The organism is Microcoleus sp. Z1_A1 (genome assembly GCF_036700305.1).
In the GTDB taxonomy this organism is placed as follows: domain Bacteria; phylum Cyanobacteriota; class Cyanobacteriia; order Cyanobacteriales; family Microcoleaceae; genus Microcoleus.
In genome coordinates, this window is the sequence record NZ_JAUBOR010000006.1 from 37,626 (window position 1) to 213,168 (window position 175,543).

Here is a 175,543-nt window from a genome sequence, read left to right on the forward strand (position 1 = left end):
TGCGCGACAGTCCTGCTAAAGTAATGGAGACAAATATTTAGAGAACCAAGACCTTGAACATCTATCTTGGGACAGATATCGTATATGTTCCGCGCATTCAAGCCGCATTAGACCGCTTTGGCGATCGCTTCCTCGAAAAAGTTTACACGCCCGCCGAACAAAGGGATTGCGGACAACAAAATTCTCAACACAGCAGCATTAAAGGTAAAATGAATCGAGTTTCCTGCAACCAGCTAGCGGGCCGCTGGGCAGCAAAAGAAGCCGTTGTCAAAGCTCTAGGCACGGGATGGCGGGGAATACGGTATGCAGATGTGGAAATTCGGCGCTCCGAAAACGGTGCTCCAAACGTGCAACTGCACGGAGCCGCAGCAGCACAAGCCTCTGTTTGGGGAAATTGCCAGTGGCAATTAAGCCTCAGCCACGACGGAGACTATTGCACGGCTACGGCGATCGCCCTTTGTACCCCGCCGTCAAACAACGCTGTCGAGCGATCGAGCGAAACTAAAATCTAAAATCTAAATCTTTAATCTAAAATTGATAGATTGTGAGTGTGAATGACTACCGAAACTTACCTGAATCATCCAAACTTTGGCCTCCTCTTCAGGGTATCCCAGGTTGAAGACAGCCAAGAATTATTTACCACCCTATACGCCCAACGCCTGTTTTTTTTGGTGACAAACGGCCCTGGCGGGCTGAGATTTGAACCAATCAGCCGCTCCGACGCTCGCCTCATGGTCGAAATTCGCCTGCGAACCCTGCGTCGCAGCGGTCAATATCACGAGTACGACCAATTGCAAACCATTCACCAGCGTACATTTCAATAACGAAAATCAGTAATTTGGTAATTGGTAACAGTCTTAATTTTCCTTCCCTCCCGTCAAGAGCGTTGAGTACCCATGACCATAGCCTCTCGAATTAACAGCATTCGCCAACACTTGCCGGAATCAGTGCGGTTAATTGCCGTTACCAAACAGGTATCGACTGATGCTATCCGCGAAGCATACGACGGCGGTATCCGGGATTTTGGCGAGAGTAAGGTTCAAGAGACTGCCGAAAAACAAAGCCAACTGCAAGATTTACCGGATATCAACTGGCACTTGATCGGGCACTTGCAAGCCAACAAAGCCGCCAAGGCCCTAGAGCATTTCCAGTGGATTCACTCTCTCGACAATTTAAAACTCGCTCAGCGACTTTCGCGCTTGGCGGGGGAAATGTCCTGCTCTCCCCAAGTCTGCCTGCAGGTCAAAATGTTGCCCGACCCGGACAAATACGGCTGGAGCGTTCCAGAACTGCTGGCTGACCTTCCAGAACTCAACAAATGTCAGCATATCAAAATTCAAGGTTTGATGACAATTCCTCCGCTGGGATTAGATGACTCCCAAATCCTAGAATTATTTAACAGCACCCGCGAACTTGCTGACAAAATCCAGCAGCAAAATTTGCCCTACATTCAAATGCAGCAGCTCTCGATGGGGATGTCGGGAGATTATCATTTGGCAATTCAAGCAGGTGCTACTATGGTACGGCTAGGACAAACCTTATTTGGCTCTAGGAGGGGATAAATAATTGAAATCTTCTGATAAAGACAATTTGGGTTAAATATAGAATAGTCAGCCACCCGCGACTAACGCGCAACGCGAGTATAGTCGGGGCAGCAAAGTCGTAAAGGAGCGTGAATCATGAATATTTTTTCTAAACTGCGAGATTTTGTAGGGATCAACAATGAGCCTGAGTACGATGACGTGTACGACGAAACTGAAGGGGAGCGCTATCAGAACTTCTACCAAGCGCCTGAACCCAACCCCGCGGCAGTCGCAGCGGAAGAAGAACGTCGTCAAAATCGTAGAATGCGAGAGCGGTCAGTAGTAGGATCGACAGGTATGGATGTAGTTGCACCAACCGGGGGAGTAGGGTCAGTAATGAATAACGTGATTGGAATGCCTGGAGCTATGAACGGGATTTCGGAAGTAGTAGTAATGGAGCCGCGCACTTTTGAAGAGATGCCGGCAGCAATTCGAGCCCTTAAGGAACGGAAGTCTGTGGTTTTGAACCTGACGGTGATGGACCCAGACCAAGCGCAAAGAGCTGTGGACTTTGTGGCGGGCGGTACTTATGCCCTTGACGGTCATCAAGAGCGAATTGGCGAAAGTATTTTCTTGTTTACGCCTAGCTGCGTGCAGGTGAGAACTCAGTCTGGTGTGGTTCACGAAGTGCCTCCTGCTCAAGGACGCCCTCGTGCTGCTGCTCCTGCACCGACAGTCTGGCCGGCAGAACAAGCTACCATCGCTCAGTAGTTATTAGTCAGTAGTTATTAGTCATTAGTCATCTGTCTTTAGTCTTTAGTTATTAGCCAGTAAGCTTTTAACTAGCGAGATCCTGAATTTTGTATCCTTAGTTCTGGGCGCTTAACTCTTAGCTAAGGCGGAGAACTGATAATTAATGGCAACTAATAATTAATGACTAATGACTAGCATAAAATAGTAAGGTGCGTCGCTTTCTAATTTTCGATCGAACTTGTAAATTGTTGCGGGCGACGCACCCTACAAGGTAGCACTGTAGACTAATGACTAATGACTAATGACTAATGACTAATGACTAACATAAAATTTGGTACGATCGGCGGCGGGGTAATGGGAGAAGCTCTCTTATCCCGCTTAATTGCACAAAAAGTTTATTTGCCTTCAGAAATATTGGTGAGCGAGCCTGGGGTAAAGCGCCGCGAGTTTTTGGCTAACAAATACGGGATTGGAACAACAGCCAGCAATCTAGAAGTTGCTGCGGCTACAGAAGTGCTGTTTTTGGCGATTAAACCGCAAGTTTTTGATACGGTAGCTTTGGAGTTGGCCGTGGCGGCCGATCGCAAACAGGGAAATAATGGAGAAACGGCTAATTCCCAGCCAGAAGCGCTAGTAGTGTCGATTTTGGCCGGAGTGCCACTGAGCAAGCTGGAACCAGCCTTTCCGGGGCGGGGAGTGCTGCGGGTGATGCCGAATACTCCAGCCACGGTAGGAGCGGGAATGAGCGCGATCGCTCCGGGAAAACTCGTGCAACCGGCTGATTTAGAATTGGTAAAGCGCATCTTTCAGGCCGTGGGAGAAGTGGTAGAAGTACCTGAGAGTATGCTCGATGCGGTGACTGGACTTTCGGGTTCCGGGCCTGGTTATGTAGCAATTTTGATAGAGGCCTTGACAGATGGCGGAGTTTGTGCGGGTCTGCCACGGGCGATCGCCTCTCAATTAGCTTTACAAACAGTATTCGGTACAGCGAAGCTAATGCAAGAAACGGGAATGCACCCGGCACAATTGAAAGATCAAGTTACGAGTCCCGGCGGCACAACTATTGCCGGAATTGCTAAACTAGAGAGTAACGGCTTTCGTTCTGCCCTAATCGAAGCAGTGAAAGCAGCTTGTTTGCGTTCTCAAGAATTGGGTAAATAGGTGTTAGTGCCATGCTGACTTTAAAATTAGATTTAAGTCCGTGGATCAAGTTGACAGACGATCAGTTTTACGAACTGTGCCAACATCACCCCGATTATAAATTTGAACGGAATGCAAAAGGAGAACTGCTGATGGTTCCACCAACGGGAGGAGAAACGGGCAACCGTAATATGGATTTATCCTATCAATTGCAAGCTTGGAGTCGCCAAAATCCGAATCTAGGAATTGCTTTTGACTCTTCCACCTGTTTTAGACTCCCAAACGGTGCAACTCGTTCTCCCGATGCTTCTTGGATAAAACGCGAAAGATGGGAAGCTTTAACTCCCGAACAAAAAAGAAAATTTCCGCCACTGTGTCCTGATTTTGTAGTGGAATTGTGCTCGCCCACTGATTCTATCCGAGAAACGCGAGAGAAAATGCAGGAATATCGGGAAAATGGCGTTTGTTTGGGGTGGTTGATTGACCCGCAAACGCGGAGTGTGGAGATTTATAGGATCGATCGAGAAATAGAAATATTGCAGTCCCCTGTTACGCTGTCAGGGGAAGATATTTTGCCCGGATTTGTGTTGGAACTAGGGCCCGTTATGGGAAATAATTGAAAAGGTGTCAGGCTGTTTCAGATCAATCGCTAGCTGCTGTTTCCAATTTCTGCCCAATCCTTGGTTCCGTACCATTCAAAAGCCGCTGAATATTGCTGCGGTGCCGCACAATTACAAACACACCGCCCGCAATGCCAAACAATACATAAGCCAGGGGCTGATGTAAAGCAAACATCAATCCAGCCACGCTAATTGCCCCGATAATCGAACTTAAAGAAACAATTCGCGACACCGCAAACACGATTCCAAAAATTCCGAAAGTTCCCAAACCAACGGGCCAGTACAAACCAAGCAAAACTCCCAAACTCGTAGCCACAGATTTACCCCCCGTAAACCCCAGCCAGATTGATTTGCTGTGGCCCAAAACAGCCGAGAAACCCGCCAAAGTTGCCATCCAAGGGAGGACAGTTGCAATATTTTCTAAACCGGCGGCGGTTGCTAGCTGGCTGGTAAAAGTGAGAGAGTAAATATAGCGAATTAGGACGATCGCACTTACCCCCTTCAACACATCCACCAACAACACCCCCAACCCCGGCCCTTTGCCCAAAGTCCTCAGTACATTAGTCGCACCAGTCGAACCCGAACCAACCTCTCGAATATCAATTCCCAGCATCCATTTCCCCAAGGCGTACCCAGTCGGAATCGAACCAAGCAGATAAGCTGCTATTAACAGTGCGCCATTTAAAATTATCCAGCTAGCCATTTTTTTATTTGAGATTTCGTGTACAGCAGAAGGAAGAAGGCAGAAGGCAGAAGGCAGAAGGCAGAAGGCAGAAGGCAGAAGGCAGAAGAAGGAAGAAGGAAGAAGAAGGAAGAAGGAAGAAGGAAGAAGGAAGAAGGAAGAAGAAGGAACAACCAATTCCGGTCAATTTCCCTCTGAGTTTCTTCAGTCCACGCAGGCGGACGAAAGTTTGTATAGCAGCGAATTATATTCGCCCGGACTTACTCAAAAATCCTTAGCAGTCGTCAAAGTTTGCGGATCGGCAGCAAAGGCCAACCATAACGGAAATTGCAGGATTGACAAACTAATTAAATCCTCAGTTTCATCAATGACAATTAGGGGCAATTTGCCATCTTTCACCAGTCGATCGGCTTTTTGAGCCAAAGCTTCCGCAGACTCAAACATAATAATCCCCCTTTCCGGGCCAAAATCGCTGCGAGTAATGCCCAAACAGTCCTGCAAACCCCGGCGCCACTCTCCCAAACGTTCGGGACTGTTGGCGAGCACCAAAGTCCGCACCCGTCCGCCGTAGACGCTTCTGAGTACAGAAATAATTGTCGAAGTAATCAAGATATTTTGCAAGCGCGAACCCATAGTCCGCAAAGCGCCCCTTCCTCCTTGGGTGAAAAACCAGTTAGAAACTCGTTCCGCGTGGATGGGTTCAAAAGTGCGGCGGAGTTGCCAAGGCGGGCCGTAGTAGTCGGGGACAGTGCGATATTGATCGAGGGTGCGGCGAATTTGTTTGGCTTGTTCTTGAAATCCCTGTTCGGCAAATTTGGGATTTACCGGTGCTGAGGATTGAGACTCCTCAGCAGCAGTTCGCTGTGGTGTCTCTTGCGTCGGCGGTGTCAAATCTAAGAGTTCGGCGGTAGCGGCCAAATCCTGCAAACTGCCTACTAAATAGTCTTTGAAACCCTGGACTCGAATTGCTAAATCTTGGGAAACGCCGGCAAAAGTGGTTCGCATTTCCTTCTGAATTCGATCGCGCCGGCGTTCTAGTTTTTCTACTTCGATTTGTAGCGCTTGTTTGCGCTGATCTAGTTGAATCAAGCCGTCTTGTACCAAACGCCCGATCGATGTTTGAGCCGCGCCCAACGCTTCTATAGCATTGGCTTTGTCGGCTTCCAAGGCGGCAATTTTTTCAGTCAAAGCTTGTTCTTGCTGCTGCAATTCTTTGATTCTCTCTGTCAACTGTTCGGTAACATTTTCTGGGATGGGCGTTACCATTTCTGCGGTTGCTGTTGGCTGGGAGTCTGTGGGAATCTCGATTTGAGCGATCGGACTTTCTGATTCGGCCTCGTCGGTGTTGGGCGCAATTTGGGCTAGTGCGCCTGCTTCGTCCACGAATTGGGCAATTTCGGCATCTTCCTCGTCCAGCGGCGGGTCTGTTTCTGCCGGGAGTTGGGCGGGCAGTTCATTTTCGTCGATCCACAAATCTTGTGTTTGAGATAGAACTTGGTACTCCGTCTCATTCACGGGTAAATCGACTTCGCCGTCACCGCTTGGGGTGGCTGGTTGTGGTTGCGGTTCTTGGGTTGGAGATTCGTCTGAATTCATGGGAAATTTTGTTCGGCGTGGGCACGGAAAAGTTAAAAATTAAAAATTAACAACTTTTTTAGTCTTGACGGGGACAGCGCTGTTCTAAGCAGGTCTGTAGCATTTTACGATCGAACAGAACCGGCAGAAAGTGAATGCTGTTAATTTCTTTGAAATAGAACAAAATCGGCACAGCGGGCCAAAATATCCGCCAATTTTGCCATTCTCGGTAAGGAAAGCGGCGGATTAAGTTGGACGATCGATAAATGTCCAAATCTGTTGGGGTAAATTGTAGCCGGATGGTGGCGGCTTGGTACATCAAAAACAAGCCGAACACAGAAAGTGGCAAACTCACCCACTTCTGCACGAACAGTAGCGGTACGGCCGCCAGTACCAGGACTAGGGGAATCGCATAACTCGGGGCGAGTTCGATCGTACTTGTCGGCGCAGTCGAAGAGGCTGTTGTAGTCACGGGTTTAAATCAAGGGTAGTAAACTAATGTTGCCAATTATTCATATTTTATCCGTTTCTTAGCTTACAGGCCTTTGAGTACGCTAGAGCCCGTGCCCTGAAACATCAGCCATGTCATCAAAAAGTTAAAGATAAAAATAGCCAGTAAAGCCGTCACCACCGCTGTGGTAGTCGATTGGCCGACGCCTTTTGCCCCGCCGGTGGTGGTCAAGCCCCAGCTAGTGCCGATTACAGCAATCAAACCACCGAATACAAAAGCCTTAATTGCCGCGCTGCAAATATCCCACAAACTCAGGAAATTGCGGACTGATTCTAAAAACACGTTTTGAGAGATGCCGTACATCGTCGTAGCAATCAGCAGTCCGCCGAGGATGCCCGTGACGAGACACATGATGGTTAAAATTGGCAGCATCAAGCAGCAAGCAATGACGCGGGGAATTACTAAATAGTCGATCGGGTCTGTTTTGAGCATCAGCAGGGCATCTATCTGTTCTGTTACCTGCATCGTGCCGATTTCCGCCGCAAAAGCCGAACCTACCCGTCCCGTCACGATTACCGCTGTTAAGACGGGGCCGAGCTCGCGAGTCAAAGACAAAGCCAAAACGCCACCTACGACATTGCCGGCCCCGAGGTTAATAAACTCCCTCGCTACCTGAATAGTAAATACCATGCCGACAAAACCCGCAGTCAGCAAAGCAATCAGCAGAGATTCCGGGCCGACTGCTGCCATTTGGTCGATGGTGTTGCGACGGTGAATTTTGCCCTTCAGCAAGTGCAGCATAACTTGGCCGCCCAATAAAGCTGCTGCCAGCAACCGCCGACTCCACAAACTGAGGCTGGAAGATGTAGTGGTGCTCAAGGGGATTTCGAGTGTAGAACAACTGCCAAAAATGAAATCTATCTACAAATCTTAAACAAGTTTTTTCTATAACATTTAAGATTTCTGACAGAACTGGCCACGGAGGGCGATCGCTGCCTATCGTAGAAAAGGACAAGTTTTGTTTGCTTGCACCTTTCGGCAGTTTAGCTGAATTTACTGACTCTTATGAGCATTTTTCCCAATTTTCTTCGCTCTGTACTGTTGACGGGCCTGTTGAGCTTTGTCGCCCCCTTATTGTTAATCGGCGGGGGATTGACTAGCTTTTCGCTGATTGGCTTCGTGCCTGCTCTCCAAGGAGTTGGTCGTTCTGGAGAAGAGCTGATTTTGCAGTTCTTAGCTACTTTCGGCAGCGGCTGTCCCCTCCAGGGTTTTTTCGTCATCGGTCTAACTTTTGGTTTGGTGGGTGCTTTGTTTGATACCTACGCTTCTTATCAGCATTCGCGGTGGAGTTAATCGAACCTTCGATTTTAGATTTTAGATGGGAATTCCTCGATCGAATCTAAAATCTAAAATTGCTGGGTTCGGGTTGGATCGGATACCCGCCCCTTTTGATGATTTTACAATACCGATCGCGAATGTTCGGAAATGCGATCGGCCTTTTTGCGGAAAACCGAATCCCCCAGTTTCGGGAGCTGGAATATATTAAATACAGGTTGAGTCAAGTGTTTCTCAACCATAAAAACTTCAGATAGTCGAGGTATTAGTTATGGCACTTATTCGTTGGGAACCTTTGCGGGAAATGGACTCCTTGCAACGAGAAATGAATCGGTTGTTTGATAGCTTGACACCGGCAACCGATCGCGCATCTAACGGTGTTGCTTTTGTACCCCCCGCCGAACTCGATGAAACTCCCGAAGCCATCCACCTTAAATTAGAAGTTCCGGGCATGGAAGCTAAGGATTTGGACGTACAAGTAACCGCAGAAGCTGTTGCTATTAGCGGCGAACGCCGTCTGGAAACTAAGAGTGAAGATAAAGGCATGACTCGCTCTGAGTTCCGTTACGGTTCGTTCCGCCGGGTGATTCCCCTACCCGCACGGGTTCAAAATGACAGCGTAGAAGCTGAGTACAAAAATGGAGTTTTGCACCTGAATTTGCCCAAAGCGGAAGCGGAAAAGAACCGCGTGGTTAAAGTTCAAATCGGCTAATAAATAATTTTTGGCTAATTGCTGAGAGGGCGTGCGGTATGCGCCCTCTTTGTTTTGGTAATTGGTAATTGGTAATTGTGAGTTTGAGGAATAATTCTGCCATCTTCCTTCTTCCATTTATCCGTTACATCCCGTACATTGCTCGTTGCCGAACTTTCTTTTTCCCAGTTTATAACTGTGCTAAACTCCAATAAGCAATGGTTGGTGAGGAGACTTGCGTGCCGAGTCAGGGAGTTGGAGGTAATGGAATTGCATCTGAATTTGGAGACTTAACCGGGATGACTCGCCAAGAAGTCGATGACTTTTTGCGCGGATTGGGTGCAGAAATCAGAACTACTGAAGGGGGTTATCTTGAATACGAATTTGCCGATCGTTCGCGAGTCAATATCCGTCCTGATGGTGAAGTTGTACGCACCCCACCTCCCAGATACGGTTCAGATGGCCGAAAAATAAACAAAGGTTTGCGTCTTGACAAAGATGGCAGCTTGGTCAAAACACGCGATGAATTTGGCAATAAGATTCCTGGGACGCACAATACTGGAGAAAAAGTGAGTAATTAATATGCCCGATGACTACAACTTGCTTAATTTAGGTGGACTTACATCCCTGATCGCAAATGTCAATGTGTCTTTGTGGGGGAATGAAATTTTATTTGAATGTATTTACGATCCGACAGGCGATCGATTGCCTTATAGCATAGTATTTCATGACTGCCGAGACATCAGTTGGGAGGTGTTCCATCCTGAAGATGTCACAGATACTGAAGCTGATTTGATTGGCATTCATTTGGGTGAAAACGCGCACCGGAAAGCAGCTTTGATTCATACAGATATTTTTGAAATTTCTCTTCTGTACGGCAGTTTTAGCATTCACAAAGGAGATAATTTTAACTCACCAAGAGCAGATTTAGAAACAGAGGTTTTGGCATAGGGTACGCCAGCAGTATTGTACAAATAACCAATAATATGGTTTCCGGTTGCATTGGAATGATTTAACCGCAGAGAACGCAGAGAACACAGAGGGAGATAAGAGAGATGAATTATTCCGATCCTATAGCCATCCTTGCAGGAGTCGTCAACTTTTTACCCCACCCCAACCCTCCCCTTATCAAGGGGAGGGAGTAAGAAATTCACAAATGATTTAGGCTTGCTATAACAGATTTGATATAACCAGTAACCAAATCAGTTTACGATACTTAATAGAACTTTTTCCCAGATGAGGTAAAACACAATGCCTGATATTGTTGATATTGCCGTAGGTGCGGGTTCGTTTCAAACCCTGGTAACGGCGGTGCAAGTAGCTAATTTAGTAGACGCGCTCAAAAGTCCGGGCCCTTTTACTGTCTTTGCACCCACTGACGATGCTTTTGCGAAATTGCCGCCGGGAACTATCACAACCCTAGTGCAGAACGTTCCCCAACTAACCAGGATTTTGATGTTTCACGTGGTATCGGGGAAGTTTATGAAGGCTGATTTGGCAAAAGTCGGTTTTGTTACTTCCTTGGAAGGTTCGCCGATTAAAATTGATTGTTCGGACGGTTTTGAGGTGAAAAATGCTACAGTTGTTGCTGCGGATATCGAAGCAGACAACGGCGTCATCCACGTCATCGATAACGTGATTTTAATGGGATAATTTCGCTGTTAAATCTCGCTGCGGGAGCGAACCTGGTGCTTTGCGGTGCCGATTTGCTCCCATCGCACGCTTTTTATTTATCGGTTGAAGGTAATTTCAATATCAAAAAGTTGTCTTTTCGGCGGATGTATTTTAAGATGATTGTTTGAAAAATTTAAAAAATCAATAATTATAATATAAGCAAACCAGCGTGGTGAGCACTATGCAAATCCTAGCCGCCAGCCTCAAAGCACAAGTCCGCCAGCGTACCTTGGAACTGCAAGTTCTCAACGAACTTACTGCAAAAGTTCAAACCAGTCTCAGTGCTGATGAAATTTGGTCTGCGTGTCTGGCATATCTCGATCGCCTCATTCCTGGCGCGGCGATCGCCCTTTTGACGCCACCGGACGATCGACTATACCTGGAACACTCACAGCCCTTAACTGCTAGCGCCAAAGCCGAAATTGAAGAGCGCTTGCAGGTTGCTCGCGCTGAATGGCTCGCCGGCAATCGGGACTGGGCGCACAACATCGCTCCGCCACCAATTGCTCAGTTTCAGTCGGTATTGATGGCACCAGCCAACCTGGATGAAAGTGAAGAATGGTTGGGAGTATTTTTCATTGGTGCAGAGCAGGCAAATGCTTTTAATTTGGAACACCTTTGTTTGCTCCACACAGTCGCTCAAATTTGTGCAAAAAAACAGTTAAATACATTAGCAGCTAAAACGACCAGTGTCAAGGATAAACTAAAAACTAATTTTGCTCTGGATTCGGAAAGTCAAGAACTATTGTTGCGGGCTGTAATGGACGATGCGCCGGACAGAGTTTTTGCGAAAGATAAAAATTTTAGATACATTTTTGTCAATCAAAGTTTTGCGGAATATGTGGGGAAAAATGTTGAGGAAATAATCGGCAAAGATGATATTGAATTAGGGTTTTGTGCCGAATTAGTCTTTGGCGATCGCAACAACTCAATTAGGGGCATCCGCGAGGAAGATCGAGCTGTGCTGGCTGGGGAGAGGGTTCACAATCCCTACCAGGCGATCGTCTTTGAAGGTGGCAAACAGCACATCTTTGACACGCAAAAAGTGCCACTGTGCGATGCAGAGGGTAATATATTTGGGGTTTTGGGTTTTTCTAGAGAGATTGGTCAATTGCAGGCCACAGATGAAGCCAGGAATCAAAGCCAAGCCAAACTGCAAAAAATTACTGCTAGCGTACCCGGTACGGTATATCAAATTGACTTACATCCAGACGGCTCGATGGCCTTCTCGTTTGTGAGCGCGGGCTGCCGAGAATTGTATGAAATAGAACCAGAGGCTGCTCAGCAGAATTTTAATGTAATTGTTGACATGATTCATTCCGAAGATCGAAATGATTTTCTCAACTCGGTGACGCTTTCTGCTGAAAACTTGCAGCCTTGGCGCTGGGAAGGAAGAATTGTCACTCCGTCGGGAAAACTTAAATGGGTGCAAGGAGCTTCCCAGCCCGAATTTCAAGCATCGGGGGAGATAGTTTACTACGGCTTGTTCACGGATATTAGCGCCCGGAAACAAGCTGAACGGAAGCTGCAACTTTATCAACAAATATTTTTGAAATCCAACGATGCGATCGCGATCTTAGACCCCCAAGGCTATTACTTAGAAACAAATCAAGCTCACACTGCTTTGCTGGGCTACAGTTCGTCTAAATTGTGGGGAAAAACGCCTGCAACTCACATGGGAGAACAGGCATTTACGTCTGTGCTGCAAAGCTTGGCAGAAACTGGGAGTTACCGAGGCGAAATGACCTGTATTAAGGCTGTGGAAGAAGGAACAGTTGAGGTGGAGGTTTCGGCTTTTGCGGTTTTAAATGATGCTGGGGATGTAGTTTGCTACGTAAATGTCAAAAGAGACATCACCGAACGCAAGCGAGCTGAGGAAAAACTAAAACTTTACCGAGAAATATTTTTAAACTCCAACGATGCGATCGTCATTATTGATGCTGACGGGTTTTTCGTCGAACAAAATCTTGCTCACCAAACGCTTCTAGGATACACAGACGCGGAATTAGAAGCAGAAGCTTCGCCGCTGGTTGCGGGGGATCGCTTTTTGGCAATTGCCCAAAGTTTAGCAAAAACAGGAAGTTTTCGGGGCGAAATTATTAACTCCACTAAAAAAGGCCACACGCTGGCGATCGACGTTGCGGCATACTCTGTGATTAACAACGCCGACGATGTAATTTGTCACGTCTGCGTCAAGCGCGACATTACTGAACGCAAAAAAGGAGAAGAAGAAAGGCAAAAATTTGTGTCGCTGATTGAAAACAGCAGCGATTTTATCAGTATGGCTACCCTGAAAGGCAAAACGCTGTTTGTCAACGAAGCCGGACGAAAACTGGTGGGGGTAGAGAATCTTTCGGCAGTGCTTTATACGGAGATTTGGGATTATATTGGGCCCTATTTTCAACAGAAATTCAGTCAAGAGATTTTACCAACAATTATCAGTCAGGGCCAGTGGCAAGGCGAAGGTCAAATGCAGCACTTGGCCACCGGACAGCCCATTGATGTTGTGATGAATGCTTTTCTGGTCAAGCACCCTCAAACCACTGAGCCGCTGTGCTTTGCTGCGGTAATTCGCGATGTCACCGAACGCAAGCAAGCTGAGAGAATGCTGCGGGAACAAGCAGAACAAGAACGGCTGGTTTCGGCGATCGCCCAGCGAGTCCGGCAGTCTCTCAACCTCACTCAAACTCTGAGCACTGCTGTACAAGAAGTGCGGCAGTTGCTGGCAACTGACCGCACGATAATTTATCGTTTTGATTCCGAGGAAACAGCGGTTGTTGTTGTGGAATCTGTAGGGGATGATTGGATGCCCCTGCTGGGCAGAAAAGTTCAAAGAACATCCTTTGGGGAAAATTTTGTATGGCTGTACAGTCCAGGAACAATTCAAGCAATGGCAGATATTTATACTGCCAATTTGAGCGATGAACACCGAGATTTACTCGCTAGTTTGCAGGTAAGGGCTAATGTAGTTGTACCAATTTTTATAGGCGATGAAAGTCAGGGTTTGGCAGCAGAATATTCGCCGGAAACTCGAAGTGAACTGCCGGGAAGGAGTTTGGAAACGAGCCAAAATCGGTTGTGGGGATTGCTGATTGCCCATCAGTGTAGCGCTCCGCGTGTTTGGACTGATTCTGAGATGGATTTGCTGGGAAGGTTGAGCGTGCAGTTGGCGATCGCCATTCAGCAATCTACTCTTTTTGAACAAGCGCAGCAGGCACGAGAAGCAGCCCTAGAAGCGTCTCGAATGAAGTCGCTATTTTTAGCAAATATGAGTCACGAAATCCGTACTCCGATGAATGGAGTGATGGGGATGACAGATTTGCTGCTGAAAACGAATCTTACTCCCGAACAGCTTGACTTTGTACAGACGCTGAAACTCAGCGGTCAAAATTTACTCTCCATCATTAACGATATTCTGGATCTCTCCAAACTGGAAGCCGGAGAAATGCGCTTAGAAATACTAGAATTTAACCTCAGTATCTGTATGAATGAAGTGCTGGATTTGTTGGCAACTCCCGCACAAGAAAAAGGTATAGAAGTGGTGGCACTGATTGACAGTGACGTGCCGGTGCAAATTAAAGGTGATGCAGCGCGGTTGCGGCAAATACTCACTAATTTGATCAACAATGCTATTAAGTTTACAGAAGCAGGAGAAGTGGTAATTGAGGTTGCTAATGCTAGTAATCCTGAGTTATTGGCAGCCACCGATAATCAGAGAATTTTAGAGAATATCGAGCCGTTGAAAATAGAAAACAGTGACTTTATGCTCCTGCTGTTTAAAGTAACAGATACAGGAATTGGGATTGCTCCCGAAGACAAAAAAAAGCTGTTTCAATCTTTTACTCAAGTTGATGCCTCTACGACAAGAAAATACGGTGGCACAGGTTTGGGGCTGGCTATTTCTAAGCAGTTGGTGGAATTAATGGGTGGGCAAATCGGTGTGGAAAGTACCCCTGGCAAAGGCTCGACTTTTTGGTTTACTGTGCCGACAGTTACGGAAAATTTAACTGCTGTCGGGACAGCGTGCGAAGTGAATTTTGAAACGGTGCTGGCGGGGCGAAAAATGTTAGTTGCCAGCGACAAGCCGACTGTGCGAAAAGTGCTAGTGAGAATGGCTGTTTTGTGGGGAATGGAAGTTGAGGAGGTGGAAAACGGTTGGATGACGATCGCATCTCTGTACAAAGCTGTTAGCGTTAATTCCCCTTACGATATCGTTTTGGTTGATATTCAGTTGCCGGAAATGGTGGCCGGAAGTCTCGAACGCTTGAGGATTTCTGAGCCGGCAATGCAGCAGACGCATTGGGTGGTGCTGACTTCAATGACTCAGCTTGCAGAGGCGAAACGCTTGGTAGATAGCGGTTTTAGCGGGTATTTAACTAAACCTGTGAAAGCTCACCGACTATTTGATTGCTTGGCGAATGCGATCGCCCCGATGACGCTGATTGATGAGTCGCAGGCAAATTCAACGTCGAATCGAGCCTCAGCTATTGACAACCGGGAGTTAGCAAGTTTAAAGATTTTGTTAGTTGAAGATACTCCAATCAATCAAAAAGTTGGTCTCAATCAACTTAGAGTTTTGGGATGCACTGCGGATGTCGCGAATAACGGCGCAGAGGCGCTATCTATGGTTGCTCAGAAAAAGTATGACATTGTGTTGATGGACTGTCAGATGCCGGTTTTGGACGGTTACGAAGCAACGCTGGAATTGCGCCGCCGGGAAGCGGCAGATGCTGCTGGGAAGATGGAACCACATCAAAAGACGGTGGTGATTGCGATGACGGCGAATGCTTTGAAGGGCGATCGGGAAAAGTGTCTGGCGGCGGGCATGGACGATTATATTAGCAAACCTATTGCGATCGAAAAGTTAAAATCGGTACTAGCAAATTGGTCGGTCAAACTAAAAATTGGAAATCCCAAGTTTAAGGCCGAGGAACTTCAAAACTCTGAACCAGATATCGAATCGGTAGTCGATATGGCACGTTTGCACGAAATTTCGGGGGCTGATGTAGAGTTTGAGCGGGAAATACTGCAAACTTTTGTGGTGGATACTGGTAGTTATTTAGAAGCTGCTAAGGGGGCGATCGCCTTGGGAGATATGGAGACACTCGCCCGCCACGCTCATCAAATTAAAGGTGTCAGCGCTACGGCGGCGGTGCGGTTAATGCCCGATATGGCAGATCGGCTTCAAAGTCTGGCTGAATCTAATGATTTGGAGGGGGCTACAAAAATCATTGCTGAATTAGAAATAATTCTGGCGAGGGTTCAAAAGTTTGTGGCTACCGAGTAGTCAATTTTATTGTGCACCGGGCCCGTGGAGCCCGATCGCGGATATTGGCAGCCCCGCGAGCGAGCGCGTGTAAAGATTGTTAATCTTTTATCAAGATGTTTATCTCAATGTGAAGGAATTGGGAACTCTTATAACATCTTGTGTGTTGTAACTTGCGACACTACTGTCTTAAGTTATTGTGGTCAAATATAAAATAATCATTAAGCCGATGGCTCAGAGGGTGCTTTTCGTCTATCGGCTTGAGACACCAAGACCAGCTTTTCGCTATCCCCGCCCATTAAGTGCGTATTTACGCTCAACGAGGTTTTATGACTCCAGTCATGTTACGCCAACTCTGGTCATTAATTGAGACCACCCAAGCTACTCTGTTAGTCAATTTAGACGATGCCACCCTGGTACAGTGGCTGCTGAAGCAGTTAAAGACAAACTCTGCGCTCAATGGCAAAGAAGCAGATTTGTTGGACGAATACATCCAGTCTCGGCTGTCCCTAATCCGCGATTTAGCTGAGCAGCGGCTGGCACCAGAGCTACTGTGAGCGGATTCAATCAAAATCGGATAAATATTCCAGGGAAAGGCGATTCTCCCTCGCGCTGGGCAGAAATAGCAGAAAAGAAACCGGGTTTCGGGGATAAATCTGAGGTTTGACGACCACACCTCCAGCCAGAAACCGGGTTTCTAACTTTGGGATCCCAGCTTGCTCAAAAAAAACAGGCGGGTAGTCGGGGCAGTTGTCGCTGTGCAGCAACGGATGCAGAACGGCTAATTTGAAACCGGAAGCTGTGTAGATCGCCGATCCCCACAGTTCTGACAGCTACAAGGTAGGATTGTCAGGAAAGCGTTCTATTAAAATCTATGCGTAAATGGGGATTTCTGCTACTAGCAAGTGTGTTGTTTGTGGCACCGTTGGCATCTTGTAGGGATCGATCGGCACAAACCGGACAAACAACAGCAACAACTGCAGCAGGCGGCAACTCGCAACAAGGTTCCAGCCGGATAGATACAATTATCAGCCGGGGCAAACTGATTTGTGGCATCAGTGGCGAACTGCCGGGTTTTAGCTTTGTAGACGAAAAAGGCAAATATTCGGGACTGGATGTGGATGTGTGCAGGGCTGTGGCGGCGGCAATATTTGACGATCCCGAAAAAGTCGAGTACCGAAAGCTCAATGCTAAAGATAGATTTACAGTTTTGCAGGCGGGAGAAATCGACATTCTCAGCCGAAATACCACCTACACCGCGAGTCGCGACAGCACTACCGGACTGGAATTTGCCCCGGTGATCTTTTATGACTCTCAAAGCATCATGGTCAAAAAAGACAGCGGCATCAAAAGTTTAAAAGATTTTGCGGGCAAATCTATCTGCGTGCAGACAGGTACGAGCACCGAACAAAATTTGTCCGACCAAATGCGAAAATTAGGAATTAAATACACTCCTGTGGTGTTTGAAGATGTGAATGCTACCTTTGCTACCTATCAAGAAGGTCGCTGTCAAGGTGTTACTGCCGATCGATCGCAACTTGTTTCTAAGCGGACAACTCTGCCGAATTCCGAGAATAATGTTGTTTTGCCGATCGTGATGTCAAAAGAACCATTAGCCCCAGCGGTGAAAAGCGGCGATCCTAAATGGGCTGATGCGGTGAGATGGATCGTTTTCGCGGCGATTGAAGCTGAAGATTTGGGAATTAATTCAGGAAATGTAGACCAAATTGTGGCAAGCACTACAGACCCGAACATCAAACGTTTGCTAGGAACAGAAGGAGATTTAGGTAAAGGTTTCGGACTCCCGAACGACTACGCCGTCCGCGTTGTGAAGAAAGTGGGGAATTACGGGGAAATGTACGATCGCAACCTCGGCCCCAAAAGTACACTCAAGTTAGAACGGGGTCAAAACAGACTCTGGAAAGATGGCGGTTTGCTTTACTCGCCGCCATTCCGCTAGTAAAGCTATGTAGGGTGCGTGACGGTAAAAATCCCGATCCGCCAATCGAGTAACTATCAAGTCACGCACCAAAGCTATGTAGAGTGCGTGACTTGAAAAATCCCGATCGCCAATCGAGTAACTATCAAGTCATATCAAATCCGGTAGCATCGGAATAATTCATCTCTGTATTCTCTCCCTCTGCGTTCTCTGCGCCCTCTGCGGTTAAATAATTCCGATGCAACCGGAAACGATATCACGCACCAAAGCTCAATCTCGCCTGGATTTGCCAGCAGATTTATCAAATATAATTTAAGTTATGAACCCAGAACCTCAACCGGGCAAAGCCCAGAGATTTCCCAATTTTAAAGATATATCAAAACTGCTGCGGGACGATCGCTTCTGGAAAATAGCCGTACAGGCGATCGCCCTAATTTTAGTAATAATTGTTATCGCCATTCTCGCGGACAATCTCAGTGCCAATTACTCGCAACTGGGGATTGCATTTGGATTTGACTTTCTCAATTCCCAAGCATCCTTTGACATCGGCGAAAGCGTGATTCCCTACAGTCCCGAAAATAGTTACAGACAAGCTTATTTTGTCGGTTTAATTAATTCGCTGCGGGTGATGGGTCTCGGCATTATTTTTGCAACAGTTGCGGGTTTGACTGTAGGAATTGCGCGCCTTTCCGACAATTGGCTGCTGCGGAGTTTGGCTGGTTTGTACGTAGAAATTTTGCGAAATACGCCGTTATTGCTGCAATTATTTTTCTGGTATTTTGCCGTTTTCATTTCCCTGCCAAAACTCGAAGACAATCAGCAGATGAGGGGGCCGATTTACTTGACAAATCGCGGCATTGCTGTACCAACAGCGGTGGCTTTGCCGGGTTTTGAGATTTGGTTGATTTTGCTAACTGTCGGAGTTTTGGCTGCCGCTGGGCTGTGGATGTGGCGGGCGCGGGTGATGTTGGAAGAAGCTAAGCCGGGAAGACAGTTGTTTTGGGCTCTAGGTGCGATCGGGCTAAGTGCAATCTTAGCTTGGATTATCACCAAAAATCTGCCTTTTCGTCTAGATGTTCCGCGCCTGACACCAACATTGCAACTCGAAGGAGGATTAAAATTCACTCCAGAATTTGCTGCCTTGGTGACAGGACTCAGCTTGTATACTGGCAGTTACATTGCAGAAATTGTGCGGGCCGGAATTCAGTCAGTATCGAAAGGCCAGTGGGAAGCGGGAAAGTCTTTGGGGCTGAAGTCTGGAACAATGATGCGGATGGTAATTTTACCGCAAGCTTTGCGGGTGATTGTGCCGCCTTTAACCAGTCAGTATCTGAATTTAGCTAAGAATTCGAGTTTAGCGGTTGCGGTTGCTTATCCCGACGTTTATTTTGTGGTGGGATCTCCGACGTTGAATCAGACCGGTCGGGCGATCGAAGCAATGTTAATTATCATGGTAACATATCTAACAATTAGTTTGATAGTTTCTCTGTTCATGAATTGGTACAATAAAACTGTACAAATCAAGGAAAGGTAAATAGTTGAAATTTAATCTATTTTAATTGGAATCAAAGGAGAGCGCGTTAAATGGCGTACAGTGACTTTAGCTGAGACCGAGTAACGAAAACTTGTGAATTGACGACTAAACAATAATAAAAATAACCAACAACAACTATCTTTTTTTTGCTAGTATCAAACTTGAGGAACATCAAATGACACAAGAATTAATTGCTCTTAGAAAAAGCATAGTGGAAGGAAGGTATACGGATGCTTTGGCAATAGTCGATGAGTTAGATGGAATGAGCAAACAGGCAATTTTGCGACAAATCCAATCTTTTTTAAATGTTTTGCTGATTCACTTGATTAAAAATCAAGTTGAACAGCGATTAACTGGTTCTTGGGCTAGTTCGATTCGCAATTCAATCAGAGAAATTAAGAAGGCAAATATTAAAGATAATAAAACATCTTATTACATCAATTCTGATGAATGGGAGAGTTTTATAGAGGAGGAGGTGATTGAGGATGCGATTGCAGAGGCGGCGGAGGAAGTATTGAATGGTATTTATAGTCAATTTCAACTTGCAGAGATGATGGATAGAAACCTGATTATTCAGACTGCTGTGAGGTTATTGAACTTGACTTATATCCATTCCGCCAAAGATTTACCAGCAGTGTTAGCCCAGCATTTAAGTCAGTTACCAGGTGGAGAAGATTGGATAAATCGGCGAAAATAAGTAGGATTTTTTTTAGCCTTGGCGATTGGAAATCGCGTCTACACAAACAAAACCCCTGGCGATTGGAAATCGCGTCTACACAAACAAAACCCGCCTACGCGGGTTAATAAAATATAGGATTGAAAACCGCTAGATGGAAACTCTCCCCATATTACCGCCCCCAGCCACCGAATCGCCTACCCCTTGGAATTGGGCGCGCAAAAATTTATTTAGTACCTGGTACAACAGCATTCTGACAGTAGTTTGCCTAATTATCGCCTTCCAAACTATTAAAGGAATTATCGTTTGGGCAACAACAAAAGCTCAATGGCGCGTATTAGAAGCCAACTTGCCACTATTTTTCGCAGGAAGATTTCCCCGCGAATCGTACTGGCGGCTGTGGATAGTAACGGCCATAATTGCCTTGTTGGGAGGATTAACTTGGGGAAACATTCAGCGGCAAGAACGTCTTTGGAATCCGCCTTTACTAATTATACTTGGTGCTGCAGTTGTGGGTGCTGTCATTTCGCCGATCGACTTAACATCTCGTTTTTACCTGCTAGCCAATATTATTGTAGCGGCTGCTAGCTATTGGACGGGGAGACAAATTAACCCTAAAATAATGAGTTGGATACCTGCAATGTGGGCTCTTTCCTTCCCCATAATTTTGTGGCTAATTAAAGGCGGGTTGGGTTTGACAGAAGTGTCAACAAATGATTGGGGCGGTTTAGTGCTGACGCTCTTTTTAGCAGTTATTAGTATTGTGCTTTCCTTTCCTTTGGGAGTATTGCTAGCACTCGGCAGACAAAGTTCTTTGCCCGTTGTGAGACTGTTATCAACATTATATATTGAAATTATTCGCGGTTTACCCTTAATTGGCATTTTGTTTTTAGGTCAAGTGATGCTGCAACTCTTCTTGCCGCCCGAATATCCGAAATTAGATAGAGTAATTAGAGCCATTGCTGGATTAACCTTATTTAGTGCGGCATACTTGGCGGAAAACGTGCGCGGTGGCTTGCAGGCCGTGCCCAGGGGACAAATAGAAGCAGCTAGGTCGATCGGACTCAATACACCCCTACTCACAATTCTCATTGTACTGCCTCAAGCACTGCGAATAGTCATTCCGGCGATCGGCGGTCAATTCATCGGATTATTTATGGATACTTCCCTGCTATCTCTATTCGGAATGTTAGAATTAATCGGAATATCCCGCGCAGTTTTAGCAAATCCATCCTATATCGGCAGATACGCCGAAGTTTACATATTCGTCGGCATCATTTATTGGATATTTTGCTACTCAATCTCCCTAGCAAGCCGCAAAATAGAACGAACTTTAGAAAAAAGTCATTAGTCCGCAGTCTGTAGGGGCGGGTTCACCAACAAAATATAACTCCCAACCCAAATATATATAAACCCGCCCCCTCCCAACCCAAATATATATAAACCCCCCTCCGCTGAAGTAGTCAACAGTCATCAGGCAATAATTATCCGTCATTATTTAAAGGACAAACTATGCAAACTAAACCCACAACCCCAGAACAGGTAATCGTAGCAGAAAACGTCCACAAATGGTACGGACAATTTCACGTACTGCGAGGCGTCAGCATGACCGTAAACCGAGGTGAAGTGGTTGTGGTGATGGGGCCATCTGGTTCGGGAAAATCGACGTTTATTCGCACATTCAACGCCTTAGAAGAATACCAACAAGGTAAAATTACGATCGACGGAATCGAACTTTCCCACGACTTACGCAACATCGAGACAATCCGCCGCGAAGTAGGAATGGTGTTTCAGCAATTCAACCTATTTCCCCACTTATCAGTCTTGGAAAATGTCATGCTAGCGCCAGTATGGGTGCGCCGCTGGCCAAAGAAAAAAGCCGAAGAAGTGGCAATGCAACTCTTAGAAAGAGTGGGCATTTTGGAACAAGCAAAAAAATATCCCGGACAGTTGTCTGGAGGACAGCAGCAGCGGGTCGCTATTGCACGTTCTCTAGCAATGCAGCCTAAAATCATGCTGTTTGATGAACCGACATCAGCATTAGACCCGGAGATGGTGCGGGAAGTTTTAGATGTAATGCGAAATTTGGCTCAAACAGGAATTACAATGGTGGTGGTGACTCACGAAGTTGGGTTTGCGCGCGAAGTTGCCGATCGCATTGTATTGATGGATGGCGGTGTTTTAGTGGAAGAAGCCCAACCAGAAGAGTTTTTTCAGAACCCGAAGGAAGAACGCACCCGCAAGTTTTTATCTCAGATACTGTAACAGATTTTCAAGTGTAGTCGGTGGGTTTGGCGACGGTCGCAGCCGTCAAAATAGACATAATTAAGGTAAAATAAAAGAGTGTACAATCAGTCTCTATTTTGCTGAGATAGCTTGCAATGCCATCCACAAAAACTCTGCCGTTAGTTAAAGACTCGGAACGCCTAGAAAGTCGCCTCAAAGAAATCCCGGCGGTTCCTGGTGTATATTTAATGCGAGACGAGAGCGATCGCATCCTTTACATCGGCAAATCCAAAAAACTCCGAAACCGCGTCCGTTCCTACTTCCGCGAAAGCCAAAATCTCAGTCCCCGCATCGCGATGATGGTGCAGCAAGTGCGCGAAATAGAATTCATCGCCACCGATACAGAAGCGGAAGCTTTAGCATTAGAAGCAAACCTCGTAAAACAGCACCAACCTTACTTTAATGTACTCCTCAAAGATGATAAAAAATATCCTTATTTGTGCATCACTTGGTCGGAGGAATACCCGCGCATTTTTATCACCCGCAAACGCCGCGCCGGTAGTGCAAAAGACCGCTACTACGGCCCCTACGTCGATACAGGGGCACTGAGGAGTACGCTGCATTTAATTAAGCGAATTTTCCCCCTGCGGCAGCGCCCTCAACCGCTATTTAAAGACCGTCCTTGTTTGAACTACGACATCGGGCGCTGCGTTGGCGTTTGTCAAGGGTTAACTTCGCCTGAAGAATACCGGAAAATAATCCAAAAAGTAGCGATGATTTTCCAGGGAAGAACTCAGGAATTGCTCGACTTGTTAGCGCCGCAAATGGAACAAGCTGCCGAAGATTTAAACTTTGAAACGGCGGCGCGCATTCGCGATCAAATTAAGGGTTTGCAGTCTTTGAGTGCGGGTCAAAAAGTGTCTTTGCCCGACGATACGGTTTCCAGAGATGCGATCGCACTTGCGGCCGACACCCAGCACGCTTGCGTCCAATTGTTCCAAATTCGCGCCGGTCAACTGGTCGGAAGATTGGGATTTATGGCGGAAATACCCTCCCAACCCAGGGCGGGTACGGGGGCACCGCCCCTACAAGCGGGGGGGCAAGAGTTATCTCAATCTCTTGTAAAAGATGGGCAAGAGTTATCTGAACTTTCTCTTTCCTCCCCCCCTTGGCAAGGGGGGGAACGAGGGGGGGTAGAGGCCGGAGCGATTTTACAGCGGGTGTTGGAAGAACACTATCAAAATGTTGAATCCGTAGAAATTCCCAGCGAAATTTCTGTGCAGTATGAATTGCCAGAAGCGGAAATATTAGCAGATTGGTTGAGCAACCGTAAGGGGCGAAAAGTTACCATTTTGACTCCGCAGCGGCAAACTAAGGCTGAGTTGATTGAGATGGTGGAACGCAATGCTGAGTATGAATTGGCGAGAATGCAAAGATTGAGCGATCGCAATTCTCAAGCAATGGAAGATTTAGCAGAAATTCTCGATTTGCCAGAAGTTCCTCGCCGCATTGAAGGTTACGATATTTCTCACATTCAAGGTTCTGACGCCGTAGCTTCCCGCGTGGTATTTATTGACGGTTTGCCCGCCAATCAACACTACCGCCATTACAAAATTAAAAATCCTGAAATTAAATCGGGTCATTCTGATGATTTTGCTAGTTTAGCAGAAGTTATCGGTCGCCGATTCCGAGGATTGAAGGAAGAAGAAAGTTCGGCAACGGATTTTATAACGGATAGAACGAATAAGGAAGAAGAATTTAGCGATTTAGGAAAATCGAAAAAAATCAGCAATTTATCCTCCGTTTCTCGTACTATCTCGGACAAACCCGACTTAATTATGATAGATGGCGGCAAAGGTCAACTGTCAGCAGTTGTGGCTGTTTTGCGGGAGATGAATTTGCTAGAAGAGTTGCGCGTTGTCAGTTTGGCAAAGCAGCGAGAGGAGATATTTTTGCCGGGGGAATCTTTGCCGCTGCCAACTAATTCTGAGCAGCCGGGGGTACAATTATTGCGCCGGGTGCGGGATGAGGCGCACAGGTTTGCTGTGAGTTTTCACCGCGATCGCAGAAGCGAGAGAATGAAGCGATCGCGCCTTGATGAAATTCCCGGATTGGGACACCACCGACAAAAACAATTGTTGGCACATTTTCGGTCGATCGACTATCTCCGTTTAGCGACTCCCGAACAGTTGGCAGAAGTTTCTGGGATTGGGCCGCGTCTGGCGCAGCAAGTTTACGATTATTTCCATCCGTAAAGCCTTACCCAGCATCGGAGACGGGGATTTTTGGGTTGAGGGGGCGATCGGGCAGCAAGTCCCGATTCAGCCACTGTGAGGGAGGTATTCAAAAATTTTGCACAGGCCTATTGCAATCCCCAGAGACTTGTGGTATGTTTAGTTTCTGTGCGCGGGCATAGTTTAGTGGTAAAACTTTAGCCTTCCAAGCTAACTATGCGGGTTCGATTCCCGCTGCCCGCTTGCGTCTATAAAAACCTAGAACCCTTGAGAAATCAAGGGTTTTGGCGTTTCTAGGGCTTAGCCTCTATGGTTGCACAAGGCGTTTTGGAGACAATTTGGAGACAATTTGGAGACAAAGACGGGCTGTTTGGAGACAAATTGGAGACAAATTGGAGACAATTTTGGAGACAATTTTGGAGACAATCAAGTCCCTGTGTGTGCCAATATGTCCAAAACTGCCTTCATATCATCCATGTCAGCCTTCGACCTTTCGCGCTGCGCTCTCAACTGGTTGAGCAAGTCGGCTGGCTCTGGAAAATCTGCGACGGTCGGAGCCAAGTTTTTATTTGCTTCTCGATCGCGCTGCACTTCCTTGAGCTCTTGCTCCAACATCTGAACCTTCAGCCCTAAATCGCCGTTGCGCTCGTGTAACTGATTCAGTTCTTTATCCCATTCTGCAAGCTGCTTGTTGGCCGCTTTCAATTCCTGCCTGAGTGATTCATCGTTGCCGTCACTCAGGCACTCAATTTTCCCAAGCGTTCTTCAATCCCTGCTAACTTAGCCGCTAGCAGAGTGTCTAGTTTATTGTCTAGCAGTTTGTCTAGCACTGGTTCGATGTCCGAAATTTCGGACACTTGTGTTTGAGGTTGGGTTAGCGGCGCCGCTATTGCTTGGTTGGCCGCTTGCTCTAAAGTTCGCACTACCCAAGCATTGACGCTCAAACCCTCTGCGGCTGCGACATCTTTAATGGTTTCGAGCAAGTCTCGGCGGCCGTCCAATCTCAAGTTAAGCTGGCATCTGTCTGTCATGTCTAGTACCTGTCTAGTGATTGTCTAGTTAGATACTAGCACCTTGTCTAGTCATTGTCTAGTGATTGTCTAGTTAGATGCTAGCACCTGTCTAGTAGTCGTCTAGTGATTGTCTAGTTAGATGCTAGCACCTGTCTAGTAGTCGTCTAGTTGGTTAGCACCGAGTTGTTCCAGACGTTCTTCAATGACAGTTATTCGTTGAATTAGTGGGGCAATGCGATCGGATATCAGTAGGTCTACACTTTTGGCGGTCACTGTAGACACGAGGCTTGTGTCACTCTCTGTAGCCACCGCTGTAGACGTGCCTGAGACTTCCTTGAGAATGCGTTGTGCAGCTTGACTTACTGACTCACCCTCTAGTCTCTGAGCTTCTATCCAGTTCAGAAAGTGACCGGAAGCCCTGAACGATACGACTTGACTTTGACTCATTGTAGACACCTGTATACAGTATTTGTCTACAATAAATGATGTCTGTCTACACTGTCAACATTTTGTCTACAAGGCTAGTAGACATAAAGCCTACTAGCAGCGGTTTTTGGCTCAAACCAGACTTAAAGCTTCATCAGGTCAGAAGGTTCAAACTCGAATTGCCGAACGTTTCTGACAGGCTTATCGAACCTGACCAAGTAGCTAGTGCTACCACGGCTGCTGTAGATATTGTCCACGACCTCGCCTCGTGCTCCTTGATAGAGACCGCCGACATCCTTGACCACAACCCGATCGCCTATCTCAAAAGTTCTAGGCTTCTTGGCAGAGGTTGCTGTAGATTTAGCGGTTTCTGTAGTACAGCTCATCATTAATGTTTCTGAGTTTTCTAAAGATGCCGATTTTGTGTCCACAGTGTCCACACTTGCACTCAAAGTGTTGTCTAGTAAGGGTTTAAATGTGTGGACACTGGTGTCCACAGTGAGCCCACACTTGTCCACACTTTTGTCGTTATCTGCCTCTTTAAGTGTGGACACTGTGGACACCGTGAATAGGGAAGTGTGGACACGTGTATCGCTTTCTGCGTCATGGTTTGACGCTACTGTGGACACTGTGGACTGTGGACACAGGGTAAATGAAATTCTTTGACCTTTTGTTGTAGTCTCCCCATACTTCATCTCGACCAACTCTGCAAACCATTCTTGAATTTGCTGCTTGCTAGGTCGATGTTTGGCATTGAAAGCTAGGGTGACATCCCGTGCAGAAACTGTCCCACCCTTGGCTTCTGCCAGAGCGAGAATTTTTACTAAATTAGGGGCCAGTGCAGTTCGATCGGAGAATTCTGTGTAGAGCACGTCAATCTGGTTTGCGGTGAAAACCACAAATTTAACTGCTGCTCGCACAATACTTTTTGGGATGCGGGGCGTGACGGGTTGGTCGTTAAAAATACAGTTGAGTGTGTGAAGGACTCCGGCAAGCTTTCCCACTTTTTCCGGCGCCTTGCCAATCATCGCCCGTTTACCTTGCATAGGTTCTGCAACCCGCTTATCCTCTGCCTTGTTGTAAAACTCTGTAAAGTAGCGTTTGGCGTCGGGTTCTAGCTCTAGTTTTAGTGCTGGCAGTGCATCAATCTTTTGGTAAAGACTGCTAAGTATTGGAGTTAGATCAAAGCTTCCGCTGTCCTCTAGGGATAATTTCGATGCAGCCAGCGGTTGAATCACAAAATCGAACCGAGCAAACTTTCCGTTAGAGTCGCTGCAATCTTTGAGTAAGCTTGCGAGCACGTCGGGCTGAATTGTCCCGAACACTGACAGTAACAACCCGTCTAGGTCGGCTTTAACTCCCGACGCTCTTAGAACTGTGCTGCCTGTGCCGTTCCAAAATTCGAGTAAATCTTCATCGTCGGAACCTTTGCCACCCCGATACTGGTTTGCAGACTTAAACAGCCCCGCCAGTTCATCGCACCGATACATCAGCGCCTGATCGGGATGCTCAGCTACTTGATAGAGAATCCCCTCTCCTGTGGTCTTCGAGAAAGAGTAAAGTTTTTGGCGTGGTGGTTTTGGGGCAACACCTTTATCCTCTCCTTTTGCCGCTCTCCAACTTGCTAATTCCCTCTCGTAAGCTTCTTGTGCTTTTTCAAATTCCTTCCTTGCCTGTTCCCGCAATGGCTGCATCGGGCGATCAATAATTTCCCGCATGATGGGAGATTTTTTCTGGGAGGATTCAGCAACAATGCCAGCAAAATAATTAGGAGTGACGCGGTAGTTTGTGTCATTGCGGAGTTTGATTTCGCTCCCAACTTTAAAGAGGCTGGAAATTTGGGTCAGCAGAGTTGTGAGATAACACTCCGGTTTTAGGTTCAGCATTTTTGCCAGTTTTTCGATTGGCGCCGCTAAACCCACAGGGATGATTTCAGCAATATTTATCTGAGATTTTTTTGAGTCCAGGAGCCGTGTAACCTCTGCGGCCAAATCTTCCCTGTTGACCTCTTGCTCTAACTCTTGTTCACTGTCGCGGTAAATTTTCCAGACATCAGCCGGAGCCAGCCGATAAGTCTGAGCCAGCTCTGAGATTTTGATTTGAAGCTGCGACCTTTTTAAATCGGAGTCAAGCAGTTCGTCAATTTTGACCGCTAGTTCGGAAAGGTTGGGGACTTCAAACTTTGGATGACTGACAACTTTTTGCGCTTGCCGGGGAACTTCAAAAACTTTCTTCTCTCCGATCGCCGCTGTTATGTCGCTGACCGAAAGTTTCTCGTGCGTAATCCAGTCGAAAATATCGAGCCCGCCCTTCTCTGGCAAATTTTCCCAAGCTTTACTCTCTGGGAATGGGTAAAGCCACAAAGCATCAGGGAAGTGTTCGGCAACTTTCTCTGCGTGTTCGATTCCCTTTTTGTCCCGGTCAGGGACTATGACAATCAGCTTTGCACCTTGCAAGTCTAAGGAGTCGGTAAGTGTGAATTTACCGCCCCCGCCGATATTGGTAGTCGCAGCTAGCCCAAGCTTCCACAGTAAGTCAGCGCAAGGTTCACCCTCCACAAGGTAAATCGTTTCGTTGTTTGCGATCGCCTTTCTGATTTCGGCATAGCGGTAAACCGGGATATTGGCACGGGCAACCTTGTTTAAATCCTTATCTGTACCTAGCCCGTACAGCCATTGTTTTTTATCTTTATCCCAGCGTTGCTGCTTAATTTTCTTGTTACCCTCACCGTCATCAACCCGTTCTACACGTGCCAAAGGGGAACCATTGCGATCGGGATAGTCCCAGTAGCGAATACCTTTGGGTCGGATATCTTTGGTAGTTTTTTCTTTAAGAACGTACACACCGCAGCGGCTATCAGAACTTGTGCCGTCAAAGTGCCACAGGTCAGGCTGCTGAGTTTTGGTGTGGTCGAAGTTTTGATGGCAAAGAACCATCTTCCCGTCGTGGCTAATACGGCAGTCGCGGTCTTTGGTACGTCCACAGACCGGGCAAGGATTAGACTTGCTGCTGCTGATAAGATTTCCGCGAACACTTGTAACTTGACCGCCGATCGGAGTAGAATTGTTGTACACGAAATTTAGCTCGCCCACAGCGAGTTGAATGTGGATAGATGCAAAAGCCGTTCTTTCGAGTCGCCAAAACAAGAGAGGGACGGTTTTTTGCTGTGTGTATTTGTTGATTTTTTGAGCAACTAACAAGGTTGGCGACGCGCTCGTGTCGCCTAACCCCGATTGCACATTAGAGGATTAGGGAAATACTGGCCCCAGGTTACTGTTGCTATCCGACGGCATCTCTCTCACCTGTAGGCATAAGCGCTTCCCTTAATCCCTTTTTCTCAGCCGCAGAGCCAGGTTGACTTCACTTCGGACAAGCGCGCATTCTCATTATAGGAGTCTTGCGCCTTGACACAAACCGGAAACGTAAAAAAAACGTACCGAAAACGTACCAAAACTCACTCGTCGGGTTTAAAGGTAAAAGCATTAGACGAGTGAGTCAGAACAAGGCTTTCAGCGCCGCCAAGTCAGAGGGACTATTGTCCGAAATCTCGGACGGATTTTGCCGTGCCCTGACCACCCAAAACAGCATCCCACGGCCGAGGTTGTGGTTCCCCCGGTGTTGGTGTTGTCGGCACTGCTACCCCTAGCTGAGGCAATTGCAAGTCGTTGAGGTAGTAAGCGTACTGACTGTCCTCCCCCCGTTGCGGGTAAAACTTGCCGTTAGTTTTCCAGAAGAAGTCCTTGCCTCGCAGAACAGCCAGGACTAACTCTATTTCTGACTTAGTACCAGTCAATCTTAGGGCTGCTGTTGTTGGGATGTTTGGCTGTTTAGTCATTACTTTTCCCCCTCAAACTGATTGAGCAAATTTTGCAACTTGACCTTGCCTTCTGAGAATTTACGTCCTCCCATTTTGAGGACATTCTCAACAATCCAAGTCACAGACTTACCCGCTTCCCTCGACTTACAAACTTCCAAGTATATAGGGTAATCAGGAGAGTTGTAAGGGGAAGTTGTTTCCTGTAAGTCACTGCTGTATATAGCTTCCAGCGCTTGACGGCTGGCTTCCACGTCAACGCCAGGGGAAGTCAGGATAAGTTCTACTTCCTGCTGTCTTTGTTGCTGTGAAACGTAGACGCTGGCACTGATTTCGTCCTCTACATCTGCCTTAATTGCTCTCAGTTTCAATTCCTCAATTTCTCCCTCGTCTGCTAGTTGACGGGCGATATTTCCAGCGGAAACTGCACAAGCAATTGCAGCACACAAACTGACACCTTGCAGTGCTTTGTGAGTGTCTAGCTTTTTGTCTAGTGCTGCTAGTGGAGTCAGCCAGAGGACAACAGAGGACGCACTCAAAACGAACAGTTTTAGCTGCACGGTTTACCTCCTTCAATCAATTCGTCTAAGTGTCTGTCAATTTCCTCAGATGCAGCGTCCCAGTCTATCCCCTCACCCTTGTCAACGGCTTCCCAGATTAGATTCCAGCACCAAGTTTCAAACTCATAAAAGAGGTCTGTCGGGTCAGTATTGACCAACAGGTCTAACTCTTTTTTGCGTTTAGCTCGTACAAACTCTTCTGCGCTCTCTTCCTTTTTTTGAGCTACAAAAATTTTCAGCAATTCTTGTTTGTCAACTAGCAGATACAGTTTTCCATCTACGTTTAGCTGCATAGAAACACCCCCAAACCAATCAGCAACATCGCTAAACCACCAATTAAAACAGCCTGTAAGTCAGCCACTGAAATCTTAAGCAACTTACTCAGAGAGTAATCGAGCAACCAGCTCAAACCCCACGCAATCGCAATCGCTGCTAACAAGAATGAGACGGCTTTCATCGCCATTGGATGCAGACTCGCTATCCACCCTAAAAGGGAGAAAGCGACGCATCCGGCAACGAAGTAATTTGCCAGATACATCGCTTTCATTTAGTTAGTCCCTCCCGTGAGTTTGGCTTTAATTTCATCAATCCGAGTACGGGCATCGCTGTCAGCCTTATCAATTCCTAAACCCAGTCGGGCATATCCGGGACGCAAGCTGTGCAAGTGCTTAGCCAGTCGAGTGTCTGAGCGTTTTTTACCCAGTTCATTATCAGCCACAGCACCCTCATATTTGCGGTGATGCCGGTGAACTTTAGCATCGGCTTCTTCAACTTTTGCCAGTGCTTCATAGGCGCGTTTAGACTGTTTTGCACCGTCTGTTTGGTCTTTGGCTAAATCCTTCATTGCGTCCGCTTCTTCCTTGGTAAAGTAGCGCGGTGCTGGCACAACTGGCACACTACGGATGCTGGAAAAATTACCAGGATTTAGCGGTGTGATAACGCTTGTGTCAGTGCTTGCCAAAACTTTTGATTTGTCGATTGCGTGTCCGCCGTCGTTGCTGGCAGTGAGTTTTCCAGCATCAGAATTACCACCAAACAGTCGCAGTTGTAAGCTCATATTTTTGTCCCAATTTGAATGTTGATGCGAACAGGAGAGGGAAATAAGTTCAGGGGATTGATTTGTCGCCACATAGACATTGCCAGCACAAGCAGTCCCGCCGATGCGAGTGCGAGTGCGATGAGTTGCCCAAGGTCAACCCAGTCTAAAAAGCTGGTGGAAGTCTGGCGGGTGAAACCGCACACAGGGAACGAACCGTCGTTAGTCCAATCTAGGGTGTCTACACTTTCTAGAACTGTGTCTAGTGGTGCAGTCAAGGTATACAAGCAGTCGAACTGCTTGCGACTACTTGCGACTGTTTCACTTGTGTCTAGTGGTATGTCTAGCACTGCGTCTACACTGTCTACAATCGCTGTGTCAAGCAGTTCAGACACTGCGTCTACACTTCCTAGAAATGTGTCTAGTGGTGCAGTCAAGGTATACAAGCAGTCGAACTGCTTGCGACTACTTGCGACTGTTTCACTTGTGTCTAGTGGTATGTCTAGCATTGTGTCTACACTGTCTACAATCGCTGTGTCAAGCAGTTCAGACACTGCGTCTACACTTCCTAGAAATGTGTCTAGTGGTGCAGTCAAGGTATACAAGCAGTCGAACTGCTTGCGACTACTTGCGACTGTTTCACTTGTGTCTAGTGGTATGTCTAGCGCTGTGTCTACACTGTCTACAATCGCTGTGTCAAGCAGTTCAGACACTGCGTCTACACTTCCTAGAAATGTGTCTAGTGGTATATCTAGCACTGCGTCTACACTGTCTACACTCGCTGTGTCAAGCAGTTCGCCGTCAACCAGGTACAGTTCTAGCAGCGCTTCCCACGTAGCAGTTTTGCTGAGTTTCCCGAACTGTCTGGCGTCTTCATTGGTGAAGCCACGGTCATAGGCGATAGCCTTTAATTGGTCAATGCGACGGTAGCTGACGGTAGGTTTAGTCATGGCAAAACCCCGTCAACTCAATCATTAAGAGTTGCGATCGTCCGCAAAGACAACCGTCTAAAAATGTCATAATTTATCGGCTCCAACCGTTGTACCTGAACGTTTGGGGAAGTCGTGGTTTGGCTAGCATTGCAAGTGCTCGTCAACCGCGCATCAATCTTCCTTAGTTACTCACGATTGCAGACTTCCACTTCCTTGTCAACACAGAAAGTGTAAAGTTTTATATCCCAAAAGTTGCCCCTAGAATCAACATCCTAACAGCATCAAAGCGGGCGTAAATGCTCCAAAATCTTGCCGTCTAAATACACAGCATTAATTACCCTTTCCGACGTATCACACCATTTAGCAACAACCGCACTCGGTACACCCTTGCCAACCTGTTCGCTAATAAAAGTATCCCGGCAAGAGTAGGGGGTAGTTGTCTTAGAACCCTGTTCATGTTGCCTGGTTTTTTCAGTAATCGGGTCAACCAATTTATGCCATACCTGTTTACTGAAATTGTTGTAATTAATCGCCCCGCCCTTAATAGGTGATGGAAATACCAACCTATCCTTGTCAGTCAGATTTTGTGGCTTGATACCTTTCAACAACCGAACCAGTTCTTGATTGCAAGGAAATTTACGTCGCTTATTGTTTTTACTGCCGTCAACCCTTGTCTCCTTACCGCTTGGGTGCTGTATACTCCCATTGAACACAATGTGAGAAAAGTCAGTAGCAATGTCAGACCACCTCAACCCAACAGCTTCAGATGGACGGCATCCAGTCAGCAGCCAGAACTGCACCATCGGGTAGTAAAAACAAAACTTTTGCCCCGTTTCTCCCCTCCCATTCCAAGTCCCTCTGTGATTCTTAAAAGCCTCCAATACCAGCTCTTTTTCTTCTGCCGTAAATGCGTTCGGTTCCGGGTCGCTTTCCCAGTTATGTTTAGGCAATTCTGCTGCTAGCCCCTCGAACGGGGATACAGTCAAGCTCTTGACAATCTTGAACTTAATTCCCTATTTAACCGCTGCATTTAGGTGAGTCAAAATCCTTTTGGTCATGCTGTTGGTCGTATCCTCCAATAGCCAAGCGCGTACCTGCAAAGCGCAGTCCTCTGATAGAGGCTGGTAGGGGCAACGGTCAACATAGCTTTGAATGCCTGTTACCAAGTAGTTAAAAGTTGTGGCCTTGAGTGCTGGTTTCTTGAATTCCAAGTATTTAGCAAACAGCTTAGTCAGTGTCAGTTCAGGCTTAGGCTTGACCGTCTCAATAACAGTCAGGTGAGTCTGTGACTTGTACTTTTTGAGTGTGGGGTCAAACCGCTCAAACTTGATATCAGATTCAATCAACTGTGCCTTAGCTTCTGCTAGTTCCCAGTTTTCAGGGGTATCTGCCAGATTTAGGTAAAAGTGTTTGCGTTCGCCGCCATAAAGATGTCTGGGTAGTTGCAACCTTAGTCTGCCACTGCGAGTCTGGATAACAACCGATCCTTTTTTTGCCCGATCGGGAGAGTCAACCATAATTTTGTCTCCAACTTCAATGCAACCAAGATACTACTTTTGGAGACAAATTGGAGACAAAATTAGAGACAAAGTATTTGTTAAACACACAACGCCTTACTACATAAGGGGCTTAGCGCTTACCCCCTAGCGCCTTCCAAGCTAACTATGCGGGTTCGATTCCCGCTGCCCGCTTATGTCTATAAAAACCTCAAACCAACGATAAATCAACGGTTTGAGGTTTTTTATTGCTCAGAATACGGCTAAGTCAGGGGTCTAATTGACTAGAAATTGACTACGATTTGACTACAATCTGCCTCGTTTGAATACAAATTGAATACAATCCATACCTAGACCAGGTTTGAGCCGTACTCTTCCGCCAGAAGCCCCAGAATAGCGTCGATATCAGCCAAGTCCGCCCTCGACTTTTTGCGCTGCGCTTTCAACTGATTGAGCAAGTCGGCCTGCTTTGGAAATAGGGATGAGCGTGCACAAAGAGGTAAGAAAATTGCAAAATGGGCGTTAGAGTTGCTGGAGAGTTCCTGGTTTGTAGTAAAAGTAGTAACTGAGATATTGCACTATTTTTATGAACAGGCAAGATGCCTGTTCCACAAAGAGTGAATTTTCTTGTGGGGAGTAGGGGTTGGGCCGGAGAACCCGCCCCTGAAAGGCTTATTGAAAATGGTGCAATATAGAAGTTACTACCAATTTTTTTACCACCTAAAATTTCAATCCTCAAAAATATCTAACTGTTGGCCATCAGACTCTTTTTTACCATCTTTTTTAACACCTTTCCGCAGCCCGATCGCAATTTTGCTATGTTTCTCAATCTGCTTCATCACCTGTCTAGCCCGGTCAATCACCGACGGCGGTAAACCGGCCAATCTGCCCGCTTCAATTCCGTAAGATTTGTCAGCACCTCCCGGCTGGACTTGGTGCAAAAACACGATTTGATCCGGCAATTCTTTCACTGTCACTTGATAATTTGCGACATTATCTAAAATAGAAGCTAACTCATTTAACTCGTGATAGTGAGTCGCAAAAATTGTCCGCGCCCGAATCTCAGTTGCTAAATATTCTGCCACAGACCAAGCAATCGAAAGTCCGTCAAACGTCGCCGTTCCCCTGCCAATTTCATCTAGCAAAACCAATGATTGCGGCGTCGCGTGATTGAGGATATTTGCAGTTTCGTTCATTTCCACCATAAAGGTAGACTGACCGGTTGCCAAATCATCGACGGCGCCGACGCGGGTAAAAATCCGATCGCAAATTCCCAAACTCGCAGCTTTCGCCGGCACAAAACTGCCCATCTGCGCCATTAACTGGATCAAACCCACCTGCCGCAAGTAGCAGCTTTTCCCGCTAGCATTCGGCCCGGTTAAAATAATTAAATCTGGGCGCTTTAGCGATTCTTCCCGACCCAAAAAAGCCGAATTAGGTACAAAAAATCCCGGCGGCAAAGACTTTTCCACCACAGGATGACAACCTTCAATAATTTTAATTTCCCGACTTTCTGTCATAGTCGGGCGGCAGTAATTCTGGTAAACTGCTACTTCTGCTAAACCGCACAAAACATCGGCCGCCGCCACGGCGCGGGAAACGTTGCGAATAATTTCGGCGTGTTCTCCTACCTCCGATCGCACTTTAGCAAAAATATCGTATTCCAATTGATTTAAATCTTCCCGCGCTGTCAGAATTCGCACTTCCCTTTCTTTTAATTCTTCAGTGCTATAGCGTTCTTCATTGGTGAGAGTTTGCTTGCGGGTGTAGTCCTTCGGCACTTGGTCTACTTTCGATTTGGTAATGCTGATGTAATAGCCGAAAGCTTTATTGTAGCCTACTTTTAGATTAGAAATTCCGGTGCGTTTTCTCTCAGTTGCTTCTAAATTGGCAATCCATTCTTGGTCGGCTGATGCAGTGTGGCGCATTTCATCTAGCATGGGATTGATTCCCGATCTAATCAAACCTCCTTCTTTTAAATGAATCGGCGGTTCATCAACTAAATGAGCGTGAATTTTACTTGCTAATTCTTCTAAAAGTGGCGGTACATTTTGCAGCGCTTTCAAATAGGGCGATCGCCCTTGGGCTGCGATCGAGGCTAATTGCGGCAGTTTCGAGAGAGAATCAGCTAAAGCGACCAAATCCCGCGCGCTAGCTGTTCCAGAACCCGCGCGGCCTGTCAGTCTTTCGATGTCGTAAATTTGGCGCAGCAACTGCTGCAAATCTTGGCGCAGGGCGTTATTTTCTACTAATTCTTGAATCGTGTCGTGTCGCGCGCAAATGCCTTTAATGTTGAGCAAAGGTTGCAGCACCCAGCGGCGCAAAGCGCGGCCTCCCATTGCGGTGCTGGTTTTGTCGATCGCCCACAGCAGCGAACCGTGAAAAACCCCATCTCTCACTGTTTGAGTAATTTCGAGATTGCGGCGGGTTTGGTAGTCGAGTATGAGAAAATCGGTGAGAGTGTAAGTGTGCAATCTTTGCAAAGAAACTGCTTTTTCTTTTTGAGTTTCTTCGAGATATTGCAACAAGCCGCCGGCGGCGCGCACTGCGAGGGAAAGGTGTCCGCATCCCATGCCTTCGAGCGATCGCACTTTGAACTTTTGTAGGATTCTCTGTTTTGCTTCGGACAAAGTAAACGGAATTTGCGATCGCAAAGAATAGCAAAACGAATTCGGCAAACAATCGGGCAAATGCTCGGATTTCTCTCCGGGCCTCAACATAGTCACCAAATCCGGCGCATTAGTCGGCACCAAGACTTCCGAAGGCTGCAAGCGCAGCAATTCGAGGGTTAATTGTTCTAAAGTGTCGGCTTGGGTAGTGACGAATTCTCCCGTAGAAATATCAGTATAAGCCAATCCCCAATGTTCCCCCGCTATCACAATTGCGGCTAAAAAATTATTTTGTCTGGGTTTGAGCATTCCGTCATCAGTCAAAGTTCCGGGAGTGAGAATGCGGGTAATTTCTCGCTTGACTTGACGACCTTCTTTAGCAGCAATCGAGGCATCTTCTACTTGGTCGCAAACTACTACAGCATAGCCTTTTTCTACTAACATTGAGGTGTAGCGGTCGAGGGCGTGGTGCGGCACTCCTGTCATCGGCACTCTGCCAATTTCCTTGCCGCTTTCTTTACTCGTACAAACAAGTTCTAATTCCCGCGAAATTGTAACTGCATCTTGGAAAAAACACTCAAAAAAATCTCCGACTCGAAACAATAAAAGTGCGTGGGGATACTGTTCTTTCACTTCCACATACCGCTGCATCATCGGCGTCAGCTTGGTGAATTCTAGTAAGCGGTGGTCGGCATTGCGGATGTTGGGTTGATGGGGGTCTGTTGGGGTAGATGCAGTGTAAGGCATAAAAGGCGATCGATAAATTTTAATCTTTAACAACTTTAGCGCAAGCTCGGCTTTTAGCTATAACTAATATACAATATTTGACGATTATTCCTCCTTAAGCAGGGTGCGTGATTGTCAATATTGGTGAAGAGTGTTGAGCTATACAAAAGTCACGCACCCTACTTAATAATCGATAAACTTGCTTTTAGTTGAGAATTTTTATGTCGCTACTTATCTAATGTGAGTCCAAGCAGCCGCTACAGTGAGACTTAGGGCGGATATTTTATCTATTGTGAGAGGATAGGGATCGGCGAGTCACAAAAACAACCTCATCCATCTCGTTATTAACTGTTATAGCAGATGTTGAAAGCCTTTCAAGTTCGCTCAGGGTAAAAAGAAAGAAGAAGCAATCTTCCGCAATGATTTCAGCAATTAGGAACGTCTTAACCGTCGAGCGTGCTTGCTATAAAGGTTGGGCGTTAACACAATAAAGTCAAAATTTCCGCATTTTTGGGGCATAAACTTTACATTTTTGTTATTTTAAACAGCCGAAAGATAGATTTTTAAATTATACCTCGGATAGAGAGATAAAATATTTTATATGCTTACAATTAAAAACATCGAAGCGAGTAATTTATCGGCTTAGTAAAGGTAAGATTTAGAATCAAAAATCTGCTAGCTAGTAGTTAAATAGAGGAAAAAAAATAATGAAAGCTCTTTGCTGGCACGGAGCAAATGATGTGCGAGTTGATAATGTACCAGACCCAACAATTATCAATCCGCGCGATGCGATAGTTAAAATCACGTCTACAGCAATCTGCGGCTCGGATTTGCACCTCTACAATGGCTTCATCCCGACAATGCAATCGGGCGATATCATGGGGCACGAATTCATGGGGGAAGTAGTCGAACTCGGCAGCCAAGTCAAGAACTTAAAAAAGGGCGATCGCGTCGTCATTCCTTTTACTATTTCTTGCGGCAGTTGCTTCTTTTGCAACCGCGATTTGTGGTCGCTGTGCGACAACTCCAACCCCAATGCAGGGCTGGCTGAAAAAATGTTCGGTCATTCGCCGGCGGGACTGTTTGGCTACTCGCATTTAACGGGCGGCTATGCAGGAGGTCAAGCAGAATACGCGCGGGTTCCGTTTGCAGATGTCGGCCCTTTAAAAATTCCCGACGGACTTTCGGACGAACAAGTATTGTTCCTCACGGATATCTTTCCGACGGGTTACATGGCGGCAGAAAACTGCGACATTCAGCCGGGGGATACGGTAGCAGTTTGGGGATGCGGGCCGGTCGGACAATTTGCGATCAGAAGCGCGTTTATGCTGGGGGCCGATCGAGTAATTGCGATCGACCGCGTACCGGAACGCTTGCAAATGGCGGCCGCGGCCAAAGCTGAAATCATCAATTATGAAGAAATGGACGCCGGGGAAGCCGTCACCGAAATGACGGGGGGACGCGGGCCCGACTCTTGCATCGACGCGGTGGGAATGGAAGCCCACGGCACCGGTCTCGACGCTTTGTACGACAAAGCAAAGCAAGCCGTGCGGTTGGAGAGCGATCGACCTACGGCCCTGCGACAAGTGATCCTCGCCTGTCGCAAGGGCGGTACAGTGTCAATTCCGGGCGTTTACGGCGGCTTCGTTGACAAAGTGCCATTAGGTGCAGCTTTCAACAAAGGCTTGACCCTGAAAATGGGACAGACGCACGTTCACCGCTATTTGCGGCCTTTGCTCGATCGCGTTCAAAAAGGCGAAATTGACCCGTCATTCGTAATTACGCACCGAATGAAATTGGATGAAGCGCCCCACGCTTACGAGATTTTCAAACAGAAAAAAGACAACTGCATCAAAGTTGTCCTCAAACCCTAACTCGCATTTACCCTTCAAGGAGAAACTATGCTTTTACAAGAAAAAGAATCAGGCGACTTGATTGAAATCCTCGATGTAGATGCTTTAATCAGCCCTACAAAACAAGAAGTGTCGGGAAAAAATCAAGCTGGTCAAGAAGAGCAAGAGAAAGCAACTTTTCCAAAAAGTAATTTAGTCTTTCCTTCCGGTGAAAATCTGCCGCGCTGCTGGACTGAGGAAAATTATCAAACTCATTGATATCAAGGGAAACCCCAAACCTAATATCCAGAACCCCGACTTCTTTAAGAAGTCGGGGTTCTAACAGTTTGAGGTAAAAAGGGAGATTAATTGTTAACGATCCACTCGACTTGATGGGCTTCTGTGATGTCTGGAATATCCAGCCGCGCAGCTAATTTGCGAATGACTGCTTGCGGTACTGTTGCTGTGCGCGATCGATTCCGCTGCAATATTTCTTCTAGAGGTACTTCTAGATAAACAATCCGAATGCGCGCTTGATAATCGGCAAAAAAATTAATTAATTGCTGGCGCATTTGTTTAGTTGTATTCGTGGCGTTCCACACAAAAGAACGCCCCTCATTTATGTATTCGCGCGCTCTTTGTTTGGCGGCTGTGACCACATTTCCAGGGGTTTCGTCGGGAGGGACATTCATCTCTTTTCGCAGTGCATCCAGCGAGATTACTGGCAAATCTGGGAGATTTTTACGAATCCAATAATCTTTACCGCTTCCTGGCAATCCCGACATCAAAATTACTTCGCATTTAGTGTCGTCAAATGCTTCGTAATCCGGGTGGCCGTTCTCTTTGCGGAAGTAGATAAATCGGCTGTGTGCTGAGGGGAATTGTCGGGGAGAATCCAAACAATTATTTTCTTGACAAAACTCCCGAAATAGTTCTATTTTATCGAGCAATTCTTGTCTGTCGCTACACTGTCGGCCGCGCACGTCTGCTTCGGCTAAAAGTGCGAGGAAATCGCAGCGGACAACTTGACTAACTTTAATTACCGACTGCTGCGGGTTGGGTTTGTCGATTAGCCAGATGGGTAAACTGCCGAATTGGACGATCGCCACCACGGTTTCCCGAATCTCAAACTGCACAGGCGGCTCGAATTGAGATAAAATTTGTCTAACCATTCTCGCACCTTGGCGGGCGTGACCTTTTGAGCTAATTCTGCCATCGGCTTCGATTTTTGTAAAGGTTGGTTTGGCGACATCGTGCAGCAAAGCGGCCGCAAAAAGTATCGATCGTTCTTGCACGGGTAATTGACGCCAATTTGGGGAAGATATTAATGCTTCGCAGACCATTCTGGTATGAATTAAAACGTCTCCTTCGGCGTGATAAATCGGGTCTTGCTGACATCCTTTTAAGTTTTGAATCCAATCGAAATGATTTTGAATGCTGTCCCAGTCCAGAAACCAATCGGGCGGTTGGGGACAAAAGGGAAAAGTCCAAGTGACCGAGGGCGATAACAGTCCATTCATAAATTCACCTGCGGGTTAACTAAAATTAAATAAATTCACATCGGGACGCAGAATATTCGGTATAATTGGGCGATTTAGCCAATGTCCTTCTGCATTTTTTATAGCAGTCAAAAAGCTGGCACGCACGTATTTGTAACGCGCCTTGACTATGCCATCTTCTTCAACTTTAATGTACAGCCCCTCCATGCGATCGCTCTTGTCAGTCTCTTTAAAACATCGTTCTTCATCTAATCCCAATTCCCGACAGGACAAACGCAACCGATCCAAATGTCCCGGTTGAATAAAATTAGATTTTTCCACAAACTGCATCATTTGCTTGGGAGATTTTACAACTCCAGAAAACAGCACGGGAACGGAGGCTAACGGCAGTCCGCTTAACAACTTGCGGCGGGATTCTGTACTCAGAAATTGACTGGTTTCTAAGTCCAGCACATCGTATTCCATAAAATAGTGCGGCAAAAAATCATAAAAAACAGTGTGTTTCGCATACAGCCATTCGCCGTAAAGAATGTAGCGATTTCCCAGCACTTCTCCCAGGGTTCCGCTGAGACTGAAAGCCCACTGCTTGAATAAGTTAAAATGTTTTTCCCTCGGCCCGCCGGTGAGATAGTGGCCGCGACTTTGCAGCAGCATTTGTCCGTCTGGTGCGAAGCTGATGCCTGTATTTGCGCCGTCTACCTTTTCTTCTATAATTAGAGGGCGATCGAGCAAAGCGCTAAATGGCACGCTGTCGAGGTCTTCATCACCCGGTTGGAAACGCGAACCTTCGATGTGATAAGTTCTAGGATATTTAACAATTTTGAGCATCAGCCAATCCATTTTAGATTTGAGAGGCGACCCATCCATTTTAGATTTGAGATTTGAGACTTGAGAGGCGACCGAATCTATTTAACCATTATAATGGAATAATCACAAAGGAGCGTGTAAGTTGAAAAGTCAAAGTTTCCAGAGCATATCATCAGCATTCGCTGGGATTCTATTAGTAGGCGCGCTACTCCTGGGATTAAACTCTTTTGTCGTCATCAATCCAGGTGAAGCAGGGGTGGTTAGCGTTTTAGGAAAAGCCACAGATGGAGCATTGTTAGAGGGGTTTCACCTCAGACCCCCGCTGATCTCCAAGGTAGATGTGTACGATGTAACAGTGCAAAAATTTGAAGTTCCCGCCCAGAGTGCTACTAAAGACCTTCAGGATTTAAATGCTAGTTTTGCAATAAACTTTCGCCTCGATCCTGCGAGAATAGTTGATGTCCGAAGGACTCAAGGAACCTTGGAGAATATAGTCTCAAAAATAATTGCTCCTCAGACGCAAGAAGCCTTTAAAACAGCGGCTGCACTGAGAACCGCCGAACAATCGATTACTCAAAGAAGTGAACTGAAGCGAGACTTTGATACTGCGCTGAAGGAAAGGCTATCCAAGTATGATGTAATCGTACTCGATACGAGCGTTGTTAATATTCGATTCTCCACAGATTTTGCGAAAGCGGTTGAGGAGAAACAGGTTGCTGAACAGCGGGCGCAAAGGGCTGTTTATGTGGCTCAAGAAGCAGAACAACAGGCTCAAGCTGATATTAACCGCGCTCAAGGTAGGGCTGAAGCTCAAAGACTTTTGGCTGAAACTTTGAAGGCTCAGGGCGGCGATTTAGTGCTGCAAAAAGAGGCGATCGAAGCTTGGAGAAGCGGCGGCGCTCAGATGCCAAAAGTGCTGGTTATGGGCGCAGGTTCGAGTCGGGTTCCTTTCATTTTTAATATGAACGATATTCAGGAAGAACCCGATCGCCCGCCAGTGACCAACGATTAAAATATGGCTGAGGGTAACAAGCCCGGTGTCTCCGAAAATATTGGCTTTGCTAACCACAAATCTCGGAATAAACCGGGTTTCCTCAGAAAGCGCACATAAGTCCTATGAGAGTTGCCGGAATATGCTACACTTCTGAAAGCCACAATATAACGACAGTTTGAATCTGTCGTTATAAAAGCGAAGTCCGCAATTAACACGCAGGCAACACACTCATTTTAGGAACCAGGAGAAATCATGACCCGCGCTATTATGGAAACCGACAAAGGCACAATCAATTTGGAATTGTTTGATGCGGATGCGCCTAACACAGTGAAGAATTTTGTTGACTTGGCGGAAAAAGGTTTTTACGATGGATTGTCCTTTCACCGAGTCATTCCTAACTTTATGATTCAAGGTGGCTGTCCAAAAGGCAATGGAACGGGCGGCCCCGGCTACAAAATCAAGTGCGAAATCAACTCGAACAAACATGAGGCAGGAACTTTATCGATGGCTCACGCAGGTAAAGATACGGGTGGTAGCCAATTCTTTATTTGCCATTCTCCCCAGTCTCATCTAGATGGAGTGCACACAACTTTTGGCAAAACTGAGGATATGTCAGTCGTCAATGCTATCCGCCAAGGTGACAAGATTATTTCGCTCAAAATTGAGCATTAATTTCCTCTAATTAGTGGCGTTTGTAGTAAGGACTTTAGTCCTTATTGCAAACAAAACGTGTGAAAGTTAAGAGTTTTAAAATCTACAATTTATGACCAATAATTTCTTGATGGTACCCGCCACGTGATTTATCCGTGGAATCAATCCAAAATCCAAAATCATTGCATCCTCAAGCCCCCAGATTTATCCGTGGTGTCAATCTAAAATCTAAAATCTAAAATCTAAAATCGAATGACTGTTATCAATGATAATACTGTGGTGACTGAGTTAACTGAACTATATTTAAAATACGAAAAAGCTCTTTGTACGAATGATATTGAAACTCTCGATAATTTGTTCTGGGATGCGCCGGAAGTCGTGCGGTTTGGGGTGACTGAGAACCTGTACGGGAGTGATGAGGTGAGGGCTTTTCGCAAAGGACGATCGCCTGTAAATGTCGATCGAGAAATGTTCAACCTCAAAGTCGTGACTTTCGATGCAGACACGGCGGCTGTGACGCTGGAATTTCGCCGTGTAATCGATGGAGTGGTACGGCTGGGGCGGCAGAGTCAGATGTGGCGGAAGTTTCCTGAAGGGTGGAAGATTGTTTCCGCTCACGTTTCTTTTTTGCCGATGGAGGGATGAGCGGTGACATACCTCAGATCAAGGTGAAATAATTTCCCCAGTCGGTATTTGAATTTGATTATTGTTGAGCCATGTAATTCGGCAGATATTCTTTTTTTCCTTTACTATTAGTACCTCTCTCTGCGTTGTCACCTCTCTTCTCCTTTCTTGGTTCTACACTTTTGCAGTAGCTTCCTCATTACCGCTGTTTTCCCTGCTCCGATCCCCTAATACAGTTCATATTTGAGCAAAGTACACGGAATCGAGCCATTATAAACAGGAATCCGCCGGGATGTCCTGAGTCCCACCTTTTTACCCAACTCCTTATTCCCAGTCAAAATAAAAGCATTCCAACCTTTAAAACGATGCTTGAAAATATCCCCCAACATCTTGTACAAATCTCCTAATTCGCTAGCATCTCCCAGGCGCTCTCCGTAGGGAGGATTGCAAATCAAAACGCCTCTGTCTGCGGGTGCTTCCAACTGAGATAACTCGGTTTGAGCAAACTGAATCTTACCGGAAATACCAGCTTGCTGCGCGTTCGTGCGAGCTTGAGTTAACATATCAGAATCGCGATCGCACCCTGCAATCACCTCTTTAAGTTCCGGTAACTCACTATTTTCCGCTTCCGCCCACAATTCATCCCACAAAGGTTCGTCAAAATCCCGCCAACTCATAAATCCAAACTTTTCTCTAAACAATCCCGGTGCAATATTCAATCCCTTTAAAGTCGCTTCCAAAGGCAAAGTTCCAGAACCGCACATCGGGTCTAAAAACGGCAAATCAGGCGTCCATTCTGCCATCTCCAACAAAGCCGCAGCTAGGGTTTCTTTGAGGGGAGCAAGCCCCATCGCCGGTCGATATCCCCGGCGGTGCAAACTGCCGCCAGAACTGTCTAAACTTAAAATAGCTCTATCTTGATGAATGTGAATGTTAATTTGCAAATCGGGATGCTCTACATCGACATTAGAACGCTTGTTAAATTGCAGGCGCTGTTGGTCGGCGATCGCATTTTTGACCTGCAAAGCTGTAAAGTGAGTGTGGTTCAACTTTTCGTTGCCGCCGGTGCAGTTTACTGCTAAAGTATTTTCGGGGTATAAGTATTCGTCCCAAGGGATTTTCTGCACTTCGCGGTAGAGCATATCCGAGTTGTAACACCGGAATTCGGCGATCGGCATTAGCACTCGAAAAATTGTTCTCGACCAAAGATTGACGCGGTACAATAAAGCCCGATCGCCCGCAAAGTAAACCCCTGTAAAATCTGGCTTGACATCCTGGGCCCCTAAACGTTCTAATTCTTGGGCGGCAATTGTTTCTAAACCGCGCGCAACTGTAGCAAAATATTGATTCATTGATAATTGGTAATTGGGAATTGGGAATTGTTACTAACAACAGACTCCAGACTGATGACTATAATAGCTGGTTTTAATCCTAACTATCAAAATAAATACTCTACCTTTACGATAAATCACTCGCATTAATCTGGGTGGGGGCGGGTTTGAGAGATTGTTCTTTGTTGGCTGTGATTGTTTGTGAAACCCGCCCCTACAGATTGTTAGAAATGTGCGAGTCACAAACTGTCAGTAATACTCGTGAAATTAAAAGCTTTCACGCGCACTCCGGGCACGACACTACCGCCGTAACGCTTCACCGCACTAACTGCATCCACATCGCGCAACATATCAGGTAAAACTTGATTGAAACGCAGGTTTTTAATCGGGTAAGCAATTTTGCCATCCTCAATCCAAAAAGTACCGTCGCGAGTCATTCCCGTTACTTCCAAAGTTTTCGGATTCACGTAGCGCACGTACCAAGCTCGACTGACGAAAATTCCTCGCTCGGTTTGAGCAACTAAATCTGCTAAACTTTGGTCGGAACCTGTCATCACGATCGGGTAAAAAGCACCTTTTGCCTCTTTGCCTTTTTGTGCGGCCCAGTAGCGGGAATAAGACAAACTTTGAGGCACGCCATCTCTGATGATTTCCAAATAGTTATTGCTCAATCCGTCGCCGAAAAAAGTATTCGATCGCAACAAAGGATGAGCCGGATCGCGCTGCACTTGCACTAACGGGCTGAAAAGTTGTTCCCCCGCGCGGTTTCCAGCGGGTTTTCCCTCTGCATCGGCGATCGACATAAACGATCGCCCCTCATCCGCCGCCCTCGCATCCAGCCCCCAAATTACCCACGGTAGCAAGCCCGCAAAAGCAGCGCCGTCAAAGATTACCGGATAAACGCCGGGGGTGATGGGGCGCGGGTTGCGGGAGGATTTCGCCCGATCGAGCACTTGTTCTGCTAATTGGGCGATCGGCAATTCGTTGATACTCCAAGCAGTGCTCTTCGCCCAACTAGAACCGTCTTCAACGCGAGCAGTAAAGCTGAAATCCGCATCTGTAGACTGGTTGCAGGCGCGGAGTCCGGTTGACGAGGCGATCGCGTACAGCGACGCCTCAGTGCTCAAAGTACCCGAACCATGAGCGCCCCCCTGGGAGGATCTGGCGCACGCTTGCTGCACCATTTCGGCCCGCGCTAGAGGCGATACAGTTGCCGTTGCTGCGTCGAATGCGGGCGATCGCAAATCGTAGGTTTGAGGCGGCAGCAGCGGCATCCATTCGGGGTCTGCCGGCGCAATTCGGGCCAATTCTTCCGATCGCTTGACTGCAGAGGCGATCGCATCTTCATCAAATTCTGTAACAGCAGCAGAGGCGCTTTTGTTACCGAAATAGCTAGTAATGTTCAGGCTAAATACAGTTTTGCTGATATTTTGGCTGATTTGATTTTCCGAAAATCGGGAAAGAGATTCCTCGCCAGTAGAGAGACTGACAAATACTTCCTCTGCTTTGGATAGTTTGACTGCTTTTTCTACTACAGATAAGGCTTGGTCTTCACTTAAAATTGCGGGCGATGTTGTTACAATCATGATTGGTAATTAGGCATTGCGAATTGGACATTGCGAATTGGGCATTGCGAATTGGGCATTGCGAATTGGGCATTGTTAGCAATTAACTAATAACTAAGAACCGATGCCCCATGCCCCATGCCCTATTACCCAATTTGAATATCCCTCACTCGCACCGGCACACAAGCGTGAGTCATCTGAGCAACCTGCATCGGCTCGCCCTTTCCGCATATATGAGTACCGCACTGAACCAGCTCCGAAGCCGGCCCGATCGCATCTATTTGATTCCAGAAATCAGTAGTCATCGCCTGATAAGTTACATCCTTCAACATACCGACAACTTTACCTTTTTCCACCTTCCAAAAAGCATCGCCACCGAATTGAAAATTGCGCCGCTGCTGGTCGATCGAATAACTACCCATACCGTCGATTAAAATCCCGTCTTCCGTATCCGCAATCATCTGTGCCAAAGTAGCAGTATGGCTGCCGCCATCCGGGCCCGGCTCCAATCCCAAATTGGGAATTCTCACCATCGGCACGCTCGACCAACTGTCAGCGTAAGCAGAACCGTTGCTGCTACCGCGTCCGAGGCGATAAGCCGTCTCTCTGTCAGTGAGATAATCAACTAAAATTCCATCCTTGACAACGTACCAATCTTGTGATTTTACGCCCTCATCATCGTAACCCATTGTACCGCGACCACCTGATTGAGTGCGATCGCACTTAAAATTCACCCAAGGTGCAGCATATTGCAGTTTATTTAACTTATCAGTAGTAGCAAAGCTCGTGCCAGCAAAATTAGATTCGTAGCCGTAAACCCGGTCTAATTCAGTTGGATGTCCGACCGATTCGTGAATAGTTAAGAACAAATTTGTCGGCTTGAGAATCAGGGATTTGCAAATACCAGCCGGGATTTTAGGAGCGCGGACTTTCTCAATAGCTTCAGCGGCAACTCTTTCGACTTGACTCAACAAATCATCGGGATTAATATGTTCGTAACCGATATTAAGCGGCGGGCGATCGTAACTGCGACTTTGGGCATCGCCGCCCGCAATTGCCGTACAGCTAAAACCCGGATAGCAGCGGTAGATTGTTTGTTCGATTAGCGAGCCTTCTGTAGAAGCAAAAACCTTGTCTTCGCGGCTAAACTGCAAAAAAGAAGAAGCTTTTTTGATGCCTTGTGCGCCGTGTGCTAGTAGCTTCTCGTTGATAGTTAGCAGCAGTTCGGCTTTCTCAGCAACGGGTACAGAAAAAGGGTCAATGGCGATGGGAGTAATGTAGGTATCGACATATTTTTCGACAGGCACTAACCGCACCGGTTCCTTTTGAGTCAAGCGGCTGCCTTTAGCGATTTCTACAGCCAAAGCGACTATTCTTGCAACCTCTGCCGGCGTTTTGCTGTGACTGGCGGCAAACCCCCAAGCGCCGTCTAGAAGCACGCGCACGCCAAAACCGGAACTTACATTATCTGACAGTTGACTTAAAGATCGATCGCGCGCGTAAAGATTCTGCCTTCGGTAACTGCAAAAACGTACATCACCGTACTCGCAACCTGTTTTCCGAATCAAATCTACAGCCAAATTTGCTAACTCGTTAGCAGAGATTTTTGCAGTTAATTGCACCATAGTTATTCGTCATTCGTCGTTAGTTGTCAATTATTATAACATATTGGAATAAACCGCGAAGATGCGTTCGGCGAAGCCGTTCCCGAAGGGTAGAGCGCGAAGGAAGGAAATAGAGAGGTCTTTCTCATATCGTTTACGGTTTTTTCGGAATGATTAAACCGCAGAGGCCGCAGAGACCGCAGAGGAAGAAAAGAGAGAGATAAATAATTCCGATGACAACGAATTTGATGTCATTTCTAAGTAGAGTTTTTACCTGAAAACATCTTCTTCTTTCTCTTCCTTCTTCGCGCCGCTTCGCTAACGCGCCGCTTCGCTAACGCGTCTTCGCGGTTCGTTTAATCTCACTCCATCTCCTGCAAAACCCCTGTCAAAATTTCCACAATTTTATCGATATGTTCTTTCTCAATAATCAGCGGCGGCGACAAAGCAATAATATCACCAGTCGTGCGAATTAGCAACCCTTTTTCATAGCACTGCAAGAAACAATCAAAAGCCCGTTTCCCAGGCTTCCCAGCAATAGATTCCAACTCAATCCCCGCCACCAGTCCCAGATTGCGGACATCAATTACGTGCCGCACTCCCTTCAAAGAATGCACCGCATCTTCCCAGTAACCAGCCATCTTATCTGCTCGTTCAAATAACCTTTCTTCCTCATAAATATCCAGCGTCGCCAAAGCAGCCGCACAAGCCAGAGGATGACCAGAATAAGTATAACCGTGAAAAAGCTCGATCGCATTTTCAGGAGCATTCATAAAAGCATCATAAATGCCTTCTTTCACAAACACCGCCCCCATCGGCACCGTACCGTTAGTTATCCCTTTCGCCGCCGTCACAATATCGGGAACCACCCCAAAATATTCCGTAGCAAAACTAGAGCCTAGCCGCCCGAATCCGGTAATTACCTCATCAAAAATTAGCAGGATTCCGTATTTGTCGCAAATCGCCCGCAGTCGCTCCAAATAACCTTTCGGCGGAATCAAAACCCCAGTCGAACCAGCCACCGGTTCGACAATTACTGCTGCAATATTAGACGCATCGTGCAAAGCGACAATCCGCTCCAATTCATCCGCCAAATGCGCTCCCCATTCCGGTTGTTTGCGGCTGAAAGCATTGTGTTCGAGATTGTGAGTGTGAGGCAAATGATCGACTCCCGTGAGCAAACTGCCAAAAAACTTGCGGTTTGTACCGATACCCCCGACAGAAATTCCCCCAAAACCAACGCCGTGATAGCCACGTTCCCTACCGATTAATCGTTGACGAGTTCCTTCACCTTTCACCCGGTGATAAGCAATCGCAATTTTCAAAGCAGTTTCTACTGATTCCGAACCCGAATTAGTAAAGAAAACGCGATCGAAATTGCCCGGAATCATCTTTACCAAACGCTCCGCTAATTCAAAAGCACCCGGATGTCCCATCTGAAAAGCCGGAGAGTAATCCAAACGCAAAACCTGCTGTTTAACTGCTTCGGCAATTGTCTCGCGGGCGTGCCCTGCATTGACGCACCACAGCCCCGCAGTACCATCTAAAATTGAGCGGTTATCATCGCTTGTAAAGTGCATATCTTTGGCAGAAACCAACATTCGCGGATTCGCTTTAAACTGTCGGTTGGCGGTGAACGGCATCCAGTAAGCGTCCATATTTGTCATGTTTTTTTATCCTTTTATATTGATGCTTCTGCATCCAAACTATAACTTGCTACCGATTGCCGATCGCCAGACGCTTATTATAATTTTACAAAACACCTCTATCCCTCTTTCTATCTTTTCTATCTCCTCTGCGCCCTCTGCGTCCTCTGCGGTTAGTAAAAAAAATATCATTCACAAATGAAATAAAATCACCGCCACAATCCTAAATCTTGGCGATGGCTTTCCTAGCGGCAGAGATATCAGATTAAAAACCCGGTTCATTAATTAACATAAAAAACCGGGTTTTTAAGGAACATTAAAACTTGATGTTTAATGACAAAAACTAGCTAATTAACGATCGCCTCTACAGACTCATGCTGCAACAAACCGGTCAGCATTTTCACAGGTCTTTCTTCGTAGGGCCACGCGAAAGCATGGCGGAAAGCGGCCTCTTGACACGCTTGCAACTGCCGAAAATCAATGATATCCAAAGTTAACAAATTCTCGTACTCGAAAGGCAATCGCACGTTGTGCAATCCCGCGTTGTCGGTACAAATGGCAATATCGACACCAGCTTCAAAACATCGATCGAACACAACCTTCAATTCGCGCATATCCTGCAACGTCCCCGTTTTGAGATAGGTAGTCGGGCAAACCTCCAAGCATTGACCCCTGCGCGCGACTTCTGGCAGCAGTTCGGGATATTTTAACGGAATTTGAATCCCGTGGCCGATACGCATCAGATAGGGCAAAAGTTCGGGATAACAGCCAGAGGTAGTTTCGTAGAGGTGGCCGGTAGTTTTGATGCCGATCGACCTCGCGTACTGGTACAATCCGACAAACTCCTCCAAACGATCGCCAATACAATCATCGCCCCCAGCTATATCGATCGCACAAACATATTCCCCCATTTGCGCCGCCAAATCTACGATCGCCCGATTCACCTCATAGGGTAAACGCGAGTGCATACACAAAATTTGGCTAGTAACAATCGGACAATCGCTAATTTGACTTGCCTTGCCCACAACTTGTACAATTTCTGCCATCAAATCAATGCGTTCTGACTGATTCAAATGTTCTGGAGTCCGCAAATAAGGCGTATAGCGCAACTCCAAATAAGCCAGATTTTCAAACACGTAAGCGCCCCGCATCAACCGATAGATGAAATAAGGCAACGTCTCAACAGTTTGAACGCTTTCTACCAGCGTGTGCAGTTCCAAATACTCATTGAGAGTATTGCGCGGACGAGTGTAAAACTCCTCAAATTCCGAGTATTTCGGAAATCGATTAACCATCTCAGCATTGTGGCGATCGAAATACCGCCACAGCACCCTAGGAACGACGGAACCACCCAGATGGCGGTGCAACTCAGCGTGTAAACTCATGGCAACAAAGCCTCTATTTTCTCAATCTTAACAAAAATTAATTAGTCAGTAGTCATTAGTCAGTAGTCAGTAGTCATTAGTCATTGGTTATTTGTTAGTTCCAATGCCTAATGCCCAATAGACATCTCCCATAATTCTTGTGGAACAGGCATCTTGCCTGTTCAAAATAGGCTTTTTGGGAGATGCCCCATGCCCCATGCCCCATGCCCCATGCCCCATGCCCCATGCCCCATGCCCCATGCCCGTATCTAAAATCCCAAATCTAAAATCTAAAATCTAAAATTGATTGACATTTCGGACGCATTCATACATAATCGGAGATTGTGTCAACCTGAACAGAACGCGAGAAACCCTTGGCTAACGTAGTTGTAATCGGCGCCCAGTGGGGCGATGAAGGAAAAGGCAAAATTACCGATTTGCTCAGCAAATCCGCAGATATCGTTGTCCGCTACCAAGGGGGCGTCAACGCGGGTCACACCGTGGTAGTCAACGGTCAGACTTTCAAGCTGCACTTAATTCCGTCTGGGATTCTCTACCCTGATAAAGAGTGTATTATCGGCTGCGGCACGGTCATCGACCCTAAAGTTTTAATTGCAGAGTTAGATCAGCTAGAGGCACTGAATATTTCGACAACCTCGCTGATGATTTCGGAGACGGCTCACGTCACGATGCCCTATCATCGATTAATTGATGTAGCATCGGAAACGCAGCGGGGAAATTATAAAATCGGGACGACGGGACGCGGCATTGGCCCTACTTACGCCGACAAGTCGGAACGCACTGGCATTCGGATGCTAGATTTAATGGACTTGGACGGGTTGCAAGAACAATTGGAATGGACGATTAATTGTAAAAATGTCCTTCTCGAAAAACTCTACAATTTGCCGCCTTTAAATCCGCAAGACGTAATTGATGAATATCGAGTTTATGCGGAACGTTTGCGCCCGCACGTAGTAGATAGTTCCCTGAAGATTTATGAGGGACTTCACAAGCGGAAAAATATTCTGTTTGAAGGCGCGCAAGGCACTTTATTAGACTTAGACCACGGCACTTATCCTTACGTTACTTCGAGCAATCCCATCGCTGGCGGTGCTTGTGTGGGAACCGGAGTCGGCCCAACAGCGATCGATCGCGTAATTGGCGTAGCAAAAGCTTATACAACCCGCGTCGGAGAAGGCCCCTTCCCTACCGAAATGGTAGATGGAATTGGCGCAATTTTGGGCGATCGAGGTGCAGAATTCGGCACGACAACCGGCCGCAAACGCCGCTGCGGTTGGTTCGACGCAGTAATCGGCCGCTACGCAGTCCGCATCAACGGCCTTGACTGTCTGGCAATTACCAAACTAGATGTTTTGGATGAATTAGAAGAAATAAAAGTTTGCGTTGCTTACGAAATTGACGGCGAAAAATGTGTTGATTTCCCGAAAAGTTCCCGGATATTTGCTCGGTGCCAACCTATTTACGAAACCCTTCCCGGTTGGAAACAGTCTACGGAAGAGTGCCGGAATTTGGAAGATTTACCGCCGCAAGCTTTGAATTATCTGAAGTTTTTGGCAGATTTGATGGAAGTGCCGATCGCGATCGTTTCTCTCGGTGCGAGCCGCGACCAAACTATTATTGTAGAAGACCCGATTCACGGCCCGAAACGCGCTTTGCTTTCTGCAGACGGTACGCCAGTAGCAGCACAATCATAACAGGTTTAGTTATAATAGACAAAAAGGGTCTATCTCATGTGTGACGAGGCTCCAATGACCGATGAAGATCGTCTGATATACCAACTAACCCTTCATCGAGATTTGGTTGGCTGGGTAATCGGAAAGTTAGCTGAAGATGGCATTGCATCCCAGAGAACTACTGGCAACGATCCGAAAGGAGACATTTTGATTGTCGCTCCCAATGAGGCCTCGCAAGTAAAAGAAATAATTCGGGATCTTCATAATCAATACACGAGAGAAAATATCAAAGATTCACAGTCAACCTTAGAGGAAAGAAAAACAAACTTACCGCATATAGAAATCAAAACCACATACCTTTCAGGAAAAGCAGTTAATGAAATTATTGATACTGCTACTGTCATTGCAGTTGTAAGTGCCGATAGAATTTCTGAACCGGGCAAGGCAAAATTTATAAAAGCAGGTATAGCTTATGCCGAAAATATTCCTTTGGACGAGTTTCTAGATGTTTAGTAGCAGGAGTAATCCCAATGTTTGACATCAGTTTTTATTCAGCAAATGGAGAACCGTCCGATAGTGTAAGAATAACAGCAGCTACTTACGAATGGTTAGCAAAATCAGCATTTTCAAAAATAGGTGGCGAATCAGTCGAAACCCAAATTTACCTAGATGAAGAAAATGTAATTCTGCCTCTAGTTGAATTAAATCAAGATATTCGCCAGCAGTTCAAGAAAATTTTCAGCGAAGCAATCATCAGTGAAAGCGATGCAGTTCTTACTAAGCTGGGTGATTCCCCTTCAAAAGAAGAGTATCAATCAGGAACGTACCGTCTCAGAAAAATGCTGGAATTGCTCAAGTGTGTGGAAAACGAAAATTATCAATACCTTCAGCGAATTTAATCGGAACTTACGCAACTGGTTCAATTCGTAGGGTGCGTCAGTTGATAAGACCTAAATTTTTTGTCATAAACTCAATACTGACGCACCATACAAGCTAGTTAAAGTGTGACCGTTGACCTGAGTCTGATTAATGTTCGATCGCAATATCACAATTCTGGTAAAATGTAAAAACAATTAGCAGAAAGTCAGAAAATGGAACTCGCAGTAGAATGTCAAAAGCGGGCAGAAGGCAGTAAACCTAACGCCCTGCGCCGCTCTGGATTGATTCCCGCCGTCCTCTACGGGCACAAAGGCTCTGAATCCATTTCCCTTACCATCAAAGCCAAAACAGTTGAACACCTGCTCAAAAAGCACGTAGTCAACAATACCCTAATTGACCTCAGCATTCCCGACCTCTCTTGGAGCGGAAAAACCTTGCTCCGGGAAGTTCAAGTTCATCCTTGGAAGGGCTATCCTTACCACCTGAGCTTTTTCTCCGTGGCAACTCAAGACAGTCTGGAAGTTGAAGTGTCGCTGAATTTTGTCGGCGAACCCGTCGGCGTCAAGTTAGAAGGCGGCATTTTGGATACTGTACTGACGCAACTCGCAGTTAAGTGCAAACCTGACAGCATTCCTGAAGCAATTGAAGTAGATATTTCTCATTTAAAGGTTGGGGATGCGCTGCACATTCACGAATTAGTTTTGCCTGCAGGAGTGGTAGCTCTCGGCGAACCAGATCAGGTGGTTGTTAGCGTGCTGGGAATTCAAGCAGGTTCTGAAGCAGAAGACGCAGAAGAAGACGCAGCCGCAGCAGCTTAATTAGTAATTGCTAATAGTTGTTAACTAATTAATTGTTGAAAAAAAAGGGCGATCGCTTTCTCCCAAAAGGGCGATCGTTTTTTGCTAAAAAGGCTATTCTAATTTGGGTTCGATCGCACTTACTCTACTGGGCCTTGAATCTGCTGTCGCACCCATTGACTAAAATCAATCTGTGCGGCAACTTCATCGATGAAAGCCACTTCTAGAAACTGGTATAAATCCGTTTTTTCAATAATGGGAAAAGTCGGAGATCGATCGCGCTCAACATAAGCCCCATCGACTAATTGCAGAATCCGCCATACCCGCCCGTTAAACCGCCAAAATTCCGGCACGCCTATACTGGCATAGAGTGTATTTTTATTGATATCGGTATGGGTAATATCTACTTCCACGACTAAATCCGGGGCGGGATCGACATTCAAATTAACCAGGCGATCCGCCACTAAGGCATAATTCTGGATGTAATACCCATTGTCAGGCTCGGCGCTCTTGAGGAGGTCTTCGCGATCGAGCGTAGTCGATCCCATCGTCTTGATTTTCATGCCCATCTCCACCACAAGGACTCTAATAAAGAGTTCAATCAAGCGAGCAGAGCGTTCGTGTTCTTCGAGGGGCATGGTGATTTCTAATACTCCGTTATCGTAGCTAAAACGGGCGCGGGTGCGCTCCATCAGCAAACTTTGAATTTGCTTGAAGGCTTGCCAATCGATATCGCGAAAGGTGAGGCGCTTTTCACCGACAAGTTGAGGTGGTGGCTCTAACAACATCAAAATTACCGCAATTTAAGCGAAAGTTGACAAAACATTTGCTGTTAATTATTTTAATATATTTCTTCAATAAGTCTTGTGGTGCAGGCATCCTGCCTGGGATCGATTTTGGTGCGTGAGGAACTATTGCCGCTGGAACTTCGTCTGCTGCACTATCGACTTTCTCAAGTTTCTAGAGGTACAAACCAAACCTCGAAAATCCTGACATCCGCCGAATCAGGCATCCCTCATGGGGGGTGAAAACCTGTATCTGCGGTGCAAGCACTAGAATGCCGGGAAAAAACCGAGGCGGAGGTGGTCGATCGCTTTTTTGCCGGAGTTGCGCGCTCGCGATCGTATTCTGCTATTGTTGAAGCTTTGCATCACATTCTCGACAGCTTTGGTAAAACGGCAATTGTTGGCGTCAAACCGCTGTATAATTGTGAAACATTTTGAATCCTATAATTTACTTGCTACTTGTGGAGCCGCCGCCCCTATGCCATCAACAGTCAGTACAGAATCAACAGCGGTTCAATTTAACCAACAGGGAGAAACATACTTATCCCAAGGAAAAATAGAAGAAGCCATCGCCTCCTGCGAGCAAGCTTTGAAGATTCACCCCAATTTTGCACCGGCTTACAAGACTTTGGGCAACGCGCTGCAAGCTCAAGGCAGGATGGAAGAGGCACGGCACTGGTACGCTAAAGCGATTGAAATAGAACCGAATTTTGCGGAAGTATACGCGAATTTGGGCAGCCTGGGCGCGCAGCAGCAAAAATGGCAGGAGGCGATCGGATTTTATCAAAAGGCGCTCGCGATTAAGCCGAATTTCGCGGGAGTGTACCGGAATTTAGCAAAAGTATTCGGACAAATTGGCAAACCGGAAGAAGCCCAGCAGTGCTGGTATCAAGCATTTAGTTTGGAACCGGAAAAAGTAGCGCCGGGGGAACACTTGAATATGGGCGACGCTTTTTTTCGGCAGGAAAAATTCCCCGAAGCGATCGCCTGTTACGATCGCGCCATAAAATTAAATCCTAATGTGGCGACGGCTTACCAAAATTTGGGCGAAGCGCTCAAAAAACAAGGCAAGTTAGAGGAAGCGACAGCATATTATCGCAAAGCTATTGAACTGAACGCAGCTAATGCGAGAAACGGCAGCGAGGGAAAGGAAACTTTGGCGGGTGCAAATGGAACAAACGGTGCAGTTAAGCAACAGCCCGCAGCAACCGCAGTTAAGCCACCAGTGCAGCAGGCAGTTCAGCAGGCAGTTAATCCGCCAGTTCAGCAGGCAGTTAATTCTACAATTAATATAGAAGATCCAGAAGCATACAAAATACTAGCAGAAGGCTATTTTGCTCAGGGCAAATTGGAACAGGCGATCGCAGCTTGCAAGAAGGCGCTGCAAATTAAGCCGGAAGCGCCGCTTTACAAAATGCTGGGCAACGCGCTGCAAGCTGGCGGAAAAATTGATGAAGCTAAAAGTTGCTATGTCAAAGCAATAGAAATCAACCCAAATTTTGCCGAAGCTTACGCTAACTACGGCAGCATTTGCGCGCAGCAAGAACAGTGGCAGCAAGCGGTTTCTGCTTACGAAAAGGCGATCGCCCTGAAACCGGATTTTGCAGGTGCTTTCCGCAATTTTGCGAAACTGTTGACGCAGTTAGGCAAGCCGGAGGCTGCTGCTGAGGCTTGGTATCGAGCATTTGCGATCGACCCGAAGTCTGGCACCGCTGAGGAACACGAGAATTTAGCCAAAACTTTGATCGAGCAAGGTAAGGTAGATAAGGGAATTGACTGTTACCGGCGCGCGGTTGAGTTGAACCCAAATGCTGGCGCAGCTTATCACGAATTGGGCGAAATTCTTAAGGGTCAAGAACAGTGGGAAGCGGCGGTAGATGCTTACAGCAATGCTATTAGAAACAATCCCGATCTTTCTTGGTCGCACAACAATTTAGCTGAGTCGCTGGTTAAGTTGGAACGGTGGGAGGAAGCTGTAAATGCTTACCGCAAGGCGATCGAATTAAATCCTGATTTTAGCTGGTCTCACAACAATTTAGCAGATGTATTGCTGAAGTTGGAACGGTGGGAAGAAGCTGTAGAGTCTTACCGGAAAGCAACAGAATTAAATCCAGATTTCAGTTGGTCGCACAACTATTTAGCAGACGCGCTGATTAAACTGGGAAGGTGGGATGAGGCAATTTCGGCTTACCAAAGGTCGATCGAACTCAATCCCGACCATTTTTGGGCGCACAACAATTTAGCAGAAGCGCTGGTGAATTTGGAACGGTGGGATGAGGCAGTTGTTGCGTACCGGCGTGCTAACGAAGTTAATCCGAATTTCTTCTGGTCGCAGAGCAAGTTGGGCGACGTGCTGCTAGAAATGGAAAGCTGGGAGGAAGCGATCGATGTTTACCGACGCGCGGCCGAGTTGAATCCTGATTTTCCGTGGACTTATTACAACATGGGAACGGCTTTTGAGAACCTGGAACGGTGGGATGAGTCGATCGCCGCTTACCGCCGCGCTGCGGAAATTCAGGCGGATTTGCCGTGGCTTTCGCAAAAGTTGGCTGATGCTTTGAGGATGCGATCGCAGTGGGATTTGCGGGATGCGATGGGTTTGTACAGAAAGGCGATTCAGGGGAATCCTGATGACGTGCAGTTGTATCACAAGGCGCTGGAGATTGCGCCGAATGATGCTGACCTTTATGTTGAGTTGGCTAATGCTTTGGTGCGGCACAGTTGGCCGGATGGGGCGATCGTCTTTTATCAGATGGCGTTGCAGATTCGGCCTGAATCTCCGGAAATCCGCCAGCAGTTAGATCGGGTATTGGCCACAAAAGAGCCAATTAAAAACCAGTCGCCCGTGGAGGTATTGAGTACGCCTAAAAGCCATGAACCAGTGAGTACAGGCGGTATGATCGTTAGTGAGCGCGTAGAAGATAGACATGTTGAGAAGGACGTGCGTCTTATTGCTTTTTATCTGCCTCAGTTCCATCCGATCCCAGAAAATGATTTGTGGTGGGGTAAAGGTTTTACAGAGTGGACTAAAGTTACAAAAGCTCAACCTTTATATCAAGGGCATTATCAACCTCATCTTCCAGCAGATCTAGGATTCTATGATTTACGCCTGTCGGAAGCCAGAGAAGCACAGGCAGCACTAGCAAAAGAGTATGGGATTTTTGGCTTTTGCTATTATTATTATTGGTTCGCCGGCAAGCGCCTGCTTCACCGCCCTCTAGATGGAATCTTGGAAACAAAGAAACCGGATTTTCCATTCTGCGTTTGTTGGGCGAATGAAAACTGGACAAGACGCTGGGATGGAGCCGAACACGATATTTTGATCGCGCAAGACCATGCTCCAGACCAAAATAAAGCTTTTGCCGAAAGTTTAATTCACATTTTGCTTGATGAGCGATATATTCGCATCAATGGCGAACCCTTACTCATTGTCTATCGCAGTGATATTTTGCCAGATCCTATCCGCCTAACAGAGCAGTGGAGAGAGGTTTTCAGAAGAAATGGTGTCGGAGAAGTTCACCTTTGCCTCGCAATTACTTGTTTTTCTGGTTATGTAGACCCAGTTAGTGTCGGCTTTGATTCTTCGTTGCAGTTTCCACCGCACGGAGTCCCGGCTCGGGAAATTCCCCCCTCAGAACTTGTTGGAATGCGAGGTGATTTTACCGGAAAAATGTATGACTATCAAGACGCTGCTATCAATATGGTGTCGTCAAAGCTTCCAGATTTTAAAATGTTTCCCGGAGCAATGACTGCATGGGACAATACTGCTCGCAGAGGAAGTTCAGCTCATGCTTATATTAATTCTAGCCCCGACGCTTACGAGTTTTGGCTGCGCGGTTCGATCGAGAAAACCAAACAAAGGTATTCAGGCGATGAACGACTGGTCTTTATTAATGCTTGGAATGAATGGGCCGAGGGCGCTCATCTAGAACCCGATCAGAAATACGGACACAGCTATCTTTTAGCAACTCGCAACGCTCTTGCTGGTACGCACAGTTGGCAAACAACTATCAAATTGTTGCGTTGTCTTCCCCCAGAATATCTACATCCATCGCTGGAAGAGTTGGAGAAGAGAATCGCAGCCAAAGACCGATCGCTCGAAGCCATGTACAACCTTCTTAAACAGACAACAGTACACGAACTTTTCGATCCCAAAGCAGAAATATGGACGTGGCTGTAGATCCAGACAAGCTGGACATGGCTAAATTTTGGCAAACTGTAAAACTATTGCTGGTACTCACTGGTGCAAAACAATCACCTTAATATTTCTGGATTGCCTCTAGTCTCGATCGTTATTCCCTGTTACAAACACAAAGATTTTATCAAGAGGTGTCTGGATTCAGTTGCTGCTCAAACCTATGAAAATTTAGAGGTGGTAATTATTGATGACTGTTCTCCCGACGGTTCATCAGATGAAATAGCACGTTTAATTCAAAGTGTTAGTTGGGAGTCTAGGTTTCCCAACCGCACACAATTTTATCCATTCACCCAGAATCAGGGTGCTCATGCTGCTATTAATTACGGCATAACGCAAGCAAAGGGAAATATTATTGCAATATTAAATTCGGATGATACATATCATCCGCAGCGCATCCAATTGATTGTTAAGGAAATGCAGGCTAAAGGGTGCGAATTTGCATTTAGTCGGGTGCAGTATATTGATGCCGATGACAGGATTGTCACCGAATCTCATCCTCAAGCTCGCAGTTATTTCGCCGCTCAAGAAACAATCAGGCAGTTTCCCTCAGTGGGATTTGCGTGTTTCACATACAATGTAAGTATATCAACAGGAAATTTTGTTTTCACTAAAGAGCTTTTTAACCGCGTCGGTCACTTTAGTAATTATCTGTACTGTCACGATTGGGACTTTCTCCTTCGGTCGATCGTACATACGGAACCGCTGTTTTTAGAGCAAGACCTGTATTACTATCGCTTTCACGGGAAAAACTCTTTTGAATCTTTAGGATCGATTGGCTCTCAAGAAACCCACAAAATTCTTACGGCTTTTATCGCGCAGATACGCAATAGTTTGCCGCCAAATCGCTTGGCTCCTTCTCCATTCAATTGGCCTGACTTATTTGAATTATTCATTCATTGGTATGGCTACGATAAATTAAACACCTCTGGGTGAGTAGTTGGCTAATATGCCCACAGTGTCCGACACTGTGAGCATATTAGTATCAGCGATCGCCCAGATGTTTTTGCATAACTATCAGTGATTGCGGGATGACCGTTGGATCGTAGGTGAAATCGCAGAAATCAAGATATTTAGTCCACTCTCGCTCAATATACTTCTGGGGAATTACAGCTTCTCCGTAGAAAGATGCGTCGCGAGGGCCTCCGCCCCCTGTGGGACTATATAAAAACTTACCGCTGTCGTAGTCGGCAAAAGCAGCCTCAGTGTCCACAAATGAGTGAGCTAAGGCATGATGCCAATTATTAGAACTATTGCTCTGGTTTCGGAGCGTGCGACAAAGTTCTATAAAACTGCGCGCCTGAGTAGTGGCGACGAGGATACCTCCTGGTTTTAGTATCCTTGAGAACTCTTCAATCCACTGAATGTGAACCGATTCCGCCAAGTGAGAGAAGACGGAGTAGGCGTAAACAATGTCGAAACTGCCCTCAGAAAATTCCAAAGGAGGCAGCGGTTTGATGGCGCTGTAGTGTCCGTGTCCGACTGTTTTGAGACAGAGGTCAGTCATCTCTGAATCGACATCAATGCCATAGAGATTGTCTGCGGTGACATCTTTTAGGAAAAAACGAATTATCCGCCCCCATCCACAGCCAAAATCTAGAACTCGACTATCCCGCCCTAATTTCCGCCCCAATTTCCCTGCATACCGTTTGATTTCAGAATAGAAATTAAACGCTTCATTAAGAGCCTGTGACCCCGACATTCCAACAAACTGACGCTGAAGTTCTTCGGGCGGAAATCCCGGCATTTCAATGCCGTCTACGATACCGTGATCGAGGCTTTTAAGCAGTACCTCCAACCATTCGCTATCGCTCATGCCAGACGTATAAGTTAAGATCGCAGCGTTAGTGCTTCCCGATGCAACAACCTCCGGTTTTGAAGGAGCGATTGTTACCAGCGGATGTCTGATAGACGCTTCGGATAAATTCGTCGTCGATACCACCTGTAACTGCTGCCCTGTCTGGTAATCTTGAGACTCGAAGCGTTGAGATTGCTCTTGAACTTGATGTCGCAAAGACTGGTATTGCTCCAAATCTGCCTGAATCTGCTGCAATCGAGCCTGAGAAAGCTTTATCTCTGCCTGAATCTGCTTTAAACGTGGCAGATTCTGCCGAAATCTCACCCCTGCTATCGGCACACTGTTTCCATCTGAGAAGACAGCTTCAATAAGTAACTCAGCTTCCTCTGGCAGTTCGCTCACTCCTACTTCTGTCGAAAAGCCACAGCTTTCTGAACGGGCTACATTGGAATAAATTTTAGCTACATCCGGGCGAGGATTATTAGCAGCCAGTTTTTGGATGAGTGTGCCACTGCTGATTACTTTAACGGCAACTACTGGGCACTTTTTACCCAATACCCAACCATAAACAAAAATCTTGTCTGTCTCACTCTGTAACTGCTTCCGTGGGCTGTCTATATTAAAGCCCCACAGCAATTCGGAATCTTCTACGGATAACAGGACAACATCCAGAATTTCAATTGAAGCTGATTCAGTCATTTTATTTCTCGCTTGTAACTTCGTTAGGAGCTAGGAATTAATCCTTGATTTTAATTGAAAAGTGCGACTTTTTTAGAGATCACAGACTGCTTTCGCTCAAGCCCCACCTGAATCTGTTGCAGCTTCTGCTGCGATAACTTCAAATCTAGCTCGTACTGTTCCCAGGAATTAGATAGATTTTTACGCTTAGCTCTCAGATACAAGGCTGTTTGATAAAGTTCTAGATCGGATCGGTTCATAGCTATTAGCTTATTCAGCAGCTTTTTGTCCTCCAATGCTTCTTTTAAATGCTCTAGATAGTTAGGATACTTGTTTTTATTAAAAACCTCCATTTTAAAATCCGCCCAACCTAGCATCTGGTTCAGTTCGGCTAAATCATCTTGAAAAAATTCTTGAACACCAACAAAGTAGAAATCAGTTAAATCCACATCACGGCAATAGAAATCAGCTAAAGGACTGACGAAGTTTCTAGCCCTCATTTCTGCAAATTCCAACAGACCGATGTTTTTTCAACCATATACTTATGTTCTTCACTAAAAAAAACATTTTTTTCGGGCTGAGACTTCCAAAAAAAATAACCTGAAATGAATTGAATAATTGGATTTCTCAGCCAAATTATTCTTTTTGCTGACGAGAAGTATCCCTTGTATTTTCTTGCAGCAAAATGACCATGAATCACCTTAACTTGCGGTTGAACAAACAATTTCGCCAGACTACTTTCTAAATTTTCCCCTTGATAGTCAGAAAAAACTTGCAGCTCGCCGTAAACCTGTTTTAAAGCTCTCCCAAACGTTCCTCCCGCTGTTTTGTGTACGTGGACTGAGATGATTTCAATTTGAGAATCCAATGATAAATTCTTCATTATAACATTGCAAATGGGGTTCTGGTTTCTGGCTGCTGGACAGGTGTTTTATTAATTAGCAACAACAGATCTAAGAGCAGTTATACTCCGTATAAGCCGTATCCACTCCGCTGAGTTAGTCAGGGAGTAGGTATTAAATTCACAACCTTTTTCTGACGATAACTTCGTAAAAGTTTCTAGCCAGTTTACCACTGTTTCGGTGCGCGATAAAGGCGTACATTTCAAAGATTGCTGCAAGCACTGAGCCATAGCAGTCATATCACCTTTGCCGTAAGCATACCAGGCATCCCACAACAGGAGTCTATACTGGACATGGGTCTGTGGTTCGGTCTGACTCGCTAGAGCTTGCTGAAATCCTTCCCGATCTAATACTGACTGAGCTTGACGCAGTTGAGAGTAAGATTGTTCCAATACTGCCTGAGTCTGATGCAGTTGAGAATGAGATTGTTCCAATACTGCCTGAGTCTGATGGAGTTGAGAGCAAGTCTGTGCTAGTTCGGCTTTAGCTTGAGCCAGTTGAGAGTGAAATTGTTCTAGTTCCGCCTGAGTCTGGTGCAGTTGTGACTGAGATTGTTCCAATTCTGTCTGAGTCTGTACTCGTTGAGCTTCAGCTTGAGCTAGTTGAGAATGAGATTGTTCCAATTCTGTCTGAGTCTGGTGCAGTTGTGACTGAGATTGTTCCAACACTGCCTCAGTCTCATGGAGTTGTGACTGAGATTGTTCCCATAGCCCGTGAGTCTCATGCAGTTGTGACTGAGATTGTTCCAACACTGCCTCAGTCTCATGCAGTTGTGACTGAGATTGTTCCAACACTCCCTGAGTCTCATGCAGTTGTGACTGAGATTGTTCCAATTCTGCCTCAGTATCGTGCAGTTGGGATTGAGATTGTTCCAACACTCCCTGAGTCTCATGCAGTTGTGACTGAGATTGTTCCAACACTCCCTGAGTCTCATGCAGTTGTGACTGAGATTGTTCCAACACTGCTTCAGTCTGGTGCAGTTGAGACTGAGATTGTTCCAACACTCCCTGAGTCTCATGCAGTTGTGACTGAGATTGTTCCAATTCTGCCTCAGTCTGGTGCAGTTGAGACTGAGATTGTTCCAACACTGCCTCAGTCTGGTGCAGTTGGGATTGAGATTGTTCTAACACTGCCTCAGTCTGGTGCAGTTGGGATTGAGATTGTTCTAACACTGCCTCAGTCTCGTGCAGTTGAGACTGGCATTGCATTAAACTTACCTCAGTCTGATGCAGTTGAGACTGAAAATTTGATAAGAAAGCCTGAAGTTGATAAACCTCAGATTGTAATTCTGAGCATCTGATATCCTTCAACTCTAAATTAGAATTCCATTGATTTAATTGAGCTTGCGTCTCCTTTTCAAGTTCTATTAAAACATCATCCCGATCGTCAATAAAAATTGAATCTAACTGTTTTTGTGTATTATTTATTTCATCCGAACATACGGCCACAAAATAGATGGGTTCCTGTAAAGAACAAAATTCTCTTGTGAGTTCATCTTTTTTGCTTGTGTAAGAGCTAATAGTTGAGGGAAGATTATTGGGTGACAATGGAAAGACAAAAGAGCCTATTGCTAGCCTCTGCCCATATAGCTTAACGTTTTTGAAATAACGACTTAGTAAACTTACGAATTGATATTCGTAGGGTTCTTTTACATGAAATTGATTATTAGGATTAGCGGAGGCTGATTGGGGATTTTCGGAATAAGTCAAACGATTAGGGGCGGAAATCACTAAAACCCCTCCCGGCTTCAAGACTCGTTTAATTTCTCGCATCATTTCATCATGCTTGTCGTGATGCTCAAGGGTTTCAAAAGATGTTACTATATCAAGAGATTCACTAGAAAGAGGAATAGCATCGCAAGAGCCGACAACAAACTCTAAATTGGCAATATCTCCGTATTTATTACGAGAGAAGTTGACACATTCTCTGTCAATATCTACACCGATAACCGAGTTGGCAACTTGAGATAAATAAGCACTTCCATATCCCTCTCCCGATGCTATATCAAGAACTGATTTGCCTTGAACAAACTCTAGTGCTAAAGCATAGCGATGTAAATGCTCATACCGGATACGACCCTGTACTGTAGGAACGTATCTTTCTCCTGTAAATCCCATTTCCATCATCGGATATACCTCTTTAAACTTTTAGTTCTAGCTAATTCATTGATTTTACGCCAACCAGTGCTTGAGCGGCGGGATATTCTAAGGAATAAATTCTGCATTCGTCGAATCCTGCTTGCACAAGCTGTTTCCAAGCATCTGCTCCATATTCAGTATAAACTAAAAGATCGGATTTGTTTGACCCACTCTCACCATGATAGCTAGGGAGTAAGCCTTCCCTTGTTCTGGTTAGTCTGCCTACTACTATAGGTATGGTAAAACAGCAAAAACCACCGGGCTTCAATACTCGCAGGCACTCCGACAAGGCTTGAATCGGATGGCGCACGTGTTCTAATGTATCTGAATGTACCACTAGATCATAGGACATATCGGGGAAAGATAAGCACATTAAGTCAACTTGCGGATAGGATGCCAAAGTATGATTAGGGTTCAGAGATAAGTATTGCGTTAAACTACCTGCTTCATTAATCTCAAGTATTTTCAACTGCTGAATCCTAGGAAGCTTAACAAAGTATTTAAATAAACCACCATAATTAAAGCACTTCATAATTGCTTTAGCCAGAGCCATAGACCGTAAGTTAGCATGACACTTAATACAGTGTAGACCTTGCTGGCGATTGATATATTCAACTTCGTAGCTTGAGAGACCCCACTCATTAATCAGTGAATCCCATAAAACAGAGGAATGTGTCATTTCCCCAGAGCCACAACAACTGCATATCTTTACTGGCTGTAGTAAGGTCATCTGGGTTCTTAAAACTTAATATTCTTGAATGTACGAGTATGTCCAGGTATTTTTATTTAATACCTACCAAAATAGCTCTATCTACTTTGTTATATTGAAATTCTTGAACTTGATTGTTGGGGTAAAGTTGAATAACACTTTTAAATCCAAGTTTTCTAAGGATTTTAATAACAGCAGATAGGTTAGGTATTAAGCTAAAAACATTGCCAGTAGAAGCTAATGGATTTGTTTCTTGCTGTTCATCGTAAACCACAAAGTATTCTTCTCCTTCTAAGTATTTTCCGGGAACTCCCCATCCAAAAGATATTGCTTTTTGTTGACTTTGACATAATTGTGTTTCCACAATCAAAAACTTTGAAGTCAGGTCTGCTGATTTTCTGAGCAACCCAATTGGATTTTCAACATGATAAATAATTCCCAATAAAAAAACTAATTCATAAGTATCACGAGTCTCAAATTCAAAGATATCAGCTTCTCTAAACTCGCAATTTTGGTACTGTAAAGCACGCTGGATAAACAAAGCCTTTTCTATATTTTCTTTTCTAACATCTAAGCCTAAAGCAAACTTACAGCCGTGTTTTAATGCTTCAAAGGCAAAATATCCTTCATTGCAGGCAATATCTAAAACAGAAGCAGATTTGTAATCAAAGGAAACACTGTCTAAAAATGAAAATATCATTGAATGTCTAACTTTATGGACTTGGTTTATAACATCTGTATAGACAGGGGTTTTTATCCCATTACCCAAATCAAATTCATACATCCACTGACCATACTTCGTCAGTTCATTTTCTAGCAAATTTATACCTCCCGCTAATTGCCATTTCTCAAAACGCCGTCGCTGTCGCGCCAACTTTATCATCGCCTTACCCGCATTTCCCCGACCCACAGCAATCTCCGTCGGTCGATAAAGACTCCCATTGATCGCGCTATGTTCCCACCAATGTAGCCCAGAACAAGCAAACGCCTGGGCTACAAAATGGGATACACTATAGTGTACCCTAGTCATGATCGCGCTTTTGCGTCGGTGGCAATGGTATAAAACCGTTAGTGTCACGACTATACCAGACGTCAAGCCACTTGACAAGGTGTTAGCAAAATTATATTATAAGCAGGTTGGTGCTGGAGTAATTACCCGATTAAGTATGGCATTATATTATATAACGAAAAAGTAATTTAGCAAAATGAACGAGCAAAACGCTGTGACCGAATTCGACAAGGGCAATCAACTTCTCCAAGAGGGAGAACTAGAAGATGCGATCGCAGCTTATTGCCGTGCCATTGAGTTAAATCCCGCCAACTCATGGTTTCACCAGCAGTTAGGGGAAGCTCTAGCCAAACTGGGACGATGGGAGGAAGCAGTCACAGCTTTTCGCTGCGCTATAGAACTCAAGCCGGATTTTTCTTGGTCTTACCACCATTTAGGAGATTCCCTCGCTCAACAGCAAAAATGGGAAGAATCGGCTGTAGCCTTCCGCAAAGCGATTGAACTCAATCCCGCACATTTTGGGACTTTTGTGGGCCTAGGTAATACTTTAGCAAAACTGGGTCAATTTGATGAAGCGATCGCCGCTTACCGCCGTGCAAGTGAACTGAACCCTGATGCTGATTGGATTCATCATGCCTTGGCAAATGCACTGGAAGAGCGAACTCAGTTGGATTTAGCAGAAGCGCTCGCCTCCTACCGCCACATGATAGAACTCAATCCAGACAACGTGGAAGGCTATCACCATCTTTTGCAGATCCAACCAGATAACTTAGGAGCCTGGTTGCAGTTGGCCCAAGCTTTTGTAAGACAGGAACAGATGGAGGAAGCGATCGCAGCTTACCGTCGCGCGCTCGAACTCAACCCAAAATCTTTTTTATTGCACCAGCAGTTGGGGAAAGTTCTGGCAAATCAGGGGGATGTAGCAGAAGCGATAGTCTCCTACCGCCACATGATAGAACTCAATCCAGACAACGTGGAAGGCTATCACAATCTTTTGCAGATCCAACCAGATAACTTAGAAGCCTGGTTGCAGTTGGCCCAAGCTTTTGTAAGACAGGAACAGATCGAGGAAGCGATCGCAGCTTACCGCTGTGCTGTCGATCGGAACCCAAGCTCTGGGAAAGTTTATCACCAGTTGGGTTCTCTTCTCGCTCGTGAGGAAAAATGGGAAGAGGCGATTGTTGTTTACCAGCAGGCAGTTGAATTTTCCCAAGATTTGCCACAGACTTACTACTTGTTAGGAGAATCACAGGCAAAACTTGGCGATCGAGAAGAAGCAAGTCGTTGTTACCGCCGCACCGCAGAACTGTTAGAAGGAGAAGGGAAGATTGACGAAGCGATCGCCGCTTATCAGCAGGTAGTTCTTCAGCAGCCAAGTGTAGCGGACTACTTGAATTTGGGGATGCTTTTATGTCAAAAATACCGCCTAGAGGAATCATTAAAATGCTACCAAAAAGCCTTAGATATTCAACCCGAAGAACGAGATAGTTGCTTTAATTTAGCCAAGCTCTTAATTCAGGAAGGTTTCCTTAATGAGGTGATGGCTTGCTACCATCAAGTATCTAACAGCGATTCCAGCCATGCGGGTGTTTACCATCAGTTAAGTATAAATTTGGCTAAACAAGGTTTGATAAATGAAGCTTTAGTTTGTTTCCAACAGACTCCGCAAAGACACCCTAGTGCTGGTGAAGTTTGCGAGTATATATGGAAGGGATTGAATCAATTAGGCCCACTGGATGAGACCAGTGTTTATTGTCAAACGGAAATTCAACTAGCGACAGCAGAAACCCACTTTAGAGAAACCAGCCAATGTACTGTGTTCGCGATCGACTTTTTAGCCGACTCCGCTAAGATATTTCTTGAAAAATCTGGGTTTTCCATCTCCAACCTAGAATTAATGAGCCGGGATGATATAAATTTGGAAGAAATATACATTAACAATTTTCATCAAAATCAGAGGGGCCATCTCGCCAGAAAAGTTGAAAAAAAACTTTGGGAAGGATTAGGACATCCCGATGTTACACAAGGTCTTGATTTTCAACAGAGCATGGTAGAAACCGGTTATATTTATTCAATTTGCCCTATTAGCGGAAGAATTGTTAGATCGAATCAATCATTTAATTTTGGCGATACTAATATTGTTTATCGTTTTATAGGAGTCAATGTTTTCTATTTAATCGTTGGCGGATGGGGGGGCAGCAAGCGTTCTATTTATTTTCCCCATTTGGAGATAATCTTGATCCGGGGAAAGGATTGGTGGGCTTTACAAACGAGTCAAAACACTATAAACACCTTGAAAAGCTGTGTTGCTAGTTATTGGGTGTTGTTTAAATCTTATATTAATAGCCAACAAAAAAAAGAAACTGTAGCTTTGTCTGGATTTATCGCTAATATTGGACATTTTTTTTGGAATGATATGTCTGGCCTTCAAAACCTATATGAAAACGGAATACTGGAAAAAATAGATAAGTTTTCAGTAGGACTTTATGAGTATTTCAGTATTGCTAATATTTTCCCGGAAATCCCTCTAGAAAAATTTATTCATCCTGCTAAAACTGGCATCGATATTTTCAAAACTATCATGTCAAATAATTATTTTTGCATCAGACCGACTGATTTAGTGGTCACAGAAAAGTTAGCAAACCGACTTATTCAGGCTTCTTTGAAAAGATGTTCTTCAGCTTTCTTGCAAGAGCTCGAAAGAGTAAGACAACATTTCCCGATTATATGGGTTGGCTGTCGCTATCGTAGTAGAATATGGGTATCCCAAGTAGAGGGAACAGCAAATCTTATTAAGAGTTTGTACTCTGAATTTCCCAATTTAGCAGTTGTCTTTGGAGGCTGGTCTCCCAAAGAAAGTGAAGAAGCGACCCCCGAGGAAATTTCTCATTTAAAAGCACCTATTAAAACTTTTGTTGAGGAGGTTTTAGATATTCTTCCTACCTACATTCAAACTTACAATGCTTTCGGTCGTCCCAATTATGAAAATATTTTGTTATGTAACGCCATAGACTTATATATTGCTACATTAGGTAGCGAAACTTGTTATCTATCCATGATTTCCAACAAGCCAGGTATAATTCATGCCAATACAGGTTTTCCTGGGTATGTGGTGGAACCTCTATATGTAGAAGCAAGAGAAAACTGTATACCACCTGTAGTGATTGACAGCAAATACATTGTCGATCAGGATAAGTCCAATCACATGACTCGCAACTATGATTGCGACTGGCAAGTGATTTACAATGAAGCTATTAAAATTATATATAACTCCATTATAAGTCAAGCCGAAGGCCACAGGAGATAAGCTTCTCGACAAAGAGGTAGATAAAGTTTACTCCGATGAGTAACTATCTCAGATCCAAGGAGAAATGCACGACTAATTTCTTTGTTGTTTAAAACATTATCAATAGCTACAACTCCAGAGCAATATGCAACTGTTTTTATAGCTGTTAAGCAGGTGTCATAGCTATCCAAGCTGTCAAGAAAAGCGAAGCAAAATTCCAAATTTTTTATTAAGTGGATAACCTCTTCAGTTAATGCGCCTAAGCATATAATTGACACCACATCGGCGTAGGGTTCAATATCAGCTAATAAGGTTTCTTCTAAATTAGGGGAAATATTTTTGGTCTCAGCTTTTTCTGCTAAACCCACAATAAATAATCGCCGATTATATTTTTGGGCAACTTGGGCTAGTTTTTTTGTAGCCTCTGTTCTCGGAAAACCAAGCTGAATCAAATCACCACTCCATTCCTGAGTACAGTATTGAGCGATTCGGAAAATTCTTTCACTTTGGTAAACAGTGCCGAACTCCGGTTTCTCTTTAGTGGTTTCTCCTAGGATATTTAATAATATATTTACTCGGGCACCATAGCAAGAATTTAGAGAGGGCTTTTCTAATAAATAGTAATCACTGCGAAGAGCAAACTTAATACGTTTAGCTAAGTCTGAGAACTTAACCCCTTCATAATTGATTAGCCTTGATGATGCCAACTCCAAGACAGCATTATCTCGATATCTTAGTAAAAGCTCTCGATCTATTTCGTGGACAACTTCAATTGAAGAGATTCTATTTTTCCAAAAAAGAGGTAAATCTTCTAGACAATATCTAGAATCTACACCATATACAGCATCATGTGCATAGTAATCTTTTATTTTAGGATTAAAATGAACATAACCTGGCTTTCTTTCGTCGGCACAATACAATATTTTAATGTCATTTTCAAAGAAACCCTCAGGAACGTATAATGGCGGACATAAATTTAAACCAATATTTACATGAGTATAAGCATCAAAATGTCTGAATAATTCCCGATATGGCACGATAGTAGTAGTAGGTACTCTCCTCACCCCTGGCACCCAATCAGGTTGGACAAGATGAGTATCTCCATAATCTACTTCACACCATAGATATTTCAGCCAGTTCTTATTAACAATATATATGCTATCATTAACGCTCCACTCTTTAATTACACAGTATTGTTCGGTATCTTCTATGATTATTCCGTTATGAGGATCGGGGGGGAAAATATTATAACTCGGTTTAGCACTATAAGCTAAAAACTCTGGCCAATGAGAAAGTGCACAACCCACATAAGGATGGTCTTGGGACAAAGATGTAAGTTTAACTCCCAACTTATAAATTAAATCAGTATCATAGTCAATAAAAACGTGATTGTCCTTACAACAAAATAAAACTAAATCATCATCTTCAAAACTAAAGACTTCTTCCATAGCTTCTCGCCATTCAGACTGATGAGTTAGGGGGAATTCATAAACTGTAGGATTTTTAAATAAAGAGTTAATCCATGATTTTATTTCTTCACGACGGCTTTGATAGCTAACATCCAAACCATAGTAAATAATTACATGACTCCATTCTATAACTGAGTAACTTGCTAAAGTGTATTTAAACACAGTGAGTCTGTCATAGGAATCACCATAATGACCTCGATGGTATTTGACTCGATTATCTGTAATAAAAACATTGAGAAATAAGATCACTTGAGTTGCTCCTCTTTATATACACCTAAAACAGTTAGTTAGCCAAATACACGGTCAGAGTTAAAATTGTTTAATTTTTACAATCACGATTAAGTGCCTGCTGTCTCAACTCCATCCAAAAACAACAATCGCCTCCCCGATCGCTAAAGAAGCTGTAGCCGCAGGCGAAGGAGCATTACAAACATGAATTGCTTTCTCACCTCTGACTAACAAAAAATCATCCACTAATCCACCATCTTTTGTCAAGGCTTGGGCTCTAACGCCTGCATGGGTGGGAACCAAATCATCAGCTTGCACTTCAGGAATCAACTTTTGTAGACTCCTCACAAAAGCAGCTTTACTGAAAGAGCGAACCATTTCTTCCAGACCAACTCCCGCATATTTAGCGGCTAATTTCCAGAAACCAGGGTAGGTGAAAACTTCAGCTAAGTCGCGCAGATTGATGTCCGTTTTCTGGTAGCCTTCTCGCTTAAGGCTGAGGACAGCGTTAGGGCCTGCATGGATGCTACCGTCAATCATGCGCGTAAAGTGAACTCCCAAAAAAGGAAAATTGGGATTGGGGACTGGATAAATCAAGTGCTTGACCAGGTAACGCTTTTCTGGTCTCAATTCATAATACTCTCCCCGGAAAGGTACGATCTGAACTTGCGGGTCAACTCGACCGAGTTTGGCCACGCGATCGCTAAACAGTCCGGCACAATTAACTATAAACTTAGCTGGGAAGGAACCTTGACTCGTTTCGAGTACATAACCCTGCGAAGTAGGCACGATTGCGATTACTTTAGTAGATAGCCGAAGTTCACCACCCCTACTCGCAACCAGTTCTGCATACTTTTGGCAAACTTGCCTATAATTCACAATTCCTGTACTTGCAACTCGGATACCTCCTAAACAACTGATATGAGGTTCAATTTCCTTAACTTCTTCAGTAGTAACTTTCTGAATATTCAACCCATTAGCTAAACCCCGTTCGTAAAGGTTCTCTAAAAGAGGCAATTCTTCCGAACTTGTTGCTACAATCACCTTTCCGCAGATTTCATAATCAATCCCATGCTTTTGACAGAATTCACTCAGTAAATGATTTCCCTCCCGGCACAATTTCGCTTTTAAACTACCCGGTTTGTAGTAAATGCCGGAGTGAATCACCCCACTATTATTTCCAGTTTGGTGTGCCGCCCAAGTTGACTCTTTTTCTATCACTAAAATTCGGGCATCGGGATTGCGATGACCTAAAGCCATTGCTGTCGATAATCCGACAATTCCGCCACCAATCACGGCGAAATCATATTGCTCGGTACTAGAAAAATCAGAAGATACCATAACGATAATTATTTAAAAATATTGACAGGTTTAAACCTATCACTACCCGATCCAACTCCGGCTGCACAGACTACAAGTTTTAGGGTCAATTACCTCATCTCCCCAAAGAAGATGAGGTAATTGAGCAAACTATAGCGGTTCTCAGATAAATGAGGTATACAGAAACCCTGTATTGTCAAGCTTTCCAGGGCAAAATTCGTACCTCACCTTTTTGAGAAAGGCTATATCTAAACAGTCACTAATAGTTTCCGTTCTAGTTTGTGAGAAGCCATCTCCCGAATATGTGCAGCCGTTTCTGGCCCAAACTTCTGAGTAATCATCTCCAGATACTTCGGACTACTAAAATATATCTGGAAGGCATTATCTCGGAAGCGCAAAACTTCAGATGCAGGCAAATACTTAGTAGGTAGCGGTAAGGTATCTACAGAATGCTGAGAATAGCCACTCCAACTTTCCGGCAACTGCCACCCTTCCTTAAGAGCCATATTGTACAATTGGGAACCCGGATAAGCCATCGTCGAGTAAAAATTAGCAAACTCGCAATTGAGATCGAGAGCTAAATCTAGCGTCTCCTGCATCGTCTCCAAGTCATCTTCTGGCAAGCCAAAAATGTAATTACCAATTACATTTATGCCAGCCTCCCTAACTTTTTTAATGGTTTTGTAAATATCCTCTTGACCAACACCTTTCTGTACGTCGTCCCGCACGCGATCGCTCGCAGCTTCAATCCCAAAAGCCAGCCAATTAAAACCAGCCCGTTTCAGCTTGTCCAGCATCTCATCCCTGACGGTATCTACCCGCGCGTAAGCCCAGATATTAAGGTCGTAACCCCGCTCAATAATCAAGTCACAGATACCCAAAACGTGCTTGGGATTAAGCACGAACATTTCATCCGCAAACTTGATATTCCGGACCCCATATTTATTCACCAGAATCTCAATTTGGGAAATGACGTGTTCTGGACTCCAAAAGCGATAACTATTGGTAATGTCCCTATATCCCAACTCTTTCTCACCAGTCTTAAACGGTGCTTGGATGCAGCAGAAACTACAATGGAAAGGACAGCCCAAAGTTGTGTAAATAGCCGCGTAAGGTTCGCGGACGAGACCGTCAAAACAGTGCCAATTGTGCGCCCGATACTTCTCCATCGGCAGCAAATCCCAGGCAATTCCGGGCATTTTTTCTTCTACATCCATCAGCAGGGGTGCGGGAGGATTTGCTTTAACTTCCTTGCCTTCCCAATACAACAAACCGCGCACTTTGCTGTAATCTGGCGCGTCTGATTTTAGGGCTGCCAGCAGTTCCAGCATTGTATAAAGCCCTTCCCCGGCTGCAACAAAATCAGTTTCTTCCTCCCGCAGCGATCGCTCCGGCAAAGCTGCGACGTGACCACCAACTAAAAGTACCTTTAAATCCGGTGAAATATGCTTGATTGCGGTGCAAACTGCACTAGCTCCCGGCATTACTTGGGTAGATGCTGAGGGTTGTTGGCCGTATACAACTACAGCCGTCAAAACAGGGTTTAACTCAGCTATTTTCTCTGCCGTTTCCTGCGGACTTAACTCCTCGGCAGTAGCATCGATAATATTAACTGAAAAGCCGTGATTCCGAACGAAAGTTGCCATTAAGCCAGCCCAAACAGGCGGCTCGACGGCAGCTAGGGTAGAGCTGAGAGACTGGTAGATTTTGGCTCGATTCCCAGGGTTGACGAGTACCAAATCCAACTTATTTTCGATAGTCATTATTGCCTCCAATTTTTGCTTTACTAAGACTACTGTTTGTTTAAAAGAGAACACAATTCCATAATTTTCTCTTTTTCCAATCCCGGATAATTGCCAATGTAAAAGCCGTAAAAATGGACGTGATCTACTTTAGTAAAGTTAGCCAAATCAGCCTCACCAAAAAGCTTTTTCAAATAAGGCTGGCGCAACTGATTGCCTCCCCCCGCTGTCCCCCTGCGGAACTCAACGCCTTGTTCGCGAAGTGCCTGCATCACCTTGTCGCGGAGCGCGGTGTCTGGCTGTTTCAATATCAGCGTAAAGGCGTAATTACAACTACCTTCGGTTTCAAAATCAGTCTCGTACTTGTCAGGGTCTAAGTTTTGCAGGAACAGTAACAAGTTCTCAGTTCTAATTTTATTGTTGTCATCCAGCCGCTTGAGTTGCGATCGCCCAATCACCGCATTAATTTCTGTACTCCTGACATTATAGGCAGGAAAAGCAAAAATAAAGTCGGGATTGAGGTCAGGATGCTTATCATAATATGACTGTTTCAACTCATCGGAAGTTGACTCCCGTACCATGCCGTGAGAGCGGAACATCCGCAGCATTTGGTACAGGTTGCTGTCATTGGTACAAATCATGCCCCCTTCTATTGTACTCATGTGATGAGCGTAATAAAAAGAGAAATTAGACATCAGCCCAAACGCTCCCAATTTCCGCCCCTGAAAAGTTGCCCCGTAGGACTCGCAGACATCTTCAATCAGGGGAATGTTCCGCGCCTCTAACTCATCTAACAAGCTTTGATTTAGGGCATTGTAACCGAGGACGTGGGTTAAAAAGACGGCTTTCGTCTGCGGGGTAATTTTCTCAATTACCTGGTCAATATCCATGCCCAGCGTGCGGGGGTTGATGTCAACAAATACAGGCTTTAAACCCGCTTGAATTACTGAGGCGATATCGGATACCCACGTCAGTGTCGGTACGATGACTTCCCCTACGCCGTAAGTCTCTCGCAGGGCGCACATTGTCACCTGGTTAGCTGAGGAACCAGAATTGACAAATACGCTATACTTGACTCCGAGCCATTCTGACCATTCTTTTTCAAAGGCTTGCACCTGCTTAGATTGGGTTAAAATCGGGTCATCTTGCTGGAGAAAGGCGATCGCCGCATCTAAATCAGCCCTTGTGATGTTATTTTGCATCAAAGGCATTTTCAGGTTTTTGTCAGACATCATTGGTGTTTTCTGCATCGTTAAAAAGGCCCCTTAAATTCAATATCTTTCAAATCTGCCCGCTCTACAGGCAACCAATCATTATTGCCTTTTACTAACTCGTAAGCCGCACCAGCAATCGTGCGACCATTAGGATAGAAATGCGCCTCCAAACTAGGAGTTGTCGGACAAGTAACGGGGGCAAACCCCATGCGACGCACCCGCACATCGCACACCCCTTGCAACCGTTCCGTTACCTGGGCAATAATTTCAGCACTCGCCCCGCAAGCTGTCCAATCACTATCTACGACGCAAAGTTTGCCAGTTTTACGGACTGATTCAGCAATAGTATCAATATCCAAAGGACTTAACCAAATCGGGTCAATTACCTCAGCACTAATACCCACTTCTTCCAAATAGCGTTGGGCCCGCAGGCACTCAATTTGCATATAAGAAATGCCAACTAAGGTGATATCTTTGCCGACAGCAGTGATCCGGGCTTTTCCCGGAAGTACCGTATAAGCCGACTCCGGCACCGGCCCTTTTTGGAAGTGCAGGATGCGGTGTTCAACATAGATCACTGGGTTGCCGTCGCGGATGGCGGCAATTAAACAGCCTTTAGCATCATAGGGCGTTGTTGGTGCCACGACTTTGAGACCGGGAACGTGCATAAAAAAGGAGTAAAGTCCTTGAGAATGCTGTGCTCCCTGCCCCCAGCTTTTGCCAATCATCGCCCGCACTACCAGTGGTACAGATACTTGTCCCCCGTACATATAGTGCATCTTGGCGGCCATGTTAACTAACTGGTTCATGGACAACATTAAGAAGTCCATGCGGATGTGAACGTGAATGGGTTTCAAACCGGCTAAAGCCATGCCGATCGCCGCACCAGTCATGGCATCTTCTGACAACGGTGTGCCAAATACTCGTTCGTGTCCGTACTTTGCCGGCAACCCTTTCACTGTTCCCTGAATTGCTTTCGGATCGTCTACATCTAATCCAAATAAAATTACAGAAGCATCGCGATCCATTTCTAAGTCTGTTGCTTCTCGCACTGCTTCTACATAGCTAATTTCGCGATCGCCAATGGTGACTGTTTCTGTTACAGATAGCGGCTTGACTTCTGATTCAGCTACAGCATCACTGGCGACCTTTTCCTTGAAAACATCCTTGTATAATTCAGGGATTTCTGGGAAAGGACTAGCTTCAGCAAACTCAAAGGCAGCTTTAATTTCTACTTCTATTTCCGCTTCTATTTTCTGGCGTTCTTCTGGTTCAACCAGTTCTGCTAAACGCTTTACTTGGTCATTTTTAATCCAAGGTTCTGCCTCTTCTTTCGTGCGGTAGCCTAAGTGATAATCTTCATTCGGCCCGACGTGCTCTTTCCAGCGGTAGGTCATGCACTCAAAGAAAAATGGGCCCGGTTCGCCGTTTCGCAAAGCTTTAGCAGCAGCGCCAATTTTTTCATAGATAGTCAGAGTGTCATTGCCTTCTATTTTTTCTGCCGGGATGCCGTAACTGCGGGCGCGATCGCAGATATTGTCCAACTTCTGCCGTTCACGCTGGTGCGTATGAATTGCATAGCCATTATTTTCGCATACAAAAATCATCGGCAATTTTTTGAGAGCCGCCCAGTTCATGCTTTCAGCAAACACACCTTCATCTACTGCGCCGTCGCCGAAAATACTGACAACAATAGAGTCTTGTGGCTGATGTTTTAGTGCGTAAGCATAGCCGATGGCGTTCGCGATTGTTGTCCCGACAACCGCTGACGATCCCATCACATTTGCCGCCAGGTCTATCATGTGCATAGAGCCGCCTTTGCCCTTCGCACAACCTGTTGCTTTTCCGTACAATTCAGCAATCATTTTATTTAAGTCGCCGCCCTTAGCTAGATACAGGGCGTGGCTTCGGTAAGTGCCAAAAACTACATCATCCGGTTGCAAAGCTTCGCAAATGCCAACGGATACCGCCTCTTGACCAATAGAAAGATGAACGGGACTTTTGATTTTATCCGTTGGATAAACTTTGGCAACTTCTTCTTCTACTCGGCGGATGCGGTACAGCGATCTGTAAAACTGACTGTACATGAGATACTCCATAATTTTACAGGCGGTATTTTGTTAAGGATTCCAGCCTACAAGTGTTTGCAGGATGCGTGCTAGAAATGTCAGGCAAACTTGTTCGCGCGCTACCAACGACGACAGTTGAACAATGTTTGATTCGTTGGGAAATTTTTCAATCCGTTTGGGAAAGAGCGATTCCCCAAAAGCGTGATCGAACATAAATAATATTTCTTCCCAGCGAAACACTTCTTTTCGAGATGAAGTGATAGCTAATAAGTGATTCCGGTGGTTTTGAAGCGCCTGAGCCACTAGGTAGCAAGCTTGACAGTTATCTATTACTGCGATCGAATCTGTCGGAATCCCGCGCGAGAACAAAGTCTCTAAAGCCGGAGCCAAAGGTCGAGCAAATACCAGATAATTACCTTGGAGCGGTGCTTGCTCTGCGGTGTATAGCGTCGCCTCCGGGTTTATTTTGAGGCAACCCCGGATCAAATTTGCAAACGGTTCGTCTCCTACCAGCGTCCAGTTCGTATAATCTGTTTCCCACAGCCGAACAAGTCCGCGCCCCATCTCCTGAAAGGTTTGATAGCAGTCTTTTGCTTCCAGACTGACTGTTTCTGGTCGACTAATTGTTCCGTAAAGAATTCGGTCTTTGTGAACGGGTGCTTCCAAAATTCCGAGGCGCAAGAGCGTTGTTGCCATAACTTGCACCCCGAAATGAATTAAGCCGCCTCGCTCCTGGGAATCAAAATCGTGGAACAATACTTGGGCACCCGGTTTAAGAAAAGGAACCCAGGATTTAAAATCTTCAAAGACGTGCTGGAGAGCGTGGCTGCCATCTATAAACAGTAAGTCGATCGGTTTATTAACTGTTTCTTGCCAACTTTGAGCACCTTCTACTGAGGGTTGAGCATGAATGGTAACGTTTGTATTTTTTAATCGTTCATAAGCTTCTGCGGAGGGAGCAATATCGTAGGAGTGAATTTTAGCTCCCCTGGTGCCGGCAATCGCTTGGAAGATAGTAGCCGAACCACCTTGAGCAGTACCAATTTCAACAATTATGCCGTTGTCGGGAACTAAAGCCGCCCGCTCTGCAAGAGTTTCTTGTTCAGTATCCCAAAGCTGTGAAAAACTGGATAACTGCAATTTTAGCTGTTCAATTACACTCATTTTTTTGATGTTTCCCTATTGAACTCCAGTCGCAATGCTGGCTTGACAATTACTTAAGAACCAATCGTAAGTCAGCGATACAGCAGCATAAAAAGACGTTTTCGGCTGCCATCCCATTGAACTCAGTTTACTAGAATCAAGAGCTTTCAGCGGCATTCCGTCTGGCTTCCTAGTATCAAAGCGCAAAAGCCCTCGATAACCAACTGCGTCTTTAATCAACTCAGCGAGTTCTTTGATAGATAAATCCAACCCACCGCCTATATTAATCGGCTTTTTTTCGTCATATTTGTCCATAATAAAAAGACAAGCATCTGCTAAATCGTCCGCTAAAATAAACTCCCGCCGAGGAGTACCAGTTCCCCAAATCTCTACAAATTCTGCATCTGCAATTTTTGCTTCGTGCATTTTGCGGATCAGCGCTGGTATGACATGAGACTCCTCCAAACTGAAGTCATCCCCAATGCCAAAAGCATTGGCTGGTATCCCGCTAATGAAATTTGCACCGTATTGCTGGCAATAGGCTTGACATAGCTTAATGCCAGCAATCTTAGCCACAGCATAAGCTTCGTTAGTAGGTTCCAAATTGCCTGTCATTAGTGACTCTACTTGCATTGGCTGCGGGCTGTGTTTGGGATAACTACACGAAGAAGCCAGGTAGAGCAGTTTCTTGACACCGCAGCGATAGGCACAGTCGATGACATTGCATACTACCAACAAATTGTCAAGCATCAAGTCAGCGGGATATTTTTGGTTGGCGCTGATGCCTCCCGATTTCCCCGCTGCCAGAAACACATAGTCTGGCTTGTTGCTAGCGAAAAAGTCGCTCACCTGTTCCCTGTCGGTAAGATCCGGCTCTGCTGGGGGAAGGCCTGCCAGGTGCTTGTAGCCCTGTTGTTCTAGTTGCCGTAACAGGGCGGCTCCGATCAGAGTTTGCCCCCCTGCCACATAGATGTTGGCGTTTTTGTCCACGGCGTCTCTCCTACGGCGAAGTTTGAGTTAATTCTCGAAAAGCGTCTACTGTTTGGTTGGCGCGAAGTTTCTCTAGGGCTGAGTAATCTTCTTGGGGGTCAAAAAAGATAATTTGACTCCCAGAAAATTCAAATTTGAACGGTACGTGGAGCAACTTGTTGAGCTTTTCTCTGACTTCTGGCTGGCGATCGGGAGGGACAAACAGCAACAAGAAGCCACCGCCGCCAGCTCCAGTCAACTTGCCACCGGCGGCACCGGCAGAGCGAGCCATTTCGTAAAGTTCGTCTACCTGGGGATTGGAAACTTTTTCACTCAAAGAACGTTTTGCCTGCCACGTTTCGTGGAGCAGTTCCCCAAAGCTAGTTAAGTCGCGATCGCTTTTTAAAACCCCAATGCTCTCTTCTACTAAATCTTTCATAATCCTTAACTGCCGCCTTTTGGCATCTAGGTCGCTGACATAACTATCGGCAACGTCTGAAGCCGTACGCTTAATGCCCGTGTAAAACAGCATCAGGTGAGAGTTTAGTTCCGTGATGCGCTCTGGACTCAGCGTCATGGGCCTGACAGAAATTTCACCGTTCGGCAGAAAATTAACGTGATTGAGACCGCCATAGGCAGCCAGCACTTGATCTTGAGACCCAACTGTTTCTTTTAAAATTTCCTGCTCTACGTGAATGCTTTCTTTTGTTAGCTGTTGCTTGCTGGGCATTTGACCTTGCAGAGCATACAATGCGTGCAGCAAGCCCACAGTAAATGCGGAGCTTGACCCCATGCCACTCCGGGCTGGCAAATCGCCATCATGAAGAATAGAAATTCCTCGGTCTAGTTTCAAGTAGCCTAGGACGGCTCGAACTGCTGGATGCTCTATCTCATCAATAGTTTGACAAGTTTCAACTTTCGACCATAGTACCTGAATTCTATGTTCAAAGAATGGTGGGAGATAGCGACAGGTCAGATAGCAGTATTTGTTAATAGAAGCTGCGATGACAGCACCTCCGTGTTGGCGATACCAGGCTGGATAGTCTGTGCCACCACCAAAGAAAGAAATCCGATATGGCGTTCTGCTAATAATCATGTTGTCTCAGTTTTAACGGATCATCCCTGTCAGCCCTTGGAGGAAATCGTGAAGCGGCGTCCGAGCAGGCGGTACAATGTCTGGTGGCAAAGCATCGGGGTTGAAAAACTGCAATGCTTCGCTTTCACTACTTGGTTCGAGTTCGCCAGATATTATTTTTGCCTCTAGTATGATATCGACTAGCTGAACAACGTCGCCGTTATCCAAAAAGGTGACTATACGGAATTCGTCTGGTTCGGAATAAACGCCTAATAGCTGCGTAATTTCAATATCAAGTCCGGTTTCCTCTTTCACCTCTCGCACTGCTGCTTCCCTGACAGATTCTCCCGCCTCAATTCTGCCTCCAGGCAGCCCCCACAGACCGCAGTCGCTCCGTTTTTCAAGCAATATCCAGCCACGAGAGTCTCGGACGATCGCGGCGGCACCCACTCTGACGCGAGTATTTGCATCGGCTGCCTTCTGAGCATACATTTTTTCTGCGATGGGGTTCACGCAGTTGCTCCCCGCTCACTAAAGAGATGAGATTCGACTAAGCTACACAAGATGTGTTCCACTGCCAAATGTCCTTCTTGGATGTACGCGGTGTTGGTGCTGGGTACGGCAATGGTTACGTCTGCGATCGCAGCTAGTTTACCACCGGTACCAGTAAGGGCGATCGCCGCTATTCCCATTTTTTTAGCGGCGGCGATGGCGAGCACCACGTTGGGTGAACTACCGCTGGTGCTGATGCCGATCAATACGTCTCCGGGTTTTCCCAGGGTTTGTAATTGACGCTCAAAAACGCTTTCAAAACTGCTGTCATTGGCAAAGGCGGTTAAAAATGAGGTATCGGTTGTGAGTGCGATCGCAGGCAATCCGGGGCGCTGAAAGTCTTTACTCAGCCAGTTGACAAATTCAGCCGCTAAGTGCTGACAGTCCGCTGCGCTGCCACCGTTGCCACACAGCATTAATTTCCCACCAGTACGAAACGCTTCTGCAATTAGCTCAGCAGCATCGAGAATTGAATCCATACAGGCTGAGGCAATTTGGCGCTTAATGTCAGCACTTTCTTGCAAGTGCAGCGTGACAGCTTGCTCAAAGCCCAATCGGCTTGTTTGTTCTAAATCGGTAGCGGTTCTACTGCCAGGGGTTAACTCCTCGTTTGCGATCGCGCCACGCTTTTGCATTTTCTCACCCAATAGTTCAAAGTCTAGCTGCATTATTAACTATTTTCCTTGTTTCTAGAGCTATTAAGCGCTCAATAATCCGCGCCGCTTCGAGCAAATCATCTACCACGTAGTCAGGGGAAAGAGTTTGGCTAGCTGCCACCTCAGCACCGTAACCCGTTCGCACTAGGAAGGTTATTGCTCCTACCCTCTGCCCCAACTCGATATCGCAAGGCTTGTCACCGATGACAAAGGTATCTTGGGGGTTGAACCCGTATTTTTCTGCTGCCTGTTCTACTAAACCCGTTCGCGGTTTGCGACACTGACAGTCGTCTAGGGGAGTATGCGGGCAAAAGTAAATATCTTCTAGGTAGACACCTGCATGGGCTAGAAGTTCCCGCAGTCGTTGGTGAATTTTACCGAGACGAACCTCATCAAAGAAGCCTCTACCAATGCCAGATTGATTTGTGACTGCAACCAAACCCAGCCCCATTTCCTGCATCAGGCGCAAACCCTCAGCCGCCCGCGGCAGCAGTTCTACCCGGCACGGGTCAGATAGATAGTGGCACTCCTTAATAATTGTGCCGTCACGGTCTAGCAAAACAAAACGCCGCTGCATAGTCTTACATCGGAAGTTCAAATCTGTATTCATTTGACTTGTTCGCCCAAAAGCAAGTCTTGGTATTCTTTCATTTTTGAATGATCTCTTGCGGTCAAACTGTGATAATAATCGTTGAGAATCATCCTTCTTTTTTCGGGAACTAAACAATCCGCACTTTGATCTCGCTGATATATTAACTGAAGGTGATGATAATTATTTGCCACCAATGTTGACTGTTCGCAACTGACTACTTGCCATTTATCATCAAGATTAACATCAGCGGGTGACTGATACCCCAATGGGTCTAAACCGTGACAACTGTAAACAAAAAAGTAGCCGCCATCGCCTATGCTTTTCTCGACCCATTGCACATAGCTATCTACTACCTCGACAGTCATTTCTTGAAAACTAGCCAAGGCCAACACGACATTTGGCTTGATATCTAAACAATTTATTGCATTGCATTCTACGAGAGTAATATCTGCATCTTCAATGGCTACTCCTGTTCCTAAATCAGATTGGGCATCTTGACCTTTTAATAAATGCCCGATCCGAATATCGGGGAGAGCTTGTTTTAAAAAATGGTATTGCAATAATATACTTTCGGGAATGTCTACTATCACTACCTTGGATTTGGGGAATAACACTTTCCAGATATAGGATAGTAAACCGTATCCTCCTCCGATTTCTACTATGACATCCGGCTCTTTCTTGATATTGGCAAGCAACTTAAATGCAAAATAAGCCTGTCGCAGAAAATTTCCCGAAACATTTTGACTGCCGAGAGCAAACTTCTTAGGAGGGTTGCCAGCATCTGGTTCTGGGATCTGAATAATTTTTTGATAAATTGATTCTCCCTGATATAGCTCGTAAGAGAGAGGGAGAGAATCGTCAGTTGTCCTTCCATAAAATCCATAGGTCAGCCCAGATGTGGGATTAGCTAAATTATCTAAGCGTTCAACAGATATATCCTGCATAGACTTGATCTCCAAGTATTTTCTCCATTCCGAAGAGACCATTTCATTTTTGTTTGAAGAAGCTACTTGGATTCTCTTTAAAAGGAATTCTTCATCGCCAGCATTCAAAATTCTGTAGCTTGGGTTCATAATCTAGCTCCTTAAGTTAGTCAACAGTCAATTTAATTTGATTTCATTCCCCGAAAAAAGTTCTCTGCTACAGCATATGATTCAGGCGTACCAATGTCTAGAAATCGACCTTGATTGCCGTAGCCGTAAAGCCCTCGCTCCATCCAAGCGGGAAACATCTCTCGCTCCAAGGATACAGGAATGCCTTCGGGAATAGTTAAAAGCAGGGAGCGATCGAGCAAGTAGATGCCAGCATTAATCCAGCCAGACCCCTCAGTAGCGCCCTTTTCTTCAAACTTCAGCACTCGCCCGTCCGCGTCCACTTGCACTCGACCGTAACGCCTAGTGTCGGACACTTGGGTGAGCAGTAGCGCTACCTCTGCGCCTTTGCCGGCCCGCCACGCCCAAAACTCGCCCAAATTCGCATCACAAAAAGAGTCTCCGTTCATCACCAACACAGAACTAGACTGAATCAGTGGCAGCGCCAAGCGCAAGGCTCCGGCAGTGTCTAGTTGGGAGGTTTCTTGAGAATATAAGAGGCGCATACTGCCACAGGCATCACCGAAGGCAATTTTTACCTGTTCGCCCATGTAGCCTGTACACAAGACAGCTTTTTTGATGCCCGATCGGGCTAACTGTTGCAAGAGGTATGCTAAGAAGGGGCGATCTTGAACTTCAGCTAGGACTTTAGGGCGGTCACGAACGACCGATCGCAGCCTCGTTCCCAATCCGCCCGCAAGAATAACTGCCGTACAAGCTTGGGGGTCAGACAAACTGAAACTTTTCTTAGATTCAGACATTTTTAAAAGCCGACCTTCCGAGCATTTGGTATCCTTTGAGCAGTTCTTTGATGCCATCATCTATGGATCGTTTAGCTTCAAAGCCAGCCTCTCGCAACCGCTGGTTGGAAACGATGTAATTTCGCTTGTCAGGGTCGCTACCTATAGGTGCAAAGTGAATGTAGAAGTTGGGCACGTACTCCTTGACTTTTAGCGCTAATTCAGCTTTTGATAAGTTAGCTGCATCCAGCCCGACGTTGTAGGGTTTTCCTACCATCCGATCGGAGTTTTTAATGCAGTGAATCATGCAGTCTGCTACATCTCGAATGTGTATGTAATTGCGCTTGAAGTCTTTTTCAAAAATTACCAGGTAGCCGTCCGTAATGGCGGTGTAAACAAAGTGGTTTACCAGCAAATCCAGTCGCATTCGGGGGGCCATGCCGAATACTGTAGCTAAGCGGAGGGTGACGACGTTGGGGGTTTCCAACAGTTCTAATTCGGCCTGAACTTTGGTTTGACCGTACAGAGAAATTGGATCTAGTGGCGTATCTTCGGTACAGTAGGTGTCGCCGCTCTTAGTGCCGTAACCGCTGTTAGTATTGGGGTAAATAACTAGCTGTTGCGGGCTGCGAAGGCGGTTGATGAGCTGTATGGCCTCCAGATTAGTTGATTTGGTTAGGCTGAGGTCGCGTTTGCAAGCTGAGGCTCCGACAACTGCGGCTAGAGGTATAATGACATCTGCATTTTTAATCGAGCGCTGCATCAATTCTTCATCCCGTACATCGCCGAGGATAAAATCAAAGGCGGGGTTGGCACAAAGATGGAAGAGGGTATTTTGATTGTAGATAAGGTTGTCGATTGCGGTGACTCGGTATCCAGCGTTGAGTAGATGCTCACACAAAACTGAACCTAAATAGCCAGCGCCTCCAGTAACAAGTACATTCACAGTCATTTTTTTGTTTACTCCAACACCTGTCAAGTCATCATAAAGCGTCCGGTTCATAAAATCAACACCTGTGATCAGCTAAACGAGAAAGCTTGTTCGCGTCCCACCCCGTTTCATTGACTTAAAGCCTAATTTATTTATCAGAGGATGAACAATACTTTAGTGAAACTAACTCTCTCAACTAGGTTCTTTTTTACAGTATTTAGAGCTTAACAGACCGCTCGCTCATCTTCCCAGCTTCCTCCCTTATGCCCACACCTTCCAAGGAGCCTCCCCATTATCCCACAATTCGTTCAAATACTTATACTCCCGGTAAGTATCCATCACGAAAAAGAAACCGTCGTGACGGTATGCCATCAACTTCCCTTCCTCAGCCAAACGCTGCAGTGGTTCTTGTTCTAAAACACAGTCATCTCCCCCCAAATAATCAAAAATGCGACGGTTGAGTACCATATATCCCGCACTTGCCACCCCATCTAACAGAGGTTTTTCGATAAATTTCTTGACGATCCCCTCACCGTCTAGTTGTAAAATTCCGTAGCGAGAAACTGGTTGCACCGCAGTTATAGTTGCTAACCTGTTGTGCATTTAAATTGAATGTCAAAAAATAATCTAAGTCTTGTGGGGAGTAGGGGTTGGGCGTCTCGCCCGCCCTGAATATGCAATTTAAATGCGTGACAGCTTAGCTTCCTGTGAGAATTGTGAAAATCAACTAGCTGATTAATATCTACATCAGCTAGGCCATCTCCATATGTTACCATAAAATTATCGCTGTCGATATATTTTTCGATACGCTTGACGCGCCCTCCAGTCATGCTTTCCCAGGCAGTTTCCGCCAGGCTTACTTGAAAATATTGCTCCTGGTGTTCTTCGTGATAGGTAATCTGATTTTGGCGGCCCAGGCTAATAGTAAAATCATTATTCATCGCTTCATAATTCAGGAAATACTCCTTAATCATGTTGCCTTTGTAGCCCAAGCATACAATAAAGTTCAGGAATCCGTAGTGGGCATAGGTCTTCATAATGTGCGAGAGAATCGGTCGCCCGCCCACATCAACTAGGGGCTTGGGACGAAATTCTATTTCTTCTCGGAGACGTGTCCCCAAACCGCCGGCTAGTATAACTACTTGCATTTTTTCACCGTTGTAAACCTCATCAACTCTCTAGTTACAACAGTGGAATCCTGGGAAGCGAACAGGCTCAATAAACTCGCTTTCAAATATGCGATCGAGCAAATAACCCAATTTAGGTATATCAGCCGGAATCCCGTCCTTCATCTTTCGATAATCCCGATCGCAACTAATCACCCCTCGGTTAGTATAAGCGATCCACTGACCCCGATATTTCTTCAACTCCCGGCGATTAGCTTTATACCACTCCTTAGCTGTTGCATATTCTCCTTCCATATTTTCACCTCATAATTTTCCCTCAACTCATCCTCGCATCTACCATCATCCGCACCACATCATGCATCTTATACTTCGCCTCCCAGCCCAATTTTTCTTTGGCCTTACCCGGATTTCCCCTCCCAACTGCAATCTCCGTCGGTCTGTAAAGACTCGCATCCGTTACCAAATGTTCCTGCCAATCCAAACCCGCAGCAATAAACGCTGTCTGCACAAACTCCTCCAAAGGATAACTTACACCCGTCGCAATTACATAATCGTCCGGTTCTTCCTGCTGCAACATTAAATACATCGCCTCCACATATTCCGGCGCCCAACCCCAGTCTCGCTGCACTGAAATATTTCCCAAATGCAGTTTTTCGGAACTACCTGCAGCAATTCGGCAGACAACAGATACAATTTTTTGGGTGACGAACCTCTCCGGCCGCAGCGGCGACTCGTGATTGAACAAAATACCAGAACACGCAAACAAATTGTACGCTTCTCGATAATTCGCTACTTCCCAAAATGCCGTTGCTTTCGCTACCGCGTAAGGACTTCTGGGGCGAAAAGGCGTATTTTCATCCGCTGCACTGCCTCCGGTATCCCCAAAACATTCGCTGGAACTGGCATTGTAAAGTTTAATTTTTCCGCCTGTAAACCGAATTGCTTCTAACAGATTCAATGTGCCTGTGGCAATGCTTTCGAGGGTTTCTACGGGTTGTTCAAAAGACAGAGCGACGGAACTTTGACCTGCTAGATTGTACACCTCATCTGGCTCTATTTTGGCAAGCACTTGCAAAACGCTGCGAAAATCGTTGAGAGACATGGATTCTAGTTTTACTCTGTCTCGGATGCCCAAACGGGCCAGGTTTCCGAAACTAGACATTTGGGCGTCCCTGGATGTGCCGCAAACTTCATAACCTCGATCGAGCAGCAGTTTAGCTAAATAAGCTCCGTCCTGACCTGAGATACCACAAATCAGTGCTTTTTTCATATAAACTATTTACTTTGATGATTCGGCGGTTGAAACCGATCCTACACAAACAAAATCTGCCTCCGCAGACTAAGAAGTAGGTTGGGTTTGCTATCGTTCAACCCAACTTACATATTTTGGATTTTACTTAAGCTGACTGTCGGCCACTCCCTAGTCCGCCAGGGAATGAATTCCCTGTCTAATAGCTAAAGTCCTCTTAAGAGGACTAATGAGTTTAAAAGTCTTCTTCTGACTTTTTTTAAGAAGACTAATAAGTTTAAAAGTCTTCTTCTCAGTCCTCTTAAGAGGACTTTAGCTTTGAGGCAGGGGTTTCAACCCCTGCCGGACGGCTGGACTGCCGGAAAGAAGTCAGGGATCTAACCTTCCCAACGTTCGGCGACCAATTCAGCCAAGTCAACCACCCGCTGACTGTAGCCCCACTCATTGTCGTACCAAGCCAAAACCTTCACCATGTCGCCATCCATCACCAGCGTCAAGCTGGAATCCAGAATCGAAGAAGCATCACTTCCGCGATAGTCGCATGAAACTAAAGGCAAATCGTTGTACTCCAAAATCCCTTTCATGGAGCCTTCGGCGGCTTCTTTGAAAACTTGATTTACTTGCTCGGTAAAAGTCTTTTTCTCTACCTGAGCCACAAAATCAACTACCGACACATTAGGAGTCGGGACGCGCATGGCGATACCATTTAACTTGCCCTTCAATTCTGGAATCACCAAAGCCACAGCTTGTGCTGCTCCGGTAGAAGTCGGCACAATATTCATTGCTGCCGCCCGGGCCCGCCGCAAGTCGCGGTGGCTAGCATCCAGCAAGCGCTGGTCGCCAGTATAGCTGTGGGTAGTGGTCATCATGCCTTTGACGATGCCAAAATTTTCGTGCAGCACTTTCAGTACAGGAGCCAGACAGTTGGTAGTACAGCTAGCATTGCTGATGACTGTGTAGTCACTGTGCTTGTAGTTGTGGTGGTTGACTCCCATCACATAAGTGCCAACTTCAGAACCCTTGCCGGGAGCGGTAATTAGCACTTTTTTAGCGCCGGCAGTGATATGCTTCGATGCACCAGCTTGGTCAACGAAGACGCCGGTTGATTCAATAATCAGATCAATACCCCAATCTTTCCAAGGCAAGTTTAGCGGGTTGCGATCGCTCACGCATTTAACTGTCTTCCCATTTAGGGTAATGGAATTTTCATCCGCACTGATGTCCACATTCTTCAACGTTCCCATCATGGAATCGTATCTGAGCAAGTGAGCATTACTTCTGGGATCGGAAGTGTCATTAATAGCTACCAACTCTAGCTGGCTGTTTTCTCTGCCCAGCCAGCAGCGCGCAAAACTGCGCCCGATACGTCCAAAACCATTGATCGCGACTCGAATCACTTTAGTACCTCCTAACGATGGCAGCCCCTAGCTCAGGCTTAAATTTTGGAAAAATTTAAGAATTGACTTTTGACATTCTCACCGGACTAAAGCCACGGTGATTCCCAAACCTCACGATTTGAGTTTCTGCTTCATCGCAACTGCCTCCACCCACAAGGAGTTTTCTGGTCTTATGTTCGCTCCACAGACTAACCCCGCTAGCCCAGCGGTTTTTATGCGTCGAATACCTAAAAGGAATTCTTATCTGTTGTTTTGATTCCAGGGATGTTTACCATTGCCCTATCCTCTTTTCCCGGTCTACCGATTTGTCTGCGCCGCCAGTTGTACTGGACTTCGCTCGTTAGGCTGTCTGAATCCATCGTCGCGGGTGGGTCATTGACCAAACTATAGTTTAATATAAAGCGGTCTTAAAACGACGGGGTTTCCGCCCACCTTTCTGATGACACCAGATCATATCGCAAAGCTCGATCCTTTCTAACTTTTTGTGTTTATCAAAAAACCTGAACTTTTCTAGAAGGCTGAAATTGCAAGGCAGAAGGCATTAGGCTTTCTGCTGCTGCTTACTGATGTTACAAAGTAAACGATTTCTTAGAATATTCGGGTAAATCATTGTAGAACCTGGTAATATGGTTGGAAAACGCAAAAATACCCCCTAGCGATGACCAGATATGTCACACCACGAGAAGCTTGCAAAATCTTGCAAGTCTCAGACAAAACCCTTAGAAACTGGGAACTTGTCGGCAAAATATCAGCAATCAGAACTCCCTCTAACCAGCGACGCTATGATATCGACAGCGTTCTCGGAACCGGACATGACCGAGTTACAGCCATCTACGCCAGGGTCAGCAGCTACAAACAGCGCGAAGACCTTGATAGGCAAGTCAGTTACCTCCAAAGCCTCTATCCGCAAGCTAAAGTCTTTAAAGACATCGGAGGCGGACTCAACTTCAAAAGAAAAGCGCTTCTTGCCCTTCTGGGACAAGTCATGTCAGGAGATATCTCAGCAGTTGTGGTCGGACACCAAGACAGACTGTGCCGGTTTGGTGGCGACCTTATCAAATGGATCTGCGAGCAAAACAATTGCCAACTCATGGTTCTCAGCAGAAACGAGTTGTCTCCAGAACGAGAAATGGTTGAAGATGTGCGACATGAAGTCGTGCGATTAGTGGAATCTGTTCCACAAGAACTGAGGAGCCTTCTTCTCCAGGAAATTCTTTCTTCCTGTTCCCATGTAAAAGGGTCATAGAGACCCCGCCAGTGTTCAGAGTAAGTAATGAAATGGGCATTAAGCAAGGCACAGAAGCTTAATATACTCTTAGCCTAAAAGGGTAAATCAAGCGAGGGAAAGTCTCATGAGGGTTAACGAAAGTGAATCTTCCTAAGTTCCGTTATCCATTAAGATGTGAAATCAGGCTGATACACATCAACCAAAAGGTAAGTAGAGCGGTAGTTAGATGTCTTCAATAACTACGGAAGAACTAAGCCTCTACCGGAATATAGAAGGAACCCAAATGAGACGGATGTTCAACGCACGAAACATGGTAAGCCCTATGGGTTCTCATCCTTATGAGTAAACCAACCGCAAGGAAGGTGAAAACCTAGAGGGTAAAGGAGGTTGGAGAAAGCAAACGCTCTTGTGTAATGCAAGAGATAAGGGTTCAAAATTTGCCCCGAATCGAAAGATTGCAAACTTCCAACTGGTCTTAAACGATAAAACACTGTAAAGAATCCAAACCAAGATGGAAGATAGAACCAGTAATGGTATCGGAATCACGGAACTCAATTCAGAATGGGCAAACCTTAACTGGAAGTCCATTAAGAAGAATGTTAGGAAACTAAGACAGCGAATTTATCGGGCAACCCAGAACAAAGAGTGGAATAAGGTTAGAAACCTTATGAAACTTATGCTACGGAGTTATTCTAACCTGCAATTGTCTGTAAGACGAGTTACTCAGGAGAATCGGGGGAAGGGAACGCCAGGTATTGATGACCAGACAATTCTTAACCCAGCACAAAGAATACAACTAATCCAAGAAATGGGAAATTATACTCCTTGGAAGGCAATTCCAACCAAAAGAGTTTACATACCTAAATCCGACGGTAAGAAAAGACCTTTGGGCATTCCGACTATCAAAGACCGAGTATTACAGGCAATAGTTAAAAACTCTTACGAGCCGCATTTTGAATCTAAGTTTGAAGCTAATTCGTATGGCTTTAGACCAGGTAGAAGTACCAATGACGCAATAGAGCAATGCTTCAGTCGTCTACAAAAAGGTAAAGACACATGGGTTCTTGATGCCGATATCAAAGGAGCTTTTGACAACATTAACCACGACTTCATCCTCGACGCAATCAAAGAGCTTCCAGGAAAAGAGCTAATTAAACAATGGTTAAAGGCAGGTTACGTTGAAGCTGAGGTATTCAACCCTACAACTAGCGGAACCCCCCAAGGTGGCATAATAAGCCCCCTACTGGCGAACATTGCACTAGACGGATTGGATAAGCTTCTTACGAAGTACACAAAAATATCCACCCAAATCCGAAAAAGTGGTAAGAGACAGGGGCAGCAAGAGAACGTAAAATCACCAAAATACGGATTTATCCGATATGCTGATGATTTTCTAATCACCGCTAGAACCGAGGAAGATATTAAAGCAGTAGTGCCTATAGTCGAGGACTGGTTGAAAGAAAGAGGACTGACTTTAAACCAAGACAAAACCACTATCGCCGAGATAGGTACAGGAATTAACTTTCTTGGGTTTAATCTACGACAGTATAAAGGAAAACTATTAACCAAGCCTCAAAAGGAAAAAGTTTTAGCATTCCTTCAAGAACTGCGTGACTGGTTGAGAGTAAATAAAAGCCTTCCACAAGATGTCGTAATAACACATCTCAATCAACAGCTAATCGGATGGGCTAACTACTACAGAGCGGGGGTGAGTAAAGAAACATTCTCTTACGTTGACCACATGGTTCACAAAATGCTGTGGGCATGGGCAATCAGGAGACACCTGAAAAAGGGTAAAGAGTGGGTGAAGAATAAATACTTCCGCGAATTAAAAGGGAAGGAATGGAACTTCACAACAGAGGTGCCAGACAGACATGGAAAACCCAAAATAGTATCTGTAAGAAAAATTTCTCAGATACCAATTATACGCCATATCAAAGTCAAAGACACCTCATCACCCGATGACCCCACCCTAGCCAAATACTGGGAACAACGGCGAACCTCCACCGGAAAAATTCGATGGGATAAAAAGTCCAAATACTTTAAAGTCGCTGAAAACCAGAAATGGAAATGCCCAGTATGTGGCGAAAATCTGTTCAACGGAGAAGAACTACATCTTCATCACATAACGAAAGTTAAAGATGGAGGTACAGAAGATGAGGTCAATCTCGTCCATGTACACAAAGCCTGTCATATACACATACACACAGGTAAGCAATCTGGAAAGCCATAGGCTTGAGCCCTATGATGCGTAAGTATCAAGTACGGTTCTTAGGGGAGGGGGATATGGTGACATATGCCTCCTTACCCGACATCCTTGCCATCATCCACGTCTTTAGCAGCCGACTCTATGGTTTGCGAAAATACAAATCTGCTATCAAAGAAGATTCGAGTTTACCCGGAAACCAAGCTAGCAGCGAAGTGGAGGAGTTGGATTGCAGCAAGTAGATGGTGTTACAATCAAGCAATTGCTATCCTGAAAGATGAAAAAATTGGTAAGTATGGCTTAAGGAAGAAAATAATGGACTCAGCCCCTAGTTGGGTGTCTGAACAACCTTACAATCCGCGTCAAATGGCAGTGTTCCAAGCTTTTGAAGCACACAAAGCAGCTAAAAAGACAAAAGGAACGGCAAAATTTAGAAGCCGTTTCGACGCATCTGAGACTATCCGATTTCAAACGTCCAATTGGAAACTAGGAACTTTTTACCCACTTTCTACTAAGGAACTAACATTCAAGTCATCGGAGCCCATTATCGAGGTAATGCAGCACGAACCGACACTTAGCTTGATTAACAGGCAATGGTTTATTTGCTATGCAATTGATGTACCAAAAATCAAGCCAATTGAGAGCGATTTAGTTATTGCTTTAGATCCGGGTGTCAGAACTTTTCTTACTGGTTTTGATGGTAGTGACTTCATCGAAATAGGAAAAAACGATATCGGTCGTATCTATCGCCTAGCAAGGCATCTAGACAAATTAATGTCCCGTATTGGAGTAAGTAAAGGGAGAGAGTTCAAGCGACTAAGGTATTGCCTGCGAAAATCAGCAGCCCCAATCAGGAGCAAGATTAAAAACTTGGTCAATGAACTACACAAGAAAGCTGCAAAATATTTGACAAGCAAGTACAAGTTAATTTTCTTGCCAACCTTTGAGACACAACAAATGGTCAAAAAAGGCAAACGCAGGTTGGCGACTAAAACGGCTAGAGCGATGGTTACGTTGAGCCATTATCGCTTTAAACAAACGTTGAAGCATCAAGCTACCAAGCATGGTGGTGTTGTAGTAGACGTGACAGAAGAGTACACATCGAAAATCTGTTCCAAATGTGGACACGTTCATTCTAAATTAGGCGGGTCTAAAATATTTAAATGTCCAAAGTGCGGACACACTCTGGACAGGGACAAAAATGGCGCTTTCAATATTTTATTGAAAGCTTTGAGAGATACCTCCTTGATAGGAGAGCTTGCTGCTTTTTCTATCTTGCCATACACGGTGATTCCTGGCTTAGTTCGGGATTTACCGGGTTAAATGTATCTGGTAAAGCTGATGGGCTGCAATATAAGTCCCGACAACTTCCGGGACTAAGTAGCGGAGGTCGAGCCTTTCGGCGCAGCAGCGGCGGATGTGGCTGGACGAAATCTCGATCGCACGCATGGACAGCACTTCCCAGCGAATTTCCACGTCCACAAGAGCCATTTGTTCGGCAACTCGTCGGCCCACAGCAGTCGCCTGAACCTGCATCCTGTCTCCCCCGGAATCGAGGGGTTTTCCACCCGGATAATCTCCCCACTCGGACAGTCCCCCACTCTCCTTGCTTTCTGCTGTCACTCGATCTCCGTGAGTCGGACGTGGGGCCACCAACCAGTCGCACAACCGGGCAATTTCGGCGCACCGGTGCCATTTGGGAAGAGTAAGGAGTGCGTCACTACCAATAATCCAGTACCAGCGATGATCGCCGGGATACAATTTTTGCAAATACAGCAGGGTGTCGATCGCAAAACAACTGCCTCTGGGATTGGCCGACCGCGGCGAAATTACGAAGTCTGGGCGATCGGCGATCGCCAGAGCAAGCATTTCCCGCCGCTGCTCAAAACTTGCCAAATCCGGGCGCTCTTTGTGAGGAGGAGAGCGATCCGGTACCCAAATGACTCGATCGAGAGCAAATTGACTCGCAGCCGTTTCGGCTACCAACACGTGACCCCAGTGAACCGGGTCAAAAGTCCCCCCCAAAACCGCTATTTTCCCCATATTTCCCCCAAATCAGGATTAATACAGACATCGCGCCAATTTTCTGTTTATACGCTTTTAACCATAAGCTCGTTTATGAGAAAACCCTCGCTTTACATCGGCGACAAACCCCTAGACGACCCTAGTTTCGACGATCGTCCTGGACGCTGAAACCGGTTTTTTCAACCCCCTTAATTCGTCCAAACCTTCAATAAGACTTAAAAAACCCGCTTCTGAGCGTCGGAGTGGTTTCGGGACTGGATGATTAACCTTGCCAATATTAATCCCAACTTGTTTCTCGTTTTGCGATCGACCGCCTGAGCATTCGTTTGTGGGCTACCGAAAAAGTTTTGACGGTAGATATACTTAGCGCACTGGTAAAAATTTTAAGGACTGCCAAGAGCGTCGATCGGCTTCTCGATCAAAACCAATGATTTGGTTTGATCTATGGCTTTGCGACTATTTCGACAAACTGCATAACTTGTATATATACAATAAAGTCAGAATATATACTATAGCTGCGATCGTGTCAATCTCTCACTTTCAAGAAAAAATGACCGTAGGAGTAGATAAATGACTACAAAATGAGCGAAATTTTGTTGTTCGTGGTAGTGTTTGTAAATCCTTATGGGTTTTACCCTCAATCTTGGTAGAAAGGTTGTGGGGCTTTTGCTGCCGTATCCCAGCACAGCAGGCGGATAGAAATAGAAAGAATGCAGGAGTATGCAACCACCCAAAATTAGTCTATTGGCCCCGACCCCAGACCCCGTTTTCTGTTACCTGCAATTTTCGAGCTGTGACTGTTCCGGAAAACTACTCGGTACTAAGTCATATAGGATACAAGACAAACATCTCTACAAGTCCCTCAAATCTAGGGACACGCAGAGAATTTTGTACAAAATCTCTAGCGAACTGTATCCTGAAAAAACAATTCTTGATATGATATCGCGTGTTATTGGCGTGGTGTGGTGTGTGAGGAGCAAAGATGCCGAGTTCTGTTGATTTTAGCGGTAGACCATTTCATTTCATCGGCATTGGTGGGATTGGGATGTCAGCCCTTGCCTACATTCTAGCTAAACGCAAGTTGCCTGTGTACGGCTCGGACATTAAATCGAGTCACATAACCGAGCGCTTGCAAGGAATGGGAGCTCATATTTTTTGGAGTCAAGACGCCAGCAATTTTGAATTATTTGAAACGGCCCTTAACGGTAGCAGTCCCGACTGCGGGCAACAGGAAAGAGCAGTATCCTCGATAGTCGCGGGTACGGTAGGAACTTCTGTCGCGACAGCCGAAGCTGTCCAATTTAACGGCAACGGTTCAAGCGCCCAAGCAATTCCGGGATTGCCTCAAGTAGTATGTTCGACGGCTATTCACCCAGCCAATGCCGAATATCGAGCTGCTTTAGATTTGGGCTGTCCGATTTTTCATCGATCGGATGTGTTGGCAGCGTTAATTCAAGATTACCAAAGCATAGCCGTAGCCGGGACTCACGGCAAAACTACTACTAGCAGCTTAATCGGCTTCATGCTGATGGCTGCGGGTCTAGACCCGACGATCGTAGTAGGAGGCGAGGTAAATGCTTGGGAAGGCAATGCCCGTTTGGGGGAAGGCCCCTACTTAGTGGCCGAGGCTGATGAATCCGACGGTTCTCTCGTTAAGCTAGTAGCCAAAATTGGCATAGTAACGAACGTGGAACTGGATCATCCAGACCATTACGATACCCTTGACCAGGTAATAGACACATTTAAGGTGTTTGCCCAAAACTGTCAAACCTTGGTGGGCTGCATTGACGACCAAATCGTCAAAGATTCCCTTCAGCCTAATGTCAGTTATAGCTTGCAGCCGGACAGCGGTGCTGACTACACGGCATCGGGCGTGGAGTACGGGGCCGAAAGTACCAAGGCCCGAATTTGGGAGCGAGGAGCTTTCCTGGGGGAAATGGAGTTGAAGTTGCTGGGTACACACAATCTCAGCAATGCACTAGCTGCGGTAGCAGTAGGCCGATTGTTGGGGTTAGAGTTTTCGGCGATTGCCAAAGCGATTGCTGGCTTTGAAGGAGCTCGTCGCCGTTTTGAGGTGCGGGGTTTTCACAATGACATCCTGTTTGTGGACGACTACGCTCACCATCCTAGCGAAATTCGTGTCACCTTGGCGGCCGCTCGCTTGCGTATCGAAGGTAGCGAAAAAAATCCCAAATCCCGAAGAGTGGTTGCAATTTTTCAACCCCACCGTTACAGCCGGACTCTGACATTTTTGCCAGAATTTGCTCAATCTTTTGGGGATGCTGATTTGGTTGTGGCTTGCGATATTTATAGTGCTGGGGAACCAAATTTAGGAGAGATTAGCGGGCAGCAGGTTGCTGATTTGATTGCTAAAGAAGGCCGAGAGGTTGAGTTTGCGCCTTCCCTAGAGTCAGTCACTCAGTTTTTAACCCAAAATCTGCAACCGGGGGATTTGGCTCTGTTTTTGGGCGCTGGTAATCTGAATCAGATTATTCCAGAGGTTATGGCTTTTTATCAAGAAGCCGATCGCCCCGATTAGCTCGCGAACAGAGTAGAGTCGATCGACATTATGGCGTTGCACTTTGTGTCGAAACTTCTGTCGGACGGCTCGCTCAAAGGGGCGACATAAGTTAGCTAAATGGATTTTCAACCCTGTCTTCGAGCGAAGGTATTTTTAAGGATTTTCAAGATGGTGACTATCTCGAATGACTCCTCTGTTAAGGACAATCGGCGAGTGTATTCTCCTATTTCTTTGCGGGGAACTGATTGCAAGATTAACTCCCAAGTTTCGCTGGCGGGCCTGACTTCCTTCCGAGTCGGTGGCCCCGCCGAGTGGTACGTTGCTCCCCGCAGTATGGAGGCTTTGCAAGCGAGTTTTGCCTGGGCACACGATGAAGGGGTGCCGGTGACTCTGCTGGGTGCGGGTTCTAATTTGTTGGTGAGCGATCGGGGTTTGTCCGGTTTGGTCGTCGGCACTCGCTACCTCAAACAGGTGAATTTTAACCCAGAAACAGGTCAAGTTACGGCGGGGGCGGGGGAGTCAATTCCCCGCCTTGCTTGGTTGGCGGCTAAACGGGGCTGGAAAGGTCTAGAATGGGCAGTCGGCATACCGGGTACGGTGGGAGGGGCTGTGGTGATGAATGCAGGCGCTCACAGAGGCTGTACTGCTGATATTCTAGTCAATGCTCGCGTCCTATCCCCCGGTGGTAAGGTGGAAATTCTGACTCCCCAAGAGTTGGAGTACCGCTACCGGACTTCGGTGCTGCAAGGGGGCGATCGGCTAGTAACAGAAGCGACTTTTCAGTTACAGCCGGGATTCGACCGATCGCAAGTAATGGCAGAAACTAATGACCATTTCAGCCAGCGGCGGACAACTCAACCTTACCACTTACCGAGCTGTGGCTCAGTCTTCCGTAACCCTGGCCCCAAGACGGCAGGTTGGTTCATCGAACAAGCGGGACTGAAGGGATATCAGATCGGCGGTGCACAAGTAGCTCAGCGCCATGCTAATTTTATTCTTAACTGCGGGTCGGCAACGGCCAATGATATTTTTCAAGTGATCCGCCACGTTCAACAGCAAGTCGAGCAGCGGTGGTCGCTGTTGTTGGAGCCAGAAGTTAGAATACTGGGAGAGTTTCCCTTCTAAGGCATCATTGAAGTAATACGGAAACGGCAGACTGCCAGCCCACACACCATCACAAAGTAGTTGTCAAGAACCTCAGCCCTGACGGCATGAGGCTTGAAAGAGAAATCTAACAAGCCATCTTGACCCGCCTAAGTCTTAACTGACTACGTTTTTTGAGTCACGACACCGGGCGAATGCGAAGCTAGTTCCCTGCTCTGTCGCTAGTAGTTAAACAGTTCTAAGGTAACAGGAACAGTGCTCCTAGCCCGCGCAAGCTCAGAAAACATTGGCAAAGCTAACTTTACCCCAGAAATGGGAGATTGAGGACAACCATATCCTCACGGGGGGCAACTACCCCCCTACCCCGCAAGGGGATTAAAATTAAATGTAAAGCCGTCCTGTAAGGACGGGGTTTCAGACCAGAGGAATTTTGATGACAAAATCAGGACAAGGATTTGGCTTCGGCCTGGGCAAAATGAAAGAACTGACTGAAGCTTTCAAAAAAGCTCAGCAGGTTCAAGAAGGAGCTAAAAAGCTCCAAGAAGAGTTGGATGTCATGGAAATTGAGGGAACTGCCGGCGGTGGCTTGGTCAAGGTTTTTCTCAGCGGCAACCAAGAACCCCGCCGCGTGGAAATCTCACCGGATGCCCTCGGTGAAGGTGCTGAGGTGGTTTCTGAACTCGTCACGGTGGCGATGCAGGATGCTTACGCTAAGTCTACGATGACGATGCGGGAGAAAATGGAAGAACTCACCGGGGGACTAAATCTCCCCGGTTTCGGTTAGTCATTAGTCATCAGTCATTAGTTGTTAGCTATCTGTGTTTAAAAACAAATCTATAGCTAATGACTGATTGATTTCTCTGAAGCACAAAACGTTGGGAAAAAGGGGAAAGTAAAAATTTTCTTTCTTCCCTTCCCATTAAAAATTACCAATTACTAATTATCAATTAAATGTCTTATAAATTATTGTTTGTATGCCTCGGAAATATCTGCCGATCGCCCTCAGCAGAAAATATTATGAATCACTTAATCGAACAAGCTGGTTTGAGCGATCGCATCACCTGCGATTCGGCTGGAACTGCTAGCTATCACATTGGCAGCCCCCCTGACAGGCGGATGGCATTGGCGGCGAAGAAGCGAGACATTGAATTGCTAGGCGAAGCCCGCCAATTTACCAGGAAAGATTTTGAAAATTTTGATTTGATTCTGGCTATGGATCGGGACAATTATCGCAATATTCTTGCCTTGGATGCGGCTGGAAAGTATAAAGATAAAGTGCGACTGATGTGCGATTTTTGCCAGAAATACGACCTTAAAGAAGTGCCAGATCCTTACTACGGTGGCCCGGAGGGATTCGATCGAGTAATTGATTTGCTGCACGATGCTGCCGAGGGTTTGTTGGAGTACGTTATCAATCAGGAAAAATTAACAATTACCAATTAACAGTTACCAATTACCAATTACCGACTAAATGGTGTTCCATCGCAAAGCGAACGAGTTCTGCACGGTTGTTGCTGTCAGTTTTTCTGAACAAGCTGCTGACGTGCTTTTCGACAGTTCGAGGGCTGAGGTGGAGTGTGGAGCCTATTTGAATATTAGAAAGACCTTCTGTCAGCAAATCTAGCACTTGTCGCTCTCGCTGAGTCAAAGTCGGAGCATTTTGGCTGGGAGATGCCCGTGAAGCGGAGCTATCTCGTAGGGAATCGCCTGTGTTTGACTTTTGAGTTAAAAAATCTGCTTCTGGCTTGTCATTGGCTCTGCTGCGTGCCTCTGTTGGCATTGGTTCGGGTTCCGGGGAACGAGAGGGGGCCTGAGCGATTAGAGCGTAGCGATCGAGCAAAGAGCGAATTACCGCCCCCAATTCTTGGAGTTCAAAAGGCTTAGCCAGATAATTGTCACACCCCATCTGATAGCCGCGAATCCGTTCCTCCGTGCTCGTGCGTTCGGTCAAAAAAATCACCGGCAGCAAGCGGAAAGCGGGACGAGTCCGAACTCGCCGTACAAATTCGTAGCCATCCATTTCGGGCATTGTAATGTCGGTAACAATCAAGTGGGGCCCAAATTCATCTACCAAGCCTAAAGCTTCTTTGCCGTTCTCAGCAGCGATTACAGAGTATCCGGTAATTTCTAGATAATCGGTAATCGACAAGCGAGTCGCGAAATCGTCGTCAGCAACCAGAATCGTTAATGGCATGGGGGAATTAAAAATTAAACATTAAAAGTGAAATTAGTCACTTTTAATGTTTAATTCTACTGTTTAATTCTCTTGATAGCTTGCAGTTAAAGTAGCCGGTTGTCCTAATTTGCCCTCCAAAGCTACGCCGCGCCCGTTGGCTGCCAAATGTCGCAGAGTTTTATAAATTGTCTCGATTTGCTCTGGTTTCCCTGCTTTTTTGGCTATTTCTGCTACAGACAGAGGTTTTTGGGCGTCTTTGAGCACTTGCAGTACCCGTTGCTGCAAATCCAATACAGCAGCGGCCGCTTTTTTGCCTGCTTCAACCCCTGGCTGGTGATAGGCATTGACATTCACCAAGGAACCGTAAAAACCTACTGCTCTTTCGTAGAGGGCGATTAATGCTCCTACTGTCTCCGGGTTGACTTGGGGAATTGTGACAGTAATGGAATCTCGGTGATTTTCGTACAAAGCTTGTCGAGTTCCCTGCAACAAACCCGACAAATAATCTCCTGAAGTGACGCCGGTTTCTACTTCTGGGGAAATGCCTTGCCTGTCTTGCAAAACTTCGATAAATGTTAGGAAGAAATTCGGCACGCCGTCTCGCAGTTGCTGGACGTAGGCGTGTTGGTCTGTGGTGCCTTTGTTGCCGTAAACTGCGATTCCTTGATGAACTGTGTTGCCGTCTAAATCTTCCTGTTTGCCGATCGATTCCATGACTAATTGCTGCAAGTAGCGGCTGAACAATAGCAGTGAATCTTTATACGGCAAAACTACCATATCTTTTTCGCCACGTCCGTTGCCAGCAAAATACCAGGACATTGCTAACAAGGCGGCGGGATTATGTTTGATTTCGGTGGTTCTGGTAGCTTCGTCCATGACTTTAGCGCCGTCGAGCATCGCCCGAATGTCGATGCCTTGCAAAGCTGCGGGCAAAAGTCCGACTGCTGACAATTCGGAAGTGCGTCCTCCCACCCAATCTGCCATTGGAAAAGTGGTAATCCAGCCTTCGGATTTGGCTAATTTGTCGAGTTGGCTGTCAACTCCGGTGATGGCAATTGCTTGTTTGGCAAAATCGAGTTTTTCGGCTGCGAAGACTTTTTGAACTTCGATCATCCCGTTGCGCGGTTCGGGGGTGCCGCCGGATTTGGAGATAGTAATTACTAGGGTGCTGGCGAGTTTGTCTTTGATTTTGTTGAGGACTCGATCGATCCCAGCCGGATCTGTGTTGTCGATAAAATGTATTGCTAGGGGCGGAATGTCTGGGGATAAAGCTTCGGCGACAAATTGGGGGCCGAGGGCCGAGCCGCCGATGCCGATCGAAATTATGTCGGTAAATTGCGGAGCAAAGGGCGGTTTAATATCGCGGTTTTGAACTTTCTTGACAAATGCTTCGACTTGTGATATTCCTTCGACTATTTCTTGTTTTAATTCTGGAGTGGGAGCTAAATCGGGGTTTCGCAGCCAGTAGTGGCCCACCATGCGGTGTTCGTCGGGATTGGCGATCGCACCTGCTTCTAAAGCTGCCATGTCTTTGAAAGCTTTGTCAAATTTGGGCTTCAGTGCTGCTGCGAAAGCGTCGTCGAATCCCATGCGGCTGATATCGAGGTAAAGTCCCAATCCCTCGTGATAGTAAAGCCAGTCTTGATAGCGTTGCCAGAGTGCTGCGGCGTCCATAGGAATTCTCTACAATTTTTTTAATGTTCGATCGGCGTCGTCAGGAATCAACCAATTGTAGTTTAAAACGATCTGATGTACGGCTTTTGCAGAATCCCAATAAATTTAAGCATTAATCGTCTGAAGGCAGCCGGAGCCGAAGGCAGTCAGAGCATTCGGCAGAATTAAACAATAAAAATATGACTTGGGCAACAGTCTTAGTAGGTAGATATCTCATTAATGGTCACACCCCATAGATAGATGGAAGCGGCACAGAAATTTAACTGTGGTCGGCGTTGGCGTTTGAGTCATGGTTTCACAATGTTCAAATTCGGGCGATCGGGTTCTGTAAAATAGGTATTGCGGTCAGGTTAAATATACTTTTAGCTGTCACTCAATAATCGGCTAAAAATATAATTAACAACTGTCAACTATCGGAAGTGTAGTATAATATACAGATATTAGAATTAAAGTGCGATCGACTATGCTTGCTCTATCTCCCGAATTAAAAGAAAGGTTAGCAACTCCGCTCAAAATCGGCGATTTTGAAGTTAAAAGCCGCGTCTTGCAATCGCCATTATCCGGCGTTACCGATTTGGTATTTCGCCGCCTGGTGCGCCGCTACGCGCCGGATTCGATGATGTACACGGAAATGGTGAACGCTACGGGTTTGCACTACGTGAAGCAACTGCCGAGAATTATGGAAGTTGACCCGAACGAGCGCCCGATTAGCATTCAATTGTTTGACTGCCGGCCGGATTTCTTGGCAGAAGCGGCCCAGAAAGCAGTGGCAGAAGGAGCGGATACTGTTGATATTAATATGGGCTGTCCGGTTAACAAAATTACTAAAAACGGCGGCGGTTCTTCCCTGCTGCGAGATCCGGAAACAGCCGAGGCAATTGTGCGGGCAGTTGTGGAAGCGGTAGATGTTCCTGTCACGGTTAAAACTAGGATTGGTTGGACTGACAAAGAAATTAATATTTTGGAATTTGCGAAGCGGATGGAAGATGCGGGTGCAAAAATGATTACCGTGCACGGCCGCACTCGATCGCAAGGTTACACCGGCCCGGCAAAATGGGAGTGGATTCGCCGAGTGAAAGAAGTTTTATCGATTCCAGTTATTGCTAACGGGGATATTTTTTCAGTGGAAGCAGCGATGCGATGTCTGGAAGAAACCGGCGCCGATGGAGTGATGTGTTCGCGGGGAACTTTGGGCTATCCTTTTTTGGTGGGAGAAGTTGATTATTTCTTGAAAACTGGTGTGGAAAAGATACCTCCGACACCAATTGAACGCCTCGAATGTGCTAAGGAACATTTGCGGGCTTTGTGGGAATATAAAGGTGAAAGCGGTGTCTGCCAAGCGCGCAAGCACTTAACCTGGTATGCTAAGGGTTTCCCCGGCGCTGGGGAATTGCGGGGCGTGTTGGCTGTGGTAGAAACGGTTGAACAAGGTTGCGATTCGATCGATCGCGCGATCGATCAATTGCCCGCAAGTTGAAATAAACTTAGATATTGCACCATTTTTAATAAGCCTTTCACGGGCGGGCAGGATGCCCAACCCCTACTCCCCACACTAAAATCTAATCTTTGTGGAACAGGCATCTTGCCTGTTCTTGAAAATGGTGCAAGCTGAAATAAACAAAACCCACCTCTGCGGGCTAAGATTTAACTAATGCGAATGGGAAGTCCCGCGCTCTACCGAAGGTGAGCGTCGGGATGAAAATGAGTCAGAAAATAAATTGAGCGACAGCGAATCAATATCGTTTTTGTGCACTATGATATTTTTACCGGTATTCTGCACTCCTGATAAATGTATAAAGCTTACAAGTACAGAATTTATCCCACAGATGAGCAAGATGTCTTGCTGGCAAAGTCTTTTGGCTGTGCGAGATGGTTCTGGAATTATGCTTTGAATCTGTGTCAAGAAACTTACAAGAATACCGGGAAAGGACTATCGAGAGCATACATACAAGGTTTGCTCCCTGCACTCAAGAAAGAATACGAATGGTTGAAAGAACCCTATTCTCAATGCTTGCAGGTCGTTGCATTGAATTTATCTACTGCCTACAAAAACTTCTTTGACAAGAGGGCGATGCCACCCAAATTCAAAGCCAAGCACGACAGGCAGTCGATCAGTTATCCTCAAAATGTCAAATTTGACGGTGACTATATCAATTTACCTAAAATTGGTTTAGTTTTCTGTCGGCGACACCGTGATTTCGAGGGCGACATCAAGACCGTTACCGTGTCTCGTAACCCAGACGGCAAACACTTTATTTCTGTTTTGACTGACGACGGGAAAGAAAAGCCTGAATCCGTCCCAGCAGGTAAAGCTATTGGCATTGATGTCGGGTTGACTCATTTTGCGATTACCAGTGATGGTTCTAAGTTTGGCAATCCCAAGCATTTTGTTAAACGTCAGCGGAACCTAAAACGTAAGCAGCAAAAGCTTGCTCGCAAAAAGAAAGGCAGTCAGAACCGGAAAAAGGCAAGATTGGCTGTGGCAAAAGTTCACTCCAAAATTGCCCGATGCCGTGAAGATTTTCTACAGAAGCTATCCCGCAAGATAGTTAACGAAAACCAAGTTATTGCAGTGGAAAATCTCAACATCAAAGGCATGGTAAAGAATCATAATCTAGCCAAAGCTATTAGTGATGCTGGCTGGGGTATGTTTTGTACCATGCTCAAGTACAAGTCCCAGAGCGAAGGAAAGCAATATGTCGAAATCGATAGATGGTTTCCTAGTTCTAAAACTTGCCATGTATGTCTAAATCGAGTTGAGAATCTCACTCTTGATATTAGAGCATGGAGTTGTCAGCATTGTGGTACTCACCACGATCGTGACGTAAACGCGGCAACCAATATTAGAAATGAAGCCTTGCGGATTTTGGCGTTAGGAACTAGCGCTTCTGCCTGTGGAGGGGATGTAAGTCGATCTGGTAAAACTTCGGTTTTGTTGGACGCCCCGCCCCGTTGAATCAGGAAGCCAGCGCTGTACCACTTAAGTGGTCAGCGTCTGGTAGTTCACGACAAAGTTAAAAATTTGTGTGTGGGGGAAAGCATGGATTCCTTAAAAGGGCGAGATTTATTAAGTCTGGCAGATTTAAGCATTGACGAATTAAATTATTTGCTGGATCTAGCAGCCAGTTTAAAATCGGGAATGGTCAAGCTGAAACGCAATAAAGTTCTCGGCTTGTTATTTTCCAAAGCTTCAACGCGAACGCGGGTAAGTTTTACGGTAGCAATGTATAAATTGGGAGGGCAAGTGATTGACCTCAATCCCAACGTTACACAAGTCAGCCGCGGGGAACCTTTGGTAGATACAGCCAGGGTTTTAGACAGATATTTAGACATTTTGGCGATTCGGACGTTCGAGCAAAAGGACTTAGCAACTTTTGCTAATTATGCGAAAATTCCTGTGATTAATGCGTTGACAGATGACGAACACCCATGTCAAGTTCTGGCGGATTTAATGACAGTAAAAGAGTGTTTTGGCAAGCTAGAAGGATTGACCCTGACTTATTTGGGCGATGGCAATAATATGGCTAATTCGCTGATGTTGGGCTGTGCAATGACGGGAATGAATGTAAGAATTGCTTGCCCTCAAGATTTCGGGCCCAATGCTGAGATAGTGGAAAAAGCTAAGAATATTGCTCAGGGAAAAACCGAAGTTACGGTGACGACGGACGCAGAAGCTGCTGTGAAGAATGCTCAAGTGATTTATACTGATGTTTGGGCGAGTATGGGACAGGAAGAGGAAGCAAAAATCAGAATTCCTTTGTTTGAACCCTATCAGGTAAATGAACAATTGCTGAAGTTAGCCGATAAGAATGCAATTGTATTGCACTGTTTGCCCGCACACCGGGATGAAGAGATTACCGATGCAGTGATAGAAGGCAGTCAATCGCGCGTTTGGGATCAGGCAGAAAATCGGATGCACGCTCAGCAAGCTTTGCTCGCAAGCATTCTGGAAAGCGATTAGGTTTGTAGTAACGACTTCAGTCCTTAAAGATGTTGTCAGTAAATATGTCGCCATTTCGCCAGTCCGCCAGGGGTTTAAACCCCTGGCTCAAAGCTTAAGTCGGTTTTAACCGACTGCGACTATTAGATTTATTGTATCGATTTTTTAGGCGAATAAAATTGCCGATGAATTCAAAATAGTTGGCGGTTTTACAAACAGATTAAATACTTGCCTCTCTCTCTTCTCTCTCTGCGCCCTCTGCGCCCTCTGCGGTTAATAAAAATTATTAAGTTCGCAGCGCGCACCTATGGCATAATTGGTGGCAACATTGCCTGAATTGCGATATTAAAAGTAGGAAATTCCAGCGGTGAAACGATCGCGCTTTCTCCCAGAATTAATTCGCTTTGATACCCATTTTCTGTAGGTTCTCGAAAAACGTGCAGTTGTCGATCGCCCACATTTAATACCCAATAATCGGCAATTCCCGATCGCGCGTAAGCTTTGGCTTTAATTTCGCGATCGAAAGTTAAGCTGCTGTCTGCCACTTCGATAATTAGATATACCTCTGAGGGCGTCGGATGGTGAGTCGCATAGTCAAAAGGATCGATTCTGACTACGGCAATATCTGGTTCGGGTTCAGAATTGTCATCAAGGGCGATCGGATCTTGCATACGTACCCAGGCAAGATTTCTAAAAAGGTATTGCAGCAAGCTATCTGTACGCCCTAAAGCGGAGGTGTGAGCAGTTCCTTTTGCACTCATTTTGATGATATTTCCTGAAAGTAGTTCGACTCGTTCCTCTGGGTGAAAAAATCCCATCTCTCCCAGCTTGTGATACTCTTTAACTGTCCATTTACGGAGCGTGAAAGCAGCTTCTGTTGTTAGCATATCTCGATTGATAAATTTATAATTTGATGTGGAATGATTTTATTTTAGCTTATGATATTAACTGGTTCCCAGGCAGAGCCTGGGAACCGATATCTAGAGGCTCTGCCTCGCAAGCTTTTATGGAAATTGGAGGCACAGCCTCCGGATCTGCGTTACCAGGCAGAGCCTGGTAACGAGTAAAGCAGTTAAGATGCTCCGAGATTGATTTTTGTTACGTCACCGGCGACAACATTAACTGTTTGTTGAATTTGACTTCCGTCAACTTTCAACTGATAAGTTCCCGGAGAAAGCTCGATCGCCCCAAACCATCCTTTACCATCGGCGCGCAGTTGACGCACCTTGCCAGCATCGATCGACTGCAATGTCAAGCTCGCACCGTCGCAAGTTTGAGCGCAGCGCTGCAAATTTCCGGCGATCGCACCTGTAGTCGGCCGCGACTTCCAAGGCATATCGGGAATCCCCACCGCAGTCGTCCACACAGGCTGAGTTTCAACAGTTTTACCCGTCGCGCCGTCAACGTATTGACTCGGCTGCGAGAGCGCGGTATAAAACCAATCATTGCTTTGAAGAACGTATTTCCAAGGCTGGCGGGGCAAATCACCGCTACCGCCCGATCGCAGTTCCACATTCGTGTAGACGTTGCTGCTAGCGTAGGAATACAGCACCGTACCCGCTAGGTTATTCCCTTTCGCAGAAGGCCCTTCGGCGCGGCGTACCTGCGCTAGAGTGTCTTCGATGTAGTTGAGGTAATTGCCGGGGCCGATCGCAATTTGGCGGTTATACTGGTGGTCTTTGGCGTACTCGATCCAGTTGTCATAAGCGAGTTTTTGCGATCGTTTGTACTCGCGCTGGTAAGTCATCGGCATCGCCATGTCTACAATCCCTTCTTCCAGCCAAGCGCGCCAATCCTGCAATACTTCTTTGTAAGGCTGTGTTTGATACCACCCTGCATCGTTTTTCGGGCCGTCTCCCCAGGCGATCGTGGCGGCGGTAATTTTAACGCGCGGTTTAATCGCAAGGCTTTCTACATAAAGCTTCCGCACTAAATTCGTCACCTGATCTCGCCGCCACTGCATCCAGGCGGGATCGGTGGGTGCGGGTTTGCCCGATCGACCTGTTTGCTGATTGAAACGGGCGATCGCAGTCGGATTGTAGCCCCAAGTCGGCCCGCCGTAGCGCACATAATCCAACTGTACGCCGTCCACATCGTAGCGCTTCAGCAAGTCCAAATAGACGGAAACAGTATAATCTACGGCGTCTGGATGGCCGGGATCGAGATAGCCTTGGGCTTGCCCACCGTAAGTCAGCATCGCCCAATTGTCGCTGCCGGGGGCAGAAGGCCCGTGTTGTTGCCAAACGTGACCGGCGGGAAGTTTGGTGCCCGAAACCACCGGCAGCGTCACCATCCAAGCGTGTACTTCAATGCCTGCGGCGTGGGCTTTGTCAATCAAATCTTGCAGGGGATCGAAACCCGCCGGAACGTTGGGATCGAGGGTGCGGGGTTCGATCGCACTCGTGTAAAAAGCATCGCCACGGCGGCGGACTTGGGCGACGATCGCGTTGGCATTTGCCCGCTGCGCGTCTGCGATCAATTTTGTGACTTCTTGAGGGGTTTTGAAGCCGGGGTTGAAGGCGTCCACCCAGAAGGCGCGAAATTCGGCGGTTTGGGTTTGTGGGGGCATAGTTGCGATCGCGCGGTTTGGGAACCAGTTTGATAACCAACCAGGAGTCAGCAGAAAACTAATTGTTAAGCCAATCAGGAACAAGCTTGACAAAAAGAATGTTTTGGTATTTCGCATCAGAAATGTGTGAGAGAGCGTTTAACAGTCCTTTACGGACTTTTGGTTTGAGCGTCCGCTTGACATTTTCGCACAAGGGTACATTCATTGGGTCGATCGGTAAATAGTTGAGTAATACCGCTGGGAGAGTCGAGAATGAGATTAAAATTGACCTTGGCAAAATGCGCGATATTTTCCGATCTTTCAATATAGCGGTTGAGCCCGTAAATTGAATCCGCTACACCACTTAACATAGTTTTACAGGCTAAATAGGGTTTTAATGATTTTCATTTTGGCTGTATCAAGGCCGGGTTCAAGTTTGGCAATTGGAGTTAGGCTTTTCCACTTGCCTTTATTTGCGTTGAAAATAGCATCTGCTGTTTTTTCGGCATCAATATTTTCAAAGCCGCCTATTTTATTAGTTGATAAGTAATTGAGGCGATCGAAAATTTCATCTCTTGATGCACGTTTCACACTAACCGCTTCAGGAGGTGGCGGTGGTGGTGGTGGTGGCGATATAGAAAACACTTTAGTAATACAATCTAATCTCGCCTTACTCAAACCACATGGTAGCTTAGTCAGAGGGATAAAATCTGACCATTGCTCCCGGTTAGAAGCTAAAATTTTATTGGCAGCTTCAACTGGTTTTACATTCTTCCACTTCTGTTCTTTAACTAAGTATTCAAGTGCAGCTATAATAGTATCTTTTGATGCTGTACTCAGATTGACTGTGGGATTTGCTTCTCGCGCTAGAATCTTCGCTTGTTCAATATTTGATGGTTTTGGGTCAATGACAATACACCATACTAAATCTAATTTGGCTTGTTGAGCTACAGCATAGACAAAGTGATTGCTCACAACTTGATACTGATAGTCGCCTGTTTCTTTAACGATAATCGGAATCCAATTGCGATTACCTGCTTGTAAGACGGCTTCGGCGGCTCCAGCAATGATAAACTCTGACTCAGAGCAGGGTTCTGCTGACTCAATTTTAGATAACTTCAAGTGCATTAACTTACCGATGTTCTCAGAATTACTCATACAAAAAATACTCCTTCGCTAATTTTAAGTAATATTCAGCGGCTTTTTTGTGTTGAAAAACCGCTGGTTTTCGAGAAAAAGCTGCAGTAGAAACAACTTCATATTCTGGAATACAGAATATAGTTGGGTCAATCACCGTTTTTGTAGATTTAGGCCAATAATAGGGTAACAAATTAGTATCTATAAGATAATTATCTCCTTTCTTAACTGTAAGAATTGCTTTAATTTCTGCATTGGCTCTTTTGAGTGAAGCCTCTGTTTCTTTATGTTTATTGAAAAATATCGGCAAGGCAATAGGGCCACCGTCCTTCCTAAGCTTCTTAACTTCAGGTAAGAATACTTTAATCACTTTAGCAGCATTTTTTAAAGATGAAAAGTTATTGTGTTCTGTTGGCATGAGGATTACATCAGAAGCTATTACACAGCTTTTACTAAAAAAAGTCCAGTTCGTAGGTGCATCAATTAAGATGTAATCATAATTACGAACAAAAATATCAAGTAAATCTCGTAGCCTTGCTGAACTTTTCTCAATTTTTGCTTCATACTCATAAGTCATGAACTTAGATAACCCTGAATCAGATGGGATTACATCAAACATCTTAACTAATTGACCAGCTTTATTCTTTAGATAAAATGGTTGAATAGTTTCTTTAACATTCAATGATTCATCAACCAGACAATCCGATAATTTGACTTTTCCCTCCTGTAAGCCTAATGAATCTGTTAAATCTCCTTGTTGTGGATCGAAGTCAACAACAAGCACTTTTTTCTGCTGTAGTCGAAGAATCGCAGCCAAGTTGATTGTCGTTGTAGTTTTTCCCACGCCTCCCTTATCATTATAGATGCAAATTGTTAAAGCTTGGGGTGGATTTTCCAGCAATTTCTTAAGTCTAGTAATAATCTCAATGATATTATCTTTGGTTATCCTCATGCAGTCAGTAGCAGGCAATACGATTTTACCATGTTTACGGAATAGCTGGATATCTGTTGAGTTAGTGATCATACCCCATTGAGATGTTTGGCACTTAGGATCAAGAAGATAACGTGTTATCTGTTCTTTAGTTTTTTTGTACGTGGGAGTACCTTCTGCTAAGTTATTGATTGACTTTCCTGATACTCTCCCTTTAACTTCAATGATTAAGTATGGGTTAATCTTAGAAACTGAAAATTTATCCTCATCGTGATTCTTGCGAGCAGCAAAATCAGCCTGACCCTTCCCTGTTTTAAACTGTTGTACCCACTCATCAGATGTGAATCCAAGTGCATTTAGAAGGCGTTTGACAAATCGATCTTCGACTTCTGGCTCTTCTGCATTCTCTGAAATACTATCTAAAACTTCATTCCAGTTGATAGTTGTCATGATTTAGGCCTAGATACTTAAGTAAAATCATAACGCTTGGTTTCAGTTTGTGTCATCGTTAGCTACCTCCCGATCTAGCTATATGAACAGTCAACATACTTTTGGATAAGTTATATATTTTCTAGGGCGCTTGACATTTTTGCACATCGGTGAAATTTTAGGCGAAAATAAACTGAACTGGCGATCCTCTTCGAGGGCTTCGCTAACGCACTTTTTGAACAAATGATAGTACCGCACTTTCAAACCCTAGCCCTTCCGGGTAACAGCTACTCAACTGCAAGCAATTTACTCGATCGAGTAGATGGCTGGCGCCAAGAAGCAACCCGAAAGTTGCAGCAAAGCCAGAGAGGAGAAAAGGGACAATTTTTAACACCTTCCTCCGTCGCAAGTTTGATGGCGGGAATGTTTGAATTTAACTGTCCCGATATATCGCTTTTAGATGCCGGCGCAGGAATTGGTTCCCTATTAACGGCCGTTGTTTGCGAGCTTTGTCAGCGCCCCAACAAACCGCGTAGCCTGCACGTTACAGCTTATGAAATCGACCTTATTCTGATTGAATACCTCAAGCAAACTTTAGAATTGTGCAGTATTGAATGTCAGCATTTTGGGATATCTTTTACCTGTGAGATTCGCGAAATAGATTTTATTCAAGACAGCGCCGATATGTTGCAGCCCAATCTCTTTAAACAACCAGTAAAACGGGAATTTACCCATGCAATTATCAATCCTCCCTATGCCAAAATAGACGCTAAATCCCAAGCCAGAACCTTGCTGCGTTCCATAGGAGTAGAAACTAGCAATCTCTACGCTGGTTTTATAGTTGCCGCCGCTCACTTACTCAAACCAAACGGTGAATTAGTGTCGATTACTCCCCGCAGTTGTTGCAACGGTTTATACTTTCGAGATTTCCGCAAAGTCTTCCTTCAAATGATGGCTTTACGCCAAGTACACATCTTTGAATCCCGACAGTTGCCATTTCGCGATGATGCGGTGCTGCAAGAAACTATTATTGTGCGCGCCACCAAACAAATAGAACAGCCAGATACTGTACTAATTACCTCAAGCAGCAGCGTGGGCGACGACCTAATTTTGTCTCACCAACTGCCCTATACCGCCCTAATTAATCCCAATGATTCCGAGCAATTTATTCGGATTTTACCGGATTCTGTCAGCCAGCAAGTAGTCGAGCAAATGGCTCAATTTACTTGCACCCTAGAGGAATTAGGCTTAACAGTTTCTACGGGAAAAGTTGTAGATTTTCGTGTTCGCTCTGACTTGCGCCTAAAACCTGAGAACGGTACAGTTCCGCTGATTTATCCCGCACACTTCTCGGCTGGCGGTGTTGAATATCCCACAGCCACGAGAAAGCATCAAGCTTTAGCTGTCACGGAAAAAACTGCTGCACTCCTCGTACCTAACGAACATTATGTTTTGAGCAAGCGCTTCTCGTCAAAGGAAGAGAAAAAGCGAATTGTTGCAGTTGTCTGGGATGCCACCAAAATTAATAGTTCTAGCGTTGGTTTTGAGAACCATTTGAATTACTTTCACCAACAGGGACGCGGATTAGACCTCACCCTGGCGCGGGGATTGGCCGTTTATCTAAATTCGAGTTTGGTAGATGCGTTTTTTCGACTGTTCAACGGACACACTCAAGTTAATGCTACGGATTTACGCAATTTGAAGTATCCTAATCTAGAGCAATTACTTTTACTTGGCGCTCAAATAGGAGAAATATTTCCTACACAGCGGGAGATTGATAAACTTGTCGAGAGACAACTGCTGAAGGCGACCAATCCGTTAGAAAATAGCCCAATGACAATCAAGAACCGTATTGATGAATCTCTAGAAATACTTGCAGCGCTGGGTTTTCCAAAAGGTCAGGTTAACGAACGTTCCGCCTTAACCCTTCTGGCTTTGCTTGACCTCAAGCCAAAGGATGCTTGGGAATTGGCAAAATCTCCACTTCGGGGAATCACACCAATTATGGAATTTATGGCTCAGCAATACGGTAAAAAGTATGCGCCAAATACGCGGGAAACTGTGCGCCGCCAGACTGTGCATCAGTTTCTAGATGCAGGTTTAATTGTTGTTAATCCTGACAGTCCCGAACGTCCGGTGAATAGTCCAAAAACTGCATATCAGATAGAAGAAAATGCTTTAGAAATGCTGCGAACTTATGAGAGTTCTGACTGGGACAAGAATGTTCGCGCTTACCTCGTTCATTTTAACTGAGATATTGCACCATTGTCAATTACTTGTTTAGGAACAGGCTTTTCGGCCTGTTCCACAAGAAATACACTCTTTGTGGAACAGGCCGAAAAGCCTGTTCTTGACAATGGTGCAAGATTTAAGTTTTAACGGAGAACATCTTTTGCAGGCTTATTCCAAAAATGAAAATATTTGTGAGTCTGAATGATGCTAAAATGCACTATTTATATGGCAGCCGCTGGCCTGGGAATGACATATACTGTGATGCAAGCGGTTTAGTTGACCGGAATTGTCGATCGCACTCAGTAAATCAAATAAGTAACTAGGTAAAATATCTCTGCAATGGAAAAAAAGCATAACGCTGGATTGTGGGTATCAGTATTATACTTCGCTCAAGGTCTCCCTTACACCGTCGTTAATTTAATGTCGGTGATTTTTTTGAAAGGTATGGGAACCAGCAACGAATTGATCGGATTGACAAGTCTTTTGTCTTTTCCTTGGGTTTTAAAAGGTTTGTGGGGGCCAGTTGTTGATTTGTATTCCACCAAACGCAAATGGATTTTAACAACCGAAATCATTTGTGCTTTTCTGTTTGCTTTCCTGGCTTTTGGTGTATTAACGCCGGCACCGATTATTATATCGCTTGTTATCTTTACCGCGATCGCATTTGTATCCGCTACTCACGACATCGCCATTGACGGATTTTATTTAAACACTCTAAATAAAGACCAGCAAGCCTTGTTTGTCGGGGTTCGCAACACGGCTTATAGAGGTGCTGTCATTGCCGGTAGCGGTTTATTGGTGTTCTTAGCGGGGAAACTGGCCGAACAGCATTTAGTCACTGGAAATACAGGCGACACAAAAACATATCAAAACATTCCACTGTCACTTTTCGGTTCGGATTTTAGCGTGTCGGCGCTTAACTACGGATGGGCGACAGCCTTTGGTATTTGTGCGATTATGTTTGTGCTGATATATCTTTTTCAGCGGTGGTATCTTCCCTATCCTAGAAATTACGATCTAGAATCCGGTGCACCCCAACAAACAACCAGCTTTGTCGAAGCATTCAAAACCTATTTTCAGCAAGATAAAATAGGTTGGATTGTGGCTTACGTCTTAATTTTTAGGTTAGGCGATGCCTTGACGTTTAAAATGGCTCCTCCCTTTTTAATGGATAAAGTTGAGAAAGGAGGATTAGCAGTTTCTACGTCGGATATGGGCTTATTATCCGGTACTTTAGGGGTAATGTTTCTGTTAATAGGAGGGTTGCTGGGCGGCTATTTGATTGCTAAACAAGGATTGAAAAAATGGATGTGGCCGACGGCAATTCTGCAAAATTCGACTAACGTGCTGTATTGGCTGTTGGCCATCAATCAACCGGGGATTGAATGGGCTTATGCTGTAAATTCGATCGAGCAATTTACTTACGGACTTGGCGTAGCTGCCTATACAGTGTTCTTGATGCGGACTGTCCGCCCTGAATACGAAGCATCTCACTATGCAATTACAACGGCTTTTATGGCCGCAGGAGTGCTGATTCCGGGGGTTTTTAGCGGCTACTTGCAGGCGAGTCTCGGCTATCAAAATTATTTTTTGATGAGCGCGCTGGCTGTGATTCCCGGTATGCTGACGATTTTCTTTCTGCCCCTAGACGATGAGAAAAAATTAGCATCGATGCCCCGGCCTGGACTGGACGATTTCGATTAAGATCAAGTCCGGTCGCTATAATTATTAGGTTCGGGCGGGGCTGGTTTACCAATGTCTGCACTTTTTTTTCAAGATTTCGGTGAACCCGCCCTTGGAGGAATATTGATGTTTTTAATCATGGAAGAGTATAAATTGTCGGTATTTGTTTTCCTAATATAAAATAAGGACACAACATTGTTGTGTCCCTACCCAATATCTGTATTGTCAGCAGCCAACTAAATCGCAATAAAATCGCTAGCTGTTAGCGGACTACTTGGAATGCCAGGAATACTGGCAAGAACTTCGCCGTTACTGGCAATTTCGATCGTCGTTATAAAATCGCCTGGAGTAACTCTCAATTGGTTGAAGGTCAAACCTCCGCTCAAACCGATTAAATCTTCACCTTTTTGAAAGTCTAAAAATGTATCTGTACCGGCACCTGCTCCTAACACCAATACGTCGCGTCCAGTGCCACCAATTAAGAGATCCGCACCCATTGCGCCAATGAGTGTATCGTCTCCTTCTCCACCGCTCAAATTGTCATCCCCTTTACCACCTAATAGTAGGTCGTTGCCGCTGCCACCGCTGATAATATCGTTGCCTTTGTTGCCGCTGAGAGTGTCGTTTCCCCCATTGCCAGTGATAATATCGTCCGCTGCAAAACCTGATGCTGTATTGTTGGCATCGTCGCCTACTAAATTGTTAATTTTGGAGACATCGAGAGCAGTTTGCATTGCCACAACGTTTGTTAAAAACGAGCTTCCCGGAGTGGTTCTTAATTGTTCTAAACTGCTGCGCGATTCCAGCGATGTTGCTAAGGTTGGCAGTGCAAAGTCTAAGCTAGCTAACAGTTCTAAATAATCTGAATCTGTGAAAGTGAAATCAGGGCGGTTCAACTGGTCTACAGAGATTTCTGTCTGAGTCAAGCCGGGAGGAGGAGAAGTTAACAAACCGTTTTGGGTGTGCTTTTCCAAGACAAGTAGCGGGTTGATAATCGGGTTAGTAAATGTTTGAAGAACTACTTTTCCCGGTAGGAAAGCTTCTCCTCCCAAACTCACAAAATCGCCGCTAACTATGTAGTGAGTTACATTTTTTCCTGGGCCGACTTTCTGCTTGAATGTATTGACTGTACTCTGAGCAACTCCGGGAGAATTGAAGGTGACAACATCTCCGATAGTAGATGTAAATTCGGTGGCGGCTAGTTGCGTTATGGCGCCGCCTAAGCTGTGTCCGAGAACATCTGGTGGCAAGCGGCTGGGGTTTTTGGCTGTATCTTGACTGATTTGTGTCAGCCAATTTCCTAATGCTTGTTTGTTGGCTTCAAATTGGTTGAAACCTGCGCCCCGCGGGTCTGCGTTGGCAATATCGTCTACGGGCGAGTCAGTGCCGCGAACTACCAAAACAGGCGGTTTGTCTGGGGTGGTGGAAATTAAGCCGATCGCGTGAAATCCAGTTCCGGGATCGTCAAAGGTGCGATCGATTTGGTAGCCAGCAGCACTCAAACCTGTTTGAACTAAAGTTTGAAACTGGGGCTGGTCATCTATGTAAACAAGTTGCTTGGCTATAGTTTCGTAAGCGGCGGGGGAGGAGGGCATATTTTTTTATTTCCTGTCGTTTGATGGGGAATTAGTTTTTAAGCTACTTAACTCAGTTTACTATAAACTTCGTTTATTAACCATATTAATGGGTCATTTTTAGTGGCTTTTTAGGGGCAAATTAATTGAGATTTTTTAACAAAAAAAACCTCTCGATACAAAACCCATGCGGGTTTCTCGCCACCACAAATACAAATTTTGCTCGCCCTAAAACTATACAAAATCTACCCGACTAATATCGCTGGCAACTACGCCTCTGAGAGTAGCAAGAATTTCCCCAGTAATCGGGATACTAATTAAAGCTCCGTCAACACCTTGGGTTACTGTAACTTGAGGAAAAGTTAGACCCCGCGACAGGGTAATTAAATCTTCACTATCTTGAAAATCTACAATCACATCTGCTCCGCCACCGGGTTCCAATACAAAGCGATCGCGCCCCGCACCACCAATTAAAAAATCGTTGCCCAACTCGCCGGAAACCAAATCATTTCCGTCGCCCCCCTCCAAATAATCGTTATCTCTGCCGCCGTACAAGAAATCGTCGCCATCACCACCGATGATGCTGTCATTACCTCGATTGCCTCTGAGAGTATCGTTACCGCCGTTGCCGGTAACTGTATCCTCTCCAGGGCCCCCCGTAGCAGTATTGTTGCGAGCGTCGCCTGATAAATAATTCGGTTGTAAGGGAGCTAAACCGTATTGCATTTGTCTGATCAACTGCACAAAAGAAAATTCTGGTGCGGTTCTCACACTCTCTGCACCGCCTCTGCTTCTGATGGCGACTGACACATTGGGCAAGGCCAAATTCATGGCAGCGATAAACTCGTTAAAATCTGAATCGTTGTTATAAGTAAATTCAGGACTGTTTAATTGTTCTACGGAAATTTGCCTCTGCAAAAAACCCACGGGCGGATTAGTTAACAAATTTTCAGTTCGATGTTTTGCCAAAACAGTTAAGGGATTAATACTCGGATCGGTAAAACTTTGGATAAATACTTTACCCGGAATAAATGCTTCACCAAACAAGCTGACGAAATCTCCGCTGACAATGTAGTGAGTGACATTTTTGTTGCCGACTCTGCCGAGATTTCTCCGAAAACTGGTGAATGTACTCGCTGATACTCCTGGAGAGTTGAAAGTAAAGATATCGCCGGTCAGAGTTGTGTATTCTGTTGCTACAATTTGAGCGACTGCTCCGCCCCAACTGTGTCCGATGACATCGGGCAATAATTTGTTGGGGTTTTTACCAGTATTTTGACCGATTTCTGTGAGCCAATTTTGGATATTATCTTTGTTTTTTTCAAATTCAGGTAAACCAATGTCCCGCGAGTCGGAAAAGATAGCGTCGCCGTCGATGAAGTCTGTACCTTTAAATACGAGGGCGGGCGGGTTTTCGGGATTGGATGAACCGAACCCGATCGCATAAAAGTTGGTTTCGGGGTCGTCAAATATGCGATCGATATAGTAGCCATTAGTATCTAGGAAAGTCGAAACTTCATTTTGCGCGCTCGGCTTTTGATTCAAAAAAACAATTGATTTAGCTAGAGCTTCATAAACAGCAGGCGAGGCACTCATAATATTAGATTTTCTGTTTGTTGGTATTTGCGATCGCTCTCTTCTTGAGCTAATTGTCCAATGGCAGCCATTATAGCTGACCAGATTTGTATGGTACACTTGATAATATCAACTCAAGAATTAAGTTTTTGCGGTTATGGGTATCATTCGTCAATACATTGCTCCATTAATAGCGGTATTAGTATTTTTCGCGGCTCTGGTAGCAGTCAGTGCTCGCATCTTTTTGCCTGGTGACATGGCTGCCCCGGCACCGATTGAGGAAGCGATTCCCCAAAAGCAAGCGGCAGTGGTGAATCCAATTTTCTTGGGGCTAAATTATGCCGCTTTCCGTGTCCGCTGAGCTGATGTCTGCTCAACTGATACCGGGCTACGGGCTGCGATCGGGATCGGGACTCGATCGAGCAAAACTGGTAAAGTTTATGCACCGGACTTACCGAGAGCTTTACCCGGATGGGGAATTGGGACATTTGGCTCAAACTGTCGAGCAGTATTTTTCTAACCAGACGCCGGTTTGGTGGGTAGAGTGCCAGAAAAACACTCAGGAAGAGGCAGAAATTTTGCCGGCGCTTCCCTCGCAGTATCTCAATCCTCAATCTCAAGTCCAAAATCTGACATCGGTTGTCGGATGTTTGTGGTTGGGAAATGCGATCGACCAAACCACCGGAGAACGCTACGCTCACATTTTTTTGCTGTACGTAGCACCGGAACATCGCCGTTTAGGACTCGGTGCAGCTTTAGTTATTCATGCTGAAAATTGGGCGCGGGAAAGGGGCGATCGGCAAATTGGTTTGCAAGTATTTCTGAGCAATCAGCCTGCGGTGAATCTCTATCAAAAATTAGGCTATCAAAGTCATTCCGTCTCGATGCTCAAATCTCTTTGAAATATAAATTCTACTGGTTTGGAATCAGGGCTAAAGTCCTGATTCATCCCAATTATGAGGACTGAAGTCGTCACTACCAACTTAGGTGACAGCAATTATGAGGACTGAAGTCCTCACTACAAACTTAGGTGACAGCAGAGGAATTTGTTTGTTGTAAGTCATATGTTGCACCATTCTCAATTAGCCTTTTAGGAACAGGCTTTCCGGCCTGTTCCACAAGAAAATTTATCTGTTGTGGAACAGGCCGGAAAGCCTGTTGCTGACAAGCGCCCCCTACAATTATTGACTGCTGAGTGCTGACTGCTGACTGAGTTGCTTAGGAGCATCCTCTGTGCGGTAAAGTTTTTTTATGAACAATAACGACTACCCCAACGCCCTTGATACTGACACGGAACTGGAAAGCCCTTTGGATCAATTTGACGAATCCGAACCCCCGCTGCCAGATCCCGATGAAATGCTGCCAATGCTTGCATCCCCGGAACCTCAGCACCGGATGATTGCGGCGCGGGCTTTTTGCGAACTGCAGGACGATCGAGCAATTTCGCATTTAATTAATTTATTGAGAGACGGTTGCCCCTTGGTGCGGGTAAGCGCGGCTTATGCTTTGGGGCGAAATCCGAGTCCCGATGCTGTGGAACCACTGATTCTTCAACTTAACCGCGACTGGAACGGTTACGTTCGCAAAGGGGTAGTTTGGGCCTTGGGAAATTGCAGGGATCACCGCGCTTTGCCATCTTTAATTGATTCTCTGAAAACTGATATTTCGGCGGTGCGTTTGTGGGCGGCGAGTTCTCTGGGTCAAATGGCAAAAGTTGGTTACTATGTGGTGATTGCGGCGATTCCGCCGTTGATTGAAGCGCTGCGGGGAGATTCTGTATCTGCTGTGCGGAGCAACTGCGCTTGGGCGATCGGGCAACTGGCTCGCGAATTGCCGAATAATATAGTGTACGCTGGGGCGATCGATGGTCTAATTGAAGCTTTAGAAGAAGATGAAGACATGGGCGTGCGGGAAGATGCTAAATCTTCACTTTTGCGAGTTGGCGACCCGCGCGGATTGCAGATAATTGAAGATTTAGAAATGGAAGGAATTTTGTGATATAATTATCACATTGAAACACCATTTACTAATTATCAATTATGAATTTCATCAACCCTAAGACAGATTTTGGTTTCAAAAAAATCTTTGCTTCGCCCCAGAGCAAAGAAGTTTTGATTAGCTTCCTCAATGCTATGCTCTACAACGCAGAGCCGACAATTAAAGACTTAGAAATCATCGATCCCTACGCCGCGCCTAGCGTTACTGGATTAAAAGACACTTACCTGGATGTCAAAGCAAAAATTACGGGCAACAAAACTGTAATTATCGAAATGCAGGTCATCAATGTAGAAGCTTTTACTAAGCGCGTCATATATAATGCAGCCAAAACCTACGCCACTCAACTCAAACGCAGAGAAGGCTACTCAAAATTAAATCCTCTCATTGCTCTCACAATTACGGATTTTATCCTGTTTGAAAATACCGAAAAGTTTCTCTCACATTTTGTATTTAAAGAAGTCGAAGAAAACTTCGAGTATTATAGAGAAATAGAGTTAGTTTTTGTTGAACTACCAAAGTTTAACAAAAAATTAGAACAAGTTGAAAATCTGATTCAAAGCTGGATTTATTTTATAAAAAATGCTCCTGAACTGGAGGAAATACCGGATAAATTGGCGTCAGTACCCGAAATTCAAACAGCTTTTAACATTGCTAACAGGTCTACCTTAAACCTTGACGAGTTAGCATCATTAGAAAAGCGGGAAATGTTCTTTGAAGACCAACGCGGTGCTGTTATTAAGGGGATGCAAGAAGGTCGCCAAGAAGGTCGCCAAGAAGGTCGCCAAGAAGGTCTAATTGAGGGGCAAACAGCATTAATCCTGCGTCAAGTCGCGCGGCGCACTGGTGAAATTGCGCCGGAAATTCAAACTCGCATCCAACAGTTATCTCTCGAACAATTAGAGGATTTAGGAGAAATATTGTTAGATTTTACCAGTCAAGAGGATTTGATAGCTTGGCTGGAATCCGTGTCAGCATGAATTTATAAATTTTGCACTCCTGATACTAAATCCGGCTTTAATACCTCGTTCATTCTTTATTCGCCGCAGGCGGACGGTGTTTGTGTACTAGCGGTTTCAACCGCCTAGTTCCTAATCTAATAAGTCAGGTTCCCGACGCACTATCATGTCATAAAGCGGTTGAAAGCTAAACCATCCCATGCGGTGAGACCCTACTTGTTGCTGTGTCAAACGCGCACATTCTGGCTTGATGAGAATTGGTTTTCCCGCTGCTTCGGCCATTAACTGCGCTTGACAAGAACGTTCCATTGCAATAAACCACCAAGCCGCTTCATCTACTGTTTGACCTACTGTTAACAGTCCGTGATTTTGTAAAATAATCGCTTTTTTCTCACCTAAAGTTTTGGCGATGCGTTTAGCTTCTTCGATTTCCAAAACAACTCCGGTGTAATCGTCAAATAAAGCTTGGTCTTCATAAAAAGAACAAGCATCTTGCGTCAGCGGGTCAAGCAGGCGGCCCAAACTCGACCAACTTTTGCCGTAGGGAGAATGGGCGTGGGCAGCTGCAATTACGTCGGGGCGGGCGCTGTGCACTTGGGAATGAATGGCAAATGCTGCTTCGTTGACGGGTTTATTTCCTTCAACAACTTCGCCTTTGTGGTTGACTAAAATTAGGTCGCTGACTCGAATTAAACTAAAGTGCATTCCAAAAGAATTGACCCAGAAATGGTCGAGGTGTTCGGGGTCGCGGACGGTGATGTGTCCGGCAATTCCTTCGCTGAATCCGAAGCGGGCAAATAATCGGAATGCGGCGGCTAAACGCTGTTTTCGGTGGCGGCGTTCTTCTTCAACTGAGTTGAATGTTGGGGGTTGAAAAGTGACTTTAGGGATTTTTATTGCAACCATAGATTTTATTTTGTAATGTAGAATTGGTAATTGCTAATTGTGGGGCAGGCATCTTGCCGGCCCTACTGACTGGCGACTTCACTAAGGCGCAAACCAGATATATTTTGGCAGTCGAAAGTGGCGTTGTTGCCGGGGCGACGTTCTATTAATTCGATGATTTGTCCGGCGGGGTTTTGCAGAAACCACTGGGTTAATGAGCCGTAGTCTAGAGGACGCTCTGATAGCGGTTTAAAGTTTTTATTTTGCCATATTTTAGCAGCATTCTGCACGTTTTCGACTCGAATCGCGACGTGGTGAACTGCTTCTAATCCTCTTTCTTGCTGAAAGCGGTTTTTTTGGTCGCCGGCTGCGTGGGGCGCATCTAATACTACTAAGCCGCCCGCTGGCATTAATAAAGTCATTAAATGCAGCCACAAGTCGGAGGGAACGTTAATGTTTTCCGCACAAAAGTTAATCGGGAACAAGTCGGGGCCTTCGACAATTTTGGCGCCGAAGGGGTAAAAAGATTCGGCGTAGTTTTCTAGTTCGGTGCGGCTAGGGAATGTGAGGACAAAGTGGTCGATCGCAACTTGTTCGCCGTACAGGTGTGTTTCAAACGTCCAGGTTGTTAAAAATTCGGGAGTGATAAATTTGGGGTTGAATTCCAGCAAGCCATTTTTTTCGATGAAAGGTGAGTCAAAATGGCCCTCAAGGTTGCGATCGAACTTTAGGGTTTTTAGATTCAAGTTTTTCATGTATCTCACCCAATGTTAAGTCCGCCAAACGGCGAATTTTGTCTACAAGCTGAAGTTGACACACATTTGGTGCGCCTTAATTCAAAAATAACACAAAATTTAATATAGGCGAGCCGATCGCAACTCCCAAACCTTTACAAAGCAAGTATTCCCCAATCTAAAATCTAAAATCGGATGGTTTGCCGATCGCGTTCCCGGCCAACCACGCCGTAGTCCAGGCACTTTGGAAGTTGAAACCGCCCGTCACTCCGTCGATATCCAAGATTTCGCCCGCAAAGAAAAGTCCGGGACAGCGGCGGCTTTCCATTGTCTTAAAATCGACTTCTTTGAGGTTGACACCGCCGCAGGTGACGAACTCTTCTTTAAAAGCGCCTTTTCCGGCAACCTGATATTCGCCTTGAACGAGTTCTTGCAGGAGGCGATCGAGGATTTTATTCGATAAGTCGGCCCAGCGTTTTTGCTCATCAATGCCGATCGAACTTGTCAAGCGTTCCCAGAGGCGGCGCGGCACCGGAAACGGACAGCTAGAGACAATCAATCGGTGCGACAACTGGGACTTAACTGCTAGCAGTTGCTGCCGCAAAACTTCCGCATTGTACTGGGGAAGCCAATTAATCAGTACAGATGTTTTATAATGGCGATCGTGCAAAAATCTCGCACCCCAAGCCGAAAGTTTGAGTACAGCCGGCCCGCTTAAACCCCAGTGAGTAATTAGCAAAGGCCCGCTTTGTTCTAATTTAGCTCCCGGCAATTTCACCTTAGCATTAGGAACAGAAATTCCGGCTAAATCTTTGATTCTGCTATCGGAAATATTAAAAGTAAATAGAGAAGGAACGGGCAGTTCTACAGTATTACCCAACTCTTTTGCCCACTTATAACCCGATGGATTGCTGCCTGTAGCGAGAAGAATGCGATCGCACTTTAAACTCTCCCCCGACTTCAACTCAATTTCAAACCTAGGGGCGGTGTCCCCCTGTTTGCCCTCTGCGGTGTTGCCCGTTAACTTCTTTACTGAAACTACTGCATCCCCGGTGCGAATTTTTACGCCTGCATCCTCAGCAGCGCGGATCAAACAGTTAACAATTGTCGCCGAATCGTCGGTGATGGGAAACATTCGCCCGTCTTCTTCGGTTTTCAACTTCACACCGTGACCTGCAAACCATTCTACAGTATCGCGGGGTTGAAATCGAGTAAAAGCACCGCGCAGAGCTTTCCCTCCTCTGGGGTAATTCTGCACTAAAACACCCGGGTCAAAACAAGCGTGAGTCACGTTGCAGCGCCCGCCACCAGAGATGCGAACTTTTGCCAGGAGTTGCCGGCCAGCTTCTAGTAAAGTGACGCGGGCCTGCGGGTAGGTTTTGGCACAGGTAATTGCACTAAAAAAACCAGCAGCACCGCCACCTATGACTGTAATTTTGAGCATTCGATCGGACAAATTTTTTCTCGCTTATTCTGGTTCAAAATCGGATTTTGCCGCCCCGCAAGTGGGACAAACCCAATCGTCGGGGATATCTTCAAAGGGTGTACCGGGAGCTATGCCTCCGTCGGGGTCGCCTACTTCTGGATCGTAGACGTAACTGCAAACTGTACAAACGTATTTTTGCATTTGCTTAACTCAATTTTATATTGCAAGCTTATAGATTGTACTGGACAACGCAACCTAGTGCAATACCAATTTCAAACAGTAATGAGACTTTCGGCCATTACCAAATTCTTAAAAATTAAGTTTTTCACAATTATAAAATATAAAATATACACTCCTGGAGGCACTCCGACAAAGAAACCGGGTTTTTTACCGAATCTACGGGTTCCAACGCGTCTTTTCGTAAAAAAACCCGGTTTCTGGGCCCCCCATGCCTAAGTCCTAATCTAATTAAGTCTTGCACCAATCTAAAACCTAAAATCTAAAATCGTCAAAGCCTCCAAAACCGCAGTTCTAGAGGCTCGATCGTATTTTTTATTAGTTTGCTGCGATTGCAAGACTAGACTTTCGCTAAAGGCTTAGTCCAAACGCCGTTTTCATCTTCTTCGTACTGCTGGTGAATGGCGTCCCAAGCAGTGTGTTCCGCTTGTATCGAGTCGTTGCTTTCATCAAATGCGGCGTTGTAGGATTCCATAAAGGTTTTTTGAGCAGCTTCCGACAGGTGCGATCGCACTTCTGGAGATAAGTCTGCCGGACTATTGCAGCGACCTTTGACGGCGCGCGGCAGCGTCATTTCGCTAACTGAAACTTCTTCGCCGCCTGCACTTTCTAGCAAGAGTTGAAATTCGCCCGATCGGTCGGCGGCGACTTCTGCCATCACGAGAAACTCGCCTGCTTCAACGCGGGTTTGATAGATAGTTGCTTTGTCTTCCGGCATTCCCAAGGTGACTAAAGCGGAAACTAGACCCGCACCGGCCGAACCTGCGATCGCGCCGCTAGCTGCACCCAACAGTACCGCACCCAGCGGGCCCGCCGATACTACTGCACCGACAAAGGGAATAAACAGCACGCCGACGCCTGTTAGCAAACCCAAAAAAGAACCGAATAATGAACCAAAAATCGCCCCGCTTCGCAGACCGCCTAATATCACATCTTTTTTAGTAATAAAGCCGGCAATTTTAGTTTTAGATTGAAAGTTTTTTCCCATTACTGAGATGTGGTCGCGGGAAACTCCGCGATCGAGCAACCGCCGAATTACGCCGTCTAATTGTTCTTCTTCCTTAAATACGGCTGAAACTGTTCGTTCGGCTAAGTATTCCTCGGTCATTGTTCCTCCTTGATCGTTTCTCGATTAGTTATGCTGGTTTTCAGTATAGGAGGACGCTGTAGGGCGATCGCATCGACCGCGAGATAGAGGTCGATGCGACTGTGGCTAGATTGAGTCTATATCAAAGGAGTTAAAGAGGCTGGTAGTTTCCGGTGCAATCGGTTATTTCAAGCTTTTATTCATATCTAATGTACTCAGCTAAAAACACCAATTGATTTATCATTTCTTCGGCTGACTTAGCAGCAATCAAGTTAAAAAAAACCCGCAACTGATCGCCAATCGAGTACCGCTGTTGCACTCCCATAATAATTCCAGCATGACCGATATTTTGGGCAATAAAGGTACTGTGCAAACGACAAAAATCTTTAGTGTTGAAACTGTATATGGCACGCCCTTGCTCCGCTGCCCAGATCAGTTGTTCCTCATCTTAACAGCTAAGCTTGTTAGCGTCCGAGGTAGTTATTACGTCTACACCAGAGGTTCGCAGAGCGAGTATCAGCGAGCGTTGGAGAATATCCTCATCCATGTATAAACAAATTCGGCTCACGATAGCTTACCTGCCATATATTCTGCTTCCAAACGGTCATACTCTTCGTAGTAAGCTGCTATTTCGGCGTCCGTTGCTTCCTTGTTCGCGTAATAGTAAGTGAGTGCTGCATAAATTTGTGCTAAAGTCAAATGCGGTCTTTCATCAATGATTTGCTGGGGAGTCATCCCGGCATTAAAATCAATAGCAATATTCTCTACCGTAATTCTAGTTCCTGCAATTCGCGGGCGGCCGCCACAGGTTCCCGGCGTGCGGACAATTAGCGTTCCTATCTCAACAGCAGTTGTCATATTTACCTAGATTGAGTTAACTTTATTCTATTGTAACGCAGCTTCATTTCTACCCGATCGCATTTATCCAGGTTAATCAATGCCATTAGCACCCCTGTTTCCTGTCGTTCATCCCATTCTCAAATCGGCTTTTCCCGGATGTCTGTGGACGGGAGATATCAACAGCCGAGAAATTGCCCTCACATTTGACGACGGGCCTCACCGTCAGCACACACCTCAACTGTTAAAAGTTTTAGATAAATACGACATCAAAGCTAGTTTTTTCTTGCTAGGTTTTTGCGTGGATAGGCATCCAGAAACGGCTAAGGAAGTTTGCGATCGCGGACACTGGATCGGTCTCCACGGCTACCAGCATATATCGTTTCCCAAACTCAAAACCCACGAACTCAAACAAAGTTTAGAAGACACGCAAAAAGCAATTGCCAAAGCTTGCGATTTAGACCCAAAATTAATCCTGGACGTGCGGCCACCCAACGGCATTTTTACGCCGCGAACACTAGAGTTATTGCAACAGTGGGAATATCGCCCTGTAATGTGGAGTGTCGTCCCGGAAGATTGGGTGAGGCCGGGGGTTAGGAAAGTTATTAGTCGCATCGTGCAGCAAACAGAAAACGGATCAATTATTGTACTGCACGACGGCTATTGCGGTGGCGAAGATGTGGCAGCCTCTGCGGATAAAATAATTCCATTGCTTTTGTATAAAGGTTACAAATTCGTGACAGTCGATCGACTGTGGGAACAAGTTTCTGCATGATTGTGTCACTGCAATCCCAAGCGCAGCAATAGCCAAGCTTTGAAATTGCTTCGCAATTCTCGGAATCACTGCGCGGCTGTGAAGGCGCTAGTCATGAGTATGTTAAGAGAAACAGGTTAAAATACCTAGTATTCTATAAAATTTGCTTCGGTTTCGATCGCCAATTGGTAAGTAGAGGAGTCTGTTCTATGATTCGATCGCACAGATGGCAAGCTATCATCGGTTTACTGGTAGCCCTGGGGATAATCATCGGGAATTTAGTGTTTCCGGGCATGAATGTACCCCCGGCATTTGCTCAAGCCAAATTTACGGATGTTAACAACCATTGGGCGCAAGCTTGCATTGAGGAGTTAGCACAGAAAAAAATTATCAGTGGCTATTACGAAGACGGCACTTTTCGCCCGAATCGCCCCGTCAGCCGCGCTGAGTTTGCGGCCATGGTTCGCATGGCTTTTCCAGATGCCCAAACCGTCCGATCTCCGATCGGCTTTGCAGATATTCCCACAAATTACTGGGGTTTTAAAGCAATTCGAGAAGCTTATCAGACGGGTTTTATGTCCGGTTACAGCGGCAGTATTTTTAACCCGACATTGAATGTTACCCGCTGGCAGGTTTTGGTAGCTTTAACCAGCGGCTTAAAATATACACCCGCAGGGCCGGCGGCTGAGATTTTGGATGCGACTTTTGAAGATGCGCGGGACATTCCCGAACTGGCTAGAAGTGCGATCGCCGCCGCCACAGAAAAACAACTTGTAGTCAATTATCCGGCTGTTAAACAGCTAGAACCTACTCGGAATGCTACTCGCGCCGAAGTAGCAAGTTTTTTCTGTCAGGCGATCGCCAAACCCGGCCAAACTGCCTTAATTCCTTCGGAATATATCGCCCAAGTTCCGGCGAATATCGGCCCGCCTCGAACAACAGAAACCTCGGAAGCGGGAAAAGTTCGGGCGGAAGTTTCTTTCGTAAAAGAAGCAGAAAATGCTAAAAATCTCCGCATCAAAATTATCCGTGACGGTAAAATTTTATTAGAAGAACCAGTGCTGATTCCGACTCGCTCTCTAGTAGATAATCCAGACAAAAGAGCCAGCGAAGAAATAGCAGAAGGACGTTTTTTATCGCTGCGAATTCGTGATTTAGACGGGGACAAGGAACCGGAAGTGCTGGCAGATTTAGTCTCAACCAAAAGCGGTGTCCGCTGCTGCAATTATTCGTTTATTTACCGCTACGATTCGGCAGCTAGCAAATACACTCATCTCAAGCATTTCTGGGGCAATGTGAGTTACGAAATTGTCGATTTGGGCAAAAATGATATCCCAGAGTTTAAGAGTCAGGACGGCAGATTTTCCGAGGCATTTACAAATTACGCTGATTCTCGCTTTCCGCTGCAAATTTGGCAGTACCGCCAAGGTAAAATGCAAGATGTTAGCAAACAGTATCCGGTGGAAATATACACGAATTCTGCTGAGCTTTGGCTGGAATCTAACAAGCGTCTGAGTGAAGATGGGGAGGTGAAGGGGGTTTTGGCGGCCTTCATGGCGAACAAGTATGTCATGGGCCAGGAGGCGGAAGGTTGGCAATTGTTGGAGAGGGTTTATCAAGGGCGCGATCGCACTCAATTCTTCGGGAAGTTGCGGGATTTTTTGGTAAGTACGGGCTATGCTAGTAAGTAGATTTGGAGGTTTTTAACCGCAGATCAACACGGATAAACGCTGATAATATCTGTAGGGTCGGGTTTTACGAATAATATCTAATTCCTACTAACAATATTATTAAACCCGCCCCCCTACAACAGATAACCCAAGTCAACTATTCATCAAATTTACCGTCACATATTATATTTCTTAAATAAATTAAATTACTACTCACATCTTGCCCCATTCTCCAGAACAGGCTTTCCGGCCTGTTCCACAAAGAGTGAATTTTCTTGTGGAACAGGCCGGAAAGCCTGTTCATAAAAAGCTTATTGAGAATGGTGCAACATCTCAGTTACTAACAACTTGTGAATAAATACCAAAAACTGTGGCTTTTTGAAGCCCCAAGCTAAAATAAGTATAAAATATCAGACATTAAATCACTGAAAATGGTATATCCATCTGCACCTTGGAATCTGCAAGGTTATGCTGTTGGGACTTTACAATTGGTAGATGTGGCACGAGTGCGCCCCTTGGTTCCCTCTGAGTTAGAAATTGTCTCTTTATTGCCCGGAAAAACCCTAGGCGGCATTTATATATCCTCCTATGGGTTGGGTTCGGTGATGGAGTACAATGAGTTAATTGTAGTTAGCGCGATCGCCAATTATGCAGGAAAATGGGGCGCTTGGATTTCCCATATTTACGTAGACAATCCTAACTCGGTAGCCGGCGGGCGGGAAATTTGGGGACTTCCTAAAGAATTAGCTACATTTAGTTGGGAAGGTAGCGATGCGGTAAAAGCAGCACCGCTAGGCTACCGCGTCACAGTTAGCCAAGGAAACCGTCAACTGTGCAGTTTCAATTACAGCCAGCAAAGCTTAGCCTTACGGGTGCCTTTTAGCGGAAATGTTTTCAGCGCTGACAGCAGCAATTTGCTATTATTTAAAGGAGAATTGGGTTCTAGAATCGGCTTGATTAGAGGCGAACTAGAAATACCTGAAGAAAGTCATTTTGCCAATTTAAACTTAGGTCAGCCCTTGCTAACAGTTGCCTGCGAAGATATGCGTTTAATTGCAGGTGCGCCTGAAGTTGTGGGAAACAGAGCCGTTGAATTCACTTATTAGCTGTAAAGTGCGGATCTTCGCCGTAAACCTAAAAAAACACAACAGCCAGAAACCAGGTTTCTTGAAGAAGCCTGGTTTCTGGCGCGGCGTATTAGTTTGAGCTACTTAGGATGGCGAATTAAATAATTTACACTCTTGAAAGTCGGAAGTAGGAGTTGGGCACTCTTAGCCCGCCCTTTCTGGACGGGCGGGACGCCCATCCCACAAGAACCATCAAAATTCTAAGTTATTTAATTCTCATTCCTTACTAATCTTTTTGAGGACTTACGCATCAAACGGCTAAAAACCCGGTTTCTTCCTAGATGCGTCGTTACCAAACCCAATATTCTCCGAGAAAGCGGTTTTTTTTTCGTAAGTCCTATTTTTAAATGCCAGCCCCCGGAGCGGCTTCAGCACCCATTTCTAAAATTGTACCGCGAAGGAAATCAATTTGCTGCTGGAAATCCATGCCCTCTATCTTTCCTAATAAAGCTTTTCCTGCGTCGGGAAGTTGATAGTCTGGAGGCACAGGAATAATAGTTCCTTCGTCCATTCCTACCGCTAGGAAATACCAAAAAGCCAGCTTGGTTTCAGGACTCATCGAGCCGTACATCCGGCTGATTTCGGTATTGGCTTTTGAGGCAATGTCGCGCATTACTTGTAGTTGTTCTTCGTGGGGCAGCGGCTTGACTTGCTCGAACAAACCCTGAGCGATTTCGGAACCGGAAGCACCGGGAGCCGCTGGCGTTATTGACTTGCCCATTTCGGTGTAAACAAACCACAGCAAACCTAATTGGTCGTCTACACTCAACTGCTTAATATCTGCTTTTCCTTGGTCGTAAGCACTGGTAGTAAAGGTCATTCAAGCCTCCAAAATAATATGTATTGCTCAGTTTTCTTATTTTTGAGAAAACTTTTGTTTGCTACTTAAGTTAAAGTACCTAATAAATAGTGATGCTAGAATCTTGCTTAAGACAGAGATGATCCCGGACATAAGTTCGGCGAGTAAATTCACAAAAATTGGGAAAAAGTGCAACCAAAGGATGAGGCAAATTTGACAAGATTGTTGTTAGCGAAGCTCATGATTAGCATTGTTTAGCCGATCGCCGATCGCCTATAATCGCAACATACCTGTATTGAGGTGGCTGTTATGTCGATCGCAACTGCAAAACGTTTCACCATAGCGGAATATCATCGCCTGACAGAACTGGGGTTCTTTGGTGAGGACGATCGAGTTGAGTTAATCAAGGGAGAACTTGTGAAAATGGCAGCTAAAGGTACCGCTCACTCTGTTTGCGAGACACGCTTGGAACGCGAGTTATTTAAGCTGCTGGGAGAAAGGGCGACACTGCGAGGGCAACAACCGATTATTCTGCCGGATGACAGCGAACCTGAACCCGATCGCGCGATCGTGCAAAATCGCCCTGATGACTATTTATCCTGTCACCCCACAACAGCGGATATATTGTTACTGATTGAGATTGCGGATTCTTCTTTGAATTACGACAAACAAGTCAAGTTGCCCCTTTATGCTGAAGCGGCTATCTCTGATTATTGGATATTTAATTTATTAGAAATTTGTTTGGAATGTTACAGCGAACCTTATCAGAATTCGCAAGGCAAATTTGGTTATCGCGTCAAGAGAATTTTTCTGCCTAACGAAACAGTTGCCCTCCCTAATTTTGGGGATTTGTCCCTAGATTTATCTAAAGTATTTCCTCCTAGTTCGATCGGCGATAAATAATATCGTTTTCGGTGGCATCGGAATCATATATTTGGATAATGTCAGTGCGAGCGTCCTCGCTCGCGGTATGGATCGCGAGCGAGGACGCTCGCACTGCATAATAATTCCAATGCCACCAAATCAACCGGACATGATATCATTCCAAAGAAAATAGGCTGGCAAACAGCCAGCCTAGAATCAGGAGAACTTTATTTCAAACTCGTTGAAAATCTAGCTAAACAAACCCGAAATCCCGTTGACTGCTATTGCTCCAGCCAAAGCCGAAACAACCACAGAAGTCAGAGCCGTACCGAACAGCCACCAAGCTGCGGCGGCTGCCGCTTCGCGCGCATCTTCTGCTTGCTGCTTGGCCTTGTTCTTGAGCTGTTTGATGCGTTTTTTGGTTTCATTTTGCAGGCGTTCCGATCGCAATAAAACGCTGTCCCTGGCTCCTTCCATTTGGTCAACAATTCGGTGAGCGTCAGTCTCGGAAATATCGGAACGAGAACTCAGCAGGGCAACTAAAGTACCGCGATCGAACTCACCTAAACGCTCTTTAATCGCGTCAAATCCGGCCTGCGGGTCGTCAAACACTTTGCGTAAGTCCCGCTTGATTCCCTCGTAGTTGAGCTCTGGTCGATCGAGCGAATTGAGGTAATCCCGGATTTTCCCGAAAATACCATCCATTGCTGACTGAAACTTGTCCTGAACCATTTGAACTTGTTCGACAATTTGGTTGCGGACAGATTCAATTTGGTCGGCAATTCTGTTAGCTTCATCGAACGAGATGTCTTCCCGCTGCGACAGCAATGCTACCAGAGTCGATCGATCGAAGTGCTTCAGGCGATCGCCCAAACTTTGCATCCCCATTCCTGGCTCGCTAAACAGCAACTGCAAATCGCGTTTGATGCTTTCAGGATTGAGTTCTTCCTTGTCCGTATTCCGCAAGTAATTTTCCAAACTTCCTTGGAAATCCCGGACTGTTTTTTGAGCGCGAGATGCCAAGCGGCGGGGCGATTTCACGATGCTGCGAATCGAATCTTGCACGCGATCGATCGTCCGATTGATCTGTTCTTCGCTCAAATCTTCCCGCTGCGAAAGCAGCTTGACTAAAGTTTCGCGATCGACCTGAGAAAGTCTGTCCCGAAGTGCCAAAGCACCCTCTTTCGGATTTTCAAACAATTTAGTCAAATCCCGATTGAGGCCTTCTGGATCGAGTTCTTCCAGGTTTGTATTCCGCAGGTACTCGCCAATTTTTGCAGTAACTTCCTCGTACTGTTGCTTAGCTCTATCTGCCACTATTTGCGGCGCGTGGATAATGTTGTCGCGCACAGATTCGATCCGGTCGATCGTCTGATTGATCTGTTCTTCGCTGAGGTCTTGGCGCTGTGACAGCAACTGCACCAGCGTATCGCGGTCGAATTGAGACAAGCGTTCTCTCAGCGCTTTGAATCCGGCTTCCGGGTCGTTTAACAGCGTTTGAAACTCGCGCTCGATCGCTTCAGGATTGAGTTCTTCCTTATTAGTATTGCGGAGATAGTCTTCTACCTTTTGCCGCAATTCTTGGGCTTTCGATTTCGCTTGCTCTTGCAATTCTTGAGCTCTTGAAATTACGCGATCGCGCGAACTTTCGAGCTGCCCGATTAACCGATCGGCTTCCTCTGGACTGAAATCTTCCCGCTGACCCAGCAACTGCACCAAAGTATCGCGGTTAAACTGCGACAGGCGATCGCGCAAAGCCTCAAAACCAGCATCGCGATCGTCCAAAAGCGCTTGGAAATCCCGCTCGATACCTTCAGGATTCAATTCTTCCTTGCCGGTCGATCGCAAATAATTCTCAATCCGACTCCGCAAATCTTGAGACTGTTCTTCACCAGCAGCAGCTTGCACAATTTCCAACACTTCTTGTCGGACACCTTCAAGCTGTTCGGCAATTTCCGTCACCTGTTCAGGAGCAAACCCCTCACGGCGGCCCAGAATCCCTACAAAATAATCGGGATTAAACATTTCTAACTGGCGCAAAACCGCCCCAGGAGAAGCTTCCGGGTCATAAATAACATCCCTAAATTCCTGCTTGATTGTCTCCCGGTTGAGATGCCAAGGTTGGGCATTCATCAAGTAGTTTTCCACATCAGCCTTAGCTGTATTGAAAGGCAGCGCAGGCACTTTGTCGCCCACCTTAGAAGCCAAAGATTTCGCTTGTTCCGTCCCTTTGGCTGTCAGTTGTTGCAACTGACCAGAGATTTTTTCAACATCCAAATCAGACAAATCCGTCCGCGACAAAACAGTGCCCACCAGAGATTCCACACCCAACTGCATCGCTCGCTTCATGCCGCTGCTGGATTCCGATTTGTTTTCCCTACTTTCGAGAATTTGAGACAGCTTGGCGTTGAGTTCGTCAGACTTCAGCAAATCGGGAGCCGCAAACTTGAGAAAATCAACCAACTCTAAATTCGGGTCTTTCTGCTCTTGCTGCTTGCCGAAAGTTTGCTTCCAAACGCCTTCGAGTTGGTCAGCAACTTGAGTTATTTCCTCTTGAGAAAAGTCTGTGCGACTCTTAACTAAATCAACAAAAGTCTGGCGGTTAACATTCTTCAGAACGTCGCTTCCCGCAAGAGATTTGATATCTGCATCGCCCAGCAACTTTTCAAATTGACCGCGAATTTCCTTAACATCTAGTTTCGGTAACTGCAAAGAACCCACATAATCTTGCAGTGTTTCGCGAATGCTATCCGGGTCTACCGCCGAACTCAACTCGCGGCGGACAGCGGCAACAGATGCCTCTACAGTATTGACCATTTGGTCGCTAGCCATCTTGCCGCCGATCGCAGCACCAGCACTACCCATCACGCCTTGAACGCCTGAAAAAGCAGTTTTTATCAAGGAACCCATCATGGAACCGACGGCGCTAGAACCGAGCCACACCAGCGTTAAAAAGTACGCCGACCAAATGACCACACCAATAATTGCCGCTCCGTCTACCGAGGCAATTGAAGTTAGTTTTACTGCCAGAAAACAAGCCAAAAATAAAGCCAGGTTAACTGTGACTAAAATCCAACCCCCGACTAAACCTTCGATTTTCCGAACTTTCTTGCCTAAAGTTTCGGACTCATCATCATCGTCATCGTCGGGTAAAGCCTCGTCCCAATTTGAGATTTTGGCGGCAATCGAGAAATTGGTTAACAGGAATTGGAAGCCGAAAGCCATGATGACTCCGGCGATTAAGGCCACGAAAAACTGAGGGCTTAAAAACATCAGCCCTCCGATATCGGGGTGCTCAAATGGCACATCTATTTCTACTGGCATTTCTACTGGCATTTGGGCCATATTGAATTTGGGACTGTACAGCGAAATTAATAACTCGCTTTCAAACATAATTTACCTCCTAAGTTTTTATGCCTAACTCGGCACATCGAAAACGGCCCCCAACTTTTTTTGAGGGATCTTTGTAATCTTTAGATGATGTTTTATTTGGGTTCGGATTTATCTTACTGAAGCCCTTATTAGTGAAATTGGGATGAGCGGTTAATCAGTTATCTAGTGATCTCATCCTTACTGCTTATTATGGCTCTGGAAGCTAAAAAATAAATCCGTCTAAAGTCAGAAATTAGTTTTCAAGGGATTAGTAGCAGCAGAGTTCGCATCAAAGTGGCAAGTTTGATGCGGGGGCTGCCACCCATTATCAATAGTAGTAAAGTAATTTTCGGCGCACCCTACATATCGTAGAGTACGCTACCGAGTTAGGATTCTGTTTGATTGTTAGGGTCAAAACGAGCTAGTAATTCCCGGCGTTCGAGATCCATACTCAGTCGCGCGATTTCAAGAAATTCTAGTTGAATCAAAGGCTCAATTATTTGGGCTAATTCTTCATCAATTTCGCCAAATCTTACTTGTAATATACTCTCAACATTCTGGCGTTTACCTTGCTGAATACCTTGCTCGATACTTTGCTGAATACCTTGCTCGATACCTCGCCGAGTTGCTTCTTCAAGCCGTTGTAAATAGAGCGGTGACAGTTCCATAATTAACTCCAGATTTTCTCGATATATAATAAATAGTAAAGTGATATTTAGCGCACCCTACCGATTGTAGAGTACGCTGCTGAGTTAGGATTCGGGTTGGTTTTTCGACGCATCAAAATGAGCTAGCAATTCAGAGCGATCGAGCTGCCTAATTAGTCGCGTGCGATCGAGGGGTTCTAGCTCAATCAAAGGCTCGATTATTTGGGTTAATTCTTCATCAATCTCGCCAAATTTTACTTGTAGCATACTCTCAACTATCAGGCGTTGAGCGCGCTGCATAGCTTGCTGCATACCTTGCTGAATACCTTGCTGCATACCTCGCTGAGTTGCATCTTCCAACCGTTGCAAGTAGAGGGGTGACAGTTCCATAATTAACTCCCGATCTTCTCGATCTATGTCTTGACGTACTTCTAATATCGTTCGCAAGTTGTACAACAATTCTAACGCATTCAACCGAAAGACATTATCTGAGGGTAACTCTCTCAATTCGGCAATAGCTTGCTTCTGCACGTTTCCCTTCCCTAAAACTCTCAGCCACAGGGTTTCTGGAGTCCGGGGGAGTTGGTGAATGGCAATAATCGCTGCTTTCAGAGATGGGCCCATAAAATAAACTCCACTTACCCAATTTTCCGGTTCGGGAATCGCTCGAAATCCAGCTAATATCGTGTCGGAAACAGTCGGCGACAGTATCCAAAGTTGGGGCAAGTCTGCCTCTGCAATCCGGGTATTTTCTCTAACTGCCGCGCGTTCAAATTCGCCGTGGATATCGAAGAGTTTGCCCAGACAACTGCGAATTTCTCCGATTTGGACGGGGCTGCGGAAGGGTTCAAATACAGCGGGTTTTGCTGCAATTTGACCCAAAATGCCGAGGGCTGTTGCTTCGACTTCCGGTTCTGCTTTCGGGGAAAATAAAACGTCAACCTGCCTTACTTCTCCAGCAACATCCCGGCTGGTTTCTACATTACCGAGAGGGGTTAATAGTTCTTTCAGATACTGTTTAGCAAATTGGTCGTGAATAAATCTGGTCATGCGATTTTAGATTTTAGATTTTAGATTTTAGATTGGGAATTAGTTACGGGATATGGGTTTGGCGCTTGCCTAAAGTTGCATTATTTTTTGAATCCGGTCAATCCATTTTAGATTTTAGATTTTAGATTTTAGATTGAAGCATTCATCCCACGGATAAATACGTTCGGCAAGTTTCATCGGATACAGGTTTTTTATTCCTGGACGGATGAATCACGTGGCGGGTATCCTGGATGCTGTCGGTCATTAGAATGTAATTGCGCGTCATTCAACAAACATGATATCGGGTGCGCCGCAGCCTAGGCTACGAATTTTTCCCGCAGCATTTACCCTCACAGTTGCGAATGCTGCGAATACAGCCGTACTCCTCGAAACGTTGACTGTGTTTGCGAACCGTAGGATAGGCAATTAAATATAATGGAATTCCGATTAGTTTGTAAAGCAATCGACCAGCAGCATGAACAATATCCCAAATTTCGCTTAAATTAGGTTCTCGAACAAATTCTCCTATTTCATCTTTTAAGGCAAGCCACTGAGATTGCACAGTAGGAGAGTGACAATTATCAAAGACTGCCATACCTTTTTCGTAGTTTTGCCAAATTTTATTCATATATTTAATCAAATCGGGCTTAGTTCTGATAATATCAGAAGTTGATCTAAAATTACACTCATCCGGTATTTTAAGGAAATCAGCCATGCGACTATCTCAAATGCTTTTTGTTACCCTGCGCGAAGACCCGGCAGAAGCAGAAATTCCCAGCCACAAACTATTACTCCGTGCCGGATACATCCGGCGCATCGGTAGCGGAATTTACGCTTATCTACCTTTAATGTGGCGAGTTCTCAAAAAAGTATCTCAAATTGTGCGCGAAGAAATGGACGCTACCGGCGCTCAAGAATGTCTCCTCCCGCAATTGCAACCGGCCGATTTGTGGCGGGAATCCGGCCGCTGGGATACCTACACTCAAGCTGAAGGTATTATGTTTGCCATGACAGATAGGCAGCAGCGAGAATTGGGACTGGGCCCAACTCACGAAGAAGTAATTACTACAATTGCTAAAGATATGATTCGTTCCTATCGGCAATTGCCTTTACATCTTTATCAAATTCAAACTAAGTTTCGCGATGAAATTCGCCCGCGTTTTGGGTTGATGCGCGGTCGCGAATTCATTATGAAAGATGGCTATTCTTTCCACACTAACGAAGAAAGTTTGAAAAAAACTTATCAGGATATGGCTCAAGCTTATAGCAATATGCTGCGCCGATCGGGCTTGCAATTCCGAGCAGTAGATGCTGATTCGGGAGCAATTGGCGGCTCTGGTTCTCAAGAGTTTATGGTGTTGGCTGAAGCGGGGGAAGATGAAGTTCTTTATACTGAAGATGGTCAGTATGCAGCTAATGTGGAAAAGGCTGTATCGATGCCTGCGGATGTGGAACCGTCGCCCTTTGCAACGTTTGAAAAGCGGGAAACGCCGGGAACTGAAACAATTGATAAACTTTGCAAATTTTTGAAATGTTCTCCGACGCAAGTTGTCAAAAATGTGCTTTACCAAGCTGTTTACGACAATGGCATCACAGTCTTGGTATTGGTAAGCATTCGCGGCGACCAAGATGTGAATCAGGTAAAGTTGCTGAATGAATTGACGAAGTTAGCGGGCAATTATCAAGCTAAAACTGTTTTATTTTTGACTGTTCCCGATGCGGAAGCTCAGCGGAAATGGGCGGCTAAATCTTTACCTCTGGGTTATATGGCTCCGGATCTTGCTGATGATTATATCGCCTCCAACCCCCCCCAACCCCCCCTTACCAAGGGGGGGCAAGAAGACTCAAATCCCCCCCTTACCAAGGGGGGGCAAGAAGACTCAAATCCCCCCCTTACCAAGGGGGGGCAAGGGGGGGTATCTCCCAAGTTTTTGCGTTTGGTCGATCGCACAGCAGTTGATCTGACAAACTTTGTCACTGGTTCAAACGAATCAGGATACCACGTTGTCGGGGCTAATTGGAACAAAGAATTTCCCCTGCCAGCAACGGTTGTAGGCGTCAGAACAGCTAAAAAGGGCGATCGGGCAGTGCACAACCCCGAACAAACCTTGGAAAGTGCCAGAGGCATCGAAGTCGGCCACATCTTCCAATTAGGAACCAAATACTCCCAAGCAATGGGCGCCACCTACACCAGCGAACAAGGCGAAGAAATGCCCTTTGTTATGGGCTGCTACGGCGTCGGCGTGTCGCGCCTAGCTCAATCGGCCGTAGAACAATCCTACGACAAAGACGGGATAATTTGGCCAGTGGCGATCGCGCCGTATCACGCCATCATTAGCATCCCCAATATTTCCGACGCCCAACAAGTAGAAGTCGCCGAAAAACTCTACGCACAACTCAACCAATCTGGCATTGAAACCTTGCTAGATGACCGTGACGAACGAGCCGGAGTTAAATTCAAAGATGCTGATTTAATCGGCATTCCCTATCGCATTGTTCCGGGCCGTTCGCTGAAAGCAGGAAAAGTTGAAGTTGTGGAAAGAGCCACTCACCAATCACATGAAATTCTCATTGATGAAGTAAATTCTACTTTAAAACAGTGGATTGAAGCCGCCATCAACTAAGCCTTTATAATTGGTAAGGTGCGCGCACCGCGCACCTACATTTAGGCTCGCAATGTGCCCGGTGTACACCCTACATTAGCTCCCCTCTTTCTCTTCCTTATTCCCTCTTCCTGACATCCGTTACATCCGTTATATCAAATCCGTTGGCATCAGAATTATTCATCTCTCTCTTCCCTTTCTCTGTATCCTCTGTGTCCTCTGCGGTTTCCTCATTCCGATACAACCGGAATTGATATTACATCCGTTACATCCCGTACATTGCTCGTTGCCGAACTTCCCTCTTCCTTGAGATGTGAAATCCCCTAAAACTTAAAACTCGGTATGAATCTGAACCTAAATCAGTTTCTGCGATTCCCTCAATCCCGAATTGGGCGGTACTTAGCCCAAGTAACTGTCGTTGCTGTCGCTTACGCCGTGGGGGCGAGGCTAGCAATTTCAATTCAAGGTGTTAGTCCCTTTGCTGCCTCGGTGTGGCCACCCGCAGGAATTGCACAAGCTGGACTTTTGTTGTTTGGGAGTAAAGTCTGGCCAGCCATAGTTTTGGGTACATTCCTGCTAAATTTTGTTAACCCAAATGAACAGATATTTGCGGTTTGGCTGGGAGGAAACGCCGGGGCAATTCTGCAAGCTGTTTTTGCAGTAACTGCCCTGCGCTGGATGGGGTTTCGTCCATCTCTCGATCGCTTGAAAGATGTAGTTAATTTAATCTTGTTTGGCGGTCTAATTTCTACTCAAATCAGTTGTACGATTGGCGCGTTTTCCCTATATTTAGCGGGGAAAGTAGATAGGACAGAATATTGGTCGCTTCGGTGGGATTGGTGGTTGGGAGACACAATGGGAGTTTTAATTTTAACTCCCTTAATCCTAATATTTTTTCGCCCTAAAGTAACCGCCGAGCGTTTAAAAAGACAAACAGGCAGCCAGCAAAAATATTTAATTTGGCGGGCAGTATGGTTATTATTATTAATTGGGGTGAGCTGGCTGGTCTTTGTGTCGAAAACTGAAGCTTCTATTTCTAGTTATCCCCTGGAATATTTGCCGTTTCCTTTCATAATTTGGTCGGCGCTCCAATTCGGTCAACGAGCCGCTGTCCTAGCATCGTTCATTGTCTCAAGCATCGCAATTATGGGCAGTTCTCAGGGAGGGGGGCCGTTCATAGCCAAAGCCGAAAATATCACTCAGGCTATCTTATTTTTGCAAGCTTTTATGGCTGTAGTTACAATTACATCGCTGTTATTGGCAGCGACGGTAGCTGAACGCGCCGAGGCAGAAAATTCGCTGCGAGAAAGCGAAATTAAATATCGAGAATTGGTGGAAAATGCAAGCAGCATTATTCTGAAATTGGATGCTGACGGCAATATTACTTTTTTTAACGAATTTGCTGAAATATTCTTTGGCTACACTCAGGAAGAAGTCATTGGTAAAAATGCAATGGGAACAATTCTTCCGCAGACAGACATCGAAGGGAATAACTTACAGTTGGTTTATAATGAAATTTTACAAAATCCCGATCGCTTTACCAGCTATGAAAATGAAAACCTCCGACGCCGTGGCGATCGCGTTTGGGTATCTTGGGCAAATAAACCGCTGGTTAATTCAGCGGGAGAAATCCTGGGCATCCTCTGCATCGGCACAGATATCACCGCTCGCCGAAAAGCTGAAATAGCGCTGCTTCATCTGAATGAAAAGCTGGAAATCCGAGTTGAAGAGCGGACAAATGCCCTGAAACAAAGCGAACTTCAGCTACAGAAACAGAAATCGGCCTTAATTGATTTAGCCAAAAATAAAGCGCTGAATCAAGGCGACTTAACAAAGGCGCTTCAAGAAATAACTGAAACTGCTAGCCGTACTCTGGAAGTTGCCCGATCGAGCGTATGGCTGTACGATCGCACTAAATCCAAGATCGAGTGCCTGGATTTGTTCGATCGCGCTGTCAACCAGCACTCAGACGGTTTGCAATTAGCAGAAGCAGACTATCCTGTCTATTTCCAAGCACTGCGAGAAGAACGCGCAATTGCTGCCTTTGACGCGCAAAACGATTTTAGAACTAGAGAATTTGCGGAATCTTACCTACTTCCGTTCGGCATCACTTCCATGCTAGATACGCCGATTCAAATAGGCGGAGAAACAGCCGGAGTTCTCTGTTTAGAACACGTAGGAATGCCCCGCCGTTGGACTATTGAAGAACAAAGTTTCGCTGTTTCTCTAGCAGACTCTGTAACTTTCGCAATGGAAGCGCGAGAACGCCAGCGCGCTGAAGAAGCGCTGCGACAAGCTGAGGCAAAATACCGCAGCATTTTTGAAAATGCGATCGTCGGCATCTTTCAAACTACTCCCGATGGGGAATATCTCAGCGTCAACCCTGCTTTAATTCGTATTTACGGTTATAGTTCCTTTGAAGAGTTGAAGGGAACTTTAACTAATATTAACCGCCAGCTATATGTATGCCCAGAACGCCGCGCCGAAGTCATTAATTTAATGCGAAAAAACGGCAAAGTATCAGATTTTGAGTCTCAAGTTTACCGCCAAGATGGCAGTATAATTTGGATTGCGGAGAATGCTTATACTGTCTGCGACAGACATGGAAATTTGCTTTATTACGAAGGTACTGTTCAAGATATCACAACTCGCAAACAAGCTGAGGCAGCTTTGCGCTTAGAACAAGAAAAATCTGACCGTCTCCTGCTCAATGTTTTACCGCAAGCGATCGCCGATAGATTAAAACAAGACCAAAGCATCATCGCCGATACTTTTTCCGAAGTAACAGTATTGTTTGCAGATATAGTCGGTTTTACCCAAATTAGTTCCCAAATTTCTCCCCCGGAATTAGTTTCCTTGCTTAACGATATTTTTTCCACCTTCGATCGCCTAGCAGAAAGGCACGGTTTGGAAAAAATTAAGACGATTGGCGACGCTTACATGGTAGTAGGAGGGCTGCCCATGCCCCGCAGCGATCATGCAGAGGCGATCGCCCAAATGGCCCTCGATATGCAGCAGGCAATTACTGACTTCAGCAATCTCCACAATCAAGATTTTAGCATCAGAATCGGCATTAACACCGGCCCGGTTGTCGCGGGAGTTATTGGAATTAAAAAATTTATTTACGATTTATGGGGAGACACCGTTAACACCGCTTCCCGCATGGAATCCCACGGCTTGCCGGGGTGCATTCAAGTCACCTCTGCAATTTATGATATATTGCAGGACAAGTATGTATTTGAAAGTCGCGGCGCGATCGAAGTTAAAGGCAAAGGCCAGATGACTACTTATTTACTCAAATGCAGACAGTGACTTTAGTAAAGGTTTTTCTCTAAAAGTAAGGGCGATCGCACTCTCAAATGTGCGATCGCCCTTACTTTTACGCTAGCCAAGTTTTTTAAAGCTTGTACAGGTTAATTCCAGCTTCCTTCGCCATGATTTCCAAACCCTTGTTTTGCAAGGTTTTAATCGCCTTTGTAGAAAGATGCAATTTTACCCAGCGCTTCTCCTGCGGCCACCACACCCGCTTCCACTGCAAATTTGCCTCTTGCAACTTGTGAGTGCGGTGGTGCGAGTGAGAAACTGCAAAACCGTTATTAGCCTTCTTCCCCGTTAGCTGACATTTCCGTGACATACTTCCCTCCAGATTACCGTTTTTTTGCGTGCAGCCTCTCATTATACCCGAAGGAAGAAGGAACAAGGAAGAAGGCTTGACTTATCCCTTTACCAATAGAAATAAACTCTTACTCCCCCCCTTAGCAAGGGGGGGTTGGGGGGGGTAATTACATGGCACGTTCAGTCAATTTTGTCAAGACTTGATTCGATCGCTCGACAAAATCCTTCATCCCTTCAGCATCGAAACCCTTCTGGGCCATCAAAGCCAAGTCGTAAACGTGGTGACAAATCATACTCGCCAACTGGGCCGACGGAGACTCGCCGCCACCTTGAATAATCGCACCCTGACTCAAACTCGCCAGATTTTGAATCAGCGGGTGAGACGTATTCACCAGCAAAACGTGATCTTCGGGGAATTCGGCCGCTTGCTGCTGCAACAGCGCAGTCATGTCGCGCATCCGGCGCAAAGCTTCCGGCAAAAGTACGATCGCAGGTGGCGTCGCCTCCGCAGAGTCAGACTTCAAAGCTTCTGTGCGAATGTTCACTTTCGGCTTATTGAGAGCTTTTTGGAACATTTCCTTAACTTGTTCGCTGCGAGTTTTATTCGTCGCCGGATCGACAATTTCCGCTTCTTTCTCTTTGTCAATTAGCGTTTCATCGATGTCGGAATCAACCCGCGAGAATTTGACATCTGAGTGTTCTCGTTCCAAGAAGCTGATAAAGTGCGTGTCGATGAAAGAATCCATAAACAGCACTTCTAAACCTTGGCTTTTGTGCATAGCAACGTAAGTTGCTTGAGACGCCGGATCTGTACAATAAAACACACGATTTTCGTGGCGTTTTTGATTGCGTTCCAAATACTCTTTTAAAGTCGTGTAAGGCTGGGTGGAACTAGAATTTTCCGACTTCGGAGTGACATCTTGCCACAAATCTCCTTCCTCTGTTTGCACCTGAACTTCTGGCGTTACAGTTTCTGGATTCTCGGCTGTTGGTTCGTAGGTGCTGCGGTAGATTAAAATATCTTCGACTTGCTTTTTGAACTTGTCATCGTTGAGAGTTCCAAACTTGACAAAAGTGCCGATATCTTGCCAGCAACGGATGTATTCGTTGCGGTCGTCGCGGTAGAGTTCTTTCAGGCGATCGCCCACTTTTTTCGCAATATAATCAGCGATTCTCCGCACAGTGCGATTGCTTTGCAAAGAACTGCGAGAAACGTTCAGGGGAATGTCGGTACTGTCAATAACTCCCCGCAGCGGCATCAAGAATTTCGGGATAATTTCTTCGCAGTGGTCGCTGACAAAAACCTGGTTGCAGAATAGCTTAATATTGCCTTGGGTAACATCGACATCCGGCCGCAATTTGGGAAAGAAAAGAATCCCGTTGACAATAAAAGGATAATCTGTATTCAGGTGTACCCACAGCAGAGGCTCGTCTTGGTACGGGTAAAGGTAACGGTACAGTTCTAAGTAATCTTCTTTTTGCAAATTGCTGGCTGATTCCCGCCAAATTGCTTTGTGCTTGTTGAGTTCCTCTCCCTCAAATTTGATGGGAACGGGCATGAAATCGCAGTAAGTTTTGATTAACTGCCTAATCCGACTGGGTTCTAGATATTCTTGTTCTTCATCTTGGAGGGTAAGAGTAATAGTAGTACCGCGTTCCGTGCGGGAAGATTCTGATAGTTCAAAAGCGGGAGAACCGTCGCAAGACCAGTGTACGGCTTGGGCTCCTTCCTGGTAAGAAAGAGTATCAATGTCTACTTTCTTCGCCACCATGAAAGAAGAGTAGAAACCGAGACCGAAGTGACCGATAATTGCGTCCTCGCCGCTGCCTTGGTATTTTTCAATAAATTCTTCTGCGCTGGAGAAAGCGACTTGGTTGATGTATTTTTTTACCTCGTCGGCGGTCATGCCGATGCCGTTATCGGAAATTGAGAGGGTTTTGTTTTCTTTGTCGATCGCTATGTTGATTTGCGGTTCGCCCACCTCGCCGCTGTATTCGCCGGAACGAGAAACCATTTTGAGTTTGGCAATGGCATCGACGGCGTTAGAAATTAGTTCCCGCAAGAAGACTTCGTGGTCAGTGTATAACGACTTCTTGATAATCGGGAAAATATTTTCGGTATGGATTGAGATTGTTCCCTGTTCTAAAACTGTCATAATTTTTCTCTGTGATGACTGCTAATTGCTTAGAAATAGCTATTTAATGATTTTCGGCGATCGTGCTACGTTTTGCCGAAGGGATTACCACAAAAAGATGATTCGGTTTTCCCCACATCTTGCACAATTCTCAATAAGCCTTTGACGGGCGGGCTTTCCGGCCTACCCCACAAGATAATTTACTCTTTGTGGAACAGGCCGAAAAGCCTGTTCTCGATCGTGGTGCAAGATGTCAGTTGCCCTCACATAGTAGCTCACAAAGGCAACTGCAGGAGAAAGGTGCTGCCGGAACCCAATTCGCTGCGGGCGCTGAGGCTGCCGCGGTGTGCGCGGGCGATGGTTTGGGCGATCGCCAATCCCAGTCCCGAACCGCCTGTATGGCGCGATCGATCGCTGTTAACTCGGTAAAATCGATCGAATATTCGCTCTAAATCTGCCGCCGCTATCCCAATACCGGTATCTTGAACCTGAACGATCGCCTCGATGTGATTGCAATCTAAAATAACTGTTACTTTCCCGCCCGCCGGAGTGTATTGAATGGCATTAACAATTAAATTAGCAACTAGGCGATAAAGTTGGTCGGAATTGCCGACAACATTTAACTGCTGCTGTACGCGCATTTCGGATGTTAGCGCTACCTTTGAGGCGATCGCCAAAGCGGCCAATTCCTCTATTAAATCGCTAACAAGGTCATTCAAACAACACAATTGAGGGCGATCGCGTATCACTTGATTATCCATGCGAGCCAGCAGCAGCAAATCAGCCACTAACTGAGTCAGTCGTCGGTTTTGGCGATCGATCGTCCGCAAAATTTCCTGCGCCTCTTTTTCATCCAATTGAGGCGTCAACAGCGCCGATTCTACAGTCGCCTGCGAAGCCGCTAAAGGCGTCCGCAATTCGTGAGCAGCATCCGCTGTAAACTGTTGGATTTGTCGGTAGGAAGCATAAATCGGTTTCATGGCTAATCCTGCCAGCCACCAACTAGCAAAGCCTATCAAAATCAATGCTGTAGGCAATCCTAATTTCAAAACCCATTTCACTGTACTGAGATAATCGTTGAAGTCTTCCAAGCTCCGCCCAACTTGAAAATATCCCCAATCTTCCTGATTATTGGTGTGCAGCAATACAGAAATTTGGTGATAAATATTGCCTTGGCTGTCAGTGATTGTTTGCCAATGTTGTGAGTTAAATGTCGGTGGCAATTCTTCGGGATAAGCGCCTGCTGTAGCAATCAAATTTCCTGAATTATCAAATAAACGGATATAGTAAAAGCTTTGGTTTATAGCGCTTAAAATATGGCGATCGGGCAACTGTTCTTTATCTTTAATGCCGTTAACTCCAATTACGCGGAGGTTGGGCAAAAGATCATTGACTATTGGTTCTAGGCGTCCGGGCTGCTGCAATTTTGTTTCTAGGCTGTCGTGTAGCGTCCCCGCTACCGATTCTAATTCGCGGTCTATGGCTACCCAGTGAGCGTGGGCGATCGCCTCGTATACGCCCAATCCCAGCAAGCTTAAAATCAAACCCATTACTGCTGCATAGGAAAGGGCTAATTGCCAGCGAGTTCGGTTAAATAGTTTATTTTGATTCATTTTTCATAACTTAAGCTGTCAGTCAAACAGTCCGCCAGGGAATGAATTCCCTGGCTAATAGTTAAAGTCCTCTAAAGAGGACTAAAGAACTCATTAGTCCTCTTTAGAGGACTTTAGCTTTGAGGCCGGGAATTCATTCCCTGCCGGAGTATCGGTTTTACTTTAATTTCTCATGCGGTATCCGACGCCGTGAACGGTTTCTATTAAATTAGCGCCGCCAACAGACTCAAGTTTGCGCCGCAGCAAGCGCACTTGAGCTGCTACCACATTGCTAAAGGTATCTGCACTCGCTTCCCATAGCTGATTCCGAATTTGGTCGGTGGTGACAATTTGGTTCGGATGTTTCATAAAATATTCTAGCAGTTGAAATTCTTTGTTTGTCAGTGAAATTATCTGATTTTTGCCGTGGGTATCGACATGACAAGCAGTGCGATTTCCGCAGTCGAGAACGAGATTCCCTACCTGTCTATGTTGTGGTTGAATTTGGGGCGATCGCCTTTGCAAAGCCCGCAATCTTGCTAACAGTTCCGCCATCCCGAACGGCTTGACTAAATAATCGTCAGCTCCGGCATCTAGTCCCGCAACTTTATCTTCCATTCGGTCTTTTGCTGTCAGCATCAATACGGGCAGGGCGCTATGTTTAGCACGCAATCTCCGCAGCAGTTCCAATCCTGACAATCCTGGTAGCAACCAGTCAAAAATAGCGAGGGTGTATTGCGTCCACTGGCTGTCTAAATATTCCCAAGCTTCACTGCCATCGAGGGCCCAATCAACTATATATTTTTCCTGCTTTAAGGTTCGCTCGATCGCTTTCCCTAAATCTGGCTCATCTTCAACTAGCAAAACTCTCATAACTCTAATTTATAGCGGTAAATCTTTATACATTGTTAGCGATCGGCAGCATCTACCCCAACATCTAACATCACATACTGAGATGAAATCAGCATGAAATTTTCTAATTTCGCAGAAAAAAAGGACTGTTGACAATTATTGACAACAAGCGGGAAATGTCTTATACTCAAACCCAATCAAATTTTTGAGAATATTTTTCAATAACTATGACAGATTTATCCGATCGTCCCCCCATGAAAAAGCCGGGGCGCTGGAGTCGCCGCCAACTGCTACAGCTAGGAATAGCTGGGGCTGGGGTAGCGGGGGGCGCGATCGCACTTCAACACTTGACTCGCAAACCGACATCAGTCGCGAGAATACCGCCCATGCCTGCAGATGCAGTCACCATCAGCAATATCAACCCCATGCAAATTGCGCGGGATTTTGATTACGGCACGGTGACGCGCGAAAACGGGCGCACGGTTCGGGAATTTCGCCTAGAAGCTAATACTTCGATCGTCCAACTCAACAGCGCCGTCACCTTCAACACCTGGAACGTGAACAATCGCGTGCCGGGGCCGACATTGAGGGCAACAGAGGGCGATCGTATCCGCGTCATTTTTTATAACAAAGCCGCAGATTCTCATTCGCTGCACTTTCACGGCGTTCATACCAGCGAAATGGATGGCGTTAAACCAGTGAAACACGGTTCGGTATTTATTTATGAATTCGATGCCAATCCCTACGGAGTGCATCTTTATCACTGCCATATTGAACCCGTAACTCGTCATATAGGTAAAGGACTCTATGGAATGTTCATCATAGATCCGCCAAAACCCCGTCCTCCCGCAGATGAAATCATGTTAATCATGGGAGGATACGATGTAAACGACGACAAAAAAAACGAACTATACGCTTTTAACGGGTTGCCCAATTATTACATGAACAACCCGATCCCTATTTACAGAAATCAGCTAATCCGGCTTTACGTTCTCAACATAATTGAGTACGAAGCGGCAGTGACTTTTCACCTGCACGCCAACTTTTTTGACGTATATCGCACGGGAATGACTTTAACTCCCAGTGAAAGAACCGATGTAATCACAATGGGAGTAGCTGAAAGACATATTTTAGAATTTACCTACGGCTACGCTGGAAAATTTATGTTTCATCCCCATCAAGATGATATCGCCGAAGCAGGCTGCATGGGGGTATTTGAAGTCATCACTTAAACCAAATCCTGCTACCACGGTGCGGCGATTCAAATAAAGAAAGTATGAAATTATTTGACAAGCTCGATCGCAAATAGGTAGAATGAATAGCTCGCAAATAATTGAGAATCTTTCTTAATAACTTGTGAGGCCAAATGCACATAACGTAAAAATTAGCAACAGCCATGTTATCAACATTTCGTTTATTACTCACATCTTGCACCATTCTTAAGAACAGGCAAGGTGCCTGTTCCACAAACAATGACTTTTCTTGTGGGGTGCGCGTCCCCAAGAACAGGCAAGATGCCTGTTCCACAAACAATGACTTTTCTTGTGGGGTGGGCGTCTCGCCCGCCCGTAGCAGGGTTGCTGCAAATGTTGCAAGATATCGTTTATTACCTACAGCAACCGCTACAGCCATCCTCGTTGCTCTGACCGGTTGCGCTTCCACCCCCACAGCCAGCAACACCGACAGCACCGCCTCACCCGCTGCTACAGCCAGTCCCGCCTCCACAAGCGGTCACAGCGGGAATCACGGCGGCAAAGGCGGCATCAACATCAATACTGCCATTCCTTCAGAGTTAGATAAACTCGAAGCCAAGTTAGGAGTACCGGCACTTTCTAACAAAATTCAAGCCAGCCGTCCTTACGGGAAAGTCGAAGAATTGGTATCAAAAAATGTCATTACTCAACCCCAATTCGACGAAATCAAAGACATGGTGACTATTGAAGATGTCGTCCTCACCGGTGAAGCCAAAGATGTAGACTTCATGACTAACATGGGATTGATGAAAGGGCATCTTATGGTAGCAAAAGAACTCTTGGAGCAAGGCAAACCAGACCAGGCAGAACCTCACATCGGGCATCCAGTCGAAGAAATTTATGCCAATGTCGAAAATCAGCTAAACGAGCGTAAAATTCCCGAATTTAAGACTACTCTAACTAAATTGCAGGATTTAGTTAAAGCGGGTGCAAAAGATCCGGCTCAAGTGAATGCACAATTTGACACATCAATGCAAGCAGTTGACGGAGCAATTGCCACCCTCCCCGAAGCGCAGCGAAAAGATCCGAAATTCGTGCTGCAAGTGATTAACGGCTTGCTAGATACAGCTAATTCCGAATACGCAGCGGCAGTTGCTAACGGCAAAATTTCCGCAATTATTGAATACCAAGATTCGCGGGGTTTTGTCATGTACGCGGAAATGCTGTACAAAGATATTGCCGCTCAATTGGCTAAAACCAGCCCGGAAATTGACAAAGCAATTGTTGCCAACATGACGGAACTGAAGGCAAATTGGCCAACTGCGATCGCACCCCCCGCCCCAGTTAAAACAACCGAACAAGTCAACCAGCTAGTTAAAAAGATCGAAAGCGACAGCCAAAAAGTTCTCAAACCCGCATCTTAAAAACATTACTCCCATCAACAGCGGTAATTGGTAAATAATCTGCCAATTACCTCGCTCCTTAACCAGTCCCATTCCCACCATAAAAAAGGAATTTTGGCGAAGCATTGCCCACCTTTGTAATTACTCTCCGCGAAGGAGTCGAAGCCGCCTTAGTTGTCCGAATCGTTCTCGCTTGCCTCAAAAAATCAGGACAAAGTTATTTAAGTCCTTGGGTTTTCGGCGGCGTTGGCGTTGGACTTATTGCCAGTGCTTTGATAGGTGTAATGTTCGGCTGGACAATTCAAATTTTGTCCGCATCCAATCAGCCTTTTGCACCGATTATGGAATCGCTGCTAGAGGCAACCTTTGGAGTTTTAGCGATCGCAATGCTGAGCTGGATGCTGATTTGGATGACCAAGCAAGCGCGATTTATGAAAGCCGAAGTAGAAGGTGCTGTGAGTGCCGCCTTAACGCAAAACTCTCATGCTGGCTGGGGCGTATTTACTTTAGTTTTGATTGCCGTTTTACGCGAAGGATTTGAAACAGTTTTGTTTGTCGTTGCCAAGTTTCAACAAGGGATTATTCCGGCGATCTGCGCTTGGGCGGGCCTTATCTCAGCCACCGCACTGGGTGTCCTGCTGTTTAAATGGGGAATCAAAATTAATATCCGCCTGTTTTTCAAATATATGGGCGTTTTATTGCTCTTCATTGTAGCGGGTTTAGTGGTATCTACTTTGGGCTTATTTGACAGCGCGGTGAATATTTTATCGCAATCAAATCGCGAATCAGCATCACTGTGTTTCTATTACGAAAGATTTCCTAAAATCCACTCTTGGATTCTCGGGCCAATGGTCTGGAATACCTCAAAACTGCTTCCCGAAGAAAAGTTTCCCGGTTTGTTGTTGAGTGCGTTGTTTGGCTACACGGATAAGCTCTATGTCATGCAGGCGATCGCCTATTTGATGTTTTTAGGTACTGTCGGTGGCATCTACTTCCAAAGTCTGGCAGGTCGAGTGTTTTTTCCGTTTAAAAAAACTCAGGTAACGAAATAGGAAATTAAGTGCGATCGAAACGCGATCGGCTTTTTAGCGGAAATGCAAGAGGCAGTTGTTTGTTGCTAATAATTAATGCGCCCATAAGTTAGAGCGCATTAGGAAATCAGCCATCTATTGATTGAAGGTAAAACGCCCGTCAACTTTTTCTCCGTTAATATCCGCAGTCACTTTTACTGGATACTGACCGGGTTCATTGCCGGGAAACAACACAGCGTAATGTTTGCCCTCAGCATCATACTTGAGAGCTAGGGTTTGCTGCTTTCCACTCGGCAACTGCACTTGAGCCGTCACTTTCGCGTTAGCAACTGGTTCCTTTTTCTCTCCTTTTTGCAAAAAAACATCTAAATGAGTTCCGGTAGCTTCTTTGTAAGGTACAAACTCTAAATGGTAAGCTCCAGACTCCACAACTTGCCCCCCTTGAGTTGCTTTTCCAGGAGCAGTGGCGGGAGGCGAAGACGCAGGTTGAGAGGCGACAGGAGGGGATGCTGGAGTGGTATTTGGATCGCTTGCTTGGTTATCGTTACTGCAAGCTCCCAAAAACAGCAATCCAACACTACCTAGAACAATTAAATTTGACTTAAGCGATTTCATTTGTTTGACTCCTTGCTGACTGACAATAATTGGAAAATATCACACATTAACTACCTTTCCGTCTTCAATAACGGGCTGAGGTTTTTGAGGTCGTAAAAAATGCCCAAATTGAGCATACAAAGCTGGCAAAACTAACAGAGTTAGTGCTGTAGAAGTAAATAACCCTCCTAAAACTACTACTGACAGCGGTTGCAAAATTTCCTTTCCCGCCCCGCCTTCAAAGACTAAAGGTGCTAAACCCAAAGCTGAAGTTAAAGCAGTCATCAAGATGGCATTGAGCCGTTCCATCGAACCTTTAATAATTGCTTCCTTAAAAGGCAGTCCTTCAGCAAATTTAGTGTTGTAGTTGTCTACTAAAAGCAAGCCGTTACGGGTGGCAACGCCAAATAAAGTGACAAAGCCAACTAAAGAAGCTACAGAGATGATGCTGCCAGTCAAAGCTACCGCAATTACTCCTCCTACTAATCCGATCGGCAAATTAATCATAATCATAGCAGTTGAAGGAATTGACTTGACTGACAAGTACATCAATACAGTAATTACCAAAAAGGCGATCGCACTAAATATCATAATATTTTGCGAAGCTCTTTGTTCTGCTTCAAATTGACCGCCGTACTGGATAAAATAGCCAAAAGGCAACTGCACCTCTCGTTTGACTTTAGCTTGAATTTCATTCACAACCGATCGCAAATCCCTATTTTTAGCATTAGCCGCTGCCACAATCAAGCGAGAAACATTCTCGCGGTTAATCGTATTGGGCCCCGTACCGTATTTAACAGTCGCAACTTGGGCGAGGGGAATCTTGTTGCCGCTTGGAGTATCAACCAACAAATTCTGAATAGTTTCTAGGTTGTTTCGGGCTTCAGGCTGCAACCAAACAACTAAATCAAAAGTTTGCTGCACTTCCAAAACTTGAGAAACAACCTTGCCGTTTAAAGCTGTCTCAATTATTTCCGAAAGTTCTCCGATTTTTAAACCGTATCTACCCGCAGCTTGACGGTTAAACTTAATTTGAATTTGTTGCACTGGCACCTGGGGTTCGAGTTGCAAATCCACAATGCCTTCCACTGTTTTCATTTGCTCTTCAACTTTGGCACCGATGCTGCGAAGCTGATCCAAATCCGGGCCAAAGATTTTAACAGCAATCTGACTTCTGACACCAGATAAAACCTCATCCATCCGGTGAGAAATAAAACCGCCGATATTTGGTGCAACTCCCGGCAATTTACCAAACTCCTGCCGCAGCGATTCCAAAGTTTGCGGCCTGTTTTTCATGCCCTCCTCGCTCAAACCGATATCAATGTGAGCTAAATTGACTCCCGCAGCATCCGCATCTCCCGGAGCCCTGCCCGATCGCACTTGCACGTATTCAAACCTGGTATCATCCTTAAGTGCATCTTCAATAGCAAAAGCCGCGCTATCTGTTGTCTCCAAAGACACCCCCGGATAAAGCATAATAGTATTCACCAAAGTTTGCTCCTGAAACTCCGGCAAAAACACCCGTCCAAAGGAAGGCAAGATAATTAATGTAGCCACCATGCTAGCAGCAGCTAAAGCTAAAATAATCCCCGAATAGCGCATTGACAAATTTATCGAAAAATGATATATTTTCTTGCAAAATCTCGGCAGCCAAGGTTCCGCAGCACTCATGCGTTTGGTAGGCAACAAGATAGCACAAAGGGCCGGAGATATTAACAGCGATTCCAGACTAGAAATCACCACAACTACCAGATAAGTAATCCCCATAGGCGTAAAAATTCGACCTTCTACACCGGGCAAAGTAAAAATAGGAGAAAACACCACAATGCCAATAACAGTCGCTCCAATTAACGAATCGCGCACCTCCTCACTGCCATCAAAAATCACATCCATCACCGGGCGAGGATGAAGAGAAGACGTATTTTCTCTCAAGTTGCGGTAGGTATTTTCCGCGTAGACGATCGCATCGTCGATCGCAGTGCCGATCGCCACCGACAAACCCCCCAAAGTCATCGTATTCAGCCCCAGCCCCAGCCAATACATTGCCAGCAGCGCCAACAGCCAAGTCAGAAAGAAATCCAGCAAAACAACCGCGAGAGTGCGCCAATTCATCAAAAACGGGATGAGAATAAGGGTGACGATAATACTGCCTTCAATTAAAGCCGATCGCACATTCTCCACCGAGGAATTAATATATTCTTCCTGTCGAAAAGTCACAGTAACTTTAATATCTTTGGGCAGAGCTTCCTGCACCTGGGCCATTGCTGCCTCAACTGCTTTCGTTACCGTCGGAGTATCAGCAACTGGCTGTCTGTTTACCATCACAATCACAGCTTTTTTGCCGTTAAAACTGCCATCGCCCCGCTTGATTGCAGCACCAATCTTGACCTCAGCCACATCACTAATTCTGACGGGTGTTCCGTGGCGAGAGTCGATCGCCGATTGCTGCAAATCTTCCACAGACTCAATCCGCCCCACCCCCCGGATTAAAGTTTCTCGATCCGGCGTAATTAAATACCCCCCCGGCGCGTTAACATTCGCAGCCGCCGCCGCTTCAGCTACTTGCTGCAACGACACATTAAAAGCTTTCAACTTTGCAGGTTCTACTAATACTTGATACTGCCTTTCTTCGCCGCCGTATGCCACCACTTGAGCAACGCCTGTCACTGCCAAAAGGCGATTTGTGACTTGCCAATCAACCAGACGGCGCACTTCCATCAAAGGAGTAGTTTCTGACGTAAAAGCATAGGTAATAACAGTGCCGACAGGAGAAGTTGTGGGAGAAATTTGCGGTGTTTCTACCCCAGCCGGGAGTTTGCTTTCAGCTTGCTGCAACCGTTCTGTTATCAACTGGCGCGCTTGATAAATTTCAGTTCCCCAATCAAAGATTACCTTAACCGAAGAAAGGCCCACAGCAGAAGACGATCGCACTGCTGTTACCCCAGGAGTTCCGTTAATCGCACTTTCGATCGGTAGTGTTACCAAAGACTCGATTTCTTCCGGTGCGAGACCCGGTGCTTCCGTCTGAATTTCCACCTGCGGGGGTGCAAAAGGAGGGAAGACATCAAGGGACATTTGGGGGATGATATACAATGTCCAAAGACTAACAATAATGGTGGCGATAACGACTAGCCAGCGGCGATTAATTACCCATCTAAGAATTGTGCTGAACATTTAATAATTTGGGAATTGGGAATTGGGAATTGGGCATTGGGAATTGATAAAAACAGCTATCCGTCTATCCGTGACTTCCGTGTCATGCTGTTACTTTAAACTCTTGACCGAAAGCATCCAGGATAGAAGCCCCCGGATTCATTCCTTCGCAGACTCAGGACCCAGAAATAACAAACCTGTATCCGATGAAACTTGCCCCCCGAATCTATCTCGCGCAAGTCAATGCTTCAATCTAAAATCTAAAATCTAAAATCTAAAATCGATTGACTTCTGCCTCTTGAGTTTTAACGTGATGGTTGTCATTGTGTAACAGCAGTTCATTGTCCAACGCCGATGCAGAGGCGGAAAAACCATTATTTGCAGTATTGTTTCCAGAATCCGCTGCTATTGCTGGCAATTGGCGCCGATTTCCCCACAACACGCCGGCTGTGAAAGTCAGGGATGCGATCGCAATTCCTCCTCCTATTCCCGCCCACCATAAAGACACGGGTAAATTATTAAAATTAACCTCTGGTACCTTTGGAGATGTCTCTTTCTTTTCCTCGTCTTCTGAGTGTTTATTCCCGCCGCGCAAAGATTGTGCGTAAAGTTGAGGTGCTCGCTGCGTTACTATCAAATCTCCCTCGAATAAACCCCTCTTAACTTCAACTAAATCTCCCGCAGTTTGACCGAGTTCAATTTCAACCGCTTGATAAGCATTGCCATTTTGGACGTAAACGGTTTTTTTACCGCTAACATCCACTACCGCCGCACTCGGAATTGCTAAAATATTTGTGGCAGTTTTGTCTGTTAAAATCTCCAACTCAGCAAACAGTCCTGGCTTTAATTCACCGTTAATATTATCTAGTTCTGCTTTCACCGGCACCACCCGCGTTTCTCCTGACACGGATGACCCAATTAAGGCGATTTTTCCCTTGAAAGTGCGATCGGGTAAATTAGCGACTTTTACCCTCACTTCCTGACCCTGTTTTACTTTATTCAGGTCTTTTTCGTAAATATTGGCTGTGGCAAAAACGCGGCTGTCATTTAACAGACTCATCAACGGTTTTTCAGGGTTTACTGACTCTCCTGGGGTGATGAAGCGATCGGCTACAGTCCCCGAAATCGGAGCAACTACGGTAACGAGTCCTCGATCGTTGGCAACAGTTCCTAATTGTTGCAGCCGCGCTTGATAGGCTGCATCAGCCAAGCGAATGCGCGACTGAGCGACTTCTACGGCAGTTTTGCCGCGTTTGAGTTGGTTCTCGGCTTCTAGGACTTCCCGACGGCTCAGAGCTCTGGTAAGTTGAGCTTTTGCGTCTGCTACTCTGCCTTGAGATTCCCGCAATTCCCGCATTGGGAGGTCTACTTCGGCTTGTTTAATTTCGGTTTGGGCTTTGATAACTTCAGGACGGCTTTTTGCCTTAGCAACAGCGGCTTGTGCTTCGGCGAAGTGGGCTTGCGATTCCAGCATTGTGCGCCGCGCGATCGCCCCAGATGCCACTAATTCTTTGTCGCGATCGAACTGTTCTTTAGCCACCGTCAGTTCAGTTTCTGCCCGCGCTATTTCTGCTTGCGCTATTTCAACTTGACGCTGATAGTTTTCTTGAGCGGCTTGCACCACGGAACGATTATTTACTAATTCTTGTTCTCGCTGGTACTGCTTAGTTACCGCTGCCAATTGGGTTTGGGCTTGGGCGATTTCTGCTGCGGATATTTGATTTTGGCGATCGTAATTTTCTCGTGCTAGTTTGAGATCGCCTTCGGCTTGCTGCAAATCTGCCTCAGCTTCGGCACGTTTCGAGAGAGATTCAACCCGCAACTGTCCTAATTCTGAACTCGATAAAACCGCCACCGGTTGACCTTTTGATACTTTGTCCCCAGGCTTAACCAGCAACTCTACTACTTTGCCAGCAACAGGAGCCGTCACTTCTACTTTTTGGTTGGGTAAAGTTTCAATTTGTCCAGTGGTTTTAATGCCGATATCTAGTCGCTGGCGGGCGGCAGGGGAGACTTTAATACCTAATCGTTTTGCTGTTTCGGCATCGACAGAAATAGCAGCAGGAGTTTCAGTTGTTTCGCCGCTTTGGTGAAATTCATCTCCGTGGCCAGCGTGGGCAAAAACAGCGGCAGGAGAACTTAGCAAAATTAGGCTGAACAAACTTCCCGAAAAGCTGCTAATAATTGCCGGATATTGAGCATATTTGTGGAATATCATCGTTGGCATTGTCCTTGAAATCAGGTTGAGTGCCACAGGTTTAGCAGTAGGTATTTTGCCAAGGTAAGTAACTGATACCCATTAAGTAAAGTTACTTATTAGCATTTTCCAAGAAGCGACCGCTAAGCAATGACCAAGAGCTAGAAATGCTCTACTCAACCTAGTATTTCAGGGTCAAATGAAATTAGGATGAAATTTCGCCTCAGCAGCCCAGATGCCCACCAGATTCTAAAATATGAAGATAAGTTTCGCCTAATGACAAGCGATTATGCTTTAGATTTTTTTCAGGTTTTTTTATCTCTGCTGGCGCTGCAATTTCTTTTGTCAATGCGCTCAGTAGCTCATCTACGGCTGCATTTGACTTATAAATGTTGTTTAATTCCAAGCTATTCAATATCATACACTACCCTCTCTATCCATATAGCTTTTTACTGACTTACCTACTACTTTAGAGGTAGAGATGAGCAATTGTCTACAGTATTATTACGTAAGTTTATACTACTTTAGAGGTAGGGCGGCTCCATTATCTACAGTATGTGTAGGTACTCTCAAGAAACTGAGGTGGAGTCAGACAAATGCTGACAGCCACAGTCGAGCTACATTACTTGGTCTACCAAGGTGGTCGCCACTTTTTCATTTGCTCAATTTCTTGCTTTTGTGAACCAAGTATTTTCTTAACTCTTGAGCTACTGTGATTAATGTCACTCATTTTCGGGATTGGGGTCACGTTTTGTTGAGGTGAGCTAAATTACTGTTTGTACCAAGCTTGCCGCCACTGTTTCATTTGCTCAATTTCTTGCTTTTGCGAAGTCAGAATTTCTTGAGCTAATTTCTTCATTTCTGGGCGTTTTGACTTGTTCAAAGCATCTTGGGCCATCACTAAAGCTCCTTCGTGGTGAGGAATCATCGCATTGATAAATCGCAAGTCAAATTGGTCGTCACCGGCCCCTAAATCCATGCTCATCATCATGCTTTGCATTTGTTCGGGAGTCATTGCCATCATGTGACCCATGGGAGCGTGATAAGCCATCGGCGTACTGCTGGCTTTGGGATACCAAGTTTTTCGCCACTCTTTCATTTGATTTATTTCGCGGTTTTGAGCAGCAATTATATCAGTGGCAAGTTTTTTCATTTCCGGGCGTTTGGATTGTTTAAGCACATCTTGAGCCATGTTTACAGCACCTTGATGGTGTACTGTCATGCCATCAATAAATCGCAAATCGTAGTCGGCATCAGCAGGGCCTAAATCCATTGACATATCGTGATTCATGCCATGATTCATGCCATGATTCATGCCACCCATGCCACCGCCTTGTACCACGTCTTGCTTGTTGTTTGCTTCGGTTGCAGCCGTAACATTTGGGGCGGGACTTTCACTGGAAGGGGCATTTGAACAAGCTGCAAGCACTCCACTGGTAAAAGCGGCTGTGGCGGTCAACATCAGCGCTGCAAAGCCTGTTTTCAATGAAATTGGTTTCATAGAGCTTATATCCTTAAAATGGCCATTTATTTTCAGCTTTTCACATATAAATGAAATTAGGATGAAATTTTTGTGGCAAACTTGTAAAGAATTATTGCTGTGCTGTCGATCGCACTCAAAGTTAAGATTTACAGAACTCACAACCTAATTATGTATGTGCACAGTGCGCGCCTTACCCCTATGGGTAGCGTGTCAAACCACTTTTTTCATAAATTCCTGATTTATTTTGCAATTCCCCTTGACTCTCCAGTGTACTGGAGACTTTACAATAGAGTTAATTCATTGATTGAGCAGAGTAGTTTCTGCTGAGGTTCAAATTATGACATTACAGCTAAAAGTGCCTAAGATGGCTTGTTCTGCTTGTGCGACTACAATCACAAAAGCAGTCCAAGCCATTGACTCAGCCTCAACCGTTGAGGCGGATCTCAAGACAAAATTGGTCACGATTCACACCGCTAAGTCGGAAAGTGAAGTTAGGAAAGCGATCGCATCTGCTGGCTATCCAACAAGTCAATTTTAGATTTGAGATTTGAGATTTGAGATTTACTTGCAGCTTTGAATCTGGGAGATTTAACAAGAGTCTAAAATTTTTGATTCTCCACGACAGGAGTACGTCGCACGTTATCCGTTTTTAGGCGAGGTCAATCGATTTTAGATTTTAGATTTTAGATTGAAGCATTGACCCTACGGATAAATTCGGGGGGCAATTTTCTCGGATACAGGTTTTTTATTTCTGGACGGATGAATCCGGGGGCTTTCGGTCATTTGAAGACAGAAGGTAACTTTATAAGTTAGGAGGGCATCTATGGACAATCTCACACTTAAATTGCGGGGCATGAGTTGTGCTTCTTGTGCTGCCTCTGTCGAACAAGCAATCCAATCTGTTCCCGGCGTAATTGAGTGTCATGTCAATTTTGGGATGGAACAAGCAACCATCCAATACGACTCCAAGCAAACCGACTTAGAAACAATTCAATCTGCTGTTGATGATGCGGGATACGAAGCTTTGCCGCTTCCAGAAATGGCGGCGCCAGAGGATGATTCCGAACAAGCCGATCGCAAATCGGAATCTCAAACCTTGCAGCGAAAACTCTGGACAGCAGGTATCATCAGCATCCTGCTAGTGGTGGGTTCTATTCCAGCGATGACCGGCTTGCACCTGCCATTTATTCCCGCATGGCTGCACAATTATTGGCTGCAATTAGTGCTGACATCACCCGTACAATTTTGGTGCGGGAAATCGTTTTATGTGGGAGCTTGGAAATCCCTAAAACGGCGGGTAGCAACAATGGATACTCTGATTGCCTTGGGTACAAGTGCTGCTTACTTTTATTCTGTATTTGTGACATTTTTCCCAGGTTTATTCACAGCCCAAGGTTTAAATTCTGGCGTTTACTACGAAGTTGCCGCCAGCGTTATTGCCTTAATTTTGTTGGGGAAAACCATAGAAAATCGGGCGAAGGGAGAGACTTCCGAAGCCATTCGCAAACTCATGGGTTTGCAAGCAAAAACTGCTCGAATAATTCGCAACGGGGAAGAGTTGGAAGTGCCGATCGCCCAAGTGGAAATTGGCGACATCGTGCAGGTGCGGCCGGGAGAGCAAATCCCCGTAGATGGAGAGGTAATTGAGGGGGCTTCGACGGTAGACGAAGCAATGGTTACGGGAGAAAGTTTGGCTGTCAAAAAGCAGCTTGGCGACGAAGTTATCGGAGCCACAATTAATAAAACTGGCAGTTTCAAGTTTCGGGCGACAAGAGTTGGCAAAGATACATTTTTAGCTCAAATTGTCAAGATGGTGCAGGACGCACAGGGGTCAAAAGCACCGATCCAAAAGTTAGCAGACCAAGTGACTGGTTGGTTTGTTCCTGTAGTAATTGCCGTCGCTTTAGCTACTTTTATTATCTGGTTTAACGCGACGGGAAACTTCACTCTAGCCACAGTGACAATGGTGGAAGTGCTGATTATTGCCTGTCCCTGCGCTTTGGGTTTGGCGACTCCGACTGCTGTGATGGTGGGAACTGGGAAAGGTGCAGAAAATGGGATTTTAATTAAAGGAGCCGAGAGTTTAGAATTGGCTCATAAAATCCAAATTATCGTGTTAGATAAAACTGGAACTCTTACTGAAGGCAAGCCGACTGTAACTGATTTTGTGACAATTAAAGGAACGGAGAATAGCAATGAGTTAAAGTTGCTGCAATTGGCGGCGTCTGTAGAGCGAAATTCGGAGCATCCTTTGGGGGAAGCTGTTGTGAGGTATGCTCAATCTCAAGAGGTGAATTTGACGGATGTTAAGGATTTTGAGGCGATCGCGGGGAGTGGTGTTCGCGGGGTTGTAGGCGGAAAGTCGATCGCCCTGGGAACGCTGAGGTGGATGCAGGAACTAGGCTGCGATACTGAATATCTGGAACTGCGCGCGAGAGCTTTGGAAGCTGCGAGCAAAACGGTTGTTTGGATGGCTGTAGAAGGCAAAATAGAGGCAATTCTGGGCATTGCGGATGCCCTCAAACCGTCGTCAGCGCAGGCGGTGAAAGCGCTTCAAAAGCTCGGTTTGGAGGTGGCGATGCTGACTGGAGATAATCGCGCGACGGCGGAGTCGATCGCCCAATCCGTGGGCATTACTCGCGTTTTTGCCGAAGTTAGACCCGACCAAAAAGCAGCTCAAATTCAAGCCCTGCAACGGGGAGGAAAAATTGTCGCGATGGTGGGAGACGGGATTAACGATGCACCAGCTTTGGCCGCTTCTGACGTGGGAATTGCGATCGGCACCGGCACCGATGTGGCGATCGCCGCCAGCGACATTACCTTAATTTCAGGCGATTTGCAAGGCATAGTTACAGCAATTAAACTTTCCCGCGCCACCATGCGGAACATCCGCGAAAATCTGTTTTTTGCGTTTATTTACAACATCGCTGGAATACCGATCGCTGCTGGCATTTTGTACCCCATATTTGGCTGGCTGCTAAATCCAATTATCGCCGGTGCAGCAATGGCTTTCAGTTCAGTCTCTGTAGTTACTAATGCTTTGCGCTTGCGGAATTTTCAAGCCAAATCTAGTGCATAAATTTGGAGGAATGAGAAAAATGTTACACCATCGTCAAATTTCGGGAAGTCTCGCGAGTTTAGGACTTGTGATGGGAATTGCATCGGGAGTTCAAGCTTCAGAAATGTCCGTCCAGCATTCTACTTCAACGACTCAATTCCGCAGCATTGAACAGCCACTAGGTTTAAAAGTTGGCGTCACAATAGGTGGTTTGACATTAATAGGTTTAGAATTGTGGTGGTTTTTGTTCAGTAAATCTAAAGGGCAGCAAGCTGAATCTATTCAGGGTATACAAGAGTTGAATATTACTGTAGACGGGGGTTATGAGCCTGCCACTGTAGTTGTGAAAGCAGGTCAATTAGTCAGGCTCAATTTCTTGAGGCGCGACCCCAACAGTTGTCTTGAAAAAGTGTTGTTACCAGATTTTCACATTGTGCGAGAATTGCCTCTAAATCAGGTAACGGCTGTTGAATTCACCCCTCAAAAACCTGGACGATACCTATTTACTTGCGGCATGAATATGTTTCGGGGTGTGGTGGAAGTACAAAGCTAAATCAAATAGACAGTTGTCAACCTGCGGGAACTGCGACGGTTGAGGCGCGAGTTTTTTCAGCAATAAATCGCTAAAATAGATTAAAGCTTAAAAAATTTGGAGTGAGCTAAATGCAACTACTACACACGATGCTCCGAGTCGGCAACCTGGAAGAGTCCCTCAAATTTTACACTGAGGTTCTGGGCATGAAATTGCTGCGGCAAAAGGACTATCCAGACGGTAAATTTACTCTGGCTTTTGTGGGCTACGGCGATGAATCCGACACTACAGTTTTGGAATTAACATACAACTGGGGCGTCACAGAGTACAATTTAGGGGATGCTTACGGTCATATTGCGATCGGCGTTGACGACATTTACGGTACTTGCGAAGAAATTAAAGCTCGTGGCGGTAAAGTTAGTCGCGAACCCGGCCCGATGAAGCACGGTTCAACAGTCATCGCTTTTGTGCAAGACCCAGATGGATATAAAGTTGAATTAATTCAACTGGAAAATCAAGGTAGCAACACCCAGAAAGTAGCAGCAACAACCGCATCTTAGAGTTCGTCCTCTAGTCCTGCTAGGGTGCGTCAGAAACAATTTTTTTGAGTTAAGTTGAAACTCTTTCTCTGACGCACCCTACTGAGGAGATTTAGGGGGTTTTTAACACTTTTAATGCGATCGCACCGACGGTACAAACTGCTGCAAATATATTTTTTGCCACAAGACAGAAAAACTGCTCCCTATTTGGCTTAAGCTATCAAATTTAGGAATTAATTTAGATTCTCGGCGCTTGTCTAAAGCAGCGATCGCCGAAAAAAACATAGCTAATACTAACAAAAATACCAGCATTACACTAAATAAAATATTCCAACAAACTAGAAATTCGCTTGTGTAGCTGACGGTAAACAGCGAGTTAATCACTGAATCCGATAAATACAAGAGCAGCCCTACTGAAAACCACACCCCGAACAATACCCATGTCCATTTAAAGATATCTGTTGCAGTCTTGTGATTTTTAGACACAGAAAGTTCTAAATCTCTAATTAGGCTGTTAATTTTGGATGTGACTTCATACAAAGTATATTGCAAAGAATCTCTGAGAGAATTTAGCTCGTTGTCGAGGTTTATGCACTGCTCGGATGTGCTTTTGTCAAAACTGAGATTTTGGAGTTTCTTGCGGTGCACAGACAGTTTATGACCTAGGGTGTAATCCCATTTTTGCAGCCGCTCTATAGTTAAATACAAAAGTTCCCTATTTGCATCTAACAAGCTCTGGCAATCTACGATCGACTTAACTAACTTGCTGAGATTGTTGATCTGCTCATCTACAGTATTTTGGTATTCCCTCTGTTTAGCTGACAAGAAACTTGCGAGTTCGACATCCCGCTCGCCGCACAGCGCCAAAGCCTCACAATACAAGTCGTCAATTTCCATTTTACCGAAATACAGTGACGCTTTGTACTCCTCAATTTCGGGAAGAGTCAGGGATTGTAAAGGCTTATATTTTACCTGAAATTTATATAGGATCGCTGTCAGAATCTGCGCCGATTTTTGCTCCAGCTTGTCTTTGTAGGGTGCTAAAATAATGGCAGCTAGATTTTTGACTTTCGCTTCCGGGTGGTGCAGGAAATCAAAAATTGTGGCAAGTATTTTGGATAATTCTAAGTCATTAAAATTCTTTTCCGCAACTTCCAAAAAGTTTGTTACCGCTGCATCGTTTTCGGCATTCAATTTGTAGGAATCCCTAAGTGCGATCGCAGCAAATACTCGATCGATCCAAAACAGATATTCCTCGCAATCCATTGGCAGGCTCGGCAGCAGCCAGCTAGGGCCGTACACCCAAAAATCGAGACAATTCTCATATTCCTTACCGCTGTCATGTCTGCGGCTGTCGTCCAAAGCAAATTTGTTGCTTGCTAATAGTTGAATTTGCTCTTCTACAACCAGCCGCTCAATTTCCCCTGCATTGATTGTGGAATTGACAGCACCTTCCTTGCCTTGTTGTTGCCCTACTTCATCCAACCACATTGACTTAATACTAACAGCCGCAGACCACCGAATTAAAGGAGTCGAGCCCCCTCGTGCTTCCTGTTCTAACGCCGCCAGCAGATTTTTGTTAAAATTACTTGCTCTAGCCGTTCTCTCACTTGATATCAGCCCCTCTGGCACCTTCCCCAATGCTTGAATTGCCAAAGCGCGAAACAGCAAATTCGGATGCGGTTTTCTGACGGATTCCGGTATATTTTCTCTGAATATTCCGCTGTTGGGTACGCCCAAAACTTCAGCAAAAGGCTCGATGCCGCACTGTTGCAGGATTTTTTCAACTAGGTTTATTCTTTGCCAAGGTTGAGTATATTTAGTGAGAGTGAAGATTAGCGCTGTGCCACTGCACCCCATTGACTCAGGGATGTTAGTGCGATCGAGTTTCCACATATTGCTCGTCATAATTTGTCGCCATGACAATTGCTAGATATGGAGGCCGTTGTTGGATGCTGAATTCAGCATTACATTTACTGTGGCTTTTTGTCAATATTAGTCCTGGACGCATAGGGAGTTATAAACCCGGTTTCATGAGTAAATTTATTATAACTCAATCCTAGATTTTCCCTATAAACCTAGTTGATCGAGACCAATGTGCGTCCCAAACTAAATATATTATCTTGCATTAATCGGTGAAATGTCAAAAAAATTGGTTGAGTTGAGTCACAAAAACCAACCTACTCTCGTCATTTCTTGGTCGGAGCTTTTAAGATTTTGTCGCTCACCATTTTGTCAACGATTAAGTCGCTGATAATTTGAGCTCCGTGGGAGGTAAAGTGCAAGCCGTCATTATTTTTTACATAGCCTCGCTTACCCGATTTATTAGCAACTACTGGAACAAATTTTCCGCCTTGTCCAAATGTCTCCCAAGTAGAAATAAATTCGATTTTTGATGAAGATTTACTGGCAGTCTTATAAATATTGTTCATGATGGGAAAAGCTTTGAGATAGGAAGATTTGTTGGGCATCGATTGACCGACCCAATACACTTTTCTCACGGATGACGAATCCAGTAAATTGGCATATTTTTCAACTCTTTCTTGATAAGCTTTTTGCCATTCTTTGCTCATAACAGCCCGGGCTTTTCCTTGAGAATCTATAATATTTTGACGGTCATTGGCTCCAAACAAAACTATCACTACATCCGGCTGGTAATTATTAATTGTTTGGCGACTTCTGGCATACCAATCATAATAATCTATCCGATTTAATCCGGTCGAGACCTTGTAGTCAATTTTCGTATCGGCGATATTGTATTTTTTCTTAAGAGTGTACTGGAGTTGAATTCCTAAGTCGAACATTACGGAATCTCCAATAAATAAAAATCTGCGATAAGGTATGGTCAGTTTGGGTTTAGCTGGGGTTGTTTTTTTCCCTTGAGTTGGTTTTTTAGCAGTGGCAGGCTGAGGGGGTTGAACGGCAGTTTTCGTTTCGGTTTGGACAGGAGGAAGTTCTGATTCTTTGGGGAGGCTATCGAAGTTAATATCTTTAATTTTGCTCCAAAAATCTTGTTCGGATTTTCGGAAACCGTCTATTTTTATCTGGCGCGCGGCTTGTTTAATTTCTGGACTTGCGAAAGGAGTTGAAGCAAAGCTTTTGAGAAATAATGATAAGTTTGAAAAGATTAAAGTGAGAATTACAGAAGTAACAATCAGTAAAATTTCCCGGTCTTTCATATGTCTTAGAAATTAAAGTAAATAAAAGGCGGAACGGTACTAGGCCCCAACATCAAGATAGTATACACGAGCAGCGAAACTAAGACAACTCGGAAGAAAATGTTTTTTAATGACAATACGGTTTGCAATAGTTGGGAGATGCGATCGCCCCACAAGTTGATCGCGCCAATGACTGCAATTACTAAATACAATTGCCAGAAGTTAAATTGAAAAGTTGCGACGACAGGATGGATAATTCCTTCAAAAAAGCTCACCGCCGTTTCCCAGTTGGGAGTGCCAAAAAATACCCAGCTACAAGTAACAAAACTAAATGTTAACAACCAACTGCAAAATTTAGCAAATCTGGGAAAGGCATAGTCTAATTTAAAGTGGATAGCTTGGGGGATATCTTTACATAAATGGTTGACAATTAATCCTAAACCGTGAATTGCTCCCCAGAAAATAAAGTTTAAACCTGCGCCGTGCCACAATCCACCGATCGCCATTGTCATCAGTAAATTTACGTACTTCCTCAACTTGCCGTATTTGTTACCACCAAAGGGAAAGTAAACGTAATCCCTCAGCCACTCTGAAAGACTGATGTGCCACCTTTTCCAAAATTCTTGCAGGCTGAGCGATCGGTATGGCATATTAAAGTTAGCAATGGGTTTGAAACCCAGCAAACAGGAGATGCCGTTGGCTAAATCCGAGTAGCCGCTGAAATCTACGTAAATCAAACAGGAATAGGAAATTGCCGCGAGGATTAAATCGATGCTGCTGTACTGCTGCGGGACTTTGAATGGCAAGTCAGTGAAGTTAAACAAAAAGCTCGATAAAGTATATTTTTTGAAGAGTCCAGACAAAATCAAAACTATAACTTCTTCAATTTTATAGTCGTATTTTTCCGGTGAATTTAGCTGCCAGTAAAATTCGCGAGCTCGCGAGATTGGCCCGGAGGCAATTTGCGGAAAATAGGTAATGTAGGCGGCATAGTCTACAAAATTCGGACAAGGGATTTTTTGCTGGTAGCAGTCGATTAAATGGGAAATTATTCTAAAAGTGTAGAAAGACACGCCGACGGGGGCGATTATTTGCAAAACTGGAAAGTCGGCGGGAATTTGTAGCTGATTCAGTACCTCAAATAAGGAAGTTACAAAGAAGTTGTAATATTTAAAGATGCCGAGATAGCCAATGTTGAAAATTAGACCGGAGATTAAAGCAAATTTTTTATATTTACTCTTGCAGAGCACCCGGAGAATGATATAATTGTAGACTGTAGAGAAAATCAGGAGCAAGAGAAAGTCAAAACTCCAAAAGGAATAAAATAATAAACTGGAAACTAACAAGACAATTTTATACAAATCGACTTGGGGTTTCACAGAGACGATCGCGCTAAAAATAATTAGGAAAAATACTAAAAATTGGTAAGTGGGAAATAGCATAAATCTCAGCCGATAAAAAATCTTGTTTGTGGCAATATTTTTATAAGTACGGCCAGCGAACCTATCCCGAAGGAAATCGCCCTAGTCTGTCTGAACTCATATGTTGCACCATTGTCAGTTAGCCTTTTATGAACAGGCTTTTCGGCCTGTTCCACAAGAAAATTTATCTTTTGTGGAACGGGCATCTTGCCCGTTCTGGAGAATGGCGCAAGATGTGAGTCTCACCGCAGCAAATTTCGGGGTGGATTACGGACTGTAAGCTTTTTCAATCTTGTCAATTATTTCACAACTTCCGCCCTAGTTAACCGCACTCATAAATTCATAATCCTGTTTAAAGATTATGATGGTTGTGAGACGATGTATTAACGGATAACAACAGGAATCCCCTTGATTGCGAGGAACCAACGTGCAGCCAACAGACCCTAGCAAATTTACAGATCAAGCCTGGGAAGCCATTGTCAAATCCCAGGATGTAGCCCGCCGCTTTGCCAATCAGCAGCTAGAGGTTGAACATTTAGCCATCGCCCTTCTCGAACAGCAAGGTCAGGCCAACAGCATTCTCAGCAAAGCTGGAGTCGATGCCCCCCGGTTGGCCCAGCAGTTAGATGCTTTTGCCAAACGACAGCCCAGAGTTGCCAACGCTGACCAACTATACCTCGGTCGCGGCTTAGAAGTGATGTTAGATGTTGCCGAGGCCACCAGGGCGACTTGGCAAGATAATTTTATCGCCGTTGAACATTTATTAATTGGCTTAGTAGAAGACGAACGAGTCGGCCGCAGGTTGCTGACAAAAGGCGACGGCCCGCCTGGTCGCCCCGGTTACGATCGCAAACCCCCAGCCGGTACACTCGATCGACCAAAACTAGAAGAAGCCATCAAATCTTTCCGCGCCACTGCTAAAGCCCAAGAAAAAAATTCCGAAACCGGGAAAGGCAGCCGCAGCAGCGCTAAAGCCCAAGATCAAGATGGGGAAGCTAACTCCGACGCCCTCAGCAAGTACGGCCGCGATTTGACAGAAGCCGCCAAAGCCGGCAAACTCGACCCAGTAATCGGCCGCGACGAGGAAATCCGCCGCGTGGTACAAGTTCTTTCCCGCCGCCAAAAAAACAATCCAGTGTTAATTGGCGATCCCGGAGTCGGAAAAACTGCGATCGCCGAAGGTTTAGCCCAGCGAATTGTCAACGGCGACGTACCGGAATCTTTGAAAAATCGCCAGCTATTTAGCCTTGACATGGGCAGTTTAATTGCTGGGGCAAAATTCCGGGGCGAATTTGAAGAACGATTGCGATCAGTCCTGCGGGAAGTCATCGATTCCGACGGGCAAATTGTCCTATTTATTGACGAATTGCACACGGTTGTCGGGACTGGTGGCGGCGGCAGTTCCGGTTCGGGAATGGATGCGGGAAATTTGTTGAAACCCATGTTGGCGAGAGGCGAATTGCGCTGCATCGGCGCTACAACTCTCGACGAATTCCGCAAGAATATTGAAAAAGATCCAGCCCTGGAACGCCGCTTTCAACAAGTATTTGTCGGCGAACCCAGCGTTGAAGATACTGTTTCGATTTTGCGCGGATTGAAAGACCGTTACGAACGCCACCACGGGGTAAAAATTACTGATTCGGCCCTGGTAGCTGCTGCAACTCTGTCTTTTCGCTATATTTCCGATCGCTTTTTGCCGGACAAGGCGATCGACCTGGTAGATGAAGCGGCCGCCCACTTGAAAATGGAGATTACCTCTAAACCTGTGGAATTGGAAGGAATCGACCGCCGGGTGATGCAGTTGGAAATGGAAAAATTGTCGATCGAAGGGGAAGGAAAAGGTGCTCTAGCCCCTGGGCTCGGCTTCCGCGTCGAACGCATCACATCTGAGATTGACATTTTAAAAGTTAAGCAGGAAAAATTGTCCTCTCAGTGGTTGGGCGAAAAGCAGTTGTTGGATGCAATCAATAAATTGAAAGCAGAAGAAGACCAACTGCGAGTCCAAATCGAACAAGCAGAAAGGGCTTACGATTTGAATAAAGCCGCCCAGTTAAAGTACGGCAAGTTGGAAACGGCGGTGCGCGATCGCGAAGCGAAAGAAGCGGAACTTTTGAAACAGCAAGCTCAAGGTTCTTCCCTGCTGCGCGAAAAAGTTACTGAGGGCGATATTGCGGAAATTGTCGCTAAATGGACGGGCATTCCGGTTAACCGATTGTTGGAATCAGAACGCCAAAAATTGCTGCAATTGGAAAAACACTTGCACCAAAAAGTCATCGGTCAAGAGGAAGCTGTAACAGCCGTGGCGGCGGCAATTCGGCGCGCTAGGGCGGGGATGAAAGACCCCGGCAGGCCGATCGGCTCTTTCTTGTTTATGGGCCCCACAGGCGTCGGCAAAACTGAGTTAGCGCGGGCGTTGGCGGAGTTTTTGTTTGACAGCGATGATGCGATCGTCCGCATCGATATGTCGGAATACATGGAGAAACACAGCGTTTCTCGGTTGGTAGGAGCTCCTCCCGGATATGTCGGTTACGATGAAGGGGGACAACTTTCCGAAGCAGTGCGGAGACATCCTTATTCGGTAGTGCTGTTTGACGAAGTGGAAAAAGCGCACCCGGACGTATTTAACATTTTGCTGCAAGTGTTGGATGACGGCCGAATTACCGATTCTCAAGGTCGAGTGGTTGACTTTAGAAATACCGTAATTGTGATGACTAGCAATATCGGCAGCGACCACATTTTAGACGTGTTTACTAAGAAGGAAAAAACCGTCAAAAAACCTGCTAGCCGGAAGCAGGAAACGAAAGATTTGTCAAGTCAAAAGACAGATTATAAAGTGGCGGCAGACGGTACTGTTGAGGTGTCGGCCCAGCGAGTTGAGGTTGATAGTGTAAGTAAGAGTGAAAACAAGACTGAAAATGAAAATTTATTGACTCAAGAACGGGAGACAGACCAAGAGTACGAACAGATGTTAAAACGGGTGATGGCAGCGCTGCGATCGCACTTCCGGCCGGAATTTCTCAATCGGGTGGACGAGATAATTTTGTTCCACACTTTGAGCAAGGTCGAACTGCGGCAAATTGTCAGTATCCAAGTGAAGCGGATCGAGCGTTTGTTGGCAGAGCAAAAAATTACTTTGGAACTGTCCGATGCGGCGAAAAACCATATCACAGATGTCGGTTACGACCCGGTTTACGGCGCTCGCCCCTTGAAACGCGCCATCCAGCGGGAGTTGGAAAACCCGCTGGCTAACAAGATTCTGGAAAATGCGTTTGTCGAAGGTGATACAATTGCGATCGACTGTGAAAATAACTCTTTGCAATTTCGCAAAAAAGAGTCTCGTCCGGCGCTAGCAGGTAACAGTTTGTAGTTGCCGAATAGTTAGGAACAGGCAAGATGCCTGTTCCACAAACAATCAATTCTCTTGTAGAACAGGCATCCTGCCTGTTATTGAAAATTAGGAACAGGCAAGATGCCTGTTCCACAAATAATCAATTTTCTTGTAGAACAGGCATCCTGCCTGTTATTGAAAATTAGGAACAGGCAAGATGCCTGTTCCACAAATAATCAATTCTCTTGTGGAACAGGCATCTTGCCTGTTATTGAAAATTAGGAACAGGCAAGATGCCTGTTATTGAAAATAGTGAAACCTGTTACTTGATATCAAGAATTCGAGATGGTGCGGCTGCCGTAAGCATCCATGCTGTAGGCGGGAACGCGAACGCTGTAATCCATCTCTGTTGCTGTGATTGCTACAGCCAATTTTTCAAAAGATTCATCGTTCCAATTCCGCTCGTGGATAGGCTTTGACTGTTCGCCCAGGAAATATGCTTGAGTGCCAATTACTGAGGCTGCTACCCAACCGACGATTAAAAGAGCGATTACAATAGTCATTTTTACTTTTTCCTTAACTTTTGTTGCTTTATGTAAACTAATGTAACGAAAATTAGCAATCAACGTCAAGGTACTGTAATGTCGTGGCAACCGTCCGGCAGGTAGTAAATACCGCACCTAACCCTGAGTCTGTAGGTGTGCTTAGTGTCAACAAGGGCTCGATCCCCCCTAGCCCCCTTAATAAGAGGGGGGGGACAAGAGTGTTCTCAAAGTCAACCCCTACTCCCCTTATCAAGGGGGATGCGAGGGGGATCTAGACTGGGCTACCAGCGAGAGATACAGAGGGGTTTCAGGCTTAAGTTGACAATCAAGCATCCAGGGTACAAGCCCCCGGATTCATTCCTTCGCAGACTCAGGACCCAGAAATAAAAAACCTGTATCCGATAAGTAAGCCCCCGAATTTATCCGTGGGGTCAGTGCTTCAATCGAAAATCGAAAATCTAAAATCTAAAATCGATTGACACGCCTTGGTAGGGTGTGCACCGCGCATCGGTAGGTAGCACAGTACCCGGATTGTTAACTGTGTCCGAAATAGCAAAACAGATTGTTGAGATTTTATAGTTAAGAAATTATAAGTTTTGCGTTCATAAATTACGATTAAAAGTCTGGGGCTGGCATGATGAATAGCGGCCCAATTATAAGTTATGATTTATCAGTTTGGATGGGAACTAACAAATCCCAATTACCAAACTTTAAGTAAAAATTACCAATTACCAATCATCGCTACAAATCATGCCAAACTCAATGTTAAATAACGACCCGTTGTGGTTCAAAGACGCGATTATTTACGAAGTACCAGTTCGCGCTTTTGCCGACAGCAATGCAGACGGGATCGGCGACTTTAGAGGACTGACAGAAAAACTGGATTACCTGCAAAACTTGGGAGTCACAGCCATTTGGGTACTGCCATTTTTTCCTTCGCCGCTCCGAGACGACGGCTACGATACATCTCACTATACTACGGTCAACCCGATTTACGGCACATTAGAGGACTTTAAAGACCTTTTAGAAGCAGCGCACCAGCGTGGAATTCGAGTCATTATTGAGTTGATTGTGAACCACACTTCCGACCAGCACGCTTGGTTTCAGCGAGCGCGCCGGGCCCCGAAAGGCAGTAACGAAAGAGATTTTTATGTGTGGAGCGACACGCCGGAAAAATATCAAGATGCTCGGATTATTTTCCAAGATTTTGAAACATCTAATTGGGCTTGGGATGCGGTAGCAAAAGCTTATTACTGGCACCGTTTTTATTCGCACCAACCCGATTTGAATTACGACAATCCGGCCGTCCGCCAAGCCATCTTAGATGTGGTAGATTTCTGGTTGGCGCTGGGAGTAGACGGACTGCGGATGGATGCGGTGCCTTACCTGTACGAGCGCGAAGGTACTAACTGCGAAAACCTGCCAGAAACTCACCAATTCCTGAAGCAATTGCGGAAGCACGTAGATGAAAACTTCCCGAACCGGATGCTGCTGGCTGAGGCGAATCAGTGGCCGGAGGATGCAGTTGAATATTACGCTGCTGGGGATGAATGTCACATGAACTTTCATTTTCCGCTGATGCCGCGTTTATTTATGGCTTTGCATATGGAAGATAGCTTCCCAATTAGCGACATTCTCCAGCAAACTCCGCATATTCCCAATAATTGTCAGTGGGCATTATTTTTGCGGAATCATGATGAATTGACGCTGGAAATGGTGAGTGATGAAGACCGAGATTATATGTATCGGGTTTACGCTCAAGACACTCAGGCGAGAATTAATTTGGGCATCCGCCGCCGTTTGGCTCCTTTGATGGGAAATAACCGCCGCCGTATCGAGTTGATGAATGCTTTGCTGCTGTCTCTTCCGGGTACGCCGGTGCTTTACTACGGCGATGAAATTGGCATGGGAGACAATATCTATTTGGGCGATCGCAACGGGGTGAGAACTCCGATGCAGTGGAGTGGCGATCGCAATGCCGGTTTTAGTCGTGCTAACCCGCAGCGGCTTTACGCACCGCCCATTGTTGACCCTGAATATCACTACGAATCTGTTAACGTGGACGCGCAGCGGGCGAATCCGAGTTCTCTTTGGTGGTGGATGAAACGCCTGATTGCAATTCGGCAGCGCTTCCAAGCATTCGGCCGCGGAACTTGCGAATTCCTATACCCGGAAAACCGCAAAGTTTTAGCTTTTGTACGTACTTATCAAGACGAACACATCCTCGTAGTGGCTAATTTGTCGCGCTTTGTCCAGACGGCAGAATTAGACCTTGCGCCCTTTAAAGGTGCTGTTCCGGTGGAGATTTTCGGCCGCACGGAGTTTCCTGCTGTTGGCGATTCGCCTTACTTTTTGAGTTTGAGTCCTCACACGTTTTACTGGTTTACTCTTACTGTTAAACACGAAGATTTTTCGCTGCACGGTGTGCCCACAGACTTGCCTACTTTGGCGGTCATAGGTAATTGGAAAACTGCTTTTGCTACAAGTCAGTTAAGCGATATGCTGCTTAATCTTTTGCCGGGATACTTGCGGCGGAATCGCTGGTTTAGCGGTTCAGATCGGACAATTCAATCTTTAGAAATAAGTGAGGTTTTACCGATTGAATGTAAAGATAGCGCGGGAGAGGAATCTCAAGTTTACATTCTGTTTTTGCAGTTGAATTATACTGAAGGTATGCCGGAAACTTACGTTTTGCCTTTAGGGTGGGAAGAGATTAAAGGCGATGTGGACGATCGGGCGATCGCGCGCCTGCACTTCCCAGAAACCAAAAAGGAAATCGGGGTACTATTTGATGCTGCTGGGGAGAAAGGTTTTCTGAGCGCACTGCTGGGGGCGATCGCCAATTCTCGCAGTTACAGAGGTGTTGCAGGTCAACTGCTAGGAATTGCCGACAGTGCATTCAAATCAGAAGAAGAGTTAGCGCAGCTCGAACCTCACCTGTTCAAAAAAGAACAAAGCAATACATCTGCAGGTTACGGCGACCGCTTCGTCCTGAAAATATTGCGAAAAGTCGAGGAAGGTATTAACCCTGAATTAGAAATCGGACGCTTTTTAACAGAGCGCAACTCGATCCAACACTACGCTCCAATTACCGGAGCATTGGAATATCACACACCAGCCAAACAAGTCCTTACAGTCGGAATCCTACAAAAATTAATCCCCGACAGCGTAGATGCTTGGTCTTATACATTAGACACACTGCGCGACTATTTCGAGCAAGTAATGACAGTAGAAGCAAAGCATTCCAGCGATAATTTATCTACTGCCCCCGAAAATTATTTGCCGAACGCTTTGACCGGACAAACCCAGCGGCAGCAAAACTCGCTAGTAGCCGATTTATCGCTAGAAATTCCAGAATTAGCTCGCGAACTCATCGGCTCTTACTTAGCATCAGCCGAACTTTTAGGTCAACGGACAGCCGAACTTCACCTGGCTTTAGCTTCTGACACAGAAAATCCCGCTTTTGCCCCAGAAAACTTCACCTCCTTTTACCAGCGTTCCATCTATCAACACATGAGAAATCTGGCGGGAAGAACTTTGCTGGATCTGAAAAAACGGCTGTCTAAACTGCCACCAGAAATACAAAAATCGGCGCAAAAGCTCCTCAACCGCGAAGAGTTGATCATGGAACGTTTCAAGTCTATTTTAAACTTGAGAATCACCGCCGATAGAATTCGCTGTCACGGGGACTTTCATTTCGGGCAAGTTCTTTATACAGGCAAAGACTTCGTAATTATTGATTTCGGAGGAGAACGCGATCGACCCTTAAGCGAGCGGCGGATGAAGAGGTCGCCCCTGCGAGATGTTGCGGGAATGCTGCAATCTATAAGTTACGCTGTTACTTTGGCACTCCGCAATGAAGTAGAAAGTGGCATGATTCGCCCTGAAAATCTCCCGGAGATGCAGCAGTGGGCGAACGTTTGGCACCGCTGGGTCAGCCTCACTTTTGTCAAGAGTTATTTGGCAACAGCAGCCGATGCAGATTTCTTGCCCAAATCTATACCGGAACTACAAGTTTTGCTGGATGCTTACATTTTGGAAAAAGCGGTTGCCGAGCTAGCCTACGAACTTAATTACCGCTTGGATTGGGCGCACATTCCGCTTCAGCGGATTGTAGAATTGCTGAATTTATAAGGGCGGGTTTATCTATACTCGTTAGGGTGCGTGACTTTTTAGATCCTCAATTAACAGCGAGATGCTGGAAAGTCACGCACCTTAGATGACACGAAATCTGCTTTGATAACGATTTGAGATCGTGTCCGATCGAGTTACCGCGATTAAAAGGGCGGGTTTTTGAGATTGTCAATTATGAGCAGATATTTTTTGTTAACCCGCCCCTACCTTATTAGGAATGAGAATTAAATAACTTCCACTCTTGAAAGTGGGATGGGCGTCCCGCCCGTCCAAAAAGGACGGGCGGGACG

Annotated in this window: 149 protein-coding genes, 1 tRNA gene and 1 pseudogene; 66 read left to right on the plus strand and 85 right to left on the minus strand. The window is 45.6% G+C overall.

Annotated elements, in window-relative coordinates; translation table 11 throughout:
* The first annotated feature begins 53 nt into the window (after positions 1-53).
* From acpS to QT973_RS05475, 6 genes are all read left to right on the plus strand, one after another.
* On the plus strand, positions 54-512 hold the full coding sequence (gene acpS, locus QT973_RS05450; protein ID WP_333058018.1) for a holo-ACP synthase: 459 nt from the start codon (positions 54-56) through the stop codon (positions 510-512).
* Between the two features lie 42 nt (positions 513-554).
* On the plus strand, positions 555-824 hold the full coding sequence (pipX, locus tag QT973_RS05455; RefSeq protein WP_333058020.1) for a transcriptional coactivator PipX: 270 nt from the start codon (positions 555-557) through the stop codon (positions 822-824).
* A 72-nt stretch (positions 825-896) separates the two neighbouring features.
* Positions 897-1,562: a YggS family pyridoxal phosphate-dependent enzyme gene (locus tag QT973_RS05460; protein WP_333058021.1), complete on the plus strand. Its 666-nt coding sequence runs from the start codon at positions 897-899 to the stop codon at positions 1,560-1,562.
* Positions 1,563-1,679: 117 nt separating this feature from the next.
* Positions 1,680-2,294 (plus strand): cell division protein SepF, encoded by a 615-nt coding sequence (locus QT973_RS05465; protein ID WP_333058022.1) that lies wholly within the window; start codon positions 1,680-1,682, stop codon positions 2,292-2,294.
* 297 nt (positions 2,295-2,591) lie between these two features.
* On the plus strand, positions 2,592-3,437 hold the full coding sequence (proC, locus tag QT973_RS05470; RefSeq protein WP_333141028.1) for a pyrroline-5-carboxylate reductase: 846 nt from the start codon (positions 2,592-2,594) through the stop codon (positions 3,435-3,437).
* A gap of 11 nt (positions 3,438-3,448) precedes the next feature.
* The gene (locus QT973_RS05475) at positions 3,449-4,036 is read left to right on the plus strand and encodes a Uma2 family endonuclease (protein WP_333058024.1); all 588 of its coding nucleotides are present in this window, start codon (positions 3,449-3,451) and stop codon (positions 4,034-4,036) included.
* Between the two features lie 22 nt (positions 4,037-4,058).
* On the opposite strand, the gene plsY is transcribed toward QT973_RS05475, so the two are convergent.
* The gene (gene plsY, locus QT973_RS05480; RefSeq protein ID WP_333058025.1) at positions 4,059-4,739 is read right to left on the minus strand and encodes a glycerol-3-phosphate 1-O-acyltransferase PlsY; all 681 of its coding nucleotides are present in this window, start codon (positions 4,737-4,739) and stop codon (positions 4,059-4,061) included.
* Positions 4,740-4,747: 8 nt separating this feature from the next.
* On the opposite strand from plsY, the gene QT973_RS05485 reads away from it, so the two are divergent.
* Complete coding sequence (locus tag QT973_RS05485) at positions 4,748-4,996, plus strand: hypothetical protein (RefSeq protein ID WP_333058026.1); 249 nt, start codon at positions 4,748-4,750, stop codon at positions 4,994-4,996.
* Here QT973_RS05485 and QT973_RS05490 read toward each other — a convergent pair.
* The 3 genes from QT973_RS05490 to QT973_RS05500 form a co-directional block, all read right to left on the minus strand.
* The gene (locus QT973_RS05490; RefSeq protein WP_333210992.1) at positions 4,983-6,314 is read right to left on the minus strand and encodes a DUF3086 domain-containing protein; all 1,332 of its coding nucleotides are present in this window, start codon (positions 6,312-6,314) and stop codon (positions 4,983-4,985) included. The two genes, QT973_RS05485 and QT973_RS05490, sit on opposite strands and share 14 nt — an antisense overlap.
* Before the next feature lie 58 nt (positions 6,315-6,372).
* On the minus strand, positions 6,373-6,765 hold the full coding sequence (locus tag QT973_RS05495; RefSeq protein WP_333058028.1) for a DUF3119 family protein: 393 nt from the start codon (positions 6,763-6,765) through the stop codon (positions 6,373-6,375).
* Positions 6,766-6,828: 63 nt separating this feature from the next.
* Complete coding sequence (locus tag QT973_RS05500) at positions 6,829-7,623, minus strand: MlaE family lipid ABC transporter permease subunit (protein WP_333058029.1); 795 nt, start codon at positions 7,621-7,623, stop codon at positions 6,829-6,831.
* Between the two features lie 186 nt (positions 7,624-7,809).
* Between QT973_RS05500 and QT973_RS05505 the strand changes: the two genes are divergently transcribed.
* The 14 genes from QT973_RS05505 (at position 7,810) to QT973_RS05570 (ending at position 24,562) form a co-directional block, all read left to right on the plus strand.
* Positions 7,810-8,097: a hypothetical protein gene (locus QT973_RS05505; RefSeq protein WP_333058030.1), complete on the plus strand. Its 288-nt coding sequence runs from the start codon at positions 7,810-7,812 to the stop codon at positions 8,095-8,097.
* A 253-nt stretch (positions 8,098-8,350) separates the two neighbouring features.
* Positions 8,351-8,791, plus strand: a complete 441-nt coding sequence (locus QT973_RS05510; protein WP_333058031.1) for an Hsp20/alpha crystallin family protein — start codon at positions 8,351-8,353, stop codon at positions 8,789-8,791.
* 197 nt (positions 8,792-8,988) lie between these two features.
* Positions 8,989-9,351, plus strand: coding sequence for a hypothetical protein (locus QT973_RS05515; RefSeq protein WP_333058032.1), 363 nt, complete (start codon positions 8,989-8,991; stop codon positions 9,349-9,351).
* A 1-nt stretch (position 9,352) separates the two neighbouring features.
* The gene (locus QT973_RS05520) at positions 9,353-9,721 is read left to right on the plus strand and encodes a hypothetical protein (RefSeq protein ID WP_333058033.1); all 369 of its coding nucleotides are present in this window, start codon (positions 9,353-9,355) and stop codon (positions 9,719-9,721) included.
* Between the two features lie 300 nt (positions 9,722-10,021).
* Positions 10,022-10,423 (plus strand): fasciclin domain-containing protein, encoded by a 402-nt coding sequence (locus QT973_RS05525; protein ID WP_333058034.1) that lies wholly within the window; start codon positions 10,022-10,024, stop codon positions 10,421-10,423.
* 202 nt (positions 10,424-10,625) lie between these two features.
* Positions 10,626-15,731 (plus strand): PAS domain S-box protein, encoded by a 5,106-nt coding sequence (locus QT973_RS05530; RefSeq protein ID WP_333390839.1) that lies wholly within the window; start codon positions 10,626-10,628, stop codon positions 15,729-15,731.
* A gap of 308 nt (positions 15,732-16,039) precedes the next feature.
* Positions 16,040-16,267: a hypothetical protein gene (locus QT973_RS05535; RefSeq protein WP_015178453.1), complete on the plus strand. Its 228-nt coding sequence runs from the start codon at positions 16,040-16,042 to the stop codon at positions 16,265-16,267.
* A gap of 317 nt (positions 16,268-16,584) precedes the next feature.
* The gene (locus tag QT973_RS05540) at positions 16,585-17,670 is read left to right on the plus strand and encodes an amino acid ABC transporter substrate-binding protein (RefSeq protein WP_333058036.1); all 1,086 of its coding nucleotides are present in this window, start codon (positions 16,585-16,587) and stop codon (positions 17,668-17,670) included.
* A 298-nt stretch (positions 17,671-17,968) separates the two neighbouring features.
* Entirely contained in the window at positions 17,969-19,183 is a 1,215-nt protein-coding gene (locus tag QT973_RS05545; protein ID WP_333313965.1) for an ABC transporter permease subunit, read from the plus strand.
* Positions 19,184-19,358: 175 nt separating this feature from the next.
* Positions 19,359-19,880 carry a DUF29 family protein gene (locus QT973_RS05550; protein ID WP_333058038.1) on the plus strand — a complete coding sequence of 174 codons (522 nt, stop codon included), beginning with the start codon at positions 19,359-19,361 and terminating at the stop codon, positions 19,878-19,880.
* A 133-nt stretch (positions 19,881-20,013) separates the two neighbouring features.
* Positions 20,014-21,210, plus strand: coding sequence for an amino acid ABC transporter permease (locus QT973_RS05555; RefSeq protein WP_333058039.1), 1,197 nt, complete (start codon positions 20,014-20,016; stop codon positions 21,208-21,210).
* Positions 21,211-21,371: 161 nt separating this feature from the next.
* Positions 21,372-22,124, plus strand: a complete 753-nt coding sequence (locus tag QT973_RS05560) for an amino acid ABC transporter ATP-binding protein (RefSeq protein WP_333058040.1) — start codon at positions 21,372-21,374, stop codon at positions 22,122-22,124.
* Positions 22,125-22,240: 116 nt separating this feature from the next.
* Positions 22,241-24,340, plus strand: coding sequence for an excinuclease ABC subunit UvrC (uvrC, locus tag QT973_RS05565; RefSeq protein WP_333058042.1), 2,100 nt, complete (start codon positions 22,241-22,243; stop codon positions 24,338-24,340).
* A gap of 151 nt (positions 24,341-24,491) precedes the next feature.
* Positions 24,492-24,562, plus strand: a tRNA-Gly gene (locus QT973_RS05570).
* A gap of 183 nt (positions 24,563-24,745) precedes the next feature.
* Here the strand turns inward: QT973_RS05570 and QT973_RS05575 are convergent.
* From QT973_RS05575 to mutS, 13 genes are all read right to left on the minus strand, one after another.
* A complete protein-coding gene (locus QT973_RS05575) occupies positions 24,746-25,024 on the minus strand; it encodes a flagellar alpha dynein (RefSeq protein WP_333058043.1) in 279 nt (92 codons plus the stop codon).
* Positions 25,025-25,056: 32 nt separating this feature from the next.
* On the minus strand, positions 25,057-25,350 hold the full coding sequence (locus QT973_RS05580) for a hypothetical protein (RefSeq protein ID WP_333058044.1): 294 nt from the start codon (positions 25,348-25,350) through the stop codon (positions 25,057-25,059).
* A 135-nt stretch (positions 25,351-25,485) separates the two neighbouring features.
* Positions 25,486-25,779: a hypothetical protein gene (locus QT973_RS05585; RefSeq protein WP_333058045.1), complete on the minus strand. Its 294-nt coding sequence runs from the start codon at positions 25,777-25,779 to the stop codon at positions 25,486-25,488.
* 122 nt (positions 25,780-25,901) lie between these two features.
* The gene (locus tag QT973_RS05590; protein ID WP_333231462.1) at positions 25,902-28,997 is read right to left on the minus strand and encodes a DUF3987 domain-containing protein; all 3,096 of its coding nucleotides are present in this window, start codon (positions 28,995-28,997) and stop codon (positions 25,902-25,904) included.
* Positions 28,998-29,290: 293 nt separating this feature from the next.
* On the minus strand, positions 29,291-29,593 hold the full coding sequence (locus tag QT973_RS05595; protein ID WP_333058047.1) for a hypothetical protein: 303 nt from the start codon (positions 29,591-29,593) through the stop codon (positions 29,291-29,293).
* The gene (locus QT973_RS05600; RefSeq protein ID WP_333058048.1) at positions 29,593-30,132 is read right to left on the minus strand and encodes a hypothetical protein; all 540 of its coding nucleotides are present in this window, start codon (positions 30,130-30,132) and stop codon (positions 29,593-29,595) included. Before QT973_RS05600 ends, QT973_RS05595 begins: the two co-directional genes overlap by 1 nt.
* Positions 30,123-30,425: a hypothetical protein gene (locus QT973_RS05605; RefSeq protein WP_333058049.1), complete on the minus strand. Its 303-nt coding sequence runs from the start codon at positions 30,423-30,425 to the stop codon at positions 30,123-30,125. Before QT973_RS05605 ends, QT973_RS05600 begins: the two co-directional genes overlap by 10 nt.
* Positions 30,416-30,679, minus strand: coding sequence for a hypothetical protein (locus tag QT973_RS05610; RefSeq protein WP_333058050.1), 264 nt, complete (start codon positions 30,677-30,679; stop codon positions 30,416-30,418). Before QT973_RS05610 ends, QT973_RS05605 begins: the two co-directional genes overlap by 10 nt.
* A complete protein-coding gene (locus tag QT973_RS05615; RefSeq protein WP_333314523.1) occupies positions 30,680-31,189 on the minus strand; it encodes a hypothetical protein in 510 nt (169 codons plus the stop codon). It abuts the gene before it with no gap.
* A complete protein-coding gene (locus QT973_RS05620) occupies positions 31,186-32,118 on the minus strand; it encodes a hypothetical protein (protein WP_333390842.1) in 933 nt (310 codons plus the stop codon). The genes QT973_RS05615 and QT973_RS05620 overlap by 4 nt, the downstream gene beginning before the upstream one ends.
* A gap of 263 nt (positions 32,119-32,381) precedes the next feature.
* A complete protein-coding gene (locus tag QT973_RS05625; RefSeq protein WP_333057077.1) occupies positions 32,382-33,086 on the minus strand; it encodes a tyrosine-type recombinase/integrase in 705 nt (234 codons plus the stop codon).
* 27 nt (positions 33,087-33,113) lie between these two features.
* Positions 33,114-33,617: an Arm DNA-binding domain-containing protein gene (locus tag QT973_RS05630; RefSeq protein WP_333057079.1), complete on the minus strand. Its 504-nt coding sequence runs from the start codon at positions 33,615-33,617 to the stop codon at positions 33,114-33,116.
* A 707-nt stretch (positions 33,618-34,324) separates the two neighbouring features.
* Complete coding sequence (mutS, locus tag QT973_RS05635) at positions 34,325-36,952, minus strand: DNA mismatch repair protein MutS (protein WP_333337580.1); 2,628 nt, start codon at positions 36,950-36,952, stop codon at positions 34,325-34,327.
* Positions 36,953-37,638: 686 nt separating this feature from the next.
* Here mutS and QT973_RS05640 point away from each other — a divergent pair.
* A complete protein-coding gene (locus QT973_RS05640; RefSeq protein ID WP_333057081.1) occupies positions 37,639-38,805 on the plus strand; it encodes a zinc-dependent alcohol dehydrogenase in 1,167 nt (388 codons plus the stop codon).
* Positions 38,806-38,832: 27 nt separating this feature from the next.
* Entirely contained in the window at positions 38,833-39,042 is a 210-nt protein-coding gene (locus tag QT973_RS05645; RefSeq protein WP_333057082.1) for an acetyltransferase, read from the plus strand.
* 86 nt (positions 39,043-39,128) lie between these two features.
* On the opposite strand, the gene QT973_RS05650 is transcribed toward QT973_RS05645, so the two are convergent.
* Both QT973_RS05650 and QT973_RS05655 read right to left on the minus strand, forming a co-directional pair.
* On the minus strand, positions 39,129-40,283 hold the full coding sequence (locus tag QT973_RS05650) for an AAA family ATPase (RefSeq protein ID WP_333231474.1): 1,155 nt from the start codon (positions 40,281-40,283) through the stop codon (positions 39,129-39,131).
* A 15-nt stretch (positions 40,284-40,298) separates the two neighbouring features.
* Complete coding sequence (locus QT973_RS05655; RefSeq protein ID WP_333057084.1) at positions 40,299-41,129, minus strand: RNA ligase family protein; 831 nt, start codon at positions 41,127-41,129, stop codon at positions 40,299-40,301.
* A gap of 82 nt (positions 41,130-41,211) precedes the next feature.
* On the opposite strand from QT973_RS05655, the gene QT973_RS05660 reads away from it, so the two are divergent.
* From QT973_RS05660 to hpxZ, 3 genes are all read left to right on the plus strand, one after another.
* Positions 41,212-42,081, plus strand: a complete 870-nt coding sequence (locus QT973_RS05660) for a prohibitin family protein (protein ID WP_333337583.1) — start codon at positions 41,212-41,214, stop codon at positions 42,079-42,081.
* Between the two features lie 234 nt (positions 42,082-42,315).
* On the plus strand, positions 42,316-42,735 hold the full coding sequence (locus QT973_RS05665; protein WP_333337586.1) for a peptidylprolyl isomerase: 420 nt from the start codon (positions 42,316-42,318) through the stop codon (positions 42,733-42,735).
* A gap of 231 nt (positions 42,736-42,966) precedes the next feature.
* Positions 42,967-43,359 carry an oxalurate catabolism protein HpxZ gene (hpxZ, locus tag QT973_RS05670; protein ID WP_333390846.1) on the plus strand — a complete coding sequence of 131 codons (393 nt, stop codon included), beginning with the start codon at positions 42,967-42,969 and terminating at the stop codon, positions 43,357-43,359.
* Between the two features lie 206 nt (positions 43,360-43,565).
* Here hpxZ and QT973_RS05675 read toward each other — a convergent pair whose 3' ends face one another.
* From QT973_RS05675 to QT973_RS05695, 5 genes are all read right to left on the minus strand, one after another.
* A complete protein-coding gene (locus QT973_RS05675; protein ID WP_333208715.1) occupies positions 43,566-44,690 on the minus strand; it encodes a THUMP domain-containing protein in 1,125 nt (374 codons plus the stop codon).
* 218 nt (positions 44,691-44,908) lie between these two features.
* Positions 44,909-46,255: a TldD/PmbA family protein gene (locus tag QT973_RS05680; RefSeq protein WP_333390848.1), complete on the minus strand. Its 1,347-nt coding sequence runs from the start codon at positions 46,253-46,255 to the stop codon at positions 44,909-44,911.
* Between the two features lie 125 nt (positions 46,256-46,380).
* Positions 46,381-47,859 (minus strand): TldD/PmbA family protein, encoded by a 1,479-nt coding sequence (locus QT973_RS05685; RefSeq protein ID WP_333390851.1) that lies wholly within the window; start codon positions 47,857-47,859, stop codon positions 46,381-46,383.
* A 341-nt stretch (positions 47,860-48,200) separates the two neighbouring features.
* Positions 48,201-49,505 (minus strand): aspartate aminotransferase family protein, encoded by a 1,305-nt coding sequence (locus QT973_RS05690; RefSeq protein ID WP_333390854.1) that lies wholly within the window; start codon positions 49,503-49,505, stop codon positions 48,201-48,203.
* Positions 49,506-49,831: 326 nt separating this feature from the next.
* Positions 49,832-50,869: an adenosine deaminase gene (locus tag QT973_RS05695; protein WP_333057101.1), complete on the minus strand. Its 1,038-nt coding sequence runs from the start codon at positions 50,867-50,869 to the stop codon at positions 49,832-49,834.
* 353 nt (positions 50,870-51,222) lie between these two features.
* Here QT973_RS05695 and QT973_RS05700 point away from each other — a divergent pair, with 353 nt between their 5' ends.
* The 4 genes from QT973_RS05700 (at position 51,223) to QT973_RS05715 (ending at position 54,239) form a co-directional block, all read left to right on the plus strand.
* Positions 51,223-52,563 carry an adenylosuccinate synthase gene (locus QT973_RS05700; RefSeq protein WP_333057103.1) on the plus strand — a complete coding sequence of 447 codons (1,341 nt, stop codon included), beginning with the start codon at positions 51,223-51,225 and terminating at the stop codon, positions 52,561-52,563.
* A gap of 54 nt (positions 52,564-52,617) precedes the next feature.
* Positions 52,618-53,055 (plus strand): hypothetical protein, encoded by a 438-nt coding sequence (locus QT973_RS05705; RefSeq protein ID WP_333057106.1) that lies wholly within the window; start codon positions 52,618-52,620, stop codon positions 53,053-53,055.
* Positions 53,056-53,072: 17 nt separating this feature from the next.
* A complete protein-coding gene (locus QT973_RS05710) occupies positions 53,073-53,441 on the plus strand; it encodes a hypothetical protein (protein WP_333057107.1) in 369 nt (122 codons plus the stop codon).
* 192 nt (positions 53,442-53,633) lie between these two features.
* Positions 53,634-54,239, plus strand: a complete 606-nt coding sequence (locus QT973_RS05715; protein WP_333057110.1) for a 50S ribosomal protein L25/general stress protein Ctc — start codon at positions 53,634-53,636, stop codon at positions 54,237-54,239.
* 119 nt (positions 54,240-54,358) lie between these two features.
* Here QT973_RS05715 and QT973_RS05720 read toward each other — a convergent pair whose 3' ends face one another.
* A complete protein-coding gene (locus QT973_RS05720; protein WP_333057111.1) occupies positions 54,359-55,006 on the minus strand; it encodes a Uma2 family endonuclease in 648 nt (215 codons plus the stop codon).
* 255 nt (positions 55,007-55,261) lie between these two features.
* On the opposite strand from QT973_RS05720, the gene QT973_RS05725 reads away from it, so the two are divergent.
* From QT973_RS05725 to QT973_RS05735, 3 genes are all read left to right on the plus strand, one after another.
* Positions 55,262-55,441, plus strand: a complete 180-nt coding sequence (locus QT973_RS05725) for a hypothetical protein (protein ID WP_333057112.1) — start codon at positions 55,262-55,264, stop codon at positions 55,439-55,441.
* A 40-nt stretch (positions 55,442-55,481) separates the two neighbouring features.
* On the plus strand, positions 55,482-59,183 hold the full coding sequence (locus QT973_RS05730; RefSeq protein ID WP_333390857.1) for a glycoside hydrolase family 99-like domain-containing protein: 3,702 nt from the start codon (positions 55,482-55,484) through the stop codon (positions 59,181-59,183).
* Positions 59,184-59,246: 63 nt separating this feature from the next.
* Positions 59,247-60,134: a glycosyltransferase gene (locus QT973_RS05735; RefSeq protein ID WP_333273388.1), complete on the plus strand. Its 888-nt coding sequence runs from the start codon at positions 59,247-59,249 to the stop codon at positions 60,132-60,134.
* Positions 60,135-60,183: 49 nt separating this feature from the next.
* Here QT973_RS05735 and QT973_RS05740 read toward each other — a convergent pair whose 3' ends face one another.
* The 6 genes from QT973_RS05740 to QT973_RS05765 all read right to left on the minus strand — a co-directional run bounded on the left by QT973_RS05740 (position 60,184) and on the right by QT973_RS05765 (position 66,453).
* Positions 60,184-61,695: a methyltransferase domain-containing protein gene (locus QT973_RS05740; protein WP_333273391.1), complete on the minus strand. Its 1,512-nt coding sequence runs from the start codon at positions 61,693-61,695 to the stop codon at positions 60,184-60,186.
* Positions 61,696-61,745: 50 nt separating this feature from the next.
* Positions 61,746-62,189 carry a hypothetical protein gene (locus QT973_RS05745; RefSeq protein ID WP_333273394.1) on the minus strand — a complete coding sequence of 148 codons (444 nt, stop codon included), beginning with the start codon at positions 62,187-62,189 and terminating at the stop codon, positions 61,746-61,748.
* The gene (locus tag QT973_RS05750) at positions 62,171-62,557 is read right to left on the minus strand and encodes a sulfotransferase family 2 domain-containing protein (protein WP_333273397.1); all 387 of its coding nucleotides are present in this window, start codon (positions 62,555-62,557) and stop codon (positions 62,171-62,173) included. Before QT973_RS05750 ends, QT973_RS05745 begins: the two co-directional genes overlap by 19 nt.
* Before the next feature lie 51 nt (positions 62,558-62,608).
* Complete coding sequence (locus QT973_RS05755) at positions 62,609-64,702, minus strand: methyltransferase domain-containing protein (RefSeq protein WP_333273400.1); 2,094 nt, start codon at positions 64,700-64,702, stop codon at positions 62,609-62,611.
* Between the two features lie 31 nt (positions 64,703-64,733).
* A complete protein-coding gene (locus tag QT973_RS05760) occupies positions 64,734-65,393 on the minus strand; it encodes a class I SAM-dependent methyltransferase (RefSeq protein WP_333390862.1) in 660 nt (219 codons plus the stop codon).
* Between the two features lie 103 nt (positions 65,394-65,496).
* Entirely contained in the window at positions 65,497-66,453 is a 957-nt protein-coding gene (locus QT973_RS05765; protein WP_333273407.1) for a methyltransferase domain-containing protein, read from the minus strand.
* 175 nt (positions 66,454-66,628) lie between these two features.
* On the opposite strand from QT973_RS05765, the gene QT973_RS05770 reads away from it, so the two are divergent.
* Positions 66,629-69,739, plus strand: coding sequence for a tetratricopeptide repeat protein (locus QT973_RS05770; RefSeq protein ID WP_333273410.1), 3,111 nt, complete (start codon positions 66,629-66,631; stop codon positions 69,737-69,739).
* Here the strand turns inward: QT973_RS05770 and QT973_RS05775 are convergent.
* The 19 genes from QT973_RS05775 to QT973_RS05865 all read right to left on the minus strand — a co-directional run bounded on the left by QT973_RS05775 (position 69,715) and on the right by QT973_RS05865 (position 89,282).
* On the minus strand, positions 69,715-71,436 hold the full coding sequence (locus QT973_RS05775) for a hypothetical protein (RefSeq protein ID WP_333273413.1): 1,722 nt from the start codon (positions 71,434-71,436) through the stop codon (positions 69,715-69,717). The genes QT973_RS05770 and QT973_RS05775 overlap by 25 nt on opposite strands.
* A 105-nt stretch (positions 71,437-71,541) precedes the next feature.
* Positions 71,542-72,756 carry an L-2-hydroxyglutarate oxidase gene (gene lhgO / locus QT973_RS05780; protein WP_333273416.1) on the minus strand — a complete coding sequence of 405 codons (1,215 nt, stop codon included), beginning with the start codon at positions 72,754-72,756 and terminating at the stop codon, positions 71,542-71,544.
* 227 nt (positions 72,757-72,983) lie between these two features.
* Positions 72,984-74,498: a B12-binding domain-containing radical SAM protein gene (locus tag QT973_RS05785; protein WP_333273419.1), complete on the minus strand. Its 1,515-nt coding sequence runs from the start codon at positions 74,496-74,498 to the stop codon at positions 72,984-72,986.
* A 29-nt stretch (positions 74,499-74,527) separates the two neighbouring features.
* A complete protein-coding gene (locus QT973_RS05790; protein WP_333390867.1) occupies positions 74,528-75,712 on the minus strand; it encodes a DegT/DnrJ/EryC1/StrS aminotransferase family protein in 1,185 nt (394 codons plus the stop codon).
* Between the two features lie 17 nt (positions 75,713-75,729).
* Positions 75,730-77,778 (minus strand): thiamine pyrophosphate-dependent enzyme, encoded by a 2,049-nt coding sequence (locus QT973_RS05795; RefSeq protein WP_333273424.1) that lies wholly within the window; start codon positions 77,776-77,778, stop codon positions 75,730-75,732.
* Positions 77,779-77,811: 33 nt separating this feature from the next.
* Positions 77,812-78,924: a class I SAM-dependent methyltransferase gene (locus QT973_RS05800; protein ID WP_333390869.1), complete on the minus strand. Its 1,113-nt coding sequence runs from the start codon at positions 78,922-78,924 to the stop codon at positions 77,812-77,814.
* 15 nt (positions 78,925-78,939) lie between these two features.
* Positions 78,940-79,893, minus strand: a complete 954-nt coding sequence (locus QT973_RS05805) for a GDP-L-fucose synthase (protein WP_333390871.1) — start codon at positions 79,891-79,893, stop codon at positions 78,940-78,942.
* Between the two features lie 10 nt (positions 79,894-79,903).
* Positions 79,904-80,968, minus strand: coding sequence for a GHMP family kinase ATP-binding protein (locus QT973_RS05810; protein WP_333273432.1), 1,065 nt, complete (start codon positions 80,966-80,968; stop codon positions 79,904-79,906).
* A 12-nt stretch (positions 80,969-80,980) separates the two neighbouring features.
* On the minus strand, positions 80,981-81,439 hold the full coding sequence (locus QT973_RS05815) for an NUDIX domain-containing protein (RefSeq protein WP_333390875.1): 459 nt from the start codon (positions 81,437-81,439) through the stop codon (positions 80,981-80,983).
* A 17-nt stretch (positions 81,440-81,456) separates the two neighbouring features.
* On the minus strand, positions 81,457-82,167 hold the full coding sequence (locus QT973_RS05820) for a D-sedoheptulose 7-phosphate isomerase (RefSeq protein ID WP_333390878.1): 711 nt from the start codon (positions 82,165-82,167) through the stop codon (positions 81,457-81,459).
* Positions 82,151-82,765, minus strand: a complete 615-nt coding sequence (locus tag QT973_RS05825) for an HAD family hydrolase (protein WP_333273438.1) — start codon at positions 82,763-82,765, stop codon at positions 82,151-82,153. Before QT973_RS05825 ends, QT973_RS05820 begins: the two co-directional genes overlap by 17 nt.
* The gene (locus QT973_RS05830) at positions 82,762-83,691 is read right to left on the minus strand and encodes a putative sugar O-methyltransferase (protein ID WP_333390881.1); all 930 of its coding nucleotides are present in this window, start codon (positions 83,689-83,691) and stop codon (positions 82,762-82,764) included. The genes QT973_RS05825 and QT973_RS05830 overlap by 4 nt, the downstream gene beginning before the upstream one ends.
* Positions 83,692-83,852: 161 nt before the next feature.
* Positions 83,853-84,599 carry a nucleotidyltransferase family protein gene (locus QT973_RS05835; protein WP_333273444.1) on the minus strand — a complete coding sequence of 249 codons (747 nt, stop codon included), beginning with the start codon at positions 84,597-84,599 and terminating at the stop codon, positions 83,853-83,855.
* Positions 84,592-85,581 (minus strand): NAD(P)-dependent oxidoreductase, encoded by a 990-nt coding sequence (locus tag QT973_RS05840; protein WP_333273447.1) that lies wholly within the window; start codon positions 85,579-85,581, stop codon positions 84,592-84,594. The genes QT973_RS05835 and QT973_RS05840 overlap by 8 nt, the downstream gene beginning before the upstream one ends.
* A 189-nt stretch (positions 85,582-85,770) precedes the next feature.
* A complete protein-coding gene (locus QT973_RS05845; protein ID WP_333273450.1) occupies positions 85,771-86,112 on the minus strand; it encodes a sugar phosphate nucleotidyltransferase in 342 nt (113 codons plus the stop codon).
* Positions 86,097-86,657, minus strand: coding sequence for a sugar phosphate nucleotidyltransferase (locus QT973_RS05850; RefSeq protein WP_333273453.1), 561 nt, complete (start codon positions 86,655-86,657; stop codon positions 86,097-86,099). Before QT973_RS05850 ends, QT973_RS05845 begins: the two co-directional genes overlap by 16 nt.
* A gap of 30 nt (positions 86,658-86,687) precedes the next feature.
* Positions 86,688-86,930: a DUF5678 domain-containing protein gene (locus QT973_RS05855; protein WP_333273456.1), complete on the minus strand. Its 243-nt coding sequence runs from the start codon at positions 86,928-86,930 to the stop codon at positions 86,688-86,690.
* 22 nt (positions 86,931-86,952) lie between these two features.
* Positions 86,953-87,906, minus strand: a complete 954-nt coding sequence (locus tag QT973_RS05860; protein WP_333390885.1) for a GDP-mannose 4,6-dehydratase — start codon at positions 87,904-87,906, stop codon at positions 86,953-86,955.
* Between the two features lie 356 nt (positions 87,907-88,262).
* Complete coding sequence (locus QT973_RS05865; RefSeq protein WP_333057138.1) at positions 88,263-89,282, minus strand: type I glyceraldehyde-3-phosphate dehydrogenase; 1,020 nt, start codon at positions 89,280-89,282, stop codon at positions 88,263-88,265.
* Between the two features lie 658 nt (positions 89,283-89,940).
* On the opposite strand from QT973_RS05865, the gene QT973_RS05870 reads away from it, so the two are divergent.
* The 4 genes and pseudogenes from QT973_RS05870 (at position 89,941) to QT973_RS05885 (ending at position 94,039) form a co-directional block, all read left to right on the plus strand.
* Positions 89,941-90,528, plus strand: a complete 588-nt coding sequence (locus tag QT973_RS05870) for an IS607 family transposase (protein ID WP_333057139.1) — start codon at positions 89,941-89,943, stop codon at positions 90,526-90,528.
* 493 nt (positions 90,529-91,021) lie between these two features.
* Positions 91,022-92,743 carry a group II intron reverse transcriptase/maturase gene (gene ltrA, locus QT973_RS05875; protein WP_333057140.1) on the plus strand — a complete coding sequence of 574 codons (1,722 nt, stop codon included), beginning with the start codon at positions 91,022-91,024 and terminating at the stop codon, positions 92,741-92,743.
* A gap of 77 nt (positions 92,744-92,820) precedes the next feature.
* Positions 92,821-92,958 (plus strand): annotated as a pseudogene (locus QT973_RS05880) (IS607 family transposase); the annotation flags it as partial.
* Positions 92,897-94,039, plus strand: coding sequence for a transposase (locus tag QT973_RS05885; protein ID WP_333057152.1), 1,143 nt, complete (start codon positions 92,897-92,899; stop codon positions 94,037-94,039). The pseudogene QT973_RS05880 and the gene QT973_RS05885, both read left to right, overlap by 62 nt.
* Here QT973_RS05885 and nadD read toward each other — a convergent pair.
* The gene (gene nadD / locus QT973_RS05890) at positions 94,028-94,759 is read right to left on the minus strand and encodes a nicotinate (nicotinamide) nucleotide adenylyltransferase (RefSeq protein ID WP_333057141.1); all 732 of its coding nucleotides are present in this window, start codon (positions 94,757-94,759) and stop codon (positions 94,028-94,030) included. The genes QT973_RS05885 and nadD overlap by 12 nt on opposite strands.
* 964 nt (positions 94,760-95,723) lie before the next feature.
* On the opposite strand from nadD, the gene murC reads away from it, so the two are divergent.
* The 4 genes from murC (at position 95,724) to QT973_RS05910 (ending at position 99,809) form a co-directional block, all read left to right on the plus strand.
* Positions 95,724-97,280: a UDP-N-acetylmuramate--L-alanine ligase gene (gene murC / locus QT973_RS05895; protein ID WP_333057142.1), complete on the plus strand. Its 1,557-nt coding sequence runs from the start codon at positions 95,724-95,726 to the stop codon at positions 97,278-97,280.
* Between the two features lie 150 nt (positions 97,281-97,430).
* Entirely contained in the window at positions 97,431-98,387 is a 957-nt protein-coding gene (gene murB, locus QT973_RS05900) for a UDP-N-acetylmuramate dehydrogenase (protein ID WP_333057143.1), read from the plus strand.
* A 412-nt stretch (positions 98,388-98,799) separates the two neighbouring features.
* Entirely contained in the window at positions 98,800-99,150 is a 351-nt protein-coding gene (locus QT973_RS05905; RefSeq protein WP_015178392.1) for a YbaB/EbfC family nucleoid-associated protein, read from the plus strand.
* A gap of 167 nt (positions 99,151-99,317) precedes the next feature.
* A complete protein-coding gene (locus QT973_RS05910) occupies positions 99,318-99,809 on the plus strand; it encodes a low molecular weight protein-tyrosine-phosphatase (protein ID WP_333057146.1) in 492 nt (163 codons plus the stop codon).
* 10 nt (positions 99,810-99,819) lie between these two features.
* Here the strand turns inward: QT973_RS05910 and QT973_RS05915 are convergent, their stop codons facing one another.
* Together QT973_RS05915 and QT973_RS05920 are read right to left on the minus strand one after the other, a co-directional pair.
* Positions 99,820-100,560 carry a response regulator transcription factor gene (locus QT973_RS05915; protein WP_333057147.1) on the minus strand — a complete coding sequence of 247 codons (741 nt, stop codon included), beginning with the start codon at positions 100,558-100,560 and terminating at the stop codon, positions 99,820-99,822.
* Positions 100,561-100,623: 63 nt separating this feature from the next.
* Positions 100,624-102,216 (minus strand): glucose-6-phosphate isomerase, encoded by a 1,593-nt coding sequence (locus QT973_RS05920; RefSeq protein WP_333057148.1) that lies wholly within the window; start codon positions 102,214-102,216, stop codon positions 100,624-100,626.
* A 463-nt stretch (positions 102,217-102,679) separates the two neighbouring features.
* Between QT973_RS05920 and dusB the strand changes: the two genes are divergently transcribed.
* The 3 genes from dusB to argF all read left to right on the plus strand — a co-directional run bounded on the left by dusB (position 102,680) and on the right by argF (position 106,177).
* A complete protein-coding gene (gene dusB, locus QT973_RS05925) occupies positions 102,680-103,693 on the plus strand; it encodes a tRNA dihydrouridine synthase DusB (RefSeq protein WP_333057150.1) in 1,014 nt (337 codons plus the stop codon).
* 312 nt (positions 103,694-104,005) lie between these two features.
* Positions 104,006-105,172, plus strand: coding sequence for an RNA-guided endonuclease TnpB family protein (locus QT973_RS05930; protein WP_333208655.1), 1,167 nt, complete (start codon positions 104,006-104,008; stop codon positions 105,170-105,172).
* 84 nt (positions 105,173-105,256) lie between these two features.
* On the plus strand, positions 105,257-106,177 hold the full coding sequence (argF, locus tag QT973_RS05935; protein ID WP_333052921.1) for an ornithine carbamoyltransferase: 921 nt from the start codon (positions 105,257-105,259) through the stop codon (positions 106,175-106,177).
* 284 nt (positions 106,178-106,461) lie between these two features.
* Here the strand turns inward: argF and QT973_RS05940 are convergent, their stop codons facing one another.
* From QT973_RS05940 to QT973_RS05960, 5 genes are all read right to left on the minus strand, one after another.
* Complete coding sequence (locus tag QT973_RS05940; RefSeq protein WP_333208654.1) at positions 106,462-107,043, minus strand: Uma2 family endonuclease; 582 nt, start codon at positions 107,041-107,043, stop codon at positions 106,462-106,464.
* Positions 107,044-107,228: 185 nt separating this feature from the next.
* Positions 107,229-108,842 (minus strand): family 10 glycosylhydrolase, encoded by a 1,614-nt coding sequence (locus QT973_RS05945; protein ID WP_333390888.1) that lies wholly within the window; start codon positions 108,840-108,842, stop codon positions 107,229-107,231.
* A 32-nt stretch (positions 108,843-108,874) separates the two neighbouring features.
* Complete coding sequence (locus QT973_RS27010; RefSeq protein WP_445243116.1) at positions 108,875-109,075, minus strand: alpha-E domain-containing protein; 201 nt, start codon at positions 109,073-109,075, stop codon at positions 108,875-108,877.
* 4 nt (positions 109,076-109,079) lie between these two features.
* Positions 109,080-109,862 (minus strand): hypothetical protein, encoded by a 783-nt coding sequence (locus QT973_RS05955; protein WP_333052918.1) that lies wholly within the window; start codon positions 109,860-109,862, stop codon positions 109,080-109,082.
* Positions 109,855-111,222, minus strand: a complete 1,368-nt coding sequence (locus QT973_RS05960; RefSeq protein WP_333052917.1) for an AAA family ATPase — start codon at positions 111,220-111,222, stop codon at positions 109,855-109,857. The genes QT973_RS05955 and QT973_RS05960 overlap by 8 nt, the downstream gene beginning before the upstream one ends.
* Before the next feature lie 222 nt (positions 111,223-111,444).
* Here QT973_RS05960 and QT973_RS05965 point away from each other — a divergent pair, with 222 nt between their 5' ends.
* Together QT973_RS05965 and QT973_RS05970 are read left to right on the plus strand one after the other, a co-directional pair.
* Complete coding sequence (locus tag QT973_RS05965; RefSeq protein WP_333390891.1) at positions 111,445-113,454, plus strand: Eco57I restriction-modification methylase domain-containing protein; 2,010 nt, start codon at positions 111,445-111,447, stop codon at positions 113,452-113,454.
* A 318-nt stretch (positions 113,455-113,772) separates the two neighbouring features.
* Complete coding sequence (locus QT973_RS05970) at positions 113,773-115,137, plus strand: MFS transporter (RefSeq protein WP_333208647.1); 1,365 nt, start codon at positions 113,773-113,775, stop codon at positions 115,135-115,137.
* A gap of 215 nt (positions 115,138-115,352) precedes the next feature.
* Here the strand turns inward: QT973_RS05970 and QT973_RS05975 are convergent, their stop codons facing one another.
* Entirely contained in the window at positions 115,353-116,711 is a 1,359-nt protein-coding gene (locus QT973_RS05975) for a calcium-binding protein (RefSeq protein WP_333052914.1), read from the minus strand.
* Between the two features lie 213 nt (positions 116,712-116,924).
* Entirely contained in the window at positions 116,925-118,286 is a 1,362-nt protein-coding gene (locus QT973_RS05980; protein WP_333052913.1) for a calcium-binding protein, read from the minus strand.
* A gap of 136 nt (positions 118,287-118,422) precedes the next feature.
* Here QT973_RS05980 and QT973_RS05985 point away from each other — a divergent pair, with 136 nt between their 5' ends.
* The 4 genes from QT973_RS05985 to QT973_RS06000 all read left to right on the plus strand — a co-directional run bounded on the left by QT973_RS05985 (position 118,423) and on the right by QT973_RS06000 (position 121,240).
* Positions 118,423-118,626, plus strand: coding sequence for a hypothetical protein (locus tag QT973_RS05985; RefSeq protein ID WP_333052912.1), 204 nt, complete (start codon positions 118,423-118,425; stop codon positions 118,624-118,626).
* Positions 118,627-118,630: 4 nt separating this feature from the next.
* Positions 118,631-119,167 (plus strand): GNAT family N-acetyltransferase, encoded by a 537-nt coding sequence (locus tag QT973_RS05990; protein WP_333390894.1) that lies wholly within the window; start codon positions 118,631-118,633, stop codon positions 119,165-119,167.
* Positions 119,168-119,516: 349 nt separating this feature from the next.
* Positions 119,517-120,263: a HEAT repeat domain-containing protein gene (locus tag QT973_RS05995; protein WP_333052910.1), complete on the plus strand. Its 747-nt coding sequence runs from the start codon at positions 119,517-119,519 to the stop codon at positions 120,261-120,263.
* Positions 120,264-120,304: 41 nt separating this feature from the next.
* Positions 120,305-121,240: an Rpn family recombination-promoting nuclease/putative transposase gene (locus tag QT973_RS06000; RefSeq protein WP_333313880.1), complete on the plus strand. Its 936-nt coding sequence runs from the start codon at positions 120,305-120,307 to the stop codon at positions 121,238-121,240.
* 111 nt (positions 121,241-121,351) lie between these two features.
* Here QT973_RS06000 and QT973_RS06005 read toward each other — a convergent pair whose 3' ends face one another.
* The 7 genes from QT973_RS06005 to QT973_RS06035 all read right to left on the minus strand — a co-directional run bounded on the left by QT973_RS06005 (position 121,352) and on the right by QT973_RS06035 (position 126,446).
* Positions 121,352-122,125 (minus strand): class II aldolase/adducin family protein, encoded by a 774-nt coding sequence (locus QT973_RS06005; RefSeq protein ID WP_333208643.1) that lies wholly within the window; start codon positions 122,123-122,125, stop codon positions 121,352-121,354.
* A 62-nt stretch (positions 122,126-122,187) separates the two neighbouring features.
* Positions 122,188-122,859: a hypothetical protein gene (locus tag QT973_RS06010; RefSeq protein ID WP_333208642.1), complete on the minus strand. Its 672-nt coding sequence runs from the start codon at positions 122,857-122,859 to the stop codon at positions 122,188-122,190.
* 157 nt (positions 122,860-123,016) lie between these two features.
* The gene (locus QT973_RS06015; RefSeq protein ID WP_333052905.1) at positions 123,017-124,282 is read right to left on the minus strand and encodes an NAD(P)/FAD-dependent oxidoreductase; all 1,266 of its coding nucleotides are present in this window, start codon (positions 124,280-124,282) and stop codon (positions 123,017-123,019) included.
* 24 nt (positions 124,283-124,306) lie between these two features.
* Positions 124,307-124,465, minus strand: coding sequence for a rubredoxin (gene rd, locus QT973_RS06020; protein WP_333052904.1), 159 nt, complete (start codon positions 124,463-124,465; stop codon positions 124,307-124,309).
* A 376-nt stretch (positions 124,466-124,841) separates the two neighbouring features.
* Positions 124,842-125,609, minus strand: a complete 768-nt coding sequence (locus QT973_RS06025; protein ID WP_333208639.1) for a ChaB family protein — start codon at positions 125,607-125,609, stop codon at positions 124,842-124,844.
* Positions 125,610-125,784: 175 nt separating this feature from the next.
* Entirely contained in the window at positions 125,785-125,961 is a 177-nt protein-coding gene (locus QT973_RS06030; protein ID WP_333052902.1) for a hypothetical protein, read from the minus strand.
* Between the two features lie 191 nt (positions 125,962-126,152).
* Positions 126,153-126,446: a DUF433 domain-containing protein gene (locus QT973_RS06035; protein ID WP_333052901.1), complete on the minus strand. Its 294-nt coding sequence runs from the start codon at positions 126,444-126,446 to the stop codon at positions 126,153-126,155.
* A 79-nt stretch (positions 126,447-126,525) separates the two neighbouring features.
* Between QT973_RS06035 and QT973_RS06040 the strand changes: the two genes are divergently transcribed.
* The 3 genes from QT973_RS06040 (at position 126,526) to QT973_RS06050 (ending at position 129,955) form a co-directional block, all read left to right on the plus strand.
* Positions 126,526-127,200 carry a polysaccharide deacetylase family protein gene (locus QT973_RS06040; RefSeq protein WP_333052900.1) on the plus strand — a complete coding sequence of 225 codons (675 nt, stop codon included), beginning with the start codon at positions 126,526-126,528 and terminating at the stop codon, positions 127,198-127,200.
* A 188-nt stretch (positions 127,201-127,388) separates the two neighbouring features.
* A complete protein-coding gene (locus QT973_RS06045) occupies positions 127,389-128,870 on the plus strand; it encodes an S-layer homology domain-containing protein (protein ID WP_333337656.1) in 1,482 nt (493 codons plus the stop codon).
* 410 nt (positions 128,871-129,280) lie between these two features.
* On the plus strand, positions 129,281-129,955 hold the full coding sequence (locus QT973_RS06050; protein WP_333052898.1) for an acetoacetate decarboxylase family protein: 675 nt from the start codon (positions 129,281-129,283) through the stop codon (positions 129,953-129,955).
* A 364-nt stretch (positions 129,956-130,319) separates the two neighbouring features.
* On the opposite strand, the gene QT973_RS06055 is transcribed toward QT973_RS06050, so the two are convergent.
* Positions 130,320-130,796, minus strand: coding sequence for an orange carotenoid protein N-terminal domain-containing protein (locus tag QT973_RS06055; protein ID WP_333052897.1), 477 nt, complete (start codon positions 130,794-130,796; stop codon positions 130,320-130,322).
* A 288-nt stretch (positions 130,797-131,084) separates the two neighbouring features.
* Between QT973_RS06055 and QT973_RS06060 the strand changes: the two genes are divergently transcribed.
* On the plus strand, positions 131,085-131,678 hold the full coding sequence (locus QT973_RS06060) for a Uma2 family endonuclease (RefSeq protein WP_333052896.1): 594 nt from the start codon (positions 131,085-131,087) through the stop codon (positions 131,676-131,678).
* A gap of 210 nt (positions 131,679-131,888) precedes the next feature.
* Here the strand turns inward: QT973_RS06060 and QT973_RS06065 are convergent, their stop codons facing one another.
* The 4 genes from QT973_RS06065 to QT973_RS06080 all read right to left on the minus strand — a co-directional run bounded on the left by QT973_RS06065 (position 131,889) and on the right by QT973_RS06080 (position 137,315).
* Positions 131,889-135,032 (minus strand): MFS transporter, encoded by a 3,144-nt coding sequence (locus QT973_RS06065; protein ID WP_333390898.1) that lies wholly within the window; start codon positions 135,030-135,032, stop codon positions 131,889-131,891.
* Positions 135,033-135,397: 365 nt separating this feature from the next.
* A complete protein-coding gene (locus QT973_RS06070) occupies positions 135,398-135,679 on the minus strand; it encodes a hypothetical protein (protein WP_445243135.1) in 282 nt (93 codons plus the stop codon).
* Between the two features lie 84 nt (positions 135,680-135,763).
* On the minus strand, positions 135,764-136,708 hold the full coding sequence (locus QT973_RS06075) for a hypothetical protein (protein WP_333262830.1): 945 nt from the start codon (positions 136,706-136,708) through the stop codon (positions 135,764-135,766).
* A gap of 301 nt (positions 136,709-137,009) precedes the next feature.
* Positions 137,010-137,315, minus strand: coding sequence for a hypothetical protein (locus QT973_RS06080; protein ID WP_333106907.1), 306 nt, complete (start codon positions 137,313-137,315; stop codon positions 137,010-137,012).
* A gap of 85 nt (positions 137,316-137,400) precedes the next feature.
* Here QT973_RS06080 and proS point away from each other — a divergent pair, with 85 nt between their 5' ends.
* Positions 137,401-139,311, plus strand: coding sequence for a proline--tRNA ligase (proS, locus tag QT973_RS06085; protein WP_333052891.1), 1,911 nt, complete (start codon positions 137,401-137,403; stop codon positions 139,309-139,311).
* 321 nt (positions 139,312-139,632) lie between these two features.
* Positions 139,633-142,602: an adenylate/guanylate cyclase domain-containing protein gene (locus tag QT973_RS06090; RefSeq protein ID WP_333052890.1), complete on the plus strand. Its 2,970-nt coding sequence runs from the start codon at positions 139,633-139,635 to the stop codon at positions 142,600-142,602.
* An 85-nt stretch (positions 142,603-142,687) separates the two neighbouring features.
* Here the strand turns inward: QT973_RS06090 and rpmB are convergent, their stop codons facing one another.
* The 4 genes from rpmB to rppA form a co-directional block, all read right to left on the minus strand.
* Positions 142,688-142,924, minus strand: a complete 237-nt coding sequence (gene rpmB, locus QT973_RS06095) for a 50S ribosomal protein L28 (protein WP_333052889.1) — start codon at positions 142,922-142,924, stop codon at positions 142,688-142,690.
* A gap of 148 nt (positions 142,925-143,072) precedes the next feature.
* Positions 143,073-145,061 carry a molecular chaperone HtpG gene (gene htpG, locus QT973_RS06100; protein ID WP_333052888.1) on the minus strand — a complete coding sequence of 663 codons (1,989 nt, stop codon included), beginning with the start codon at positions 145,059-145,061 and terminating at the stop codon, positions 143,073-143,075.
* A gap of 254 nt (positions 145,062-145,315) precedes the next feature.
* Positions 145,316-146,653: a two-component system sensor histidine kinase RppB gene (gene rppB / locus QT973_RS06105; protein ID WP_333208634.1), complete on the minus strand. Its 1,338-nt coding sequence runs from the start codon at positions 146,651-146,653 to the stop codon at positions 145,316-145,318.
* 162 nt (positions 146,654-146,815) lie between these two features.
* A complete protein-coding gene (gene rppA / locus QT973_RS06110) occupies positions 146,816-147,505 on the minus strand; it encodes a two-component system response regulator RppA (protein ID WP_333208633.1) in 690 nt (229 codons plus the stop codon).
* 206 nt (positions 147,506-147,711) lie between these two features.
* On the opposite strand from rppA, the gene QT973_RS06115 reads away from it, so the two are divergent.
* The 3 genes from QT973_RS06115 to QT973_RS06125 all read left to right on the plus strand — a co-directional run bounded on the left by QT973_RS06115 (position 147,712) and on the right by QT973_RS06125 (position 151,132).
* Positions 147,712-148,716 (plus strand): multicopper oxidase domain-containing protein, encoded by a 1,005-nt coding sequence (locus QT973_RS06115; RefSeq protein WP_333052885.1) that lies wholly within the window; start codon positions 147,712-147,714, stop codon positions 148,714-148,716.
* A 164-nt stretch (positions 148,717-148,880) separates the two neighbouring features.
* Positions 148,881-150,101: a helix-hairpin-helix domain-containing protein gene (locus QT973_RS06120; RefSeq protein WP_333270160.1), complete on the plus strand. Its 1,221-nt coding sequence runs from the start codon at positions 148,881-148,883 to the stop codon at positions 150,099-150,101.
* Between the two features lie 104 nt (positions 150,102-150,205).
* Entirely contained in the window at positions 150,206-151,132 is a 927-nt protein-coding gene (locus tag QT973_RS06125) for an FTR1 family protein (RefSeq protein ID WP_333390902.1), read from the plus strand.
* 114 nt (positions 151,133-151,246) lie between these two features.
* Here the strand turns inward: QT973_RS06125 and QT973_RS06130 are convergent, their stop codons facing one another.
* The 5 genes from QT973_RS06130 to QT973_RS06150 form a co-directional block, all read right to left on the minus strand.
* On the minus strand, positions 151,247-151,726 hold the full coding sequence (locus QT973_RS06130) for a hypothetical protein (RefSeq protein WP_333239864.1): 480 nt from the start codon (positions 151,724-151,726) through the stop codon (positions 151,247-151,249).
* Between the two features lie 39 nt (positions 151,727-151,765).
* Entirely contained in the window at positions 151,766-154,879 is a 3,114-nt protein-coding gene (locus tag QT973_RS06135) for an efflux RND transporter permease subunit (RefSeq protein ID WP_333390905.1), read from the minus strand.
* A 253-nt stretch (positions 154,880-155,132) separates the two neighbouring features.
* Positions 155,133-157,085: an efflux RND transporter periplasmic adaptor subunit gene (locus QT973_RS06140; protein WP_445305687.1), complete on the minus strand. Its 1,953-nt coding sequence runs from the start codon at positions 157,083-157,085 to the stop codon at positions 155,133-155,135.
* Between the two features lie 193 nt (positions 157,086-157,278).
* The gene (locus QT973_RS06145; protein ID WP_333208625.1) at positions 157,279-157,476 is read right to left on the minus strand and encodes a hypothetical protein; all 198 of its coding nucleotides are present in this window, start codon (positions 157,474-157,476) and stop codon (positions 157,279-157,281) included.
* A gap of 348 nt (positions 157,477-157,824) precedes the next feature.
* Positions 157,825-158,556: a DUF305 domain-containing protein gene (locus QT973_RS06150; RefSeq protein ID WP_333208624.1), complete on the minus strand. Its 732-nt coding sequence runs from the start codon at positions 158,554-158,556 to the stop codon at positions 157,825-157,827.
* A 319-nt stretch (positions 158,557-158,875) separates the two neighbouring features.
* Between QT973_RS06150 and QT973_RS06155 the strand changes: the two genes are divergently transcribed.
* The 4 genes from QT973_RS06155 (at position 158,876) to gloA (ending at position 162,688) form a co-directional block, all read left to right on the plus strand.
* A complete protein-coding gene (locus tag QT973_RS06155) occupies positions 158,876-159,076 on the plus strand; it encodes a heavy-metal-associated domain-containing protein (RefSeq protein ID WP_333208623.1) in 201 nt (66 codons plus the stop codon).
* A 285-nt stretch (positions 159,077-159,361) separates the two neighbouring features.
* The gene (locus tag QT973_RS06160) at positions 159,362-161,617 is read left to right on the plus strand and encodes a heavy metal translocating P-type ATPase (RefSeq protein WP_333234118.1); all 2,256 of its coding nucleotides are present in this window, start codon (positions 159,362-159,364) and stop codon (positions 161,615-161,617) included.
* Positions 161,618-161,636: 19 nt separating this feature from the next.
* A complete protein-coding gene (locus tag QT973_RS06165) occupies positions 161,637-162,149 on the plus strand; it encodes a cupredoxin domain-containing protein (protein WP_333052872.1) in 513 nt (170 codons plus the stop codon).
* 110 nt (positions 162,150-162,259) lie between these two features.
* On the plus strand, positions 162,260-162,688 hold the full coding sequence (gene gloA / locus QT973_RS06170) for a lactoylglutathione lyase (RefSeq protein ID WP_333052871.1): 429 nt from the start codon (positions 162,260-162,262) through the stop codon (positions 162,686-162,688).
* A 111-nt stretch (positions 162,689-162,799) separates the two neighbouring features.
* Here the strand turns inward: gloA and QT973_RS06175 are convergent, their stop codons facing one another.
* From QT973_RS06175 to QT973_RS06185, 3 genes are all read right to left on the minus strand, one after another.
* On the minus strand, positions 162,800-164,575 hold the full coding sequence (locus tag QT973_RS06175) for a hypothetical protein (protein ID WP_333390908.1): 1,776 nt from the start codon (positions 164,573-164,575) through the stop codon (positions 162,800-162,802).
* 281 nt (positions 164,576-164,856) lie between these two features.
* A complete protein-coding gene (locus QT973_RS06180) occupies positions 164,857-165,846 on the minus strand; it encodes a DUF459 domain-containing protein (RefSeq protein ID WP_333390910.1) in 990 nt (329 codons plus the stop codon).
* A 5-nt stretch (positions 165,847-165,851) separates the two neighbouring features.
* Positions 165,852-167,267: an MBOAT family O-acyltransferase gene (locus tag QT973_RS06185; RefSeq protein WP_333270135.1), complete on the minus strand. Its 1,416-nt coding sequence runs from the start codon at positions 167,265-167,267 to the stop codon at positions 165,852-165,854.
* Positions 167,268-167,673: 406 nt separating this feature from the next.
* On the opposite strand from QT973_RS06185, the gene QT973_RS06190 reads away from it, so the two are divergent.
* Positions 167,674-170,613: an AAA family ATPase gene (locus tag QT973_RS06190; protein ID WP_333208618.1), complete on the plus strand. Its 2,940-nt coding sequence runs from the start codon at positions 167,674-167,676 to the stop codon at positions 170,611-170,613.
* Between the two features lie 293 nt (positions 170,614-170,906).
* Here QT973_RS06190 and QT973_RS06195 read toward each other — a convergent pair whose 3' ends face one another.
* The gene (locus tag QT973_RS06195) at positions 170,907-171,137 is read right to left on the minus strand and encodes a photosystem II protein, Psb35-related (protein ID WP_333052866.1); all 231 of its coding nucleotides are present in this window, start codon (positions 171,135-171,137) and stop codon (positions 170,907-170,909) included.
* A gap of 744 nt (positions 171,138-171,881) precedes the next feature.
* Here QT973_RS06195 and treS point away from each other — a divergent pair.
* The gene (gene treS, locus QT973_RS06200) at positions 171,882-175,253 is read left to right on the plus strand and encodes a maltose alpha-D-glucosyltransferase (protein ID WP_333052865.1); all 3,372 of its coding nucleotides are present in this window, start codon (positions 171,882-171,884) and stop codon (positions 175,251-175,253) included.
* Positions 175,254-175,543: the final 290 nt, after the last annotated feature.

Bases quoted from the DNA above. Each gene is read 5' to 3' on its own strand.
- pipX (WP_333058020.1), top strand. From the start codon at position 555: ATGACTACCGAAACTTACCTGAATCATCCAAACTTTGGCCTCCTCTTC.
- QT973_RS05460 (WP_333058021.1), top strand. From the start codon at position 897: ATGACCATAGCCTCTCGAATTAACAGCATTCGCCAACACTTGCCGGAA.
- QT973_RS05465 (WP_333058022.1), top strand. From the start codon at position 1,680: ATGAATATTTTTTCTAAACTGCGAGATTTTGTAGGGATCAACAATGAG.
- proC (WP_333141028.1), top strand. From the start codon at position 2,592: ATGACTAACATAAAATTTGGTACGATCGGCGGCGGGGTAATGGGAGAA.
- QT973_RS05475 (WP_333058024.1), top strand. From the start codon at position 3,449: ATGCTGACTTTAAAATTAGATTTAAGTCCGTGGATCAAGTTGACAGAC.
- plsY (WP_333058025.1), bottom strand. From the start codon at position 4,739: ATGGCTAGCTGGATAATTTTAAATGGCGCACTGTTAATAGCAGCTTAT.
- QT973_RS05490 (WP_333210992.1), bottom strand. From the start codon at position 6,314: ATGAATTCAGACGAATCTCCAACCCAAGAACCGCAACCACAACCAGCC.
- QT973_RS05505 (WP_333058030.1), top strand. From the start codon at position 7,810: ATGAGCATTTTTCCCAATTTTCTTCGCTCTGTACTGTTGACGGGCCTG.
- QT973_RS05510 (WP_333058031.1), top strand. From the start codon at position 8,351: ATGGCACTTATTCGTTGGGAACCTTTGCGGGAAATGGACTCCTTGCAA.
- QT973_RS05515 (WP_333058032.1), top strand. From the start codon at position 8,989: ATGGTTGGTGAGGAGACTTGCGTGCCGAGTCAGGGAGTTGGAGGTAAT.
- QT973_RS05520 (WP_333058033.1), top strand. From the start codon at position 9,353: ATGCCCGATGACTACAACTTGCTTAATTTAGGTGGACTTACATCCCTG.
- QT973_RS05525 (WP_333058034.1), top strand. From the start codon at position 10,022: ATGCCTGATATTGTTGATATTGCCGTAGGTGCGGGTTCGTTTCAAACC.
- QT973_RS05530 (WP_333390839.1), top strand. From the start codon at position 10,626: ATGCAAATCCTAGCCGCCAGCCTCAAAGCACAAGTCCGCCAGCGTACC.
- QT973_RS05535 (WP_015178453.1), top strand. From the start codon at position 16,040: ATGACTCCAGTCATGTTACGCCAACTCTGGTCATTAATTGAGACCACC.
- QT973_RS05540 (WP_333058036.1), top strand. From the start codon at position 16,585: ATGCGTAAATGGGGATTTCTGCTACTAGCAAGTGTGTTGTTTGTGGCA.
- QT973_RS05545 (WP_333313965.1), top strand. From the start codon at position 17,969: ATGAACCCAGAACCTCAACCGGGCAAAGCCCAGAGATTTCCCAATTTT.
- QT973_RS05550 (WP_333058038.1), top strand. From the start codon at position 19,359: ATGACACAAGAATTAATTGCTCTTAGAAAAAGCATAGTGGAAGGAAGG.
- QT973_RS05555 (WP_333058039.1), top strand. From the start codon at position 20,014: ATGGAAACTCTCCCCATATTACCGCCCCCAGCCACCGAATCGCCTACC.
- QT973_RS05560 (WP_333058040.1), top strand. From the start codon at position 21,372: ATGCAAACTAAACCCACAACCCCAGAACAGGTAATCGTAGCAGAAAAC.
- uvrC (WP_333058042.1), top strand. From the start codon at position 22,241: ATGCCATCCACAAAAACTCTGCCGTTAGTTAAAGACTCGGAACGCCTA.
- QT973_RS05580 (WP_333058044.1), bottom strand. From the start codon at position 25,350: ATGACAGACAGATGCCAGCTTAACTTGAGATTGGACGGCCGCCGAGAC.
- QT973_RS05585 (WP_333058045.1), bottom strand. From the start codon at position 25,779: ATGAGTCAAAGTCAAGTCGTATCGTTCAGGGCTTCCGGTCACTTTCTG.
- QT973_RS05595 (WP_333058047.1), bottom strand. From the start codon at position 29,593: ATGACTAAACAGCCAAACATCCCAACAACAGCAGCCCTAAGATTGACT.
- QT973_RS05605 (WP_333058049.1), bottom strand. From the start codon at position 30,425: ATGCAGCTAAACGTAGATGGAAAACTGTATCTGCTAGTTGACAAACAA.
- QT973_RS05610 (WP_333058050.1), bottom strand. From the start codon at position 30,679: ATGAAAGCGATGTATCTGGCAAATTACTTCGTTGCCGGATGCGTCGCT.
- QT973_RS05615 (WP_333314523.1), bottom strand. From the start codon at position 31,189: ATGAGCTTACAACTGCGACTGTTTGGTGGTAATTCTGATGCTGGAAAA.
- QT973_RS05620 (WP_333390842.1), bottom strand. From the start codon at position 32,118: ATGACTAAACCTACCGTCAGCTACCGTCGCATTGACCAATTAAAGGCT.
- QT973_RS05630 (WP_333057079.1), bottom strand. From the start codon at position 33,617: ATGGTTGACTCTCCCGATCGGGCAAAAAAAGGATCGGTTGTTATCCAG.
- mutS (WP_333337580.1), bottom strand. From the start codon at position 36,952: ATGCCTTACACTGCATCTACCCCAACAGACCCCCATCAACCCAACATC.
- QT973_RS05640 (WP_333057081.1), top strand. From the start codon at position 37,639: ATGAAAGCTCTTTGCTGGCACGGAGCAAATGATGTGCGAGTTGATAAT.
- QT973_RS05645 (WP_333057082.1), top strand. From the start codon at position 38,833: ATGCTTTTACAAGAAAAAGAATCAGGCGACTTGATTGAAATCCTCGAT.
- QT973_RS05650 (WP_333231474.1), bottom strand. From the start codon at position 40,283: ATGAATGGACTGTTATCGCCCTCGGTCACTTGGACTTTTCCCTTTTGT.
- QT973_RS05655 (WP_333057084.1), bottom strand. From the start codon at position 41,129: ATGGATGGGTCGCCTCTCAAATCTAAAATGGATTGGCTGATGCTCAAA.
- QT973_RS05665 (WP_333337586.1), top strand. From the start codon at position 42,316: ATGACCCGCGCTATTATGGAAACCGACAAAGGCACAATCAATTTGGAA.
- hpxZ (WP_333390846.1), top strand. From the start codon at position 42,967: ATGACTGTTATCAATGATAATACTGTGGTGACTGAGTTAACTGAACTA.
- QT973_RS05675 (WP_333208715.1), bottom strand. From the start codon at position 44,690: ATGAATCAATATTTTGCTACAGTTGCGCGCGGTTTAGAAACAATTGCC.
- QT973_RS05680 (WP_333390848.1), bottom strand. From the start codon at position 46,255: ATGATTGTAACAACATCGCCCGCAATTTTAAGTGAAGACCAAGCCTTA.
- QT973_RS05685 (WP_333390851.1), bottom strand. From the start codon at position 47,859: ATGGTGCAATTAACTGCAAAAATCTCTGCTAACGAGTTAGCAAATTTG.
- QT973_RS05690 (WP_333390854.1), bottom strand. From the start codon at position 49,505: ATGACAAATATGGACGCTTACTGGATGCCGTTCACCGCCAACCGACAG.
- QT973_RS05695 (WP_333057101.1), bottom strand. From the start codon at position 50,869: ATGAGTTTACACGCTGAGTTGCACCGCCATCTGGGTGGTTCCGTCGTT.
- QT973_RS05705 (WP_333057106.1), top strand. From the start codon at position 52,618: ATGACCGATGAAGATCGTCTGATATACCAACTAACCCTTCATCGAGAT.
- QT973_RS05710 (WP_333057107.1), top strand. From the start codon at position 53,073: ATGTTTGACATCAGTTTTTATTCAGCAAATGGAGAACCGTCCGATAGT.
- QT973_RS05715 (WP_333057110.1), top strand. From the start codon at position 53,634: ATGGAACTCGCAGTAGAATGTCAAAAGCGGGCAGAAGGCAGTAAACCT.
- QT973_RS05720 (WP_333057111.1), bottom strand. From the start codon at position 55,006: ATGTTGTTAGAGCCACCACCTCAACTTGTCGGTGAAAAGCGCCTCACC.
- QT973_RS05730 (WP_333390857.1), top strand. From the start codon at position 55,482: ATGCCATCAACAGTCAGTACAGAATCAACAGCGGTTCAATTTAACCAA.
- QT973_RS05740 (WP_333273391.1), bottom strand. From the start codon at position 61,695: ATGACTGAATCAGCTTCAATTGAAATTCTGGATGTTGTCCTGTTATCC.
- QT973_RS05750 (WP_333273397.1), bottom strand. From the start codon at position 62,557: ATGAAGAATTTATCATTGGATTCTCAAATTGAAATCATCTCAGTCCAC.
- QT973_RS05755 (WP_333273400.1), bottom strand. From the start codon at position 64,702: ATGATGGAAATGGGATTTACAGGAGAAAGATACGTTCCTACAGTACAG.
- QT973_RS05760 (WP_333390862.1), bottom strand. From the start codon at position 65,393: ATGACACATTCCTCTGTTTTATGGGATTCACTGATTAATGAGTGGGGT.
- QT973_RS05765 (WP_333273407.1), bottom strand. From the start codon at position 66,453: ATGACTAGGGTACACTATAGTGTATCCCATTTTGTAGCCCAGGCGTTT.
- QT973_RS05770 (WP_333273410.1), top strand. From the start codon at position 66,629: ATGAACGAGCAAAACGCTGTGACCGAATTCGACAAGGGCAATCAACTT.
- lhgO (WP_333273416.1), bottom strand. From the start codon at position 72,756: ATGGTATCTTCTGATTTTTCTAGTACCGAGCAATATGATTTCGCCGTG.
- QT973_RS05785 (WP_333273419.1), bottom strand. From the start codon at position 74,498: ATGACTATCGAAAATAAGTTGGATTTGGTACTCGTCAACCCTGGGAAT.
- QT973_RS05790 (WP_333390867.1), bottom strand. From the start codon at position 75,712: ATGATGTCTGACAAAAACCTGAAAATGCCTTTGATGCAAAATAACATC.
- QT973_RS05795 (WP_333273424.1), bottom strand. From the start codon at position 77,778: ATGTACAGTCAGTTTTACAGATCGCTGTACCGCATCCGCCGAGTAGAA.
- QT973_RS05800 (WP_333390869.1), bottom strand. From the start codon at position 78,924: ATGAGTGTAATTGAACAGCTAAAATTGCAGTTATCCAGTTTTTCACAG.
- QT973_RS05810 (WP_333273432.1), bottom strand. From the start codon at position 80,968: ATGATTATTAGCAGAACGCCATATCGGATTTCTTTCTTTGGTGGTGGC.
- QT973_RS05815 (WP_333390875.1), bottom strand. From the start codon at position 81,439: ATGTATGCTCAGAAGGCAGCCGATGCAAATACTCGCGTCAGAGTGGGT.
- QT973_RS05820 (WP_333390878.1), bottom strand. From the start codon at position 82,167: ATGCAGCTAGACTTTGAACTATTGGGTGAGAAAATGCAAAAGCGTGGC.
- QT973_RS05825 (WP_333273438.1), bottom strand. From the start codon at position 82,765: ATGAATACAGATTTGAACTTCCGATGTAAGACTATGCAGCGGCGTTTT.
- QT973_RS05830 (WP_333390881.1), bottom strand. From the start codon at position 83,691: ATGCAGGATATATCTGTTGAACGCTTAGATAATTTAGCTAATCCCACA.
- QT973_RS05835 (WP_333273444.1), bottom strand. From the start codon at position 84,599: ATGTCTGAATCTAAGAAAAGTTTCAGTTTGTCTGACCCCCAAGCTTGT.
- QT973_RS05840 (WP_333273447.1), bottom strand. From the start codon at position 85,581: ATGAACCGGACGCTTTATGATGACTTGACAGGTGTTGGAGTAAACAAA.
- QT973_RS05845 (WP_333273450.1), bottom strand. From the start codon at position 86,112: ATGCACAACAGGTTAGCAACTATAACTGCGGTGCAACCAGTTTCTCGC.
- QT973_RS05850 (WP_333273453.1), bottom strand. From the start codon at position 86,657: ATGCAAGTAGTTATACTAGCCGGCGGTTTGGGGACACGTCTCCGAGAA.
- QT973_RS05855 (WP_333273456.1), bottom strand. From the start codon at position 86,930: ATGGAAGGAGAATATGCAACAGCTAAGGAGTGGTATAAAGCTAATCGC.
- QT973_RS05860 (WP_333390885.1), bottom strand. From the start codon at position 87,906: ATGAAAAAAGCACTGATTTGTGGTATCTCAGGTCAGGACGGAGCTTAT.
- QT973_RS05870 (WP_333057139.1), top strand. From the start codon at position 89,941: ATGACCAGATATGTCACACCACGAGAAGCTTGCAAAATCTTGCAAGTC.
- ltrA (WP_333057140.1), top strand. From the start codon at position 91,022: ATGGAAGATAGAACCAGTAATGGTATCGGAATCACGGAACTCAATTCA.
- nadD (WP_333057141.1), bottom strand. From the start codon at position 94,759: ATGGGGAAAATAGCGGTTTTGGGGGGGACTTTTGACCCGGTTCACTGG.
- murC (WP_333057142.1), top strand. From the start codon at position 95,724: ATGCCGAGTTCTGTTGATTTTAGCGGTAGACCATTTCATTTCATCGGC.
- murB (WP_333057143.1), top strand. From the start codon at position 97,431: ATGGTGACTATCTCGAATGACTCCTCTGTTAAGGACAATCGGCGAGTG.
- QT973_RS05905 (WP_015178392.1), top strand. From the start codon at position 98,800: ATGACAAAATCAGGACAAGGATTTGGCTTCGGCCTGGGCAAAATGAAA.
- QT973_RS05910 (WP_333057146.1), top strand. From the start codon at position 99,318: ATGTCTTATAAATTATTGTTTGTATGCCTCGGAAATATCTGCCGATCG.
- QT973_RS05915 (WP_333057147.1), bottom strand. From the start codon at position 100,560: ATGCCATTAACGATTCTGGTTGCTGACGACGATTTCGCGACTCGCTTG.
- QT973_RS05920 (WP_333057148.1), bottom strand. From the start codon at position 102,216: ATGGACGCCGCAGCACTCTGGCAACGCTATCAAGACTGGCTTTACTAT.
- dusB (WP_333057150.1), top strand. From the start codon at position 102,680: ATGCTTGCTCTATCTCCCGAATTAAAAGAAAGGTTAGCAACTCCGCTC.
- QT973_RS05930 (WP_333208655.1), top strand. From the start codon at position 104,006: ATGTATAAAGCTTACAAGTACAGAATTTATCCCACAGATGAGCAAGAT.
- argF (WP_333052921.1), top strand. From the start codon at position 105,257: ATGGATTCCTTAAAAGGGCGAGATTTATTAAGTCTGGCAGATTTAAGC.
- QT973_RS05940 (WP_333208654.1), bottom strand. From the start codon at position 107,043: ATGCTAACAACAGAAGCTGCTTTCACGCTCCGTAAATGGACAGTTAAA.
- QT973_RS05945 (WP_333390888.1), bottom strand. From the start codon at position 108,842: ATGCGAAATACCAAAACATTCTTTTTGTCAAGCTTGTTCCTGATTGGC.
- QT973_RS27010 (WP_445243116.1), bottom strand. From the start codon at position 109,075: ATGTTAAGTGGTGTAGCGGATTCAATTTACGGGCTCAACCGCTATATT.
- QT973_RS05955 (WP_333052918.1), bottom strand. From the start codon at position 109,862: ATGAGTAATTCTGAGAACATCGGTAAGTTAATGCACTTGAAGTTATCT.
- QT973_RS05960 (WP_333052917.1), bottom strand. From the start codon at position 111,222: ATGACAACTATCAACTGGAATGAAGTTTTAGATAGTATTTCAGAGAAT.
- QT973_RS05965 (WP_333390891.1), top strand. From the start codon at position 111,445: ATGATAGTACCGCACTTTCAAACCCTAGCCCTTCCGGGTAACAGCTAC.
- QT973_RS05970 (WP_333208647.1), top strand. From the start codon at position 113,773: ATGGAAAAAAAGCATAACGCTGGATTGTGGGTATCAGTATTATACTTC.
- QT973_RS05975 (WP_333052914.1), bottom strand. From the start codon at position 116,711: ATGCCCTCCTCCCCCGCCGCTTACGAAACTATAGCCAAGCAACTTGTT.
- QT973_RS05980 (WP_333052913.1), bottom strand. From the start codon at position 118,286: ATGAGTGCCTCGCCTGCTGTTTATGAAGCTCTAGCTAAATCAATTGTT.
- QT973_RS05985 (WP_333052912.1), top strand. From the start codon at position 118,423: ATGGGTATCATTCGTCAATACATTGCTCCATTAATAGCGGTATTAGTA.
- QT973_RS05990 (WP_333390894.1), top strand. From the start codon at position 118,631: ATGTCTGCTCAACTGATACCGGGCTACGGGCTGCGATCGGGATCGGGA.
- QT973_RS05995 (WP_333052910.1), top strand. From the start codon at position 119,517: ATGAACAATAACGACTACCCCAACGCCCTTGATACTGACACGGAACTG.
- QT973_RS06000 (WP_333313880.1), top strand. From the start codon at position 120,305: ATGAATTTCATCAACCCTAAGACAGATTTTGGTTTCAAAAAAATCTTT.
- QT973_RS06005 (WP_333208643.1), bottom strand. From the start codon at position 122,125: ATGGTTGCAATAAAAATCCCTAAAGTCACTTTTCAACCCCCAACATTC.
- QT973_RS06010 (WP_333208642.1), bottom strand. From the start codon at position 122,859: ATGAAAAACTTGAATCTAAAAACCCTAAAGTTCGATCGCAACCTTGAG.
- QT973_RS06015 (WP_333052905.1), bottom strand. From the start codon at position 124,282: ATGCTCAAAATTACAGTCATAGGTGGCGGTGCTGCTGGTTTTTTTAGT.
- rd (WP_333052904.1), bottom strand. From the start codon at position 124,465: ATGCAAAAATACGTTTGTACAGTTTGCAGTTACGTCTACGATCCAGAA.
- QT973_RS06025 (WP_333208639.1), bottom strand. From the start codon at position 125,609: ATGACCGAGGAATACTTAGCCGAACGAACAGTTTCAGCCGTATTTAAG.
- QT973_RS06035 (WP_333052901.1), bottom strand. From the start codon at position 126,446: ATGACAACTGCTGTTGAGATAGGAACGCTAATTGTCCGCACGCCGGGA.
- QT973_RS06040 (WP_333052900.1), top strand. From the start codon at position 126,526: ATGCCATTAGCACCCCTGTTTCCTGTCGTTCATCCCATTCTCAAATCG.
- QT973_RS06045 (WP_333337656.1), top strand. From the start codon at position 127,389: ATGATTCGATCGCACAGATGGCAAGCTATCATCGGTTTACTGGTAGCC.
- QT973_RS06050 (WP_333052898.1), top strand. From the start codon at position 129,281: ATGGTATATCCATCTGCACCTTGGAATCTGCAAGGTTATGCTGTTGGG.
- QT973_RS06055 (WP_333052897.1), bottom strand. From the start codon at position 130,796: ATGACCTTTACTACCAGTGCTTACGACCAAGGAAAAGCAGATATTAAG.
- QT973_RS06060 (WP_333052896.1), top strand. From the start codon at position 131,085: ATGTCGATCGCAACTGCAAAACGTTTCACCATAGCGGAATATCATCGC.
- QT973_RS06065 (WP_333390898.1), bottom strand. From the start codon at position 135,032: ATGTTTGAAAGCGAGTTATTAATTTCGCTGTACAGTCCCAAATTCAAT.
- QT973_RS06070 (WP_445243135.1), bottom strand. From the start codon at position 135,679: ATGGAACTGTCACCGCTCTATTTACAACGGCTTGAAGAAGCAACTCGG.
- QT973_RS06075 (WP_333262830.1), bottom strand. From the start codon at position 136,708: ATGACCAGATTTATTCACGACCAATTTGCTAAACAGTATCTGAAAGAA.
- QT973_RS06080 (WP_333106907.1), bottom strand. From the start codon at position 137,315: ATGAATAAAATTTGGCAAAACTACGAAAAAGGTATGGCAGTCTTTGAT.
- proS (WP_333052891.1), top strand. From the start codon at position 137,401: ATGCGACTATCTCAAATGCTTTTTGTTACCCTGCGCGAAGACCCGGCA.
- QT973_RS06090 (WP_333052890.1), top strand. From the start codon at position 139,633: ATGAATCTGAACCTAAATCAGTTTCTGCGATTCCCTCAATCCCGAATT.
- rpmB (WP_333052889.1), bottom strand. From the start codon at position 142,924: ATGTCACGGAAATGTCAGCTAACGGGGAAGAAGGCTAATAACGGTTTT.
- htpG (WP_333052888.1), bottom strand. From the start codon at position 145,061: ATGACAGTTTTAGAACAGGGAACAATCTCAATCCATACCGAAAATATT.
- rppB (WP_333208634.1), bottom strand. From the start codon at position 146,653: ATGAATCAAAATAAACTATTTAACCGAACTCGCTGGCAATTAGCCCTT.
- rppA (WP_333208633.1), bottom strand. From the start codon at position 147,505: ATGAGAGTTTTGCTAGTTGAAGATGAGCCAGATTTAGGGAAAGCGATC.
- QT973_RS06115 (WP_333052885.1), top strand. From the start codon at position 147,712: ATGACAGATTTATCCGATCGTCCCCCCATGAAAAAGCCGGGGCGCTGG.
- QT973_RS06120 (WP_333270160.1), top strand. From the start codon at position 148,881: ATGTTATCAACATTTCGTTTATTACTCACATCTTGCACCATTCTTAAG.
- QT973_RS06130 (WP_333239864.1), bottom strand. From the start codon at position 151,726: ATGAAATCGCTTAAGTCAAATTTAATTGTTCTAGGTAGTGTTGGATTG.
- QT973_RS06135 (WP_333390905.1), bottom strand. From the start codon at position 154,879: ATGTTCAGCACAATTCTTAGATGGGTAATTAATCGCCGCTGGCTAGTC.
- QT973_RS06140 (WP_445305687.1), bottom strand. From the start codon at position 157,085: ATGCCAACGATGATATTCCACAAATATGCTCAATATCCGGCAATTATT.
- QT973_RS06145 (WP_333208625.1), bottom strand. From the start codon at position 157,476: ATGATATTGAATAGCTTGGAATTAAACAACATTTATAAGTCAAATGCA.
- QT973_RS06150 (WP_333208624.1), bottom strand. From the start codon at position 158,556: ATGAAACCAATTTCATTGAAAACAGGCTTTGCAGCGCTGATGTTGACC.
- QT973_RS06155 (WP_333208623.1), top strand. From the start codon at position 158,876: ATGACATTACAGCTAAAAGTGCCTAAGATGGCTTGTTCTGCTTGTGCG.
- QT973_RS06160 (WP_333234118.1), top strand. From the start codon at position 159,362: ATGGACAATCTCACACTTAAATTGCGGGGCATGAGTTGTGCTTCTTGT.
- QT973_RS06165 (WP_333052872.1), top strand. From the start codon at position 161,637: ATGTTACACCATCGTCAAATTTCGGGAAGTCTCGCGAGTTTAGGACTT.
- gloA (WP_333052871.1), top strand. From the start codon at position 162,260: ATGCAACTACTACACACGATGCTCCGAGTCGGCAACCTGGAAGAGTCC.
- QT973_RS06175 (WP_333390908.1), bottom strand. From the start codon at position 164,575: ATGACGAGCAATATGTGGAAACTCGATCGCACTAACATCCCTGAGTCA.
- QT973_RS06180 (WP_333390910.1), bottom strand. From the start codon at position 165,846: ATGAAAGACCGGGAAATTTTACTGATTGTTACTTCTGTAATTCTCACT.
- QT973_RS06185 (WP_333270135.1), bottom strand. From the start codon at position 167,267: ATGCTATTTCCCACTTACCAATTTTTAGTATTTTTCCTAATTATTTTT.
- QT973_RS06195 (WP_333052866.1), bottom strand. From the start codon at position 171,137: ATGACTATTGTAATCGCTCTTTTAATCGTCGGTTGGGTAGCAGCCTCA.
- treS (WP_333052865.1), top strand. From the start codon at position 171,882: ATGTTAAATAACGACCCGTTGTGGTTCAAAGACGCGATTATTTACGAA.